Source organism: Nocardia sp. NBC_01009, assembly GCF_045208035.1.
Taxonomy (GTDB): domain Bacteria; phylum Actinomycetota; class Actinomycetes; order Mycobacteriales; family Mycobacteriaceae; genus Nocardia.
In genome coordinates this window covers 853,220-1,083,905 of the sequence record NZ_CP108695.1, presented here as the reverse complement: position 1 = coordinate 1,083,905, position 230,686 = coordinate 853,220, and the positions used below count along the sequence as shown (strand labels likewise).

Below are 230,686 nucleotides of genomic sequence, written 5' to 3'. Positions count from 1 at the left end.
GCGCGAGGCCGAGGCCGCCGAGACCGTCGATTTCGAGCACGGCGGGGTCGTCTACACCGCGCCCGCGAACCTCGACCGCACCAAGGGCGTGGCCCGGCTACTCGACGAACGTCGCGGCACCCTGGCACTCGAAAAGCTGCTCGGCCCCGAGGAGTTCAAGAAGTTCCTCGACACCGACCCGTTCGACTCCGAATACGGCTCGATGCTCGACGCTTGGGCGGAGGCCGCCGGATTCGAGGAGCAGGGAAACTCCTGACCCTGCTGCGGCTGCTGCGCGAAGTACCGGACAAGGTGGAGCGGGATCTATCCCGCTTCCACCACATCCGCTACAGCGACCGGTGGCGGGTCGACGCCGCCGGGGTGCCGCTGCTCACGCTGCGTGAGATCTGGGTGCGCATCGTTGATCTGCCCGGTGATTCGGCGATCGCGGCGCACTACAACGACGGCATGCCGCGGTGGGGCGTACTGGAATATCTGCTCGCCGACGTCTATCAGGCGCTGACCGGCCAACCGCACGCCGGACGCCCGAAATCCGCTGCCCAACGCGCCATTACGGCCGCGCGCCGTCGCGCGACGCGCAAGGTCCAGGACCGGTTCGTGCGCCGCAACCGCGCAATGGGCGCCAAATCCACGGAGTGAGGGGGTGATCTCTTGTCGACCGCGTACGCAACTCTCGAGGTGATCCCCACCGTCCGGAGTATCCGCGCCAGGATCGAACGTCAGATCTCCACTGATCTGGCCGCCGTCGGGCGCAAGGCGGGCCGCGATACCGGTTCGGCGATCACCTCCGGTATCCAGGCCGCGAACTTCGAGACGACGGGCCGCGCGGCCGGCACTCGACTCGGGCTCGGACTCAAGGCCACCGGGGCGAAAGCCGGGCGCGATACCGGTTCGGCGATCACCTCGGGTATCCGCAGCGCGAACTTCGAGGCCGCGGGCCGTGACGCCGCAGGCCGGTTCCGGGCCGGGTTCGTCGCGGGCGGACAGAAGGCAGGGCGCGATGCTGGCAAAGCAATCTCCGATGGCGTCCGCAGCGAGGACTACGAGTCGAGCGGCAGGTCCGCCGCCGAACGTATCCGGAACGGATTCACCAGCGGGATAGGCGGGATCGGCGTCGGTCTGACCGTCGCCACGCAGGGCGCGCGGCTGTTCGTTATCAACGCCAGCACGATCGCCACGACGATGAGCCTGGCGGCCCGGGTCGTCCGCAGTTTCAGCGCGGCCACGTTCATCGCCGCGGTCGGGTTGCGGCAGGTCGCCTCGACCGGTCTCGTGCGTCTGGCAGGCATGCTGCGCATCATCGCGGCCATCGCCAGCCGTGTGGCCGGAGAGATCGGCCAGATCACTGCGGCGTTTCTGCTGCTGCAAGCCGTGGTGCGGGTCGCGAGCATGATGACCAACTTCGCTCGGAAGCTGGCCATCGCCACCGTCGGCGCGGCTACCGCCATCGGCGTGATCTCTGGACTGGGCACCATGATCGGCGGCGCGCTCGTCTCAGTGCTGACTGCGGGCGCGCTCGCGCTCGGTGCGTTCGCGGGCGCGGCGGCCGGTCTCGGTGGCCCGGCGATCTTCGCGCTGAAGATCGGTTTCAAGGGGCTCACCGACGCGGCCGGCACTTTCACCGCACAGTTCAAGGACGCCGACGACGCGTTCAACACGATGGTCGGCAAGCGCATGGGGCCGATGCTCAAGGCATTCCGCACCATGCGCATGGAAATGGTCGACCGGTTCTCGAAAGAGCTTGAGCCCGCATTCCAGCGCGTAGGCGTCGGAATCGATATGGTGCGCGGCAAATTCGGGTGGATGTCTGTCTACCTGGGGCAGATCGGCCAAGGCATCGGGGACTCGCTCACCAGCCCGGCCACCATCGGCGCGATCCAGCGCATCGGCGACGCCTCGGGTGTTTTCTTCCAGCATCTCAACAAAGACGTTGTCGGGATCGGCGAATTGGGCAGCGGCCTGCTGCAATTCGCGGCGACGGCGGCCACCGCATTCCAGGACTCCAGCACGTCCGCGAACGACTTTTTCATCAACCTCGGCCACAAATTGGCGGGCATCACCCCCGAGCAGATCCGCGGGGCGCTGGGTCAATTCCGGCAGGTGTTCGAGAACGTCGGAAACGTAGCGATGCCGCTCATCTCGCTGTTCCGGCAGATGGGCCAGATCTCGGCCGCGTCGCTCGCGCCGGGATTCGCCGCCATCGGCCAAGGCGTCCGGGACGCAACACCCGGCCTGGTCAACATGGCCCAGATCATCATGCCCGCCCTCGGCGAGGTGATGCGGCGGCTCGCCCCGCTGATTCCGGCGCTGGTGCAGGCGTTCACTCCGTGGGCGAGCATTCTTGCGACGATCGCGCCGCCGCTGGCGACGGTGGTCTCGCACATGGCTCCGCTGGCCCCGTATCTGCTGATGGCCTCCACCGCGTTCCGGGTGATCGGTGCAGCGATGCTGGTGTGGAACGCGATCACCTTCGCCAGCTCGGTCGCGCAGGGCGTGTTCGCAGCCGCCATGGGTCGTAGCGCGCTCACACTGACCGGCAACACGATCGCGCTCGCCGCGCACCGCGTCGCGCTGATCGCGGGTGCCGTGGCGGCCCGCGCGTTCGGCGCGGCAATGACTTTCGCGACCGGGCCGATCGGCATCATCATCCTCGCCGTCACCGCCATCGGTGTCGCGCTGTGGGCGTTCTTCACCAAGACCGAGGTCGGCAAGAAATGGTGGACGGCGATCTGGGGCGGGATAAAGACCGCCGTCTCGGCAACCTGGGAATTCCTGAAAGTCGCCTGGCAATGGATTCTCACCGGTCTCCAGTGGATCGGCGACAAGGCGAACTGGCTGTGGACCAACGTGTTCCAGCCGGTATTCGGTTTCATCGGCTCGCTGATCTCAGCGTGGTGGACCAACATCGTGCAGCCCGCGTTCAACGGGGTGAAAACGGCGTTCGAGATCGTCGGCAATGTCATCTCGTGGTGGTGGAATTCGATTGTCACCCCGGCGTTTACAGCGGTCAGTGCCGTGATCTCGTATTTCTGGGACAACGTCGGGGCGCCGATCTTCCACAATTTCCAGACCGCGATCGGCATGATCGGTGACGCGATCTCGGCGTGGTGGACCGGGATCATGCAGCCCGCGTTCGACGCCGTCGGCTCGATCATTTCTGGCTGGTGGAACAACATCGTCACCCCGGCGTTCGAGGGCGTCAAAATCGGCGTCGGACTGCTCGGTGACGCGTTCACGTTCCTGAAAGACAACGTCGTATCACCGGTTTTCGACGGCATCGGATCGGCGATCTCATCGGTCTGGGGCAACGTCGTGTCACCGGTTTTCGACAAGGCCAAGACCGGGATCGGGATCGTCGGCGAGGCGTTCGGCAAGGCCGGTGACGTGGTCAAGGGCGCTTGGTCAGGCATCGCCGACGCCCTGCGCCCGGCCATCCACGCCCTCGGCGGCATCCTCGCCAAGGTCCCCAGCAAGATCGGGCCCTGGGAGATCCCCGGCGCGGGGATCGCTCAAGACCTCGGCAACGCGATGTTGAAGTTCCGCGACGGCGGTTTGGTGTCCGGCGCGGGCACCGGCACATCGGACTCGATTTTCGCGATGCTGTCCAACCGCGAATTCGTGGTGAACGCGCTCGCGACCGGCAAGAACCTGCCGTTCCTGGAGGCGATCAACGCCGGATGGACGCCGCCGGACTGGCTGCTCGACCTCATGGTCAACGGGCTGCCCGGATTCGCGGGCGGCGGCCTGGTCGACGTACAGAACTTCTTGCGCGGCGAGGCGGGCAAGAAATATCAGTACGGCGGCACCGGTAACCCGTCGTGGGACTGCTCGGGTATCGCGGGCGGCGCGTGGGCGGCGGCCACCGGAAAGCCCACGAACAAGCGATATTTCACGACCGACAGCGATTTCGCGGCCCTGGGCTGGCAGCCCGGCCCGGGTGGGCCGAACGACATCACCATCGGCACGGACGGCGGCAGCGGCACGAACGGGCACATGTCCGGGCGCACCGGTGATCTCAAGTTCGAATCGTCCGGCGCTGATGGCGTCGAGGTCGGTGCGGGCGCGCAGGATCCGTCCAACTTCCCGAAGCAGTGGCATTGGCCGCTCGGCGGCAATCCTCTCGGCGGCGGCCTCGACACCGGCGGCGCGAGCACCGGCGGATCCGGTGGTCTCGGGTCCGGCGGGGGTAGCAGAACCGGCGGACCCGGCACCAGCGGCGGCACGAGCTCGTCGGGTGCGGCCACCTCGCGGCCGTCCGGCACCGCGATCCCGGTGTGGGTCGACAACATGCCGTCGTCGTTGACGAGCAGCTCGTCGGCGAGCACCGCGGCGTCGGACACGACCAGCGTCAACGGCACCGCCGACATCACCGACGGCTCGTTCGACCGGGCCGCCGCCGTCAACACCGCGCTCGACAAGGCGCGCGGCGGATTTGCGAAGGCCGGCGAGACGGCGCTGCGCGGACAGCTGGGCGCGACTCCGTTCGGTGGCATGGCCGAGGGGCTGGAGAAGACCGTCAACAACCTGAACGTCGTGGTCGCCGACGTGTACGAGGCAATCAACGTATGGCGGCGCGAGCAGGCCCGCACGGCCATGGCCGCAGGATCGAGGTTCTGACCGTTGAGCGTCTATGCCACCGTCGAGCTGTATGGCTGCGATGGATCGTATTTCTGCCTCGCCGGCGAGAACGCCGGTGACCAGAACGTGGTGCTCGGCACGAAACCGCAGGGACTGTTCGACGCACCGGTGAAGGTGGGCATGAAGCGCGGCGCCTTCCAGGTCGGCGCTACCTCCGGCAGGCCTTCCCGTCCCCACCGTGAGCTACAGCTCGGCCTCGGCGCGTTCAGCGACGATCCGGAGGAATGGGCAGAGATCGACTCCAAGCTCCGGATGGCGTTCGACTATGAGGTCGACCCCTGGGATCCGGCGGCGGGCCCGTCGCGTCTGGTCGTCACGACGCCGCGCAGTGGTCGGCGCTGGCTCGATGTCCTGCTGCTCGAAAGCCCGATCATGGACATGGACACCGATCCGTGGGACTACGGGCATTCGCTGTTGCCGGTGACCCTGGTCGCTGGTCAGCCGATGTGGCGTGAAGACGACTGGCTCGGCGACGACGAGCACCCGGCGGGGTGGGAGATCGACGAGGGCGAGGAGTCCGGCGAGGGCACGATCTGGGTCTGCAACCCGTGCGATCGGCCCATGAAGCACGAGGTGCTCGTCACCGGTGACGGTATCGCCGGGATACCCGACGTGTCCTGGACCGGACCGAAGGGCGCCCGAGTGCCCGGTGTCGACTTCCGCACCAAGCGGGACGATTCCGAGCGCATGCTGTGGACGCCGTCGATCGGTCCGGAGAACGGTAGTCGCGCGCGGCTGAATGTCGACCGGCTGAAGCTGCCGATTGTCGACGCGCATGACACCAACCTCACCGCGTTGATGGATGGCAACCGCCTGCTGTACGTCATCCCGCCGTACACGCCGTGGACCGAGCTGCCCGTTGCCGCGTCCGAGGTCACCTCCGCCACGTTCGGCATCCTGTTCCGTCAGCCGCGCTACTGGTCGCGCCCGTGGGGCCTCGAGAGATTCTGACATGGCGGTGATGTCGGCCGATCTGCTGGCCGAGTGCGAGGCGATTTGGGAACTGACCGAGGAGCGTGATCGCCAGCTCGCCGCTGCCCGCCTCGACGAGCCCGAGGTGCGTCTGTGGGACGGCGACTGGAACATGCAGGGCTGGCTCGCGGGCGAGTACCTGGGTGATTTCGAGTGGGTCGACAACGACACCGGTGCCGGAGTTACCGAGATCCCGTGGGATTCCTGGGCGGCGCAATGGATTTGGGATGAATGGGGACGTCTCGATCGAGGCGAGAAACTCAACGTCCACATCTCCGTCGACATGCATTGGAACGGTGCACGTTGGACCGGGCGCGTCGACGAGGTCAGTCCGGAGAAGCGCGAGGACGGCACAGAGGTCCTGGTCGTCACATGGCTCAGCGACTACGAGACGGTCAAGTGGTACACCGTCTGGAGCAACAGTTATTTGCCTGCGGCCCTGCAATTTCCGCGCGTATTCATGCTCGCCGGGGGTGCGCGGTGGGTGCTGCTCACGGCCCTGTTCCTCCAGATTATCCGCGAGCAGCAGCATTGGTGGGCGCTCCCTGACGATCCGCTCTCTCCGGCGAGCTGGACCAGTGGCCTGGACATGTCGAACTGGTCGGTGGTCGTCAAACCGCACTCGTTCATGGATGACCTCGAGGACGGCATCCTCTGGTCGATCCTGATCTCGCGGTTCAAGAACTGGCACGACCTGGCGAAGCCGATCCTCGAGGACGCCGAGCTCTCGGTCGTGTGGCGCCGGTTCCTGCCCGGCGACGCGGCCCCGATCGCCGGTCAGACACTGCGCCCCGGCGCACTGGTGATCGACATCGAGAACCGCTCGGGCCTGTACCTGGGAACCGCAAACGGCGGAACACTCTGGGACGGACTGCTCTACACCGTCGCCGAGTTCGTCAGCGACTTCATCGATCCTGTCGATAACCCCGACGACGAGATCGACGTACCCGGCTACCGCATCCCCGGCCTGAAGTTCACCCACCCGCGCAGGCCGTATGTGATCTGGCTCGAAGGCGACGAGACCGGGATCCAGAGATCGAAGATCACGCGCAAGCAGGCGACCGCCGTACAGGTGGTTGTCGGTGGTCACAGCATGGCCGGAGTCAACGAGGCCATGAGCGTGATCGTGAACATGGCAGGCGACTTGATCGCCGCCATGATCGGCGTTCCGCCCATCGGCGGGGCTTTGGACTCGATCTTGGCGCCGATCTACAGCGACACGCTGCTCGCCTGGATGGCCGTCAAATCCGTTGCACGAGCGAGTAATTCGGGCTGGTCGAGATTCTTCGAATACTTCCAGGATGGCGCGGATCGCGCGTACACGCTGCAATCGCTACTCGTGTTGCGCGCCGGTTTCTACGCGACGAAACGAAAGTTCTCCGCAAGCGTGGATGTCCGCGACGGTTCGCCGTGGATCCTCGGCGAGCAGGGCAAGGGGCATTGCTGGACCGGCGACCGCGTCGGGTTCGGCCTGCTCGGCGACCGCACCGGCCGCATCCACGTGGACCGTATCAAGCGAATTCGTATGCGCTACAGCGATTCCGAAGAGCTGTCGTTCGTGCCGACGATCGGCGACGACAGCGCCTCGAAGGACCCGGCGCAGCGCTCGATGGAGAAGCTCGAGGGTGTCCTCGCGGGCATGCACGACCTCGGCGTCTACGCCTGACTTGTCAACCACGCCAATGAGATTGGAGGCTCCTATGTCGTCCACGCAGCTTGTCTACTGGCAGGCCCCATGCCCGCCGAAGCTCTGCCGCCGGTTCCCCGATATCCGGTCGGCCGTCATGCCGAAGCAACGCGCCGCAGCGCTCTACATGGTCGGCAGCCTCGCGCAGTTCGACGAGGTCGAGGACGACGAGATCGACGAGCTCGAACAGGTGCCGGTGCGGTACCGCGGTCGCGTGATGGCGGCGCCGATCGGCGCGCTGCGGCCGGTGCTGTGATGGTCGACCGACGCACCACCGAGAAGCGCAAGCGCCGCCGCAAATGCTCATGCGGAGCGGTCGGGTGCCCGTGCGAGTGGTGCCATTTCGAGTGCGGTCTCGACCATGCGCCGAAGCTGCCAGCTGGGCATTTCCCGACTGCATCACTGTGCAACCCGCACTGCCCTCAAGAGGCATGGCTGCCCGTGCTCGTCGGCTTGCCGGGCATGAAGGGCGCATCGATGCTGATGCCGATCGCCTACCTCAAACAATGGTCGGAACGGATGTATCTGTGGGGCGGCCAGCCGAACCCGGACGTGCGCCGCATCCACTACCACCCGCCACGTGCGGGCGAGCTGAACCCGGCCGGTGCGGCAGGCGATTGGAAGCCCGAGCCACCCGATCCTGTCCAGGATCACGGCCTCGACATCTCGAAACTCTCGCTCGCGATGCAAGCCGAGCTCGCCCGCCAGGTCGACGAGAAGCGCACCGCCGAGGACGCCGAGCGGCCCGAGCCGCCGCGCAAACCGCGGGCCCGCGTCGGAACTATGACGCGGTTCAACCCGAACCATCACACCGTCACCAAGGTTCTCGACCACCTACGCAACGCGAGTCCGGCTGAGGTCGATCGCGTTCTACGGCTCGAAGAGAACGGCAGCAAACGGGCCGGAATCCTCAAGCGCCGCAACCAATTCGGAAATTGATCGGAGAACGATATGACATGGAGCGGTGACCCGGTCTGGCTCGCCGATGTCCTGCGCGAGGAGGGAGTGCCCGTTGTCGAATTCCCCGACTGGCGCGACCGCGGACACGGCAATTTCGGGAACGTGTGGGGCGTGATCTGCCACCACACCGGCGGATCGAACACGCCACCATCCGAGATCGCCCACGGCCTGCCAACTCTCGAGGGTCCGCTGTCGCAAATCCATCTCGCCAAGGACGGCACGGCAACCGTCGTCGCGGTCGGCGTTGCCTGGCACGCCGGGCGCGGTTCATGGCCCGGCCTGCCCGAGGACAACGCGAACTATCACACGATCGGGATCGAGGCCGCCAACAACGGCACCGAGGGATGGTCGCCCGCGCAGTACGACGCCTACGTGCGTTGCTGCGCCGCGATTGTGCGGCGCCTCGGCTACGACGCCGATCGCGTGATCGGGCACAAGGAGTGGGCCGGACCTAAGCAAGGCAAGTGGGATCCCGGCGCCCTCGATATGAACCGATTCCGCGCAGACATCGCGGACCGTTTGAAAGGTACTGAACCCGTGGCACTTTCGGATATGGAACAGCGCGAGCTACTCGACAAGCTTCGCCGCGTGCACTTCGAGCTCACGTACGGATTTCAGTCGCGCGTCGCCGACTCGGAATACCGCGACACCCTCGCGGGCTACGTGCTCAATTCCGACGCCGCCGACTTCCGCACCGAGCAGCGGATGAGGGCCCTCGAGGTGAAGCTCGACCAGGTGCTCGACGCACTCGCACCGGCCGAGAAGAAGGCGGGGCAGTGATGCACGCACTCGTCGACGGCCTCGCGAAGGCGTGGCGCGAGGAGCCGATCCTCATGCGCGCGACCCCGGTCCTTACCGCGATCGCTGCCTACCTCATCAGGAAGTACGTTGCCGACGCGGAACTCTCGGATCTGCTGCTCGGCCTGGTGCTCATCGTGGGCGGGGGCGGCGGTGCACTGTGGGCGCGTTCGGTGGTGACGCCGCTCGCGAAGCTACCGCCGGCCCCGCCTCGGGGGCTGCCGTGATCGGCGCTCTCCGCGCGACGTTGCTACCGATCGAGATCGACCGCCTCGCAGCGACGATTCTCCAAGTCGGCGCACTGTTCGCGGCACTCGGATGCGGCGTCGACTACCTCGCGATGCCCGACGACGTGGAGGTGCGCAGCCTCGGTTTCGTCGAGGCCGCGCTCCCGTTCGCAGCGTGGGGCGCGGCATTCTTCGCCGCGTCCGTGGTCGGTCTGGCTGGTCTGGCGATGCGCCGGTTCCCGGTCGCCGCAGTCGCACACGGCACTCTGATGGGTCTATATCTGGCGTTCGGCATCGGGCAACTGCTCTACCTCATGTCGATCGGCGATACCTACGGGTGGCGTACCGGTGTCGGGTGGATCCTCGGCGGCGCGCTGATTCACGCAGTGCTGGCCGAGGCGGCGCTCGACGCGTCGAGGAGGTCGCGTGGGTGAGGTGACTGCGGTGGCGCAGGCGCTACCACCGTGGGTGCTGGTCGTGATCGCTGCGGCCGTTGGGGTGAAGTACCTGGGGCAGGCCCTCGCCGAGGGTAGTGAGCAGTGGGCGAGGATCCTCGGGCCGTTGGGGCGCCGCTGGCGCAGTCGCGCCGAGCGTCGTACCGAGAAAGAAGCGGCGGATCTGGTTGCGCTGCAACGCCAGGTCGAGAACCTCTCGGTGGAGGTGGAGCGGCTCACCGCGCGCGACAAGAAGCGCGGCGAGTTCGAGGAGAAGCTACGCGAGTACCTGGTCTATGACGCGAACTGGCATTTTCGCGCGCAGCTCGCGGCCGCCGGTGCGGGCACGACATTGCCCGACCATATGTCGTTCGCGCAGTGGGAGGCGTCGAGGCCGTGAGCTCACCCGATGGCGAGATCCCCGCAGGGACTATCCGGCCCACGGATGGCGACTTCGCGCAGTGGCAGAGCTGGACCGAAGCGACCGCCATCGGATCGATGTCGGGCGGATTCGCCGATCACTGGGAAGACGCCGAGGACGAATTCGACTATCGAGTGATCGAGCCGATCGACCACAGCCTCACTCTGGCCATCGCCGCGCAGGGTGCCGCTGACGAGGCAGTCAGCGCGGCCGAGGCCGCCGCGAACGAGGCCGCGAACGCCGCTGAAAAGGCCGACATAGCCTATGCGGCGTCGGTGGAATGGTCGCTGGAATTCGTGGTCGCCTCGGCTGAGGTGCTGCTCGGCGTGAACGAGCTGCTGCTCGGCCCGGTACTCAATGTCCGCGACGGTCGTACCGCCATTCTCACCGATATTCATATTGCGCTGGTTGAGCAGCTCGACGGCGTCACGATCGAGACGCGTATCTGGGATGTCACGAACACGACGTACAGGACTGCTCACACAGGGACTCTCGACCCGGTCGTGAACCGGAGAAGTTATTCCGCGCTGACCGTCGATGTCGACGACAAAGAACGGTTTTGGGTTTACGTCACCGACATCGATGGGGACACCCCACCGACCGTTCTTCAAGTCTGCGTGGCTGGTGTTTACCTGGATGAACCGTAGGAGGGGTGCCGTGAAATTCGAGCACATCGACAAAACTGGCGGATTCATGACCGATTTCGAAATCGGTCCGTCACGCGTGGCACTGTGGACGGCCGCATTCGCGGTCGAATCACTGGCTGAATTGCACTGGGACATGACGCCTGTGTCGCAAGCGATTCCGTTGATCGACGCGGCGATCGCGCGATTCAACGAAACCCCGGATGCTTTCCGTGCACTGGTCAGCGTCGATGATCCCGTCGGGCTGCGCGGTAATCGTGGTGCGTTGCTCCATATCCGCAAGTGGATCACCAAAAACGAGGGCACGATCTCCTTCGTCGAGGACGCTTGAGCTTCCTGCTGCGGCGCAACCTGCCGTGGGCGTGGGCGGGATGGCGCGACCTCGATGCTGCGCACGCCCGTCCGGACGAGCCGGCGATCCTGCCACCGTGGCGGCGCACGAACTCCAACCGCACGGTGTGGCTCGAGAACAACATTCTCAAGATCGCCGACTATTCGGAGACTTTGTTCCAGGTGGGTGGCGTGTCCTACGAGCAGATGCCGTTCACCTCGTCCTGGGGTTCGGAATTCGATCTGAATATCGACGGCAATGTCATTCAGGTTCAGTACTGGGCGGCAGCGATTTCGCCGTCGTGGGCGAGAGTCGGTTTCGCTGACCTGATCGGCATGCCGCTGATTGCCATCTACCGCGACGCGGTGTCGTTGGATTGCTCCATTCGGATCATGGTTTACCGAAACCTGTCGGAGATCGAGACGATCGTCAGTACCGGCACCATGTCCGGATTGATGAACCGCTCCTGGTACACACTGAAAATCCTGGTAGACCGTGATCGGCTGGTCCGCGTCTACATCAACGATGTATTGCGGCTACAGCATTGGCTACCAGCAGATCTCGCCGCCGCACCCGGTCGTCGCGGGTTGAACTTCCTCAACCAGACGAGCGCCTGGAGTGAGCAGAAGAAGTACCGACTGTTCGATCAGCCACCTGATTTTCAGATCGACATCGGCTGGCTCGTGCAGGTCGTCGCCGATGACTTCGGGCGACCGAATGGACCGCCCGGCAACGGGTGGACGCAGCTCGGCGCGGACGCCGCGATCGTGTCCGGATCGTGGGCGACCACCGGCGGTACCGATGGCAGTCGCGGACTGATCCGAAACACCGGAGTCACTCACGGCGCACAACGCGTCGAGGCCGTGATCGGCGGCAGTATCGCGCCGAACGGGTCCGCGCCCGCGAGCCTGGTGCTGCGCACCAACTCGACCGGCACATCGGGCCTGATAGCGAACTTCCTCTCGGGCAGCGTCTCTATCTCCCGATTCACCGGTGGCCTCACAGCACCGACGTTGTTCACCTACACCAGCACGCCCGTCACCGTGAGCAACGGCGCCGCTGTCGCGTTCTCCGTCAACGGCGAAGGCGCCTGGATCGAGATCAACGAACAGGTCGTCTTGCTGGCAGACCTGAACGGGTTGGTGCCCGGCACCAATTCCTATGCGGGACTGCGAGTCTCGCGGACGCCGTTCAACAACTCCGCGTCATGGAATGCCGTGCGCATCCTGACGCCGTTCTGAAGGAGGGCGCCATGTCGATTGGCTGGAAACCGATCATCGAGAACCTCAACCTCAACCGCGGTGATTTCTTCTACTCCCGCACATCACCCACGCCACTGCCGGCGGGCACGACCGCCGAGATCGTGTGGGCCAACGCCATCACCTGGCCCGCCACCGTCGACGGCAACACCGTGTCCTGGGGCGTCGAGTCCGAGCTCTGCGGCGCCGACATCATCCCGCACACCACCCGCTTCGACATGTTCATCCACTACCCGCTCGACGGTGGCGCGGCCACCGCCGACTTCCACTGGAAAACCGGGCACGCCATGCGTTCCCCGATCTCACCCTAGGAGCCCATGATGTCCCTCCGTGTTCTCGCCACCGCGAACTCTGCCGCCGACCACTGGGCTTCGCTGGGTGCCACCTACTCCCTGCACACCGGCAACCCCGGCTCGGCAGGCACCGCGAACGAAGCCACAGGCGGCGGATATTCGCGCCAAACCACGACCTGGGGCGCGGCGTCCGGCGGCGTCGTGACCGGCTCGCAGCTCACTTTCACGGTTGTTGCGGGCAGCTACACCCACATGTGCCGGTGGTCGGGCTCCACGCTGCGCGACATCATCGACACTGCCGATGCCACGGTCAGCCCAGCGGGCGAGGTCAAGGTGACACCGTCCTCCGACGCCGGTTACGTCGCCTGGACCTAACGGTGGACTTCCCCCGTCCGGACGCGCGAGTCGAGCCGTTCCCGGTCCCCGACCTCGCTTCGGCATGGATGCCCGGTCCCGACACCAGGATCGAGCCCTTCCCGCCGGCGCCGCGGTTCACCCCGGTCGTGGCCGCGGTTGTTTTCATCGATGTCATTCCGGCGGCGAGCTGGCAAGTGGTGCCGTGGCCTGTCGCGCATGTCGCCATCGAACTGGCTGCCGTGGCAGCGGTCGAAGTATCGACCGCCGTCCTCGCCGAGGTGGCCATCGAGGTGGCGCCAGCGGTAACCCCGGTCCTCGACGAAGTGCTCGCGGCCACGGCTATCGACATGTCGATAGCCGCCACGATCACACCGGTCGCAGTGATCGCCGCAGTGACAAGCATCGACGTAACCGCCGGTGTAAGCGGCCATCCGACGGCAGTACTAGCAGCCACCGTGTCCGCAACGGTCGAGCCGTCGACACTGGTGGCGGCGGCCACGGCAATCGCGGCACCGGTGGCCGTATCGGTTGTCCCCGCCGCGGGCCCAGTCCCGGTGGCCATAACCACGGCCAGCGTCGATATCGCCGTGACCCCGGCCGCAGCCGTCACCGTGGTGACGTTCGCCCCCAGCGGTATGACGAAGTCCGGCACCCAGTCGTGGGCGACGTCGTCGACATGGGTGGACATCACCTCATGGACCGCGAACACTGGCACCTACTCGGGGAGCTCGGTCGCCAGCGATCGCCTCGTCGTGCAGGGCAGCAAGACCAATGCCAGCGCTGCGGCATCGGTGCCGTACACAGGAAATTTCAGTGCTCGGCAGCACACGATCCGGTTGGTCGATCAGTCCGGCAACGTGATCGGGTCACCCGGTTCGACACTCACGAGCGCCTCTGGAACATGCACGGTCACCGCGACTGGCGTCAACCTCACCGGCATCACCAGCATTGGCGTGCAGATGAATTCGAATGGTTCCGGGGCGGGCACGATCACCGCCGGCGCGACAACCAACCTGACCATCACCTGAACATCAAGCAGATAGCCGGCAGTCACACCAACCGTCTCAGGGTCAACGGTGGCGCGGGCACATTCGCCCGCATCACCTGACCGGCACCGACCCGCACAGCGGGTCGGCCGCTTTGTCCTGCACGTTCAGGAAGGGCATGACCCGGCTGCTGCGTCGCGGACCCCCGCAATGGTCGCTGCGCGGTCAGCCTCACTGAGACCGGCCCATTCTGGTCTGGTGGGGAACCAGTCGATCGTTTGCTGAGCCATTCGCGCGGCGGCGGCGGGGTCGGTGGCTCGCATCTCGTCGAGCATCGGCAGGATATCCTGGCACGACTGCGCTCTCAGGTCCGACGCCGCGGCTGCTGTGGTGGTGGGTGGCGGGTCGGCCGGTCCGGTCCGGTCCGGCATTGCGGGCTGCACGGTGTAGGTGGTGGAGCTCGGTGTGGCGGAATCACCTGCGTCGCTGGCGCATCCCCCAGCGGCTATGGACATCACGGCGATCGCCAGCACGATGGTGGTTCTCATGGATTCCCCTCCTGTTGATGTTGCCAGTTCCATACGAACGCACCCCGACCCTGTTACGGGTCGGGGTGCGTTCGGCGTTTTGGCTGCCGCGGTTATTCGGCGCGCGTATCTTCGGTGAATACTCGCCCGTCCAGCCGCCTCGCTCGGTACGACGGATTGCTGTAGCTGGGCGTGGCGATCAGTGCCTCGAGCGCAGTGGTGAGCTCGGACGGATCCCACCCCAACCTCGCCATGGCCTGCGTGGGTACCGCGTCGGCGTCGGCGAGGATCGCCAGCTGCATATGGTCAACTCCGACCACCTCTTTGCCGAGTTCGCCGGCGATGTCTTCGGCGGCGGCCAACAGGCGTGCCAACCTCGGCGTTAGAGGAAGCTCGGTCATCGATCCAGCCCCTTACTCGTAGACAACCTCGGTCCACTCCCAGTATGGGCTATCGAACACCGGCGACACGTGCTGACAGATCCATCTAGCCAACGTCCCGTCCTTGTCGACGGTGGAGACGTGTTCCCCGTCGTGATACTCGTTGCATTTCATCAGCGGGTTGCCGTGCGGGTCCGCAGGCACGCGCGGCCAGGTGGCGGAGTCGCTACCTCGGCATGCGGAGTTGTCATTGCTGGGGTCGACATGGCCAAATGGGCACCACCCGACCGGGCTGATCGGTTGTGCCACAGCCGGGGCCGCACCGATTAGCGCCGCACCGATAGCGCAAGCGGCAAGGGCGGCTCTGATAGTGAACTTCATGTGTGCCTCCATCAGGGGGTTGAAACGGCCCAACCCCGGGTTGGTCCGCATTTCACGTCAGGGGTGATTGCCCGGGCCGGTACACGGACCGGCCCGGGCACCCCTACCCGCGCTCCACTGGCTGTTTGACGCGGGGAGATTTCGGGGTGAGGCGGATTGCTTCGCGGAGCAGTCGAGCGAGTTTGGTGTCATCCGGGCTGGGCGAATCCATCGGGAAGAAGCTTGCGGTGTACTCCGCGTCGAAGGTTTCGCGCGCTCGCCTCTGCGGCCAGCACTCATCAGGACACGAGTGATGCATGGCCATGACATGGACGGCGTCGTCATGGCTGAGCGGTCCGGGGTCGGTGAGGCATTCGCCCATTCCGCTGAGGTGGTCGTGGGTCATTTTGTGCTCCATGCGGATCGGCGCTCCTGGTCACGAATGCGTTCGTAGGCCCAACGGATTTCGTCCCACAGCCTGCGGGGCATGTTGTCGAAGCACGCGCCGAGTTCGGCTCCGCGCAATTCGCAGGGGTCGCCGTCGTCGTCGATGGATACCCAGTAGTCGACGCGGATGACGCCGTCTTCATCGGGGACCCATACGGCTTCGTCGCCGTTGTAGGAGGTGTGGTAGCGGCCGTGGCCGTCAAAGTGTGTGTGCGGGATGACGATCCCTGCGGCTGCGGCTGCGGCTGCGGTTTGCGTCATGCGCTCGCCTGCCTTTTGACGTCGTCGATGTAGGCGAGCGCCGCTTTCAATCGCGTGCACTCGAAGTCGGGATGCATTTTGCGATGGAGGGTCTCGATGCCATGCGCTCGTTCGACATTCGCGATCCATGATGGTTCGGTGGGCGACAACCGCCACGTCGGCGCGAAGCCGCAGGTGATGTCCTTCATGGCAGCACCCGCGAGACGTGGCGCAAGGCGGCATCGAACTGCGTGCAGCCGTGGCCGGAGTGAGCGGTCAGCGCGAAGCGGGCATGCTCGATGTTCTCGACGTGTGTGTCGTCGCAGGGTTGCTGCCGCCAGCGGTCGAGGACGTCGGGCGCGGCTACGGCGATCATCGGGCCGTCCGCTCGGGGTCCGCCTCGGCTGTTGCTCTGGGTGCTGGTTTCGCGGGGCGTCCGATAGCCCACACGACCCACCTCACGTAGAGCAGAGCGATGATGGCGACGGCGATGTTGACTGGTGCGGGCATGGTGGTACCCCTCGGCGCGGTATGTGTTCTGTTCGTTGTGGAGGCACTCGGCGCCGGGGATGATCAGCCCACCGGGATTCGCGTTGTGGGACACGAACTTAGGTGGGTGCCTTGTCGGGGGAGATCAAAGCGTTTCCCATCGACCCGGCGCCGGGTGCAGTCCCACCTTCGCGCGGAGCAGGGGTTCACAACGTGGCCCAATTCGGCCCACTTTGGCCCACATTTGGCCCATTTCGATTCGGGCCCTCCCGCCACGCGGTGCAATGGGCATACCGTTGGCGATGGGTGGAGGTGGCATGGACAGACCGCGTACCCGCTTGGAACAGCTCGCACTGAAACAAGGGCTCGGCACGGCTGACTTCCAACGGGAGTTCAGCAACAAGGCCAAGGCTCTCGGATTAGGCGTCGCAGTCTCACGAAGCGCGGCGAAGAGATGGTTCGAGGGCAACACCGGCCATCCACGAGAGGCTGCGACACAGGTTCTCGAGACCTGGTTCGGCGAGCCGATCGCCGTGCTGACCGGGCCACCCCTGCACCAGTCTCGAAACGTCACTGAACAGGAGCTCGCTGTGAACGCAGCGCATGAATCGGTGAGCCACGCCATCGAAGCGGCCTCAGCCTTGGACCCCTCCGCCCTGGAACATCTGCACGCAGCAGCAGGTAACGCCGCGCGGGCCTACTACATCACGCCGCCGCTGGAAATGCTGACCGACTTGGTCGCGCTGCGGGACACCATCTATGTCCAGCTCGACCGAACTCATAAACCGTTGCAACAAGCCGAGTTATACCTGCTCGCAGGCCAGGTCTGTGGGCTCCTGTCATCGGTCTCGTGGGACCTGGGACTGGTCGGCGCAGCCGAGGAACAGGCGCGAGCCGCCTACACCTACGGCAACGTGATTGACCATCCGTCGCTGCAAGCGTGGGCACGGGCGCTTCAGGTCACCGCCGCGTTCTGGTCCGGGTACCCGCGGCGAGCGACGAAGATTGCCGCGGCGGCGCTCGAAAGCGCGCCTGCCGGGACAGCGAGGGTGCGCCTGCACAGCGTGAACGCGCGGGCTCTCGCGCTGATCGGCGCTCGCGGCGAAGTCCGCGACGAACTGGAATCTGCCACAACTGAACTCGACCGAGCAGGCGGCGACCCGTTCCTCGACGAAATCGCGGGCGAGCTGGCGTTCGACCGTGCGCGGCGAGGTCTTTGCGCTGGTGCTGCCTACGTCGCACTGGGTGACGGTGATCAAGCAGAACGGGAGGCCGAAGCGGCGATCGAACAATTCGCGCTCATCCCGGAAAAGCAACGGTGGGGGGCTGGTGCTATCAGTGCGCAAGTCGACCTCGGTGCTGCGCGAACGCTTCTCGGCGATCTGGCAGGCGCGCAGGATGCGCTGGGGCCGGTATTCATGCTGCCTCCAACGCGCCGGACAGAAGCCATTGCGCAACGGCTGCACTCACTCGCGCGAGTACTCGGGACCACCAGATATCGGGGTGCCGTCGAGGCAATCCAACTCGGCAGCGCGATAGAGGATTTCACCGCTGTTTCGTTGGCTCGAACCTCGGCGATGCGAGCACTTCCCCCGCCGTCGTAGTCCGCTTATTCGGCTCCGCAGTGGTCGAGTTGCGCAGCATCCCAAAGTCCGAGGATCGCGTGCTCATGCTCGGGTGTGATCCCCAGCTCGGTGGCGCGTTCGTGTTCGATGGCTGCGCCTCCGCTGTTGAGCCACGCCCAGGTGTCCGAAACGGTTTCGCGTATCGGACGGCTGGAGAATCCGGCGGCCCGCGCACGATGGGAATCGACTGCCCATGCGCCTTTGTAGGTGCGCCACAGCGGTAGTTCGGTCCACTGCCGAATGCCTTGCTCGGCAAGCCATTGCTCGTCGGTGACCCACTCGAGGACCGCGGTACTGCCAGTCGCGGCACGGCAGGCTTTCAGTAGATCGCCCATCGTTTCTCGCCCGGGGGCAGTGACGTTCATGATTCCGGTCAGATCCGGTTCGAGCGCAAACTTGGCGACATCGCGCACGTCCACAGGCTGGATCGGACGTTCGGGGCGGCCAGGAGCGAGTACGCGCCCGCCCTGCTGCAAACGGCGCAGCCACCATTCGAGGCGTCCAACGTATTCCATCGGACCGAGGATGACACCGGGCCGGAGGACCGCGGTGCGGTCGGCGCCGAAGGTTTCGATGACCGCTCGCTCGCAGCCTGCCTTACCGAATCCGTACTGGCTCGGGCCAGGGTTGCCGTCGTATCCATAGTCGGGGCCTGCATCCGACGGGCATTCCAGCACGGCGGAGGTTTCGGCCAATGGCTCGACCGGCCAGCCTTCGTACACCGAGACCGTCGATATCAGCAGGTAGCGATCTGTGACTGGTTCCAGGGTGTGCGCCAGTGTCAGTGTCTCGCGCGGCACGAAACTGGACGTGTCGATGACCAGGTCCCAGCGGCCGGCCTCGGTCAGTTGGGCCACGTCATCTGGGTTGGTGCGGTCCCCGCGAATGGTAGTCACGCCTTCGACGTCGGTGCCGGTGTGGCCCCGCCGGAATGTGGTCACCTCGAAACCGTGTTCTACCGCCTGTTCGGCGATGGTGCGACCAAGGAACCAGGACCCGCCCAAGATGAGAACTCGCGTCACCCTGCCATTGTTACCACCGATCACGCGGCGCGCGGGCGTTCCCCCAAGCGGGCGAGCAACACGGCAAGCAACGCCGCCTGTGCGGGCATTGCATTCACATCGACATGTTCGTTGCGTGCGTGTGGATGGCCACCGACCGCGCCGAGCCCGTCCAGAGTGGGGACTCCGGCCGCCGCGGTGAGGTTGCCGTCCGATCCGCCGCCAGACCGCACCGCGAGGAGGGGCGGCAACCCGAGCTCGCGTGCTGCTGCTGCGGCTTCGGCGAACAACGATTCGGCTATCGCCTCCTCAAACGGCGGCCGGTCGATACCCCCGGTCACTGTCACGACAGCACCGGGCAGATGCGGAGCGAGCACCCGCATCGCACGGTCAACTTCCGCCAGTGCCGCGGTGGTCCACGATCGTGCGTCTACGTCGCACCGCGCGTATTCGGGAACCGTGTTCACCGTGGTCCCCGCCGCCAAAAGCGTTGGCGTCACGGATGTATCGGTACTGGACAGACCGGCGATCGAGAGGATCTGGTGCGCGAGCTCGATCCCGGCGTTGACGCCGAGCTCAGGTTCGAGCCCGGCATGTGCAGCCTTGCCGGTGACTTCGACGCGATAGTTCGCGATCCCTTTCCTGCCGGTCTTCACGGCACCGCCATCGGCGCTCGGCTCGCAGACGAGGACAGCACCAGCCTTACGCGCCTGGTCCTCGATGAGGTCCCGCGAGGTCGCCGAGCCGACCTCCTCGTCGCTGGTTAGCAGCACGCTCACATGCGACGCGTCGGGCAGCAGCTCGATCGCAGTGATCGCTTGGACAATCCCCGCCTTCATATCGAATGTGCCGGGTCCGCTCGCTATCCCATCGCTGACGGAGAACGGCCAATCGGCCGTGGTTCCGACTGGCCATACCGTGTCGAAATGGCCCAGCAGCAGCACTTTCGGATCCTCGGCCTCTGACAGCAGGTGCACATTGTTGCCCACTCGTACCTGCCGGACCGGGCGGCCAAGGGCGGTCGATAGCCGTGGCCGGAGCAGCGCAGCACAGGCTTCAAGATGGGGAGGCGAATCGGACGGCGACTCGCAGTCCACCAGCTCTCGAAGCCTGTCCAGCATCAGCGGAAGTTGGCTTAGGGCTTGCGTGAGCACGCTGTGATTACCGGACACGGTTCGGATCCTGCCACGCTGATGGTGGTTCGCCGACGGCGATCAGTATCGGTCGTCGATCTCAGGCGGCGGTGGGTCGGCGGCCCGCGCCGGGTCTGCCAGGTATTCCAGGTCGCGCAATCGACGGACCACGATCCAGCCGACCTCGCCTGGCATATATCGCAGCCCCGGCATCTGGAGGAGGTCGAGCACCTGCTCGACCTCCTCGAGTGTTGGTGGTGAGATGATCTCGGCGCAGACGGCATGGTGGACGTCTGCCGCGATGACATCACTGTCGGGCTCGATCGCGTCGACGACCACGGTGATCATCCGCTCGTATTGGGCGTCCATGATGGTCCTCCTGTCCCGCACACGCAGGCAGCATCCAGAGGCGGGGTGTAAACCACATTCCCGCATCGGCATTGGTGTGTGCGATGCCCGCTCCGGCCGGGGCCCACGCACGGGATCCACCCAACTAGAGCTCGGCGGGGCCCAAGCATGTGGCCGGTCGGGCATCGCACGGGAGCAGGCTCGACCCATCCAGCCGCGGTGCGCACCGGACAATCAGGCGGTACGACTTTGCCGGCGACCGTGTAGAGCGGGCGAGCGGTCATCCATCAAGCATACCGCTCGGTTCGAACTTGTGTTCGAGCTACTCTAGTCTGCGGCAGGCTGAGCAGGAGGCCCGTCATCCGCGAAGTGTCGCCGTTGCACCCACGCGCGCCACCGCGCGAATTCCTCGGCGAGGCTTGTGGTGGTATGCGGACCGGCATTCAGCGGGAACTCGATTTGTTCGGTCATACGTGATTGGACGCGCCTCGGGCCGCGCCGGTTCCAAGCCGCGGAGTGGATTTCCGATGTGTCACCGACCGCGCCGCAACCGGCCTCGGCACCACCCGAAGGGGTGTGGACGCGGTCCACAGATCCGGGTTACCCTTCAAGTCCCGAGAGGCGCTGAGAAGCCCCCAGAGGACTGGAATTGTAGGAAAGACCTGGTCACGGCATCGGCTGAACTGTTGAGCAGAGCCTTTCCGAGGTAGGCACAGGGGTTCGATTCCCCTAGGCTCCACATGCGTGCACCAGAGTTGCTCTGGGCACTCGAACTACCGCACTTCTGACACACTTGCCACGGTGCGTCATCGTTTGGCTACCTGGAGGGCGGATCCGCTTGTCGGCCACGCGTATCCGCAACGTTTGGCGAGGAGTGCATATCCGACATCGTCCGCCGTGCCGGTTCCGGTAGTAGACAGATAGGGCACTTGCGGCTCTGGTGAACCGGTCTCGAGCAACAAGCGCTCGGGTAACATCACATACAGGTTGATCGACAATGTCACTCGGCATCGCCTCGAGCGACGCGACTACTCCGCTGTTGCGACAGCGGAGTAGTCGGGTACGTGCGCTCATGGCGAGTGCGTAGAGCACGCGAGATCATTGGAAACTGGCTGACAGATCGGTGTCAGGGTGAATCCTGAATCCCGGTAGCACTGAGTCGGAGCCTCCGATTCGCTGGAGCCTGATCCCCCCGTTACCTTGTTCGTGGGCCCGATACCGGGCCCACGGTCGCCAGGCCCGGTATGACTTTCCCCTGTCGCACTCATGATCCGGGGGGTGGTGTCGCCGGGTTCCTGGTGGCGTCGATGGACCGCTGATGGGGACAGGGCCGGTATTCAGGTCTCTTCGTAACGTGGGTGCCGGACGTTGACGCCAGATCGGCGACCGGACGGCAGCGTTTCGAACTCGATGAGGAAACCTGAAGTGGCACAGGCATATGCCGTGTTCTGCGGCATCGATGTAGGCAAAGGCGAACACCATGCCGTCGGGCTCGACCCGACCGGCAACCGACTCTTCGACAAGGCACTACCCAACGACGAATCCCGCCTGCGGGCAGTATTCGACCAGCTCGCGACCCGCGGCCCGGTTGATCGTGGTCGACCAACCCAACACCATCGGCGCCCTACCGGTCACCATCGCCCGCGCCTGCGGCCACGCCTACCTGCCAGGCCTGTCGATGCGCCGCATCGCCGACCTCTACCCAGGTCAAGCCAAGACCGACGCCCGCGCTCACATCATCGCCGACGCCGCCCGCACCATGCCCCACACCCTGCGCCGCGTCGACACCGGCGACGAAACCCTCACTGAGCTCGGTGTCTTGGTCGGCTTCGACGACGACCTCGCCGGAGAAGCGACCCGCACCAGCAACCGCATCCGCGGCCTGCTCACCAGCATCCACCCGGCCCTCGAACGAGTCCCTGGCCCTCGCGTCGCGCACCCGGCAGTGCTGGAAATCCTGTCCCGCTGCGGCGGACCCGAAGGCATCCGCGGCGCTGGCCGACGCAAACTCACCACGATCGCGACCAAACACGCACCCCGCATGGGCGCCCGTCTGGTCGAGGAAATCCTGGCTGCGCTGCCCGCCCAAACCGTTGTCGTCCCCGGCACCCACGCCGCCGAATCAGTCCTGCCGAAACTCGCTGATTCTCTGAAAACTGTTCTGCTGCAACGACAACAAGTCGCAGCCGATATCGAGGAGATGCTCGCCGATCACCCTCTTGCCCAGGTCCTGACCTCGATGCCCGGCGTCGGAGTCAGGACCGGAGCTCGCATCCTGCTCGAAGTCGGTGACGGCTCGGCGTTCGCCTCGGCCGGCCACCTCGCCTCCTACGCCGGCATCGCCCCGATCGCCCACCGATCCGGCTCCTCGATTCGCGGTGAACACCCCGCCAGATCCGGCAACCACAAGCTCAAACGAGCGTTGTTCTTGTCCGCGTTCGCCGCGCTACACGACCCGGCCTCACGCACCTACTACGACCGCAAACGCACCGAGGGCAAGAAACACAACGCCGCCCTCATCTGCCTGGCCCGACGCCGCTGCGACGTCCTCTACGCCATGCTCAAAACCAAACAGCCCTACCGGACACCGACGCCCGTCGCAGCTTGACGAAAACCATAGGGACACCCCCGATGAATCAGTTTGCAAGGCACCGGTGATCCGTTCCGACAGATCAGACTTCCTTCGGTGGTGTAATGGGCGGCGGACCAGAGGGGAGGGTCTGGCTCATTGTTGGCGGGGGTATAGCCCCGGATCCCGGGCCGGCTGCGGCTGCGGCATCCAAACCGGTTGGATGGAAGTACTGCGTAAAACCGCCGTATTTTTCAGTCAATGGCGGGTGGTTCGGATCGAACGGAATGAGTTGACCGCCGTCGAGGATGAACTTACCGTTCGGATTCTCAACGATCATCCCATAATGTTTCGCACCCTGATTGTCCCATTCTATTATGTCGCCTGACTTCAATCGCGAGATATCGTCGACCGTTTCCCACGGATGGTTCGTTGTCGACTCACCCGCCGTTCCTGCATATGCCGCTTTCGCATCGAGGGAGGGGTCCCGCGCCTGATTCTGCAAAGCCTCCGCGACTGTCGGCGATACTTGCACGGTCGACTTGTCCGGCAATGGGTAATCAACCATTGCGCCCGGCGTCGACACCGGCGGCGGACTACCCGCATCGGCTGGTGCTGTTACACCGGAAGGAGCCGTCTGAGCGGCGGTTGCGGGCGCGGTGGCTCGCTCAGCGCCGCGCTGCTCGCTCCCTTCGCGCCTTCTTTCGTCTCGATAATCAGCTTGCTGGACATGGTTCTGACCCTGGCCTTGGTTAGCCATTTGCGACAACGCCATCATTGCCATCGGATCGATGCCAGGGGTTTGTGGGGAGTTGACAGGCTGCTGGGCACTGACAGGCTGCTGGGCACTGCCAGGTTGTGTCGTGCCATTCTGCGCCAACGTCTGCGCGATGGCATTCCAATCTGGTTTCGATGACGTATCACCGCCGGTACCGATGTCGGCGGCGGAAATGGGCGTGCCATCGATTCCAGTTCCTTCCGGATCCATGGACAAATCGTCGGCTGTTACACCCAAATCTGCATTCGCGGTGTTGACTGGTTGCGTCTGCGGCTGGTTTTGAGCGGTTATCTGATATGGAGGAGTATTGTTGGTAGTGGTAGTGGTAGCCGGGGGGCCTTTTGTTTCCGTTGTTTTGGCCGGGCCTTTCTCATCTTTCTTTTCCGGCTCCTTAGGCGGCTCTTTCTTTTCCGGCTCCTTAGGCGGCTCTTTCTTTTCCGGCTCCTTAGGCGGCTCTTTCTTCTGTGATAGATCAGGAATTATTACATCTTTCGCGAGATCCCCTAGCATCTTCGCATAGCCGCTGACCGCCTTTTGGCAGCCGACTATTGCATTCGAGACAATCTCGTAGACGTGACGCTCTTCGACGACATTCTGAATGCCGAATTCCTTCGTACTCTCCTTGATCTTGTCCGGATCTATGATATTGTTGTCCTTGTCCCTGAATACCTCCCCCGGTGGCGTATCAGGCCTCGTACCTTCCTTGAGTTTATTCCAGAGATCAGTGCGAGCTTCCTGAACTATGTGGTACATACTTTTATACGTACTCAAGTTGATATCGGTAACTTTTGCATTCGAAATATCGAACTTGTGATCTGCATCTTTCCAGACAGTCGCTACAGCGCCGAGTTTAGCAGTGGCTGCGTTGTACTTATCTGTTGTAGCTCCGAGGCCATTATACGAAGAAAGGTCGCTGACGAAACCTCCCTCAAGATAATCATCCGCTGTGTTTTCGTCCTTCTTGTTACCATCCGGCGAAGTCAAGAATTTCAGATCAATAGCCTTCTCCGTTGGCTTACCCATCTGGTCGACTAAATAAAGCAGCGTAGCATTCGAGCTCTCGATGAACTGCTTACAATATGGAGACACAGTACCCGGAGGGACCTGGAATTCCAGCGGATGGTTCTTTACTTCATCGCCAACTACCGCTTCATAGGGATTCCCCATGAATTTCTGTTTGGCAATTCGCTCTTTGGCCTTTACCGGGTCTTCCAGCGTCCAAAGAACGTTGGCATTATTAGCGGGGTCGGGTAAATTTCCATCGAATTTTTTTTCTTTTGTATTTACTTTGTCTTTAACGGCGACAAGCTGACCGTCGTTGGTCAGTAGATATTGCTGAGGACCTTCATCATCATCATCTCGGTCGTCCCATTCTTTGGTGAATCCCCTGCCGTGGAAGCCATTGCTCGATGACGAGGCTGCTGTGATCTCGTCATCATCGTTATTGTGGAGCTCAAGTCTGGTTTGTTTGCCGTCGTCTTCCTCATCCTCGAATCTAATCACGGTGGCTTTGCCATCGTCATTACCGGCAGTCTGGATTGTCGTTTGACTGGGCTCGTGTATGATGACCATCTGGCCATTTTTCATACCGAGCTTATATTCTTTATTCTCCGACCACAGCCATTCCCCCTCTTTGATCGTCTGTTCTCGATCGAGAACGCCGCCATACTTATCGCCCCGAGTGTCAGGTTGATGTTCAGACATCACTCCCCCCCTGGCGCCGTGTGCGATCAATTATTGGCAAGTCGGGAACAATCATATCGAGCCTTCTATCCAGCTACCAAAAGTCTACTTCGGCCGCATCAGGCCTCTGGCATTGTTCGTTTCACTGACGCGCCGTACGCCGCATCTTCATCCTCGAATGCGTTCTTCGCGGTATGCAGGTGAGTGCTCGATGCCACATGACCGTCGCCCAAATTGGTGTAGGCGCTTCCGCTTTGACTTAAGTACTCGCTGCCACGAAGCCGGTACGCGTTGGCTGCCTTGCCGTACCTTCTCTCAAACTCCTGGTCGAAATCCGAACCGCCCTTAGCCCGTTCGTAGTGAGGAGCACTGGCAGCTTGGTTTCCGCCGCTCAGTTTCACCAGTTCTTCTGAATCTTGACGTGTTTTGTCGGCCACAGTGATGCCCTCCATTTCAAGCAGATACCACGATTCTCATACATCCCCAACCATGGGGATGCGGAGTGATGGCTCGAACGCGGGCGGACACTAACGGTCAACACCCAGCACGGCGCAAATCCCGTCTCCGCTCGATGGAATCAGAGATCTCGAGCGAACTCGGTCTTCCACTGGAAGTTGTACTCTGCCTCGGTGATCATACCCATCGAGTCGGCGGATCGCGGCGAACCACCGTTGTACAGCAGCTCAGCACGACGGCCGACCCGCGACCTCAGATAGGCAAGGCGGGCGACACGGACAATCTCTGTGGCGAGCCAGCTATCGGAGTTCTCCCACACTTCGTCACCGAGATGCACTCCGACGATCACGCCGCTGCGGTTGCACGCGACGCCGACCGAGTAGCTCGGATTGAACACCTCGTAAGTCAGATTTTGCCAATCGGGCGGCGCTTGAGCCTCCGCGGCTTCCGACGTATCGAGATCAGTCAACGCGTCACTCCTGCATGTCGTTGCCTGCACCAATGAATTACGGCCACGGCACGTTCGGCAATGTCATCTCCTCGACAGCAATGACATGTTGCCGCAAGGCATCGGTGGTGCTCTCCTGAATCGCCGCCATGATGTCAGCCACCAACTCCCGGCCGCTGGCGAAGCTCTCGATGGTTCCGGGGGCGATGTACAGGTCTGTGAGTCTGCCCATGCCGTCCACTTCCGGAATCACCCGAGTGGTAGGCGAGGGACGCCGGGCACGAATCCGGTCGACCCGTTCCAGCATGTCAGCGACGGCATGCACCATTGCTTCTCCCGTTTCCAACGCGGAAATCGTATCGGGATGCATGTCGCTGGGCCATTTATCCGCCACAGTCACCACTTCCCGGCCAACTGGCGAACCATCAGCTGGGCAACGGAGCACAGACCTGGCACTGTGGGAACAGGGATGCCGAGGCTCGAGGACATCCGATGTACGTTCGGGTTGGCACCCAGCTCTTTTCGCATGCCACCTCCTCGCTTTGGATGGTACGTTTCCATCCTCCAAACTTCGCCCAGGGTTCCCCACTGTGGGAAGGCTGGAGGTCTGGCCATCTGATGGCCTTCCACAGCGACACCCACCATCTCCAAACTCGTATCGCGCAGCTTGAAGCCGCTATGCATGCACAAGATGCGCACCTGAAGGTGAGGGGCGCAGAGCCCGGGGGACGTGCCGGGCTGCACGATGCCTCAGCCGGCTTCTGATACGCACTGATGGACGACGTTCTTCAATGCGATCTCGTCAGACAAGATCCGCACGAAGGCGATCTTGTGGGCAGCAGCGAACCCGAAGATTGTGTGATGACAGGGAATGAAACCAGCTGAACTGGACTCTGTGATATGTGTTGTAGGTGGGCCTAGGAGGACTTGAACCTCCGACCTCTTCGTTATCAGCGAAGCGCTCTAACCGCCTGAGCTATAGGCCCTCAATCTTGTCCGGTTTCCCCGCCGAAGCTGTTAACCGAACCGAGGCACGAGATTACCCTACCGGCCTGCTGAAGACCAAAACGGCCGGTAGCGGCCCTGTATAGGGTCGCTACCGGCCGGCTGGAAATCGTCCTTAGTCGGGGTCGGCCAGGGTGATCTGGATGCCGCCGACGAGGTCGCAGCACTGGTTGTAGATGAAGGTGCCGACGGTTGCGAGCGCGGTGAAAAGCACCACGTTGATCAGGCCGATGACACCGGCGTAGCCGAAGACCGTGCCCGCGTCGATCATCCCCACCGAACCGCTGTCCTGCGACACCATGTCGGTGAAGGTGTTGTTGAGCCGCTCCCACACACCCATGCCCTCGAGCACGATGTAGAGCAGACCGACGGCGAGCATCCACACGAAGAACATCGCCACGCTGATCACCAGCGAGATCTTCAAGGTGGACCATGGATCGATCCTGCGGATCTGCACAGTGGCGCGCAGCGGCTCACCAGAGGCGACAGCCGCGGCCACCGCGACAGGCACTGCAGGCGAGATGGGCGGCTGCGGACCCGTCGACTCCATCATCGGTGGCAGCGGATGCCGGATCTCGGAGAGGTCCGGCATGTCCTTGATCAGCTCCGGCCGCGCGATGCTGCGCGTCGGTCCGTCGATGCCGACCGACTTCACCATCGCCGCTTCCTTGCGGGCCGCCTTGGCCGCAAGGTCGGCGGTGGTGCGTGCGTTGCTCGTGCTGCCACCGAGTCCGCCGCCGCCGAGACCACCCGACCCGGTGCCCGGGCGACCGGTCACCGGAGCCTGACCGGGGCGGTACAGGTTGGACTGCGGCTCCCGCTGCGGCAACTGCGCCCAGCCGTCCTGCTGGTAGGGCGACGGGCCCCCACCGTTGCCGGGTGCTTTATCGCTGCCGCTGGACGGCTTGGACTCTGGGGAGTTGTTCATCCGCGCCGTCTGCTGGTCGAACGATTCGGGCCGCTCGGCGCCGGAGTTCTGTTCCGGCGCCGACTGCTGCGGCGAACCCTGCTGCGTGGCCGCTTGTGGCGGACCACCCTGCTGGGAGGCGAAATCGCCCTGCTGGTTGGACATTTCATGCGGCTGGGCACCACCCTGCGGGCCACCCTGCTGCCCGTTCTCGGCCGAAGCGACCGGCCGAGGGATCGGCCGAGGCGGAATCGGTGACGGTGCGATCCGTTCGGTCACGCCGTTCGTCTGGTGCCGCTCGTCATTCGGCTGATTCGGAGTGGTCAATGGGAATCCTTAGATCCGTTCGTTGCCGCCGCTGGGGGTTACTGCTGGGGAGAACCGGTGGTGTCGTCGTCGCCGTCGACCAATTCGGGCTCGTCGGCATTGCGCGCGATAGCAAGCAACGTATCGCCATCGGCGAGGTTCATCAATCGCACGCCCTTGGTCTGCCGTCCAGCCTTACGAACCTGCTTCGCCGCCGTCCGGATAACTCCTCCTCCGGACGTGATCGCATACAACTCATCCTCGTCGTCGACGATGAGTGCACCGACCAGGGTGCCACGCTTGATGTCGTACTGGATAGTCAATACGCCTTTACCACCGCGGCCCTGGGCCGTGTACTCCTCGATGGCGGTGCGCTTGGCGTAGCCACCCGAGGTGGCGACCAGCAGATAGGTTCCCTCGCGAACCACGTTGAGCGACAACAACTCATCGTCGGCATTGAACCGCATGCCCTGCACACCCGAGGTGGCGCGGCCCATCGGACGCAGCGCCTCGTCGGTGGCGGAGAACCGGATCGACTGGCCCTGCGCCGAAACCAACAGCAGGTCGTCCTCGGCCGAACACAGCACGGCGCCGACCAGTTCGTCCTCGTCGCGCAGGTTCACCGCAACGATGCCGCCGCTGCGGTTGGAGTCGAAGTCCGAAAGCTTGGACTTCTTCACCAGGCCGTTCCTGGTGGCCAGCACCAGGTAGGGGGCGTCCTCATAGCCCTTGATCTGGATGATCTGGGCGATCTTCTCGTCCGGCTGGAACGCCAGCAGGTTGGCGACATGCTGACCGCGCGCGGTCCGGCTCGCCTCGGGCAGCTCGTAGGCCTTGGCACGGTAGACCCGGCCCTTGTTCGTGAAGAACAGCAGCCAATCGTGCGTCGAGCTGATGAAGAAGTGCTTGACGATGTCGTCCTGCTTGAGACCCGCGCCCTGCACGCCCTTGCCGCCGCGCTTCTGGCTGCGGTACAGGTCGGTCTTGGTGCGCTTGGCGTAGCCGGTCTCGGTGACGGTGACGACCACGTCCTCGCGAGCGATCAGGTCTTCGTCGGCCATGTCGCCGTCGTTGGCCACGATCTTGGTGCGCCGCTCGTCGCCGTACTTCTCGACGATCTCGACCAGCTCGTCGCGCACGATCGCACGCTGACGCTCCGGCTTTTCGAGAATGTCCTTGAGGTCGGCGATTTCGGCCTCGATCTTGGCCAACTCGTCGACGATCTTCTGCCGCTCCAGGGCAGACAGCCTGCGCAGCTGCATGTCGAGGATGGCGGTGGCCTGGATCTCGTCGATATCGAGCAACTGCATCAGGCCGGTGCGCGCGGTGTCGGTGTTGGCCGAGCGGCGGATCAGCGCGATGACCTCGTCGAGCGCGTCGAGCGCCTTGACCAGGCCGCGCAGGATGTGGGCCCGTTCCTCGGCCTTGCGCAGCAGGTAGCGGGTGCGCCGGACGATGACTTCCAACTGGTGTTCGACGTAGTATCGGATCATCTGATCCAGACGCAACGTGCGCGGCACGCCGTCGACGATCGAGAGCATGTTGGCGCCGAAGCTGGTCTGCAGCTGGGTGTGCTTGTAGAGGTTGTTCAGCACCACCTTGGCCACGGCATCGCGCTTGATGGTGACCACGATCCGCATACCGGCACGGTCGGAGGACTCGTCGTGGATATCGGAGATGCCGGCGATCTTGCCGTCCTTCACCTGCTCCGCGATGGAGTTGATGAAGTTGTCGGTGTTGACCTGGTACGGCAGCTCGGTGATGACAATCGTGGTGCGCCCGCGGTTGTCCTCTTCGATCTCGACGACACCACGCATCCGGATCGAACCGCGACCGGTGGTGTAGGCATCGTGAATACCCTGACCACCGACGATGAGGCCGTAGGTCGGGAAGTCCGGGCCCTTGACCCGCTCCATGCAAGCCGCGAGGGTCGACTCCTCGTCGGCCTCGTAGTTCTCCAACGCCCAGTAGATCGCCTCGGCCAACTCGTTGAGGTTGTGCGGCGGGATATTGGTCGCCATACCGACCGCGATGCCGTTGCTGCCGTTCATGAGCAAGGCGGGCACCCGGGCGGGCAGCACGGTCGGCTCCTGCGAGCGACCGTCGTAGTTCGGGACGAAATCGACCGTCTCGTGGTCGATTTCCCGCAGCATCTCCATTGCGAGCGGGGTCAGCCGGCATTCGGTGTACCGCATGGCGGCCGCGCCGTCGTTGCCTCGGGAACCGAAGTTGCCCTGGCCGTCGACCATCGGGTAGCGCAGCGACCACGGCTGGGCCATCCGGACCAGGGTGTCGTAGATCGAGGCGTCGCCGTGCGGGTGGTAGTTACCCATGGTCTCGGCGACCGGGCGGGCGGACTTCACATATCCGCGGTCGGGCCGATAGCCGTTGTCGTACATCGCATACAGCACCCGCCGGTGCACCGGCTTCAGGCCGTCACGCACGTCGGGCAGCGCGCGGCCGACGATCACGCTCATCGCGTAATCGATGTAGCTGTTCTGCATTTCGTTCTGGATATCGACCGGCTCGATCCGGTCGCCCGCTCCGCCGTTCGGTGGCAGCGTGATTTCAGTCATCTGTAGGTCTCCTTAGGAACCGGACGTGGAATTCGCGTTGACGCAGCGCAATTCACGTCGGCTACACGTCGAGGAAGCGAACATCCTTGGCATTGCGGGTAATGAAGCTGCGACGCGCCTCGACATCCTCACCCATCAGGATGGAGAACAGCTCATCAGCCGCGGCAGCATCATCCAGAGTGACCTGACGCAGCACCCGCACCGCAGGATCCATCGTGGTCTCCCACAACTCCTTGGCATTCATCTCGCCGAGACCCTTGTAGCGCTGCACACCATCGTCTTTGTTGATCTTCTTGCCCGCGGCGAGACCCGCCTCGAGCAACCCGTCGCGCTCCCGGTCGGAGTAAGCGAACTCCGGATCCGACCGCTGCCACTTCAACTTGTACAGCGGCGGCTGCGCCAGATACACGTGACCGTGCTCGACCAAAGGACGCATGAACCGGAACAGCAACGTCAGCAACAACGTCGAGATGTGCTGACCGTCGACATCAGCGTCGGCCATCAACACGATCTTGTGATAACGCAGCTTGCCGATATCGAACTCGTCGTGAATACCGGTACCGAACGCGGTGATGATCGACTGGACCTCGTTGTTCTTGAGCACCCGGTCGATACGCGCCTTCTCGACGTTGATGATCTTTCCGCGCAACGGCAGGATCGCCTGATACATCGAATCACGCCCGGACTTGGCCGACCCACCCGCGGAGTCACCCTCCACGATGTAGATCTCGGACTTGCTCGGATCCTTGGACCGGCAGTCGGCCAACTTGCCGGGCAGTCCACCCAGGTCGGTGGCGCTCTTACGACGCACCAACTCGCGCGCCTTACGCGCGGCGACGCGTGCCTGTGCCGAGGAGACCGCCTTGTTCACGATGGTCTTCGCGTCGGCCGGGTTGGCCTCGAACCAGTGCGCGAGGTGCTCGTTGCAGGTGCGCTGCACGAACGACTTGACCTCGGTGTTGCCGAGCTTGGTCTTGGTCTGGCCCTCGAACTGCGGCTCGCTGACCTTCACGCTGACGATCGCGGCGAGACCCTCACGGATGTCGTCACCGGTGAGGCTGCCGTCCTTCTCCTTGATCAGCTTCTTGTCTTTGGCGTACTTGTTGACCACCGTGGTGAGCGCCGCGCGGAAGCCCTCTTCGTGGGTACCGCCCTCGTGGGTGTTGATGGTGTTGGCGAAGGTGTGCACCGACTCCGAGTAACCGGAGTTCCACTGCATGGCCACCTCGAGCTCGTGCCCGGTGCCCTTACCGGTGAACCCGACGACAGAGTTGTGGATCGCCTGCTTGGTCCTGTTGATGTGCCGGACGAAGTCCTCGAGACCACCCGGATAGTGGTAGGTCCGCGTCTTCACCTTGTGCTCGACCGGCGCGGCAGGCGCGTTCGGGTCGGCGTGCTTGGGCGCCTCGGCGGTCTCGCTCACCACGTCATCGATGACGTCGGCGTCGGTGACGCGCTCATCGGTGAGGATGATGGTGAGGCCCTTGTTCAGGAACGCCATCTCCTGCAGGCGGCGCGCGACCGTCTCGAAGTTGTAGGTGGTGGTCTCGAAGATCTCGGAATCGGCCCAGAAGCGGATCGTGGTTCCGGTCTTCTTGGAAGGTTCGCCCTGGACCAGCTTGCCCGGCTCGGAGGCCTTGTAGCTCTGGGTCCAGTGGTAGCCGTCGCGGTCGATCTCGGCTTCCAACCGGGACGACAGCGCGTTCACCACGGAGATACCGACACCGTGCAGACCGCCGGACACCGCGTAGGAATCGGAGTCGAACTTGCCGCCGGCGTGCAGCTGGGTCATGACGACCTCGATGGTCGGCACACCTTGTGCGTGCATGGCCACCGGAATACCGCGGCCGTCGTCGACGACCTCGACGCCGCCGTCGGCGAGCAGCGTGACCTGGACCTTGCTCGCGTATCCGGCCATCGCCTCATCGACGGAGTTGTCGACGACTTCCCAGATCAGGTGGTGCAGGCCGCGCTCGCCGGTGGAGCCGATGTACATGCCCGGCCGTTTGCGGACCGCCTCGAGTCCCTCGAGGACCGTAATGGAGGAGGCACCGTAATCCTGCTTGCCCGATGTCGCGTTGGTCGAGCCCGATTCATTGGAGTCGTTGGCAGCCACTGGTCGGTAGCTCTCCTTACTTGCTGATCCTCGGCACAGCGGTCGGATAGCACACGTGGGGCCTGGATCTTTTCTGCTCGAGATTCAGGGGTCCACGCGCGGGCTGTGCCGAACGCGCCGAAGGTATCGCCGCTAGTTACGTCACCATCCTACTGGTAGACCCAAGCCACAATGCACCTACGACACCCCTGACGGCTCCGTGGATGCGAGAAATCGAGCGACGACGGGTCCGTTCCGCCTTCCGAGGGTTTCGATCCATCTCGGCTGCCCTGAGAGTTGTCGCCCGCGCCTCGGCTTCGCCGTCGTTTGCCAGGCTTCGTTCGGGACGAGACTTCGGTTGCCGCGCGGGGGCAGGGAGCGAGACCGTCGGGGCAGGTGACGAGCCCTCGGAGTCATGGTATGCCCATTGCCGAGTCGGGGCGTCGGGCATCGCCGAGGTTGGGAACCGGTGGTCGGGCGCATCACCCGACTACCCGTGCCGTCGCGTCACGGCCGAGTCCGTCGCGCTGCCCGGAGCATGAAATCGGTTGCCGCGTCGATAATCCCGATGAACGGTTTCACGTGGAACGCCCGCGGACCGGTGACTATCCGTATGTATCCCGGGGTCCGCGCCCCTTGATATGCCGTTCGCCTTTGCGCCAGCTCGGCGCCGCCGGGCCGGAGATGCGCAATGAGGTGACCACGCCCTGACCGACCGCGGCATTGATCTTCGCCAAGATCTGTCCCTGCAGCATGCGCAGTTGCGTGGCCCATGCGGTGGATTCGGCGGCGATGCTGAGGACACCGTCCTTCAGTGTCACCGGCGTGGCGTGGGAGGCGATGTCGTCACCGACCACGCCGGACCAACGGCCGAGAACCATGCCCTCCGCGACCTTCGTCGACCAGCCACGGTTCTTCGCGATCGACCCGGTCAGCCTGCCTAACAGCTGTGGATCACGCTCGTCCGGCCGCGCGCCCGACCATCCGGTTCGCCGCCTGGCGCCGGTCCGCAGATTCCGGCGCGGTGACGCACGTCCCTGCCCTACCGACTTGCCGCTGGCTTTGGCGGCCGCACGGGCTTCCTCGAGGGCCCGCCGTGCCAGATCTATCCCACGTAGCTCCGGCTCCGCACCGGGCTGCGGTGCGGAGGCGCCCTGTTCAGGCTGATCGCTCATCGACCTGCTCCGTTCGCACGCACTTGATTTGTCCCCAGCTTTGTTCACTTTGTCCCCAGCCCCCGGCTTGCCGGTGCACGGCGAGGAATTCCGCGACCGAACGGCCAGCCAAGGGTGTCGGCCATCACATTCCACGCCCATTTCGGCGTTTTCTTGTTGCCGGGTATCGGTCGATGCCACACCGAGTCGGGATCCACCGGTCCGGGAAGCGGCTGACCGGGCCGAATTTATCCACAAGTGTTGGTAGTTCGGCCGACGTGTCCGCGCCGGTGGCAGCACCGCCGACGCATCGGTCACTGTACGGGAGCACACCGACAGGGTGCGCGAGTCCGTCAGTTGGTCGCGGACGCGCTATCCGGGCTGTTCTCGATGTCGTCGCCGACGCCTGCGCCCTCGGCCGCAGGCGAGCCGAGCGCCTCGACTGCCGGCTCCACGATCTGGGAGATCCGGCCGTCCGACCCACCACTCGTTTCCACGCGCAGCGGAACCGCCGCCAGTTCCGCAGGCACGTCTTCGGGGACGGCGGCGGTGATCAATACCTGCTCCGCGCCCGCGGCCACCGCTGCAAGTGCGGTGCGCCTGCGGCGGTCGAGTTCGGCGAAAACATCGTCCAGCAGCAGCACCGGCTCCGCCGCAGTGGCACGCAGCAGTTCGAACGCGCCGAGGCGAAGGGCGAGGGCGAAGGACCATGATTCGCCGTGACTGGCGAACCCCTTGGCCGGTGCGGTGCCGAGCATGAGGTCGAGGTCGTCGCGGTGCGGGCCGACCAGGCAGACGCCGCGCTCCAACTCCTTCGGTCGCGCCGCCGCCAACTCCTGCAGCATGATCGCCTCCAATGCCTCGATGTCCCCAGGCAGCGGTGCCCGGGCGGGATCCAGGAATTCCGGAGGCAGCGTGGCACTGCGGTAACCGATTGCGGCGGGCCGCGATTCGGGCGCGATCGACGCATAGGACTGTGCGAGATAGGGGTACAGGTCGTGCACAAGCCGCAAGCGTTCGGCGAGCAGCACCGAGGCATGCGACGCAAGGTGTCCGTCCCAAACGTCGAGGGTGGTCAGTTCGGCGGCGCCGGCTCCCCTCGATCGCCCTTGTCGCCCTGCGGTTTTCAGCAATGCCGAACGCTGCCGCAGCACGCGGTCGTAGTCGGCGCGGTCCGCGGCGAGCCGAGGCAATCTGGCTGTGCACAACTCGTCCATGAACCGTCTGCGCTCGCCGGGATCACCGCGCACCAGCGCAAGATCCTCGGGCGCGAAGAGCACCGTCTGGAGAATGCCGAGAATCTCGCGCGGCCGGCGGACCGGAGAGCGGTTGATCTGGGCGCGATTGGCGGCGCCCTGATTCAGTTCCAGATCGATACGGAGCTCCCGGCCCGCGTTCACGACGGTGGCGCCGATTCTGGCGCGTTCGGTCCCGAGCCGGATCAGCGGCGCGTCCGCGGCGACCCGGTGTGAGCCGAGTGTGGCCAGATAGCCGATCGCCTCGAGCAGGTTGGTCTTGCCGTTGCCGTTGGATCCGAGGAAAACCGTTCGGCCTGGGGATAATTCGAGTTCCGCGTGCTCCCAGGACCGAAAATCACGCAGCGACAGCGCCCTGACGAACATCCGCCTACCTCGACCCGATTGTCATCGCCGCTGGTAGAGGCCACGAAACCACATGTGGTCGTGCGAACGCCGAAGGAATTGCGGCCCGATCACCTGCTGTGGAAGAACTGTGGATGGATCGCGTCCATGTGGATGGTGTGGACAACGAATACCGCTGCGTCCCTAAGAGGTTCGAACCGCCGTGCGGCGCTGTTGCTTGCGCCGGAGCGCGCAGCACCCGATCATGCACAGACGCTCAGCCCGGCAGCCGAACCGGCATCAGCAGGTAGATGTACACACTCTCCAGCGCGGCGAACGCGCCGGATTCGAGCACCTTCGGCTCCTCGTCGCTGGCGGGCAACAGCACCGCGGGGCGGCTCGGAGTGGTGAATCCGAAGGTGACCCGGTCGGCATGCAGCGCGGACAGTCCGTCGATGAGGTAGCCGGGGTTGAAGGCGATGGTAAGTGATTCGCCACGGAAATCGGCCTCGAGCCACTCCTCCGCGCGCCCGGCGTCGTCGCCGCCCGCGGACAGCAGCAGGCCCTCGCTGGAGAACTCCAGACGCACCTGAGCACCACGCTCGGCGACAAGGGCGACGCGCTTGATGGCATCGGTCAGCGTGGCCACCTGGAGGGTGGCAATCGAGGTGTGTTCCTTCGGCAGCAGCTGACGGAACTTGGGGAACTCGGCATCGAGCAGCCGAGTTGTGGTCCTGCGGCCCGCGTTCACGATGCCGAGCAGACCGTCCGAGCCCGATCCGGAACCCGTGCCGAGCGACAGCTGAACCGGGGCATCCGAGGGGCCGAGTGTCTTCGCGGCTTCCGAGAGCGTCCGTGCCGGGATGAGCACCGAGGTCTCGATATCGGCACGGGCGGGCTGCCATTCGATGTGCCGGACCGCAAGCCGGAACCGGTCGGTGGCCGCGAGCACGACCTTGGGTCCCTCGATCTCCACCCGGATGCCGGTGAGCATCGGCAGGGTGTCGTCGCGGCCTGCGGCGACAGCGACCTGGCCGACCGCCTCGGCGAAGACCTCGACACTCAGTTCGCCGGTCTGCTGGGGCACCTCGGGCAGCTGGGGGTAATCCTCGACCGGCATGGTCGGCAGCGAGAACTTCGCGCTGCCGCACGCAATGAGCACGCGAGTGCCCTCGAGCGAGACGTCGACCGGCTTGTTGGACAGGGCCTTGGTGATGTCCGCGAGCAACCGGCCGGAGACGAGCACCTGGCCGGGACCCGCGACCTCGGCCGCGACCCGCATCTGCGCGGAGACCTCGTAGTCGAAGCCGGAGACGGTGAGCCCGCCTTCGTCGGCGACCAGCAGCACACCGCCGAGCACCGGGACAGGAGGCCGGGACGGGAGGCTACGAGCAACCCACGCAACGGATTCGGCGAAGTCTTCTCGTGCGACCCGAAACTTCATGCCTGCAAGCTCCATCGCCCGATCTGTCCTCTCCCGGTTCCGTGATCTATCTCGGCTCGTCAGTTCTTGAACGGGTGCTGAATCGGCCGCCTTGAAAAGTGTGGCACAGGCGACCGACACCAAACCGTACTCGCGTGCGGCACCTGAACCTAGTCCGACCCTCCGAGCCGATCAACCGAGTGCTCGGCTTTCTCGACGCGCGACTGCGCGGAACTCATCGGTTGTCCGATGCCGGTCGGTCCTGTCTGTCGATAGGTCTCCGTTTCGTCCTTGCCCGCTTTTCGGCGAGTGACACGGAGGCGACACTCACCAACGGACTTTCCACACACCCTGTTTTGAAGAGAGTTCTCTAAGAAGAAGAACTGAAGTAGTAGTAGGCACTGTGGAATCTGTGGACTGGGGCGGTCTTCGCAGGTCCGGGGGTGTGGTGCCGTGGGGATGGCCATCGGGTGACTCGAGGATGAACGGGCGGGGTCTGTGGAGGCTCCGAAGTTGTTCAGCATCCATCCTCGAGTGCTCCTCGAGTTGTTCCACCAGATTCACCCTGTTGTTCACACGTGTGCACCGATTCGTGGACAACTCGAGGAATCCTCGAGGACTCCACAAGGACTCCTCGAGGATTCCACAGGGCGTTGACCGAGTGGTGCGCTGGTCAGGATGCCTGGGGAGCAACCGCTGTGGAGACTGTTGAATCCACCCCTGTTAATCCCTGCGCCGGACCCGCTCCCCCGGCCTGTGCACGAACCGGTGCACAACTGGGAGATTCCTCGAGGACTCCACAGGGATTCCTCGAGGAATCCACAAGCCAAAAAAATGCACCGCCCCAGTTCAGGGACGGTGCAGTGGGTGTTAGCGGCGATCAGCGCGAACGCTGTTTAATCCGGGCTGTTAGTTCTTGCACCTGGTCATAGACCCGGCGGCGCTCGGTCATCTCCTTGCGCACTTTTTTGTCGGCGTACATGACCGTGGTGTGGTCGCGCCCGAAGGCCTGACCGATCTTCGGCAGCGAAAGATCGGTGAGCTCACGGCACAGATACATTGCGATCTGCCTGGCCTGTGCCAGCGGCCGCGCCTTGCCCGGCCCGGTCAGCTCCTCGAGCGTGGTGTTGAAGTACTCGGCGGTGACGGCCATGATCGTCGCGGCATTGATCTCCAAGGCGGCCGTATCGGGCATCAGATCACGCAGCACCACCTCGGCCAGCGGAAGATTCAGCGGCTGACCGTTCAGCGAGGCGAAGGCGGTCACCCGAATCAGCGCGCCTTCCAGCTCACGGATATTGCGCTCGACGCGGCCGGCGATGAGTTCCAGCACATCGTGCGGCACGTCCAGCCGGTCCATCCGTGCCTTCTTGCGCAGGATCGCAATGCGCGTCTCCAGCTCCGGCGGCTGCACGTCGGTGATGAGGCCCCACTCGAACCGCGTCCGCAGCCGCTCCTCCAGGGTGGCCAGCTGCTTGGGCGGTCGGTCCGAGGAGACGACGATCTGCTTGTTGGCGTTGTGCAGGGTGTTGAAGGTATGGAAGAACTCCTCCTGGATACCTTCTTTACCCTCGATGAACTGGATGTCGTCGACAAGCAGGATGTCGGTCTCGCGGTAGCGGCGTTTGAAGGCAACCTTGCGATCGTCACGCAGGCTGTTGATGAAGTCGTTGGTGAACTCTTCGGTCGAGACGTACTTCACCCGCATCCCAGGAAACAGCCGCTGGGCGTAGTGGCCGGCCGCGTGCAGCAGATGCGTCTTGCCCAAACCTGAAGCGCCCCATACGAACAGTGGGTTGTAAGCCCTGGCAGGGGCCTCGGCGATAGCCACGGCGGCGGCGTGCGCGAAACGGTTGGATGCGCCGATCACGAACGTCTCGAAGGTGTACTTCGCATTGAGACTGGCCGAGGAGTTCGACTGCGCCGGGGTTTCTTGGGTCTTGGTGAAGTAGGTGGGCCAAGAGTTGCGCACGTTGACGACGGGCTCGTCGTCGTGGTCGCGCGGATTCTCGGACATCTGTTCTCGGGACATCGGCTCACGGACCGATTCGTGTGCTGCCGCGATCGCGGGATCCTCGCTCGGGCGGCCGTCCTCACGCATCGGCGCCCTGGCCGGACCGCGCATCGGCGGCGGCTCCGGGGTGAACAGTGACTCCTGTCCCGGCGGAATGGAGTCGCGGCGCGGTGGCATCCCGGAGTCGCGGCGCGGCGCGGGCATTACCTCTGGCGTCGGTCCGCCGGGGCTTTCCCTGCGAGTGCCCTGGCTCGGGTAATCGCCGCGGGTCGGGTACTCGTCGATGTGATAGTCGCCGTTGGGTGTGTACTCCGTGGCAGGCACGTACTCCTGGGACGGCACGTACTCCGGTTCATAGCCGGCACCCGGATAGTCCGATGTCGGCGCGTAGTCGTTCGACTGCGGTGCGTAGTCATTGGACGCGGCCGGGAAGTCGCTCTGGGCGGCGTAGCGCGGTGCTTGATAGTCACTGCGGCCGGGATAGTCGGCCGACGGATACCCGGCGGGCCCGCGACCGGTGTCCCGGCTCCGCTCCGGCCTGCTTGTCATCCTGGCGTGGCGCGCCGAATTGCCCGGCCGCTCCGAAGGCTGGTTGGTCGGTGCCGCGATCCGTACGCCGAGTCCTTCCACCTGGGGGCCGAGGCGCCGGGCCAGCGAGCGCAGGATGGGTTCGCGCAGATCGCGTTCGATGGCTTCCTGGGCCAGCGACGAGGGCACCGAGAGCAAGGCGAAACCCTGGGCCACCGTCAGCGGCTTGACCAGTTTCAACCAGGCTTGCTGCGCCCTGGTCACCGGTGGGATGGCACCATCGGGTGAGCCGGTGGTGAGCTCGGCAACCACCTCTGGCCACACTGTGGCCAACACGTTCTGCTCGTCGTCCATGCAGGTGTTCCTCCCCGGAAGTAGGCGATAGGAGCAGACGGCCGGGGTACGCGGGCAGCTACCGGGCAAGGTAGATTTTGATGATCCTGCGTACGTCCGTTAGGTTCGGACGCTGCCCGGATTCCCCCATCCCGGGCGGCGACGTGGCACCGTCGGCCCTACGAATATGCCACTCCAGGGGTCTTTCCACACAATTATCCACAGATGTGGAGAACTCTGGGGAGATGTGAAACGTGCTCACATTCGTCCGTGACAACGCCCGGACCTGCGATTCTTCAGCAATCCTTTGGCTACACACACTGCTCGCGGCAGTAGCCGAAGGCTAGGGGTGTGGACGAACTCACGCCAGACCGCACGAATGCGTAACTTCAGCAGCGGTGGGCCGAGTTTGACCCGCTCCTGGCCGATCAGTACCCTCGTACAGTCACCCCTTGGTGCGGTGGCGGTCCTGTGCTGACCGCGGTTGGTCAAACCAGACCTGTGCGCCAGGACCGACGCGCGCCGATGATGACCAGACTGCGATTCATCGCGAAATACGTAATACCCATACTTCGGGTGCCGACTGGCGCCCACCTACTCGAGGAGTGTTGACCGTGGCCAAGGGCAAGCGGACGTTCCAGCCGAACAACCGTCGTCGGGCGCGTGTTCACGGCTTCCGTCTCCGGATGCGGACCCGTGCGGGTCGCGCCATCGTTTCCGCGCGTCGCGGCAAGGGCCGCAAAACCCTCACTGCCTGATCTTCGCTTTCGGACGCTCGGGTGCTGCCTGAGCCGTATCGGTTGCATCATCGTGCCGACTTCTCCCGGACGGTGCGCCGCGGCCAGCGAATCGGGAGGCGAGATCTGGTCGTACACGCGCTTGTGCACGGGTATGACGGAGTTGTGGGCGCGAATGGACGACAGGACGATCCGGCAACAGCCGGATCGTTGGTTCGCATTGGCGGGCCACGGTTCGGATTGATTGTCAGCAAGGCGGTGGGCTCCGCGGTGGTTCGACACCGGGTGGCCCGCCGCCTGCGTCATATGTGCGCCAAGGTGACCGCCGATCTGCCCGCCGAGACCGACATCGTGATCCGCGCGCTACCCGGCGCGGCGGCGGCCGACTCGGACGAACTGCTTCGCCAGTTACGCGGCGCACTACGCAAGCTGGGCATCACAATAGAGCCACATGGCGCGGCCGCCGGTGATCGGTCGTGAAGACGACCCTTGTTCGACTGCCTGCCAAGGCCCTGATCTTTGTGATCGAGCTGTACCGCACCTACGTCTCCCCCACTCGCATGCCGGTGTGCCGTTTCACCCCGACCTGTAGCGAGTACGCCGTCACCGCACTTCGCACGCGCGGACTGTTCGTCGGCCTCGTATTGACGGTCGTGCGATTGGCCAAATGTGCGCCCTGGCACCCTGGTGGGTGGGACCCCGTTCCGGAGCGCAGGAAACGCGCAGGGAACGAGTCGGACGCCGACCCTGCGACGCCGGCGCCAGATGCTTGTAAAGGATCACCGCGCGCGGTGATCGGCGACACGAACGACGGGAGTGCATAGAGCCGTGCTCGACTTCATTTATTACCCGGTGTCCTGGATCCTCTGGTTCTGGCATCGGGTCTTCGGGTTCGCGTTCGGCGCGGACAACGGACTCACCTGGGCCCTTGCCGTGGTGTTCCTGGTGTTCACGCTGCGAGTGCTGCTCTATAAGCCATTCGTCAAGCAGGTCCGCACGACCAAGCAGATGCAGGAGCTGCAGCCGCAGATCAAGGAGCTGCAGAAGAAGTACAAAAACGACCGCCAGAAGATGGCGGTGGAGATGCAGAAGCTCCAGAAGGATCACGGCTTCAACCCGGTGATGGGCTGCCTGCCGATCCTGGCGCAGGTGCCGGTGTTCCTCGGCCTGTTCCATGTGCTGCGCTCCTTCAACCGCACCGGTACCGGCATCGGACAGCTCGGTATGTCGACCTACGACAACGCGCATACGCCGAACTATGTCTTCAGCGCCACCGACGTCCAGTCGTTCCTGGCGGCGCGTATCTTCGGTGCCCCCATCTCGGCCTACATCACCAGCCCGATGAGTCAGCTCGAGGCATTCGCCGACTACGGCGGCGTGCCATCGAAGCTGAGCATCGCGCTCGTCTCGATTCCGTTGATGGTCATCGCCGGTCTGGCAACCCACTTCAACGCGCGGGCTTCGGTACAGCGCCAGACTCCCGAGGCGGCCGCCAACCCGCAGGCCGCGATGATGAACAAGCTTGCGCTGTGGGTGTTCCCGCTCGGTGTGCTCGTCGGTGGTCCGTTCCTGCCGATCGCCATCCTGCTCTACTGGGTGTCCAACAACATCTGGACCTACGGGCAGCAGCACCTCGTCTTCGGTCGGATGGCCAAGGAAGAAGAAGAGAAGAAGCAGGCGAAGCTGGAGCTGCGTGCGCAGAACGCGCCGAAGCCGGGTGCCAAGCCGGTCAGTACCAAGAAGAAGCAGACCGCGGTCGACGCCGCAGAATCGACTGACAACGAGTCGGCCGACGCTCCCCCGTCGACGAACGGCACCGCGAAGCCTGCGACAGGCAAGGCATCCGGACAACGCCGGCCCGGTGGCCAGCGGCGGCCCGGAACCCGAGGCCGTGCGAACCAGAAGCGCCGGCGCTGAACGCATTGAGCAACCCCTGATCGCGTTTCCGGCCGGCGCCCGGCGCCGGGTCCGCGCGATAAGCAGATGAAGGAAATCAAATGACTGTTGAGACCGACGGAGGGGACGCCACTGTGGCGACGACGACGATGGTGGACACCACGACGGGTCGTGAATCAGAGACCGGGTCGGAGCCCGGTGATGTCGCGAGCGACGCCGAGGAAGCTCTGATCGAAGAGGGCGAGATCGCCGGCGACTACCTCGAGCAGTTGCTCGACGTGCTCGACTTCGATGGTGATATCGACCTCGACGTCGAGGGCGACCGCGCGATTGTCAGCATCGATGGTGGCCGCGATCTGTCGAAGCTTGTCGGCCGCAATGGCGAGGTGCTCGACGCGCTTCAGGAGCTGACTCGGCTGGCCGTGCAGCAGACGACCGGTGTGCGCAGCAGGCTGATGCTCGATGTAGCCGGCTGGCGGGCCAAGCGTCGCGCCGAGTTGAGCGCGCTGGGGACCGCTGCCGCGCAACGGGTGCTCGAGTCGGGTGAGCCGGAGCCATTGGCCCCGATGACCCCGTTCGAGCGGAAGATCGTGCACGACGCGGTGGCTGCGGTCGATGGCGTCAGCAGCGAGAGCGAAGGCGTCGAGCCGAATCGGCACGTGGTCGTCGTACCTTCCTGAACCACCTTCCTGGACGCCATTTTTGGCGGCCGGATGAGCAATGGTTGGATAGGGCCTCTGGTCTTCGGACCAGGGGCCCTTAATCATGTGTTCATCTCACATGTCATGTCTGTCGCCTGATTCAACGCCGGCGACCGATTGTGCGAGCGGTCGACTGATCACCCGCCTGCTGCCTGATCGACTCGAGCTCGGAAGGATGTTTCACGTGGAACGAGATCTCGGTGGAGCCACCGCACTGCCGGCTGAGCTGGAAGCGCCCGCGATCGCCGCGACGGTGTTCGGTGATCGTCTCGATCTCGCGCGTCGCTACTGTGCGGCGCTGGCCACCGCCGGAGTGGAACGTGGGTTGATCGGTCCCCGAGAGGTGCCGCGGCTCTGGGATCGGCACATCCTGAACTGTGCGGTGCTCGGCGAGTTGATCGCCGAGGGCGCGACGGTGGTCGACATCGGTAGCGGTGCGGGCCTGCCGGGAATCCCGTTGGCCATTGCGCGACCGGACCTCCGGATCACCTTGGTGGAGCCGCTGCTGCGCCGGACCATCTTCCTCAGTGAGTTCATCGAGGCGGCCGGACTCGACATCACGGTCGTGCGTGGCCGGGCCGAACAATCGGGCGTGATGAAGGAAGCGGGCGGCGCGGATGTGGTCACCTCCCGTGCAGTGGCACCCCTGGCGAAGCTGGCGCAGTGGTCGCTCCCCCTGCTCCGCGATCACGGACGGATGCTGGCGCTCAAGGGAGTCAGCGCCGCCGAGGAACTCGAGCGAGACGGAGCGGCATTGGCAAGCGCAGGCGCAGGCAACGCGACTGTCCTCGAATGCGGAGCAGGAATCGTTTCGACGCCCACCTTGGTGATCAGCGCCGAGCGTCTCCCTCGGGCCGAGCGATCGCCGCGCCGCGCCGCCCGGCAGGCTCGGAAGGCTCGGAAGGCGACTTAGCCAGAACGGTCCCGGTCGGTGTTTCATGTGAAACCGGGCCCGGTCGCTCACGTCTCCGCGTCGAGCGATCGCTGCGGCGCGCCGCCCGGGAGCCACGAAAGACGTCAGTGCCGGAATGGGTCTCAGGTCGACCTTCTCTGTAAACCTTGGCCAATTGCAGCCCAGGAAAATCATGCACCCGGACCGACATCTACAGGCGACATGACTTAGCAGCGACCCGGCCCGGGGTCGGATGATCTTCTTGGCACCGCAGATGGCGCAGATTCTCCACGTGACAGTTTGGGCGGCGGGCTAGGGAGACAGGTGAACTGAGCCCCGCGGACCCAACGTGAGACAGTGCGCCTGCGCCCGCGATAGCGGTGCGGCCCGGCGGTGCGACTCGGCGGTGCGGCCCGGCGGTGCGGCCCGGCGGTGCGGCCCGGCGGTGCGGCCCGGCGGTGCGACTCGGCGGTGCGACTCGGCGGTGCGACTCGGCGGTGCGACTCGGCGGTGCGACTCGGCGGTGCGACTCGGCGGTGCGACTCGGCGGTGCGACTCGGCGATGCGACTCGGCGATGCGACTCGGCGATGCGACTCGGCGATGCGACTCGGCGATGCGACTCGGCGATGCGACTCGGCGATGCGACCCAACGATGCGAAGTCGCTTTGCGCGACTCGAGGCCCCCTTTAGAGTGACGCGATGCTGCGATGTGGTGACGACATGGCTCGACCGGCGCCGCCCGTAAAGGCCGGCGTGGCTCGACGATGCGGTCCAACAGCGTGACCCAACGAGGTGGTCGAGCGTGATCTGCCCAGTGGTGGGCGGAAGGTCAGCCGACAGTTGAATGGCCAACGGCTGGTCCCAACGTCGTTTCCCTAGAGCCTGGCCGGGGACTGTGATCCAGGTTGGTGCGGTTCGACGGCACTACTCGACGGCACGACAATGCGGTCCAGGGCATGACACAACGAACCAACAGGGTGATGCGCGATCCAGTGCGGCCCAACGGCCAGACAGAAGGTGCGAACGACTCATCCCTACGATGTGCGCCAACAGCGGTACCCGGTGTGGTCCAGTCGGCTCGACTCAGCGATAGCCGGTGATGTGTCCACGTGGTGTGACTCAACGGCACAATGCGAGGGGGTGCAACGAGATCTGCGTCCAGCCGAGCGGCGTGACGGATCGCACGGCTGTCGTAGTGGCGGGCGGAGATGGGCGCCGCCAACGGTGTCAGCAGGATTCAGGCCCATCCGAACCGGCTGACGGCGCGTTGGTGCGTCCGATCGACTGGCGCGGAAGTTCGGATTCGGCATCACGTTTCATGTGAAACATCGGCTCGGGTGGTCGAAATCTCGACCGCGCCAGGGAGAATCGCCGCAGATTTGCGTGTCCTTTGTGCGTTGCCGCGATTCAGCTTTCTAATCACGCTCGGTGCTGGCAAGCTAGTCACCGTCGGGCGTGAGCGTTGGTGCCACGGAGGGTGTCACAGCGGCGAGAGCTCCGCTCGGTCGATCGGGCGCCGCGGTTCCGATTGAGCATCATGTTCGATCCGACACAGCTATTGATGACACGGCGCCGACGTTCGTCGGGGGTCGTCATCTGAGGTTCTCGCGTTAGGAGCTTTCTATGTCGAGCGGTGGTCCGGCGAATGTTTCACGGGAAACTACGTCGCGCGTGCCGGGATTGCTGGACTCCAGCAATCTCGATGCGGAGGCCTTCGGAAGCACACCGTTCGGGCACATCTCCGCCAGTGAGACCCCGATCGCGGCCGAAGCGCAACGCGCCAGTCAGATATTGCATCCAGGAAAGGTGACAGTGCCGAAACCGCACGAGCAGCGCATCATCACCATTGCCAATCAGAAGGGTGGCGTCGGTAAGACGACGACAGCGGTCAACCTCGCGGCCGCCCTTGCGCACCAAGGGATGACAGTTCTCGTGATCGACCTCGATCCGCAGGGCAACGCAAGCACCGCCCTCGGCGTCGAGCATCACTCGGGTGTCCCCTCGAGTTATGAACTGCTGATCGGTGAGATCTCGGTCAAGGACGCGATTCAGCAAAGCCCGCACAGTCCGCGCCTGCTCTGCATCCCGGCCACGATCGATCTTGCCGGTGCGGAGATCGAGCTGGTGTCGATGGTGGCTCGGGAGGGTCGACTCAAAGCCGCGATCCAGGAAGCCAATATCGCGGGGTACGACATCGACTACGTGATGATCGACTGCCCGCCGTCCCTCGGTCTGCTCACCGTCAATGCGATGGTCGCGGCCAAAGAGGTGCTGATCCCGATCCAGTGCGAGTACTACGCGCTGGAAGGTGTCGGTCAGCTGCTCCGCAATATCGGCTTGGTGCAGGCGCATCTCAATCCCGAATTGCACGTCTCCACCGTGGTTCTCACGATGTACGACGGCCGCACCAAGCTGGCCGACCAGGTCGCGGAGGAGGTGCGTGGACACTTCGGCGACGTGGTGCTGCGGTCGGTGATCCCGCGCAGTGTGAAGGTCTCCGAAGCACCGGGCTACGGAATGACGGTGCTCGATTATGATCCAGGCTCCCGGGGTGCGATGAGCTATCTCGATGCTGGTCGTGAGATGGCGGCGCGTGCGGTGCCCCGACGTGGGGCAGCAGGCGCGCAATGACCCGTAGCGGTCGGTTGGACTGGCGTGGTGGCGAACAGAGAAGGGATCGGTAGACCGATGACTCAGGCGAAGAAGGGTGGGCTAGGACGCGGTCTTGCCGCGTTGATCCCGACGGGGCCGGCGGCCACACCGGGTCTCGGCAGTGCCGCGGCGAATGTGGTCATCGGTCTCGATCCGATCGGCCCGCAACCGGCTTCCGCATTCCTCCATCGGGTCCCCGATCCGACCGAGGAGGAGCTCTCCTCCTCCGGCGGTGCGATCTATCGCGAGATCAGCCCTGAGCAGATCGAGCCGAATCCCAAGCAGCCGCGGCATGTCTTCGAAGAAGAGGCACTCGCCGAGCTGGTGCACTCCATTCGCGAGTTCGGTCTTATGCAACCGATCGTGGTGCGTCGGGTCGAGCCCGCGGTGGACCGGTACCAGATCGTCATGGGCGAGCGGCGCTGGCGGGCCTGCCAACAGGCCGGCTTGACGACGATTCCGGCGATCGTCCGCGAGACCGCCGACGAATCCATGCTGCGCGACGCACTGTTGGAGAACATCCATCGGGTGCAGCTCAACCCGCTCGAAGAGGCGGCGGCCTATCAGCAGTTGCTCGAAGAGTTCGATGTCACCCACGAGGAATTGGCATCGCGAATCGGCCGGTCCCGACCGGTCGTGACGAACATGATCCGTCTGCTGAAGCTGCCGATCCCTGTGCAGCGGCGGGTAGCGGCCGGCGTGTTGTCGGCGGGACATGCTCGTGCCCTGCTCGGTCTCGAGGCCGGAGCGGACGCCCAAGAGGTTCTTGCCGCGCGCATCGTCGCCGAGGGGTTGTCGGTCCGTGCCACCGAAGAAGCTGTCACACTCGCGAATCGCGATCCGGACGCCGCGGCCCCGACCGCTCCCCGACGCAAGCCGATCCACATGCCGGGTCTGCAGGACGTTGCCGAGCGGTTGTCGGAATCGTTCGATACTCGGGTCACGGTGAGTCTCGGCAAGCGCAAGGGCAAGATTGTTGTCGAGTTCGGTTCGGTCGAAGACCTCGAGCGGATTGTCGGCATGATGGAGCAACAGCAGCTCGGCGCGTGACGAAAGTGGCGAAATGGCCCCGTGTTTCCGATAAGTACGGGTCTGGCGCCGAAACGTCACAGTGACGGCGCGGAAAATAGAGGGATGCGGCGTCGGCGTGACCCTCGGTGGGACCGGCGCACTGCTCCTGACCAATAGCACAGTGACGTGGAATGAGGCGGGATCTCGTTGATCGCTTATTCTTGCTGGCGAGCAAGTACTGATGCGGCGTGAGCGTGGATGAATCGGACGGCTGGAGGCTGAGTAGAGCGGTGTCGACCAGCGTCACAGCACTTACCCTCGGCGGACTGGACAAGCTCCCCACACATGCACGGCGCTGTGTGTTCTGGGAGATCGATCCCGCTGTCGCGGAGAACTCTCGGGAGTTCAGCGATCCGGTCTTCGAGAAGGAGGCCTGGCTCTCGACGGTGATGCTGGAATGGGGTTCGTGCGGCCAGGTGGCCAACGTGAATGGCAACGTGGCGGGTTGCGCGTTGTATTCGCCACCCAGCGCTGTGCCGCGTGCCGCTCTCTTCCCCACGTCACCGGTAAGCCCGGACGCGGTCCTGCTGACCACGCTGAGCGCCGAATTCCCTTATTCGGATGCCGACATAGCCCACCGGCTCATCTCGGCCGTGGTGGCGGATCTGGTGCGCCGCGGTGTTCGAGCGCTGGAGGCCTTCGGTATTCGCACCGATCCCCCGACCAAGGCGATGTCGGATCGATCGCTCGGTTCGATGACCTTGATGGAGCGGATCGGCTCACCGGTCCGTGATTCGGGCTCGGCGACCGCGGCCACCATATGCTCGCCGGAAACGTGCATGATCGACGCGGACTTCCTCGAGGAGGTCGGCTTCGAGGTGATCGCCCCGCATCACCGGTTCCCGCGACTGCGTCTCGAGCTCGACTCCGATCACGGCTGGAAAGAAGATGTGGAGCGGGCCCTCGATCAACTGCTCGCGGCGGCGGCGCTGACGGTCCCCTTCCGGATCGGTGCGCCCTAGCCTGCCGACGGCACAGAAGACTACGCCCCCGCTGACCGAAGTCGGCGGGGGCGTAGGTGTTTTCGGAGTTCGAGTCGCACTACATGCGGTCGGCCGCAGCCAACTCCTCGGCCAGCAGTTCGGCGAAAGTGTATGTGCCCGTTGGCTGATCGTCTTGACCGAGCAGATACAGCCGTTTCACCGAAATCAGGATGGCTTCGGCGATCACGTCACGCATCCGCGGGTTGGTGAGCACCGTCGCGTCGTATTCGTTGGTGAGATAGCCGATATCGACCTGCACGGTCGGCATCTTGGTCAGCCGCAACAGATCCCATGTTCGGGCGTGAAGTCGACAGTCCTGCAACGACGTTCGTGCGACGACCTCGCGCTGAATGAAGCCGGCCAGCACCTGACCGATCATCGACACGGAGCCGTGCGAGTTACCGAAATGGAAGCTCGCCACCCCGTTCGCCGAGGGACTCGGGTTGATCGCACAGCGCAGCGAGATCATCAGATCGGCGTCGAAAGCGTTGGAGGTCTCGGCCCGTTCGGCATCGGAAGGGTTGGCGCCCCACGGCCGGGACAAGAACGTCTCCATACCGGTGGCGGCCATGCGACCCTCCAGCCGACTGGCCAGATCCCACAGGATCTCCGACTCGTAGACGTCGCCGTACTCTGTGGGGACCGCGTGGCCCTTGTCCTGACCTCCGAGACCGGGATCGATGACGATGCGCTTGCCGGTGAGCTGTGGCCCGGCCCGGTGCACCACTTCTTCCTCGGCGATGCGATGTGGATTGCCGCCGGTGACGCGCGCACCGAGCAGTTCCAGTGACCGCAGCGTGTCCGGCCCACAGATGCCATCGGCGGACAGCCCGATCTCCCGCTGGAACGCGGTCAGGCCTTCGTGGGTATGCGGGCCGAAGTAGCCGTCGACCCGATGCACGTAGAAACCGAGGTCCTGCAGCCTGCGCTGCAGGGTTGCCACATCGTCACCGTAGAGCGGTGCGGACAGTTGATAGATCAGGGTGCGGGCACCGAGGCGGTAGGACGCCTCTTTGAGGGCTCGATAGGTGGCCGGCCCGACGATGCCGTCGACCAACAGTCCGCGGTGCTGCTGAAAGGCGCGAACCGCGGAATCCAGCTGACGGTCGAAGGAGGCGTCGGTGTCCTTCCAATACTCGCGCGCATCGGCGTGATCGGTGCCGACGGCGTGAGCGTGCAGAAACCCGAGACTTGCCAGGGTGCTCCGAACCTCGGCGACGGCTGGACCGGTATCGCCGTGACGAAGTCGGTGCATGCGTGAGAGCCCTTTCCTTCCGTCAACCCGGGTACCCACTCATGCGACGGCATACACCCTCGCACGACCGGAGGTCGGTCGATTGTCTCAGACCCGGACGGGAATTCGACAATTCCCGGGTTCCAGGCATCCTAACGGCGCGCCGTTGGATAACGGCGGCCTTTGGGGACTCGATTTCGCGTCAGATGACGCCGTCGAGTTCGCGCAACAGGGCGGCTTTGCCCTTGGCTCCCACGATTTGCTTGACCGGCTTACCGCCGGAAAACAGCATCATAGTTGGGAGCGAAAGGATCTGATAATCGCGGGCGGTGCCCGGGTTGGCGTCCACATCCAACTTGGCGATGGTCAGCTTGTCCGCGTGCGCGCCCGCGATCTCCTCCAGCACTGGGGCAACCATCTTGCACGGACCGCACCAGTCGGCCCAGAAGTCCACGAGCACCGGCTTCTCGCTGAGCAGCACGTCATCGGCGAATGACGCGTCGGTGACAGTGACCGTATTGGCACTCTTGGACATGGGTTATCTCCTTGCGGTGGAAAAAGTGATGAGATCAGTTGGCGGAGACGACAACCGGGCTGCCGGCATGGTCCAGCGTGTTGGACGTGATGTCGCCCTGGTCGGCGAGCCAGCGCTCGGCGTCGATCGCCGCACGGCAGCCGGTGCCCGCGGCGGTGATCGCCTGCCGGTAGGTGTGGTCGACCAGGTCGCCCGCGGCGAAAACGCCGGGCACCTTGGTTGCCGTCGACGGGTGCAGCACCTGGACGTAGCCCTCGCCGTCGAGTTCGACCTGGCCCTTGACCAGTTCGCTGCGCGGGTCGTGGCCGATCGCCACGAACAGACCGGTAGCGGCGAGCTCCGAGGTCTCACCGGTGCGGGTGTCGCGCAGCGTCAGGCTCGTCACACTGGTGTCGCCGTTGACGGCGGCCACCTCGGCGTTGAGCACGAACTTGATCTTCTCGTTGGCCTTGGCACGCTCGAGCATGATGCGTGAGGCACGGAACTCTTCGCGGCGGTGCACGATGGTCACGCTCGCGGCGAACTTGGTCAGGAAGGTGGCCTCCTCCATCGCGGAGTCGCCACCGCCGGCCACGACGATGTCCTGGCCCTTGAAGAAGAAGCCGTCACAGGTGGCGCAGGCGCTCACACCGCGGCCGAGCAGCTTCTGCTCACCGGGCACGTTGAGGTAGCGCGCAGCCGAACCCATGGCGAGGATCACGGCGTAGGCCTGGTGCGTCTCGTCGCCGACGGTCACGGTCTTGACCGGTCCGCTCAGGTCGATCGCGTCCACGTCCTCGGTGCGGATGTCGGCGCCGAACCGCTTGGCCTGCTCGCGCATCTCTTCCATGAGGTCCGGGCCCATGATGCCGTCACGGAAGCCGGGGAAGTTCTCGACCTCGGTGGTCGTCATCAGTGCGCCGCCGAACTGGGTGCCCTCGAACAGCAGCGGCTGGAGCTCGGCGCGGGCGGCGTAGACGGCGGCCGTGTAGCCGGCGGGTCCGGAGCCGACGATGATCAAGTCGCGAACTGGCGTGCTCATGTGACCCTTCCGAGGGAGAAATCTTGGGACGTGTCGGTCAACAACAGCCTAAACGTTGTTGTTCCCGGGCCAGGGTGTGGTGGACGCCTCGACCGCGTCACCCGATGTCGGTGCGGGCGAGTTGTTGTGGATCGTCGGTGGTGCAACCGATCCCGACGACCAGTGCGGTGATCTTGTGCGGGCGGGGGCCGGTGAGCAGGATCAGCACCGAGGCCTGGCCATGGAACGTGGTGTTGGTCGAGCCGAGGATGGTGCGGTCGAGGCCGTTGGCGTGCACGCAGCGGTTCAGGGCGGCCTGGCTGCCCAGTGCGCCGGTGACGTCGTGGCGGCCGAGCGCGGCGAGCGCCGCGGTGGCATTCAGATCGTCACCGAGTTCGACATTGCCGGTGGTCGGCTGGGCGGTCGGGGCGACCTCACGGCCGCCGAACGTCGACACCGCCACGGCGGCGCAGGCCACGACCGCGGCGGCGGCCGCCGCCGCGGCGAGCCAGCGGAGTCTGCGACCGCGCCGTTCGTCCAGGGAGATCGGTGCGGCGACGCTGGGTGGTTGCGCATCCAGATCGGAAACCGCTGGGGCGTCCACGGATTCGGGAGCGGCCGCGGACGGCAGCTGGTGGATGGTCGCCACCTGCTCGGTGGGCTCCTCGTCGAAGACGAGTCCATCGACGAACTGTTCCAGCCGAGCGGCGATATCGGCAGGCATGGCATGGATGACGTGGTCGTCCTGGCCGAGGGTGCGCAGCTGCGCGCTCACCTCGTCGAGCGAGTGCAGATACCGCAGCGCGTCGGGGTCGCGTCGGACCTCGGGCCACAATTGCTCCCCCAGCTCCGGCGCGACGTTCTCGGCATGGAGATCGGCGAGGAGTTCGGTCGAGAACGGAGGCTGCGGTACGGAACGGGTCGCCATGGCACCTCCGGTTCTCTCATCTGACGTGGGATCCCACCGCCCACGCGGGGGACTGCAAGTACATCGTCTAGCGGTTCGTCACTGTTAATGACGCATCTCGGCTACTTCCGGTTCCCCGGATCCCGGAGAAATTCCAAGCGTTCTTGTAGTCGCTGCCGGGCGCGGGCACACCGGCTCTTGATCGTGCCCTCCGGAACCCCGAGCATCGCGGACGCTTCCGCCACGCTATACCCCTCCAGGTCGATCGCGACGAGCGCCGTGCGCTGGTCAGGCGGGAGCGAGAACAGCGCACGGTCGATGACGAGCGACATCTCCAGTTCGGCCATATTGTCGCGCTCATCACGCGGTTCCGGCATGTTCTCCGGCGACAGCGAGATCGCGCGCCGGGTCTTGTTGCGCCGGATCCGGTCCAGGCAGGCGTTGACCACGATCGCATGCAACCAGCTGCGCACCTCTGCCTCTGCACGGAACGACGCAGCGGTGCGGTGGGCCGAGAGCAATGCGTCCTGGAGGCAGTCGGCCGCGTCTTCACGCGTGTAGGACGTGCGCAACGCGGTCTGCCAGAGGTGGTCGTTGTGCCTGCACAGCAGTTCGGCGAAGGCATGCCGCTGGCCACGGGCATGGGCATGAAGCAGTTCGATGTCGGTCAGCTCACCGGGTATGAACGAGCGTTCGCGATACGCCACCGGTTGCGATCTCCCCCCACGGGACTCGTCGTTCAGTTCGGACAAAAAGCCAACCCCTCGGACAGCGCTCACGGTGGCAAACGGACACGGGCGACCGTTAACCGAAGATTTCGCAGCATCCAGGATCGAAACACCAGAACCCGGGAAGCTCCCCTGCTGAGAGCGCGGAATGAATCATATCGTCAGTCATGATTCGGCAGCAACCAGACTGATCGGGACGCAGAGGGCGGCAAGAAAGCCTGCGGCGCAAGGCCGGAACACCACTCAGCGGCGGCACGGTGCGGACACGTGCGGCGAGCGGCGAAGGGTAGCTAGGGCGCGGCGTCGAAACGAATCTCGGCGATCGAGGTCTGGAACTGGGCACCGGAGTTGCCGAGTCCGGTGATCCAGACGAGCACATAGCGAGCGGATTGGTCGGTGCGCACCGGAATCTCGGTGTCGCCGTCGGACAATCGCGCGGAGCCGATCAGCTGGGTCTGGTCGAGCGTCGGCGACGCGGTCGGCGACGTGCGGATTTCGACCGCGGTGCCCGGGCTCGGCGAAGTGATCGACACATTCGTCAGCTTCGCCGGGCTCGGTAGCGTGGCCATCAGCCCGATCCCCTTCTTGAGGGCCGGGAACTGCTGGAAGTACTGATCGGTCCGCCAGAGGGTGGCGGGATCGTGATCGAGCACCGCCGCCGCACTGCTGACGCCGTCGGGCGTGCCTTCCGGAGAGAAGACCGACACCCGGGTGACCGCAAGGGGAACGCCGCCTGCCGGGGTCGGATTCGACCCCGGCGTGGGTGCGGGCGCGGGTGAACTGTTCGTGGTCAGACCGATATTGCGTTGCTCGTTGAGCGGCGCTTCGGACGCGCCCGGCGCGAAGACGCTGACCATCCACCAGATCACGATGCCGACGACGAGCGCGGCCAGGATGCCGAGCCCGACCATGATCCACATCATCCGCTGCGAACGCTCCCGTTCCGCGGCGAGCAGCTCGGGATCGGCCAGCGATTCCTCGACACCGCTCGGCGGGCGCTGACCGAGCCGGAGCACCGGGATGAAGTCGGTCTTCTGATCGACCACCGACGCCTGTTCGAGCACGTGCTGCACGGTCGCGGCAGTGCGGACACCCTTGTTCGATTCCAGCGAGCGCACCGCGACCGCCGAGATCTCGAACGGCACCTCGGGCCGGATCTGCCTCGGCTCGATCGGAGTGCCGTCGGGGCCGAAATCGGCCAACCGTAGACCACCGATCGTCGCGGCGGCGCCGGTGACACCGCCGGAACGGATCGGCCAGCGTGCCGTGATCAGCGCATAGAGCATGGCGCCGAGACCGCGCACGTCCGATTGCGCGTCGGAATCGCCCAGGGTGCCCGGGAATGCGAGCACCGCGTCGCCGGATGCGCTGATCCGAATCCGATCCGGATGATCGATCGATAGCGAGCCGCCGCCCCGATGGGCGAGTTCGGCGGCCGAGGCCAGAGCACGGACCGCTCGGGCCGCGCCGATCGGCGACGGTACGGTCTCGGCCATCTCACGCAGTGAGCGGCCCGGTGTCCACTCGGCCACCACGATGCCGCCGGAGCTGCCGCGCACCACGTCGAGGACCCGCGCTAGACCGGGTGAGTTGATCCGGCCGAGCCGCAGCGTGCGCGACAGAATCGCCTGCGGGCCGTCATGACCGGAATTCTCGCTCGCCTTCTGATCGGCGTCGACGAACGTCAGCGCAACCTCTCGGTCGAGCTTGATGTCGAGGGCCTGCCAGAACTTGAGCCCGCGGGAACCGCCGTGGCCGGCCAGCAACCGGTAGCGTCCGCCGGCGACCGAGGCGCCGGGAATCAGCTTGGGTCCGCGCGGCGTTCGACGACCGCTCGGATCACCGCCCATGGGCGGCAATTGGGGCGGGATCGGAATCATGCCGGTGTCGTACATCGGATCACGTTCTGGTGCGTGGAACTTGCCTTCGCCCGGTGCCGGTCCCGAATCGCGATCAGGAGGACCGGTGTCGGCCTCCTGGTTCGCGTATGCAGGATCCGACGCATCCCCGGCGTTCGGCGGGACGTCTGTGGAGAGCCCGCCTGCCGTGGCCGCAGAAGAATCGGCGGCCGGGACGCCGCCGCCCACTGCCGCGTCGTCGCTCACCCTCGGTCCTCCTTCGCCCTGATATGTCGAGGTTCCGGCGAATTCGCCACTTGTGCTTCTCTGCCGAACAGGGTACGGGAACTCACCCTTGCTGGTGAGGTCAACAGCATCGCCTCTGATCACGGGTAGCACCATGGTCTGGGCATCCATGTACGGGTCGAATTGTGGGTAGGCATACGGATCAGGCCTGCGGAACACCTGCGTGGCGTAGATGTCCTCGACCGGGCTGTCCAGATCGAGGTCGGGGGCAGGCGGCGTGAGGCCGAGCCGCCGCGAGATCGCCACGGTGATTCCGACGATTTCCGGAATTCCGGCCAGGCGCATCAACCCGAACGCCACCGCGAACATCACGATCGCCGACACCGCGACGCGGATGAGCGAGCCGATACCGCCCGACAACCGATCCAGGCCGAGCACCTTGTCCACGATCAGCATGACCGCGCCGCCCGCGACCGAAGCCAGCACCACGCGGGTCACCGTCCGGCTGACATTGGCCATGCGCAGATCGCCGAGGCTGCGGTGCAGCAGATAGCCGCCGATCACCGCGCCCGCGGTGAAACCGAGGCCGGTGGCGACACCGAGCACGATGACGACCTCGTCGCTACTGCTCGCTACCACCGGCGCCAGCGCCGAGAACAGGATCTTTACGCCGGTGATGCCGAGGATGATCCAGGTCGGCGTCCAGGCCTGCTCCCTGGCATAGAACACGCGCAGGTGAATCAACACCAGCGAATACGGAATCAGTGCGAAGGCCGACCAACTCACCGCGTGGCCGAGGCGGGAGGCATCCTCGGCGAAGCGCGCGTAGCCGAAAAGCCCCTCGCCCACCTGTGGGCCGGCCAGCGTGAGAAAGGTGACCACCGGGATCAGGGCGATCATCGTCAGCCTGGTGGCGACCGAGAGGTCGTCCACAACAGCCGGTGTGTCGTTCGCGGCGGCGTTGCGGCTCAAGCGCGGCATGATCGCGGTGAGCAGCGTGACGCCGAGAATGCCGTAGGGCAGCTGCAGCAGCAGCCAGGCCTGCGAGTAGATCGCCGGACCCGCCTCATCGGCGTGCGAGGAGATGTTGTTGGCGAAAATCAGGCCGACCTGGCTGATCAGGACGTACAGGATGATCGCGCCGCCCATGGTGCCGAACTGCTTGAGCCTGGCGTCGACGCCCCACAGTGGCCGCAGGTCGATGCCTTCTCTGCGGATCGCGGGCAACAGACTCACGGCCTGGGTGATCACGCCGAGCGTGACGCCGCACCCGAGCACGAGCAGTTTCGGATCGCTCATCCGCACCGGGTTCAGGGTGATTTCCCCCGGCGTCAGCGCATACAGACCTAGGGCAACGAGGACTACGAGGTTGTTCAGCACCGGCGCCCACGCACCGGGTTTGAATACCTGGCGGGTGTTCAGAATCGCGGTGAAAAGCGCCGACATGCCGTAGAACAGGATCGCGGGCAGCAGCAGGAAGGTCAGCGCCGTCGTCAGCGCGGTGTTGACCTTGCCGTCGGAGGACACGAAGACATGGGTCGCCAGGATCGGTGCGGCCGCGGTAGCGAGCAGCGCGGCCGCGGCGAGCACCGTGAACGCGGCGGTCACCAGTCGCCGGACGAAGGCGGTGCCGCCGTCGGCGTCCTCCTGTTCGGCACGGACCAGCGTCGGCACCACCATGGCCGTGAGCACTGCGCCGAGCACCAGCTCGGTGATCATGTTCGGGATCAGGCTCGCGGAGGTGAACGAGCTGGCGATGGCCGGGCCGAGCACGGTGAGCAGCAGCAACTGCTTGCCGAACCCGGTGATGCGACTGACCAGCGTGGCGAACGCGATCGAACCGGAATCGCGCAGCAGGCGTGAGTTCGCGCTCTGCTTCGGTTCCTGGGCATCCGTCGCGTGGTTGCTCTGGGCCGCCATCTCGCGAGTGGTCGGGCGGTTGTCCGCCGTGATGCGCTGGGGCGGCGCAGGCGGTTGTTGCCGCTGTTGCGGTGGGTACGGCTGCGGCCGCGCCGGTGGCGGTGCGAAACGTTCCGGTGGCACCCGGTTGGGCTGGGCCGGTCCGGGACGTCCCTGGTTCGGCGGCACCGGGCGGGCCTGACTCGGCCCCGCGGGTGGCACCGCGTTACCCGGCGGCACCGGGTACTGGCGCTGACCCGGATGCGGGCGTGGCACAGGGCGCTGCGGCGGGCCCGGCTGTCGCGGTATCGGGCCGGAGGGCGGTGGCGGGCCGGGCAGTCGCGGAATTGGGGCGGAAGGCGGTGATGGAGGTGGCACCATCCGCTGGCCCGGCGGCGTGCCAGCGGGATGGCTGACCCGAGGCATCGGCCTGCCCGGGTCACCGTAAGGATCGCCGGAACTCATCTCCGGATCCTCATGGGATTGCTGCAATCGCCGTTCCCACGGCGCTGCGGGAGCGCGGCGGGCCGGTGGCCCGTCGTACCTATCGCCAGGTCGAGACCGTTGAGCGGATAAGTCATCGTCGCTCATCATGCCTCCTGTACCCGCCGGAACAGCTGCATCTCGGCGGTTCGGTGAGCAGCATTTCGACTGTTCCGCTCACCATGACTCCCCAGTTCTACCGACCGCCCGCGGCCGATCGGCCGCGCCGAAGGCGCAACGTGATTGTCCACCACTGTGCCATCGTGCACTGCGGGACAGCCAATCGATGCAGGTGAGGGCCCTTCATTCGGGTCCCTCACGGTGCCTCCTGTTGCTCCTGTTGCCGTAGTACTCGTTGCCGCGCACGCCGATACCTGTTTACCCGGCGCCGGGTTGGCGGATCGAAACCCTCGTCCGCCGGATCCGGCTGCCCGCGGAACCGACGCCACAACCGACGCCCGGCCAACAGAAACAGCAGTATTCCGGCACACGCCGTAATTATTGCCAACGCCTGACCGTAGGCGTTCGAGCGCACCGAAACCGAGGTGGGATTGCCGAGCGGGATTCCGTCAGGCGTGGTAAGGAAGATCGGAATCACCAGGTTGCGGCTGTCACTGACCTCGGTCGGGATCTGGAACGAACGAGTCCCGGTCGGCGGCAACACCTGTTCACCGATATCGGTGATTTTCGTCTCCGCGGGCGCCTCGATCCGGAACTTGATGCGGATGGCGACCGGCAGTTCGTTACGGGCAACCAGCAACAATGGGCTCTGCTCGGAGGCGAGGGTGTAGACGCCGCCCGGTGGCAGCACGGTGACCGACCGGTATAGGTTGTCCAGCGCCCGCGTGGTCTGATCGAGCCGTCGGTGCGCGAAGGTGTCCGGCTGCGTGGCATCGCCGGTGCGTCGATCGGACAGGGTCAGCACCCGCAGCAGGTCGTCACGCAGCGGGGTCAGGAATTGGCGCGGGGTCGGCTCGGCCTCCGGCAACTCGACCAGCGAGCGCATCAGCTCACTGATCCGCTGCCCTTGGTCGCGGGTGGGCAGCACGAAGCGGTCGGGTACTGCGTCATGCGCGGCTTGGGGCAGGTAGTCCAGCTCATAGGGCTGACCGTCGGGCGGTTCGGCGAGCAGCTCGTGGAACGCGCGCGGTGTGGCGAGGTTATTGCGCATCAACAGTTCCACTTGGCGTAGCAGCGCGGTGGCCTCGTCGCGGCTGGCGCCCCACTGCTGCGGCGGGACCAGCAGCAATGAACGCGGCCGATTCGGCTGCGAGTTCAGCGCGGTCCAGGAGACGGCGCCGAGCGCGTCCTGCAGCCGAGCCATCCGCGAGTCGTTGGTGACGTCGTAGCGCACCTTCGCGGGCGTGAACGACGGTGTCGGCGGATTGGAGCCGACCGCGGCGAGCGCCGTCGCGGACCAGATATCGAACGTCGCGGCGTGCAGCACCGGATCCGACGCCGGGCCTGCCGGCAGGGCCGGGTTGTTCGGGTTCGCGCCGTTGGCGGGTGGCGCGGCAGCGGTCGGCGCGGGCTCCGGCACGGTGACCTCGGTGCTGTTCGCGCCGGGCAATGCGGCAGTGACCTCGGGCACGCGGACGATGTCCGGCGCCGCGGAATCCGGAATCGTCTGGCTTGCCGAGCTCAGCGTCGAAGTCGGCTGATCGCTGGTGCTGCGCCCCGCGTCACTGGTCGTGGGCGAGGAATCATTCGAACCTGCGGAACCGACCGTGACAGCGGCGGTATCCGCCAGCACCGCGGTTGCGAAACCGTGGCTGCGCAACAACATCCCGGCGCTCGTGTCGATACTGCCGGAATCGGGCAGGCTCACGCCGCGCACCGATCGGGTGGCCAGGATCGAGTCGACGATGTCGGCAGGTGCGTCCAGCGCGCGAGCCGATAGATCAGGATCGTTCACCGCCGCCAGCGCCGTGACATCGACCTGGGCGAAGGGCAAAGCCACCGTGCACACCGACGCGGCAAGCGCACGCAACCGGTCCAGCCAGGTCTGGGCCTGCTCCGCGCCGGTGCCCGGCCTGGTCGCGCCGTCCGGATCGGATGGACTCGCCAGCACGCGATAACCATGGGTCATCGCCTGCACGGTGACGAGCAGATCCGGATCGACCGCGACACACACCGCGCTCGCCAGGGACCGATCACGGCCGATATTCGTGCCGACAGCCGACTCCAGTGCACCGAGCAACTGATCGAGGCGACCGCCCTTACCGAGCGAGGCGGCCAACTCGTCATCGGTCAGCTCCGCCTTCCCGTTGACCGAACCAGGGACCCCCGCGACCAGCCGGGGGCGGTCGGCCAGTGGCCACAGCAGCGTCGTCGCCACCGGCGCATCCGTCGCGGCAGCCACCGCCTGTGCCCCAGCGCTGCCCGATTCGGCATCTGTCGTCGGCGGAACACCGAGCACCGGCAGCAAGAAACGGGCGTCGTCGAGCCGGGCCTGACTGCCGTAGGCCGGTTCACCGTTCACATTCAGCAACAACGGATACACACCGGGCGCGGTGATATCCAGCGATGATGTCGAATCACGCCCGCCGGGTCGCAGCGCGATACTCAACGTGAATTGCTTGCGCTGCCCCGGGCTCAACCGCTCGGCCACATCCTCGAACGGGCCGGTTACGTCGTAATTGACCTGATCGAGGCGCAGCGTGGAGCGCAACACGCTCGGCGATGTCACCGCGGCGGCGCGCTGAATGCGGACGATGACATTGTCGACAACCCGGTCACCGATATTGGTGATGGTGCCCGACACCGTCAGCAGTGGATCGCTGACCGTAGTCACCGCGGTCGGAGTCACCGAATCCAGTGACAGCTTCAAGAATTTCGGTGCCGACGAACCGCTCGACCCGGTCGGTTGTGCCGCCGCATGCTGTGCGAGCAACATCGGCATCACCGTCGCCGAACTGAGAATGGTCAGGACCGCCACGATGATCCGGAACAGTCCACGCGTCATCGCTTGCCGGTCTCCATCCGGTCGATCATCCGATTCGCCACCTCGGCAAGACGCCGTTCGTCGGCGTACGCCAATCGAGAATCCAACTCGCTCAACGGAACCCACGCCACCTGGGTGACCTCCACATCGGCGTCGGAAAGTTCGCCACCGACCGAACGCAGCAGATAATGATGCACGGTCTTGTGTACCCGCCGACCCTCCGTGACGAACCAATAATCGATGCTGCCCAGTTCGGCGACCACTATTCCGTTGATTCCGGTCTCCTCGGCCACCTCACGGATCGCCGTCTGCTCAGAGGTCTCGCCCTCTTCGATATGTCCCTTGGGCAGCGACCACAGCAGCCTGCCGCGGCGATCGGTGCGCCCGATCAGTGCCGCGCTCCGTTTTTCCCGCGGACCATCCAACCCATCGACGACCAGCCCGCCCGCCGAGGTTTCCCGGACCGTACGCATGCGAGGTTTCGCCGCGTTGGCGGCCGAACCGCGGCGCCGAGGCTGGCGGCGTCGACTGTTCGCACGATCGGCCGGAGACACCCAGCAATCCTACTGTGTTGTCTTTGCAGCGCCTGCGGCGCTGCGTATTCGCGACCCCCTTAGGCTCGCGTCCGAGCGGCCGAGACTCGCGCCTGCGGCGCATGCGCTTCGGCCGCTCGGACGCGAGCCGGGCCGCGAACTCTAGTGCTCGATCTCGCTGCGCTCGAAAGGCGTCATAGTGCCGAGTGGCGGCGTTGGTAGCTGAGCTTGCGACTGTGGTGGCTGCGTTACGGCTGTTGCGGAGGTGGGACCGGCCGCGAACTCTACTGCTCGGTCTCGCTGTGCTCGGAAGGTGTCATCGTGCCGAGTGGGTGCGTCGGTAGGGATGGTCGCGACCTTGTTGGATACACGTCGGCTTGTGTGCAGTGGCCTTGAGTCTTCTTCGCTGGAGGACTCGCTGCCGGGTGGGTGAACGGTGGTGCTGCTCGTGATCTGCTGAAAGCGGTGACGTCTCCGTCGGGGTTGCCGTGCAAGTCGGCGGGAGATGGCGGTGGACTCGCCGGAAGGCGCTCTTCGCGGTGGGGGGCAGACGTTCGACCTGAACTGGCGGCGTGGGCGGGATCCGGGGTCGGCTATGCGGGAGGCCTTATATATCTGGGGGTGCTGCGTGGGTTGCGCTGGAATATCGGTTGGTGGGGCTCGGTAAGCTGCTGATTCGTGGTTTCGCCCCAGTCTGAGGATGTAGCAGCGCAGGATCGACGTACCCGATTGCTGGCTGCGGCCGCGGTCACGCTCGGCAGGTTGTCCGATGTGCTGACGCCACTCGGTGAATTGTTCGCGGCGCGCGGATTCGAGCTGTACCTGGTCGGGGGCAGTGTGCGGGATGCGGTGCTCGGACGATTGGGGACGGATCTGGATTTCACCACCGATGCGCGGCCGGAGCAGGTGCAGGAGATGCTGCGTGGCTGGGCCGATAATCTGTGGGACACCGGGGGGCTTGCGTTCGGGACGGTGAGCGCGTCCAAGGCCGATCAGCAGCTGGAGATCACTACTTTCCGCAGCGACTCCTACGATCGGGTCTCCCGCAATCCCGAGGTGACCTTCGGTGACTCGCTCGCGGGCGACCTGGTGCGCCGGGACTTCACGGTCAACGCGATGGCGGTGCGGATCGGTGCGGACGGTGCGATGGAGTTCGTCGATCCACTCGGTGGGATGGACGCGCTGCTCGAAGGAATGCTGGATACCCCTGCGGCACCGGAGGATTCGTTCCACGACGACCCGCTGCGCATGCTGCGCGCGGCCCGTTTCGTCGCGCAGCTCGGCTTCGAGCTGCATCCGAGGGTCCGGACCGCGATCACCGCGATGGTCGCCGAGATCGATCGGATCACCGCGGAGCGGGTGCGTACCGAGCTCGACAAACTGATCGGCGCGGCGCACCCGATCGATGGCATCAACATCATGTGCGAGACCGGGTTGGCCCAGCGGGTGCTGCCGGAGGTGCCGGAGATGAAACTCGAGATCGACGAGCATCACCAGCACAAGGACGTGTACTGGCATTCGCTCACCGTGCTGGAACAGGCCATCGATCAGGAAGCGGGCGATCCCGATCTGGTGCTGCGCTGGGCCGCGCTGCTGCACGACATCGGTAAGCCGGACACCAAGCGCAACGAGCCGGGTGGTGGCGTCAGCTTCCACCACCACGAGGTGGTCGGCGCGAAGATGGTGCGCAAGCGGATGCGAGCGCTGAAGTACCCCAAGCAGTTCACCGAGGACGTGGCCCGGCTGGTGTTCCTGCACTTGCGTTTCCATGGTTACGGCAAGGGGCAGTGGACCGATTCGGCGGTGCGCCGGTATGTCACCGACGCGGGCGATCTGCTGCCGCGGCTGCACAAATTGGTCCGAGCCGACTGCACCACCCGCAACAAGCGCAGGGCCGCGGCATTGCGCGCCACCTACGACGAGCTGGAAGCGCGGATCGCCAAGCTGCAGGAGCAGGAGGATCTGGATCGGGTCCGGCCCGATCTGGATGGCAACGCCATCATGGAACTGCTCGGCCTGTCCGCGGGTCCGGAGGTCGGAAAGGCCTGGCGTTTCTTGAAAGAGCTGCGGCTGGATCGTGGACCGCTCACTCGCGACGAGGCCGAGGCCGCGCTGCTGGAATGGTGGCAGACGCAGGGCTGACTCGGCTGGTCAGAAGACGATCAGCGTGGTTCCGGTGACGATGGCCGAGCGAATCTGTGCCAGATCGAACGACCCGGTTATCTGCGGTAGCTCGATCCGGAACCGGACCAGGTCGCCCTCGCGGCTCGCGTGCACGATGCGCGCATCGTTCGGCAGGCCTGCGAGTCGTAACTCGGGTGCGGTCAGCATCTTGCGCGGCACCCGAATGCCGAGCCAGTTCGCCCGGCGGATCTCGACCGTCAACAGGTTGTCGCGCACCTCGGCGTCCACCACCGCGGTGATCAGCCTGCGTCGATGTACGGCCTTGATCAGCCCGCTCGCATCGACCTGCAACTCCCAGTCGAGCGGCAGCGTGTTGAGCCACCCGACCAGTGCTTCGGTGGTGACGGTGCCGTCGAGGTCGAGCTGCTGGGTTCGCACCCTGGTCGGCACGCCGGGAATCAGGCGGACGCCGTGCGCGATCACGGTCACCGACTCGATCGGGTGATCGTCCCAGCGCATCTGTGACAACACGGTCTTGGTCTGGAAGTGTGCACCGCGGCGCCGGACCTTGAGCACCTGCAGGGTGGCGTTCAGGTCGTGTCCGAGCAATGTCGCGGTGACCCCTTGGCCACCGAACCTGCTGAGAATGCCCTCGCTGAGCACGGTCATCAACACATCCGGCATCAGCGCCGTGACCGCGCCCGCGCTCAAGTCGGCCACCGGGTCCACCCATGCGGTGGTGAAGGAGACCCACTGCTCGAGCAGGGACTGGTCGAACAGGCGCTTGCCGAGATCGACGGCCCGCATCGGTGACCATGACGTCGGATCGAAGTACATGGCCATGATTGCTCCGAGCGTACTTGTCATCGGGGGAACACGCCTATCGCCACGTGTCCCACGCCACGTTCCGTTCGCGGCGGGCGGTAGCGCGTTCAGCCCCCGTATCCACCACCGCCGGGTGTCTCCACGACCAGGACATCGCCGGGTTCCAGTTGTGCCGAGTCGGCGCCGCGCAGCTGTATCACCGAACCATCCGCGCGTTCGACCCGATTGACACCCAACGCCCCTGGCGCGCCGCCTGCCATGCCGTACGGCGGGATCCGTCGGTGACTCGACAAGGTGGAGACGGTTACCGGTTCGGTGAACCGCAGGCGGCGCACGGCGCCGTCACCGCCGTGCCAACGGCCCGATCCCCCGCTGCCCGCGCGCACCGAAAACTCCTCCAGCAGCACCGGGAGTCGCGATTCCAGAACCTCGGGATCGGTGAGTCGAGAGTTGGTCATGTGAGTCTGGACCACGCTCGCGCCGTCGAAGCCGTTGCCCGCACCGGAACCGGAACCGATGGTCTCGTAGTACTGGGAGCGGTCGTTGCCGAAGGTGACGTTGTTCATCGTGCCCGACCCTTCGGCCTGCACGCGGAGCGCCGCATACAGTGCGCCGGTAATCGCCTGTGAGGTCTCGACATTGCCCGCGACGACCGCGGCGGGCGGTTCGGGAGCGAGCATGGATCCGGGCGGCACGATGATCCGCAGCGGCCGCAGGCAGCCGTCGTTGAGCGGAATATCGTCGTCGACCAGCGTGCGGAAGACGTACAGGACCACCGCATTGGCCACCGCGTACGGTGCGTTGAAGTTCCCGGGCAGCTGAGCCGAAGTACCGGTGAAATCGACAGTGGCGCTGCGGCTTTCCTGATCTACCGTGACCCGCACGTGAATGGTGGCACCCAGGTCGGTCTCATAGACATACTCGCCGTTGTCGAGCGCGTCGATCACCCGGCGCACCGATTCCTCGGCGTTGTCCTGGACGTGGCGCATATAGGCCTCCACGACGTCGAGCCCGAAATGCTCGATCATCTTCCCGACTTCCTCGACGCCCTTTGCATTCGCCGCGATCTGCGCGCGCAGGTCGGCGAGGTTGGTGGCCGGGTTTCGGGACGGGTACGGTGACTCGGTCAGCAGCCGGTGGGTCTGCTCCTCACGGAACCGTCCGTTCTCGACGAGCAGCCAATTGTCGAAGACGATGCCCTCTTCCTCGATGCGGCGGCTGTTCGCAGGCATGGAGCCGGGGGCGATGCCACCGATCTCCGCGTGATGACCGCGGGAGGCGACGTAGAAGAGGATCTGCCCACCCGCCTCATCGAAGACGGGGGTGATCACCGTGATGTCGGGCAGGTGGGTGCCACCGTGGTAAGGATCGTTGACCGCGTAGGTGTCCCCGGGACGCATGCTCTCGCGGTCCTGATCTCCGTCTCGCTTCGCTCCGGCCCGCCTGCGCCGAATAACCTCCTTGACGCTCGTTCCCATCGAGCCGAGATGGACCGGAATGTGCGGAGCGTTGGCGACCAGATTGCCATCGGGGTCGAACAGCGCGCACGAGAAGTCCAGGCGTTCTTTGATATTCACCGATTGGGAGGTCGACTCCAGCCGCGCGCCCATCTGTTCGGCGATGGACATGAACAGGTTGTTGAAGACCTCCAGCAGCACCGGATCCGCCTCGGTGCCCGCCAGCGGCTCCGCAACTACGGCCACGCGCTCCATGATCAGGTGTCCGATGTCGTTCACGGTGGCCTGCCAACCGTCGTCGACCACGGTGGTGGAGTTGGCCTCGGTGATCACGGCGGGCCCGATCACGTTCTCTCCGGGCGCCAATTCCGCACGCCGATAGAGGAATACGTCCCGCCAGGCGCCTCCTGTGTGCAGGCTGACGCGCTCCGGTCCGGTCGCACTTGTCGGGGGCTGCGCCAGATCTGACAGCTCGGGTGGCTCGGTGAGCCCGATCGCTTCGACGGAGAGGGCTTCGACAATGATCGGGCGTTCGAGCGTAAATGAGTACGTGGCACGGTGACGCGCCTCGAAATCCGCTGCCATCGTTGCCGGTTCGGTGAGCGTCACGGTCAGCGCGGTATCGGTGCCGTCGTAGCGCAGCTGGGCGCGGCGGATCCCACGGACTCGCTGCTCGGGCACGTCCTCGGCCAGCAGTTCGGCGCGGGCGGCGGTCTCGAGCGCGTCGGCGATATCGGTGACGCGCGACATCGACTCGGGCCGCAACGGTAGCTCCACGGACTGCTCGCGCATGGAGGTCGTGTCGGCGAGTCCGATGCCGAGGGCCGAGAGCACACCGGCCATCGGCGGAACGAGAACGGTGCGGATACCGAGGGAATCGGCTACTGCACAGGCGAGTTGGCCACCCGCACCGCCGAACGTGGTCAGCGCATAGCGGGTGATATCGTGGCCCTTCTGCACCGAGATCCGCTTCACAGCGGCCGTAATATTGGCGACGGCGATTTGCAGATAGCCCTCGGCGACCTGCTCCGGAGTGCGGTCGTCACCAGTGCTCTTGCCGATCTCGGCGGCCAGCTCCGCGAACCGAGTGCGCACCAGCTCGTCGTCCAGCAGCTCGTCGCCGTCCGGGCCGAAAACCGGTGGGAAGTGAGCGGATTGGATACGCCCGAGCATCACGTTGGCGTCGGTGACGGTTAGCGGTCCGCCACCGCGGTAGCAGGCAGGTCCTGGCACGGCGCCCGCGGAGTCGGGGCCGACGCGATAGCGGCTGCCGTCGAAATGCAGGATCGAGCCGCCGCCCGCCGCGACGGTGTGGATGTCCAGCATCGGGGCGCGCAACCGCACCCCGGCGATCTGCGTCGTGAACACCCGTTCGTACTCGCCGGCGAAATGCGAGACGTCGGTGGAGGTTCCGCCCATGTCGAAGCCGATGACCCGGTCGAATCCCGCGAGCTGAGACATTCGCACCATCCCGACGATGCCGCCGGCTGGCCCGGACAGGATGGCGTCCTTGCCGCGGAACCGACCTGCTTCGGTGAGTCCTCCGTTGGACTGCATGAACATCAGCCGCACGCCCGTGAGCTGGTCGGCGACCTGCTGGACGTAGCGGCGCAGCACCGGCGAAAGGTATGCGTCCACCACGGCGGTGTCCCCGCGCGGAACCAGCTTCATCAGCGGGCTCACCTCGCTGGACAAGGAGATCTGCGTGAATCCGATCTCGCTCGCGACCCGGCCGATCGCCTGTTCGTGCGCGGGATACAGGTGACTGTGCATGCATGCAACGGCAACGGCCGGAATGCCGTCGTCGTAGGCCTGCTTCAGTTCGACGGCGAGCGCGGCGGTGTTCGGCGGCGTCAGCACCGTGCCGTCGGCGGCGATCCGTTCGTCCACCTCGATTACCCGCTCGTACAGCAGCTCGGGCAGCACGATCTCGCGGGCGAAGATCTGCGGGCGGTTCTGATAGGCGATGCGCAGGGCGTCACGGAAGCCTCGGGTGATCACCAGGACTGTTCGTTCACCTTTGCGCTCCAGCAGGGCATTGGTGGCGACCGTGGTACCCATTCGAACGGCCTCGATCCGAGCCGCCGCGGGTTCGGCGCCCGCATCGGTCGCGAGAATTTCACGGATGCCCGCCACCGCGGAGTCGGTGTAGCGCGCTGGGTTCTCCGATAAGAGCTTGCGCGTGATGAGCCGGCCGTCGGGCCGCCGCGCCACCACATCGGTGAAGGTGCCGCCCCGGTCGATCCAGAACTGCCAGCCCAGCTCCGCTGGGCCGGAGGTCGGGGCGGCGTCCGTCACCGGGATCTCCCGTTCTGAGTACCGATCACCTCGCGCACGATACCGAACGGGTCCCGGTACATCATCGATCGCGGCGTTGCGTCAGCCCGGCGGATTCAGTCGGGCATGCATGAGATACACGTTGTAGCTGTCCCACGCCGAAATCGTGAAGTAGAGATCCTTGTCCGTCGACCACGGATGGATGAAGCCGCCATAGGACTTCGGATAGTCGGAGGTCGAGACGAGCGGCACCGCATCGGTCCAGGCGCCCTGGGCTGCGGCGGCCGTACGCATCACGATGGCGCCACGCGCCGAATCCAGATACACCATCTGCCACTGCTGCGATGCCTGATCGAAGCGCGCTGACAACTCGCTGGCCATGCCGAGAAACAATGGGGTGGCCTGGTTTTCGGCGGCAGGCGCCCACGTTCCGCCGACCCAGTATTGGTAGGCTGACTTGTTCAACACCTCGGCCTTGCGCACCCTGGCCAACCCGATCATGCCGATGCGACCGTTGGGGGTGCCGAACATGTAGACGTAATCACCCTGCACAGCCATTGCCGCCACCTGGAAGCGGCCGATGCCGAAGAGGTTGTCCCACTTGGCATGCTGATCCTTGGTCCAGGTGCGCCCGTTGTCATCGGAGTAGGCGAGGCCGCCGTAGTTGGTCCACCACAGTCCGGGGATCCGGCTCCACCGGTTCACCGACATGTAGCTCAGGTACTGGCGATCACCAATCGCAAACCCGGAGGTCGGGATGGTTGTCGTCTCCCAGTTCTTGATCTTGCGGCTGCCCAGCAATTCGACGGCGTGGCAGCGGCTGTCCTGGACCATCGTGTCGATGGTCAGGCCATCGGACAGATCGCGATCGGTGCTGTAGCCGAGCACGTTGCTACGCCAATCCTGGTCTTCACCACCCATGCCACCACCGCCCCAGCCGGTGCCGAAGGTGTCGCCGAACACCACGGCGACCTCCCCCGGCTTCGTCTCCCACATCAGACCGAGATCGGTGCCGTCGACCTGCCAGCGCATGTCGGTCCGGTTCTCCGAACCGTGTCCGGTCAGCTGCCCGACCAGCCGCACCGAGTCCACTCGAGGCGCGGCGACCGCTGGGGCGAGCGCGCCGCGTTCGGCCGGATGCATCACCGGCGGTGGCGCGGGTTGCGCAGGCGCGCCCTCGGGTCCGGGTACGGCGATCGGAATGGGCTCGATCTCGGGCTTGATCTCGATGCGCGGCAATGTGATCGGCCCGCCCGACCCGGAGCCACTACCTGAGCCCGAGGCGGAACTCGAGCCGCTCTGCGGAACAGCGCTGGGGACTGGGTCCGGGTCGGTGCTGCTCTCCTGCGGTCTGGGCGAGTCGCGAATGTCCGGGCACGGATTGCCGCACGGGTCCGCCGGCAGCGGCTCGGGATCGATGCGGGTATTGTCCTGCGGCGGATCGGGCACCGGGACCGGCGTGAACTGCGGAATCGGAATCGGGATATCGATCTGCGGCGGCAAGGGCGGCGGCGGTGGTGCGTTCGGGTCCGGCTCTCGGGCGAGTGGGTCGAAGCCGGTCTCGCCACAGCTGTTCACCGGCGCCGGCGCCCATGGGTGCGGCGCTGCCTGCGCGGGTGCGGGCACCGCGACCAGTCCCGCGAGGAGCACGCCGAACAGTGCGGGGGCACCGGAAGAAGTGACGCCGATTCGGGATGTCACGTCGGGTCGTATTTCTGTCGTCACTTCGCGGCGACGGGTAGGAACGCTCGCGACCTGTTCGGCAGAAATCCCATGTGTTCTTGCCTCCCTGTCGAATCGGGTTGCCGAAAGATCAACTTACCGGACCTCGGTGTTCGAATGCGGGACGGCGAGCGAATTGAATCGATCCGGCTCAGCAGGGAACCGAAAGCGGGCCCCTTGCGTCCAAAAAGACATGAGCGAGATCGAGTACGTGTTCGGGACGGGTGACGGCACGGTTCATGGCTGGTCCAGCCAGACGGATTTGGAGCTGTCGGGCCCCGGCGTCGCCGATGCACTGCAACTGGATTTCGACGGTGACGGCCTTGCCGATGACGCACTATGGGATTCCCACGGCGCCGGCATCGCCGATGTGGCGGCGCTGGATCTGGACGATGATGGCGTCCTGGATCATTTCTATACCGACCCCTCCGGCCTCGGCACGTGGAATCACCTGGTCACCGGCTCCGCGTCCGATGCGGGCAGCGAGCAGCTCGATTGGATCGCGCGCACCGGCCCGGCGCCGGACCATGATGTCGGCGCGGGAATCGGCACAGCACCAGCGGAATCCGATGCGCCGCTCGGCTATCCGTCGACGTTCGCCGACCGGTTGGTGCCGCTGGATCAGATCGGCGCATTACCCAACCAACGCGCCGCAACGGGCGACCATCCAGCCGAACAGCTCAATGTCGAAGGGGGAGTCGGCGAGTCGTCAGATGGTCGTGCGTCTGCGCCGTGAATTGAGCGCGATGGCCGCTATTCCGGCGCAATATATTCCGGCACCCGCAATCACGACGGCAAGCGAGCGTCCGTCGGCCGGGATCACCAGCGCCGTGATCGCGATCGCCAGGACGAAGGCAATGTTGAAGACCGTGTCCTGCAACGCGAATACCTGGCCGCGCCGCGTGTCATCAATATCGATCTGCATCGTCGCGTCACCGGTCAATTTGATCGTCTGCCCTGCCAATCCGAACAGAAAAGCACCGACGAGCAGCAATTGATGCGCCCGGTGCGCGCCGGGACCGGCCTCGGCGACCGCAGTGGGAGTAACAAACACCAATTGGACCAGCGTCGCTGTCAGCAGCCCGGCGATCACTGTTCGTGGCCGGCCGAGCCGAGGTATCAGCCATGGCGCCACGATCGCGGCGACCAGCATGCCCGCCGCGGCCGCACCGATGGCAAGCCCGAACCGCGTCAGCCCATTGTTCATGGTGCTGCCGTCGGCCGGGGCCTGACGCAGCACCAGCACCATGATCAGCGTGTTGGTGCCGAACACGATCCGGTGCGCGCCGATACCGAGCATCGCGGTGGTGACATGCACCGATCCCCAAACTGCTGCGGCACCGTGGCGCAGGCCGGTGGCGATCGCCCGCACCGCGCTCTCCTCGGCCGTGCTCTTCCGCTCCGGGCCGAGCACCCTGGCGGCGAACCTGGCCGCGAGGACCGCACCCACGATCGACCAGACGCCGCTGATCGCCACCGCGAGCGCTGAAGCAGCATCGCCCGCACCGATCAGTCCGATGATCGACACCGATGCCGCGGCGCCGACGCCCGCGCACGCCGAAGCGACCGTCGCGAGCACCGAATTTGCGGCAACCAGCCAGTGCTGGTCCAGCACCCGAGGCAGCGCCGCCGACACACCGGACAGCACGAATCTGCTGATCCCGACCACCGCAAGCGCAAGCAGCAGTAGCGGTTTCGCACCCGCACCCGCCAACAGCCCGATGCTCACCGCGCCGATCAGGACCGCTCGCAGCACATTGGCCACCAGCAATACCGCGCGTCGATCCCACCGATCGAGCAGCGCCCCGGCATACGGGCCGATCAGGGAGTACGGCAGCAGCAACACCGCGAAGGCGGCCGCGATCGCAAGCGGATCGGTTTCCCGCTCGGGATTGAACAGAATCGCCCCCGACAGCGCCGCCTGAAACATGCCGTCACCGAACTGCCCGGTGAAACGCACCATCGCCAGCCGCAGCACACCGGGGCTTTCACGCAGCGCGCTCCGCAGCGAAACGTGCCGCTCATCCGCAGGTATGGAGCTCTCGGAGCGACCAATAGACACGCCGCGAGGCTACTGTGTTTGATTTGTGGCGCCTTCGGCGCCGCGTGTTCGCTGTGTTTTTTGGCAGCGCCTGCGGCGCTGCGTGTTCGCTGTGTTTTTTGGCCGCGGCTGCGCCGCGAACTCTAGTGCTCGGTCTCGCTTCGCTCGGAAGGCATCTTCGTGCCGAGTGGGTGTGTTGGTAGCTGAGCTTGCGACTTTGGTTTGGGCGCTTCGGCGGCTGTGGAGGTGGGATGCGCCGTGAACTCTGGTGCTCGGTGTCGCTTTGCTCGGAAGGCATCTTCGTGCTGAGCGGGTGTGTTGGTAACTGAGCTTGCGACTTCGACGGATGGTCTTGGGCTGCTGTGCGGGTCGGACGCCGCTGCGAACCCTGGTGCCAGGTCCTTGTTGCGCTCGGAAGGTGCCATCACGCCGAGAAGGTGCGTCGGTGCGGATAGTTGCGCCTTCGGCGCATGCGCTTCGACGACTCGGAAGCGAGACAGGCCGCCAAACCTAGTGCTCGATCTCGCAGCGCTCGAAAGACCTCATCGTGCCGAGCGGGTGCGTCGGTAACCGAGTTTGCGACTTCGGTGAACAGTCTTGGGCTGTTGTGCGGGATGGGACGGCCGAGAACGCTGGTGCTGGGTCTCGCTTTGCTCGGAAGGTGTCATTGTGCCGAGTGGGTGTGCTGGTAGCTGAGCTTGCGACTTTGGTGGCGTGCCGCAGCTGTCGTGGGTGGGACCGGTTGCGAAAGTCTGGGGCTCGCTGCGCGGAAGGTGTGATCGTGCGGAGGGGCGTGTCGGTGGCGAGCTTGCGGCTGTTTCGGTTGTGCTGCGGCTGGCTCGGTCGGGGATCTTGCTGCGCTCGCGAGGGGTGTCGTCGGGAGGGTTGTGGGTGGTGCTCTCGGGGTGACGTTGGAGGCACTTGTCGTGTGAGTTGGTTGTGAACGGACGCGGGTAAGAGTCGTCAGTTGGGTGCGGTCAGGAGATGTCGACGAGCATGCTGACTGTTTTTCGCATGTCGGGCGCCATCGGGAGGGTGGGGAGGGCGGTGGCGTCGATCCAGGCGAAGGCGTCGTGTTCGCCGGGGGCAAGGGCCACCTCGCCGGGTTCTACCTCCGCCACGAAGCTGTATTTGCGGACCCTGGCCTTGGTTCGGGTGGCGTAGTCGAACCCGCCGAGGAAATCGGTGATGCTGCGTACGCGCAGGCCGGTCTCCTCGAACAGCTCCCGCGCCACGCATTCGGCGAAGGTTTCCCCGGATTCGACTCCGCCGCCGGGCAGTTCGTACATGCCGCCGCGGTAGTCGTCCGGGACCCGGCGCACCAGCAGGAGTTTGTGGTCGCGGAACACGGCGACGCCGACGACGAAATCGGAGATGTCGTCGCGGCGCGCCTCGTCGCGCAGCTGCCGCTCGATGTCGGCGAGCGCTTCGGGTCGCATCTGGTTCTCACCTCCGGTTCCGTTGCGGCACATCATGTTATGAAGGCGACCTCCGGCGGTGGGATGCGCTGCTCCGGTGTCGAGCCGGTCGGCCCAACGAGGCGACCTACCGATCGGTTCTGCTCGCCTGCCGTTCACCCGCTGGTCGCTCGCGTAAAATGCCGAGTGCAGGACAATTTACTAGGAATTCGGAGTACCGCGACTGAAGTGCTCCTACCCTGAAAGGTGATCGGTGCACGGTCCCGAGAGGAGGACCATGATGTCCACACTCACGACACCACACATCGATGTCCATCGTGGCGGCGACCGCATGAAAACGCGCGTGTCCTGGCTCGATTCGAAGCACTCGTTCTCCTTCGGTGAGCACTACGACCCCGACAACACCCATCACGGCCTGCTACTCGTCAATAACGAGGACATTGTTTCCCCCGGTCAGGGGTTCGATACCCATCCGCATCGGGACATGGAAATCGTCACCTGGGTGCTCGACGGCAGCCTGGTGCACCAGGATTCGCTCGGCCACAGCGGCATCATCTACCCCGGTCTCGCGCAGCGGATGAGTGCGGGCACCGGCATTCTGCACTCGGAGAAGAACGACTCCTGGCGGCTGGACGGCAACAGCGCCGAACACGACGAGCCTGTGCATTTCGTGCAGATGTGGGTGGTTCCGGACGAGCCGGGGCTGACGCCGGGCTACCAGCAACTCGAGATCGACGACGAACTGGCCGCCGGCCGTCTGGTGACGGTGGCCTCCGGGCTGGCGCGCTACCGCGACAAGACCGCCATTGCGATCGCGAGCAGTCATTCCGCGCTGCATGTGGCCAGAATGGCGGGATCGGAGCCGGACGACACCGAGCAAACGATCGACCTACCCGACGCGCCCTACCTGCATGTGTTCATCGCGCGCGGCGAGGTCGAAATGGAAGGCGTCGGGACACTTTATGAGGGCGACGCCGTGCGCCTGACCAGGTCCGGTGGCCAGCGGGTCATCGCGCGCAGGCCCTCGGAAGTGCTGGTCTGGGAGATGCATGCGCGCCTCGGCGCGCAGTAAGCGGTGGCCTCGCCTTCGCTCGGGCCAAGCGCGGTTGAGGACCGACTTCGTCGGGCGGTGTTCCGGTGAGGCGGTGGCCTCGCCTTCGCTCGGGCCAAGCGCGGTTGAGGACCGACTTCGTCGGGCGGTGTTCCGGTGAGGCGGTGGCCTCGCCTTCGCTCGGGCCAAGCGCGGTTCAGGACCGACTTCGTCGGGCGGTGTTCCGGTGAGGCGGTGGCCTCGCCTTCGCTCGGGCCAAGCGCGGTTCAGGACCGACTTCGTCGGGCGGTGTTCCAGTGAGGCGGCGGCCTCGCCGGTGTTCAACGTCCGAACGGCGTTCGCGGCATTAACATCCCTCAGTAGGGAGCGCGATCAGTAGGGGACTGCCGTGTGCACGCCCCGCGGGACTGAGAGGAAGTCCATGTCGCAACATCCACCGCCTGGTCAGTATCCACCGCCCGGCGAATATCCGCCGCCTGGTCAATATCCGCCACCCGGTCAGTACCCGCCGCCGGGTCCGTACCAGCAGGGGCAGCCGAACTACTGGCAAGAGTCGCCCAAGGGCAAGGGTCTGGCGATTACCGCGCTTGTGCTCGGCATCATCGCCTTCCTGACCTGTTGGACTCTTGTCGGCGGCTACGTCTTCGGCGCCTTCGCGATCATCTTCGGCCTGATCGCGTTCGCGAAGACGCGTTCGGGCACAGCGGGTGGCACCGGCATGGCCGTCACCGGTCTGATCCTCGGTGTGCTGTCGCTGGCCGCCGCGATCCTGTTGTCGATTGTCGGCTGGAGCTTCTTCGTCGACTCCGGCGGCAAGGACTTCCTCGACTGCGTGAACAAGGCGGGCAATGATCAAGCCAAGATCGACCAGTGCACGCGGGACTGGAACCGAACACTGGAGACCAAGTACAGCGTGACCATTACGCCTGCGCCGGTCCCGACCTACTGACGCCGCAGCGCCGTGCAAGCCCGGGTCGCGGCGACGACCTCGGCTAGTTCGGGGCGGAAGTCGCGCTCGGGCGCTGCGATCCAGGTTCGGTAACCGCTGTGTTCGTCCGCGGGTGAGGGCAGCACGATATTGCTGCCCGGCAGCGCGACCGAGGCGCAGACCCGGAACAGGTCGGAGAACAGGGCCATGTCCAGGTACGAATTGTCGGTGGGTCCGGTCAGGAAGGTCCAGCGGCCCGAGCGCGGGTGCGCGATGATCGGGCCGTTGCGCGCGCCGAGGTGGTCGCGCACGTGTTCGCCGAGCACCGCGGGCATGACCACCGCCCCGACCGCCCCGATTTCCAGCATGATGCGCCCGAGCCCGGGATCCACGACACCATAGAGCCCGTGGTCCTTGCGGTAGCTGCGGCAGCGCGTGATGGCTTCTTGGACGGTCGCGAAATCCTGTCCGGGCGACATCGGATGCACACGGGTCTGTCCGATCACTTCGTGGCTATCTGTTGTGCTCATGACGAACCCCGCCTCGATGCTCAGTTGATCGAAATGAAGTGGATCGAAATGATTCGTGGAACGGCCGCTGAAATCGACCCTAGACCTGCACAACATGCTTGACAATAGTCACACGCCGGTAAGTCGACCGGCGTAGCATCGCCTGTCATGGCACCCGTCTCGCCTACCGTTGCCCGCTGGGAACTGGTGCTTCGCCTGCGCGAATTGCGCGAACAACGGGGCTTCGATTCGGCCACCTTCGCCAAACGTGTCGGCTTCACCCCGGCCAATTGGTCGCATGTCGAGAAGGGCAGACGGGTGTTGACCACCAACACCATCGGCCCGGTGCTGGAGCTGCTCGAGGTCGACGCCGAGGAGCGCGAGGAATTGCTCGCCCTGCTCGAGGCCAGCAAGCAGCGCGGTTGGTGGGCGAAGTCTTCCGCGCTGATCGGCCCGGAGTTGCAACGGCTCTATGGCATGGAGTCCGGCGCGCAGAGCATCCGAAGCTATGACAGCCTCGTCGTACCGGGGCTCTTGCAAACCGAGGACTACGCCCGGGCCCTGATCAGCGCCGATGTGATGATCAGGCCGGTGCAGGTCGAGCAGTTGGTCGCCATCAGGATGCGCCGCCAGGAGCGGTTGCGCGGCAAAAACCGCATCGAGTTGACCGCCGTGATCGGCGAGGGCACCCTCCTACAGCAGACCGGCGGACCGAAGGTGCTCTACGGACAGCTGGAGCACTTGGCCGCGCTGATCGAGGAGCTCGACAGCATCGAGGTGCGCGTCATCCCGTTCTCCGCCACCGCGGGCGCGGTGCTCGGCGGCTCGAGTTTCCATCTGATCGACTTCGCGGGCGAGCAACTGCCCACCTTCGGCTGGGCGGAGAGCGCGGTGTTCGGCGGCGCCGTCGACGACCCCGAACAGGTGCGCGATCTGAGCTTCGCGTACGTGCGCGCACTGGAGCAATCGTTGAACCGTGACGAGTCATTGGCCCTGATCAGCCGGTATGCCGGAGTGTAAAATTCTGCCCATGGCCACCACCGCTACCGCCCGGTCGGTTTCTACCGGCTGGTTCACATCGACTCGATCGAACAACGGCAACCAATGCGTCGAGGTCCGGTTCGATGGTGATGCGGTCCTCATCCGAGACAGCAAATACCGCCGCAACCCGGCCAACCGCCCCGCTGAAGAGCCCATCATCACCGTTACTGCCGACGAGTGGACCTCGTTCCTAGACACCATTGTCCGCGGGCGCACACACAGCGATCTAACCGCGAGCACCTCCGCCGACGGGCACACCATGCTCCGCCGCGGCGAAACCACCCTCACTTACACCCCCGAAGAGTGGGACGCCTTCCTCGCCGGCGTTCACGACGGCGAATTCAACCGCATCATTCTGCCCGCATGATCACTCCCCCGGCCGCACCGCGGCCGGGGCAACCCTCCGGCACCCGGTCGCTGCGATCGGCATACTGGAGATCGTGACTTCCGAGCTGACCAGCCCTTCCGGTATCGACCTGTCCTACCTCGACGCGGCCGTGCGGGTGCAAGACGACCTGTTCGCGCACGTCAATGGCGCCTGGCTCGACACACACGAGATACCGGCGGATCGTGCGGTCGACGGCGCCTTCCGAACGTTGTACGACCAGGCCGAACTCGACGTGCAGACGATCATCCAGAACGCGGCGGCATCCGAATCCGAGCCGGGCAGCGATGCCCGCAAGATCGGCGACCTGTACTCGAGCTTCATGGACACCGAGGCTGTGACGGCCGTCGGGCTCGCGCCGATCGTCATCGAGCTCGCGGCGATCAAGGAGGTCGCCGACCGGAGCGCCTTCGCCGCGCTGCTCGGCCGACTGCAGCGCACCGGTGTCGGTGGCGCGCTCGGCTTCTACGTCGACACCGACGACAAGGACTCCAACCGGTATCTGGTGCATGCCTCCCAGTCCGGGATCGGCCTGCCCGACGAGTCCTACTACCGGCAGGACGAATTCGCCGAGATCCGCACCAAGTACATCGCGCATATCGGCCGCATGTTCGCGCTGGCCGCCGCCGATCCACAGCTCGCGGGCCTATTGCCGGACGATCTGGACACCGTCGGGCAGCAGGTGTTCGAGCTGGAGCGCAAGCTCGCGGCCGGGCACTGGGACGTGGTGCGTCGCCGCGACGCCGAACTCGGCTACAACCTGACCACCTTCGACGAGCTGACCACCCAGAATCCTGAATTCGATTGGACCGCATGGACTTCGGCCCTGGCCGAAGACGTCACGGCAACCGGCCCCGAGCTTTTCGCGGAAGTGATTGTGCGGCAGCCGGATTATGTGCGGACCTTCGCGCAGACCTGGGCCGCGGAGTCGACGGCCGACTGGCAGGCCTGGGCCGCATGGCGGGTGATCCGCTCGCGCGCAGCGTATCTCACCGACGCGGTGGTCGAGGAGAGCTTCGACTTTTTCGGGCGTACTCTGACCGGCGCGCAGGAGAACCGGGAACGCTGGAAGCGCGGCGTCTCGCTGGTGCAGGATCTGCTCGGCGAGGCGGTCGGCAAACTGTATGTGGCCGAGCATTTTCCGCCCGAGGCCAAGGCGCGGATGGTGGAGTTGGTTGCCAACCTGCAGGAGGCCTACCGGCGCAATATCGCCGAACTGGATTGGATGGGCCCCGACACCAGGGCGGCCGCGCTGGCCAAGCTGGAGAAGTTCACTCCGAAGATCGGCTACCCGAACAAGTGGCGCGACTACTCCGGCATCGTCATCGATCCCGCCGATCTGGTCGGCAACTACCGGCGCGGCTACGCCGCCGAGCACGACCGCGACCTGAACAAGCTCGGCGGCCCCGTCGACCGCGATGAGTGGTTCATGACCCCACAGATGGTGAACGCCTACTACAACCCCGGCATGAACGAGATCGTCTTCCCCGCAGCCATTCTGCAGCCGCCGTTCTTCGACATGCATGCCGACGACGCCGCCAACTACGGCGGTATCGGCGCGGTGATCGGTCACGAGATCGGGCATGGATTCGACGACCAGGGCGCCAAGTACGACGGCGACGGCAACATGATCGACTGGTGGACCGACGACGACCGCACCGAATTCGGCAAGCGCACCAAGGCATTGATCGATCAGTACAGCGTGCTCTCGCCGAAGGACCTGCCCGACGAGCACACCGTGAACGGCGAGTTCACCATCGGCGAGAACATCGGCGATCTCGGTGGTCTGTCGATCGCACTCGCGGCCTACAAGATTTCGCTGGCGGGTGCCGAGGCCCCGCAGCTCGATGGTCTCACCGGCCTGCAGCGTGTCTTCTTCGGCTGGGCCCAGGTGTGGCGCACCAAGGCCCGCACCGAGGAAGCGATCCGCCGTCTCGCCGTCGACCCGCACTCCCCGCCCGAATTCCGCTGCAACGCCGTGGTTCGCAATATCGACAGCTTCCACGACGCGTTCGATGTCAAGCCGGGTGACAGCCTGTATCTGGACCCGGCCGAGCGCGTCCGGATCTGGTAACTGCTCGACCGAGCCCCTGCATCCCGGGTCAGGCCGGGATGCAGGGGTGCTCCCGATGGTCCGATGTCAGCGCAGGCGCAGCTCGGTGGCGCCGTCGAAGAAGAAGATCTCGTCGAGTTTGGGCCGTAGTCGCAGCTGATCGCCGAGGGCGACCTGGAAGCGCCGGTCCACGCGGGCAACCACCTTGCCGGAGTGGCTGTTCCACTCCTCGGTGATGCCGTGGCTGTAGATGAAGGACTCGGCGCCGAGTTCCTCGAGGAGTTCGGCGGCGACGGCGAGGCTGTCGGGTTCGGTGGTGACTTCCCAGGATTCCGGGCGTACGCCGACGACAACGCGATCGGTCTGCACACTGTGCGGCAAGGGAATTCGCAGGTCGCCGAGCACCGCGGCGTTCTCGCGCACCGGTGCGTCGAGCAAATTCATGCCCGGCGAGCCGATGAAACCGGCGACGAAGGTGTTCACCGGATTGTCGTAGAGTTCGCGCGGCGCAGCGATTTGCTGCAGCTTGCCGTCGCGCAGCACCGCGACCCGGTCACCCATGGTCATCGCCTCGACCTGATCGTGGGTGACGTACACCGTGGTGGTGCCGAGCCGCTTCTGCAGGGCGGCGATCTGAGATCGGGTGCTGACCCGTAGCTTCGCGTCCAGATTGGACAGCGGCTCGTCCATGCAGAACACCTGTGGACGCCGAACGATGGCGCGGCCCATGGCGACTCGCTGGCGCTGGCCGCCGGAGAGTTTCGCGGGCTTGCGGTCGAGCAGCGCTTCCAGCTCCAGCATCTTGGCTGCTTCCTGCACGCGAATCATGGTGTCGGCCCTGCTCATTCCCGCATTGCGCAGGGCGAAGCCCATGTTCTGCGCGACGGTCATATTCGGGTAGAGCGCATAGCTCTGGAACACCATCGCCACATCCCGCGCCCGCGGCGGCAGTCCGGTGACGTCCTTGCCGCCTATCAGGATTCGGCCCGCCTCGACCGACTCCAGTCCGGCGAGCATGCGCAGGCTGGTCGACTTGCCGCAGCCCGACGGGCCGACGAGGACGATGAATTCCCCGTCGGCGATATCGATGTCGAGGCTATCGACAGCAGGCGTCGGCGCACCGGGATACAGATGCGTCACCCCGTCGAAGTGCACTGTTGCCATGCTGTCGATCTCCTTGTGAGATGGCCTGCGCGGTCACGCAGGTTGTTGCCCGGCCGGATGCTCGCGCGTTGTCCGATGGGTGGTTGGCGAAATTACTTGGGCAGCTTCGGTGTGATCTGGCGGTCGATGATCGTCTGCAGCTGGCTGGATACATTGGCGAAAGCCGTTGCCGGGTCCGCGTTCTGCAGACCGATCTGCTCGAGCCCGGTGCCGATGATCTGGTCGCCGCCCGGCACGAACACGCGCGCGTAGTCCTGCGACTTGGTCAGCGGCAGCTGCTCGATGGCGACCTTCGCATTCGGGTTCTTCGCCAGGAAATCCACCTCGCTCGGATCGGCGACGGCCGACTTGCGCACCGGCATGTATCCGGTGCCCTGCGAGAAGTACGCTGTGTTCGCGGCATTGGTGATGAACTCGATGAATTTGAGCGCGTTCACCTTCCGCTGATCGGGAATGCGCGCCGGAATGGCAAGACCCGCACCACCGGTGGTGACGCCGGGGCCGTTCGGGTGCGGCAGGAACGCGGTGCCGAATTCGAGCTTGCCCTCGGCATTCTTCTTGATCCCCTTCAGGTCGCCGGTGGAGGCGATGGTGGAGGCGATCACGCCGGTGCCGAAGTCGACCGCGATCTGCGGCTTGATGCCCGCGTACTTCTTGGTGTGGATCATGTCGCGCAGGAACTGGCCCGCCGCAATGGTTTTGGGGTCGGTGAACTTCAGCGTCCACTGATCGGAATAGGCGCCGCCGAAGGTCCAGTTCGGGCCCTGGAAGGTCCAGGCCAGGTAGTTCTTCGCGTCGCCCCAGCCGTGCGCGAGCTTGCCTTCGCCGACGACCTGCTGCAGCTTGGGGCCCCACTCGTCGAATTCTTGCCAGCTCTGCGGTCCCCGGTCCGGGAGGCCGGCCTTCGACCACACGTCCTTGTTGTAATAGAACAGCGGTGTCGAGCGGGCGTAGGGCAGCGCGTAGTGCTTGCCATTGAACACGTAGTCGGCGACCAGCGAGTCGACGTAGTCGTCCAGCTTGACACCTGCGTCGCCGAAGTGCGCGTCCAGCGGTTCGATGGTGCCGTTGAGGGCGTAGTTGAACCACCAGACATCCGACAGCACAACGACATCCGGCAGGGCGCCGCCGGAGAGCGCCGCATTGAACTTCTGCGACACCTCCTCGTAGTTCTTGCCTGCATCGACCAGGTTGACCTTCAGGTCCGGGTGTTGGGCCTGGAATCGGTTGATCAGCTCGGTCTCGAGTTCCTTCGAGCTGCCAGGGTGGTTCGACCAGAAGGTAATAGTCTTGTCATCGCCGGACTGCTTGCCGCCACCGCCGCTGCCCGCACAGGCGGTGAGCGCCGCGCCCGCGGCGACCGCGCCGGCCAGACCGATGAATCCGCGCCGCGACAGTGCGGGGAATTGTGAAGTGGACACGTGGTTTCTCCTGTATCGGTTAACCCTTGACCGCACCCGAGGTGAGGCCCTTGATCATGTGGCGCTGTAGCAGCAGGAACACCAGCAGAATCGGCAGCATGGTGAGCAGCGTGCCCGCCATCACCGGTCCCCAGTTGGTGACGCTCGGATTCTCGGTGTTCTGCAGCAGGGTGAGGCCGACAGGCAGGGTGGCGACGGTGGTGTCGTCGGCCATCAAGAACGGCCAAAGGTATTCGTTCCACTCGTTGACCAGCGTGACAACGGCGAAGGCAACCATGGTCGGCCCGGACATCGGCAGCACCACCCTGGTGAGTAGTCGCCACCAATTGGCGCCGTCCATCCTGGCCGCCTCGATCACCTCCACGGGCAGCGAGAGGAAGTGGTTGCGCATCAGGAACGTCCCGAAGGCGACGCCGCAGAGCGGAACGATGATGCCCTGGAAGGTGTTTCGCCAGCCCAGCTGGGCGATCAATGCGTAGTTGGAGATCACGGTGATCTGGTTGGGCACCATCAGCGCGGCGATGATGACGAGGAACACCACGTTTTTGCCGGGGAAGCGCAGGAACACCAGCCCATAGGCGCTGAGGATGCCGAGCACGAATTTGACCGCGGCGATCACGCCGGTGACGATCAGCGAGTTGCGCAGGAACGTCCAGAACGGCAGCGCGGTGGTGGCTTCCTCGTAGTTCTCCGGATGCCAGCTGTGCGGCCAGTACACGGCGGGTTGGGTGTAGATGTCCGGGCGCGCCTTGAACGAGGTGATGATGATCCAGAACAGCGGCACGCCGACGATGATCAGCACGCACAGCATGGCGGCGTAGCCGAGCAGCCGTACCAGCCGTTGCCGCGCCTGGTACGAAGACGTGGTCGGTCCGACGTGTTTCACTGCTCGCCTCGATCCATGATCCGCACCTGGATCAGCGTGATGGTCAGCAACACCAGGAACATGATGGTGGCTACGGTCGCGCCGTATCCGGCGCGGAAGTTCCGGAAGGACTCCTCGTAGACCTGGTAGACCATCGTCGTGGTTCCGGTGCCGAGCGGTCCGCCCCGTGTCATCACGTTGATGATGTCGAAGACCTGCAGCGAGTTCAGCAGCACCGTGATGGACAGGAAGAACGTGGTCGGCCGCAGCTGCGGCAGCAGCACCTTGGTGAAGGTGGTCCACCGGCGCGCGCCGTCCATCTCGGCCGCCTCCATCAGATCGGCCCGAGTGCCCTGTAGTGCGGCCAGATAGATGACGAAGGTGTAGCCGAGGTTCTTCCAGATATAGGTCACCGTCACCATGAACATCGCCCAGTGCGGGTCCTGGTAGAAATCCGGCACCTTGTCCACGCCTATGCGGTGCAGCACATCCTGGACCAGGCCGAAGCTGGGATCGAAGATGAACTGGAACGCCACGCCGATGGCGGCGCCGGAGATGACGAACGGCGCGAAGATGGCCGAGCGGACCACGTTGCGGCCGAAGAGTTTACGGTCGAGTAGCAGCGCCAGCGCCAGGCCGATAACCATGCTTCCGACAACGGCGGCCAGGGTGAAAACCACTGTGTTGGTGACGATCTGCCAGGAATCCGACCGGCCCCACCACTCGCGGTAGTTGTCCAACCCGATGTAGGTCACGAAGGGGTCGGAGATGTTCCAGTCGGTAAACGACAGCCGGATGTTGTCCAGCAGTGGTCGATAGACGAACAGCGACAGCAACGCGAGATTCGGTACCAGCAACACGAAGAACAGCGCGTAGTCCTGCCACGGCCGCCCCCGTCCTCCGCGACCTCGGAGTTGCGGGAGCACACGCTCGGGGCTGGTTCGCACAGCGCGCACTCTACGGAAGATAGCAAACGACCGGTTAACATCACCTGTCAACCCGCTGAACTTTCCAACCACCGACCAAGTGAAACAAAAGCCGAACACTACGATCGGACTTTGCCCGAATTGATCGTAGTGTTCGGCTCTCGGTCACCCAGTTGCTGGGCCCATGCCGTGTCGCTAGCTCTACACGTTCCAGTCGCCGAAGCCGTCACTTGCGCTCAGGGTGCCGCCGTTGGTGTTCTGCACGATGACCGGGTCGCCCTTCTTGGTGTTCTCCAGGAACCACTTGGCGTTCTCGGTGCTCACGTTCAGGCAGCCGTGGCTGGCGTTCGAAACACCCTGCTGCGAAACCGACCACGGTGCGGCGTGCACGAAGATGCCGCTGTTGGAGATCCGCGTGGCGTACTCGACCTCGAGCTTGTAGCCCTCGGGATCGGTGATCGGGACGCCGTAGGTGGACGAATCCATCGTCATCTTGCGCAGCTGCTCGCCGACGTAGTACGTGCCGTTCGGGGTCTCGTGCTTGGTCTTGCCCATCGAGGTCGGCATTTCCTGCACGACCTCACCGTTGAGGGTGATCGTGATGGTGTGCGTGGTGTCGTCGGCGGTGCTGACCAACGCGTCGCCGATGCGGAAGGCGCTGCGGGTGTCGCCCGCCTGCACGGTCACGTCGGTGTTGGCCGGCCAGAAGTCGTTCGGCCGCCAGCGCACCTGCTTGTCGTTGACCCAGCGGAAGTGGCCGGGCGCCGGAGTCGACGAGGTGACCTTGATGGCCTTCTCGGCGGTGGCGTGATCGGTGACCGGGTCGGTGAAGTTGATGATGATCGGCTGCGCGACGCCGACGGTCTCGCCGTCGGCGATGTTGATCGACGGCGGTGCGAAGTTCGCCTTCGGCGTCTGATCGGTGGCTGCGGGGGAGGAGGAGCCGGAGCCTCCGGGCAGCGGCGCGGCCTGGGCGGGCGCGACCAGCGCGGCGCCGACCGTCGCGATCGCCGCGGACAACAGGACGCCCTGCCGGATCCGGCGGGCTAGCTGCGCTCCCCGGTGTGCAGATGGCAACGACCTGGTGTGCAAAGCGACATGCATAGGTTTCTCGTCCATTCCATTTCTCATCCGCCGGTAGCGAGCGAGATCTTTCATAGGCGCGGAGCCTCTGGAGGCACCCCACGAATGTGTTGCGGAACCAGTGACATGGCCCCGCGGATGAAGCGCGGAGCCCATGACGCGGCCCCGCGGGCATTTGACGCACCCGCCCCTGACGTCCATTCCTACCGTCGGGCGCGGCTCGGGGCCACCCGCTTTTCACTTTGATTCGGTCAAAGTGTTCAATGTGGCGTGCGACACAGATGTTGTTGGCGATCACCAACTTTCGCGAAAGTCGCCGGTCACAGCGGCGAGTCTCGATGCGGATGTGGAGCCGACCGTGTGGACGGTTGTAGCTGACACCAAACGGGTTCGTGATGTAAATCACGCCACAACCTCGAAGGGGATCGACCGCCGAGGACCGGTCGCGATGTTGTGTGGCACCGACAGCGGCGCCCGTCCACGCGCATAGCGCGGCGCCAGTCGCAGCCGAACCCGGCCGAGGATTGTCGCCAGCACGATCCGAAGTTCGTAGTCGGCCAACGATGCGCCGATGCAGCGCCGGTGGCCGCCGCCGAACGGTGCGAACTCGAACGGCCCGTACCGGCGCTCGAGGAATCGCTCGGGCCGGAACTGCTCGGGCTCCGCCCACACCCGGGGCTCGGAATGCAGCAGCGGCACCGCGATGCCCATGGTGTCGCCGGCCGCCAGTGGGACTCCGAGCAGCGAGAACGGCGCAGTGACCCGGCGCAGCACGATCGGCACCGTGGGATGCAGACGCAGCGTTTCCTGGCACACGGCGTCGAGATAGGGCAGACCCGCCAGCTCCAGTGGTGTTGCCTCGGGGCCTGCGGCCTGTATTTCCGCGCGCAGCCGTCCCAAGGCCGCTGGTTGCCGATGCAGATGGAACAGTGCCCACACCAGCGTGGTCGCGGTGGTCTCGTGCCCCGCGACCAGCAGGGTGCGCAGCTGGTCACATAGATCGGCGTCGGAGATCGCGGTGCCGTCGTCATAGCACGTTGTCAGCAGCATTCCGAGGATGTCGGCCGATCGGCTCGCCTCGTTCTTGCGCCTGGCGATATCGGCCAGGATCAGTGCGTCGAGCCGGTCGCGCGCCGCGACGAACCGATCCCACGGCGCCTGTCCGAACAGTCCGTGGCGCAGCACCGGCAGCAGCATCAGCGGCCCGGAAAACGCGGCGAGGAATTCGGCGACCGCGCTGGTGTACGCGGCCCGCTGCTCGTGGCTGTCCACTCCGAAGACGGCCTCCAGGATGACCCGCAGCGTGATGGCCCGCGCGGCCGCCCGTGAGTCGATGCGCGTGCCCGGCCGCCAGGCCGGGCCGGATCCTGCTGTGTCACCGGATATTTCGGCCAGCGCCGAATCGCGGATGAGCTCACTGTAGGCACGGATGCGGGCGCTGTGGAAGGCGGGCGCGAGCAAGGTCCGGTCCTGCCGGTGCCGCTCGCCCGCGACGAGGATGAGCGACGCGCTGCCGACCAGCGGTTCGATCGGATTGGGCCGCGGCGGTTCGAGCAGGTCGGGCGGTGCGCGAAACATCTCGCGGGCGCCCTCGGGCGTTCCGGTGAACAGGACCGAACCGAGGCCGGGAAAGCGCACGAAGAACGGATCTCCCTCGTGCGCGCGGCGCCAGCGGAAGTACCGCTCGAAATCGATGCCCGCCGCAAGTGCGTGTGCGACCACCAGCCTCGGTGCCCGTGGGACATCCGGTGCTGGTTCGTCCTCACCATGCGACGGACCGACGTTCATACCTATAGGTACGAACTCATCGGCTTCGCGGTTCGACGCCGCGGCATCAGTCCGGCGGCTCGATCGGATCGACGGCGACCTGCGTGGCCTGTCGATATTTGCGCACGATGTTGCTTGCGATGGCCGCGACCTTCGCGAGCCGGGCGTCACCGAGCGCGGTGACGGCATTGCCGAGCCGGTTGGTGACGAAGGCGATCGACATGCCGAGCAAGGGATCGGCGTAAGCGCCGGAGCCACCGATGCCATAGTGCCCGAAGGCGTTTCGCGGCTGCTGTTTGGACATCAGCACCGGACGGTGATAGCCGAGGGTGAAGCGCAGCGGGAATCCGAGCACGTAGTCGCGGTTTTCGGACGGCTGCACCTGATTGATGGTTTCGATCGTCTCCGGCTTCAGGAGCTGCACGGTTTCGATCCCCTGCGTGCCGTGATCCACCTCGACCCGCCCGCCATTGGCGAGCGCACCGTACATCTCGGCCAGTGCGCGTGCCGAGAACACGCCGTTCCATCCCGGCATCACCGCATCGTGCACCCGAGGATCGCGGACCAGCTCATCGAAGCTCTCGGGCATGCCCGCCTCGGCGAGTCCGCGGATCGGCCGCACCCACGACAGCACCGAAGATGCGGTGTTCCAGCGGATTCCGGGCGGACTCAGGTGCGGAAAGATCTTCGCGATCCGGTAGCGTTCGGATTCCGGTACTCGGAACCAGAATTCATCTCTGCCGAGCGGTACGGCGATCTCCCTGCGCAGCACGTCGGTGAACGGATCACCGGTCACCCGCTGCACGATCTCGGCAACCAGCCACCCGAAGGTGATCGCGTGATAGCCGGAGGAGCGGATGCGGCGCGGGTCGGCCGGACTTTCGGCGAGGGCCCGCACCACCGCGTCGTAGTCGAGGATGCCTTCGCGGCCGGGCACCAGCCCCCGCACCCGGTGCAGCCCGGCCCGGTGCGACAGCACATCGCGCACCGTGATGTCGGCTTTACCGTGTGCGGCGAACTCCGGCCAGTAATCGGCCACCGGTGCGTCGTAGTCGATGAGGCCGCGTTCGGCCAGCCGGTGCACCACAGTGGAGGCGACACCCTTGCCGGTGGAGAAGGTGAGTGCCACGTTGCCGCCGTTCCAGCGGCGATCCTTGGCCGCCCACCCGGCCCAGATATCGACGACGGGCCGGCCGTCGAGATAGATCGCGAGGGCGCCGCCGCCGCGGTTGGGTTGGGTGAACATGCCGAAGAAGTGGTCGGCCAACCGGACGAACCTCGGGTCGACGAGCATTTCCCGGGGCGCTGCCAGTCGCCTGCCGGATGGTTGGAAGGCAGAAACCATGCCTCGCACCTCCTGACCTGGGGACGGCCGAAGCGGGCACGAACTCAGCGGCCGGACGTTCAGCCTATCGCGGCTGGTGCGGTTTGCCAGCGACCGAACGGAGTTGCCAGGCAGGTGGCGCCGGTCGCCGAACTCCAGGCGAGTGCCGCCGATCCGAGGCAGACCACGGCGTTGTCCGTGGATTCGACACCGGCGCGCGATCCGTCCAAGGCGATCGACACCGCGAGGATCGGCGCGCCCGCGCCGCGCCCGCCAGGATCGGAAATCGAGGTCAGGGCCAGCGCATCCCTGCCGATTCCGATCGCGATCGGAATCCCGCCTGCCCCTTCGCTCGCGCCGACGCCACCGGCGGCGCCGATCCCGAACGCGATTGCGCCGAAGGTCGCCTTCGCGTAGCCGACGCCGTCGTACCCCGCGGCGCGGGCTCGGCCGGAGGTGTCGCTCGCGGCCCGGCATGCGGCGCGTCCATCGATGACGGTGATGTCGATTCCCTGGTCCGATGAGCAGTACACATCGGTTGCTGAGGCCACTGCCGGCAGCAGTAAGGAGGTGCCCATCGTGGCGGTCGTGCAGACGATTGTGCTGATCAGCTTCACGGACAACTCCTTTCACATGGGAATTCCCACCATACTCAGATCGGTTGCTGGGAATGCGATTCCGCTGGTGGGTCGCGGCGTCATACCGCGGGTACCGACCAGGCGCCGTGTCGTCTTCGACTCGACGTGCGCGCCGCGCATGGTGTATGCATGGCGTGGTATTTCAAGCTCTGCATTATCAACTTCGGATTCTGACGGGGGTGTGAGTTCGGAGCGTTACAGCTCGGGAGGACTGTTACGTGTCTGGTCGACTTCACTCGGGGCGGCTGGCGGTTGCCGCCGTCGCGGCGGTTGCCGCTGTTGCCGCGATCTTTGTGGCGGGATGTGGCTCCACTATCAGTGGCTCCGCACAGCCTGCGATGAACAATGGAACGGTCGATGCGCTATCGACAACAAGCACTCCGAAGACCTCGTTGGGCAGGCCCACCTCGGGCAAGCCGACGCCGACTTCGGCGGACCGCGGCGGCAGCACCGACTTCGAGGCCAACGTCGGTGACTGCGTGACCCTGGGCGGCACGGTGGCCGACGCCACCATCGCCAAGGCGTCCTGCGGCAGCCGGGCATCGAACTACAAGGTCGTCGGCAAGGCTCCGAACAACAGCCAGTGCATCAGCGACCGCGACAACTACTATGCGGAAACTCTGAACGGCATCGAGCGGGGCGCGCTCTGTCTCGATATCGACTGGGTCGTCGGCGGTTGTATGGATGTCGGCGGCGAGGATCCCAAGCGCATCGACTGCACCGAGCGCGGCACCCAACGCGTGAAGGTGACCAACATCCAGCAGAACGCCGACGATGCGGGCGCCTGCAGCAGCGGCACCGGATTCACCTACCCGGTCAGGCATTTCGTGGTCTGCGTTCAGGAGCTCTGAACCAGCAGGTATCCCCAGCAGCGGTCACCGGCGGATTCCTGGCCCTGCGGCTAGGTTGGGTGGGTGAGCACCCTGGAACTTCCCCGCTTACATTCGGCCAAGGGCCGCTGGATCCTGCTGGCCACTATCCTCGGGTCGTCGGTGGCCTCGCTCGATGCCACCGTCGTCAACATCGCGTTGCCGCGCATCGGTGAGTCGTTGAACACCGATGTCGCCGGCCTGCAGTGGACGCTCAACGGCTACACGCTCACGCTCGCGTCGTTCATCCTGCTCGGCGGATCGCTCGGTGATCGCCTCGGCCGCCGCAAGGTCTTCGTCTGGGGCACCATCGGTTTCGCCATCGCCTCGGTGCTGTGCGGTGCCGCGGTGAACATCGAGATGCTGGTCTTCGCCCGCATCCTGCAGGGTGTGGCGGGCGCCATGCTGACGCCGGGCAGCCTGGCGCTGATCTCCTCGTCCATCGATCAGCGCGACCAGGGTGCGGCGATCGGGCTGTGGTCGGGGTTCGGCGGCGTCGCCGGTGCGCTCGGCCCGTTCCTCGGTGGCTGGCTGATCGACGTGGCGGGCTGGCAGTCCATCTTCTTCATCAATGTGCCGCTCGCACTGGTCGTCGTGCTGGTCGCGCTGCGGCATGTGCCGGAAAGTCACGATCCGAATGCCGCCGCGCGCCTGGATATACCGGGAGCGGTGGTGGTCGCGCTGGCGCTGGGCGCGCTGACCTTCGGTTTGATCGACGAGATGCCGCTGCTCGTTGTCGCGGGCCTGCTGCTGCTTGCGCTGTTCGTGGTCATCGAAGTGCGTAGTGATCATCCGTTGGTGCCGCCGTCGCTGTTCACCGGGTCGATGACGCGGGAAGCGAGTGCTGCGCAAGCTGTCGCGTCCGGGCCGTTCCCTTCCGGCGGGCGGGTGTTCACCGCGGCGAATCTGGTCACGCTCGCGGTCTACGCCGCCCTCGGCGGCGTCTTCTTCCTCCTGGTCATGCAGTTGCAGCTGGTGGCCGGATACTCGCCATTGATGTCGGGCGTCGCCACCGTCCCCGTCACGCTGATCATGCTGGTGCTCTCGGCGCCCGCGGGCCGATGGGCCCAGGTACACGGTCCGCGCATCCCGATGACGGCCGGACCGCTGCTCGCGGGCGGTGGGCTGGTGCTGTTGCTGCGCATCGGGCCGGACACCACGTATGTGACCGACGTGCTGCCCGGCGTGCTGTTGTTCGGCCTCGGCCTGTCGGTGCTCGTCGCCCCGCTCACCGGTGCGGTGCTCGGTGCGGTGCCCGCCAGTGAGGCCGGTATCGCCTCCGGTGTGAACAATGCCGTCGCCCGCACCGCTCAGCTGCTCGCCGTCGCCGCGCTGCCCGGGCTGGCCGGGATCTCCGGATCGCTCAGCGACCCGGTCGAATTCGATCGCGGGTTCGGTGTCGCCATGTGGATCTGTGTCGGCCTGCTGGTGGTGGGCGCGCTGCTGGCCGCGTTGCTGTTGCGGCAGCCGCGCCATACACCGTTGCTGGACAACGTCGACTGCATGCCGCAGTGCGGAATGTCGGGTCCCGCGGTGGCGCCCGCCGTGCACGAAGCGGCCGTCAACGAAAAATGAGCGGGCCGCACGGCCCGCTCATTTTTTCCGACAGCGTTGGATCAGATCGGGTTGAAGCCCGCGCCGATGTCGCCACGTGCGTTGATGTCACCCATGATCGAGCTCATGTTGGTGCCGACCTCGGGTCCGAAGCAGGCGATGGCGAGGTAGGCGTTCACCATGCCGACCAGCGTGGTGCCGACGACGACCGGCGCGCCGGAATCGCCTTCCACCACACACATTTGCGACCAGGTCTCCATATTCGACCCGAAGACATCGCCCCAGGAGATCCCGCAGGTGTTGCCGGTGGTCCGGCCTTCCTTGCAGACGATCATCGGGAACCGGGCCGGGCCGCCGATCCCGGTGATGGTCACGTTGCCGATGCGGTTCACCGGGGTGATCTTGCCCGGCTGGAACTCGATGATGGCGTAGTCGAGATCGTGGTTGGAGTAGACGAACCGGCCGATCTGGCCTGCGCCGCGGTCTGCCTCGGCGTACACCTGAGCGCCCGGGTCGCCGCAGTGCCCGGCGGTGAGGCCGACAAGTCGACCGGCGCCGTCGTAACCCACTGTGGTGACTGTGCATTCGAACTGATTGTCGATGATGATCCCCGAACCACCGCCCACGACCGGCGGGGCGGGTGCCGCGTCCGCTGCCCCTGCGCCCGTCCCGAGCAGCGCCGCACCAAGAGCTACGGCGAAGGCGGCGTTGGCCACCTTGGCGAGTTTGCTGAACATGTCCCTCCAGAGGTCGGAAATCCGCACGATATCAATCTGTCGCACCCATCGTGTCAGTATTCGGCCCCGGGCGCGTCATGTACCGGCCATGGCCGGGGGTGGTGCAGTGGCCACCTCATTTTTCGACATTTCGGGTCTAGCGTCTCTTACTACCGTAATAGCAGTCTTCTATAAGTAACACTGTTTGCGCATCGAGTTTGTGTTTCGGTGACAAGTTCGTTGTGTCATGTCCGGTGCTCCGAAACAAATGCGATTTTCGATGAATATATTCCTCGTAATTGCGTCGAGATACTGAACATGACGCTGATCTGCGCAGGTGAACTGTAACTTGTTCTAGAAGATGGACGGTTAACTTTGGGCCCCGCACCAACGTCCGTGCCGCGTCTCATAGCTTTTCGCGAACAGTGACACGCGCCTATGACTGCAATCACATGACGATGGTGTGTTCTGCACTACTCCGTAGTAAGGTGCGTCAAGCAAAGCAAGTCGTCGGGGTTTGGTTTCCGGCGTCGAGAGGGGTTAGCCAGTGCAGTCGACCGAGAGTCCACCGTCGGAGTCACGGATGAGTGATGCGGTTGATTGGGTAAAAGGCTACTGGCAAGACCATCCGAAGCGGTCACTCGAGACCTTCGGCAGGCAGATCACCATGGGATTCGCCGCCGTTGCCGAGCTGTTCATCGCGATATTCCGACGCCGCTTTCCCTACAAAGAGTTCATCAAGCAGTGTGCTTTCATGTCGAGCGTCGCTGCGGCGCCGACGCTGTTGGTCGCCATCCCGATCGGTGTCATCGTTTCCATTCAGGTCGGCGCGGTCGCCGGCCAGGTCGGCGCGACCTCCTTCATCGGCGCGGCCAATGGTCTCGGCATCATCCAGCAAGGCGCACCGCTGGTCACCTCGCTGATGATCGCGGGCGCTGTCGGTTCGGCGATCTGCGCGGATCTCGGCTCGCGCACCATCCGCGAGGAGATCGACGCGATGCGGGTGATGGGCGTCGATCCGCTGCGCCGCCTGGTCGCCCCTCGGCTCGGTGCTGCCATGTTGGTCAGTGTGCTGCTCTGCGGTTTCGTTGTTTTCGTCGGATTCTTGACCGGCTACATTTTCAATATTTTCGCACAGAACGGTACGCCCGGTTCTTACGTCGGCACCTTCTCCTCGTTCGCGGTGACCATCGATCTCCTTGTGGCACTGGTGAAATCGCTGATCTTCGGGTTGCTCGCGGCCATCATCGCCTGCGATACCGGGCTCAATACCCGTGGCGGCCCGGGCGGAGTGGCGAACTCGGTGAACTCCGCGGTGGTCAGCTCCGCGATCATGTTGTTCGGAGTGAACCTCATCATCACCCAGATCTACAACGTACTTCTCCCCCCACAGGTGGTCTGAGCCGGTGTCATCAACTTATGTGCCGCCGCTGCTGCGGCCACTTCAGCAATTGAAGAAGTCCGCGCAGGCGCCGGTAAATATGGTCGCGCGCCTGGGGCATCAGGTGTTCTTTTTCCTACGGTCGATCGCGTCGATCCCGACGGCGCTCAAGCAGTATCCGAAGGAAGTGTGGCGGCTGCTCTCGGATGTCACCTGGGGCAACGGCAGCCTGGTCGTCGGCGGCGGCACCATCGGCGTCGTGCTGATCCTCAGCGCGTTCGGCGGCATGACGGTCGGCATCCAGGGCTACACCTCGCTGAATCTGCTCGGCCTCAGCCCGATCACCGGCGCCATCTCGGCCTTCGCCACCACCCGAGAACTGGGACCGCTGTTGGCGGCCTTGGCATTTGCCGCACAGGCAGGCTGTCGATTCACCGCGCAGCTGGGTGCGATGCGCATCTCCGAGGAGATCGATGCGCTCGACTCCATCGCCATCAAGCCGCTGCCCTACCTGGTGAGCACTCGGATGTTCGCGGCGATGGTCGCCATCGTCCCGCTGTACTGCCTCGGCCTTTCCATGGCCTACATCTCGTGTTCGCTGACCGTGCAGCTGATCGGTGGCACATCGAGCGGCACCTACGCGCACTACTTCTATCAGTTCCTCATACCGACGGACGTGCTCTACTCATTGGCCAAGGCCATGCTGTTCGTCGCGATCACCACGTTCATCCAGTGCTACTACGGCTTCTTCGCCTCCGGCGGACCGGAAGGTGTGGGTGTCGCGGCAGGCCGGGCGATCAAGATGTGCATCATCGTGGTGGTGTTCGCGGACCTGTTCATGACGTTGGCGATCTGGGGCGTCAACCCCGGCATCCGGATTTCTGGGTAGGGCGAGATGATCATCGATCCGAGTGGGCGCGGACCCACCATGCGGCAGTTGCTCATCGCGGGCGTCTGCGGTCTGGTCGTCTTCGCGCTGATCCTGGGCTTCCTGATGGCCCGCTACAGCGGCTATTTCGTGCCGAAGGTGAATGTGGTCGCCAATCTGAAGACCACCGGCGACGGACTGCCGAGCCAGGCCGACGTGAAGTTCCGCGGCGTGCTCGTCGGGGCCGTCAAGAACGTCGACGTGGCCGCCAAGGGCGAAGAGCAGAAGGTGCAGATCGAGCTGAAGCCGGAGTTCGCCGGCGACATCCCGTCGAATGTGACCGCCCGCGTTGTGCCGAGCAACCTGTTCGCCGTCACCTCCGTCGAGCTCGTCTTCAACGGACCCGCCGACCAGTACCTGCACGATGGCTCGCAGATCGGAGAGGACCGCAGCCAGGGCACCATCGCGCTGCAGGACACGCTGACCACGGTCCGCACCATCCTCGACAAGATCGACCCGGTGCAGTTCGGCCGCGTGCTCGGCACGCTGTCGCAGGCGCTCGACGGCAGCGGCCGGATGCCCGGCTCCACCGTCGAACGGCTGGATCGCTGGCTCACCGCGGTCGACGAGTCGATCCCGAATCTCGGTGTGCTGCTGGACGATTTCTCCCACTCGTTCCAGGCGCTCAACCAGTCCGCGCCGGAGCTGCTCGACGTGCTCGGCAGCTCGGTGAAGACCGCACAGACGATCGCCGACCGGCGCACCGCGCTGATCGCGCTGATCTCCAACGGCGCGGGCACGGTGGACACCGTGAACGCACTCTTCGCGCGCAATGGTGACGTGGGCAAGCAGGTGACCGCGGGCACCAGCGACATGTTCGGTGCGCTCGCGGGCGATGCGAACTCGATCCCGGAGGCGATCGAGAGCCTCAACACCTCGCTGCGCAAACTGAGCCAGACCTTCCATTGGGGCCCGCAGCGGCAGATGGTGTGGAACGCAGGCGTCACGCTCACCCCGTACAAGCCGTACACCGTGGACGACTGCCCTCGCTACGGCAGTCTGCCCGGTCCGAGCTGCGTCACCGCACCGGCGATCGCCGACCCCGGCTACCTGCCGGAGTCGATGCGGCCGCGGGCGCTGGATTCGGCGGCCGGCCTGCCGAGGCTGCCGCTGCCCGCGGGTCTGCCGGACATCCCGGGTGTGACCACTCCGGGTGGCACCGCGGACACCGCCGGTGTTCCCGGCTCGAACGTGCCGAGGTCCTCGAGTCCGTTCGCGGGCACACCGCTGGAAGGGCTTTTCCCCCAGCTGTTCCCGCCCGCACCCGGCGGCTCCCCCACTCCCGCGCCGGCAGCCGAGCCGGCGCCGGAGCCGGGGCTACCCGCGCGGCCGTCCCGTACCCCGTCGGCCGGTCCCATTGCGTACGAAGGAGATGCCGCGATCACCGCGCTGCTCGGGCGGCGTCCGACGACCGCCGAATATCTGTTGCTGAGTTCGGCGCTGCGTGGGGGAACCCTGCAACTCACCGAGAGCGGTGAGGGCAAGTGAGCGTTCGCAAACCCCTGATCGGATTCAGTCTGTTCGCGTTGGTGTCGATCCTGGTGACCGTGGTCATCTGGAACACCCTCGCGCGCGTCGTCGACGGTGACACCAACAGCTACACAGCCACGTTCACCGACGTGCTCGGACTGCGTGAGGGCGACGACGTTCGCATGGCAGGCGTGCGGGTCGGCAAGGTCGAGAAGATCGAACTCGACAGCAAGAACGACGCCAAGGTGACGTTCATCGTGCAGCGTAACCAGACGGTCTACGACGACACCAAAGCGCTTGTCCGCTACCAGAACCTGATCGGCCAGCGGTATATCGCGCTGGCGCCGGGCAAATCGGCGAGCCCGGCCGCACTGAAGAACAAGGCGAGCATTCCACTGGAACGCACCGAGCCGTCTTTCGACGTTTCGGCGCTGCTCAACGGATTCCAGCCGCTGTTCCAGGTATTGCAGCCCGAGCAGGTGAACAGGCTGTCGGAGACCTTCATCCAGGCATTGCAGGGTGATGGTGTTTCGTTGAGCGCGTTCATCACTCAAGCCGCGACCCTGGCCACGGACTTCCAGCGCCGGGACGCAATTCTCAGCGATGTGATCACCAACCTCAGCGGCGTGATGCAGGGGTTGGCCAAGCGAGGTGATGAATTGGAGACCTTGGTAACCCAGACCCGGTCACTGATCGGCGGTCTGTACGACCAGGGACAGTCCCTACAGCAATCCACCGAGCAGATCGCGGATGCGACCAGCTCCCTGGTCGACATGATCGGACTGGTGCAGCCGAAGATGAAGACGGCGCAGGACTCGACCAGCGCCGCGCTGACGCTGCTGATCGCCAACGGCGCCAGGCTCGACCAGGCGGCCATCGACCTGCCGGGGATGCTCTCGAACCTCGGCAAGGCCACCCAGGACGGCGCCTACGCGAACGCCTACATGTGCAAACTGGATGTCTCGCTGTACGGCATCCTGCTCCCGCGCGGTCTGCTCACCCAGATCGGCGGCAACGGACAGTCGGCGGTGTGCCGCCCATGATGACGAAGATCAGATCCAGGTTCGACAACAACCGGAACTTCTGGCTCGGCGTCGTCGGCGCGGTGCTCGTTCTGGGGCTGCTGATCGGCTCGAGCGCCTACAAGCTGATTCGCGTCGGCGAGCAGACGGTGAAGGCCGAATTCGCCCAGACCGCAGGGGTCAAGGTCGGCGACAAGGTCAACGTGGCCGGCGTCCCGAGTGGCCGGGTTGCGGATGCGAAGCTCGAGGGCGGGCACATTCTGCTCTCCCTGAGCGTCAATGACGACATCGAGCTCGGACCGGACGCCAAGGCCTCCATCAAGATGGCCACGCTGCTGGGCGCCAGGTACGTGGATCTGGAGCCGGGTGACGGTGCGGGTCTGAAGGGCAATCGGATTCCCTTGTCCAACACCGCGGTTCCCTACAACCTCGCCGATGTGGTCGAGATCGGCACCCCGAAGTTCGAGGCGCTCGACACCAAGAAGCTGGCCACCTCGCTGGACGTGATCAACAAGCAGATGGGCGATTCACCGCAGCTCACGGCGCAGGCGCTGGACAGCATCGGCGTGCTGGCCAAGGTGATGGACGCGCGCAAGGGCGAGGTCGACGGTCTGCTCAAGGATCTCAATCGGGTCACCCAGATTCTCGGCGACAACCGCAACAGCGTGCTGTTGGTGATCACCCAGGGCGAGGCCATCGCGAACCGGGTGATGGAGCGCCAGGGCCTGCTGCGCCAGCTGCTGGACAATGTGTCGACGCTCAGTAGGCAGTTGCAGGAGATCGGCGCCGCGAACAACAACCAGCTCGGCCCGACCATCACGCAGCTGAACACCATGGCAGAGGGTCTGCAGAAGAACAAGGACAATCTCGACCGGCTGCTGCAGATCATGCCGGTGTCGGTGCGCCAGTTCAACAATGCGTTCGGTAACGGTCCCTACGGTGAGGTCGGCCTGCCGTGGGTGTTCCCCGATAACTGGTTGTGCTTCGCCCACATGATCGAGGGATGCCAGGGATGAACCTCAGGACCATCGCCAAGACCGTCGCGATCAGCGCCGCGGCGCTCGCGGTCGGCAGCTGCTCGATTCTGCCGAGCTCGGTGAACAACGCCTTCGGCAACCAAATGCACATCACCGCGGACTTCGAGAACATCGCGGGTATGTACGAGGGCAATCCGGTGACGGTGCTCGGGCTGGAAGTCGGCAAGGTAGACAAGATCATTCCGAAGGGCACTCTGGTCGAGGTTCATCTGTCGATCGACTCCGGGGTGAAGATCCCGAAAGATGCGATGGCCGCGATTGTTTCGCCGTCCATCGTGACCGATCGACACATCGAGCTGACCCCGGTCTACACCCAGGGCGCCACCATGTCCGACGGCGCCCACCTGCTGAAGGCGCGCACCAGGACGCCGGTCGAGCTGGATACGATGATCAAGACCATCGATCAGTTCGCGGCCGCACTGAAGCCCGAACCCGGTTCCGAAGGCCTCGGCCCGCTCTCGGGCCGGGTGCTCTACCCGATGGTGAACGGCCAGGGCGAAAAGATGCGCGACACACTCAATGCGCTCTCCGGCGCACTGAAGGTCGGTGTCGACAACAAGGATGCGGTCTCCAACATCATCGTCAAGCTGAACGAGCTGACCACGATGCTGGCCGAAAACGACCAGTCCGTCCGTGATTTCAGCAATCGGATGACGCAGATGACGGGACTGCTGGCCGATCAGGCGCCCGGCCTCGAGGCGACGCTGCAACAGCTCAACGACTTCCTGAACAACACCAGTTCGGTGTTCGTGCAGTACCAGGATCAGTTGTCGAGCTCGCTCGTCGGGCTGACCAAGGTGACCGACCAACTGCGCGCCAATGCGCGTGGCGTCACCGAGGTCGTCGATCTCGCGCCGCTGCTCATGTACAACCTCGATCGGTCGGTGAACAGGGAGATGGGTTTCATCCGACTGCACGGAAATATCCAGACCTTCCTCAACGGCGAGCTGTTGAGCGTGTTCTGTGAACGGATCCAGATGAAGCCGGACGGATGCCGGACCGGGAGGCTCGAGGACCTGGGACCCGACCTGGGAATTACGGCGGCACTGCTGGGGATGACCAAATGACCAACCGGCTGATGAAGAACGCAAGCCGCACGCTGATCGCGCTGGCGGTGGCGACCGGTGTCGCGGTGACCTCCGGTTGCGGATTCACCGTGGAGAAACTGCCGCTGCCCAAGCCGGGCGCGAGCGGCGAAACCTACACCGTGCACGCGGTTTTCGAGAACGCGCTGAACCTGCCGGATCAGGCCAAGGTGAAGATCGGCGGTTCGGATGTCGGGGTGGTCTCCAACATCAGGACGAAGAACTTCCAGGCCATCGTCGATCTGACCATTCGCAAGGACATCGAGTTGCCCCTCGGCAGCACCGCCGAGCTGCGTCAGGCCACGCCGCTCGGTGATGTTTTCATCTCGGTGTCCAAGCCGAAGTCGGAGCCGGGCACGCAGATCCTGCACGAAGGTGACACGCTCGGGCTCGACAAGACCTCGGCGGGCGCCACGGTCGAGGAGCTGCTCATCTCGGTCTCCATGCTGTTCAACGGCGGCGGTGTCGCCGCGCTGAGCAAGCTGACCTCGGAGCTGGATTCGATCGTCGGTGGTCGCGGTGTACGGATGGCACATCTGATCACCGAGATGACGGGTGTCGTCACAAGTTTGAACGACAACACCACCCGCGTCGACAACGTGCTCAACCAGTTCAGCGCGCTGGCGACGACCATCGAGACCAGGCGCTCGGAACTCGGTCAGGTCGCCGACACGCTGCCGCAGATGATCGGCGCCGTCGCGGAGAACAACCGGGCCATCGGCGATTTGCTGACCAAGATTTCGACGACCAGCGCGGCGCTCGGCGACTACGCCAGCAGCTCGGGCGGTCAACTGGCCAGCCTGCTCGACAATGTCCATCAGCTGATGGACGCACTGGCCAGGACCGAACAGAATTTCGGACCGGCGCTGGATGCGCTGCGTGAGATGAAACCCGGTGTCGACGCGTCGTTCCGCGGCAACAGCCTCGCCGTCTACGCGACCGCGACGAACCTCGACCTCAGCGTGCTGAGCGACCCGGCGCACGGCAAGATCCAGGATCTTCGTGACGTGGGCGATTTCGCGGGCAGCCTGATCACCGTCCTGCAGTTGATCCAAGCCCGAGTGACGGGGGCCTATAAGTGACCTGGCTGAAGAACCTGTTCGGGCGCAAGCTCCTGTTGTCGAGCATCGGTCTGGTGCTGGTGTTCCTCGTCGGCGCCAGCTATCTGCTGGTGAGCGTCATGCGGGTGAACCCGCTGAAGTCCAACTACACCGTCACGGTGAATCTGGACCGCTCGGGCGGTCTGCAGCCCGGCAACGATGTGACGCTGCGCGGATACCGGATCGGCAAGGTGACCTCGATCGAGCTGACCGACCGCGGCCAGTCCATCGCCGCCAGGGCCCAGATCGACTCGAAGTACAAGATTCCGGTCGATACCGCGATCGCGGTGCAGGCGCTGTCCGGCGCGGGCGAGCAATACGTCGATTTCCGGCCGGGCACCGAGCAGGGGCCCTATCTTCGTGACGGTTCGATCATCAAGTTCGATCCGGAGAAGATCAAGACCCCGACCCCAGTGTGGTCGGTGCTGGACAACTCCAGCGCGCTGATCGCGCAGATCGACCCGGACAAGTTCGGTGCCATCCTCTCCGAGCTCGACATCGCGCTCAGCGGCGGCCCTGATCAGTTGCGCGGCATGGTGAACGGCATCAGCCTGGCCATGGCCGGCTTCGATTCGCTGCTGCCGCAGACCCAGAACCTGATCACCAATCTGCGCACCATCGCGGACACCACCTCGCATGCCCAGCCCGATCTGGCCACGCTGACCCGCAATTCGGGTGCGCTGTTCAATCAGTTCAACAATGCCAACGCCGAATTGCAGACGATTCTCGAGCAGGCGCCCGGCCAGCTGACCAGTCTCGGCGCGGTGCTGGACAAGACCTCGGACCCGATCACCAGTCTGGCTGCCAATTTCTCGGCGATGACCAAGGCCGCGCAGTTGCGCATCCCGGCGCTGCAGGCCCTGTTCCCCTCGTTGAAGGTCGGTCTGTCGGCGGCGGGTGTGCCCGCGCACGACGGCGAATTCTTCACCATCGCCGACATCTGGGTTCGGCCGATCTGCCAGTACAAGCACGTGCCGCTGCGCAATGAGGTCATCCAGGACGGCTCGCTGCCCAAGTGGAACTACTGCGAGAGCCCGCCGCCCGGACTGCAGATTCGTGGTTCCGCGAACGCACCGCGACCGAACGTTCCCGACAATGGCGCCCAGATACCGCCCAACGTGGATCCGAATGAAATGACCCTCCCGCCGGTGCGGTGAGTCGACCACCGCTGGCGACTGTGTACAGGTCGCTCGAAACAACCCGCCTCGGCGGCGCTGCCGCCGGGCGGGGATACTCGCCCGCAGAGTTCGAACGGTTCGCCGCATGCGAGCTGACAAGGCTGAATCGGCGTGCCAGAGCGCGCCGGGAAAGTGCAGGATTGTATCGATGTCCAACGATGATGCTGGAACCGACAACCCCGAATCGAAGCGGGACCCGGGGGCCGAGGACACCACTGCCGCCGACTCCACGGCACCGGACAGTCCGGTAGCCGACGACAAGACAGTCGAGCTCGGAAAGTCGGATGCCGCGGCGAGTGCCGCCGCGGACAAAGATGCTGCCGCCGAGACCAAGTCGGCCGAGATGAAGACGGCGAACGCCAAGCCTGCCGCCGACGCCGCCAAGGGTGGCTTCGGGGCTGTTCCGGTGGTTGCTGCCTTCGTGGCGGGCATTCTGCTGGTGGCCGCGGTGACCGCGGTCGCCGTGTTCTATCTGCAGGCCACCGACCGCGGCGACAAGCTGGACGCGCAAGCCGACGCGACCAAAGCCGCCTGCGAATACGGCCGTCTCATCTCCACTTACGACCCGGACACCATCGACGACTATCTGAAGAAGGTGGACGCCGCCTCGACCGGCGAGTGGAAGGAAACCTTCGGCAAGCTCGGCCAGGACCTCAAGGGTGTGGTCGTCGATGCCAAGGCCAAGTCGTCGACATACGACATGCAGTGCGGCTTCCAGTCCGGTGACAAGGACAAGGCCACCGTGCTCGTGGTGATCGGCCAGACCACCACCAATGTCAACATCGCCGCGGCGGGCAAGCCGCCGAGCCGAGTCGAACTCGTCGTGGTCGCCGGCCTGGAAAAGGACGGCGACAAGTGGCTGGTCAACAAGTTCGACCTGCCGATCCTCAAGCAGCTCGGCAATAACTGACCCGACCGAAGCGCCTCCGGCGGTGGGTTGAGACACCACCGCCGGAGGTCTTTCGGGCGGTCCTGCGCTCCGTTCGCGCCGGCGGACTCAGAACAGTGTCAATGTCTGAGGCGCCGCCGGTGCGACCGGCTTCCCCGCGGACCGCGGCCCGGGAGTCTTTTCTTTGTCGGGCTCGGCGACCTCGACCGGCGTCGACAGTTCGACCACCGTCGGCAGCTCGGGCACCGTCGGCAGCTCCGCCGCCGCCACTTCGCTGCCCGCGGCTGTCACCGCGGCCTGCCTGGCCGCCTCGCCCGCCAACTTGTCGGCCTGCTCGTTGAAGTAATTGCCGACATGGCCACGGACCCAGCGGAACCGGACCGGCCCGGGCCGGGTGGCGATGGCTCTATCGATCTGCTTGATGAGCTCGACATTCTTCACCGCGCCTCCGGTGGAGGTGCGCCAGCCGTTGACCCGCCAGCCCGAGATCCACTCCGACGCGCATTTGATGGCGTAGAGCGAATCGCTCTCGATGAACAGGGGTTCTTCCCCGGGATGCGCGAGGATCGCCTCCAGCACCGCGCGTAGCTCCGCGACCTGATTGGTCCCGGACGCGGCTCCTCCACTGCGGGAAGAGCCCTGATGATTGACCCACGCCCAGCCGATGGCGCCACCGGGGTTGCGGAGGCAGGATCCGTCGGTGCTCACGATGATCATGGCTGGCACCCTACGCAATCCGACCGACAAGATCGGTACCGTGGAATTCCTCTATCTCCCTTCGCAACTGAGACTCGGTGCGGCGCAGCGCCGATTTCACGGCGGAGTCGACCAAACCGAGGCACAGGCGGCCGAGTAGACCGCTTGGTGGAGCGTACTCCGCCTCGGACGTCAGCACTGACCGTCCGTAGCCGAGTGGATCGAATCTGAGTGTCAGTGTTCCTGTTAACCGTCCGCGCAGCGTGTAGCCGATTACCACATTGCGCCGGTACTCGGTGATCTCGCAGAGCATCGTCGGCCGCCACCAGGCCAGGCGCGCTGTGGTCGTGTAGCTCGCCCCGAGGCCGTGATCGATCTCCCCGGTCGGCTCGAAGCCGGCGACAGCGAACATCCAGTCCGGCACGAACAGATGGTTGTCCGTGTAGGTGAAGGCAACCTCGACAGGCGCTCCGACGTCACTCGCGTACTTGATGTGGCCCATAGGCCCTCCCTGTTCCACGGCTGCCGATAAAAGTACTACAGTTCTCCTCTTTATTGGAGAGGTTGCCGAGGATTCGGTTGGACGGCTTTCCGCATTGCGACCGGGCGGTTGCTTGGTTGCCGGATGGTGGCGGATCAGAGTTGATCGACCAAATGCTCGGCGATCGGCATAGCGGAGGTCGCCGCCGGTGACGGCGCATTGAGCACATGGATCGACCGCGGCGTGCGCTCGATCATGAAGTCGTGCACCAGAGTGCCGTCGCGCAGCACCGCCTGCGCCCGGATCCCCGCCTCGCGTGGCCGCAGGTCCGCGACCGTCAGCTCGGGACAGTACCGCCGACATTCGGCCAGGTAGCCGCGTTTGAACAGCGAGTTGCACAACTCCCGCACCCCGGTGCGCAGATGGGTGCGGGCTACCCGATGGACGCCGGGGAACCCGAGCACCTCGCGGGCGTCGCGGGCATTGACGCTGCCCTTGCGGTAGCCCTCCCTGGCCAGCCCGAGCACTGCGTTCGGGCCGACGGTCAGCTCGCCATCGATGGTCGGGCTCAGATGTACACCGAGAAACGGCAGGTTCGGATCGGGGATCGGATAGATCAATGTCCGCACCAGCCCGGCGCGTTCGGCAGGCAGCTGGTAGTACTCGCCGCGGAACGGCACGATACGGAAATCGGTGCGCAGGCCCGCGAGCGCGGCCATTCGATCGGCCTGCAGACCGGCACATACCACCAGGGTGCGTGCGGTCCAGGAACCTGAAGGGCCTGCGATCGTCACCGCGTCATCGGTCTCGGTGATCGCATCGATCTCGGCACCGAGCACAATCTGCCCGCTCGCCCGCCGGATCTCCTCCGCCAGCGCCGTGGTGATGCGGGTGTAGTCGACGATGCCGGTACTCGGCACGAACAGCGCCCCGACCCCTCTCACATGTGGTTCGCGGCGAATGAGCTCAGCGGCGTCGATCAATTCGACATCCACCCCATTGGTCACCGACCGCTCATGCAGCGCGAGCATTCGCTCGTATTCGGCGGCGTCGGTGGCCACCAGCAGCTTTCCGCACACCTCGAACGGAATCCCGTGCGCCGCGGCGAAATCCTTCGTCCACTGCGCACCCTGCCTGCACAGTTTCGCCTTCAAACTGTCGGGCGGATAGTAGATGCCGGAATGGATGACGCCGCTGTTGTGCCCGGTCTGATGGGTGGCCAACGCCGCGGCCTTGTCGACGAGCACCAGGCTGGCCCCGGGATGGCGCTGGAGAATCCGATGTGCCGTCGCCACACCGACGATCCCCCCACCGATCACGCAGAAGTCTGTTCCGCCCGGTGAGTCTCCCCCGCCGCTCCGCGATTCTTGCCGGTCGTCGGTGCCGCGACTGTTTCGTCGCGGGCCGAGGGTAGTGGTGTTGGGTCGGGTTCTGGGCGTGCCCGGTGAGTTACCAGTGTGCTCTCTAAACGTATAGCCGCTGGTCATGGCGCCGACAGTACCGTGTGTTCTGTGACCAATTGCTATGCAGTCGTCAAGAATTCGGCTGACGTGTGCGTAGGGCGATGCCGAATGACGCGGTGCGTTGGTCTGGCGCGTGTGGACGAGTTGCTGGATTCGCTCGCAGGGTAACGGGGTGATCTGCGTGAAGGCGCTGCCCATGCCCGCGCCATCAGCTGCTACATCGCATCCGGCGTCGTATCACAGGTCTCTTCCGGCAACGTCCAGCAGTTCTTGTCCGGCGGCTCCGGCGCCAGTCGCCGCCTGCTCCCAGGGGAGATGCATTTTTTAGTATGATTTTCCGGTTTTTTCTGTACATCGGTCGGCGCAGTATGTAGCGTCTGGTTTGCTGAAATTTTCATACGACAGGCAGGCTAGAGCACGGTGACCGGTATCGACGGCTGTCTGCAACGTGTCATGGACATTCCCGGTGCGCGCAGCGTGACGTTGGTGGACGGAGCGAGTGGTCTGGCGATCGCCGCGGCAGGTCGGCACGATCTGGTGGATGAGCATGAGGCCGCCGCCGCCACCACCGACGTGGTCCGCGCGGTGCTCGGCTGCACAGCGTTGGCGACCGACCGCGACGGTGACGACGTCACCGAGATCATCGTCTGCGGAACCCGCGCGTATCACCTGTTGAATCTGGTGAACGGCGACTTCGACGGCCGGCTTTTCATGCACGTCGTGCTCGACGACGACACCGGAAATCTTGCGATGGCGCGGTTCCAGCTCCGGGGAATTCTGCGCGAATTGACCGAGGACGGTCATGAGCGTTGAGCTCGCGGTCGAACTGCAACGGCTCGAAAAGGAAAGGCGTACCGGCATGTTGCGCGCGGGCGACGGCGCGTTTCATCTGGCCGAGGGCGCGATCGCATCCGTCGACTGCCGCCGTACGACTGGGCTGGACCGGCTTGTCGTGGAGGCGGGTGTGGCAACCACGGAGGACTGGCGGCGGGCCGCTGACGGGGATCCCGGCCATGTGCTGGGACGGCCACGGCTGGAAACTCTGGTGTTGCTGTCGGTGTTCGATGCCGCCTACTTTCTGCTGGCCTCGCCCGCCGTCCCTGAATTCCAGCCCGCGCCGCCCCACTGGCTCGCCCCGGTCTGCCAGATCACGCCACGCGCGCTCGTTCACGAGTGCGCGCGGCGTGGCGATCCGGAGTCTGGGCCGTGGCCTGCGACGTTGGTCGACCGCGCCCTCGTCGTGCCTGTCCGCCGCGTGCGGCGACAGCGCGTGGTGCTCACCGGCGGCCAGGCTGAGGTGCTGGCCGCCGCTGACACCCGGCGCAGTGTCACCGGGATCGCACGCGACCTCGGCCGCACCACTTATGGCTGCCTGAAAGCGGTGCGGGACCTGACCGTGGCGGGGCTGATCGAGCCGGCCGTCGCGGCACCCGCTCCGGTCGAGACAGCCGAGCCGGTGGCGGCCGCTCGCAAAGTCGCCCAGTCCGAGCCGCTACCTCGACGCCGGACGCGGCGGGCTGAGCCGGCCGCCGAACCGGCATGGGAGCCAGTTGACAAGGCCCTGCTCTTCCGTCTGCGGGCAGCTTTGGAGGAGCTCACGTGACTGCGCGGAGGAAACTGCTCGGTCACGCACTGATGGGAAGGTTGACCAAGGTGGCGATGTCCGGACCCGAACCGAACGCGGTGGTGCTGGCGGAGCTGAAGGCACTGCACGATCGCATCCCGCAGCTGACCGGCACGCTGGTGGCGTCCAGTGACGGGCTGCTCATCGCCCACGATTTGCCCTCGCACATCGAGCCCTCCGGGATGGCCGCGCTGGCCGCTTCGCAGCTGGCGCTGTCGCACCGGCTGGCCGCCACCGCGCACGATGGCGGGTTCTATGACGTCGTGGTGCACGGCACCGGCGGGTACGTGGTGGTCTACGCGGCGAGCTGGGCCTCGCTGACCGTGCTGGCGGGCCCTGAGGTGAACGTCGGCCGGCTCCATCTGGAGTCGCGCCCGGTGGCGCGCAGGATCGCCGACCACCTGACGGCCCCTGGAAAAGACTAGGCAACGAACACCGATCGAAAGGTACAGATATGTCCAATATGGATCTGGCGCTGAAAGAGATGATGGTGATCGACGGCGCGATCGGAGCCGCCGTCGTCGACTACGACAGCGGCATGGCGCTCGGGATGCTCGGCAGCTCGAAGGACCTGGACCTTCAGGTCGCCGCCGCGGGCAACACCGAGGTGGTGCGCGCCAAGCTGCGCACCATGGAGCAGCTGGGGCTCAACGAGGCCATCGAGGACATCCTCATCACGTTGTCGGGCCAATACCACATCATCCGACCGATGACCGGCCGTAAGTCCCAAGGCCTGTTCCTCTACCTCGCCCTGGACCGGGGCCGGGCGAACCTCGCGCTAGCCCGGCACCGCCTCAGGGGCATCGAGGGGGACCTGGAGGTGTGATCCACTCGCTGGCGGAGCGCTGACCGTCGGGCGACTCGCCGCCCGGCGCGTCCCGACGGTCAGCAGCCTCGCCACGGATTCCGCGCTCACGGTAGTAGCGCCGCCCACCCGGTGGAACGGCCACCATGGCTCTTGTCTTGCCCGTTGAACGCCTCCTCGAGTTGGCCGATCTCGGTGCGCATCCGCGACCGCGCCATCTGCGCCAGTACTTTCGGATTCCGTTCACCGGCGATCAGCGCACCCATCATCTCCCCGAGGCTGGGCCCGCGGAAAGGGCCAAGGCCACCGACCGCGTCCAGGAACCGGGCCCCGTTGCGAGCACGGTCCGATGGCCGAAGCGGTCACCCGATGCGCCTGCAGTGAACATGACCACGACGCCGACACAGCAACGGTGCCGGAGCATCTACGCCCCGGCACCGCAGATGGCTGTCAGTCCTGCTCGGCTGCCCGGTATCGGCGCGGAGCATCGCAGGTCTGCACCGCCACCCCCCGCTCGGTCAACCGCACCAACGCATTCGCCACAGCACCGCTGGAACGGTTCAAACCTTTCCCAATTGCGCTGGGGCCGAACGATTCTCCGGGATGCTGGGCCAGGAAGTCCTCCACCAGTCCATGTAGTGCACCCTGCGGCAACCGGGCCGGACGAGCCTCCACCACGCACCAGAGATCAGACGATCGACGCAGTCTCGGCCGAAGGCAAGCCGCCAATAACAACTGGGAACCGCCATCCATGGCTGGCGGTCGCATGTGTCCGATCGCTCGTGCCCGGTACGGTTGATGGCCGGCCGTCGAGGTTTGTCATCAAACCCGCCATTTAATGGCCGACGTCAACCAACGACACCCGCGCACGCCAACGCCAGTAATCGCTATCACAGCCAGAACTGGGCAGAATTTCAAATGTATCCGCAGCTCAGAGGCTCTCTGAACCCAGCAACACCCAACGCTGCCAACTCTTGACAACGACACCCATCGCACCCTGATTCGATGTGAGTACATGGAGCTACCCATGTGCATACGAAATCAGTTGTTGCCGTATGTCGGCAACTGGATGTGGTCGTGCGTAGGTCAGACGTCGATGGTGCTCGGCGGGGTCTTCAGTTGCGGGTGCGGTGTCGAGTCCACAGGTGCGATCGGAGTTTCGGGTGCCGCCGTGTCGGCCGTCGTCGCACTGGTGACCGTGGATTCCTGCGGCGTCGCGTTCGGCGCGTCCTTTGGAGTCGGTGCGGTGTACCGGTTCAGGCGCAGTGCGTGCTCACCCAGGGTCGGGTCGGAAAACGTCACTGTGACCTGACCGTGGGTGTCGAGTTCGGTGCGCACCTGCGTGGTCGCGGCCGGGTCGTTGCCGACGCCGAGCCGGTCCCGGATCGGTGCGGACAGCAGGAAGTCCGACAGCACGGTCAGTGCGTTGGTGTCGACGGTGAAGGCGACGGTGTCGGCGCGGATCGGGGTCAATTGCGCACCGACATAGGTGGTACCGAGCCGGAGCTTTCCGGCCAGGCCTGCCGGAGTGCCGACGGCCGGATCGATATGTGGTGCAGCGATATTCGGGGATGCGACGGTCGTATCGACGGGCAGGCGCACGAATAGCGCAGGGAGATCGCGACTTCCGCCGGTCAGCAGGGCCTCGGAGATGGTGGGGCCGGCGTCGGCGGCGATGTCCTCGGCGGTCGCGGTGGGCGGTGCTGAGAGTTCGCTGCCTGCTCTATGAGTATCGGCCATTTGGTTCACGATGTAGGCCCCGGAGACAACGGTGAGGCTGAGACTGGCTGCGCCTGCGAGCACGATCGCGGCATGCCGAACGACCTGAGCAGGCTTGTGTGCAGTCACGATGCTTTTTCCTTCCCTCCGCCCCTGCTCCCCTTGCAGCGCGGCCCGCATCGTTGAAAGCCGTACACTTGTCCAGGTTACGGTGTTGCCTGTGGGGCTGCCGCATCGGTGAGAGCAGCATCACAAAGCCGGGCGAAGGGCGTCATCAGCGCCGCGATCGCTCATATTTTCGGTTGTTCGATGTTTCCGGCAGCTGACGGGCGGGTAAACCCAGATAGCTGGCGAGCGTCATTCTCGACTGCCACATCGAGACACCCCGGCCAACGGCGTCCGGCCGTCGACACGTACGGCGCACCCAAGTGTGGCGCTCGCCCGCTCCCGAAGCTTGTGGACGGGTGGTCGGGAAGTACAGCGGGTCAGGCGAACTGACCCGCTGTTCGGCCCTCTCCGGTACTTCCAGCGAACGCCTGCGCGATCGCCAGCCAGTCCGCGGCGTCCGCGCCGATTGTCTCCAGCGCCAGGTCGTCACGATGACGGCGCTGTGTCGCCAGCAGGCAGAAGTCGAGGGCGGGTCCGCTGACCCGCTGTGCGGCATCGTCGGGGCCCCACGTCCACAGAGCGCCGTCCGGCGCGGTGAGCTCTACTCGAAATTCCTCGGCAGGCGCGGTCTTGCCGTGTACGGAGTAGGCGAAATTTCTGGTGCGCACGCCGAGGTGGGCCACCGTGCGCAGCCTGGCGGTCGGTGTCCTGGTGACGCCGAGGGCGTCCGCCACGTCTTGGCCGTGCGCCCAGGTCTCCATGATCCTGGCGCTGATCATCGACGCCGCGCTCATCGGTGGGCCGAACCAGGGCAGCTTGGTGCCCGTGGGCACCGCACGCAGGGCGGCGGCGAGGGCGGTCCGGCCCCGGCGCCAGCGCTCGAGTAATTCCGGCGGGGGCGTGGCGGCGGCGGCTTCGGCGGCCTCGTCCACAAAGGTCAGCGCCTTCGGTGCGGCTTCGGCAAGCATGTGTGCGAAGCCGGATCCGTCGGTGGCGGCGAGGATGGCCACCTCGTCGGTCCAGGCCAGATGGCCGATCTGATGTGAAATGTCCCAGCCTGCGGCGGGCGTGGGAGTGGACCAGTCTGCCGGCGCCAGCGGCGCGACCAGGAGTTCGAGATCCGCGCATTCCGCGGCGAAGTCGCCGAGTAGCGCGTCGAGGTCAACCATCTGTTTCCTTGCCGGTCGCGGGCACACTGCTCGGTGCGCCGTCGCGCTTCAGCATCGCAGCGGGCCCAGAAAAATGCAAGCATGCGTGCTTGTATTTGGGCGAGGTGGTTACCAACCGAAAACGAGCAGGTGGGTCGCTCCCACGACCAGGCCCAGCACCGCGCCGTGCAGATAGAGCAGCCAGGCGTCTTGCTCGACCGAGGCGTAGAACATCTCCATGAACTCCCCCGGTGTCAGGGTCTGAAGCTTGCGGGCGGCGAATTCGTCGATCTTCTTCGCTTGCTCGAGGGTGAACGCCTCGTCCTCGACCAGACTCGGCGCCAAGCCGACCGCCGCGCCTGCCGCGCCGATCTTGAGATTGTCGAACTGGCGGCGTCCGAAGGCCGCGCGCACCAACGAGGTGGTCGGGCCGAGCTGGCGATGGATCTCGTCGGCGATCAATCGCTCCAGCAGCCGGCGGGTCTTGTCGCCGTTGGGGCCCTCGAGCAGTTCCTTCGACAGATTCGGCAGGGTCAGCACTTGATAGGCCAGGATGTGCGCGAGGTCGGTCGCGGCTTGTGGCTGCCGCTTGGCCAGCAGCGCCTGCCGCCACAAGTACTTGTAGCGCGGCTGCGGATCACCCGGCTCGAACACCATCTTGACCGCGATCACATTCACGATGACGCCGATCGCCGCGCCCGCAAGCAGCACGATCACCCAGCCCGGCACCCAGCCGAGCACCGGAATATGGCTGTGCGCATGCAGATACAGAGCGAGCAGCAGGCCGAACGGTGCGCCGAGCAAGCCGACTCGCACCATGAACTTCAGTTCGGGCGCCGCGATGGTGGTGGTCAGGTCCTTCAGGATGTATGGATTCTCCTGCAGGTACCGGATGACGAAACTCTTGATATCGATGAGCTGATCGACATTGTCGCCGAGTGATTCGAAGGCGCGCCTGCACAGTGCGGGTAGTTCGCGATCCACTCTTTGATAGACAAGCTGCTTCATCGCACGCGGCATGGTGCGCCACAGATCCGGGTTCTCCCGGTACATCAGCCCGTCGACCAGCGGCTGCACCTGTTTGCTCGCGAGTATCGCTATGTAGTCGGCGATTCCGTCCAAATCCAGTTCGTGGATGAAATCCTTCGGGCTGCCGATCCGCATCAGTGCCTTATCGACACAGATGCTTGCCATCTTTTCCGCGCGCGCCGGAATGAATCCTTGGAATCCGAGCCTGCGCCCGTCTCCCGAAAATGTCGGCAGCACCTGGACCCGGCGCGGGAAATAGGGGTATAACACGTGCAGACCCGGGATCCGGACACCGCGGAATGCGACCGGCCAGAACAACATCAGCACGCCGGTCCAGTTGGTGAGCCAGCCCGCCAATGCGCTGAATATAGGGAAAGTAATCAGATCGACGGTGAACTTGGACTGCCCGGTCAGATTTTCCCAGTCGATGAATACACCGGAGGCGATCACTGACATCGCGGGGTCTCCCTAGTGCTGACCGGGTAGTGACATATCGAGGCCCCAACATTCTCATTGGCTCCGGTGGGGTGTCAACGCGGCCGGTGCGGTCGTGACGGCTCACGACGCGACCCCGAACTCGGTCGGAGTCCGGGGTCGCGTCGATGCGAGCGCCTGCTCAGTGCGGCTCGTTGGCCTGCTTCGGCAGACCGAAGTCGCGGCACTGGACTCGGAGACCGACCCGATGGCGGCACTGCTCGCGATGCTCGATGCCCACCTGGACTGGGTGCAGCAGCACCGCGAGCTGGCCCGCTTCCTCTTCGCCACCCTCCCCGAGGAAGTGGCGCGCGAGGCAAGGCCCGCACTGGCCGACCCGAATCGAGAATTCTTCGCGGCGCTCGGCCGCCGCTACGAGCAGCTCGGCCTGACCCCTTCGACCGGCTACCCCTCGCGCACGCGATCTGGATCGGTCCCGCACAGGAGTACTGCAGGCAATGGGTGCGCGGCACGGTCGAAACGCCGCCCTCGGCACTGGCCTCGATGCTGCGTCAGGCGGCCGTCGCGGCACTACAAGCGATTGCTTCGGCACCTCATGGCTGAGCCAACCTGCCTTTCGGCTGACACGACCCGTGCCCCGTGCCTGAGCAGTCTGCCCGGTGCTGGGCTGGCTGTACTGACCGGAGAGGTTAGGAACGCGGCTGGCTGGCGGTCATCCGCCGAGTGCGGTGTGGCCGCGGTGGTAATCGGTAGGCGTGCAGCCAGGTGGTGAAGGCCGCGCATCGTTGTTCGTCGCTGCGGTAGAGCTCGACGTAGGCCCATTCGTCGGCCAGGGTGCGGTGGAAGTGTTCCACTTTCCCATTCGTCTGGGGTTGGCAGGGGCGGGTGCGTATGTGGGTGACCGGTCCCGGTCCGGCGGCGAAGGTGCGCGACCGATAGCAGGATCCGTTGTCGGTCGATACTTTTCGGATCTCGATGCCGTGACCGGCGAACCAGGCCGAAGGCGTTGGATTCGCACCCGAGCAGGCGTCCGAATGGGAATCCGGAACGGTAGTCGTACTAGTCGTATGGGTCTGTGCGCCAGCTGTCCCAGAGGAGATCGCCTGCGAAGGCGAGATCGTCGTAGTTGACGTTTCCCTCGGGGAACATCGGCTCCAGATACTCTGCGGGGTCGGGCCAGGCGGGGCGGATCGGCTCAGGTGGTGCGGGTTTCGGTGCAGCGTCCGGCCGCTGGTGGGCGCGCTGAGTAACCGGCCGGGGCCTGATCCAGCTGTGATCTGCCGGTGGGTACACGTCCATCGTGTCGGGCATCGCATTCGGGTGAGGTTCGATCACCCCGTGGTCGTGCACATCCTGAACCCCAGCGTGGCCCAATGAAAAGTATCGGTGCGCAATGGTGGGCTCCGAGACATCGGGGCAGTGATCGGACCCCGACTCCGACGGACATTCGGAATCAGCGTGACTACCAGCGCTCTGCGAATCAGGGGTGGATGTCGGCTTCTCGGGTGTCGCCGGACCTTCGAGCGCATCCGCGACCCGCTCTTGCTGCTCTTGTATCCGCGGATCGCCATCCAGCTGTGCGACGGGAACTCTCATCGCGCTGTCCGCCTCGCTCAACGCAATCGCATGCAACTCGACGATCCGCAGGATCAGGCCACGGGAAGGCAGTCGCTCACCGTTTTCGTCGAGTCGAATCGAATGCAGCGCACCGTTCGATCCGACCTCGACAGTGACCGACTGGTACGTCGACGACCCAATATCCCTGGTGCGGATCGGCGCCTCCTGCGGCCGTTCGATCCGCCCCGCCACCGGGTCGACATCCCCCATAGTCCGCCCCATCTTCATCGATTTCGTGCGATCGCTCTCGTTCAGCGATCGACGTCTCGCGTCTTACAACGTGGTTGGACGCGGCGAGTGGGCGATTGGTTCCATCGACTTGTCTCTCGAGACATCGATACCGGTCGCGTCGGCTGGATGGCGCTGGGAGAGATGTAAGGGGCTGGACCGATACTCCCACCGATGTCGAATGAGAATCCGCCCTGAGCGAACGTGGTGAGCAGGCCGGAACAAACGTGGAACCGCCGGGGTTGACTGGGCATCGCTCAACTTTTGGAAGGGTCGAACACGTGACTACACCACAGAACCTGCCGGTGCTGTTCCTGACCGATCCGATCGTGCTGCCGGGCATGGTCGTGCCCATCGAACTGGACGAATCGGCGCAGGCCGCCATCGACGCCGCGCGGGCGGCGAAGACCGAAGCGGTGCTGCTCGCGCCGCGACTGACCGAGGGCTACGCCTCCTACGGCGTCGTCGCCACCATCGAACAGGTCGGACGGATGCGCGGCGGCGCACCGGCCGCGGTGCTGAAGGCCGAACGGCGCGCGAAGATCGGCCACGGGGTGACCGGGCCAGGCGCTGCGCTGTGGGTCGAGGCCGAAGCGGTCGAATCGCCCGCGGCCGATGGGCGCACCAAAGAACTTGCGGCCGAATACAAGAAGCTGGTCGTCTCGGTGCTGCAACGCCGTGAGGCCTGGCAGATCATCGACGCGGTCAATCAGCTGACCGACCCGTCGGCGATCGCCGACACTGCGGGCTACGCACCGTACCTGAGCAACGACCAGAAGCGGGAACTGCTCGAAACCCCCGAGGCCGGCAAGCGTTTGACCACGCTGATCGAATGGACCAAGGCGCATATCGCCGAGGCCGAGGTCACCGAGAAGATCAGCGACGACGTGCGCGAGGGCTTGGAGAAGAGCCAACGCGAATTCCTGCTGCGTCAGCAGCTCAACGCCATTCGCAAGGAACTCGGCGAAGACGAGCCCGATGGCGCCGACGACTACCGGACCAGGGTCGAGCAGGCGGATCTGCCCGACGACGTCCGCGCGGAGGCCTTGCGCGAGGTCGGCAGGCTGGAGCGGGCCAGTGATCAGAGCCCGGAATCCGGCTGGATCCGAACCTGGCTCGACACCGTGCTCGAGCTGCCGTGGACAGTGAAAACTACTGACAGCACCGATGTCTCGGCCGCCCGTGCGGTACTGGACGCCGATCACCACGGACTCGACGAGGTGAAGGACCGCATGGTCGAGTACCTGGCGGTGCGTTCCCGGCGGGCCTCTCGTGGTCTGGAGGTTGTCGGCGGGCGCGGCTCGGGCGCGGTGCTCGCGCTGGTCGGTCCGCCCGGTGTCGGCAAGACCTCGCTGGGTGAGTCCGTGGCACGCGCCATGGGCCGCAAGTTCGTTCGCGTCGCCCTCGGCGGCGTGCGCGACGAGGCGGAGATCCGTGGCCACCGCCGCACCTACGTCGGCGCGCTGCCTGGTCGGATCGTGCGTGCGATGAAGGAGGCGGGTTCGATGAATCCCGTTGTCCTGCTGGATGAGATCGACAAGGTCGGCTCCGACTTCCGTGGCGATCCGGCGGCCGCATTGCTCGAGGTGCTCGATCCGGCGCAGAACCACACCTTCCGCGACCACTACCTGGATCTGGATCTGGACCTGTCGGACGTGCTTTTCATCGCGACGGCCAATGTCATGGACACCATCCCCGGCCCGCTGCTGGACCGGATGGAACTGATCACCGTCGACGGCTACACCGAGGACGACAAGGTCGACATCGCCCGCGACTTCCTGGTGCCGAGGCAGCTGGAACGCAACGCACTGACCACCGACGAGGTGACCATCACCGACGCGGCACTGCGTGAGATCGCCGCGAACTACACCAGGGAAGCCGGTGTGCGGCAGCTGGAACGGCTGATCGCGAAGGCGTTGCGTAAGGCGGCGACTCGGCTGTCGGAGGTCGGAACCGACTCGGCCGCAGCCGAATCGGTGGTGACCGATCTGGGCTATGGCGCAGAACTGGGCTATGACGCAGCGGTGAAATCCGCGCCGGATGACGCGCTGACGATCGACCTGGGCGATCTGAAGGAATACCTGGGCCGTCCGCGATTCACCCCTGACTCGGTGGAACGTACCGCGGTGCCGGGTGTGGCAACCGGACTGGCGGTGACCGGTCTCGGCGGCGACGTTCTCTACATCGAGGCCAATGCCGCTGAGGGTGAGCGGTCGCTCACCCTGACCGGTCAACTCGGCGATGTCATGAAGGAGTCGGCGCAGATCGCCCTCACCTATGTGCGCTCGCACCTGGAAGAGATCGGCATCGAACCGTCGGTGCTCGATCGCAATATCCACGTGCACTTCCCGGCGGGCGCGGTGCCGAAGGACGGTCCTTCGGCGGGCGTCACCATGGTCACCGCGCTGGTGTCGCTCGCATTGGGCAGGCAGGTCCGTGCCGATGTCGGCATGACCGGTGAGGTCACGCTGAACGGCAGGGTGCTGCCGATCGGCGGCGTGAAGCAGAAGTTGCTCGCCGCTCAGCGCGCCGGTCTGAAGACGGTGTTCATCCCGGCCCGCAACGAGCCGGACCTGGACGACGTCCCCGCAGATGTGCTGGCCGCCTTGGATGTTCGCCCCGTCGCCGACGTTGCCGACATCCTGGCCTACGCCATCGAACCGGTCGTCGAGCCGGCGCTGGACGGCCGCACCCTGGCGGCCACCGCCTGATCCGGCCGAAACGGGCCGTGCACGAGAATTCCGTGCACGGCCTGTTTTTCGTCTCGCGAACCGATCAGTTGCCGTTGTTCGGCAGGTCCCGTTCCACGGTGCGGGTGGTGCCCTGGGCGAGGGCGCACAGTACCGGCTCGGAATCGTCGCTCTCGGCGAAGATTTCGCAGTTGACGACGGCTTGGCGGCGGGTCGACCCGCTGACGACCGCCTCGGCGCGCAGCCGGACGCCCGCGGCCGGACGCAGGTAGGTGATGGTGAAGCCGCCGGTCAGCACGTTTGCCCCGAGGACCGTTCCGGCCGCGAAGGTCAGCGCATTGTCGGCAAGATAGGCCAGCACGCCGCCGTGCACGAAACCGAATTGCTGGCCGAGTTCCTTGCGGATCGGCACGACCAGCGTGGCGGCGCCGTCGCCGAACGCGGTGAGCTCGGTGCCGACCAGTTGGGCGAAGGGCTGGCCGGCCAGCACCTGCTCGGCGAGTTCGATGTCGAGGGTGAACGTATCGGCGGTCATCGGTGCTCCGTTCATGCGGATTTCGGGTTCGTGCGGATTTCGGTTCCGGTTGCTCAGTGATTCGAGACGCCGAGCGACTGCCAGGCCGCCTCGGCCAGTTCGTCGGCGACATCCCGTGGTGCGATGCGCATGTCACCGCCGAGCCACTGCCGCGTGTACTCCTGGGCGGGGCCCAGCCACAGGGCATAGACGAGATCGAGGCTCAGATCGCGCACCGCGCCGTACCCGGCATGGGTCCGCCACCAGCGCGTCACATTCGTCATGAATTCGCGGTTGCTCTCGCTCTCGCGTACCCCCGGCGGCCGTGCTGCGGTGAGAACCTTTGCCCGGTATTGGTTTTCGGCAACCCAGCGCAGATGCTCGCGCACGCCCGCTGTGATGCCCTCCCGCGCGTCGGTGCTGTCGCCGACCGCGCGCCAGAAGTGCCGCTGATAGTCGGTGAGTGCGTGCGCCCACACCTCGCGGTACAGATCGGCCTTGTCCGGGAAGTGGTGATAGAGCGCGCCGACGCTCGCACCCGCCGCGTCGCGGATTTGGGTCAGTGTCGTCTCGAGCGCCCCCCGTTCCGCGAACTGCCGCTCGGCTGCCAGCAGCAACCGATCTCGAATCTTCATGTCCAGAATTTAGTTCTGTTTTTCGGGTGACGCAATGGGTCTGGGCGGAATATCTGCTGCTTGTCGGTGTCGTGCGGTATGACGGACAGGTGGCCAGATGGCTGTTGCACGTCGATCTCGATCAGTTTCAGGCGGCGGTGGAGTTCCGCCGTCATCCGGAGCTGCGCGGGCTGCCGGTCATCGTCGGCGGCAACGGTGACCCGACCGAACCACGCAAGGTGGTGACCTGTGCGTCCTACCCCGCCCGCGCGTTCGGCGTCCGTGCCGGGATGGCCCTGCGCAGTGCGCAGCGCAAATGCCCCGACGGTGTGTTCCTGCCCTTGGACATGGCCACTTATGAGGAGGCGTCCGACGAGGTGATGTCGCTGCTGCGGACCTTTCCGGGGCGCGTCGAAGTGTGGGGCTGGGACGAGGCATTTCTCGCCGCCGACACCGACGACCCGGAGGCATTGGCTCACGAGATCCGCAGTGCCATAGCGAAATTGGATCTCACCTGTTCCATCGGTATCGGCGACAACAAGCTGACCGCCAAACTCGCCACCGGTTTCGCCAAGTCCGCAGGCAAGTCCTCGGCGGAACCGGACGACGGCGCGGGTGCGGCCGAGGGCGTCTTCCGGCTCACTGCCGCGAACTGGACCGAGGTGATGGCGCACCGGCCGACGCATGCCCTGTGGGGCATCGGAAATCGGATCGCGGCCCGCATGGCCGAACTCGGCATCGAGACGGTCGCCGATCTGATGGCGGCAGACCGGCATCGCCTCGCCGCCGAGTTCGGCCCCAACACCGGCCCGTACCTCTGGGTGCTCGGGCACGGCAAGGGCGACACCGATGTGACGACCGAGCCGCGAGTTCCGGTGGGCCGCAGCAAGTCCGAGACCTTCCCACACGACCTCACCGATCCCGGCGACATCCGCGCCCAGGTCGCGCGGTTGGCCACCGAGGTCGCCGAGGAGATGGCCGAGGTCGGTCGCATCAGCATCCGGGTCTCGGTCACCGTCCGCACCAACACCTTCTACACCCGCAGCAAACAGGCGAAGCTTCCGGAGCCGACCGCCGATATCGCCAGGATCGTGGAAACCGCGCTCCGCATCATCGACCGCTTCGACCTGGACCGCCCCATTCGGCTGCTCGGCGTCCGTCTCGAACTCGTGCCGGAATGATCGACGTGCCGCCGACCCCGTTCGACGGCAAGTTCTGCCCCAGCGCATGCCGACGCTCGTATGCTCGTCGACATGGAGTTCTGGGCGATGGTGGCACACGAATCGGACAGCGGGATCGTGCTCACGCGGCAACAGGTCGACGAGGACTTCCTCGGGCCCGGCGATGTGACGATCAAAGTGCATTACTCGAGTGCAAACTTCAAGGACGGCCTGGCGATCACCCCCGGCGGTGGTGTGGTCCGGAAATACCCGATCATCCCCGGCATCGATATCACCGGTGAGGTCGTCTCTTCCGAGGACGACGACTTCGCCCCCGGTGATCTGGTGGTGGCGCACGGCTACGACATCGGCGTCTCGCACAACGGTGGCTTCGCCGAGTACGCCAGGGTGCCCGCCGATTGGGTCGTGAAGCTCGACGGCCTGAGCACCCGCGACGCCGCCGCGCTCGGCACCGCCGGTTTCACCGCCGCATTGAGCGTGCAAGGGCTACTCGATCGCGAGCTCACTCCGGAAACCGGCCCGGTGCTGGTCACCGGCGCGACCGGCGGCGTCGGCAGCGTCGCCATCGACATCCTGTCCGGTCTCGGTTTCGAGGTGATCGCCTCCACCGGCAAAACCGACGCGGCCGACCTGCTCGCCGAACTGGGCGCCAACGAAGTGATCGGCAGGCTGCCGGCGGACCCGGACGCCACCCTGCGCCCCCTGACAAAGGCCGCGTGGGCCGGTGCCGTGGACAGCGTCGGCGGCAAATCCCTCGCCTACATTCTCAGCGCAATCGGCTACGGCGGCGCAGTGGCGGTCAGCGGCCTCACCGGCGGCTCGGATCTGCCGACCACCGTCATGCCCTTCATCCTGCGCGGCGTCGCCCTCCTCGGCATCGACTCCGCCTATGTCCCCAGCGACAAGCGCCGCGCTCTGTGGGCTCGCCTCGGCAACGACATGCGGCCCCAACATCTTTCGACGATCGAGCACTTGTCCCCCATCACCGACGCCGAACAAGTACTGCGCTCCATCCAGAGCGGCACCCACTCCGGCCGCACAGTCTTCGGCGTCGCGGGCGAATTCTGATCAAGTCGGACCGTCCGACAACGGAACCACAGCTATTTCGCCCGCTGGAAGCCACGTGTCCGCCTGATCAGGCTCCGGGCGTCTGTGCAGAGTATGCGGAGCTGCGACTATGACGGTCCGTCGCTAGTGGAAGGTCCGACAACGTAATCACAGCTCGACTACCCTCGATCACCGAAGCCCGGGACGGGCTTCAGTGCATTCGATTGGGCTACTTGGTGATTGCCGGATCGGTCCTGGGTTCTTCGGTAGCCGGGTCTGCTTCCTGGGGCTCTGGTTCCTGGGCGGTTTTGGTGTTGCGCATGACGAACAGCGCCACGACGGCGGCGGCGAGGACACCGGCGGCGCCTGCGATGAAGCTGGCCGACATGGCGGTAGCGAAAGCTTCGCGAGCTGTGGTGACCAGTGCGTTGTCTCCGGTGCTGGTGGCCACCGCGAGGGCGTCGCCGATGGAGCGGCGCGCCGCTTCCGGAGCCGAGTCCGGCATGGCTTCGGTGAAGGTGCTGGACAGGATGCTGCCGAGGACGGCGATGCCGAGAGCGGCGCCCGCCTGCTGAATGGTGTCGTTCAGCGCGGAGCCGACGCCTGCTTGTGCTGCGGGTACGGCGCCCATCAGCGCGGCGATTGCGGCAGGCTGCGCGAGACCGACACCCGCGCCGAGCACCACCAGTGCGATGGCCACCATGGTGAAGCCGCTATCGGCCGAAAGGTTGGCCAGCAGGACGAGACCGGCGGCGGTGGTGAGCATGCCGGTGACCGCGAGGGTGCGGTTGCCGACCTTGGTGCCCAGGCCCGCGCCGAGGCCGTTGAACATGATGGAGGCGAACATCATCGGGATGAAGGCAAGTCCGGCCTCGGTCGGCGAGTAGTCGAGGACGAACTGCAGGTACTGGGTCAGCACCAGCAGCAGACCGCCATTGGCGACCTGGACCAGAGTCAGCGACAGGCTGCCGCCCGCGAAGTTCCGGTTGCCGAACAACTGCAGTGGCACCATCGGGTGCTCGACGCGCTTTTCCCAGACGATGAACGCGACCAGGCTGACAACGGCAATGGTGAGCGTGGTCAGGGTACCGACGTGATCGAAACCGCCCTTGGGGAATTCGATGATGGTCCAGACCAGCGAGGTCATGCCGATTGCGGAGAGCAGTGCGCCGGGGACGTCCGACTTGGTCCACGGTCCCTTGGATTCCGGCATCAGCACCAGCGCCGCGACGATCGCAATGGCCGCAACCGGGATGTTGATCAAAAAGGCTGCGCCCCACCAGAAATGCGCGATGAGCACGCCGCCGCGGACGGGGCCGCCGACCAGGTCGAGCACCGAAGCGGCACTCCAGGTGCCCATGGCCTTGCGCCGTTCCGCGTCGTCGAACACGGTGATCAGGATCGACAGCGTGCTCGGCAGCACCAACGCGCCGCCGATGCCCATCACGGCCCGCGCGGCGATCAGCTCGGCGGGGTTGGCGGCCAGGGTCGCGACCAGTGAGGCCAGTCCGAAGAGGCCAAGGCCGATGATCATCACCCGGCGCCTGCCGAACCGGTCGGCGAGGCTGCCCGCCGTGAGCAGCATGCCCGCGAAGACGAGGATGTAGGAGTCCAGGATCCACTGGATGTCCTGGGCGCTCGCGTCCAGATCCTCGGCCAGCGGCGGCACCGCGACCGCCAGCACGAAATTGTCGATGACCAGGACCAACGTGCTGAGGCACAGCACGATCAGGATCCACCAGCGCCGCGGGTTACGGGCCTCGATCGCGTCCATCGGAAGCTCTCTCTCAACGGTGCCGCGTACGATGTTCTCGCTTTGCGAACACTGTACGCAGAGATGTCGAGCGTTCGCAACAGGGAACGTCGTGCGCTATGCTGACGACATCGAAAGGAGTCGGCATGCCCGTCGAGAAGCAGCAGGTCGGATCGGTCTGGACGCGCCCGCGGCGCGGCAGGGAACAGCCTGCGCTGACCAGAGAACAGATCGTGGCGGAGGCCGTCGCGCTATTGGACGCCGAAGGCATGGAAGCGCTGAGCATGCGTCAGCTCGGCGCCCGCCTCAATGCGGGCGCCACCTCGCTGTACCGGCATGTGGCCAACCGCGACGAGCTCATCGAATTGGTCGTCGACGAGGTGTACGGCGAGATCCGGGTCCCCGAGATCGAGGTGCGGGCGCAGTGGCGCGCAGCCACCGAGCAGTGCGCGGCGAGTCTGCGGGCGATGATCCTGCATCACCCATGGATGGCCTCGACGCTCGGTCAGGTCGGACTCTCGTACCTGGGCCCGAATGTCATGCGGCTCAACGACCGCATGCTCGCGCTGTTCGAAGTGGGCGGATTTGCGGCGGATGAACGCAGCGACGCGATCGGTGCCGTCATCAGCTACGTCATCGGCATCGGTATCAGCGAGGCCGCGTGGCTGACCTTGCTGACCCGCAGCGGTCAGACCGAGGCCGAACTGGTCGCCAGCCTGCGGCCCGCCGCCGAGCAGGCCGCCACCGACTACTCGAGATTGCAGCAGACGGACGCGACCGGCACGTGGAACCAGGATCCGGCGGCCGCGCGCGACCGCCAGTTCACCTACGGGCTCGATCGAATCCTGGACGGGCTGGAATCCCGGCGCAACCGCTGACCTCAGGCGGCGACGGTGACGGGGTCCTGTGCGAACTGGGTGCGGTACAGCTCGGCGTAGCGCCCATCGGCGGCCAGCAACTGAGTATGCGTGCCGCGCTCCACGATTCGGCCGTCCTCCAGCACCAGGATCTGGTCGGCGGCGCGAATCGTGGACAGCCGGTGCGCGATGACCAGCGCGGTCCGCCCGGCCAGCGCTTCGGAAAGTGCTTCCTGGACAGCGGCTTCGGAGGTCGAATCCAGCGAGGCGGTCGCCTCGTCGAGGATTACCACCCGCGGCTGCTTGAGCAGCAGTCGTGCGATGGTCAGACGCTGACGTTCGCCACCGGAGAGCCGGTAGCCGCGCTCACCGACGACGGTGTCCAGTCCGTCCTGCAGTGAGTCCACCAGTGTGCGTAACCTGGCCCGCTCCAAGGCGTCCCACAGCTCGGCTTCGGTCGCCTCCGGCCGCGCGAGCAGCAGGTTGGCGCGGACAGTGTCGTGGAACAGATGTCCATCCTGGGTGACGAGCCCGACGGTCTCGCGGATCGAGGTCGTAGTCAGGTCGCGTACGTCGGTGCCGTTCAATCGCACCGCGCCGCCGTCCACGTCGTAGAGCCGGGAAACGAGTTGGGCCACAGTGGACTTCCCCGCACCCGAGGACCCGACCAATGCGACCAGCTGACCGGGCTCGGCCCGCAGTGACACCTGGTGCAGCACTTCCACCCCGCCGCGACTGTCCAGCGTCGCAACATCTTCCAGCGAGGCCAGCGACACCTTGTCGGCGGAGGGGTAGCCGAAGGTGACATTGTCCAACTCCACCGCGACCGGTCCTTCGGGCACCGCGACCGCCCCCGGCGCGTCCTCGATCAGCGGCTTCAGGTCGAGCACCTCGAACACCCGCTCGAAACTCACCAGCGCGGCCATGACCTCCATTCGGGCGCTCGCCAGCGCCGTCAGCGGTGTGTAGAGCCTGGTCAACAGCAGCGACAGCGACACAACCGCGCCCGCGTCGAGCTGGCCGCGCAGTGCGTACCAGCCGCCGAGTCCGTAGACCAGCGCGAGCGCGAGCGCGGAAACCAGCGTTAGCGAGGTGACGAACACGGTCTGCAGCATTGCGGTGCGCACACCGATATCGCGCACCCGGCGGGCCCGCAGCGCGAACTCGTCGGACTCCTGCTGCGGTCGGCCGAACAGCTTCACCAGGGTCGCGCCCGGCGCGGAGAACCGCTCGGTCATCTGCGTGCTCATGGCGGCATTGAGACCGGCCGCTTCGCGCTGCAGACCGGCGAGCCGGTTGCCCATGCGGCGGGCGGGAATCACGAAGACCGGGAGCAGCACCAGCGCGAGCAACGTGATCTGCCAGGAGATCCGCACCATCACCGCGAGCGTGAGCGCCAGCGTCACCAGATTGGTCACCACCCCGGAGAGGGTGTCGCTGAATGCGCGCTGTGCACCGATCACATCGCTGTTGAGCCGGCTGACCAGCGCACCGGTCCGCGTCCGTGTGAAGAACGCCACCGGCATTTTCTGCACGTGATCGAACACCGCCGTGCGCAGATCCAGGATCAGCCCCTCACCGATCCGCGAGGACAGCCACCGCACGATCACGCCGAGCGCGGCGTCGATCACCGCGAGCCCGCCGATCACGAGCGCGAGAGTGACCACCACCCGCGGCGCGGCGCCGCCGACGATGTCGTTGACCACCCGCCCCGCCAGCACCGGCGTGGCCACTGCCAACAGTGCGGAAACCACACTGAACAGCAGGAACGCGCTGATCCGGCGCCGGTGCGGCCCGGCGAATCGCAGGATCCGCTTGGCGGTGGCCAGCCGGAACGGCCGCTGTTCGTCGGGCGCGTTCATCCGCCGATACATCTGGCTATAAGCCACCGACTCGATAGTCACGTCGTAACTCCCTCTCGCTCCCCACCATCAAACCTCTGGCCACCGACACTAAGACCTGAACAAAGGTTTAGGGCAAGCCCATTCCCCACCCCTGCACCGGCGCATCGCTCGCTCCCGATGCCTCCGTGCCAACTACACCTCCCGGTGCCGACTGCACACCCCCGCGCCAACCACACCCCGTACAAGCAGGTGCGCACGTGCAACAACAGCTGGAAGGCGCCATTGCCTCCCGAACTGCGGGAGGTAGTCGGGTACGGCACTCGACGCACCCGCGCTGCTCGGTGAACCCCCAGCGAGCGAGCTTGTTCGGCCCGTCTTCGTCAGGTACACCCGTTCGCCGCGTCCCGCGCCCGAGCGGTGCCGCGCAGGACCGCGACACCGATCTCACGACCGCGGCGGTCGTAGCCGTTGGTGGCCATTTCGATGTCGTCGTTCAGCGCTTCGAGTGCGTCGCTTGCTCGAGCGTGGATAAGGCGGATCACCCGCCGCCGCACTTAGGCTGGCGAGGTGACCGAGGACCGAATCGCACAGGCGCTGCGAGGCAAACTCCGCGGCGAGGTCGACGGCTCCGCGCGCCGGTGTGCGGAGTACTCCTCCGATGCCTCGAACTACCGTGTCCTCCCCGCTGCGGTGGTATTTCCGCAGGTCGAGGCCGACGTCGCAGCTACCATCGAATTCGCGCGCGACAACGGATTGCCGGTGACCGCGCGCGGCGGTGGAACCTCGGTGGCAGGCAATGCGATCGGACCCGGGATCGTGGTCGACTTCAGCAGGCACATGAACTCGGTCCTGGAACTGGACCTGCAGCGACGAGTAGCGCGAGTTCAGCCAGGAGTGGTGCTCTCGGAGCTGCAGCGCCGAGCTCGTCCGCACGGCCTGCGGTTCGGACCCGATCCGTCGACCGAGAATCGATGCACCCTCGGCGGCATGATCGGCAACAACGCCTGCGGACCCCATGCCCTTGCCTGGGGTCGTACCTCGGACAACGTGCGCGAACTGCGCATCCTCGACGGGACAGGTACGCAGCGAACCCTCGCGGCCGATCCATCCGTAGTTCCCGGACTTTCCGAATTCACCAGGGCGAGCCTGGCTGTGATCCGCACCGAGCTCGGCAGGTTCGGTCGGCAGGCATCCGGCTACGGCCTCGAACACCTGCTGCCGGAACAGGGTTCAGCGGTAGCGAAATCGTTCGCAGGCACCGAGGGCACCTGCGGACTGCTGCTCGATGCCACCGTCGATCTGGTCGCACTGCCACCGGCCACGGTGCTCACGGTGCTCGGCTATCCCGACATGGCATGCGCGGCAGACGATGTGGCCGCAGTGCTGGCGTGCGCCCCCATTGCGGTCGAAGGTATCGACGCCCGCCTCGTGGACATCGTGCGGGTGCATCGCGGCGCAGGCTCCGGCGCGGTGCCCGATCTGCCGCGCGGCAGCGGTTGGCTGTTCGTGGAAACAGCGGGCGAAAGTCCGGCCGAGGCGCTGGCCGCCGCCGAGATACTGTGCCGATCGGTCGGCGCACTGGAATCACGAATCGTCACCGATCCCGGGGTGGCCAAGGCACTCTGGAATATTCGGGCCGAAGGCGCCGGGCTGGCAGGCCGTACCCCGGACGGGCAGCCTGCCTGGCCCGGCTGGGAGGATGCCGCGGTGCCGCCCGAACGTCTCGGCGCCTACCTGCGTGATTTCGGCGCGCTGACCCGACAGCACGGTGTGGACGGACTGCTCTACGGCCACCTCGGCGATGGCTGCATCCACGTCCGCTTGGATCTGCCGATCGCGGACGCCCCGCAACGTTTTCGCGCCTTCCTGTTCGATGCCGCAGAACTGGTGGTCGGCTACGGCGGCTCACTGTCGGGTGAACACGGCGACGGCCGAGCCCGCTCGGAACTGCTCTCGGTCATGTACTCCCCTGCTGTGCTCGACGTATTCGCCGGGTACAAGGCACTATTCGACCCGGACAATGTGCTGAACCCCGGCGTCCTGGTGGCGCCACAGCCGGTCGACAGTGATCTGCGCCTGGTCGGATTACCCGGCACTCCACGGGTCGGCGGTTTCGCCTTTCCGCACGACGGCGATGACCTCGGGTCCGCGGTCCATCGGTGCGTCGGAGTCGGCAAGTGCCGCGCGGATACTCGCGCGAGCGGCGGTTTCATGTGCCCGTCGTACCTGGCCACCGCGGACGAAAAGGACAGCACCCGGGGCCGGGCCCGGGTATTGCAGGAGGTAGTGCGTGGTGCGCTGCCGTGGTCGTCGGAGGCCCTCGCGCAGTCGCTCGATCTGTGCCTGTCCTGCAAAGCATGTCGTTCCGATTGTCCTGCCGGCGTCGACGTCGCCACCTACAAATCGGAGGCGCTCTACCGCCGCTATCATCGGCGCCCGCGGCCGATCGATCACTATGCGCTCGGGTGGCTGCCGCGGTGGTCGGCTGTGGCGAACCGGATGCCACGCGTCGCGAATCGGCTGGTCGATGTCCGATGGCTGCGTCGAATAGGGCTGCGCGCCGCTGGAATTGATTCGCGCCGCGAGCTGCCGCGGTTCGCGGACCGCAGCTTTCGCCGGATCTGGCGCGACCTGAACGCGCAGGTCGAGCCCGCCCGGTCCGATGCCGATCCGATGGCGGCCGAGCGCGAGGTGATGCTGTGGATCGATACCTTCACCGACGCCTTTGCGCCCGAGATCGCCCTCGCTGCAGCACAATTGGTGACATCGCTGGGCTATCGAGTCCGGATACCCGAGCGCAATGTGTGCTGCGGCCTCACCTGGATCAGCACCGGGCAGTTGGACGGCGCGCGCGCCCGATTGCGGGCGAGCTTGACCGCGCTCGACGAACATGTGCGCAAGGGCGGGATCGTCGTCGGCCTCGAGCCGTCGTGTACCGCGGTGTTGCGCTCCGACTTGCTGGAGCTACTGCCGGAGGATCCGAGGTCGGCGGCCACCGCCGCGGCGGTGCGTACGGTGGCGGAGTTCTTGGCCGAGCAGCCGCAGTGGCGTCCGCCGCAGCGGCACGGTCGGTCGGTGGTGGTGCAACCGCATTGTCATCACCATGCGATTCTCGGATTCGATGCGGATCGCCGACTATTTGCCGCAATGGGGGTTGAACTGACCGAGATCGCCGGGTGTTGCGGACTTGCGGGAAATTTCGGAATGCAATCCGGCCATTACGACATATCGGTCGCGGTCGCCGAGAATGGACTCCTACCCGCATTGCGCGGCGCACAAGACGACTCGATCTTGATCGCCGACGGCTTCTCGTGCCGCACCCAAGCCGCGCACCTCGCGCACCGACAGAGCCGACACCTAGTGCAATTCCTGCTGGACGAGTGAGGCTTTCGCGCACCCGCCGCGCCTGTCGCGGCGAGCGCGCACAGCCGTCAGCTGCCGAAGGGCAGCGTGCCGGATGGAATCTGGTAACCCGAGCTACCTGCGGAGACGCCACCCCAGGCATTGAGCAACGAGTTGAGCACGTTGGTGATCATTCGACATCCTCCATCGCAGGCGACTGCCGATCATTTGCCAATCGGCACCAGTATCGCGACACTTTATCGGTCGCGTGACAAATAACTGGGAGCAGAGATGACGCAGAGTCGGTAGCGCGCATTTCCGGCGAATACCGGGTGTGACTCCGGCAACTCTCGCCCGGCGCTATGCGTCCGAGTGGACAGCGGTCCCCTCCCGGGATGCACTCCGGCGAACCACCGCCCGACCCCGCCGCGCACAATGAACCCGTGCGCAAACAGATGGTCGAGCCTGGAGTGAGCCCAGACGGGCTGACCCGCACGGTGACGGCCGCGCGGCCCATCGATCTCGCGCCGACCCTCGCACCGCTCTCGCGTGGTCGAGGCGACCCGTGTCATCACGTGACGCCGGACGGCGCGCACTGGCACGCATCGCGAATGCCGACCGGTTCGGTCACCTACCGACTCGTCCAGTCGGGCCTTTGTTCGGTACGAGCTCACGCTTGGGGTGAGGGCGCGTCCGAGTTCCTCGATCGCCTCGACCACATGCTGTGTCTCGACGAGGACCTCTCCGAGTTCGCCCCCGAACATCCGAAGCTCATCGACGCGCACCGCCGATTTCCCGGTCTGCGGATGCTGCGCACCGGTCTGGTCTTCGAGGCGCTGGTTCCCGCGGTCCTGGAACAAAAGGTGCATACCGTTTCCGCCCGCGCGTCGTGGCGGCAGCTGGTGCGGCAGTTCGGTTCGCCGGCGCCGGGCCCCGCGCCCGCGGGCCTGCTGCTCCCTCCGGACGCTGATACCTGGCGGCGCATTCCGTCCTGGACCTTCCATCGCGCGAATGTCGGTCCGCAACGTGCGCAGACGATCGTCCGCGCGGCCCGGCTCGCGGATGCGCTGGAGCAGTCGGCCGCCCACGATCCGGTCGAGGCCGCCCGCCGCCTGCAGACGGTGCCCGGCATCGGTGTGTGGACCGCGGCCGAGATCGGCCAACGCGCCTTCGGCGACGCCGACGCGTTGTCGGTCGGCGATTACCACCTGGCCGCAGTTGTCGGCTGGACGCTGCTCGGGCACCCCATCGATGACGACGCCATGGTCGAATACCTGGAACCGCTGCGCCCGCACCGCTATCGGGCGGTTCGCTTGCTGGAGATCAGCGGCCACGCCCACAAACCCAAGTTCGGCCCGCGCACTCCGCTCACCGATCACACCTGGCACTGACACCGGCCGCGCGGGATCGCATCGGCGGACGCGACCCCGCGCGTGCCCCGCGATCGCTGCCGGGTGGCGATCGAGGTGCAGGGGTGATGGCACTGCATCGGCGGATCGGCCGATCAGTGCGGGAGACGGAGGAAGCCGGCGCGAGGAATGTCGGCGAGGCGCGCTCGAGGGCCGGTCAGCACGGCAGCGCGCGCTCGTCGAGCACGCATTTGCCCGCTTCGACCAGAGTGGTGCGGGCCCTGCGGCGGACGCGGCAGCGGTCGACGGTGCAGTCGATATGCAATTGCATTGCGGCGTGGGCTTGTTCGTTCGTCATGATGCCGGGCTCGCGTCCGCAGATCAGTAGTCCGGCTACGTGCATGTTCAGGTTGGTCAGCTGCATCAGGCGACCTCTGCCCGGCGCCCGTCGGCCCCGAGTCGGCACGGATGCCACGTGGTCGGCTCGTCCCACGGTGATTGCCGGACGGCCATCCCGACGGCCTCCAGTGCAGTGAGGCCGACCTCGTCGGCGAGCTCGCCGACCGTATCCAACAGGGCTGGCACAACTTCAGCAACCCGCAGTGCGGCCACGGCCTGCGCGCAGGTCAGTGTGCGTCCTGGCAGATAGGACACCACCCAGTTCTCCTGGCCGACGCTGCGGGCCCTGTGCGAGGTCAAATCGCTGGTCATCAAGGAAGACGCTATGACATGTACGGCCATGACTCCTCGTTCCTGTGTGCGATTCAGTTGGTGTGCCAGGAGGTGTCGCAGCGGGAGGGGACAGGACTTGCTCGGCTCCGGGCACACTTCCAGCACACCATTCGGCTGCGACTCAGGCGGTGTCCTTGGTGGATATCCAAAGATTTGAGGCGAATTCCCAGCATGAAATCCAGCCGGGAGGGGAGGATTCTCCATAGTGGACGAAAGAGCCCTCTGCCCAAGCGAAGTGACGGGGAACCGAACTTGTGGGTCGCCCGGGCTGCCCTTTGGGTGAGGATCCGAGCGCAGAACGGAGCGTGCTGTGTCAGCGAGTTCAGCAGGAGCGTCAGCGAGTTCGGCCAGTTCATCGGCAAGTTCGGAAGCATCATTGGACGGATCCACGAGTTCCGCAAGAGCGTCAGGGGGTTCGGATCGTCTGTCCACCGACAACGCATCGTCCACGCTACCCAGGCGCCAGCTGGGCAGATATCTGCGTGACTGGCGCACCCAGGCGGGCCTGACCATCGCCGAGGCATCCAAGCTCATGGAATGGGGTGCAAGTACCCTGCAGCGCTTGGAAAAAGGCCAGGCCGACCGCATCCGCACCATCGACATCCAAGAGCTCTGCCGCATCTACGGCATCCCCGACGAACTCGCCGACGGGCTCAAGGGCCTCGCTCAGCAGGCGGCCGTCAAAAGCTGGTGGCACGCCTACGGCGATCTGATCCCCGAAAACTTCGACGTCTATGTCGGTTTGGAGGCCTCCGCCCAGCAATTGACCTCCTACCAATCCGAACTGGTTCTCGGCCTGCTGCAGACCGCCGACTACGCTTGGGCGCTCAATCGACTCGGCTACCCGAACGATTCCGATGCGGAGCTGGATCGGCGTGTGCAGTTACGGTTGCAACGCCAGGCATTGATCACCAGGAAGGCCTCACCTGCCATCGTTGATGTGGTGCTACACGAGTCGGTGTTGCACCGCGTGGTCGGTGGCGCGAAAGTGATGGCGGCGCAGCTACGTCATCTTGCCGATTTCAGTACCCGTGAAAACGTTTCACTGCGTATCCTGCCGTTCGCGGCCGGTGTACCGCTCGGAGTTTCCACCGGCCCGTTCACGGTTCTGGAGTTCGGAACCGATAGTAAGGGCCAGCCGATCGAACCGCCGGTGGTTTACGCAGAGGGTTTCACCGGGGATCTCTACCTCGAAAGATGTGCTGACGTACGGCGGTACGATCGGGCTCACGAGTGCCTCCAGCGCTGCGCGCTGGATATTCAACCCAGTAGACACCTGTTGCGACAGGTAGCGAAGGAGTATGTGGCATGAGTACGGATCTGGTTGGTGCGCAGTGGTTCAAGAGCACGCGCAGCGGCGCGGGCAAGGACTGCGTGGAAGTGGCATTCCTCGACAGCGGCCGGATCGGGGTCCGCGACAGCAAGAATCCCGGTGGACCCGCGCTGTTGTTCACCCAGGGCGAGTGGGACAGTTTTACCGCACGCGTGGTGAGTGGCGAATTCTGAAGGAGGCCGAATCGTGAGTATCGATCGTGGTTCGAAGGTTGATCTGACCGGCGCGGTCTGGCGCAAGGCAGGCAGTGGCGCAGGCAAGGACAGTGTGGAAGTCGCCCTGCTCGAGGACGGCCATGTCGGCCTACGTGACGGCAAGAATCCCGACGGCGACGTACTGATCTTCACCCCGGGCGAATGGGCCGCATTCACCGCGGGTGTGCACGACGGCGAGTTCGACCGGCCGTAATCTTTGGCAGCGCCTGTGGCGCTGCGTGTTCGCGGCCCCTTGGTCTCGCTTCCGAGCCGTCGAGACTCGCGCCTTCGGCGCATGCGCTTCGACGGCTCGGAAGCGAGACGGGCCGCGAACTCTAGTGCTCGGTCTCGCTGCGCTCGGAAATCATCATCGCGCCGAGTGGGCGCGTGGGTGGAGATCTTGCGGCTTTGGTGGGTGCGCCTTTGATCGTTCGGAAGATGGGGCGCGAACTCTGATGCTGGGTCTGGCTGCGTTCGGAGGCTGTCATCGTGCCGAGGGGGTGGCCGCTTATTGCCTGACGCAGGATGTGTGACCTGAGGGGCGCACAGTGTTGATCACGAAACGGCGGAGGTTCGGCAACAAATTTGTGTTTGCCCGGGCTAAATACCGGGTAGACAAGAATTTGTGGACCGTGGGCTCAAGAATTCCCACCCCCGGTACAAGAAATTGCGGCCGGGCGATTGGGTGGAATGGCTGATCGTTGCGCTGCTTTTCGCGGTGTCAGCGGTAGGGGTGTTCGTCCTCACCAGTTCGTTCTTGTCGGCGCTGTTCGTCGGCGTGCTGGTGTGGGTCGTCGCTGTCGGAGTAGTGGCAATGTTGTAGTGGGTGCGCCGACCGGCCGGGTGTCGACCCGGCCGGTGGTCACCTCGCTTTCAGCGTCGGAAGAGCTTGTTACCCAACCAGACCAGTGGGTCGTACTTCTGGTCTGCCACGCGCTCCTTCATGGGGATCAGCGCATTGTCGGTGATCTTGATGTGTTCCGGGCAGACTTCGGTGCAGCACTTGGTGATATTGCAGAGGCCGAGGCCCTGTTCGTCCTGCGCGAGGTCACGGCGATCGGCGACGTCGAGCGGATGCATCTCGAGTTCGGCGATCCGCATCAGGAAGCGCGGCCCCGCGAAGGCGGTCTTGTTCTCCTCGTGATCGCGCACCACGTGACAGGTGTCCTGACACAGGAAGCATTCGATGCACTTGCGGAACTCCTGCGAGCGCTCGACATCGACCTGCTTCATCCGGTAGTCACCGGGCTTCAGATCGTCGGGCGGTGTGAACGACGGTATCTCCCTGGCCTTCTGGTAGTTGAAGGACACATCGGTCACCAGGTCCCTGACCACCGGGAAGGTGCGCATCGGGGTGACGGTGATGAGTTCCTCCGGCTGGAACGTCGACATCCGCGTCATGCACAGCAGCCGCGGTCGCCCGTTGACCTCGGCCGAGCACGAACCGCACTTGCCCGCCTTGCAGTTCCAGCGCACCGCGAGATCGGGTGCCTGGGTGGCCTGCAGCCGGTGGATGATGTCGAGCACCACCTCGCCCTCGTTCACCTGCACGGTGAAATCCTGCAGCTCACCGCCATCGTTGTCGCCGCGCCATACGCGGAAATTGGCGTCGTAACCCATTGCTACGCCTCCCTTTTCGCAGCAGTGGTCGAACCGGCCGGATGAGCGGCGAGATCGTCCGAGTTGTAATACTTTTCGAGCTCGGCCAGGTCGAAGAGCGCGAGCAGTTCCGTGCGCATCGGCACCTGCTCCTCCGGCGTGACGCGCACCGGCGGGACGGCCTCGCCCGCTTCGGCGAGGTCGATCGAACAGACCAGCAGTTTGTTGCGCCAGTCGGCGTCCATCGCCGGGTGATCGTCGCGTGTGTGCCCACCGCGACTTTCGGTGCGCAGCAACGCCGCCTGCGCGACGCATTCGCTGACCAGCAGCATGTTGCGCAGGTCGAGCGCGAGATGCCAGCCGGGATTGAACTGCCGGTGCCCTTCCACCACCACGCCCGCGAAGCGCTTGCGCAGCTCGGCGAGCCGCTCGATGGCCTGCTCCAGCTCGTGTTCCTTGCGGATGATGCCGACCAGGTCGTTCATCGCCTGCTGCAGATCGGTGTGCAGTGTGTAGGGGTTCTCTCCGGTGCCCGACGGCGGCGGATCGAACGGGGCCACGGCCGCTCTCGCCGCCGATGCCAGGTCGGTGTCCGCGACGACCGGCCGTTCGGTCAGTTGCTCGACGTAGGTCGATGCCCCCATGCCCGCGCGCCTGCCGAAGACGAGCAGATCCGACAGGGAGTTGCCACCGAGCCGGTTCGAGCCGTGCATGCCGCCCGAACACTCGCCCGCCGCGAACAGCCCGGGCACGGTCGCCGCGCCGGTGTCCGGGTCGACCTCGATGCCGCCCATGACGTAGTGACAGGTCGGGCCGACTTCCATCGGCTCCTTCGTAATATCCACGTCGGCAAGTTCTTTGAACTGGTGATGCATAGAGGGCAGCCGTCGCCGGATCTCGTCGGCGGGCAGCCGGGAGGCGATATCCAGGTACACGCCACCGTGTTCGGTGCCGCGCCCCGCCTTCACCTCCGAGTTGATGGCGCGGGCCACTTCGTCACGGGGCAGCAGATCCGGTGTGCGGCGCGCGGAATCGTTGTCGCGCAGCCACTGATCGGCCTCTTCCTCGGTTTCGGCGTACTGCCCTTTGAAGACCGGCGGGATGTAGTCGAACATGAACCGCTCGCCCTCGGAGTTCTTCAGCACTCCACCGTCGCCGCGCACACCCTCGGTGACCAGGATGCCCTTCACGCTCGGCGGCCAGACCATGCCGGTCGGGTGGAACTGCAGGAATTCCATATTGATCAGCGTCGCGCCTGCTCGGAGCGCGAGCGCATGCCCGTCCCCGGTGTACTCCCAGGAATTGGAGGTCACCTTGTAGGACTTGCCGATACCGCCGGTGGCGAGCACCACGGCGGGCGCTTCGAACAGCACGAACCGACCCGATTCGCGCCAGTAGCCGAACGCGCCCGCGATCCGATCGCCGTCCTTGAGCAACTCGGTGATGGTGCATTCGTGAAAGACCTTGATGCGCGACTCGTAGTCGCCGCTTTCCGCGAAATCTTCCTGCTGCAGCGAGACGATCTTCTGCTGCATGGTGCGGATGATCTCGAGCCCAGTGCGGTCACCGACGTGCGCGAGCCTCGGGTAGGTGTGTCCGCCGAAGTTGCGCTGGCTGATTCGGCCGTCGGCGGTGCGGTCGAACAGTGCCCCGTAGCTTTCCAGCTCCCACACCCGGTCGGGTGCTTCCTGGGCGTGCAGTTCGGCCATGCGCCAGTTGTTGAGGAATTTGCCACCGCGCATGGTGTCCTTGAAATGGGTTTGCCAGTTGTCCTTTTCGTTGGCATTGCCCATCGAGGCGGCGCAGCCGCCCTCGGCCATCACGGTGTGTGCCTTGCCGAACAACGACTTGCACACCACCGCAACGGAAAGGCCGTGTTCCCTTGCTTCGATTACCGCGCGCAGTCCGGCGCCACCGGCACCGATAACGACGACGTCGTACTTGTGCCGTTCCACTTCTGGCATGGCCGCGAATACTCCTTCAGTTGATGAACCGCAGGTCCGAAATCGTCTCGCTGGCAACCAACATCACGTAGAAGTCGGTCAGCACCAGGGTGCCGAGAGTTGTCCAGGCCAGCGCCATATGGCGGGTGTTCAGCTTGGAGACCTGGGTCCAGAACCAGTACCGCACCGGATGCGCGGAAAAGTGCTTGAGTCGGCCGCCGGCAATGTGCCTGCACGAGTGGCACGAGAGCGTGTACGCCCACAGCAGGATCACGTTGACCAGCAGCACGATATTGCCGAGACCGAATCCGAAACCGCCGGTCTTGCCGTGGAATGCGGTGATCGCGTCGTAGGTGTTGATCAGCGAAACCACAATGGCCACATAGAAGAAGTAGCGGTGCGCATTCTGGATGATCAGCGGCAGCCTGGTCTCGCCGGTGTACTTGGCGTGCGGCTCGGCGACGGCGCAGGCCGGCGGGGAGAACCACACCGCGCGGTAGTAGGCCTTGCGGTAGTAGTAGCAGGTGAGCCGGAAGCCGAGCAGGAACGGCAGCACCACGAAGCCGAGCGGCAGGATCACGGGCAACTCGCCGAACGGCGTCCCGAAATGGCTCGAACCCGCCGCGCACGAGGTGCTCAGGCACGGTGAATAGAACGGCGTCAGATAGTGGTAGTCCGGAACCCAATATGCTGTTCGCACATACGATCTGATCGTCGCGTAGAGGACGAAGGCGCCCAGGCCGAGCACGGTGACGAGCGGCGGCACCCACCATTGATCGGTGCGTAGCGTGCGCTCCGAGATTCGAGCCCGGGACTTACTGAAGACGCCTGTGCCCGTTTCCGGGCCGGCGGTCGGTGCGGCACTCACAGGTGGATGCCTCGCTGATCTGCTGTGCGGGTGGTCATCGTTACCTCCGCAATCGAATGTGATGCTGAGCACCATACGACACCTCCGCTATTGCTCGAGCGTGGTCCCGGCAAGACAGACCCGCTGCAACGCCCGTGATTTGCGCCACACCGACGGCCGCCGGGTAGCCGGTGCGCGGCAGTGAACGGACCGCAAACGCATCGAACTCGGCTTAAACAGAACGTGATTCGAGTGGGTGTGGAACAAAGAAGACTCGAGGTCGAATAATCGGCGGTTCGATCGTCACACGGCGGCAATAAAACTGTGGTGACCTTTTCTCTCGAGAATTACCCGCTGACGTGGGCTGATGCGTGTGTCGCACCGGACGGGCAGGCCGGGGGAAGGAGTCATCAGCATGAGAAGAGCTGCGATCGTGGCGCCGGTCCGAACTCCGAGTGGAGTCGAGGGGGGAGCGCTATCGGGAATGCCGCCGGAATGGCTTGCCTCGACCGTTCTCTCGGCTGTCATCGATCGATCGGGTATCGACCCGATGCGCATCGAGGATGTCGCGATGGCCCGCGTCGATGGTGGTGCAATCAGCGCACCGGAGCTGAGCAGGCTCGCGGCCCGCGGCGCCGGGCTGCCCTTCGCCGTGCCGGGGTTTCTCACCGATCGCCGCTGTGGCAGCGGCCTGCAGGCGGTGATCACCGCGGCGATGATGGTGCAAACCGGTGCCGCCGACGTGGTGGTCGCGGGTGGTGTGGAGTGTGCCGCGGACGCGGTGACCGGCTACGGCGACCCGGTTCGAACCGGCGATCTCGCGAATGCCGAAGACCTGGCCCGCCATTACGGAATCAGCAGGGCCGATGCCGACGAGTTCGCCGCGGCGAGCCATCGCAAGGCCGCTCGCGCCTGGCGGCAGGGTCACTTCGCCGCCGAGGTGATCCCGGTCGGCGTGGTGCCGGAGGGGCACGACTGGTCCGATTCCCACACCGACACCGCATCGCGGCATCAGATACTGCGGGACGAGGGTGTGCGTGAGGATGTCTCGGCGCGCACCCTCGCCGCGCTGTACCCGTTGATCTCCGACGGCGTCGTGACCACCGGAAATATGAGCGCGCATCGACACGGCGCCGCCGCCTGCCTGGTGGTCGCCGAGGATCGGCTCGACGAACTCGGGCTGTCCCCCATGGCCTATCTCGTGGGTTGGGCCGCGGCCGGATGTGATTCCGACACAGCGACTCTCGGTGCTGGGCCTGCTGTCGCCAAGGTGCTCGGCCGCACCGGCTTCACCCTCGACGATGTCGACCTGGTGGAGGTCAACGAGGGCTTTGCCGTGGAAGTGCTCGCGCTGGCCAAGGAGTGGGATTTCGACACCCGCGACCGCCTCAACGTCAATGGCTCGGCGATTGCTCTCGGCCACCCGGTCGGCGCCACCGGCCTGCGCATCATGACCACGATGCTGCACGAATTGGCTCGCACCGAGGGGCGCTACGGGCTCGAAGCGATCGCACTCGGTCACGACCACGGCATCGCGGCCCTGTTCGAATCAGCGGCGACGATCCCGGTCGCGACGGCACCACTCGGGGCCCGCTTTCACGGTTCTCGACCCCGTCGATTCGGCAGACATCGGGCCTGAGGCGCGCGAGAACACCGCCCGGTGCAGGCGTTCCAGGCGGTGACCGGCAGGTGCTACTTCGTGCGCGGGCGGGAGTGGAAGCCCAGGCCTTCGTCCTGCGCGCCCATCCAGGCTGCCTCGTCCGACTTGCTGTCCGGGACGTAGATGGTGTCCTGGGGTCGGCGGGTGACCTCCGGCGGCGGCGATTGCTCGAGCTCATCGGCGTCGATGACGAGCCGCTCGAGGTCGTTCTCCAGTCGTCGCACGGTGTTTGCGTCGCCGTAGTGCGAGCGCAGTGCGCCGATAGATTGCCGGAGCTGGCCGACCGCGTAGCGGAGTTCCGCGATATCGCTGCGTGCCATCGTTACCTCCTGTGTTCCTTGGCGGACATACGAACTCGGTGCACAGCGGTGTTTCCATCTGCCGTGGAACGTGCTGCACCAAGTTGTGTGACTCACCACACAACGTGATCTCCAACACAGTACGTGAGGAATCGAGTTTTGGCTCGTCGATATGTGAAGCCGGCGGTTCGCTCAAATGTTGCCAGAGTCGATGGATGGCCCTCGCTCAGCTGACGGCCGCGTACTCCGGTCCCTGTCCGCGCAGGTCGGCGAAGACCCGGTCGACCAGCCCTGCAATGGACAGCGCCACTTCCTCCGCGCGCTCCAGGATCACGCTGTGGCCCGCGCCCTCCAGTCGGACCAGCTCGGATCCGGCCAGTTGTGATGCGAGCACCACCGAATGCGCGAACGGCACCACGATGTCCGCGGAACCGGCGAGCACGAGGGCCGGGATGGTGCCGAGCCGGTGCAGCGTCGCGGTCTCGTCGAACGTGATCAGCGAGGCGAGGAAGCTCGACATCGTCAGCAGCGGGGTCTCGTTCAGCATCGCCGTCGCGACCGCGACCATCCTGGGATTCACCTTTCTGGTGCCGAAGGTCGCCTCGCGCAGGATCGGCTCGAAGATCAGCCGGGTCAGCCGCTTGGATGCCTGCATGGCCCGAGGTGCGCGCAGCACCGCCACCTGCAGCGAACTCACCGCGCGCCGATGCAGGAAGCGGCCGAGGCCCACCTCGGTGAGGCCGTTGGCGGCGCCCGCGATCAGGCCGACGCCGAGGACGCGGGTGCCGATCGCGGCGGGGAACAGACGGGAGTAGGCGAGGGTGACCATGGCGCCCATGGAATGGCCGACCAGGATGACCGGGCCCGTTGGCACCACCGCCCGCAGCACGGCGTCGAGGTCGTGCGCGAGCTGGTCGATGGTGTAGCTCGACGGATCGGCCACGCCCGATTCGCCGTGGCCGCGATGGTCGTAGAAGACCATCCGGGTGCCTGGTCCCCACTGGCGCGAGAGCTGATCGCGCAGGAACGACCAGGATTCGGTGCGCAGGCAATGGCCGTGCACGAAAACCACGGACAGCGGAGCGTCGTCGGCGCCGAAGGTGCGAACCGCGATCGGGACGCCGTCGTCGGCCGACACCGTAATCCGGTGGCCGTCATGGTCGGCGGCGAAGCGGGCGATGATCGTGGACATGAGGTTTCTCCTGTGACTGTCGAGTCACCTCGAGCGGAGCGTCTTGCCTGGTTGTCGGTAGTCATTTCCTTGGTGTTAGCCGGCCATACCCACCGTTATGCACACGATGCCGAACCGACGCAGGTGATCAACATCGTCACAGTCCCGGTCGGCTTCGATCGGAGAATCTACGAAAGAGTAGGTCAAACGCTAGATTTTGGTAGATACCTATGATCAACCACTTGGCCGCCGACTATCGGCGGATCAACCAGATTTCCTAGAGTCCACTAGATTTTGCTATCCACGATCACCCCACCGCCCGTCTTCGGCGCCTGCGTGTATCCAGCGGCTTTCCTACATCTCGGCAGACAGGCCGATCGGCCGCACCGAGCGTGGCGTCGGTGGCCAGGGCCACCGACGCGCCGCCGCGAGCTGCGGCCGATCGGCGTCGACGACTACAGGCGGGTCCTGGTGGAGGGCAGGAACGGGCGCAGCAGGTTCGCCTCGGTCGACGGACCGACCTGCCATTCGGCGATCCACGGTCCGGTGCCCTCGCTCGGATCCAGCACGCCCTCCTCCAGCCAGCGGTAGCGACCGTCGAGGACGCCCCTGGTGAGGGTCCGGTCTTCGTCGTCGGTGTTGTCCCACAGCGCGTCGAAGAGCGCGCGCACCCGCACCCGCGACTGCCAGCAGAACGTATCGGCGAGCTCCTCGGCGGCGGCTGCCTCCTCGGCGCCCGCGGCCCGCTGTGCCTGAGCCCGCACACAGACCGCCGACATCGCGAACAGCTCGGCGCCGATGTCGACGATCCGGCCGAGGAAGTTCTGCCGGTACTCCAGGCCTGCCTGCCAGCGGCCCATCGCATACATCAACGATCTGGCCTGCTTGCGCGCATTACGCTCGACGAACCGCAGGTGCCTGGCCAGCACACCGAACTCACCATAGGTCGCGGGCACGGTGCCTGCGCCGACCGCGAGCTGCGGGAACCACTTGGCGTAGAAGCCGGTCGCGCCGACAGCGGCCTTGGCCTTGGCCTTGAACTCGGCGTTGCGATCGACGAGCGCGCCTGCGGCGGACATGTGTGCGTCGGCCATCTCCCTGGCGATCAGCAGCCGCATAATTTCGCTGGAGCCTTCGAAGATACGGTTGATCCGCAGGTCGCGGACCAATTGCTCGGCGCTCACCGCACGTTCGCCACGCGCCTGCAGCGAAGCCGCCGTCTCATAACCGCGGCCGCCGCGGATCTGCACGAGTTCGTCGGCGATCCGGCAGCTCATTTCACTGGCCCAGAGTTTGGCGAGCGCGGCCTCGATCCGAATGTCGTTGCGGCCCTCGTCGCACATCGTCGCGGAGAGGTCGAGTGCCGCTTCGAGCGCGTAGGTGGTGGCCGCGATGAAGGAGATCTTCTCGCCGACGGCTGCGTGTTCGCCGACCGGCCTGCCCCACTGGACCCGCTGCGTGCTCCACTCCCGCGCGATCTTCAGCGACCACTTCGATGCCGCGGTGCACAGCGCCGGAATGGCGAGGCGACCGGCATTGAGCGTGGTGAGCGCGATCTTCAAGCCGTCGCCCTCGCGGCCGACGAGGTTGCGCTTGGGGACGCGGACGTTGTGCATCCTGGTGACGCCGTTCTCGATGCCGTGCAGGCCCATGAAGGAATTGCGCCGCTCCACCGTGATTCCCGGCGAATCGGCCTCGACAATGAACGCCGAGATGCCACCTCGGTGCCCCTCGCTCTTGGGCACCCGCGCCATCACCACCAGCAGTTCGGCGACGACGCCATTGGTCGTCCACAGCTTGACGCCGTTGAGCTCGTAGGCCTCGCCGTCCTCGGTCGGTGTCGCGCTGCTCGCCATCCGAGCGGGGTCGGAGCCGACGTCGGGTTCGGTGAGCAGGAAGGCGCTGACCGCGCCCGCGGCGCAGCGGGGCAGGAACTCGGCCTTCTGTTCGGCGGTGCCCGCCAGCTTCAGCGGCTCGGGGACGCCGATGGACTGATGCGCCGACAACAGCACCCCGAGCGCGGGGTGCGCAGAGCCGACCAGCATCAGCGCCCGGTTGTAGCCGACCTGGGAAAGACCTTGGCCGCCGTACTCTTCCGAGATCTTCAGGCCGAAGCAGCCGAGCTCGGCAAGCCCTTTCACGTACTCGTCCGGGATCCGGGACTCCGCTTCGATCACGGCGCCGTCGATCGTTTCGCAGAACGGCCGCAGCCGGGCCAGGTAGGCCTCGGTGCGCGCGGTGTCTTCGGCGCTGGGTTGCGGGTAGGGGTGGATCAGATCGAGCCGGAACCGTCCGAGAAACATCTCCTTTGCGAACGACGGTTTGACCCAGCTGGTTTCGCGAGATTCCTCGACAAGTGCCCGGGACTGTTCTTCGGTCGCGTCGACTTTCGCGGTGGTCGCCATGATGTCCTCCTCGGACGTGATCAGGATCACATTCGAGTGTAGAACTTTAGTTACTCGCCGGTAGGTCTGTCGGGAAAGAGATTTTTACAGATCTCTGATGATCTTGTTGGAGAGGCAAATGGGTAGCAATCAGACGCTGCGTAGATAGCGGCCGAAATGCGGCACCGTAAACCCGATGGTGCCGCGCTCGGCCGAATAGATCAGCCCTTTCTTGATCAGCCCATCGCGGGCCGGGGACAGCGAGGCAGGTTTGCGGCCGAGTTCGGTGGCGACAGCTGCGGTCGCCACCGGGCCGTCGTCCCCGGCCAGGTCTGCCATGGCGCGCATGTACTCGCGCTCGGCCGGTGTTGCGCGTTCATAGCGTGATCCGAAGAAGCCGACGGCCAATTCCTCCTCGGCGGTCGGTGCGGCCACTTCGACATCCTCGATGCCGATCGGACTCTCCGGAGCTTGATCCCATGCGGCCTTGCCGTACGCCTGCACGAAATATGGATAACCGTCTGCCTTTTGGTACAGGGCGTCCAGCGCTTCGTCGGTGAACTTCACCGCCTCACGTTCGGCCGGTGCCATGAGCGCCTGGTCGGCCGATTCGCGATCGAGCCGGTCGATGCGGTGATAGCTGAACAGTCGCTCCGAGTAGCTTTTCGATGCGGACAGCACGGCGGGTAGATGGGGGAGGCCGGCGCCGACGACGATGAGCGGCGCTGCGTCCTGGCTCAATTCGTGGCACGCGCCGCAGATGGCGGAGATGTCCGCGGCGCCGAGGTCCTGCATCTCATCGATGAAGATCGCAATGCCGACGCCGATATCGCTGGCCAGCGCCGCCGCCTCTTTGAGCAGTTCGATGAGGTCGATTTCGATGTCGCCGGAGTCGGCGCGACCGGTCACCGCGGGCACGTCGATGCCCGGCTGCCAGCGCTCCCGCATGCCCTTGTCCGCGGTGGAGCGGAGTGCGAAAGCCTTGAGGATGCCGAGGAAGTCGTCGACCCGCTCCGGATTCCGGTGTGCCATAGCGACCGCACGGACCGCCATGTGCAGTGCCGAGGACAGCGGGCGGCGCAGTTCCTGATCCGGACGCGCCTCGATCTTGCCGGTGCCCCACCCGCGCGAGACGGCGGCGGAGCGAAGCTGATTGAGCAGTACCGTTTTTCCGACGCCGCGCAGTCCGGTGAGCATCACGCTGCGCTCCGGCCTCCCGCGTGCGATGCGTTCCAGCACGATGTCGAAGGCGGTGAGTTGCTTATCGCGTCCGGCCAGTTCGGGTGGGCGCTGTCCGGCTCCTGGGGCATACGGATTCCGCACGGGGTCCATGCCCACACACCGTAGCGCGTCATCTCCGATAAATCTGCGGATGTCTACGGCGCGTCCTAGATATTGCTAGCGGCGCGAATTGCCTTGTTGTCATTGCACTATTGCTATCGCCACGGAAATCTCTACGCTGGTGGCCGTTCGCTGAACGGTCCAGCGCAGGAACGGAGGGGCATGTCCGAGGAATCCACTCCCACCACCACCGCCGAGGTGGTCGAGTCCTGGAACGTGCCCGCCGGAGCGACGGTGGCCGGACGCATCCGTTCCAACATCCTGGTCGCGATCGCGCGCGGTTACGACGATCCGCAGCTCGTCGCCGATCTTGCGGTCGGACCGCTGGTCATGGCGCTCGGTCAGCTCGAGGTCGAGCTCGCCGAGGCGCGGCGTCGCATCGATCGGCTCGAGCGAGCGCTGGCCGAACGTTCCGGCGACGATCCTGGGCAGTCGTCCGAATTTTGATCGCGCACTACCGGATCCGGGTGTGACTGTCGATTGGATAACGGGACCGATTCCGCCGATATCGTGTCGTGATCATCCGGGCGTGTTGCTCTTCCGGCCGTTCGTGCAGGCAATTTGCCGAGACCGCAGAACCTGTTTTGCTGTGCGCTGGACAACACCGCGCCCGCATCGTAATCTCTTCGTGACTTCATGGAGTCTGTCGCTTCGTAAGAGAAACGGCGCCAGGGAGTCACCGCCTAATCGGCTGTCGAGGCCACCAGCTCTCGGCTGTCGTGCCGGGGACCCACAGGTTTCGTCTGGGGTGAATCCTCACAAGCCATTGCGGTTGGTGAGGTAGGACCGATCTCCCGGTCCGAGCCCGTCAGCTAACCCGGTCGGCGGGAGAGCAGCAAGATCGGAGACTCAGCTCGGTGGGTAAACACAGTTTGCAGCGGGATTCGCGGCTACCGAATTCCGTCAAGGGTGCCCTCGTCATGGGCGCGGTGGCCGCATCGACAGGTGCGATGCCTGCGATCCCCGCGATGGCCGCCACCATCAATATTCCCGGCATCGGCGACTTCGACGTCCCGCCGGAATTCGAGCAGCCGGTTCAGCAGCTCAATCAGCAGATCCAGCAGGCCCTGACCGCGATGCCGGTGGCACCGCAGGCCCCGATGGCCGCCCCGCAGCTGCAGCTGCCCAGCTTCGGTGCGCCCAACCTGCAGGGGATGTTCCAATCCACCCCTGCGAACATCGCACTCGACGCGGCCAAGACCAAGGTCGGCGCCCAGTACTCCTGGGGTGCCGCTGGTCCCTACAGCTTCGACTGCTCAGGTCTGGTCCAGTGGGCCTACCGGCAGGCCGGAGTCGAGTTGCCCCGCACCAGCTTCGAGCAGTCGCACGTCGGCGCGCCGGTGGCGTTCCACGAACTGCAGCCCGGTGACATCGTCGTGACCAACGGCGGCGGCCACGTCGGTATGTACGCAGGCGACGGCAAGCTGCTGAATGCGGTCCAGTCGGGCGACCCGGTCTCCTACACCCCGCTGCGCCCCGACATGGTTGTGACGGCGCGCCGTATCGTCTAACGGGTGGCACCAGCCGTACCCGGCAATCAGAACACCGCGACACAGGCACGAGTCGACTCGTGGACGTGGGCGGTGCGTCTGTTCAAAACAAGGTCCGCGGCGGCTGAGGCTTGCCGCGGAGGGCACGTCCGCGTCAATGGCGTCGCGGCCAAACCTGCCCAACCGGTACGCCCCGGCGACGAGGTGCGAATCCGCGCCGGTGGCATCGAGCGCATCGTGATCGTGGAGCGAATCGTCACCAAACGTGTCGGACCTCCGATTGCCGCACAATGCCTGATCGACTACAGCCCGCCGCCGCCGTCGCGCGAGATTCTCGCGACGATGCCGCGCCGCGACCGGGGCTCGGGTCGGCCGACCAAACGTGAACGCCGGGAGACCGATCGGCTGCTCGGCCGCGAAGACACCTGACGCCGCTGCGCTAGCCGCCGGCTCTGGTGGCGCCTGCTGTTCGGCTTGCCGCTAATGCGGCCCCGGCGATCGTGCACAGTGTCCCGAGCATCACGGCCGAAGATTCTCCCGGCACCAGAACATGTAGTTGGGTGCCCACGGTTACCGCGGCGACCGGCACGCCGATCTGTGCGGCGGCAAGCGCGCCGAAGGCGAACGGCTGTCCGACGGCTCGGGTCGCCACATGCACAAGGATCGCACCGACGCCGAGGAACAGGCCGAGCCCGATGAGGTTCGGATGCTCGCCGAATTCGCGCAGATTGAGCCGGGCGCCGAGCCAGACGAAGAACAGCGGACCGAGAAAGCCGTCATTGATGGCGAAGAGCTGGCGGGCGACCCGGCGTGGCTCCCCGATCCCGGCGACCGCAAGCCCGGCGGCGAAGCCCGCCAACATGATCGATACGTGCGTCTGGGTCGCCAGCGCGCACAGTGCGAACAACACGGCGAGGCTCACCCGTAGCTCTAGGGCGAAGGCGCGGTCCTCGGACAGGCGGTGCGCGCGGCGGCGCGCACCGGAGAGCTCGAGCTGCCGCAAAACCAGGAACAAGATGGCGGCGGCCACGGCCACCGCGATGGCGCCGAGTGCTGCGCGCCCGGCCTCAGCCGGGTCGATGACAAGCGGCAACGCAATCACGCACGCGGTATCGGCAATGGCGACCTGGGCTGTCAATGCCAGTACCGGCTTTCCCCGTATGCCGAGCGAGTCGATGATCGGCAGCACCAGCGCCGCCGACGAAGACGCCATGAGTACCGCATAGATCGCGCCGTGCCCGGTGTCGAACCATTGGGCCACACCGAAACCCGCTGCGGTGGCGAGTAATCCGACTGTGCCGGCACGAATTGCGCCCACCCCGAGCGCCGATCGGACGGCCGGATCCCGCACCGGGACATGGGTTCCCGCGACGAACATCACCACCGCGAATCCCATGTCCGCCAGGAAGGTGAAAATCGGATCTGAAGTGTGCAGGACCCCGAAACCTGTGCTGCCGAACAGGATTCCGGCGATCAACTCGCCCAGGATCACCGGAATGCGCCACGAGCGACGCACGGCGAGGATCGGTCCGCACAGGCCGAGCGCGACGACAAGGGCCAGGGTGGAGAACGTCACGGCAGGGCGGCGATTTTCGCGGGTATCGCGATGTTTTCGTCGGCCCAGTGGACAGCGCACACTCGGTGATAGCCGTCCGCAATCACCATCGGCACACCGGCTCGGAAGTCGCCGCGCACCAGCAGGATCGGCGAGAGCGCCTTGCCATTGTTGATCTTGATGAGATCTCGTCGGACATACGGATTCTCGGCACCGACCAGTTCCAGCCGGGCGGCCCGCAGGATGTCCTTGGCCTTCTTGTGCACGATCGGGGCGTCCCGCAGGCCCGCGATGACGGCGTCGACGATCCCTGGTTCGGCCAGTAACTCCAGGTAGTCCGCAGCGGCGGGATAGTCGTGTTCGTCGGGGTGGTCTTTCCAGGTCACGGAGATGATTTCGGTCGCCATGGGCTCATCATCGCGGTCGCGGCTCCCGATAGCGGGGAAGCGTGCGCCTTTCCGTGTCGCTGCGCGCCGCTGTACCTACCGCCGTGGCAGCTCGGCACCGACAGCGGCCAGCTGCGGCAGCCTGCCCGACCCGTACAGTGCCCGGCATTCGCCGCGGCGCAGCTTGCCGCTGGAGGTCTTCGGAATGCGGCCGGGCTCGACCAGTACGACCGCGCCGGGCGGCACCTCGTGCACAGTGGCGATGGCAATCCGGATCCGGTGGGCGAGCGCGACCAGTTCGTCGGCCGCGGTGGTCTCCACTGTCACCAGCTCGGCGACCACCACCACTTCTTCGCGGCGGCCGTTGTCGTGGCCGAACGCGGTCACATGACCGGGGCGCACCTCGGGCGCGCACGCCGCCACCGTTGTTTCGATATCGGCCGGGAAGTGATTGCGGCCATCGATGACGATGAGGTCCGCGAGCCTGCCGGCGATGTAGAGCTGTCCCTCATGCCAGAAGCCGAGATCGCCGGTCCGCAACCAGGCTTCGGCACTGCCCGGCACGGCGGCGCCGAAACGCTTCGCAGTGGCGTCGGCGTTGCCGTAGTAGCCCGCGCAGACATTCGGCCCCGCGACCCAGATTTCACCGACGGTGCCATCCGCGACCGCGATCGGCTCGACCGCATGCACCACCGCGACCTGTTGGCCCGCCGCGCTTCCGCAGCCGACGAGGGGCACGCCATCGGCGGTGACGACCGCCAGTCCCTGTGCCAAGGCCGTGCGATCGAATCGGAGCGCGACGGGGTCGTCTTCGGACCGGCAGATTGTTACCGGAAGCGTCGCCTCGGCCAAGCCGTACCCGGGGGTGTGCGCGTGGTTGCGGAAGCCGTGTGCGGCATAGGTCTCGGTGAAGTCCGCGAGTGCATCGGCGCGGATCGGTTCGGCGCCGTTGAGCAGTGCGTCCAGCCGGGATAGGTCGAGTCCGGCCCGCTCTTGCGGTGTGGTCGACGAGACGGCAAGGGCGAGGCCGAAATTGGGGCCGCCGGTGGTTCCCGCTCCGTAGTCGCTGCAGGCGCGCAACCATCGAATGGGTCGCTTCACGAATTCCGCAGGTGCCATGGTCACCCCGTGCACCCCCGAGTACAGCGGCAGCGAGAGAGCCAGGACCAGGCCCATATCGTGGAAGAACGGCAGCCAGGTCACGATGGGTTTGTGCCGCACCGCAGGCACGGCGGACCACATCTGATCCAGTGCCGCCGCGAAATTGGCGTGCGTGACCTCCACCCCGGCCGGGGTTCGGGTGGAGCCGGATGTGTATTGCAGGTAGGCGAGGTCGGCCCGAAGCGTGTCGATCGTTGGATCTGTCACGGCCGCGGCGGCGACATCCGCCGGGAGCGTGAGCACGTTGCCCAGGGCGGGGCCGAAGAGCGCGGCGGTCGTCCGGTCCGTCGCCGAGACCAGGCTCAGTGCCGGTCGGGCATCCGCCAGCACGCCCTCGATTCGAGCGTGATTGCGGGTGTCGGTGGCCGGAAAGAGTGGGACGGCAACACGATTGCTGTAGAGGCAGGCCAGGAACGCGACGACATAGTCGATGCCGTGGGCGCACAGGATTGCAACTCGGTCGCCGACATCGGTCGAAGCCCTGAGCTGTTGAGCGAGCATCCCGGCCGCGCTGTGCAATTGGAAGTAACTCATGGTGACGGGTAGGCATTCCATACCGCGGTAACGCAATTCGGTATAGGCGTCGGCATCAGGCTTGGTAGCCGCCCATTCGGCGATCCGAGCTGCCAGGACGTTGTGCGGGGGAGCAGTTTTCGACGGCATCACTGGGCCTTGCGGGGATTCGCCGCGGCGACCCGCTCGGCAAGGGCCGCGGCGAGCGCGGTGATGGTCGGGTGCTCGAAGAGTTCGGCGGTCGAGATTCGGACATCGAGCCGGGCTTCGAGTCGGCGTCGCATCTCGATGCCGAGCAAGGAGCTGAGGCCGAGTTCATTGAAGTCGGTGGTGGGATCGAGGTGTTCGGCAGGCAGGTCGAGGGTGGCGCTCAGCACGGCGCGGATGGTTGCGGTCAGTGGTTCGGAAGGGTCCTGCGGCGGGGTCGGGCTGGTGGCAGCATCGATATTCGATCGGTCGGGGAGTGCCGGCGTTGTTGCGGAGTCGTCGGCTGCGGTGAGTAAATCCCTGAGGCGAAGGGCGACCGGCGAGGTGTCGGACGTCGGTGCGTAGTCCAGTGCGAGGAGGTAGGCGTCGTCGTAGTACAACGCCTGTGCCAGCAGCTCCGTACCTCGCGCCGCGGTGAATGCGGAGATACCCGCGCGCCCCATATGCGCCGCCCCGCCGGCGACTTCGGCAAGCCCCGATGACCAGACGCCCCAGCCGACGCTCACTATTCGACGATCCGGATAGGCGAGAGCGAGTGCGTCCATGGCGGCGTTGGCAGCGGCATAGGCGGCCTGGCCGGGTGCACCGAGTGCGCCGGTGGCAGAAGAGCACAGCAGGACGAAATCGGTGGCGTCGGCGGCAGTGAGTTCGATCAGATTGCTTGCGGCACGGTGCTTCGGCGCGAACATGCGTGCGAGCTGCCGACCGCTGACAGCCTCGAATACCGCGTCCTCCAGGGTGCCCGCCGCGTGCACGATGCCGCGGATGGTGGAACCGCATTCACGAATATCGTTGAGCGCGTTGCGCAGATCGTTTCGATCGGCGGCGTCGCACCGAACGACGACGATTCGGTCCTCGAGACCCTCCAGCAGCGCGGGCACCGGCCGGGGTGCACGGGTCAGCACCACCACATCGTGTGCCCCCGCATCGAGCAGCCAGCGCACCGCGACAGCGCCGAGCGCACCCAGCCCGCCGGTGACCACGTAAGTCCCGTTGGTGTCGATGGGCGCGGGCGATGCGGATCGGCGGCGCGCGGCGATGAACCGGCGGATGGCCGTGACGCCGTGCGTGATTCGCAGCTCCTCAGGTATCCGACCGGTCCGCGCGGTGGATGTCTCGACAATGATGCTGCGCAGCAGTGCGGTGCTTTCCGCGGCCGAATCACTCCACACCAGTCGGACATCGTGACCCGACTCGAGCTGCAGGGAGCGCACCAAACCGGCGATCGCCATCGGTACCGAGCTGTCGGTGCCGCGGCCCGGCTCGGGTGGTGCTGTCGTCTCGGCGGGCAGGCCGTGGTCGGGGAGCACGATCGTCAATGAGGCGGTGGCGTCGTCGGACTGGATGCGTTGGATCACATCGAGAATCCGACCCACCGCGGGGACCGCGCTGGTGAATTCGCGCTGTCGCGTTGCATCGAGTCCGGACGGCCACACCAGCACGACTGCGGTACGCGAGGGTGTGGTCCGGCTTGCGAGCACTGCGGAAACGATCGGGCCGGCGGCGTCGGGCTCGCGGGCGACCCTTTCAGTGGGCAGCGTCCGGTCGAGTTCCCTGGTCAGCCGCATGGCCAACTCCGATTCGCCGATCACGAGAGCTCGTTGCGCGTGCCCGGATCCACGAGCGGTACTGCTCCTCGACATGTCGTCCGGCAACTCGAGCTGTATCGGCCGCCATATCTGGCGGCGGAAAGGTCCGGTGGCCGAACCGGACTGGATCGGTGGCGGATACGCGCCGAGCGCCGCGAACCGGACCATGACACCGGACATGGCCAGCACCGGGACGCCGTGCTGGTCGGTGCCGACGATGTCGCCGGTCAGGCCCGTGTCCGTGCGTTCACGGACGAAGGCATGCGCCTCGAGCACGACGCGGTCCGATTCTGTGGACAGCCACGCCGATTCGATGCCGACCGGCAGTGGGACCGCATCGGCGGGCAGGGCGTCGGAGCTTGCCGCGGCGAGCAGCTGCAGGCAGCCATCGAGTGTCGCGGCGCGTTGCAGCGGTGCGGCATCGAAAGCGCCCAACGCGCAATCGTGGCCTGCCTCGATACCGCGCAGCGGGCGGAAACCGGGTCCGTATGTCAGCTGCCGGCCGTGCAGAGCCTCGTAGAAACCATCGGGGTCAATCCTGCGCATGCGACGGCGGGCCGCTCGATTTGCATCGACCACCCGCATCCACGCGACGATATCGGCGGGTGTGGGGTCACCGGCGAGCCGAGCCGATGCCAGCGTCCCGGCACCCGTGACCTCCGCCTGCACGCTGGCGTCCTCGGCGTTGCGCCGATAAGAAACCGCAGGCAGCGCGTTCAGATCGGTTCGCTCGTGCACCACGAAGTCGGCAACCGCCGTGGCTGCCGCTCCGCGCGCCAGGTGCAGCAATCGGCGCAGCCAGAACACGGCAGGCACGGTGGGCACGCCTTGCACCACGTGGTCGGCGAGATCGTCTGCTGGAAAGGCCGATTCGGCGATGGTTGCCTCGGCCGATCCGCCGTCGCGACTCGTGCGGATAGTCGGCTCGAAGGGTGGATTGTCGCCACCCTCGCCGAGCAGAGGGCTCGGCGCAACGGAGGCAGCATCGAGCACGCCGATCAATGGAAATCGGTGTCTAATCCAATGCCGGGGTGGCGGCGCAGCGGTGAACGGCCCATGCGCGGACCAGTCGACGGATCGCCCCTCGGTGTAGAGCCGCCCGAGGCAGGCGAGAAAGGCCGCGGCCTCGTCGTCGCGGCTTGCTACGGGGTGGGTCGAATCCTGGAAGTCGGCATGCTCGCGCACGGCCGGCGTCAGCACCGGATGGGGTGCGATCTCCAGCACGGTGGTGAGTCCGTCGCCAGCGGCCCGTTCGATGGCCGCGGTGAGTTCGACAGTGCCCGAAGCATTGTCGGCCCAGTAGTTGGCGTCCATCTCGGCCGTGCTGATGGTTTTGCCCGGGTGCGCCGTGGAATAGACCAGTGTGTGGGGTACCAGTGGGTCGAGATCGTCGAGTGCGTCGACGAATTCGGGCAGCACCGCCGCGACCTGCGGGCTGTGCGCGGCGAAGTCCACGGCGATCCGCTGCGCGAACAGCTTGCGCCGCTTGGCCCGGCGCACCACCGTATCCACATATCGGGGTGCGCCGGAGACGACAACCGAACGCGGTCCGTTGATCGCCGCGATTCCCACCATCGCACGCAGCGGTTCCACCAGGTTCGCCACCTCGTCCGGCGCTGCCTCCACCACGGCCATCGCACCGTGACCATCCAGCCGCGCCAGAATGCTGCTGCGCTGCACGATGACGCGGGCGGCGTCCGGCAGCGACAGTGCTCCACTCACGGCCGCTCCCGCTACCTCACCAAGGCTGTGGCCGGCGACCGCATGGGGCGTGACACCCCACGATGCCAACAATTTCGCCATCCCCAGCTGGAAGGCGAACATCGCAGGCTGTACGAGTTCAGTGGCCGCACTGCTGTTGTTCGCAGCCGAGGATGCGAGGGCAAACCCTTTGCGCGGAGTCCAGATTCGCGGACCACCCGCCTCGGTGATCGCGTCGGCAGCCTCGGTAACGGCTGCGGCGAACACCGGATAGCGGGCCGCGAGCGCCCGCCCCATCCTGGAGTGCTGGCTCCCCTGGCCGGAGAACAGGAACAGGACTCCGCCGCGTTGTCGCACCGAACTCGGGCCGAGCACGCCGACGCCCGCGTCTGCGGCGGCCAGGGTCCGCAACCGTCCGACAGCCTCGCCGGTATCCCGGGCGACGACAGCGGCCCGAGTGCCTTCCGGAATCAATCGCACTGTGGCTGAACCGAATTGCCGCAATGTACTGGCGTCGGCCCCAGGCCCGTCAGCCCGCTCGAGCAGGTCGGCCCAACCGGTTGCCCGTGCCCGCAGGTCGGTGACATCGCGCCCGCCGACCGCGATCAGGACAGGTGGCTCGCCGCCGCGGTGCGGGCGTTCGGTGGCGATGCCGCGCAAGACCACATGGGCATTGGTGCCGCCGAATCCGAACGAGCTCACCCCGGCTCGGCGTTCGGTCACCTCGGTGTCGCTCCAGTCGATCGGTTCCGTCGGGACGCGCAGTCCGTGCTCGGCGAGTTTCAGCAGCGGGTTCTCGGTGTGGAAGTGGATGGTCGGTGCGATCACGCCGTGCCGAATGGACAGCGCCGTTTTGATCAGGCCGGTGACGCCTGCCGCGGCCTCGAGGTGACCGATGTTGGATTTGATCGAGCCGATCCAGGTCGTGCTGGAATGGTCGCCGCGCAGCACCGCTGCGATGGCGCCGACCTCGACCGCGTCACCCAATGGCGTACCGGTGCCGTGACATTCGAGATAGCCTGCGGTGCCCGGGTCGAGCCCGGCCTGCGCCCATGCAGTGCGCAGGGTTTCCTGCTGGGCGCGGCCGCTCGGCGCATACAGGCCATTGGAGCGGCCGTCCGAGCCGACCGCCGAGCCGACGATCTCCGCGTACACCCGGTTACCGTCGCGCAGCGCGTCGGCGGTGCGCTGCAGGACGACCACGCCGCAGCCGTCGCCACGGGTGTAGCCGTCCGCTGCGGCGTCGAACGGTTTGCAGCGGCCGTCGGGTGCCAGGAATCCGCCCTCGGCCAGGTAGTCGGAGGTATGCGGCAGCAGCGTGAGATTGACACCGCCCACGATGGCGAACGGCACCGCGTCGTCGGCGAGCATGCGCAACGCGAGGTCCACCGCGGCCAGCGAGGACGAGCAGGCGCTGTCCACCACCAGGCTCGGTCCGTGCAGGTCGAGCACGTAGGACAGCCGGTTGGCGATGATGCTGAGCGCGGCGCCGGTCACCGCATAGGGCGCATCGTATCCGCCGTGACCGAGCACAGCGATGCCGTGGTCGTAGGAGCAGGCGCCGAAGACGACGGCCGCACCGGAACCTCGGGTGCGGTAGCCGATTCCGGCATCGTCGATGGCCTCCACCGCGACCTCCAGCGCCAGCCGCTGCTGCGGATCCATCAGCGCGGACTCCCGGCCGGAGATGGTGAACCAGTCGTTGTCGAAGGATTCGACATCGTCGAGATACCCGCCGCGGCGCGCACCGAGCCGTCCGGCCGGTGGTTCGCCGGTGGCGTCCCTGCCCTCCAGCAGCAGCTGCCAGAGGTCGGCAACGCCCGCGGCACCGGGGACCCGGCAGCCGATACCGACGATTGATACCGGCGGATACGGCCGGTCGGGTGTGGTGGTGGTTGTCATCGCATCGCGAGATACTCGACAAGCTGCTCGATATCCGGGTTGTCGTAGAGCGCGGTGAGTGAAACCTCGACACCCATGGCATCTTCCAGGCGCGCCGTGAGCCGGGCGAGCTGGAGCGAGCCGAGCCCGAGTTCGCTGAACGGGGCGTTGGTGGACACCGCGGCGGCCTCGACACCGAGCAGATCCGCGATCGCGGCGACGGCCGCGGTGGTGAGTGCGGTTCGCCGACTGTGCGGGTTCGGAAGACTGGACGCCATCGATCTCCCTCCCCTTCGACCGAAAGTTGCCGCACGGAAGTCGCCGCCCGCGGGCTGCTGACGGTGGCGGCCGGTACCCCAGAAATTATGCCGCAGAAATCGTCGTGGGCAAGGCCGGAAATTGCCTGGCCCCCCGCCGCTTTCACCGACTGCCTCGATCGCCTACGGTGGCACGATGGCCGACAGCAGCGAGCGGACGCCCACCCTTCCCACTGTCTTGCGCTGTTGCGCCGCGGTAGCTGCGACGCCGGGGCGGTTGCTGCGCCCGCGGCGCCCCGATGCCGCGTTGCTTGCGAGCCTGAGCCCGCAACCGCTGCCGCCCGCGCAGGTCACCGTCGGACTCACGGTGCTGATGCAGGGCAGGATGTCGGCGCCGACGACCATCGTCGCCGAGGGCGTGCGGAGCATCGGTCAGCTGCCGATGACGATGTCGACCTACCTCATCGAGCACCCGAGCGCGCGCTTCCTGGTGGATCCGGCGCTGTGTTCCGGCGTGCACGATCGGGTGCTGCCCGAACTCCCGTTCCCGATCCCGCTGCTGGTTGCCCCGCACAAGCCCGTGCTCGGGCTCGCCGATGCCCTTGCCGCCCGCGATATCGCCGTCACCACGATCGACTTCGTGATCCCGACCCACCTGCACTGGGACCATGTGTCAGGTCTGCTCGAGCTGCCCGATTCCGTGGCGATCCGCCTGCCCGCCGCCGAGCACGCCTGGGCGCTCGGTGGTGAGCACGCCCCGACCGGTGTTGCCCGCGGTCCGCTGCGCGCCCGCACCTTCGACACCTTCGAGCTCGACGGGCCACCGGTCGCGACCTTCCCGCGCAGCAAAGACCTGTTCGGCGACGGCTCGGTGCTGCTCGTCGATCTGGCCGGGCACACGCCGGGCAGCATCGGCGTACTGCTCGCGGTCGACGACGGCAGCCGAGTGCTGCTGGCCGGTGACGCGGTGTGGAACAAGCTGCAGGTAGAGCTGATTCGGGAGAAGGCGCCGATGCCCGGCCAACTGTTCGACGCCGACCGCGATGCCGCGTTCGCCACCATCCATCGGTTGCACGCGTTGCCCGACGGCATCGATATCGTCGCGGCCCACGACTACACCGCCGTCGCCGCGCTGGCCGCAAGATAGGTTGTGCACCACTTCCGCGACCGAATCGTTTGCTGATTTTCCGCGGGCCCCTTAGGTTGGCGTACATGCTTTACGGTCGCGCTGGAGATATACAGCAGATCGGAAGATTGCTGGACGGGGCGCGCCACTCCCGTAGCGGCGCGCTGGCGATCATCGCGGAGGCGGGCGAGGGCAAGTCCGCGTTGCTGCACCATGCCGAGGAACTGTCCGGGGCTGGTTGGCGGGTGCTGCGCTGCACCGGCATCGAGAGCGAATCCGAACTGCCCTTCGCCGGCCTGCACCTCTTGCTCAACCCGACGCTGGATCGGATCGATGCGGTGCCGGGTCCGCAGCGGGACGCTCTGCGCGGCGCGCTCGGTTTGTGTCCGGCCGAGCAGGCCGACCGGTTCCTTGTCGGAGTTGCCACCTTGTCGCTGCTGGCCGAGTTGTCCGCCGTTGGGCCGGTGCTGTGTTTGATCGACGATGCGCAATGGCTGGATCGACCCTCCGCCGACGCACTGCTGTTCGCGGCTCGACGGCTCGGTGCCGAAGGCATTGTGATGCTGTTCGCGGGCCGCACCGAATTCACCGCGCCCGGTTTGCCGGAATTGCGGCCTGCGCCGCTGGATGGCGAAGCCGCTGCCGCCCTGCTCGCGGACTTCTGGCCGGACCTGGAGCCTGCGGTGCGTCGGCGGGTGCTCGCCGAGGCATCGGGCAATCCCTTGGCGCTGCTCGAACTGCCGCGGATGGATCTCGATTCGCCGCAGCTGGGACCTTTGCCGCTGCCATCGCGTCTGCAGAGCGGTTATGCGCAGTTCATCGCCGACCAGTCCGAGTCCGCCCGCATGGCCATGCTGGTGGTCGCCGCCGAGGAGACCGGTGACCTCGGTCTGGTGTTGCGGGTACTCACCGAAATGGGGCTCACCGCAGACGCGCTCGCGGAGGCCGAACGTTCCGGCATGGTGTGCATCACCGGACCGTCCGTGTCGTTTCGGCACCCGCTCAAGCGCGCGGCCGCCTACCACAGCGCGTCTTTCACCCAGCGTCTCGCGGTGCATGCGGCCATTGCCGCAGCGCTGGCCGACGATCCCGACCGCAGTGCTTGGCACCGTGCCGCGGCCGCGACGGGCCCGGACGAGACCGTCGCCGCGGCGTTGGAAGTCGCCGCCGATCGGGCCCGCGACCGAACCGGTCACGCCTCGGCCGCCGCGGCACTCGAGCGCGCCGCATCGCTCACGCCGGACCCGGCCGTGCGGGCGCGGCGGCTGATGTCCGCGGTCGAAATCGCCGCAGAGGCCGGCCGGACCGACCGTGCTCTTCGTCTTGCCGAGCAGGCCGAGCGATTGGACCTCGACCCGAGCCAACGCGGCCGGATCGGCGGGGTGCGCGGGTTGATCGAGTTCGAGCACGGCTCACTGCGCAAGGCGCACAACCTGTTCATGGAGGCTGCCGAGCACCTCGCCGAGGTCGATCCCGAGCGTGCCGCGTGGACCTTGATCGAAGCGGGGCGCGCGTCGTGGACCGCCGGTGACCTCACCGGGGTCATCCGGGCGCGTGACCGGATGGCGGCGTTGCCACTCGGTGAGCAAGGAGCGCTGCTGGTTTCGTCGGTGAACGGGCCACTCATGCTGCATTCCGGTGAGCGCGCGGCCGGGGTCGCGCAGATCCGCGCCAGTGTGGCCTTCAGCCGCGCCATTCCACTCGACATGATCTCCATTCGGCTCGCCTATGCGCTGCAGGCAGCGCTGATCGGCGATATGCCCGACGCGCGGGACATGTTGGCGGAGTTGGCCGAGTTGCTGCGGGATCGCGGCATGATCGGCTGGTTGCCCGCCGTCGGCTGCACGCTGGCGACGACGGAGATGATCCTCGGTCGCTTCCGCGAAGCCGAGCTCACCTCGACGCAGTACGGGCGGATCGCCGCCGATATCGGCCAGCCCAACCGGGTCTCCCATGCCGAGGGAAATCTGGCGATCATCGCGGCTGTCCGCGGTGACGAGCAGCGCTGCCGCGAACTCGCCGAACGCAATTTGCGCGAGGCGCCCGGCGACTACAACGCCATTGATGTCGCGCACTTCCAATGGGCGCTCGCATTGCTCGACCTCGGTCTCGGGCGCAACGAGCTCGCGCTCGATCGGCTGGAGGCGCAGTACCATTCGCCGAATCGGGCGCGGGGCCAGTGGATCGATCTGCTATCGGACCTAGTGGAAGCCGCCGCCCGGCTGCGGAGTCCGCAGCGGGCCCTCGAGGCCTTGACCGATATCGAAGAGTGGTCCAGCGCTATCGAATCGCCGTGGGCCGAGGCGTTGACGTTGCGCTGCCAGGCGCAACTCAACGGCGATGGCGAGCTGTTCGCGCAGGCATTGAAACTGCATGCCGCGGTGGAGCGTTGGTATGACTACGCGCGCACCGGCCTGCTCTACGGCGAATGGCTGCGCCGTGAACGGCGCGCGGGCGAGGCCCGTACCCACCTGCGCAAGGCGTTGGAGATCTTCGACCGTCTCGGCGCGGCGCCGTGGGCCGAACGTGCCCGCACCGAACTGCGTGCGGCGGGCGAGGGCGTGGTGCCGGAGCCGGAAACCGATCTGGCCGCGGTCCTCACCCCGCAGGAATTCCAGGTGGTCCGGCTGGCGGCCGCCGGTTCGACGAACAAAGAGATCGCCGCCCAACTGTTTCTGAGTCCGAAAACCGTTGGGCACCACCTGTATCGCGCTTTCCCCAAGCTCGGCGTGGCCAGCCGCGTCGAGCTCGTCCGCCTCAACCTCGACTGACCCGGACCACGTCGACCTGTCGAGCCCCGAGCGAAGGCGAGGCCGCTGCTGGTGCGCTTGGCCCGAGCGAAGGCGAGGCCGCCGCTTACTGGACGACCAGCCGCTCCGCGGTGACCTGCAACGTCGACATAGGAACCCCCCCTTCTTCGTCCGCCGAGCCTACGTTCCGGAAAGCCGGGCGGTCGAAGGGTTTTTCGCGTCGGGTCAGCCGACGACGACGGTTTCCGCCAGCCGAGCGGTGATGAGATGTTCGGCTTCGGTGACCATGCGTGAGATGAGTTCCGCGCAGGTCGGGATGTCGTGGATCAGGCCCTGGCATAGGCCCGCCGACCAGATGCCGGCGTCGAGGTCGCCCTCTTCGAAGACGCGGCGGCCGCGCGCGCCGGAGACCAGGTCGCGGACATCGTCGAAAGTGCCACCGGCCTTTTCGATTTCGACGACCTTGCGGCTGATCTCGTTGTCGGCGACCCTGGCGGTGTTGTGCATGGTGCGGAAGATGAGCTGGGTGTCGCGCTCGGAGTTGGCGACGATCTGCTCCTTCACCTTCTGTGCGATAGAGGATTCCTGGGTGCACAGGAATCGGGTGCCCATGTTCACGCCGTCTGCGCCGAGTGCCAGTGCCGCGACCAGGCCGCGGGCGTCGGCGATGCCGCCGGAGGCGATCATCGGAATGCGCAGTTCGCGGGCCGCGGCGGGGATCAGGACCAGGCCGGGGATGTCGTCTTCGCCGGGGTGGCCTGCGCACTCGAAGCCGTCGATGCTGACGCCGTCGACGCCGATACGTTCGGCCTTGAGTGCGTGCCGCACGCTGGTGCACTTGTGCAGCACCTTGATGCCCGCGTCCTTGTAGTACGGCAGGAACGGCTCGGGGTTGCTGCCCGCGGTTTCGACGATCTTGATGCCGCTGTCGATGATGGCCTGCACGTATTCCGCATAGGGCGGTGGGTTGATCGACGGCAGGATCGTGACGTTCACACCGAACGGCTTATCGGTGAGCTCCCTGGTGCGCGCGATCTCGCGGCGTAGGTCCTCCGGAGTCGGCTGAGTGAGCGCGGTGATGAAGCCGAGTCCGCCCGCGTTGGCGACGGCCGCGACGAGTTCGGCCCTGCCGACCCACATCATGCCGCCTTGCACGATCGGGTGCTCGACGCCGAAGGTCTCGGTGAACCTGGTACGCAGCATTGCGTTTCTCCTATGCCTTGCGCGGGCCCGGTGCTCGCCCGGAACGGGTGGACGCCGTCGTCCGGGGTGGACAGCTGCATACCATCCGCCTCGGCACTGATGGTGACACGAGAATCGCCTCGTGTTCAACTCCTAAGTGAGCCGACATTCGCATACTCGCCTCCGGTTCGTGCGACCGGCGTCCTAGCTGTCGCGCCGGTGTTCTCGATATATGTGCAGCTAAGAGATATTTATGTGCACCGAGGCCCGCGCTGAGGCGATTAACGATGATTCATATCTTGGTCTCTTGTTAGACCGGTAAGTTAGTTGATATTCTGATCTCAGTTCAGCCCGTCAGCGCTACCGGACTCCCCGGCGGACACGCGACGGTCCGAGAGGAGTTCGTGGCATGACCACTGGTGTGAAGCCGCTCGACGAGCCGATCAGGTCGCGGCGCAACCACTGGAACAACCAGATCGCGGCACACGCGCAGATGCGCCCGGACGCGGTCGCGATTCGGTTCCGTGGGGTGGACACCACGTGGCAGCAGCTCAACGAGCGTTCGCTGAAATTCGCCGACGCCCTCGCCCGGCGTGGCGTCGGGTTCGGCGATCGGGTGCTCATCCTCGCGCTGAATTACCCCGAGTACGTCGAAGCGGTCTTCGGTATCACCGCCATCGGCGCCATCGCGGTGCCGGTGAACTTCCGCCTCACCCCGCCCGAGGTCGCCTACATCGTCGGCGACAGCGGCGCCAAGGTGATCGTCACCGACACCATGCTGCAGCCGCTGGCCGCCGCCGTGCAGGGGCAAGCGCCCGCGCTGGAGAGCTGCATCGTGATCGGCGGCAAGACCGCCGACGGCGTATTCGGCTACGACGACGTGCTCGTCGAGGGCGGTGCGCCGCACACTCCGCTCGATATCCCGGAGGACACTCCGGCGCTGATCATGTACACCTCGGGCACCACGGGCAGCCCCAAGGGCGCGGTGCTCTCGCACGCGAATATGAATGCCCAGTCGCTGACCTGTATTCGAGCCATGGACCTCGATCCCGATTCCGTCAGCTTCTGTACTTCGCCGCTGTTCCACATCGCCGGAATCGGTAGTCTCGCACCGTATTTCCTGCTCGGCGGCAAGACGGTCCTGCACCCGCTCGGCGCCTTCGACGCGACCGACTTCCTCGACGCGGTCGAGCGCGAGCAGGCCACCACCGCGTTCTGCGTGCCCGCGCAGTGGCAGATGATCTGTGCGGAGCCGACGGTCAAAGACCGCAAACTCGCGCTGACGATGCTCAGCTGGGGCGCGGCCCCCGCCTCCGACACGGTGTTGCGGGCGATGGCCGACTGCTTCCCGAACGCCGGCAATGTCGCGGTGTTCGGCCAGACCGAGATGTCGCCCATTACCTGTGTGCTCGAGGGCAAAGACGCGATTCGCAAGCTCGGCTCGGTCGGCAAGCCCATCCCTACCATCCAGGCTCGCATCGTCGATGACGAGATGAACGATGTCGCCCCCGGTGAGGTCGGTGAAATCGTTTACCGCGGACCGACTCTCATGTCCGGCTACTGGAACAAGCCGGAGGCGACGGCGGATGCCTTCGCGGGCGGCTGGTTCCACTCCGGTGACCTCGTTCGCGCCGACGAGGAGGGTTTCCTCTACGTCGTGGACCGCAAGAAGGACATGATCATCTCCGGCGGTGAGAACATCTACTGCGCGGAGGTGGAGAACGTGCTGTTCGCGCACCCCAAGATCCGCGAGGCGGCGGTGGTCGGGCGGGCACACGAGAAGTGGGGCGAGGTCCCGGTCGCCATCGTCGCCCTTGTCGATGCCGGTACCGAGCTCACGCTGGCGGAGTTGGCGCCCTTCCTCAACGAGAATCTGGCGCGCTACAAGCATCCGAAGGATCTGGTCGTCGTGGCCGAGCTGCCCCGCAATGCCAGCGGCAAGGTGGTGAAAGTTCAACTGCGCAAGGACTATTCGTCCTGAGACCCGACTGAATTGGGGCCTCTACGCGGTGGACATCGGCGGCGCGGATGCGTAAGGATCGGCTATGGCTATCCCACGGATCCGCGCGGCCGTTCTCGCGCTGCACTGGCAAGTCAATGTGATTCGGCCCGAGGGGTTTTTCGGACCGATGCTGTCGGGTCCGGTCGCTGCCAGTGGCGTCGTGCCGCGTGCGCGGAGCTTCCATGAGGCGGCCGCCGAGCGCGGCCTGCCGGTGATCTTCACCCGGTTCACCATTCCGATCGGGGAGGGCGAGCTGGTGCGCAATACCGGGTTCATGCGCTCGGTCAGCGCGGCGCAGACCGACTTTCGCCCGGATTCGCCTGGTACCCAGCTCATTCCGGAGATGATCGAACAGCCGACCATCGTCTTCGACAACCAGAAGCTCTCCGGCCTCGCGGGCAACAAGCTGGCCGACTGGCTCGCCGATCAAGGGATCGACACCCTGTTCATCACCGGCGTCGCCACCAACCTCACGGTCGAGCAAACCGCCCGCCACGGCACCGATCTGGGCTTCACCGTCCATCCGATCGCGGACTGTGTCGCCGCGCCGACCGCCGAAGCAGACGCGGCCTCGCTGGCGAATCTCGAACTGACCACGGCAGGGTGCCGCACCGCGGACCAGGCACTGGCACTGATAGATCCGCGCTGATTCGTTCCAGGTCCCCTCCGCGACGACGCCCTCGATCTGTTCGAAGGACGGCTTGGTCATCGGGCTGTGCGCGAACCGACGCGGATCGGGCCTGCCGCTGCCGTCGCTACATGGCGAGTGCGGGTGGCGCGGTGGCGGGCCGGGACGGTGGCCGGTAGGTGCGCCAGGCCTCGGCCAGGCGATCGACGGCAGCGCTGAGGCTTTCCGGTGGGTGCAGGAAGTGGATTCGCACCGAGCTCTCGGAGCCGCCGGACACGTCGAGTCCGCTGCCGGCCAGGATCGAAACACGGTGGCGCAGTGCGGCTTGCGCGAAAGAGGCGCCGTCGCCGTAGGGCAGGCGGATCCAGAGGGTCTGGCCGCCCTCGACCGGAGGCACTGCCCAGTCCGGGAGGCGGCGGGCCAGCTCGGCGCGTAGATGGTCGTGGCGCATCTTGCGCTCGGGCGCCTGCCTGCGCAGCAGGTCATCGAGGCGCGGCAGCAGCTCGGCGGCGGCGAGCTGGGCGGGCAGATTGCCGCCGAGGTCGTGCACCGCACGGATCCTGGCCAGTTTGGAGACGACGGGTGCGGCCGCGCGTATCCATCCGACACGCAGTCCGCCCCACACGCTTTTGCTCAACGAGCCGATCGTGATCACGGTGTCCGCGAAGGCGGCGAGCGGTGGGGGTGTCTGGTGACCGGGGAAGCCGAGTTCGGCGAGGACTTCGTCATCGATCAGCGGAATACCTTCGGCGGCAGCGGTTTCTGCGAGTCGTCGACGCGCGAGCGCGGACAGCACCGAGCCGGTCGGGTTCTGAAAAGTGGGGATCACGTAGGCGATTGCCGGACGGTGCTCGCGCACTGCCGCCGCGAAACCGTCCAGCCCGGGCGGCAACCCGGACAGGACTGCCGCCTGCTCTCGGAAGGCCTCCAATGCGCCGGGATAGGTGGGCGCTTCCACGAGCGCTCGATCGCCCGGCCGGAGATATGCCCGCGCGAGCAGCGACAGCGCTTGTTGGCCACCGGTGGTGACGAGGATGTGTGCCGGCTCGGTCGGCACGCCGCGTCCGCGGTAGTACTCGGCGACTGCGCGGCGCAGCACGGGATGACCGGCGGGGTAGTAGCCGATGTCTTCGGTAGTTGCGGCCAGTGCGGGCAGTATTGCCGCGTAGGACTCGGTCAGTTCGGCGGGGGGCCGGTCGGGTGCCGCGCAGGCAAGCGAGATGACATCCGATCGCGGTTCGAGCAAGTCGAGGAACATCGGCTCGCTCGTGGTTCCCGGCGGGTCTACCTGTGGTGTTCCGGCTACCCGGGTGCCGCTGCCCTGCCGTCGCACGATCCGCCCTTCGTCGTGCAACAAGTCGTAAGCCGCGACCACGGTGCTACGCCCGACCGCCAGTGCGGCGGCGAGGGCCCGGTCCGGCGGCAGTGGCGCGCCAGGGGACAGCTCGCCGTCATCGATCAGCCGGCGCAGTCCCGCGGCGAGCAGCGTGTACAACGGGCCGCGGCCCGCCGACCAGCGGCCGAGCCGTTCCGTCACATTGATTGGATCCATAGGCAAACCAATTATGCCGGATTGGCGCTGGATCGGGTGGCCCGACGGCTCGACGATGGTTCCCATGACAGCAGCAAGCACCACCGGACCCGTTTCGATCACCGCGGCCATCGCGGGCCTGCCCGGGCCGTTCCAACAGCGGGAGTTGGCCATCGTCAACGACACCGTGGTCCGGGTCGCTCAGTTGGCGGGCGAGTTCCCGTGGCACCACCACGACGAGGACGAACTCTTCCTGTGCTGGGACGGGTCTTTCCGCATCGAATTGGCGGGACGGGAGCCCGTCACGCTGCACGCCGGTGAAATGTTCGTCGTGCCCAAGGGCATCAGCCACCGCCCGGTGGCCGATGGGATCGCGCACACGCTATTGATCGAGCGCCCCGAGACTGCGCAGTACGGCAACTGACTCCACATCGGTGACCTTCGAGTCGTCGGCCGGCGGCACCACCCGCACTCGGCCGACGAGGCCGGGGCCGATCAGTTGCTCGAAGCGCTGATAGGCCTCGGTCGCCGAAAGTGGTGATTCGGTATCGGCAATCGCGCCGAGCAGGCCGACCACGCCCCAGGACATGAATGTCACGGTGGTGGTGAGCTCTCTGTCGTCCATATCCAGCCGTTTGGACAGCTGCTCGGTGAGAATGGCCGCGACCATGCGCCGGGTCGTATGCAGCAGCACCGCGCTGCTTTTACGCCCGAGCATCGCTTCGTACACCTCGGGATTCTCGGCAGCAAGACGGAAAAGCGTGAAGACCGGCGCCAGCGGCGCGGTGTCGCGTCCGGTGCGACAGGCCGCCACCGCCGCACGCAGGTATTCGGTGCTGCTCACCAGCAGCAGATCGTCCTTGTCGCGGAAGTGGGCATAGAACGTGGACCGCCCGACGTCGGCGCGCTGCAAGATGTCCCGCACGGAGATCCGGTCGTAGCCTTGTTCCAGCATCAGCTCGATCAGGGCGCGATGTAGCTGGCTCTTGGTGCGCTTGACCCGGCGATCCTTGCTGTCGCTCATAGCTTCGTTCCGTGCATGGGGCCTCCCGATGGCGTGGCCTTCCGAACAGAAGGCAGGAATCCGTCCCGAACGGAACCGATTCCGCCGATTTGCTTCTGGTCGATCTGGCAGTTCCTTCAGATCATGAACACATGACCCGAAACGAACAACAGTTTGCCATTACCCATTCCCACGATGACAACGAAGTCGGCGTCCTGCTCACCAAGCCGCGTAGCTATCGTGCCTTCAAGACCGCATTCATGCTCGGCAGGAGCAGGGCGCTCAATGCCCGCCTTGTCGCGCTGACCGGTGCTGTTCCCGGTGAGCATGCACTCGATATCGGTAGCGGGCCAGGCGATCTCGCTCGCGCCCTTGCGGCTCGGGTCGGCAACAGTGGCCGAGTGATCGGTGTCGACCCGTCGCCGCAGATGATCGCTTACGCGATCGGACGCAACCGCGGAGATTCGAACTGTCGATTCGAACTCGGCCCCGCTCAGTCGCTAGGGCTGGCCGACGCTTCGGTCGACGTGGTGACCTGCACTTTCGTGATGCACCACATCCCGGAGGCGCAACGCGACGCCGCGATCGCGCACATGTTCCGCGTCCTGCGGCCCGGCGGCCGACTGCTGCTTGCCGATACGGACACCAACGGCCGCATGTTGCGCGCGGTAGTCAAGGGCATGTCCCGGTATGCCGGGCACCGCACCCACGACGACGCCGCGGTGGGGCACCAGGCAGATCCATTGGCGGCCATTGATATTCGGCGCTACCGGGATACTCTGCTGGCGGCCGGATTCCGGACCGTGGATTTCGCCGAGGTCAAACCGGCGACCGGAGCGCTGCTCGCCGTCAAAGACGTGTGAGTCGTCGCTGGAAACTATTTCCAGCACACACAGGAGGCTATTCGAGATCACGCGGGGCTGGGGTGCCGACACCCAATTCCGCGTCGATCTCGGTATCGAGATCGGCTTGTTCATGAAGCGTGCGGAACGATACGAGGAAGATGATCCAGCCGAGAACCGCCGCCAGAATCAAGCTGATCATCCGGTAGATAATTGCTGCGGGTACCGCTTGGGACAGTGGCATACCTGCGGCTGTCAGGGCCCAAATCAAGGTTGCCTCAACGTATCCGATGCCTGCCGGTATGAACGGCACGGTGCCGACGGCTTTGCCCGCCGCAAAAGCGACCATCAGTCCGGCCCAGTTCGGATTTGCGCCGACGGCATAACAGCAGAAGGCCAGACAAACGACATCACCGGTGCGATGGAGTATGGCCCAGACCAGCGTCAGCAGCCCGTCTCGTCGATTCAGGTCTACCGATTCCAGCTGGCCGAGAATCTCACGGACTCTCGCCATACTCCTGTCCTCGGGTTTTTTGCGTATTCTGTTGATTTTCCCAACAATTCGCCTGAGCGTGTTTTCGAGTGCATCAGTATGGGTGGCGGCATAATGCCCGGCCCAGATCAGAGCGACCACACTCGCAAGCGAAAATGTCAAAGTGACGAGACTGATGGAACCGAAACCCAGTAGGGCGCCGCCGAGCCCGAGTAGGCCCAAGCCTGCCGCAGCGACTACGCCCGAAATTGCCAGCTGCCACGACGCTACCAATGGACTTGCGCCCCAGCGTCGAGTGTTCCGGTAGATGAAAGCCATCGAGAAGATCGGACCGGCGGGAAGTGTTGCCGATATAGAATTCGCCGTGTAGGTGACGGCCAAAGATTTGCGCTGGCTGACCTCGACTCCGGCAGAGTGGAGTAGTTGCTTCTGGACCCGGGCGAATCCGCTGAAAGACACCGCTTCTGCCCAGATCGCGGACGCTACCCAATACCATTTCACGCCGATGAGCTGCTGCCACGAGTCGTGCAGGCTGGGCCAAAGAATGACGCCCTCGGCGACCAAGATCGCTACAAGCGCGGTGCCGAGCAGCCACTTTATCCATCTCGAGTACCCCCGTCGCCGCGGGGACTCCGGTCTAGCGTCGGGTTCTGCGTCCACCACGGGCTCAGCCTAACCCGGATCCGCGGTACGTGGCCAAGAGGTGGCAGCGGGTCCGATTCTACTTCCGGTCGGCGCTGTGGAAAGCCGTCATCAGCGACCATTGGTCATCGGCCGCTGGTGACGACGCTGACTGCGCAGCACCTGCTCATACCCTTAGGTGTCCTGGATATAGAGACCGGTCTGCTGCCGGGCGAAATGCCGGCTCAGCAGCCTCCGATTATTTCGACACCCGAAATAGTGCCCGCCCCTTCTACTGCTCCGCCGACGTGTTCGGCGATACCCGCGGGGATCCGCCGTTCGATATCCGGGAACTGCCGGACGTGTACCAGCAATTTTTGGCCGCCACCGGCGCAGTTGTTCCACTTGGTGAAGTCATATCCACTAGTTGTCCTCGGATTGTCCGCACGGGAGGTCGACCGCTTGGAATCCGGAATTAATTGAAGGTTGTAATTTCCGATCGGCGAAGCGTTCGCGCCGGGTGCGAGTCCGATCATCGGACCTGCGGCAGCGGAGCGCCGGTCACGAGATTACGTAGCATTCTTATTCCCCCTCTTTGAGGTGAGATGTGAGACATGCTGTCGTGCAGTGCAATACGCTGATCGGGCTGGGCTAGCTTCGCCGGAAGCTGTCCACCGACTGCCATCTTTTGGCAGTGCAGGTCCATGCTTCAGATCATGTCTTTCGCGGCCAGCCAGCGCATGGTAGGCCAGCCGCAGAACACCGGAAGCCAGCAGGTCAGGACGCGGTAGAGCAGCACGGAGGGAACCGCGATGCTCGCGGGCAGGCCGAATGCCTGGAGGCCGACGATCAGCGCCGCCTCCACCGCGCCGACGCCACCGGGGGTCGGCGCGGCCGAGGCGAGCGTGCCGCCGATCATCGTCACGATGGTGACGGCCACGAAGCTGGCGCCGCCGCCGAAGGCCTCGACGCTGGCCCACAGCGCTCCCGCTTGACCGAGCGTGATCGCGGCGGAGCCGAGAATGATCACCGAGAACCGCTTCGGGTCGCGAGCCAGGGCAGCGAGTTCGTCGAGCACCTCGATTACTTGCGGGCGCGCCGAAGTATTGAGCCAGTGACGCAGTTTCGGCACGAACGCGAAGGTGCCCGCGATGCCGATAGCGACGCCGGCGATCAGATACAGCACCGTGGCACTCGGCACGAAATGGGAGAGGTTCGCCGAGGTTCCTGCCGCGATACTGAAGACGGTCAGCAGGCTGATGTGGGTGATCACCTGCACCGCCTGCTGCAACGCGACCGCGGCGGTGGCACGTACCGCGCCGAGTCCGCCCTTCTGCAGGAACCGCACGCTCAGCGCGAGGCCACCCACCCTGGCGGGCGTTGTCGTCGCGGCAAAGGTGTTGGCAATCTGCATGATCACCAGGTTGCGGAAGCTGACCAGCCGGGAGGCACACGCCCACAGGGCCCCCGCAGCGCCGAGGTAGGTCAGGGTCGAGGTGGCCAACCCGAGCAGTGCCCACCACCAATTGGCCGTAGTCAGCTGCGTGAAGAACGTGGGTACCGCACTGATGAACGGGTAGGCGACGTACACCAGCGCGATCAGCAGCGCGAGCTGGATGATCTGGTTGCGGCTGAACCGGGTGATCTGCTCGGCCTCGATCTTGTCGTGCCCGGTCTGCTTGCGCACCTCATCGCGCGCCGAGGACATGGCCTCCTTCCAGTCCGGTACCGACTTCTTGATCCCGGATGGCATGGCGGACTTGGTCAGTCGGCTGGCCGCGGTCACAACCTCGTGTTCGCCGAGGGTATCGATGGCGGCCCGCACCGCGGGTTCCCTGCCGAAGATCGCGGTCGTCGATACCAGCAGTTGCGCGACATCGGACTGCCGCTGTTTCTCCGAGGCGCCGAACTCGGCGTTGGCGAATCCACTGAACAGCGCGCTGTCGTTGTCGATGCGGATCTCGGCGGGCTGTAGGCTGCCGTGCGAGATCTGGCCGCGATGCAGCGCGAGGAGCGAATTCCACACCGACGCGAGGACATCGCCGGAGAGTTCGGCAATCGGGGTGCCGCGAGGAACGGTGTGCGAGTACAGCATCCAGCCGCGGTCGAGTGCGGTCACAGCCACCGGTGTGACGGAGGACAAATCGAGGTCCCCCGCCGCGATCGACATCAGTGCGCGATGCTCGACAGCCCGGTGCATGGATCCGTGTAATGCCGCGGATTCGCTGGTGCGGAAGGTGAGCCAGCGCCACAGCTGGCGCAACGCCCCGAAGCTGCGCTGGTTTTTGCCATACATCTCGACGATCAGTTCGCGCTCTGGGCCCTCGACTGCGGCGGCGAGCACCAGCGGACCCTGCCCGGCCGGGTGCACCACGGTGAATGCGGTGACCGTGTGCCCACGCTTGGCCAGCACCCGTGCCGCGGCCTCGAGCGGAACTTCCAACGCGGGGGTACCGACGACAAGCACGATCACCGCGCCGACCAGCCAGCCGACCGCAAGCCCGAACATCGCCCGTGCGGGCACGACGGTGCTGACCACAAGATGGATCGGCGCGAAGGCCAACAGCAGGAACCACAACCAGCGCCGCGGCCGGGTCGGCAGCCAGGGACTGGATACGGTGAGTACCGCTGCCAGCATGGCGATCCAGCGCGGGTCGTCCAGGAACTGGGAGAGGAAGGTATCGAGCCGGTCGGACACCTGTAGGTGCCATCTCGGCGCCGAAAGGCCCGTGCCGGTGATCGATAGCAGCAGTCCGGCGACGAGACCCGCTGCGGCATAGCCGGCCAACAGCTTCCACTGCCTGCCGATGATCAACTCGATGAGGATCGCGAATGGTAGTGCCAGGATGGCCATGCCATAGACCAGGTACACCAGATTCGACAGGTCGGGGTTGAGGAACCCGACGATGTTCGACGACACCCAACGTTCCAGGGCGAGCCATTCCGGTCGGGTGATCACCGAGGCGGCCACGACGACACCGACCCACAGTGTCGCGAGTACGACACGGACGATGTCACTGGTTCGCCGGATCAGCGGTTGCAGCAAGCTGCCCGTGACCGGGATATCCCGCCCGTCGACTCGCATGCTCCGCTCGTCCGCCTCTCCGCGTCTTTTGCCGGTCGTGGGGTGCGCTTAACCTACCGTTGCGGGCCGGCGGTTAACGACAGGCTGAGTTCTGGGCGTACCCGGTAAGTTACCCATGTACTTACGAGATCGGCTGGTGCGCTCGCCGCACGATACACACCCGTCCATTGCGGTTTTCGCGCTTGTCCGGGGCTGTCACCGCATCGTGTGGGCCAGCTCACTGGATTTCGGGTTGAATCTCACATTGGTGTGAAGATCGAGCATGAATGCATGGACAACGAACTCTTCGACTACAGCCCGATCGTCGACCGCGCGCCGATCCACTGGCCGGGCGATGCGCGCGTCGCTTTCTATGTCGGCCTGAATGTCGAGCACTACCAAGTCGATCGGCCTTCGACCAGTATCTTCGCCGGGACGGCCGGGCTGGCACCCGATCCGCTGAACTACGGATGGCGCGACTATGGGCCGCGTGTCGGGTTCTGGCGGGTGCTCGAGACCCTCGATCGCCACGGAATCCGCGCCAGTGCTCTACTCAATTCTGATGTCGCCGAACATAATCCGCAGATCATCGCGGCGGGGCTGGCCAGGGATTGGGCATGGCTCGCACACGGCAGGAATAATTCGATCTTCCAGGCCGACATGTCGGTCGACGAGGAGCGTGCATACCTGACCGAGGTTGTACAGACCATCGAAAAGGCAACGGGCCGTAGGCCACACGGCTGGATGGGGCCCGCGCTGACCCAAACCTTCCGCACTCCGGAGCTGCTCACCGAACTCGGGCTGAGCTACGCGCTGGACTGGACCAATGACGATCAGCCGTATCAGACCAAGGTGCCGGGCTTGGTGAACGTGCCGTATTCGGTAGAACTCAATGACATCAATCTGTTCGTCAGCAAGAGCACGACGGGGCCCGATTTCGTGCAAATCGTCACCGATCAGCTCGACCAGCTCTACGCCGACTCGGCAACCAGCGGTCGGGTGATGGCGTTGGCGTTGCATCCGTTCGTCATCGGCCAGGCGTTCCGCAGCAAGTACTTGGACCAGGCGCTCGACTACGTGGTGAACCATCCCGGGGTGTGGCTGACCACCAGCGATGAGATCGCCGCGCACTACTCGGGCGCGTCGGGTCTTGCCGAATCCGCCAGATCCGAAGACGATCAGGTCGGCTAGACGGCAGCCGGACGCTCGTCCGGGCGCCGCACCCGACGCTCGGAGGGCAGCGATGGCAGGGCAGGAACAGGATCTAGCAGGTAAGACCGTGGTGGTGACGGGCGCGAGCTCCGGCATCGGCGCCGAGGCGGCCGCGAAGCTGGTGGCGCGCGGCGCCACCGTCGCGGTCGTCGGTCGCTCACCCGAGCGAACCGCCGAAGTGGCGCAGCGGGTCGGCGCGGAAGCGTTCCTTGCCGACTTCGCCAGGTTCGACGAGGTGCGCAAGCTTGCCGAGCAACTGCTCGACCGCTACGAACGCATCGATGTACTCGCCAACAATGCCGGCGGTGCCTGGGCGAAGCGGACCGTCACCGACGACGGCAACGAGCTGACCTTCCAGGTCAACCATCTGTCACCGTTCCTGCTGACCGCTCTGCTGCGTGAGCGCCTCGGGCAATCACAGGCCCGAGTGATCAACACCTCGAGCATGACCTACCGGATGGCGAAGCTGAACCTCGACACCGTCAACGCGGCGACCGGCTCGTTCAATCAGATGAGCGCCTACGCCGCGTCGAAGCTCGCGAACATCCTTTTCACCAGGGAACTCGCTCGCCGCACCGCGGGCACCGGCCTGGTCACCGCGGCTTTCCATCCCGGTGCCGTGGCGACCCACGTGTACGACAACGCGCCGCTCGGCCTCGGCGCGCTGATCCGTTCTCCGCTGTCGCGGCCCTTCTTCATCCGGCCGGACAAGGGCGCGGATCCCCTGGTGCACTTGGCGACGGTCGCGGACGCCGAGTCGATCAACGGCAAGTACTTCCATCGCTTCAAAGAAGAAGCGCCGAGCAACAAGCAGGCGGTGGACCAGGACTTCGCACAGCGGCTGTGGACGATGTCGGAGCAGATCACCGGCCTGGCGTCGAATTCGACCGAGTAGCAGTCGAATCGGGCCTCAGCTCGGCCGGTCGCCGGCACGCGAGTGCCTGCCGCCGGTCGAGCTCTCGGGCGCGCCGCCGACCCCGAACACGCCGCCGGTCATGGTGCCCCTGTCGAGCTCGACGATCGATTGCACGACCTGCTCGGTCGGCAGGATCGAGGGAAAAGCATTGGGCGCGATCGCATTCGCGCGGACACCGAACTCGTCGAACTCTGCGGCGAGGTGACGGGTCAGCTGATTGAGAGCGGCTTTGGAGGACGCGTAGAGCGCCTGCCCACCCGGGAATACCTCGGATCCCGAGATGCTGGAGACATTGACGATATTGCGGTTGCGCCTGCGGTTCTCGTCCCCGTCGTGCACCCAGGACCGCTGCGCCAGTCGTGCCGACAATCGCAACGGTACCCCGACATTGACCGCGAAATGTGGCTCGAATTCATCCAGTGTGGCATCGCCATCGACGATGCCGTGGGACTGCAATCCGATGTGGGCCGCATTGTTGACAAGCAGGTCGACGCGCCCGAACCGGGCAAGCGCGAGGTCGACGACCCGCTCGACCTCACCCTTTTCGGCCAGATCGGCCCGGATCATGAAGATCCGCGAATCATTCTCCGGCACCGGTATTTCCGGTGCGAACGGGTCGACGAACCATTCGTGCTGCGAGGGCGCGGCCGGGATCCGGTTGCGGCACACCGCGACGATGTCGTACTCGGTGTAGGCCGCCCGGCAGAAGGCGTCACCGAGCCTGCCGCCGGCGCCGGTCAGCAGGCAGACCCTGCGTTCCTCGCGTGCGAAATCACCACTGCGCAATGCGGTCTCCTCCCCACCGTTGCACGGCATCACTTTTCGGCCGATGCAGCCACATCACCACGCTGTTGCGGGCGGCGGCATTGTTGCCGACGAAGGTATGCCACGACCGCGGCGTGCATTCGAAAAGCACCATGGAATTGTCCAGCGGCGGAACGGTCAGCGCAGGCACCGGGCTGCTGCCCGCGATGTGCTCGTACAACGCCGTCTCCCCGCCGTCGCCCACGGTCCACCCCGGGTTGCCGAGGTAGAACAGCACCGCCACCGCGCGCACGGTTTCCCGGGCGGTGATTGCCGAATCCCGGGCGCCGGTCTTCAGGTCGACCGTGCCCTCGGGCGTCCGTATTTCGCCGGGGCCCGGCGCCGGGCCCGGGAACCAGGCCGGATTCAGGTCGTTGTGCGGCCACCCCGAGGGACTGCCTACCGGGTGATGGTGCAGCGACCCCTCCACGTCTCCGGTCGTTGCGACGCCGGCGACCCCGGCGATCAGGTCGTGCCACTCCCGCGAAAGGAATAGCGCGAGCGGTCCATCGCGCAGTGTTGTCAGCGGCACCCCGCTCGCGCTGTATCCGTCGGTGACCTGTGTGAACGCCTCCGATTGCTGCCGAAGCACCCGTTGGAATTCCTCGGTCAGCCGCTGGAAGAACTCGGGGACGAACACATCCCGCGCATACACATGCGGAAACGGTCCGGCGCGGCGAATCCAGCGCCGGTGGGCGAACAGCTCCACGAACCATGGCGGCGCCGTCGGCGCAGCGCGCAGTGCTTCCCCTGTCGACATCAATCCCTCCCTGATGAACCACCCGCGATCTTATTGCCTACCTGTGCCCCGATGCTCGCTGGTCGGTCGGGCGTTGCGAGGATCGCACCGTGAGTCGTGATCTTCGTGTGTGTTTCGTCGGTGATTCGCTTGTCGCCGGGGTCGGTGACCCGCGGTGCCTGGGGTGGGTGGGCCGTCTCGCCGCGCAGGCCTACACCGACGGGATCCCGATCGTCGGCTACAACCTGGGCGTCCGCCGGCAGACATCCACGGATGTCCGTGCACGCTTCCTGGCCGAGTGCGTCCAGCGACTGCCGGCGGGCACCGACGCCAGGATCGTGCTGTCTTTCGGCGTCAACGACACCATGCAGCTGGACGGGCAGTGCAGAGTGACGTCGGACCAGTCTGTCGCCAACCTCGGTGCGCTCGTGCGGCTGGCCGCGGAGCACGGCTGGCCGGTGCTGATGGTCGCGCCGCCGCCGATCGACGACGTCGAACACAATGCCCGTACCGCCGCACTCGACGAGCGATTCGCGGAAATCTGTGCGGCCGAGGGGATCCCGTACGTCCGGATCCATCACCAGCTGCGCGAGAACCCGGTGTGGATGCGTGAAGTCCGGGAGGGCGACGGCGCGCACCCCGGGGCGGCAGGCTACGACGAGCTGGCCGCGGCGGTTGCTCCGCAATGGCGGGAGTGGTTGTCCCGCTGAGTGATCCGCCGGTCGTTCTCGATACGAGTCGGCCGGTTGGCCATAGGGCGGGTGTGCGGGTATCGCGAATCGACCCACATCGCGGTACGACGACGATAACTCTGCTGTCTGAGACGTTGTGAGCGGTGGCTGATCGGGTCTTCGGTCGAGCCGGGGAGGTCCCGAGTCAGCCGACGGACCGACGCGGAACAGACGTGTCGGCCCGCTGTCTGCGCACCGCGGCCAGGTCCACCGGCAGCCCGTCGTCGGCCGCGGGCGGGACGAATGCCGCCAGCAACCCCGGCATCCAGCGTCCGACCTCGTCGCGGAAGGGTCCCTCGGTGCCGAGCTGGCACAGCACGCCGATCAACGTGAGCGCCGAACGCGCGAACGGCGTGAAATACGGCGGCATGGTGGTCTGCCGAACACTGTTGGACAGACGGGGATTCGTCACCCGCAGCACCTGCTTGCGCAGCCACGGTGTGGTCATTCGATAGGTCGAGTGTTTGAACGGTTCGGTGCACGGCACGACAAGGGCATAGAGGGCCTCGACGTCGAATTCGCGGCCGGCCTGGACGAATCCGTGGCGTCGGGCCGCCGCCTCCAACTCCGGCGGGCCGCCGTTGAACAGGGCGTGGCAATAGTCCGACGCCAGCTCCTCGAAGCCGTCGGGCGGCCACGTCGAGCAGGCTCCGAAATCGACGACCCCGAGCCGGCCGTCGGGCAGGACGCGGAAATTTCCCGGATGGGGATCGCCATAGAGCAGGCCGGTGCGCAGCGCCCCGGAAGCCACGAATCGCACCATCAGCATGCCGATTCGGTCGCGCTCGGCCTGCGCGCCGGAGGCGATGACGCGCGGAACCGGAGTGCCGTCGAGCCATTCGGTGATGAGCACATCGCCGCACTGCTCGATCACCTGCGGAATGTAGATGTCCGGATCGTCGGCGTACGCCGCGGCGAACACCCGCTGATTCTCGGCCTCCGCCGCATAGTCGAGTTCCGCACGGACGCAGGCGCAGATCGCCTCGGTAACCGCCTTGACATCGGCGCCGGGCAGGAAAACGCCTGCCAGAGTGGAGATTCGGCGCAACTGCTCCAGATCGTTCTCGATCGCCTGCCGGCCGCCGGGATACATCACCTTGACCGCAACCGGCCTGCCGTCGCGCCACACTGCGTGATGAACCTGACCGAGCGATGCGGCAGCCGCACGCCGGTCGTCGAATTCCCGGAAATACCACCGCCAGTTCTCGCCCATGCTCGCCGCCATCGCCGTGTGCACGCTCGACGGCAGCATCGCGGGCGCGGAATCCTGCAACCTGCTCAATGCGATGCGGTACGGCTCGGCGATCTCCGGCGGCAGGGCCAGCTCGTAGATCGCCAGCAGCTGGCCGAGTTTGGCGGCGCAGCCTTTCAGCTCGCCCAGCACCTCGAAAATGTGCTGGGCCGTGCGCAACTGGATGTCACGGTTCACGTCACTCGCCGACCTGCCGAGTGCGCGCTTGCCGACGCCCGCCGCCTGCCTGCCGGCGAAGGCCACCGGCAGCGTCGCGAGTTTCGCGCTACGAACCGCTTTGTGAACTGGGGGTTTGCCATTCGACCCTGCCGCGAAAAGGCGTGTGCGCCTACCGGCGGATTCGCCGTCCTGCGGACCGTTGTCTTGTCGAATGGTCATGACTCACCTCACACTGTGCGCAGATCAGTCTTACACACGATGCAGTCAGGCAGCGGAGGGCTTAGACTGTCTGGGACGTATTGGAACCGAGTCGAAAGGTGGCATCCGATGGGATCCCAGACGGTAGTCGCCGACGTTGCCGATGAGCTGGCACGCCGGGTTGCCGCGGGGGAATATCAGCCAGGGGATTTGATGCCTTCGGTCCGTCAGGTCGCGGAGGAATTCGACATGAATCGCGCGACCGCGCAGCTGACGCTGGGTCGGTTGGAGTCGTACGGATTCGTCGAAGCACGGCGGGGTAAGGGGTTCACCATCCGTGACGTCCGGGAGGCGGGCGGCATAGATGTGTACCGGCACTTGTTCCGCTTCTCCGTCCCGATGCCCGATACCGCGATCGAAATGTTCCGCGACATCGTCGAGGTGGAGCGCGGGATCGTGATGGAGGCGCTGCTCGCCTACACCGGCAGCGAACAGCAGATCGATCCGGCCGAATTGAAGGCCGATATCGATCGGCTGGAAGCGCTTGCCCGGCTGGAGGTTCCGGATTTCCGCCAGATTCTTGCGATCGAGGTCGCACTGGTGCGCAAGTTGCTGACGGCGCTCGGGCTGAGCATGCAGCGGGCCATTCTGAACTCCATCGGCGAGATGGTGCTCGAGGTGCCCGAGGCGATCGCGGCCTACTTCGCGGGGGCCGCGGACCTGCACGTACTGGTCTGGCGGGCGCTGGTCGCGGTGTGGGACTCCGGTTCCGGGCCGTCGGAAGCGCAGCTTGCGCTGTTCGAGGATCTGTTCGGGATGTACCACGAGAAGGTGACCGCCAAGTTCGAGGAACTGCTCGACGGCGCGGAGGCGGACGCCGGTCATGTGGACGACGCGCACGCGGCGACGGCTTGACGCCCCTGCTCGGCGATGCCGTCCGGTCAACTGTCTGAGCCGGAATTGATCATCTGATATGTCGGTGTACAACACCATTCTCCCGCGCCGCTGGACCGTCGCCGATATCCCCGACCAGTCGGGAAAGACCGTCGTGATCACCGGCGCCAACAGCGGTCTCGGCCTGCGCACCGCGGAAGCATTGGCGAGCAAGGGCGCCCGAGTCCTGCTGGCCTGTCGCAACCAGCAGAAGGCCGCCGTGGCGTTGGACGAAGTGACCGCGGTGGCCACCGGGCCGAAACCCGAAGTGCTGCCGCTGGATCTGGCCGATCTCGCCTCGGTGCGGCGGGCGGGCCGACAGCTCGACGATACGGTCGAGCGGCTGGATCTGCTGGTGAACAACGCGGGGGTGATGGCGACACCACGCGGGCAGACGGCCGACGGCTTCGATGCCCAGTTCGGCACCAATCATCTCGGCCACTTCGCGTTCACCGGCGCCGTACTGCCCGCGCTACTGCGGGCGGAGCGGCCGCGGGTGGTGACCGTATCGTCGGTGGCCGCCTGGGGCGGTCTGATCAACTGGCTGGACCCGAACTGGCGGTGGTTCTACCTGCGCTGGCCCGCCTATAGCCAGTCGAAACTGGCCAACCTGCTGTTCACCGCCGAACTCGATCGCCGGGCCCGCGCCGCGGGCACCGGGTTGCGCGCGGTGGCCGCGCACCCGGGCCTGTCGGCAACCCATCTCTACGACCTGAACGGCGAAAAGGGCGCTGCGGGCATGTTTGCTGCCATCCCCCAGGCCGTTCTGTTCGCACTCGCCCAGTCCGACCGGATGGGTGCGCTGCCGCAGCTGTACGCGGCCACTGTCCCGGATCTGCCCGGAAACGCCTATCTGGGACCGGGGTTCGAATTCGCGGGGTATCCGCGGCGCGCGTTGCGACACCCGATGGCGTACAGCCGCTCGGCGGCCAGGAGGATGTGGCGACTGAGTGAAAAGCTGACCGGCGTGCACTACGACTGGGATTCGGCCGCGCAGGGGACGGTCGAATAACACTGCACTAGTGCACGATCGCAGCGCCGTTGGCGTTTACCGTTCTGCCACCGCGCCTGCGGCCAGCACGAGCGCGGTGATGATCATCAGGGCGAGAACGCCGAGTATCGCCAGATTCCTGCCGCGCGGCGCATCTGTGCTGTCCCGATGTGGGCAGACGTGCGAATCATGGCTTACGCCTGCGCAATCGGGATTGGTGCACAAAGACATATCGACCTCTCAACGATCTTCACAATCGAGCACTCGCCACCCCGGCATGCAGGAGAGCGGCTTCCAGTATGGGGATCGGTGCAGCAGGCGCAGCAGTCAGGCCGTTGCACCACGGACCCGGCCTGGTGTCGGTGGCGGACCGGCGGCACCATCCGGGTCGGTCCGGCGTGTGGCAGCCGACTGCGCGGTAGCTGACCGGGGCCCGCGCCGACGGGGTGAGCTCACTGACGCGATTGTTGGCAGCCAGCAGGGTGCGTAACCAGGTCGCTCCGTACGGTCTCGCACCGCGAAACAAGCCGCAGCGATTGCATGGCAACGCTTTGTACGCCGCATTTGGGCAGATCAGTGGCGATCATCTGAGACAGGCGAGAGAAATGGCAATCTTCTGGCGTAGTCACTCGATCGGTCGTACCGTTTCGATATGGACGCTGTCGAGCCGCTACCCGCCCTACCGTTGGAATCCTGGCGCCCCACCAAGGAGACACTGCACCGGTTCGCCCAGATCGTCGGCAAGGTTGCACTTGCCAAGGGCATCCGGCGCAACCACTGGTGGCACATGACCTATCGGCTCACTGCCCGCGGCTGGACCACCGTCCCGCTCGGTTCTGCCCGCAACGGACCGGTATTCGCCTGCACCTTCGACTTTTTCGATCATGTCCTGCGGATAGCGACCGATCGTGGCATCGAGGTCGAGATCGATCTGCCGATGCAGTCTGTCGCCACCTTTTACGGCGACGTCATGACTGGTCTGCGTGATCTCGGTATCGATGTCGTACTGCCGCACCCACATCCCTTCGATCTGCCCGACGCGGCGCGCCCGTTCGAGGACGATACCGACCACGCCGCTTACGACCCGGAGTTGGCGCAGCGGGCATTTCGGGTGCACAGCCAGGTCGGGCGGGTACTCGAGGAGTTCAGCGCCACCTATTCCGGCAAGATCAGCCCGGTGCAATTGTTCTGGCACACGTTCGATCTCGCGGTGCAGCGATTCTCCGAGCGGCAGATCGATATGCCTGCGACGGTCGACTCGGTGACGCGCGAGGCGTACTCGCGCGAGGTCATCAGCGCTGGATTCTGGTTCGGCGACGCCAAGGTGCCCGAGCCGACGTTCTATTCCTACATCGCACCCGAGCCCGCCGGGCTCACCGATCGCCGGCTGCCCGCGGGCGCGCTGTGGGTGCCGTCCGGTTCGGGGCACGCCGCGTACTACCCCTACGACAAGGCCCGTCTGTCCCCGGATCCGGTCGGCGCCGCGCTCGAGTTCTTCCAGTCCGTCTACGCGGCCGGATCCGAGCTTGCCGGATGGGATGCCGCCCAGCTGGTCTGCTGGGGCGGCATCACCGACCCGGTGCTCGAGGCGAAGCACTCATGGCCGGAATGGCCGGAGTGATGGCCCTGCGGTGAATGTCAGAGCGCGTCGTTGAGTTTGTTGAGGCGGTCGCACGCCTCCACGTACTCCTGGATCAGGCGGCCGACCACGTCCGCGGAGCGCTCCACCTTGTTCAGCTGGCCGACCACCTGGCCGACCGGGTTGAAGTTCACGTCCTTGGCGGCCTCGGGGTAGCGGTGCCCGCGCTTGACGCCGTCCAGCGCCACCATCATCTGCAGCGGCATGGGCAGCGGGTCGGGATTGTCGGCCTGCTCCCATGCTTCGGTCCAGTCGTTCTTCAGCATGCGGCAGGGCTTACCGGTCCACGACCGCGAGCGCACGGTGTCATGGCTGGTGGCGTCGATGTAGGTCTGCATCTGCGCGGGCGGCACATTGGCCTCCTCGACGGTCAGCCACAGCGAGCCGGTCCACGCGCCCGCTGCGCCCATCGCCATGGCCGCGGCGACCTGACGGCCGTTGCCGATGCCACCGGCGGCCAGCATCGGCATATCGCCGATGGCGTCCACGACCTGCGGCCACAGCACCATCGACGCGATCTCGCCGCAGTGTCCGCCGCCCTCGGTGCCCTGGCAGACCACGAAATCCAGACCGGCCTTCTTGTGGTTGAGCGCGTGCTTCACCGAGCCGCACAGCGCGCCGATCAGGCGGCCCGAGTCCTGGATCTGCTGCACGACGTCCGGCGGCGGCGTGCCGAGCGCGTTGGCGACCAGCTTGGCCTTGGGGTGGCGCAGGATCACTTCGATCTGCGGCGCCACCGTGGTCGCAGTCCAGCCGAGCAGCTGATTGTGGTGCTCGCTGTCGGGCAGGTGCGGAACATTGTGGTCGGTAAGGATCTTCTCGGCGAAATCGCGGTGTCCCTGCGGAACCAGTTCCGCCAGTTTGGCTTCCAGCTCCTCGGGGCTCAGCCCGTCGATGTCCTTGCCCTCGTACTTGGAGGGGATGACCAGGTCGACGCCGTAGACGCCGTTCACGTGCTCATCGAGCCACGCTAGTTCTACTTCCAGCTCCTCGGCGGTGAAGCCCACCGCGCCGAGCACGCCGAGCCCGCCGGCATTGCTGACCGCGGCCGCCACGTCGCGGCAATGGGTGAAGGCGAAGATGGGGAACTCGATCCCCAGCCGATCGCAGATTTCGGTACGCATGGCGTGCTGGTCTCCCTAGTGGCTCTAGAACGGGTTACATAGTTGCTCTGCCGTGTTCCAGTTCGGCAGGGCGGGTGATTCCCTGAACCGGCCGAATGGGCCGCATACCGCGAGTATCGCCATGGCGCGGCAGCGGCCCCGTCGACTGGCGAGTGCACCATAATTCGACAGTAACACGTTCTAGTTTTGCTGGGATAGACCTGTTATCGAGCGGCTTGCTCGAGGCCGGTCAGCGCGTCCTCCAGGTGGTCGAGCAGGCGGTCCAACTGCGGCACACTGCGGCGGCAGCCGACCAGGCCGAAGTCGAGATTGTCGGCATTGGTGGTGAGGGTGATGTTCACCGCCTGGCCGTCCATCGGAATCGACATCGGATAGGTGGCATCGAGGCGGGCGCCGTTCCAGTACTGCGGTTCGCGCGCGCCGGGGACATTGGAGATGACGATATTGAACGGGGGATTGGTCCAGGAGACGACGCCGGGCAGCAGGGTGAGCGCGAGCGGACTGAGCAGCACCGCGGACAGCGCCATGGCCTGGACGCTCGACAGCGAGTTGTAGACCTCTTTGCTGCGGCGCATCGACTCGCTCACCACCCGGAGTCGTTCGATCGGGTCCTCGACATCGGTGGCCAGGTTGCACAGGATCGCGCCGATCTTGTTGCCGTTGGTGTCCTCGTCCTCGTCGGAGGCCCGCAGCGACATCGGGACCATCGCGATCAACGGCTTGTCCGGCAAGGCATTTCGCTCGATCAGGTAGGAGCGAAGAGCGCCGGCGGACATGGTGAGCACGACGTCGTTGATGGTCGAGCCGGTCGCCTTCTTGACCTGCTTGACCCGCTCCAGCGGCCACGATCGGACCGCACACCGGCGGGCGCCACCGATGGGCACATTGAACATCGAGCGCGGCGCATCGAACGGCAGCGTCAACTGCTGCTCGACAAGTGCGGCACGGGCAACCCGCACTGCGGCGGGCGCAGAACCGGCCGCCGACAACAGATTTCGTGCCGCATTGCCCAGCCCGGACCCGGCAGCGGCGGCCTTGGGTGGGCGCGTCGAGCGCGGCAGGTGCCACGGCACCCGGGTCTCGGCGGAGTTCGGGTCGTTGGTCAGCGTCCGCGCCAGCACGCGCTGTGCCGCGACGCCGTCGATCAGCGCGTGGTGCATCTTGGAATAGATCGCGAAGCGGCCGTCGCCGAGGCCCTCCACGAGATGGATCTCCCACAGCGGACGATGGCGGTCGAGCAGGGTGCTGTGCAGGCGGGAAGCCAGGTCGAGCAGCTGGTCGAATCGCCCCGGGGCCGGTAAGGCGGCTCGTCGGAGGTGGTATTCGAGCTCGACGTCGCCTTCCTGGGTCCAGCCCACTTGTGGCGCGCCGAGCCACGTCGCGGGGCGCTTACGGAAGGTCGGGTGGAATTCCCGGTCCGCCGAAAGCTTCTCGTAGGTCAGCTGCGCGAAATCCGGCCCGGCGTCCTCGGGCGCCTCGAACAATTGCAAGGAGCCGACATGCATCGGGTGCTCACGCGATTCGGCGAGCAGGAAGACGGCATCGATCGGTGAAATGAGTTCCATGGTGGGTCGCCCCCTGACGACAGCAGTGCGGTGTGTTCGGTGCATCGACCACGTTGTCGTACGGGTCCGCGCGGCCATGAATCCCCTGCGCGACGCCTCGAACTTACCCGTCCCGAGTGGTGTGCGTTCGCCGAATCATCGATCCTTGACTACGAGCAGATAAGCCTGCTGGAAACGCTCACCGGGCTCCGGTTCCCGAACCAGCTGCGCGACAGTCACGAACCCGGCCGCCTGCAGTAGTCCGGCAAGTCGTCGCGGTGACCAGCGGTAGGCGCGAATCACCTTGTGGTCGAACGGTTCCACCACATCGGCCGCGTCCGACGCCTGAAATGCCAGCAGCGCGTGCCCTTCTACCGCGAGTACCCGATGAAACTCGGTCAACACCTCGGGGACCCGCTCCGGCGGCAGATGGATGATCGAATACCAGGCCACGATGCCCGCGAGGGTGCCCGCGCCCAGCGCGAGCTGCTCCATTGATCCCTCGTCGAACTGCAACTGCGGATAATTCTGCCGCGCCAGCCGGATCATCTCCGGCGACAGATCGATCCCGAAGACATCCAACCCGAGATCGGTCAGATGCGCTGTCACCCGGCCGGGTCCGCATCCGATATCGGCAACCACGCCGGAACCCGTGGCCTGCACCCGTTCCGCGAACGCCGCGAGCATGGCGCGATCGAACGTACTCGCTGCGAGTTGATCCTTGACGAAGTCCGCGTAGAGCTCCGCGATGTCGTCGTAGGCGGTCCGGGTGGCGGCCGTATCGGCTGTCGATTCCAACACCCTGTGCACAGTACCTAGGGCGAGTCGAAAGCCCTTGCAACCGCGAGACTGTCTTCGTAAACATGATGGCGGGTGATGAGGCCGTGCTCGACGGTGAGATGCAGCGCGAACCGCGAGCGGTATGCACGCCCGGTCGCTTTGGCGGTTTGCCGGATCTCGCCCAGTACCACCGCGTGTGAATCGTCGATCAGGATCTGTTCGATCCGGGTGTCCGCCTGCTCCGGCACGTGATGTTCGGCGATCGCGCGGAAATGCGCGGCGGCCTCGGTGCGAGTCGATTTGTGCCGAATCCAGGGGGTCGCGCTGCGCCCGTGCTCGTCCTGCGGCCAATCCAGCTTCCAGTCCGCACCGTCGGCATACAGCTCGGCAATTCGTTCGGGATCGCCGGACCCGATGCGTCCCAGCAAATCCTCTACTACGGCGCGAGTGGTCATGACAGGTGTCCTCCGATCCGCACCACGTCCGGCGACGGGTGCCGACCGCCATCCTTGTCGGGGCCTGCGGCCTTGGCGATTACTTCTCAGGTAAAGGCGCGGCCGGAGCCGCGTGCACCAGATCCTGGTCCGGTGTGGTGCGCGTGCGTGCGGTGCCGAGCACGGATCCGAGAATGACGAGGGGGAAGCCGATTGCCATTCCGATGGTCAGTGGTTCGTCGAGCAGGGTCACGCCGAGCAGGATGGCCACCGCGGGGTTGATGTAGGTGATCACGGTCGCTCGGGCCGGGCCGACCTCGCTGATCAGCGCGAAGAACACCAGGAACGCTGCGGCCGTGCAGATCACGGCAAGCCCGAGTACCGACCATGCGGCGTCGGCGGTGATGCGGGCGGGCCAGCGCAGGCCGGCGAACGGCGCGTAGATCACCGCGGCCAGGATCAGTGATGCGGTGACCACGCCGAGCGGCGGCAGATCCGCGAGCGCACGGTTGATGATGATCGGACCGATCGCATAGCCGAGCGTGGTCAGCGCGATCGCGCCGATGGCGGCTGGCTGTGAGAGGTCGACGTCCAGACCGACAAGGGCGGCGACGCCCGCGAAACCGATGACGAGTCCGATGGTGCGCCGGGCGTCGAAGCGATCGTGGCCCAGCTTCGTCACGATCACCACCGCGATCAGCGGCACGGCGGCGATCAGCAGACCGACGGTGGAGCTGTTCAACGTGGTCTCCGCGTATCCGATCAAGAACCACGGCCCGGTGATCTCGACGAGCGTGTACAACAGCAGCGGTCGCCATCGCCGGAACACCGGTGCAAGAGTCTTGCTGTACAACGCGATCGGCAACAGAATCGTCGCCCCGATCAGCGTCCGTCCGAAGGCGACCACGGTCGGATCGAGGTCCTGCACCGCGACGCGGATCATTGCGTAGGGCACGCCCCAGATGACGCCCATGGCCAGGAAAAGCACCCACCCACGCCTGGTCATCGTGCGACCGCTTCTTGCTCGGACATCTCCCGCTCACTTTCGTTCCAGCGGGGAGCCTATCCGGAAGATCCCATCATCCGACACCCCGTTCAGCGTGGGTTTTCCGCGACCGACCCCACGGCATCGGGGGTCGCCGATCGCTGGAACAGTCGATCGAGGTGCACCGCCGTGTCGCAGGTCCCGAGGACGGCGGTGCCGCCGGCGACGACAAGGACGCCGTAGGAAGACATTTCGCCGAACCCGACAGATGTCCACATCGCTGTGGCGAACGCGATCAGGAGGGCGGCCGCTGCCCGTGCGGTGCTGCTCGTCGCGATGCCGAGCAGCAGTCCGAGTGCGATGGCTGCCTCGAGGACGGTCGCGATGGTCCCCACCGTCGGCGCGGCCCAGTCCAATGTCGAGGGCATCAGCGTGCGGGTGTAGTCGATGAATCGCGAGTAGCTGCCCCAGGAGACTCCCGGCGCGTCCGGTGTGCCGAACAATCCGAACCGGTCGGCGACCGAGCCGGCGAACAAGGCGCCCACCAGGATTCGCGTCACGGTATTGATGGCGACGATGCGTGCGGCGGTGATCGTCAACACCGCGATGCTCGCCAGGATCGCCGCGGTGATCGGTCCGACCGTTCCGTCGGTGCAGGCCAGCCACCCGAGTTCGGTCAGCAGGGCGATTGCCGCAAGTCCTAGCGCAACGTGCCTGGTCATATCCGCCTCATTCAAAGTAGTAAGGTTCCTGACTAAAGATACGAAGGAGGCGGGAAATGGTCAAGGACCTTACTAATCCGCTGGCCGCCCGGCCGGTGCCGCTCGGGAACCTGCTGAGCGCGGCGGCGCGGACGCTCGCCGCGGAGCTGGATGCCGGTCTGGCGGCAGCCGGATTCACCGACCTGCGCGCCGCACACGCGCCGGTCTTCCAGGCGATCGATCCCGAAGGCACGCGGCTGATCGACCTCGCCGCCAGGGCGGGAATGACGAAGCAGGCAATGGGAGAACTCGTCCGGCACCTGGAAACTCGCGGCTATGTCGAGGTGCTGCCCGATCCGACCGACGGGCGGGCGCGCCTGGTGCGCCTCACCGCGCTCGGGTGGTCGGTGCTCGAGGCGGGTCTCGATGTGGTTGCCCGGTTCGATGCCCATCTCGACGCGATAGTCGGTGCGGCCGAGGTTGTTCGGTTGCGTGAGGTGCTTGTGAAGATCATCGGCGGGGCGGGCTCGACCTATGTTCGAGGTGGCGGCGAGACCGTCGGCGTGCTGCGTGTCGACTGATATGCCTGCTGGACAACCGGATTCGACTGGGTAGCAATTCGGGCCGGTGCAGTCACGAGGTCGGGCCGGATCCGACAGCGGCACCCACTTCTGGGGCTACTGGCAGGTCGACCTGAAGGCGTCGTGGCCGGTGCCCGATAAGGGGTTGCTCTCTGCTCCGTCGCGGGGACGAAATCCGAAGCCGAAACGGGCGTCGCTCCGAGCTGTTCGCACAGCTCGTCGCGGCGCCCGTTTGCGTCTGACGGCGTGTTTCGGTCCAGGTCGCTACCTCGACGGGCATTCCCGGGACGGGTCTAATGGAACTGGGGTTTCGTTAATGACCTGAGTCGTGCTACGGTCTGTTCTGTCTTAACGGAACGGCATTCCCGATAGTGGGGTACGACATGACGATCACAAGCGCTGTAGTGCGTAACTGGAAGAAACTGCTGGCGGCCACGGCCGTGGGAATCGCCGTTGCGGGCGCCGTCGGAATCGCGCACTCGGACGGCCCTGCCGAAACATCTGACTGGCGCGCCGCGTGGGCCGTGCCGATGCAGTTGCCCAGCGAAGGTTTCGAACCGAACTGGTCCACCGGCGGTTTCGCCGACCAGACAGTGCGGCAGGTGGTCAGAGTGACCGGCGGCGGCACCGAGGCACGGATCACGCTGTCCAATCGCTACGGCGCGGACAAATTACAGATCAACGCCGCCACCATCGCCCGGACGAGCCAGGCCGCCGCGGTGGCGCCGGAGACGATTCGGCCGCTGCGGTTCGGCGGCGCGGAATCGGTGACGATCGCGCCCGGCGACGCGGTCACCAGCGACGCAGCCGAACTGGCCCTGGCACCCTTCGAGTCGGCGACGGTGACGCTGTACCTCCCGGCACGCACGGGACCTGCGACCTTCCATGCCCAGGGCTACGCAACCAGCTACCGCGCGGGCGGCGACCACGCCGGTGACACCGGCGGCGCGGCTTTCACCGAGACCACTCACTCCTGGTACTACCTGTCCGACCTCCAGGTCACCGGCGGTAGGAAACCGGTCGGCACGGTTGTCGCTTTCGGTGACTCCATTACCGACGGTTACGGTGCGGGCAACGACACCAACCACCGCTACCCGGACCTACTCGCCGACCGCCTGGCCGAGGCCGGTGCACCCCGCGTTGTCCTCAACTCCGGCATCGGCGGCAACCTGGTCCGCAACGACTCACCCTGGTTCGGCGACAGCGCGCTGAAGCGGTTCGAGCGTGACGTGATCGCCAAGCCCGGCGTGTCCTCGGTGGTCATACTGGCCGGCCTCAACGACGTCGGCTTCTCCGAGATCGACTCGCCGACCTACAAGCCCAATCCGGTGGTGTCCGTCGACGAACTGATCAAGGGCTACCGCGAGCTGATCGCGAAGGCACACCAGGCCGGGATCTCGGCGATCGGCGCGACCCTGCTGCCGATGCAGGGTGCCGAGTACTACACCGACACATCCGCCGCGAAGATCCGCCTGCTCAATGAGTGGATCCGCACCAGCGGCGAGTACGACGCCGTCGTCGACTTCAACGCCGCACTGGCAGACCCGGCCGACCCCGAACGTCTGGCCCCCGCCTTCGACTCGGGCGACCACAAGCACCCCAATGCCGCAGGCTATGTGGCAATGGCCGCCGCGATCGACCTGAAAACCCTGTAGCGCGAGACGATTACAGTGCGCGGACCGAGCAAACCAGCTCGGCCCGCGCACGTCGTTGCGGAGCAACCGGCTACGCCGCCGGAGTGCCCGGACTACCGTGGGTGTCGGTTTGTGCACCGGTTCACCTCTGGAGGCGTCTTGCGCACCATCACCCGCCTACTGTTCGTCATCGTGGCCATGGTCTGCGGCGTCGCGCCGATGCTGCCCACCGCGCTCGGCGCACCGAGCGCTGCTGGGATCGATGACGCTACGGCCGGGAAGATCGACGAATTGCTGGCGTTGGGCACCGGCGGGCACAGCAAGGGCGAGCAGATCGAGGTGCTGTCTCGCCAATTCCTCGGCACGCCGTACGGCGCGGATATGCTCGTCGGCTCGGCGAGCAAGCCAGAACAGCTCGTCATCGACTTCCGGCGCGTGGATTGCTTCACCTATCTCGACTATGTCGAAGCGCTGAGCAGGTCAACGGACCGGAGCCAGTTCGTGACGAAGCTGATCGAGACGCGCTATACCGACGGCAGAGTCGACTATCTACAGCGCAAACACTTCTTCAGCGATTGGGCGCACACGCCGAGAACCGCCGCTACCGACGTCACCGCAACCCTGAGCGGTGCCGCACTGACCGTCACCAAACACCTCAACGCGAAAGCCGACGGGGCAACCTATCTCCCCGGACTGCCGGTGGTCGATCGCGCGATCACCTACATTCCCAGTGCGGCCGTAGACGAGAATGTCGTCGGCCGACTCCGCACCGGCGACTATATCGGCGCCTACGCCGACCTGCCCGGCCTGGACGTCACCCATGTCGGCATCTTCGTCATGACGCCCAACGGCCCGATTTTCCGCAACGCGTCCTCCCTCGCCGCCGACAATAAAGTCGTCGACTCCTCCTTCGCCGACTATGTGCGGTCGACCCCGGGCATCGTCGTACTTCGTCCGCAGTAGCCGACAGCAGCAGTATTCTGCACCATCCAGGTGCTATCCCCGTTTCGAGAGACGAGGTGACCGCAATGCCTGCAAAGTTCGAGCTGTACAAGGACAAAGCCGCGAAGTTCCGCTGGCGACTCAACGGCGCGGACGGCGAAACCATCGCCGCCGGCGAAGCCTACGAAAGCAAAGCCGCCGCCTTGAACGCCATCGAATTGGTCCAGAAGAACGCACCGGTCGCGCAATTCGACGACCAGACCTGATCCGGATTTCGCGGCGCATTCACTTCGAGCCACGGTGCTGTTGGTGCCTGATCAAAAAAGACCCTGCCCGACGCGTAGTGAGTCGGGCAGGGTCCAGAATTCGGCTAGCCGCCGGTGGCTGCCGTCGGGGGCACACTGGTGGTAGTGGTCGCCGCCGCGGATTCCGTTGTTGTGGTCGGCTTGGTGGTCTCGGTGGGTGTTGTGGTCGGCTTCGTGGTCTCGACGGGCGCCGCGACCGAAGTCGGAGCCGGTGGGGTTGTCGTGCTCGTGGTCTCGGACGGCGGCGCGGAAGTCGTCGGCGCTGGGGTCGGCGTGGTGCTGCTGACATCGGTCTTCGCGGGCGCAGCAGGCGTGGTCGTCGCTGATGCGGACGGTGACATGGATGTCGATGTAGACGTAGACGGGGTCTTGGTCGGTTCGGTCGTCGGCGCCGCCGAGGTGACCGCCACCGCCTTGTACACCGCGTCGAGGTCCGCCGCTTGCGGCTTGGCGGTCGTGTCGACCGGCTGACCCGCCTGTGCCTGCTTTGCCAGGTGCGTGAGCCAGGCAGCCGCATACTCGGCAGATGTCAGCGGCTTGCCGTCGGCAGCGTTGGCGTCACGCCAGTAGTCGAAGTGGTGACCGGTGTGGTTCGGCCCCAGCGTGAGCTGGTACGGGTCGCTCATGACCACAGGGATCGTGTTCTGGTTCGTCACGATGAGACCGATGATCTCGTTCAGCACCTTCTGCGGCAGGTAGGCCAGCGGCGACATCTGGTTGGTCGAGATCGAGTCCGCCTTCGCCGGCGTCTTCGGCGCACCCGGCTTGTACGCCGGATCCGACACCTTCAGCAGTACCTGGAGAAAAGTCTCGTCGCTCTGCATCCAGTTCGGCTGCGACTGAATGTCGGCGAACGCCGCAAGCGCGATCTGGCCGAGGACGACAGCGACGTCCTGCCCTGTCGCGGGCGTCAGCCCTTCTCGTTCGAGTGCGTCGACGTTCAACTGCCTGCCCACATTGGCCACCAGCTGCAGCAGGGAAATGTTCTCGGGCGCCGCACAGGTGAGATCGCCTTCGGAGCAGAACGAGGCGATTTTGCCGTTCAGCGCACCGAAGTCACCGCTGGTGCCTGGCAGCGCACCGCTGCCCGGTGCCGGTTTCGTGCCGTTCTGATATTGCTGGTCGAAGCCGTCGGGATTGCCGAACGGGTCCTTCGCGCCGGGGAACGGCCCGTCGCCCGCCGAGCGACCCGCGTCGGCGAGGATGACGACACCGACGACGTCGCCCGGATCGACGATCCCGTAGCCACCGTCCTTGTCGGTCTCCTGGTGTCCGATCTGCATCGCGACGCGACGGACGACGTCGGCGCCCTCGCTGTATCCGACGATCGAGAACTTGGTGTCGGGGCAGGCCCTCGTGATCTCCTGCATCACCTGTTCGGTATTCGCAACACCGGTGTTGACGGCATCTTCATAGCTGGCCATATTCGCGGGATACGCGATGTAGACGGCGGCATACGAGCCCGGGTCGACCGCGCCGGCCGGTGCGTTGACGACCGGATCGACCCACTCGCTGGAATGGTCACCGGACAGCGCGGCGGGCAATTCCTCACCGTTGGCCCCGACGAGCAGCTTCGTGGTCCCCGCGACCGGAGTGTCGCCGCGGCCTGCCACCGAGATGGTCACCATGTCGTGGCATTCGGTCACCGAGGTGGTGAGCTGCGTATCCCTGGTTTGTGGCGTCGATGTCAGTGCCCAGGAGGCGGCGACGACCGCTGCCACCCCCAATACCGCCGGTCCGGCAGCGGCCGAAGCGATGCGATGTCGCGCGATGAACTCGCGAAAAGCCATGTCCTGATCCCCATTCAATTACCAACAAGTGGACGGACAAGCCCCCCGACGGGCCATGCGTCACCAGGAACGTCGTGGTCGGGGCGTCGAGCGTTACTCGGGCAATCGGTTGTCGATCTTGTTTCGGCGTCACGGAGGTCTCAGCGTGGTGGCCGTGACGCCGGAAGCAGCACACCTCCTTTCCCTGGTCGAGGAGTCTCGAAGTTGGTGTCCTTCCCTACGTTCGGCGACGGGATTCCGGAGCCTCGCGGTGTGGCGGGTTGTCGATCTCGTCATCGACTAACTGACCTCGAGGCGGATCGCTGCTCCCATTTCGTGGAGACCGCCTGCTGGGTGATCGACAGCGCGGCGGCAGCTTTCTGGAACTGGCCGGCGTCCGCAACGGCGACGGAGGTGCGCACGGCGTTGAGATACACGCAGCAATCCCTACTCGCACAACATGCGGTTGTGGCTCGCCGTCAGCTCAGTTGTTTGATTCCGCTCCTTCGGCCTTGCTTTGATCACAGCGATCAACAGCGGGTTGTTCGAAGCGGGAGGTGCGGAGCTTGGTGGCCAGAGGATCTTTGGGTCGGCAGTTCGGATGGCTGTGGACGGCATACGCAGTCAGCGCCTATGGCTCGGGGGTGGGGTTCGGTGCGTTCTCGCTGATCGCCGTGTTGGTGTTGCACGCCAGCCCCGCGCAGGTGTCCACGTTGTCAGCGGTTGGGCCGGCGGTGGGTGCGCTGATCGCGTTGCCGCTCGGGCCGTGGGTGGAGTTTCGCCGCAAGCGGCCGGTGATGATTGCGATGGACCTGGCGCGGTTCGCGGTGATGATGACGATCCCGGTCGCCTACGCCTTCGGTCGGCTCAGCTTCGTCCAGTTGCTGGTCGTCTCGGCCGTGGTCGCCGGGGCCAAGATCGCCTTCGGCGCGGCGAGCGGCGCCTACCTGAAGGCCCTCGTCCGGCCCGAGGACCTGCTCGCGGCCAACGCGCGGTTCGAGTCGACGATGTGGAGTTCCATCGCCGTCGGGCCGCCGCTGGGCGGGGCGGCGATCGGCCTGTTCGGGCCGGTCACCACCGTGGTGGCCGACGCGCTGAGCTACCTGCTCTCCGCGCTGGGGGTCACGGCGATTCGCGGCCGAGAAGAACACCCGCAGCGAACCGACAAGCGCCGGATCCGGGCCGGCGAGTTGCTCGACGGCTGGCGGCACCTGCTGGCCCATCCCGGCCTACGGGCGCTCTACCTCAACCACCTGCTCGTCAGCGGACTGATCATGGCCACCGAGCCGCTGTTGGCCGTGCTGCTGCTCCGCCAGCTCGGGTTCTCGCCCTGGCAGTACGGCCTCGCCTTCGCCGCCCCCTGCGTCGGCGGACTCATCGGCTCACGCCTTGCCGGCCGTGTCGTGGCGCGGTATGGCCAACACCGGATCCTCCGTGCAGTCGGCACGCTGCGCGCGGTCTGGCTGATCGGCCTGGCCTTCGTCCAGCCCGGTGTCGCCGGCCTCGCGACGGTGATCGCTGTCGAGCTCGCGATCATCATCAGCATGAGCCTGTACAACCCGGTACTGGCCACCTATCGACTCGAGCACACACCCAAAGACCGCATCGCTCGCACCCTGTCGGCCTGGTCGATCAGCAGCAGCGCCGCCATCGCCATCCTCAGCGCGCTCGGCGGACTGCTCGCCGCCGCCACCAGCCCGCGCACGGCTATCACGGTTGCAGGACTGCTGATCCTCGCCAGCCCGCTGCTGCTACCCCGCCGCCGGGATCCTGCACGTGGACCCGAGCTCGAGCTGGCAACAGCCCGTGCTCACCCACAGGCAGCAGTTTCGCAGGACGCCGAGTAGTGAGGCACCAACAGCTCGATGGTGGTCGCAGCTCAGTCGGGCACGACCTTCGTGGGATCCGGCATTGCCGATGAGATTCCGCCACGAAATTCGGAATCTACTTGTTGGGCTCGACGCCCGGTGTCATCTGGGAGCTCGAGCAGGACGATCGCCGAATTCGGCAAGTTGTCTGGACGCGCGATCAGCGGCATGTCAGTGCAACCGAGGTCAGGGGCGGGTTCGGATCAAAGCATCCTCGGCGCTGTGTCAGACCGACGTCACGTGGAAGACCCGCCACGCTGCCGGGCCACGGGGTCCGGAAAGGGGACCCCGTGACCCGCTGTAGCTGGGTGGGTCGAGATCGCATCAGGCTGCGTCGAGGGCTGTGGTGATCTTGCGGACCATTTCGGTCATGGTGGGGTTGGGCTGGGGCTGGTGGATTTGGGTGGCTTCGAGGGCGATGGTGATGGTGTTGCGGAAGTTGTCTGCCTCTGCGGGTGCTTGCTGCTCGAGCAGGTTCACTGCTGCGGTGAGGGCGGGCAGGACGTGGTCGGCGAGTTCGGCTACGGACTTGCCGTTGAGGTTCACGGCCTTCGACTTTTCGGTGAGTACGTGCCCGACCAGGCCGGTTGCTGAGGTCAGGGCGATGGTGCCGTCGGTGGCGGCTTTGTGGGGCGAGCCGCCAGCGGCGGCCATCAGTGACACGGCGCCGTAGGCGGCGGTCCGCAGGGTGAGCTTGTCCTGGTCGGTGAGGGTGATGGGCATGGTTGTGTGCTCCTTCGAATCTGTTGTGGTGAAGTTCGATTGAACGGTTGGGTGGTGGAATGTGGTGAGCGCGTTGGTTATCGGTTCGGCGAACCCTGCTGGTCCTGGGCTGTGGCGGTCTGGCGGACGGCGTCGGCGACGGCTCGGAAGTCTTTGCGCAGGATGTGGGAGTGGTTGCTCGGGACCTGTGCGCTGACCTGGATGTTCGGGTTGGAGGCGAGGACCGGATCGAGTGAGGCGCGCACGGCTTCCATTTCTTCTTGGCTGCCGCCGAGGTTGCCGCCGGTGGCCAGGACGTAGCGCATCGGGCAGCTCACGCGGTCGAGGACCGGTGCGAGGGCGGCGTGGAGTTCGTTGGCTTCGATGTTGATTTCGGCGTGTTGGTCGGCGGTCATTCGTGCGGCCAGGCCTAGCGGGCGTGCTACCGGCATCAGCCATCGCATTTTGTGGAACAGGTTCCGGATTCGTTCGCGGGCCTGTTCGCCGGTGATGCCGTAGGGCATGGCGCCGTCCACGGATACCACCGCGGCGATGCGGTCGGGGTTGCGGTCGGCCCAGTGTGCTGCGAGCAGCGCGCCGTAGGACCAGCCCACGAGGATCGGTTGTTGTGCTCCGGTTGCTGCGAGGACGGCATCGATATCTCGCAGGCACGCTTCGAAGGAGTAGTCGGTCGATTTCTTCGATTTGCCGCGGGCTCGCTCGTCGTAGGTGATGTGCCGGTATTCGGTGCCGAGTTCGGTGATTACGTGTCGCCAGTGCTTCTGGTCGGCGTAGGAGCCGTTGAGGTAGACGATCGGACGGCCGGGGCCGCGGGTGTCGGTGACGGCGAGCGCGGTGTCTTCGACCGGCACCATGCCCGACCAGGTCGAGTTGGAAGTAGTCGGGTTTCCCATTGTCGATCTCCTTGTGTGTGGTGTTCGATCTGCGAGACCCGGCATTGTTTGAGGATCTCTGAACGACTGCAAAGTTACATTGCGTTCAGAGTTTAGTCAACAGATGGATTGGGATGTTCCCCCAGCTCGATGCGGCACTTCGGCTGCCTTTGCAATGATTGTGGTGGTGAATGCAATGGCTGGTTTGTTTCTTTCTTTGCAATGGGGTTGGTGTGAATGCATACTGGCTGGGGTGTGCGGTCGCCGCGCGTGTCGATGGATGGGAGATCGGTACCGATGCCTGGAGGCAGACTCACCGATGGGGATCGTCGGTTTATTGCTGCGGGGTTGGCGGAGGGGCTTGGGTATGCGGAAATCGGTCGGCGTTTGGAGCGGCCTGCGTCGACGATCATGCGGGAGGTCACCCGCAACGGCGGACCCGACGATTACCGGGCGGACCAGGCGCACAAGGCCACACGTCAGCGTGCGCGCCGACACAAGCAGACTCAGCCCCCGCCGCCGATCCCCGACAGCGGCCATGGGCGCGACCCCCGAGCGGTCCAGGACTTCACGGAATCCTTCACCGCTCTCCTCGTGCAGCAGGGACTGCCCCGGATGGAGGCCAGGGTGCTGACCTGCCTGTACATCACCGACTCCGGCGCTCTCACCGCCGCTGAGCTGGTCGCACGGCTTCGCGTCAGCCCTGCGTCTGTCTCGCACGCCGTCGCCTTCCTCGAACAGCAGGGAATGCTCAGGCGGGAACGAGTCCCCGGCGGGCGCCGCGAACGCTATGTCATCGACGATGAGATCTGGCTCCGGAGCCTCCTCGCAGCTCTGCAGATGAACAGCGCCCTGGCGGCTGCATCGCAGCGCGCAGCCGAGATTCTCGGGCCCACAACCCCGGCGGGCGCCCGCTTCGAATCCTCCGCCGAACTCCTGCTCCTCGTGAGCGAGGCCTACCGACAAGCCATGGAGCAGTGGCGGCAGAGCGTGGCCGCCCGCAGCGCCGGGCGACAGTAACGCCAAAGAAGATGCAGTACCCGAGTGGCAATCGGGTGGCCAACCTTTTGAGATTCGGACACGATTTCTTTTCAGGGTTTGAAAGTGTCTCGCCAGAGCCTGGAAAAGGAGTTGACCGGCCTCGTACTGTCGATGCAGTGGCAGGCATCGGCGGCTTGCTCGCGGCCTACGACGAGCAGATGCGGGGAGTGCCGCCCAACCTCCCACTCGGGGTCAGCTGTGAGCAAGACGGTCCACTGCTGCGGATCGTCGGTCAGTTCCGTGGTTTCATCAGCGCTCCGTCGGACGTTGGAGTGCGTGGTGCCGAGTTGGATTGGTTGATCGCCAGGCAGCGCGACTACTTCGGCGCGCGCGGCGAAGCGGTGGAGTGGAAGACACGTGGACACGACAAGCCGGACGATCTGACCGATCGCTTACACGCGGCCGGCTTCGTTCCTGAGGAACAAGAGACGGTTCTGATCGGTATGGCTGGGGAAATGGCCGCAGGCCAGGCGTTGCCGGATGGGGTTGTTGTTCGTCGGGTCACCGCGGACGCCGACATGCGTCGGATCGCCGTTATGGAATCGGCTGTCTGGCAGCAGGATTGGACTTGGTTGGCCGACGATCTGATCGTGCGCATCTCGACCGCTCCTGATGAGATCGCGGTGCTCGTCGCCGAGGCCGGGGGCGAGGTTGTGTCGGCAGCGTGGCTGGTGTTCTGTGCGGGCACCGAGTTCGCAGGTCTGTGGGGCGGATCGACGTTGCCGGAGTGGCGGGGCCGGGGGATCTATCGTGCATTGGTCGCCGCTCGTGCCGCACTTGCTGTCGCCCGTGGCGTGAGGTTTCTGCAGGTGGATGCCTCCGATGACAGTGCCCCAATTCTGCGTCGCTTGGGGTTCCACGCCGTGACCACCACCACGCCCTACGTGTGGTCGCCCCGTCAGACCGGACGAAAACCGCAGTAGCGGTCGTTTGGGTCGATCCCCGCGCGCACTTCCCCTTCGGCTCCGGCCGCGTCGTTTGCCGGATGTCACGGCCCCCTATGTATTGGTGCTGCGAGGAGTTCGACCCAAGATCGCCTTCAGGTCGGCGGTCTCAGCGGTCACTATCGCGTAGATTCCGGTGTTCGACTCGGGATGTGCTTTCGGGGCCGATCATCGACTTCAGCGCTGAGTAGAAATGGTTGCGTCACAATGTGATCAACATTCGAATTGAAGTCCGCGAAGAGCAGCCGAGTTAGTTCCAAGCAGGACTCGTAAACGATATGCGTGCAGCGTCGAGGACAGCTTGGCCGAGTGGCGTGAGGGTCATTGGCCGTGATGGGCGAGCGCCGGGAGTGGACCAGTGACGGTCTGTGGCACCCGTGGTTGGTGGCTTACTGCCGATTCAGGCTGCCCAGGTCGAACGATAGTCGCTTGGTGAGGTCTGGAGGTGTTTCGCGAATGCCGCACGGAGCCCGGCCGCGGTGCTGAATCCGCTCTCACTCGCGATGGCGGCGATCGTGAGGTCGGTGGTCTCGAGGAGCGTCTGCGCGTGTCGTAGGCGTTCACGAGCGAGCCAGCTGCCTGGAGTTCGGCCGAACGCTTTGAGGAATTGGCGCGTGAGCTGCCGCTCGCTGAGGTGTATGCGTGCCGCGAGGTCACGAAGCCGGATCGGTTCGGCAAGATTCTGCATGGCCCATTCGGTGAGTTCGCTCAGGGGTGGGGCACTGGGCGGCTGGACCGGGGCGAGCATGTACTGAGCTTGGTCGGCGGGTCGGTGTGGCGGGGTCACCATGCGGCGTGCGAGGGCGTTGGCGACCGCGGTGCCGTGGTCCTGGCGGACCAGCTCGAGACAGAGATCGATACCCGCGGCAGTTCCCGCTGAGGTGTGGACGCGGTCGTCCTGGGCGTAGATCACGTTCGCGTCGAGGTCGACGCGCGGGTAGCGGCGGTGCAGGTCGTCGGCGTGCATCCAATGGGTCGTGGCGCGACGGCCGTCGAGAAGTCCGGCTTGGGCTAGCACGAACGCGCCGGTACAGATCGCCGCGACCCGTGCACCGCGCCGATGGGCGTCGCGGACCGCATCGACCAGTTCGGTGGGGTGTTGAACATGAATGTTCGTGCAGGCGGGCACGATCACCGTGTCCGAGGTGACGAGATCGTCGAGCCCGTGCGGTGTGGTCGCGGCGAATCCGGCGGCGACCACCACTCCGGGTTCGGTAGCGCAGACCCGGAACTCGTACCAGGGGTCGACGATTTCCGGGCGAGAGATCCCGAACACCTCGCAGGGAACCGCGAGTTCGAAGATCGGAGCACCCGGCATCACCGCGAGCGCCACCCGATGTGTGTCTGTTCTCTTGCGCATGTTGTCAACTATGACACTCACCGTGCGCGGGGTGAATCGACTGGGATAGGAGAGTGACGAGCGAAAAGACGACAGTGACCGGCCCTGCGACCACGATCGGGGTGGCGCAGGGGGTCGCCCTCTATGTGTGCGCGATCCTCGGTGCCGGAGTTCTGGTGTTCCCCGGTCAGGCGGCGTCGCTGGCCGGGCCCGCGTCGTTGATCGCTTGGACATTCAGCGCGGCGATGGGCATCCCGCTCGCGTTCACCTTCGCAGCGCTGGCGTCACGATTCCCGGACGCGGGTGGTGTCGCGACGTTCGCTTCCCGGGCGTTCGGAGCCTCCGCCGGTGGGGTGGCCGGCTGGTGGTACTTCATTGCGGGCTCCGTGGGGCAGACCATCGTGCCGCTGACCGCCGGCTACTACGTCGCGGACGCGCTCGGCCTGTCCCAGCACTGGGAGCCGCCTATCGCCGCGGGCGTGCTCGCGGTCGCGGTCATCGCCAATCTTGTCGGTCTCGAGCTTGGTGCCCGTGTTCAGATCGTCCTCGCGATCGGCGTCGCGATAATCCTCATCACGGTGATCCTGGTTGCGCTCCCACGCATCCAGTTCGGGAGTTTGACGCCGTTCGCTCCACACGGTGTCAACGGGGTCGGCCAAGCCGTGGTCGTGCTCTTCTTCGCCTTCGCCGGATGGGAGGCGATCGCACATCTCTCAGCCGAGTTCCGCGACGTCAAGCACACCCTCCCGCTCGCGACGCTGCTGACGATCCTGATTGTCACCGTGCTCTACATCGGTGTGGCCTTCGCAGTCGTCGGCACCGAGTCCTACGGCAGTCGCGTGCTCGATCGCACCTCGCTCGGCGTCATCATCGAGCAGGGGCTCGGCTTGTCCGCGGTCGGCGTCGTCGCTGGGGCCGCCGTCGTCATCTGCCTCGGCACGAGCAACGCCTTCGTCGCCTCGGTCTCCCGGCTCGGCTTCGCTCTCGGACGCGATGGCTGGGCACCCCGGATCCTGACCCGCCGCAACCGGCACGACGCTCCGGTCATCGCGATACTGGCTGTCGCGGCAATCGGCGGTGCGGGGTTGGTCGGTGCTGCCGTCTTCGGCTGGGGCACCGACGACATCGTCTTCATCCCCGCTGTCCTCGTGCTCGCGACCTACCTGCTGGGCACGGCTGCCGCAGCACGTCTGTTCACGGGAGGGCAACGCGTGGTCGCCGTCGTCGCTGTCGCGCTTCTGGTCGTGACCGTGCCGTTCGCGGGCCGGCACCTGCTGATCCCACTCGTCGTCGCGATCGCAGTACTACTCATCCCTCGGCAGCACATGCGAGCCCGTGCCTGAGACGATTCCGGATCTCGCTCGGTTCGCCCAGGAAGACAGGTTCTCTTCGGCGGATCATGAGCCGGGAGCCAGATCGGGACGGCTTGCACGCATCAGCAAGGGCCGTCGGTGAAGACCTCGATGTCCGCGGCACCGTAGCGGTCACCGATCGAATCCCCCTGCACTGGAACGCAACTGGCGAAGATCACCCGCCAACCGGCCAGCGAAGGAAGCGGAATCTCAAATCATGGCCAACTGGCCAAGTCGTGGCCAATCATTCTGCCGCGGTCGGGGACGACGATGCCAGTTGCGCGCGCCCATGCCCGTACTTCGGCGGTGGGCGGCGATCCGGTGGCGGGTGCGGCCGGAGTCTCGGGGGGCGGGTACGCCGAGGCGTTGCCTCCGACGGCGCTGCCGCCGGCCACATCTGGGCGGTCCATGAGCTACAGGATCCGCGTTCAAGGGGCCTTCCTCGGGTCGAAGTTGGACCAGCGTTCGCGCACGGCTGCCACGACCTTGGCGACCTGGGCGTCGAAAGCGTCGAGCTGCTCAGCTTCGGCAGTGCTCGCGACGAAGGCGCGTCGATCGCAGGCTGCGCCCGCGCGCCATATCCGCTCGATCGCCCGTGTTGCGGTGATGTCCGTCAACGGGTTACCGGACACGAGGACCAGGTCCGCGCGCTGCCCGGGCGCGACACGTCCTCGGTCGGCGAGGCCGAACACTCGTGCCGGTTCGGATGTGGCAGCGGCCAGGGCTTGCGCCGGGCTGATGCCGCACCGGACAAGGAGTTCCAGCTCCCGGTGCAGGCTTGCTCCGAACACGGTCCCTGGGTTCGGGGCGTCGGTGCCCGCCAGCAGAGTGACCCCCGCATCGGCCAGTCGCCGCACGTTGTCCTCGGCCCGCGAGTAGGGCGGCATTTCCCGGCCACGCCATCCCGAGGCACCCGAGGTCAACCGGCGTGCCCAGGCGTCCCCGAGCGCCGCAGCGAGCCGCGGGTCCCCTACCACTGCTGCACCACCCGGTTCACCGAGGGTGTTCTCGATGGTGGCCAGCGTCGGACCGACCACGATTCCGGCCTCGGCCATGCGTTCGACCAGGTCCTTGTCCAGCTCGGCGTCCGCAGGGACGTGGGCCACCACGTCGACACCGGCAGACACGACCTCCTCGAGACCGGCCGTCGAGCTCACGTGAGCGACGACGACCAATCCGCGGGCGTGCGCGGCACTGACCAGTGCCTTGATGGTTTCGGAGTCCAGCGACGGCCATAGACCCCCGGTGCCGGAGATGATCTTCAGATAGTCCGAGCCCTCCGCGATTCGTTCCGCGACGAACTGCTCGGCCTGGTCAGCGGCGGTCAACGTCGGGAACGGGGCGTACATCATCGACGGGTGCCCGCCGGGCGCGGTGGCACCGACACCCGAGGAACGTACATCGGCCACGTCCGGACGGGAGCCGGCCTGCTCCTTGGCCCTGGCCACCAGGTCGAGTTTGCTGAACATGTCGAGAACGGTGGTAACGCCGAAGGTCAACGATTGCGCGAGGGCGCCGGGAACGAGGTGCACGTGCGCGTCGATCAGACCGGGAAGCACAGTCCCGCCACCCGCGTCGATCACTTCGTCGCCTTCTTGGGCGGCCGAGGCGGCCGAGCACTCGGTTATCAGGCCGTCAGCGAACCGGACTGAAGTCCAATTCTGCGACTTTGTCCCGTCGAATACCTTCGCGTTCACAATCGTTGTTGCCGCGGCCCGCCAGCGCCCCTCTGACACATGCACCAGTTCCACCATGCTGACTCCTTCCACGCTGGTTGATGACGTCTACTTGCGCGCTCTATTCCAGCCGGTCTCACCAGGGCCGATCAACGACCAACCCAGCCATGAAACAATCACCAAGAGGAATTGATCGAGGCGAGGAGGGCAGTGGCGATGGAGGTCCGGCAGCTGCGCTATTTCGTCACCGTCGCCGAATGTGAACACTTCGGCCGGGCCGCGGAGGCCCTGCACATCGTTCAATCCGCGGTAAGCAAGCAGGTCGCGCGGCTGGAACGCGAACTCGGACTGACCTTGTTCGACCGGTCCCACCGTCGGGCCCGGCTCACGCCGGACGGCCAGGCATTCCTTGTCCACGCGCGCCGCGCGCTACGCGGCATCGACGGTGCCGCTGCCGCGGCCGTCGACATCGCCGCCGGTAACACCGGTTTACTGCGGATCGGCAGCAGCGTCGCATTCAGCCCTCGTATCGAAGCTGCTCTTGCCGCTGTCCGTGTCACCCACCCCGGCATCACGCTCCAGGTGACAAGTTCCGCCTCAACGACCGGTCAGCTCGCCGCCCTCGCTGCTAACGACCTCGATGCCGCATTCGTGGCAGCGCCACCGGACACCCCGGGTGTGCGGGTTCATCACCTCTGGGACGAGCCGCTACTCCTGGCCGTCCCCGCCGCATACGCCCGCACCGCCGGCAACCTCGCCACGCTCGCTGAGCTCCCCCTGGCCCGATCCGCCCGCGCCGATAACCCCGGCATCTACGACCTGTTTACGGCCGCCTGCCAAGCGGCCGGGTTCACCCCCCGCGTGGGGCCGACTCTGACCCGAGTCCAAGACCTCCTTGCCGGACCCGTTGCCTCCGGAGGGTGCTGGACCCTGCTCCCCGCCGGCGTCGTCTCGCAAGACTTCACCGCCGTCGCCCTCATCCAGCCCGACCCACCGATCCGCGTTCCCGCCGCACTCGCACTACCCGACCCCACGCCTCGCGCCTCCGCGCTGAGCCTGCTCGCCGCTGCACAGACCAGAACCGCAAGCAAGCAGGCGCCGTCGAACGGTAGTTGACTCTGCAACTACCGGTCGACTCGCACCCAGTGGAACTGATCGACAGCTTCTTGCTCGCGGCTCGCCGGCCGGAACTCGATCTCGGCACGGGCGGCGACATCGGAATCCATTGCCGCGCAGTCGAACCCCTTCTTGCCTGCCAAACACTCGCCTCCTCGCCCTTGGCAGGGGCCTGCGCCAGAGGCCGCTGTGGCGAGCCAGAGTAGCCGCGTCATACAGAGATAGCCAATAGGCTATTGACTGGCCATATTCATTGAGATTTGGCCATTTTCATTGAGACCCTACAAAATGCGCCTATCCGCGGGCCATATCCACAAACCGGCTCAGGTGCAGTTGGTGCGCGACAGTGATGGTTGCGGTGGGGCCGTTACGGTGCTTACCGAGAATCAGATCGGCCTCGCCGCCGCGTGGGTCGTCCCGTTCGATTGCGTCGGGGCGATGTAGCAGGATGACCATATCGGCATCCTGTTCCAAAGAATTGTGGACTGAAATGCCTTGGGCCACAAAGTTATTAGTTCCCGGTACGGTTCCGTCGTAGACGTCTTGTTCGCTGAGGCTGGTGATTTCGACAATTCGGTCCCAGAAGACGTCGTTGGTGGCGAACATGTCGATTTCGGCGTCGTCCAGGACAGCGGCTACTCGGGCAAGACGGGAGCGGCTCGGAGAGTGCTTCCACATGGCTGATCCGCAGAAGCGGGAGCCCATTGCTGCGGAGAATTCCCGGTGGGTCATGTGTTTGGTGGACAGCAGACCGCGGACCTTGGTCCAGACTTCCTTGGGGACCGTGTCGACATTTGTGTTGCGGGCCATCGGTTCCAGTTCGGTCAGCGCAGATCGTGCTGCATGACCGCGCGCGCCGTGGACGCCGATATCGCGCAGGAAGATGGTTTGATTGTCGGCTCCGTCGATGGTCAGGTGCCAACAGTCGCGGTACCCAGTCTTGGCGGTCTTCTTGATCCGGCCGTGAACCCCCAACCGGAGCAGCAGCTGCGCAACGTCATCGATGAGGCGGCGGCTGGTCGACGCGTAGTAAACACGAGCCTGACGTGCTTTGACATCCCAGCGAACGGAGCCGTCGGTAGCCCAGAGGTGTCGGAGGAACAGCGCGATCTGGTCGTTGGGCAAGGCGAAAATCGGCTGAGGCACGAACTTTTCGTAGCTGCGCAAGCCGAAAAGGCCGAGCTCATCGAGCCACGCCGCAATGGGGTTGCGCTTTCCGTGGGTGAGGCGCTCGGGGGCCCGCAATCGTAGCGTCGTCACTCGGGCAGCTGCATAGTCGTCGCGCACGGCCGTGACTCCGAAGTGGGTCGCCGCTTCGGTGACCGCGGTGAGGTTCTCCTCATCGATGCTGGCGTATCGGATCGGTTGGCGCTTGACGCAGGAACCGTCGCCGATCATGTGGGCCAGCAGAATGACCTCGGCATCCGGGATCCGGGTGGTGTGGACAGGTTCCGGCACAAGCCGCGGGGTTGCCAGCCGGTCATCAACGGACAACTTTTCGAGCGGAAGCCAGCCGTCGACGGTCAGGAACGGGTGATTGCCGGTTGCCTCGACCTCACGACCGGAAGCCAGACGAAGTCGGAACACCTCTTTGCGACCGCTCGGGAAGACTTTCACCATCGGTCGCGCCACCATGCGCATCCGCTCGTCCAGCGACCACACCAGCGGCTGTTCGCCGCTGGCAAGCAGTTCACCGAGGGTGGTTTCGCCGCCGGTGTCGGCACGCAGAATACGAGTCGAGGCAGGTAGGCAACCCGATTCACGGAGGTCGGAGACCATCGGGCGCTTGTCGGTCCGTTGTTCGGGACCACGGTTCAGCTGACTGATCGCGACTACCGGAACTTCGAGCTCCTTGGCGAGCAGCTTCAGATTTCGCGAGAAATCCGAGACTTCCTGCTGGCGGGATTCGACTTTCTTGCCGGAGGTCATCAGCTGGAGGTAGTCGACAACGACGAGTTTCAGGTCATGACGTTGCTTGAGCCGCCGCGCCTTGGCACGAATCTCCATCATGGTCAGGTTCGGCGAGTCGTCGACGAACAATGGCGCTTCGCTGATCTCACTCATCCGCCGTGCGAGCTTCGTCCAGTCGTCGTCACTCATTCGTCCGGAGCGCATATCACCGAGCTTGATTTTCGCCTCTGCCGAGAGCAGACGCATCACAATCTCGGTGCGGCTCATCTCGAGAGAGAAGATGACACTCGGGAGCCCATGCTTGATCGAGCAACTGCGCATGAAATCCATGCCCAGTGTCGAATTGTGTGTGGGCACCATCGATTGCCCGGCGAGGTACAGATGTTCGGCGTTGTCCACTTCGACGCACCGCACCGGCACCGAGTCGATCTTGCGCACATCAACGATATGGCGGGGGCCGGAGCGATCGGTACCAGGTACGACATAGTTCAGGTCGCCGTCGATGCCGCGGAGGGTGTGAACGATCTCTCCCGTCGTGCGAACCGCGACCTGGTCGACACCATGGAGCCGCGACTCGGTGAGCCACTGGTGATCTTCGTCGGCGACAAGCACACTGCCGTCCGAGAACTCCACCTCGTAGCAGGGGCGGTCGGTGAGGACGTCGGTGGTCGCGACGATGCGGGTGGGGCGGCCCTTGGCGTCCAGGAGCTCGTCACCGACACGGACGTCACCCATCGTCGTCCAACCAGTGGGCGTCGGCAGCGGAGTGTCCAGCGCCAGCGCCTTACCGACGCCGGGTCGAGCCGCGACGATGATCATCTGGCCGGGGTGCAGGCCGTTGGTGACCTCGTCGAGTTCGGTGAAGCCGGTGGGGACGCCGAGGGAGATGCCGCCGCGGCTGGCGATGGAGTCGATTTCGTCCATCGTCGGCTGGAGGAGTTCTTCGAGGGGGAGGAAGTCTTCGGTGGTGCGGCGTTCGGTGACCTCGTAGACCTCGGCCTGGGCGCGGTCGACCACCTCGGCGATGTCCTGGCCGTCGGCGCCCGCGTAGCCGTATTGGACGATGCGGGTGCCTGCCTCGACGAGGCGGCGCAGGATGGCCTTCTCGGCGACGATCTCGGCGTAGTAGCCGGCGTTGGCGGCGGTCGGGACGGTTTGGGTGAGGGTGACGATGTAGGGGGCGCCGCCGATGCGCTTGAGTTCGCCGCGGCGGTCGAGGCCCGCGGCGACGGTCACCGGGTCGGCGGGTTCGCCGCGGCCGTACAGATCGAGGATCGTGTCGAAGATGGCCTGGTGGGCGGGACGGTAGAAGTCTCCTGGCCGCAGCGCCTCGATCACGTCGGCGATGGCGTCCTTGCTGAGCAGCATGCCGCCGAGCACCGACTGCTCGGCCGCGAGGTCGTGCGGAGGCTGCCTGCCGAAGTCTTCGCCGGGCGGCTCGGAGTATTCCGCGTGTCCGCGGTCGTCGACGACTGCCACCAGACTCGACCGTCCTTTCCCCACCGGGATTCACACTATCGATGACTCGTTGTACTCCCGGGTACCGACACGTTGGGCGTGCAGCAGCGGGTGCAGCTGCCACCGTTCGCGGGCGCCGTCAGCGGGTTCCAGCAACCGTTGCGGCAAGGTACCGAATCATGACGTTCCTGCTGGTTCGTTCATGACATTGCGACGAACCTAGGCGACCGGACGCGCGGTCACCAAACCGGACTGTGCACACACCTGTGGATAAGTTGGGGACTGTTTACCCAACGGTGTGCACCCCCTGTGTACTACTTGGGGAAAACCCAGGTCACCGCATTCAAACGCGCTGATAGATATTGATTTCCGAATCTATCCACGTGTGGATGAATCTGGGGTCGGCGTGTCGGTTCAGTTGAACAGCCGGGCGTGTTGAGTAAAACAGTGTGGATTACTGGTATGGCCTGCGTCACATTGCGGACGGTTGTTTTTCTCGACGATCAGCAAGTGGGATAACCGAAGGTAGAACCGTTGCGGCGATTTGCCGAGAATGACCCAGATCACCTTTTTGTCGAATGGCAAATATTTAGCTATTACAGTCGAAAGCCACTCTCGTGCCGAACACGAGAGTGGCCTTCGGAGCGAACTCAGTTCGCAGCGACCTGAAGGTCGAACTTGGCGATCACGTCGGGGTGCAGGTGCACCACAACGCCGTGCTTGCCGGTCGACTTGATGTGCGACTTCGGCAGCTCGATGCTGCGCTTGTCGACAACAGGGCCGCCCGCCGACTTGATGGCCGCGGCGACATCCGCCTGGGTCACCGAGCCGAACAGCTTGCCGGTGCCCGCGGTCTTCACCGACAGCGACACGGCCTCGAGGCCTTCGATGGCCTGCTTCAGCTCGTTGGCGTGATCGAGGTTGCGCACCTTGCGGGCGTCCTGCGCCCGGCGGATGCCCTCGACCTGCTTCTGAGCGCCTCGGCTGGCAGCGATCGCCAGGCCGCGGGGCAGCAGGTAGTTGCGGCCGTAGCCGTCCTTGACTTCCACGGTGTCGCCGGGAGCACCGAGGTTGTCCACATCAGCAGTCAGAATCAACTTCATTGCGATGCCTCCCTGTCTCAGCGAGCCGTCGACACGTAAGGCAGCAGTGCAACCTCACGCGAGTTCTTCACGGCAACGGCGACGTCGCGCTGGTGCTGCACGCAGTTGCCGGTCACCCGGCGAGCGCGGATCTTGCCGCGATCACTGACGTACTTACGCAGCAGCTGCGTGTCCTTGTAATCGATATTGACGGTGCCGGTCTTGGCTTCCTTGCAGAAGGTGCAAGCCTTCTTCTTCAGCACCTTCTCGCGCGCTGGCGCTTTAGGCATGTCTTACTCCGTAATCATTGATGGCCCAAGTGGATCCGGGCCGATGAATGCCGTTCTCAGAACGGCGGTTCGTCGTCTACGCGGCTGTTGCCCCCGAAGGAACCTGCCGCAGGTGCGCTGCCCCAAGGGTCGTCCTCGGCGCCGCCGGAACGTCCTCCGCCACCACTGCCACCGGCAGGGGCGAAGTTGCCACCGCCGCCACCGCTGCCGCCGGAACCGAATCCGCCGCCACCGCCGCCGCCGCGATTGGCCTTGGCGACCTTCGCGGTGGCGTAACGCAGCGAGGGACCGACCTCGTCGACCTCGAGCTCGACGACCGTGCGCTTCTCACCCTCGCGGGTTTCATAGGAGCGCTGCTTGAGTCGTCCGCTCACGATGACGCGGGAACCACGTGTCAGGCTTTCAGCGACATTTTCCGCAGCTTCACGCCAGATGTTGCAGCGCAGGAAGAGCGCTTCGCCGTCTTTCCATTCGTTCGAATTACGGTCGAACACGCGGGGAGTCGAAGCGACGGTGAAATTCGCCACCGCTGCGCCCGCGGGCGTGAATCGAAGCTCGGGGTCGGCCGTCAAGTTTCCGATGACGGTGATGACCGTGTCGCCTGCCATGTGGTTCCTCCTGCTCGGTTGCAGTCCGCAATGCACTCGCTGTTGCGCTAGAGCCTAGAGACAGGCTCCGACGCAATCGAGAGTCACTTGCCGTGGCGCAGAACCTTGGTGCGCAGCACCGACTCGTTGAGGCCCAGCTGGCGGTCGAGTTCCTTGACCGTGGCGGGCTCAGCGGTCAGATCGACCACCGCGTAGATGCCTTCGGCCTGCTTGGCGATCTCGTAGGCGAGACGGCGGCGGCCCCAGATGTCGACCTTGTCGACCTTGCCGCCTTCGGTACGAACCACGCCGAGCATGGTCTCCAGGGACGGGGCTACGGTGCGCTCGTCCAGGCTCGGATCGAGGATAACCATCACTTCGTAATGACGCACGGACCAATCACCTCCTGTGGACTAGGAAACGGCCACGGACTTTCCGTGGCAGGAGGGTCGTTGCGTCAGCAACCCGACAAGGCTACATGAGCAGCTGCTGAGCGCCGAAACGCCCCCACAGCTGCCTGGCTCCCGCGGATTTTGCCCTGGTGTGGGTGGTGCGCGGGCGATCGCATCCGCGGGGGACGCAAACGTGGCCCGGCCCGGCCACTTAGGGTGGTCGTCATGCCGACCGGACTGGCCGCCAGCGACAGGATCGCAGGCCGTGTGACGCGCACTGCGGCGCTTTCCGCGGTGGTGGTGTTGCTGTGCGGGCTCACGCTGGCGCTCGCCTACCTGAACAAGGCGCGCTGTGCGGGTGCGCCGTTTGCCGAGGACGGTCGCAGCTCGGTGTTCGACGTGCTCAAGGATTCGGATGTCTGTTATTCCGATATCCAGTTCCTGTGGCTCGGGCGCGACATCGACAACCATGTTTTTCCGTATATCGACGGCGGCATCACCGAGGACGGCATGCTGACCGGGGGTGCGGTCGAATATCCGGTGCTCAGCGGTGTGCTGATGTGGCTCGGTGCGGTCGGAGCGCACAATGACGCCGAATTTCTGCTGCACTCCGCGCTGCTGCTGGCGCCGTTCGCGCTGCTGACCGCATGGTTGCTCGTTCGACTGTCCGGACGTGCGGCGCTGCTGTGGGCGGCAGGGCCGCCGTTGGTGCTGTACGCATTCCACAACTGGGAGCTCCCGGTGGTGTGCACGGCGGTGGCCGCCGTGTACGTGGTCACCGCGATGCCCCGATATTCATTGCGCACCAGGGGAATACTGGCTGCGGTACTGCTCGGCCTCGGCTTCTGTTTCAAGCTGTACCCGGGCATCTTCGTGCTGCCGTTGCTGGCCTATGTGCTCACCGGTGGCCGGCGCGAGGTGGAAGATCTCGAGCCGGCGCGGCTCGATGTGCGCGGTGCATTGATGGCGGCTGCCGCTGCCGTCGGCACGGTGGTGGCGGTGAATCTGCCTTTCGCGCTTGCCGGTTACGAGGGCTGGCGGGCGTCGATCACCTTCCAGCAGTTGCGTCAGGCCGATATCACCACGAATTCCATTTGGTACTGGGGACTTCGGCAGCTGTTCGGGCAGGACGCCGACAGCGAGACGGCGTTTCAGCATGCGGTGTCGATCGCCTCGCCCACCCTGGTGCTCGCGTCCTTCGCGCTTGCGATGTGGTTGGGTTGGAAGCGATTCACCAGGACCGGCACCTTCCCGTGGATCGGGGTCAGCGGCGCGATGCTGTGTGGATTCCTGTTGTTCCACAAGGTGCATTCGCCGCAGTACACGTTGTGGCTTGTTCCGTTCCTGGTGTTGCTCGAAGTGCCGTGGTCGGCGATCGGCGCGTACCTGGTGGCCGACGCGGCTATCGGCATCGGGGTGTTCCGATACTTCTATTCGATCGGTTCCGGCACCTCGGTGGATCTGATGGAGAACGTGGTCCAGTTCGGCGTCTGGGGTCGCGCCGTTCTGCTCGTAGTGTTCTTCTTCCTGTTCGCGCGGGCGCTGCCGCGCGGGTTCCGACCTGCGCCGCCGCCGATCTCGCGTTTGGACCGCGGTGACTTGGTGCCGGTGGCCTAGCCGGTAGCTGGGCGGTCGGGTGGGTGTGCTCAGTCCGCGGCGTGTCTGGCGCGGAATGCGGCGCTCTTGGCGCGATTGCCGCACTGGGTCATATCGCACCAGCGGCGCGACTTGCCGCGTGAGGTATCCACGTAGAGACGGGTGCACACGGGGCGGCCGCATGCCTTGATCAGCTGCCGCTCGGGTCCACCGAGCATTTCGACGGCGGCGCGGGCGATGGCCGTGATGGCGGCCTCGGGAGTTCCGGTGCGGATCAGCGTGGCATCGGATTGCAGTGTCAGACGGGGCAGTTCGCCGACTGCCAGCTCGTTGACGATGCCGCGGTCGGTCTCGACGAACGGTTCGTCGTCGGCGGCGGCAAGGGCCAGTCGGTAGGCGGCTTCGCGCAGGCGCACGGCACGGTCGAATATCGCTGTGTCGCAGTGTGGTTCGCCGTCGAGCAGATCGGCGGCGACGAGCCATTCGTCGAGGTCGGCCGGTGTGCGGAGGTAGTCGTCGAACGTCGTGGCTCGGGCTTTTACCGTGCCTGCGAAGTCCAGGGCGAGGTTACCGCTTACGAAGGCGAACACCCTCTCATGGTAACCGTCTTGACAGGTTAGTAAAGCAGGTGCGACGGTAGTAACCGCTTTAGCCGGTTGCATCGGGAGGACTCGTGAAAGATCGCATCGCGACGGTGGCCATGCAGCCGCTCTTTGTTGTGCTGTGGAGCAGTGCGTTCATCGCGGGGATCATCGGAGTCGGTGCCGCACCGCCGCTGATGGTGTTGTTCGTGCGGTTCACCATCGCGGGCCTGTTGCTCGCGCTGTACGCGCGAGCGGTGGGGGCGCGATGGCCACAGGGTGCCGAGCTCCGGCATGTGGTCGTTGCGGGTCTGCTGATGCAGATCGTGCAGTTCGGTGCGTTCTATACCGCGATGAGCCACCATGTTTCGGGCGCTGTCATCGCGCTGGTGCAGGGGCTGAATCCGGTGGTCATCGCGTTGTTCGCCGGGTTCATCGGCGAAACCGTCACGGTGCGGCAGTGGTTCGGCTTCGGGATCGGCGGCGTCGGTGTGGGGTTGGCCGTGCTGGACCAGTCGGCCATGTCGATGGTCGGGCTGCTGCTGTGCGTGATCGGATTGCTCGGCCTGAGCATCGGGACGGTGTATCAGAAACGGTTCGTCCCACAGGTCGATCCACGCGCCGCGACCGCGGTGCACGTGGTGGCGAGCGCGCCGATCGCGGGTGTATCGGCCTGGGCCAGTGGGCAACTGCATGTCTGGGATATGGGCCGCTTCGCGCAATCACTGGCCTGGATGGTGTTCATGAACTCGATGGTCGCGTTCCTGCTGCTGAACCACATGCTGCGGCGCTGGGATGCGACCCGGGTCGGCCGACTGTTCTTCGCGACGCCGGTGGTGACCGCGACCCTCGCGTGGCTGCTGGTCGATCAACCGTTGCGGCCCTTGACCGTTGCCGGACTCGCGGTCGGCGTAATCGGCATGGTGCTCGCGTCGCGGCGACCCGTTGCCGCGGTCGTGCAGCCGCACGCGGTGGCGGTGGAGGTGCGCTGAGCTACGTGCTCGCGCCGTGCCAGTCCATGCCCCACCGGTAGGCCTCGTCGATGGCACGCTGGGCGCCCTCGACATAGTGGACCTCCCGGTGCACAGTGATGCCGGTGCCCTGATGCTGTAGCAGCGCAACGGCACACGAGTCGGCGCCGTGCACCGGGGCGTCGAGGCGAACCTCGATCTGCGGGCCGGACGTGGGGAACAGGGTGAGGACGCCATTGGCGGCGGCCCAGTTCGGCGCGCCGTCGGAGCCGGCGGCGAAGATCAGGATGCGCCGAAACAATTCTGGCCTCGCGAGATCGATGTGCAGGTTCGCGCCAGCGTTCGCCGCATCGCTGCGATCGTCTCCGTCGAGGACGATATGCGGCTCGGAATCCAGTGCGCCGAAATTGTTTCCGATCGCCGCAATCACGCCTTTGGCCCCGTTGGACAGCTCATAGAGGCAACCGAGCTCCAGCTCGACGGGCTTGGACTTGCGGAAAAAACCCTTCGAACCGGTGGTCCAATGCAGGTTCACCCGCATGACTCCGGGCTGGTCACCGGGTTTGACGAGGGTGGTGCTCGGCGTAGCTTTCGACAGCGTCAACTTCGACTGGTTGACGCCGCCGGGAGTGTTGTCCTTCGCCATCGAAGCGATTCCCCCTCGTACACAAAGAAAGCGGCAATGGCTGAAATACAGCCATTGCCGCTCGAAGTTCGTCGACTGTCTGCCGAATGTCAGCCTACCGGCGTCGGTTCCCGTTCGCTCTTCACTTCTTCGGCGTCATCCTCGCGACGGTTGCGAACGATGCTGGTGATGAAGGCCGCACCGATGAAGGCGACACCGACAACGCCGGTGATGAGATCGTTGATGTGCACGCCGATCGAGACCATCAGGATGACGGCCAGCGCACCGATCGCCCAATGTGCGCCGTGCTCCAGATACACGTACTCCGAGAGCGTGCCCTTGCGCACCAGGTAGACGGTGATGGAGCGGACGAACATGGCGCCGATCAGGCCGAGGCCGAGCGCGATGATGATCGGGTCGGAGGTGATGGCGAAGGCGCCGATCACGCCGTCGAAGGAGAACGATGCGTCGAGCACTTCCAGATACAGGAACAGGAAGAACCCGGCCTTGCCCGCGGCCTTGGCGAGTTCCGAAGGACCCTCGGTGTGCTCCTCCGCGGTGTGGAACATCGATCCGAGTCCGTCCACCACGATGTAGGTGAGCATGCCGAGCAGGCCGGCGAGCAGGACGGTGGCGCGCTCTTCTTCGGTTGCGATGAACTCCGCGGTCAGGATCAGTGCGGCACCGGAGACGACCACCGAGAGCATGTCGAGCTTGCCGAGCCGGGCCAGCGGCCGCTCCAGCCAGGACAGCCAGGTGATGTCGCGTTCCTCGAAGATGAAGTTCAGGAACAGCAGCAGCAGGAACATGCCGCCGAACGCGGCGATCTGCGGGTGTGCGTCGGTGAGCAACGTCTCATAGCTCTTGCTGCCGTCCGGGAAGGTCGCGGCGCCGTCGGCGGGCGGGTTGAGCGCCAGATCGAAAGCCTTCACCGGGTCGAGGCCCGCGGTGATCCACACGATCGCCAGCGGGAAGACCAGGCGCATGCCGAACACCGCGATCACCACACCGATGGTGAGGAAGATCTTTTGCCAGAACTCGCTCATTCGTTCCAGCACAGTCGCATTGATGACCGCGTTGTCGAACGACAGTGAGACCTCGAGGATGCCGAGGATCGCGGCGAGCGCGAACGCGGTCGGTCCGCCGTACAGGAACGCCACGATAAGCGAGACCACCGTGACGATGAAGGACATGCCGAAAATGCGCAGGACCACGCGGGGACCTTTCCTATGCGGCGACTCGGACGTTCGTCCGAGCCCGGGTGAATGAAGAGACCGGGTTGGTGACGGCTAATTCCAGCGTGGCTGCTGAATCGGCGGTTGTCCAACGGTGTTGCGTGCGTCTCGGCGCGTTGTCGCACGAACAGGGGGCCCGTCGCCGAGCCCCCTGACAGGCAAGGTCGTGCTTAGACGTTCACGCCGTAATCGCGGGCGATGCCGGCCAGACCCGAAGCGTAGCCCTGACCGATGGCGCGGAACTTCCACTCGGCCCCGTTGCGGTACAGCTCACCGAAGACCATGGCGGTCTCGGTGGAGGCGTCCTCGGTGAGGTCGTAGCGGGCCAGTTCGGAGCCATTGCTGCGGTCGACGACGCGAATGTAGGCGTTGCGCACCTGACCGAAGGACTGCTGACGGCCGTCCGCGTCGTAGATCGAGACCGGGAAGAAGATGCTCTCGATCGTCGGCGGGGTGGCCGCCAAGTCGACGTTGATCACCTCGTCGTCGCCCTCGCCCTCACCGGTCTTGTTGTCACCGGTGTGCTCGATGGCGCCTTCGGGGGACTTGAGGTTGTTGAAGAACACGAAGTGCTGATCCGACAGCACCTTCTTGTCCGCACCGGTCGCGATGGCGCTGGCATCGAGGTCGAAGTCGGTGCCGGTGGTGGACCGCAGGTCCCACCCGAGACCGACCGCAACGGCGGTAAGGTTCGGCGCCGCCTTGGTCAGCGAGACGTTGCCGCCCTTGGACAAACTGACACCCATGCGGAAATCCCTTTCAATAGACGTTTGAGGTTCCCAGCATGTCCGAATCGCCGGGTACGCCATACGACAGTAGTAGGTTTCGGCGAACTTGCGTAGGAACCCGTGGAACCCCCGGCGAACTGGAACATCGCCGGGAGCGGCGCGGTCGCAGGGCAGTCTCGCTGTCGGGCAGGCGCAGGCGAGTCCACCGCCTACCATCGGGGCGTGGCAGGCCGCAGGCGTGGATGGTTCCGGTCATCGGGGCACAATGAATGGATTCAGCAGGCCCGACCGGCGCTGACTGCTGGCTTCCTCGATATGGATCGGCGCCAGAGCGCGGCCGAGGCGGCCGTGCACGCCGCCGAGCAAGTGTTCCCGGATCGACGGATGAGCGCGCACTGGGAAACGGTGCGCAGCCGGTGCTATGACGCGGCGGGTGCGTACCTGGCGTTCAACGACGAGTTGGATACAGCCGAGCGCGACGGCACTCCCGTCCCACAGGGGCAGGCCCGCGCCGATGGGCTGGTCCGGCAGCTGAATGCGGCGGCAGTGGCGGTGGACGAGTTCTATGGCGGCAATCAGACACAGCTCGAGCGCGCCCTGGCCGTGTATCGGACGGTGCCGCAGCTGGCCGAGCAGGTGAAGATCACCGCGGCGGGGGTTCGCCGGCAGGCGGCCGAGTCCGAATACGTCGGCTACCCGTCGGTGCGACAGACCGCCGCCGCCGTCGATGAGGCCATGATCACACTGGAAGCCGCAGGTCCAGAGGCTGCCGCGACCGTCCGAGCCGCTGCCAATCGCCTCGAAGCGGCAACCAAGGAATTGACAGAAGCATTGGCGCAGGCCCCATCTCGCGAAGGGGCCGCGACCACCGCGATCAGCTCGGCGAGCACCAGGTTGGCGGCCGTGCGCACGAGAGCCGAACGGCTGGCGCCGGCCTTCTCTACGCTGCTGCGTGAGTTCAATGCTGCAAGTTCCGCGGATCTGGCTAACAATGGGCGGGAAAGTCAACGGGCCATCGATGCCGCGGACGCGGCCCTGGTACAGGCGCGCGTGGCATTGGCCCAGAACAACCCGGAGTCTGCACTTGATCTGACCACATCCGCGCGCGGGTCTCTGACCGAGGCCGAGCAGCAGGTCGACGCCGTGACCAAACGGCTCACCATGCTGCGCGAAGTTCGGGACAATCCGCAAGAGAAGGCCAAGGCCGTACGATTTCGGCTGCGGGACGCACAAATGCTCGCGGTGGGCCGGGGGCTCACCGCCGAATGGGGATCTGTGCTCGATGCACAGATGGACCGAATCGACCGAATCGCCGAAACACTGTCGGGGCGACACCCCGACTACTGGGCCTATGTGACGGAACTGGATTCCATCACCGAATTCATAGCCGGGGTAGTGGATCGAATGAGAAAACAAGCAGGACCACGACGAGAATGAGGATGGGGCAACGATGACCGCAGGCATCGCCGTCCCGCAGGCGGTTTCGCTGCGGAAACGACTGCCGCTGCGCCATTTTCGGCAGCTGCACGGCCCGGAGGCACGGCATCTTTTCCATCGGCAGCCCGAACCTTTCGGCGACCACGCCGATCGGGAGCTACTGGCGATCGCACTCGGCGCCACGTTGTACGCACCCGCGACCCGGCCGGATCTCGCCGTGACGATCGCCAAACGCGCCGAGCGCGGCGTGTGCTCGATGGTGATCGATCTCGAGGACGCGGTCGCCGACCACGAGGTGGAATTCGCCAAGCGGCAGACGGTGGCGACGCTGGATCTGCTGGCAGGCAGCGAGGATCCGAATCCGCTGCTGTTCGTCCGGGTTCGCGACGCGGACGCGATCACCGAGATCGTCGAGCAGCTCGGGGCGGGTGCGGCGGTGCTCACCGGATTCGTCTTCCCCAAATTCGACAGCACCACGGGAACCAAATATCTCGACGCGCTCGAGACCGCCGCGGAGCTGCTCGACCGGCCGATATACGGGATGCCGGTGCTCGAATCGGCAGGACTGGTGCACCGGCAGACCCGCGACGACGAGCTGACCCAGATCGCGACGTTGCTCGCCGAGCATCGGGAGCGGGTGCTCGCGGTGCGGGTCGGCGCGACGGATATGTGCTCGACCTTCGGCATCCGGCGCGACCGGGATCTGACCATCTACGACGTGCGGGTGGTCGCGGATGTCATCGCCGACATCGTGAATTACCTTGGGCGAGCGGATGGTACGGGTTTCGTCATTACCGGCCCGGTCTGGGAGTACTTCGCCGATCACGAGCGGATGTTCCGGCCGCTGCTGCGCACCGCGCCCTTCGCGGAGTCCGACGCGGTGCCGTTCCGGCAGTACCTGGTCAGCCGGGATCTGGACGGGTTGCTGCGTGAGATCACGCTGGACCGGGCCAACGGCATCCAAGGCAAGACGGTGATCCACCCCTCGCACGTGGCCGCCGTGCACGCGCTGTCGGTGGTGACGCACGAGGAGTACTCCGACGCACTCGACATCCTGCAGGTCGACGTGGGTGGTGTTGCGGCATCCGGCTACCGCAACAAGATGAACGAGATGCGGCCGCACCGCAGTTGGGCGCGGCAGACGCTGCTGCGGGCGCGGGTGTTCGGTGTGGCGAATAAGGGAGTTTCGTTCGTGGATCTGCTGTCGGCGATGGTGAAGGTATGAGTGGCGCGTCTGCTGACCTGATCGGGACTGCCATCCCCTGGGCGACGAGGACGCTCGGGATGGCGCTGTTCCACGACGATTCGTACGGACCGGTCGATCCCGACGTGGCGACCAGTGCGTTACCGGTAGAACTGTCGATCGAGTCGCTGATCCAGCCGGGTCTGCGCCGCAACCCGCGACGCGCGCATCTGCTGGTGTCGACCGTGCTCGGCAAGCATCTGCCGACGGACCCACGGGTGGTGCTCGATGCGGGCAACCGGCTCGGCGACCTGGTGCGCGGAGTACTCGGTGACCGGGAAGCAGTCGTACTCGGGTTCGCCGAAACCGCAACGGGTCTCGGTCATTGTGTGGCGGCGCGGATCGGTGCGGGCTGCTACCTGCATTCGACCCGGCGAGACGTCGCCGAAGCGGAGACACTCACCGGGTTCGAGGAGGGGCATTCGCATGCCACCTCGCACCAGCTGCAACCTGCACCGGCCGATATTTTCGCCAACGACCTCCCGCTCGTGTTGGTAGACGACGAGATATCCACCGGCGCTACGGCTCTCGATGCAATCCATGCGCTGCACGCGTTCTCCCCGAGGTCGCACTACCTGCTTGCTTCACTGGTGGATATGCGCACCGAGAACGATCGCGCCGCTTTCGAAGCGGCGGCGCAGCGAATCGGCGCGCGGATCGACACGGTGTGCCTCGCGTCCGGCCGCACCGCATTGCCGGACGGATTGGTGGACGCGGTCGCCGCGCTACCCGAACCCGAGCTGAATCCCATTGCTGAGCAGCGAGGTTCGTTCACGCGAATGGAACTACCGTGGCCCGCGGCGGTGCCGGAGGGCGGCAGGCATGGGATTCTGCGTTCGGACATGACCGCGTTCGATTCCGCTGTCACCGCTGCGACCGAGGTGATGCGGACGAAGCTCGATGCGGAATTCCCCGGCCGGCCGGTCATCGTGCTCGCGCACGAAGAGCTGATGTACATGCCGCTTCGGATGGCGGCGCAACTCGCCGAATCCGGCATGCCGACCCGGTATCAGACCACTACGCGGTCACCGGCTTACGTGCTGGACGAACCCGGTTATCCACTGCGTCGTGGATTCCGTTTCCTGGCACCGGAGGTCGGTCAGGAGCAGCCTCGCTACCTTTACAACGCGCATTGGGCCGAGGAGTTTTCCGGTGCGCGCGATCCGGAGTCGATGCAGCGGTCGAGCCGACTCGTCGGCACCGAGGAAAGCCTCGGCAGCCAGTCGGCGAATTCCACAGCGAGCGGCGCAGCGGACGGCGATCCGGTCCTGGTTGTCGTCATCGATTCCCCTGCCGACACCGCCGAACTCGTTGCCGACGGTGGGTTGATCGATGTGCTCACCGCCTCCGGCGCCGATGCCGTCGTCGCGGTGCTGCCCGGTGCTGATCCGCGCATGCTGCACGCAGGGCGGGTCGATCAATTGCCGTCGGGTACGGCAGTGCCCGACACGGACGCCATGATGAGGTCAGCTGCTGTGAATACCGTCCCCGCAGTAGAACTTCCCGCTCCGCTGCACGGTCCGGACTTCGGATCGTATGCGCCCGAAGAGGTTTCCTGGCTGCTGAAGGATCTGTCCGACGTCGACCTCGAGGCGGACGTCGCTGAGCGGGAGCGTCGGATCCAGGCGGGAGTCGCGCATTACGCCGAATCGCTGCCGATCGAATATCAGCCGGATGCGGCCTATCGGTCGTTGTTCGACGAGGTGCTCGAGGCCAGTGCCGAGCGGCTCGCGCTTGCCGTCGCGATGGTGGCGGAGCTGGTTGTCGCCGAGCGCGGCAACGACATCGTGCTGGTGTCGTTGGCTCGTGCCGGCACTCCAGTGGGTATCCTCATGCGCCGCTGGCTGGCCGCCGGCCGTTGCGGCAAACTGCCGAGTCTCGAGGTGCCGCATTATGCGGTGTCGATCGTGCGTGATCGCGGCATCGATGCCGTCGCATTGGACTACCTTGCCAGGCATCATGATCCGGCGTCGGTGGTGTTCGTCGACGGTTGGACCGGCAAGGGCGCCATCACCAGGGAACTCACCGAAGCACTCGACGCGTACCACGCCGCGGGTGGCGCTCGGTTCAACGACGAACTGGCCGTACTCGCCGATCCGGGGCATTGCGTGCGTACCTACGGCACCCGCGATGACTTCCTCATTGCGTCGGCCTGCCTGAATTCGACCGTCTCCGGCCTGATTTCACGCACGGTATTGAACGACACCCTGATCGGACCCGGCGATTTCCACGGCGCGAAGTTCTATCGCGAGCTGAACGGTGACGATGTCTCCGTGCGTCTGCTCGACGCGGTGAGCGGCGCTTTCGACGCGGTCCGAGACCGGGTGCCCGCCGAGGTCGCTGCCATCCGCGACAGCAACCGGACACCGACCTGGTCGGGCTGGGCGTCGGTGGAGAAGGTGCGTGAGCAGTACGGCATCGGTAGCGTGAATTTCGTGAAACCCGGTGTCGGCGAGACCACCAGGGTGCTGTTGCGTCGGGTGCCGTGGCGGGTGCTCGTCCGTGAGGCCGATGCGCCCGAGCACGCTCACCTGCGCATGCTTGCCGCGGCCCGCGGTGTCCCGGTAGAGGTCGTGGGAGACCTCGCCTATTCGTGCATGGGATTGATCAAGGACGTACAGCAGTGATGCACCTACGAAGCCTACGAAGACAGACGCTGGTAGCCACCGACCTGGACCGGACGATGATCTACTCGCGCAACGCTTTCAGCGCGGCCACCGCGGTGCCGACGGTGTGTGTGGAGCATCTGGAAGGTGAGCCACTGTCGTTCATGACGACCACCGCGGCCCTGCGGATGCAAACCCTGACCGAACCCGCCGCCGTCATTCCGACGACCACCCGCACCATCAAGCAGTTCGAACGCATCCAATTGCCAGGCGCCCCATGGCGATACGCGATCACCAGCAACGGCGGCAATATCCTTGTCGACGGTGTTCCCGATATGCGCTGGCGCATCGATATCGACGACCAGGTTCGCGCGGGCGGTGCGACGCTGTCGGAGATCAATGCCGAGCTCCGTGCGCGCATCGATGACAGCTGGGTCACCAAGTTCCGTGTCGCCGACCATCTGTTCAACTATCTGGTGGTCAAGCCGAAAGAGGTGCCCGAGGGTTTCCTCGCCGAATGGGACGGCTGGTGCCGCACTCGCGGGTGGTCGGCCTCCCAGCAGGGCCGCAAGATCTACACCATGCCGACGGCTGTCTGCAAGAGCCGCGCCGTCCAGGAAGTTCGCCGCCGACTGGTCGAGAACGGCGAGCTATCCCATGCCGCAATGACTCTCGCCGCCGGCGACGGCGCACTGGATGCCGAAATGCTCCGCACCGCCGACTCGGCCATCCGGCCCCGCCACGGGGAACTCGAGCAACTGAACTTCACTCATCCCAATCTCACCATCACCCGGGCCTCGGGCATCCTCGCCGGCGAGGAGATCATCAACTGGTTCATCAAAGCCGCGCCGCTGTCCGAATAAGGGGTGCCCTAGCTGTAGGAGGGCTGGACGTTGGTGACGGCAAGGGTGAGCCGTGAAGCGGGCGGTTGGCCGTCTGTCGCGCTGTGTGGCCGGTGGTAGACGCCGATTGTCGCCATTCTGGGCACCGGGAAATCACCCACCTTCCTGCTACTCGCCGCCTCCGGCAGCCCTGCCGGAGGCGGCGAGGTGGCATCACTCGACGGCGGTTCCCTCGAGCTCGACCATCTGGCCGGGGATCGCCAGCCGTGTGACCCCGAGCATCGTGGTAGTCGGTGTCACCCCGGCAGCGCCCAACCGAGACGCCAGCACGCCGTAGTGCTGGAAAAGCAGATCGACGTCGGTGGTGTAGACGTTGAGCCGGACGAGGTTCGCGAGGGACATGCCGGCCGCTCCGAGCACGGCCTCCACGTTGTCGAGGCTCAGCGCCAACTGGGCAGCCATGTCACCGGCATGCTGGGGCTTGCCGTCGCCGCTCATCGCGGTCTGCCCGGAGCAGTACAGCGTCCGGGTGTGCCCGGAGACGAGCTCACCCTGGTTGAATCCCATCTCCACCGACCACGTCACCGGGTTGACTGCCGTTCGTTCCGCTACCACATCAGCTCCATTCGATTCGTTGACGTACGTACGTCCAGCGGCCCGGCAGCCGCTGTCTGTGCCGCCGTGGTGGTAAGCCTCCCAACGAATCACGACATCCTGTGTCGTGTATTCGGTAAAGTTTTCGTATGCGCGCCGACCGGTTGGTCTCGCTGGTGCTGCTGCTGCGCCAGCGCGGTCGGCTGACTGCGGCCGAGCTGGCCGACGAGCTAGAGGTGTCCACCCGCACCGTGTTGCGCGACATCGAGGCGCTGTCCGCGGCCGGTGTCCCGGTCTTCGCCGAACGCGGCCGGCACGGCGGATTCGCGTTGTTACCTGGGTTTCGGACCGAGCTCACCGGGCTGAACCACGACGAGGCGCTTGCGTTGCTGGTCGCCGGATCGCGGCGCGGCGCGCAGGCATTCGGCCTCGGCTCGGCGCTTGCTTCGGCGATGCTCAAGGTGGTTGACGCGCTACCCGAAAGCTATCGGGACACCGCAGCTGACGTGGCCGAGCGATTGCTCATCGACCCGGAGACCGATCTGCTGTCGCGTCGGCTGACCGCTGAGGAGGCGCCCAGCACCATATTGGCCGAGGTTCGGCGCGCGGTGTTCGCCGGAAACAAGCTGCGCATCCACTACGCGGCGCTCGACCAGACCTCGAAGTGGCGCACGGTGGACCCGATCGGCCTGGTCATCGTTCGCGACCGGGGCTACCTGCTGGCCACGAGATCTGGCGTGGACCGCACCTACCGGCTGTCGCGGGTGTTGGCTGCAGAGGAACTCCCCGAACGGGCACAGCGACCAGACCGGGTCGATCTGGACCGGGCCTGGCAGCAACGCAGCACACAGTTTCGGACCAGCGGCGACCAAATCGCCGTGCTGGTACGGGTGAACCCGGCGCGGCGGGAGGACCTGGTGAGCACCGCACTGGCCGTCCGCACCGAGGAACCCGACGCAAACGGCTGGCTACGGCTGGAGGTGACCTTCCAAGATTCACGACACGCCGAATGGGCGCTGTGGCAGCTCACCACGGACGCGGAAGCCCTGGCCCCGCAGTCGTTGCGCACATCCCTGCGCAACCGCGCCGCCGCGATTGCCACCCGCTACGGAGAGTCATCCTGAGAGTTGTCGCCGTGTGCCAGGCCGCCGCCGACGCGATTCGGACCGCTCCACACTGGCAGGTGCAAGCCCACCGAACAACGCGTGCGCAACGCGCAGCGCTGCCTGGTGTTGCGGACTGTCACCAACGTCCCGCCCCGCAACACCTAGCCGTCGGGGCTCCGGTAGGTTTGTCCACTTCGGTGGTGTGAGCTTCCGGAGTCCTGAAGGTGATTGTCTTTGAACAACTTTCACGTTCCAGATAGTTCCGAAACCGAGATCCGCACGGTGTGGCGGCCGTCGGCCGCCGACGCTTCGCGCGGACTCAGGCTCTCTGGTGGAGTGTCGGTCCGGACGGGGACCTGGCAATCCTGCTGGTCGACCGACGACATCTGAAGCGCATCGAATACATCATGCGCTGGAAGCATGCCCCCGAAGGCTGACTGGCGGATGGCTGTTCTGTTATCCGGTGCGTACTTCTGTGGCCGATGTGCAGTGCAGGGCCCGGGCTGCTGCTTGTCGGCACTCGGTCAGGTCCAGGTCGCGGACTGCGGCCTTGACCAGTGGGATCGCGGGTGGGGCGACGCTGAGTTCGTGGACGCCGAGGCCGAGTAGCAGTGGGGCTGCTACCGGGTCGGCGGCGGCTTCGCCGCAGACCGCTACTCGTGCGGATCCGGCCGACTCGCAGACCATGGCGATCAGCCGGAGTACGCCGGGGTCGAGGGGGTCGGCGAGGGTGCTGAGGGCTTCGTTGCCGCGTTCGGCTGCCAGCGCGTACTGGGTGAGGTCGTTGGTGCCGATGCTGAAGAAGTCGACGTGATCGGCGAAAATTGCCGTTTTCGCTGCTGCCGCAGGCACTTCCACCATGATGCCGACCTCCGGTGTGACACCGGGCGGGGCGACTTCGTCGAGGATGCGGCGGGCGGCAAGCAGCTCCTCCAATTGCGTGACCATCGGGAACATCACGCTCACTTGATGGTCGGCGGCGACTCGGCAGATAGCGGTGAGCTGGTCGCGCAGCAATGCGGGGCGGGCAAGGGCGAGGCGGATGCCTCGGACGCCGAGGAAGGGGTTGGCTTCGGTCGGTTGATCGATGTAGGAGAGCGGTTTGTCTCCACCGACGTCGAGGGTGCGCAGTACGATGCGCCGACCACCGAATGCCTCGGCCACCGCGCGGTATGCCTGCTCCTGCTCATCGATGGAGGGCGCGTCGTCCCGGCCCAGGAACAAGAACTCGGTGCGCACCAATCCGGCCAGGTCCGCGCCGTTGCGTACGGCTTCGGTCGCGTCGAGGTCGCTGCCCACATTCGCCGCGATGTGAATGGTTACCCCGTCACGGGTGATCGCGGGTTTGTCGGCCGCCGCCTCGGCGGCTCGACGTTGTTCGCGTTGCCAGATCGCGAGCCCGGTGAAGGCGGCGAGGGTTGCCGCATCGGGCTCGATCACGAGTCTGCCGGTGCCGCCGTCCACTGCAATAACAGTCCCGTCCCGGACCGCCAGCACATGGGCACCCGCACCCACCACGGCGGGGATGCCGCGCGCGCGAACGATGATGGCGCTGTGCGAGGTCGGGCTGCCCTGGGCGAGCACGATTCCCGTGACGACGTCGCGGTCGAGTCCGGCCGCCTGGGCAGGCGTCAGGTCGGGCGCGACGAGAATGCCTGCGCGACTGATCATCTCGGTGGAGTGGCCCAGCATCGCCGCGAGCACCTGGTCGCGTATTGCTCGCAGGTCGGCGGCGCGGGCCCGCTGGTAGTCGTCGGTGAGCCGATCCAGTTCGGCGGCAGCCGATTCCAGCACCTCGGCCCACACGCCGGCAGCAGAGCCCGCGGCATCGATGCCCTGATAGACCGCGCCGATCAGCTCGTCGTCATCGAGTAGCAGCAGGTGCGCCTCGAAGATTTCGGCCTCCGCACCTGCCTGCGCGTGAGTTCGCTCGATGTCGGCACGCACGGCCGCGATTGCCGCATCGAACAGTTCTCGCTCCACTTGTGGTGGGCCGGAGGGAGTTTCGGGCACATCGAATTCGGTCTGCCCGATCCGCCAAGCACGCCCGATACCAATGCCCGCAGACGCGGGAATTGGGCCTGTGCTCTGTCCGGTGGGTGTGGGGGTCGGACCTGGGCCTTGACCGGTGGGCGAGGACACTGAGCCCGCGCGATGACCGGGCGAGGGGTTTAGGCCTGTGCCCTGTCCGGTGGGCGAGGGGATTGGGCCTGTGCCCTGTCCGGTGGGTGAAGGGATTGGGCCTGTGCCCTGTCCGGTGGGTGAAGGGATTGGGCCTGCGCTCTGACCGGTGGGCGAGAGGATTGGACCTGCGGCCTGACCGGTGAGTGTGGGAAAAGGACCTTCGTCATGACCAGTGGGCGTGGAAAATTGGTCTGTGCCGTGATCCGTCGGCGCGGGAATTGGGTGATCGGCAGGCGCCGGATACGGGCCGGCTCCCTTGCGGGTGCGAATGGAAGACCCGGCAGCGTCAGGTTCAGCGATGGCCCGACCGGCCGTCTCGTCGAATCGACGCGCGGCGAGGGTGAGTACACGGTCCACCGCCTCCTTCGCGCCCGGACCTGTTGCCACGACCTCGATTTCATGGCCGGAGAGCGCACCAAGGGCGGCGACCCGGCTCAAGCTTGTTCCCGAAGCGGGCCCGGCGCCGGTCGACAGATTGCGCAGTCGGACGGTCGCCGCGAGGCGGCGTATCTCGGCGACGAGGCGTGCCGCCGGACGGGCATGCAGCCCATGGTCGTTCGTGACGACAAGTGTGCCGGTAGCGGTCGGCTCCGCGCTGCTGGTGCCCGGTTCCATGGCCGCCGACGCTGTCGGGTCGCTGCCGGGCAGTGTTTGCGTCGCACCGCGCACACCTTCGACCGCAGCCGACATCAGCTCAGGCGCACTGTCCGCGGTGGCTTGCGGTTCCTGGAGGTGAGTTTGCTTGCCCGCCAATGCGTTCTCGGCCTCGTCCGCGGCTTCCGCGAGCCCCGCGCCACCGGCCGCCGCGACCGCGGCCGCGATCAGGCCCTCCACGAATGGCGCCGAACACAAGCGCACCTGATGCGGCGAAGTGAGCAGATCCACCGCGAGCTCGGCGGAGAGCACAGCGCTGCCGAGATCCATCAATACCAGTGCGCCGTCGCCGGAGTCGGCGACGGCGATCGCATCGGCGACGGCGATCGCGTCGGTGCCGAAGGTGTGCTCGTCGAGCCCGGCCGCCACCTCGATGCGGATCGGCTGGTCGTGCAGCATCTCGGTGGCCAGCGCGACAGCGGCGGTAGCGAGGGCACGGCTGTGTGAGACGGCGACGATGCCGATCATCGAATTGCCTGTCTCGCGGCGAGCACCAGCAGTGCCGCACTGGTCGCGCCCGGATCCTGATGCCCGACACTGCGTTCGCCGAGGTAGGAGGCGCGGCCCTTGCGTGCGAGCATGGGAATGGTCGCGTCGCGTCCGGCCTCGGCCGCGGTTACCGCGGCTTCGAGCGCCGCGGCGAGATCAGCCCCGGCAGCGAGGCGCTCGTCGAGCGCGTCGGCCGCGGGCGCAAGCGCGTCGAACATCGTCTTGTCCCCGGATTCCGCCTTGCCGCGTGCCACGATCCCGTCGAGTCCGGCCCGGAACGCCTTCGCGAAACCCGCTGCGTCGAAATCGGTTTCGCCCGCGGCGGCCGCGCAGCGCAGGAAGAACGTGCCGTAGAGCGGCCCGCTCGCACCGCCGATCGTTCGAATCAGCGTCATGCCGACCTGTTTCAGCTGTTCGGTCGGCGTTGTCGGCGCGGACTCGGCCAGCGCCGCGACGACCGCTGCCGTCCCGCGCTGCATATTGCTGCCATGATCGGCATCGCCGATGGCCGCGTCGAGCTCGGTGAGTTCGTCGGTGTGCTCGTCGATCAGCTCGGCGAAGCGGCGTACCCAGTGGATCGGATCGATCATCGTCACACTCCCCAGCGCAGGGCGGGCGTGCGCACCGGCGCATCCCACAGAGTCAGTAGGTCGTCGTCGACCTTGGTCAATGTCACCGAACATCCCGCCATCTCCAGCGAGGTGATGTACGGGCCGACCAAGGAGCGGGCGATCCCGATCCCGTGGCCGCCGAGGATGCGGGCCACCTCGTCGTACATCACGTACAGCTCCAGCAGCGGCGTGCCACCCATCCCGTTCACGAAGCAGATCACGGTGTCGCCCTTGGTGAACGGCAGATCGGTGAGGATGGGCTCCACCAGCATTGCGGCGATCTCCCGCGCGGGCGCGAGCGGCGCGCGGTGGCGGCCGGGTTCCCCGTGGATGCCGACGCCGATCTCCATCTCGGTCTCGCCGAGCTCGAAGGTCGGCTTACCGGCGGCCGGGACGGTGCAGGAGGTCAGCGCCATGCCCATACTGCGTGAGTTGGCGTTCACGGTGCGGGCGACCTCGGCGACCTCGGCGAGCGACCTGCCCTGTTCCGCGGCGGCGCCCGCGATCTTCTCCAGCACAACGGTGGCGCCGACGCCTCGGCGGCCTGCCGTGAAGAGGCTGTCCTGCACGGCCACATCGTCGTTCACCACAACCGCGGTGACCTCGACCCCCGTTTCCGCGGCAGCGAGCTCGGCAGCCATCTCGAAGTTCATGATGTCGCCGGTGTAGTTCTTGACGATGTGCAGGACGCCGGCACCGGTGTCGATGGCCGTGGTGGCACCGAGGATCTGGTCCGGGACAGGGGAGGTGAAGACTTCCCCGGCACACGCGGCGTCGAGCATGCCCGCGCCGACGAAACCGCCGTGCATCGGTTCGTGCCCGGAGCCACCGCCCGACAGCAGCGCGACTTTGCCCGGTCTCGGTGCGTCGGCGCGAAACACGACCTTGTTCTCGATGTCGACCCGCAGTTCGGGGTGGGCCGCGGCCATGCCTGACAGCGCTTCTCGGACGACATCGGCCGGATCGTTGATCAGTTTCTTCATCGGGTTCTCCTGTTATGCGGCGGTTTCGAGCGCGTCGTGATTCGCGCCTGCCAGGGTCTTGATGTGGGTCAGGGCGCGGGCGGCAAAGGCGGCGGCGACACCGGCGAGGAATTCGGCGGCGAGATACACCGGCGCTTGGCTCCAGGCCACCTCCGCGCCCCACACCTGCTGTACGAGCATCGGCCCGAGCGTCCGCGCCGGGTTGATGGACGCGCCGGTGGCGGGTGCGACGGGGATGATGGCCGCGAACACCACGAGTCCGATGGCGACGCCTGCGAAGCCGGGCGCCGCGGCACGGTGCACGACGAGCAGCACGGTCAGCACGAGAATGAAGGTGCCGACGAACTCGGCGATGAACGCCTGCCCTGCGCCGACGCCTTGGCCGTAGGCGGCGACACCGAGGCCGACCGCGCTGGCACGGTCGCCGAGCACACCGATGATGGCGAACGCGCCGAGCACCGCACCCGCGACCTGGGCGGCGAGGTAAGCCGGAACCTGCCGCCAGGGGAACTGCCCGTTCAACGCGAGCGCGAGGGTCACCGCAGGATTGATGTGGTTTCCTGAGACGTGCCCGAAGGCATACACGGTGGCCAGGACCACGGTGCCGAAGGCAAGCGAGATCATGCCGAGGTCGGCCATGGTGAACGGTGCGTCGCCGTTCACCATGAGCGTGGCAGGTACCGATCCGACGCCGATGAAGACGAGGAACGCCGTGCCGAGCACTTCCGCCGCAAGTTTTTGCGGCGTCCGCAGTCCATCCATGGGAGACTCCCGAAATTGTTTCGAACGAGATTCGACAATGTCGAATGTGATTCGTAGAGTACGTGGATGTAGCGCAGGTCACAAGAGTCGGTGGGATTCGGCCGCCTGCGACTGCTTGCAGGTCGCTCGAAAGCACAGGGAGGAAGCCGCGTGATCCAGTCGGTCGACCGGGCCGTTCGCATACTGTTCGCACTGCAGGGCGCGCGGCGGATGACCCTGTCCGAGCTCGCGGCGGAGCTCGGACTCGCGGCGACAACGGTGCACGGCATCGTCCGGACGCTCGCCGCCCACGGAGTCGTCGTGCAGGAACACGGCGGCGGCCGCTATCAGCTCGGACCTGCCGTGCTGCGGCTCGGCAACGTCTACCTCGACACGCTCGACCTGCGGGCCAGGGCCCTTACCTGGTCACACGAACTGGCGCGGACCACCGGACTCGCCGTCCGGGTCGGCGTGCTCTTCGGCGACGATGTGGTCATCATCCATCACGAACCCCGACCGGACGGTAGTAGGCAAATGCCCGAGGTCGGCATCGAAATACCGTCCCACGCAAGCGCTCTCGGCAAGGCCATGCTCGCGTTCCTGACGCCGCTCGACGCGACGACGCTGCGCAGCATGACCGGCGAAACAATCACCGATCCCGCGGCCTTCCTCGAACACCTGCGACCGGTCGCATCGTCGGGTCTCGCCTACGAATGTGACGAGGCCGTGCTCGGCGAATCCTGTGTGGCCGGAGCCATTTTCGATCGCACCGGCAGCGTCGTCGGCGCGGTCGGCGCAGTCATTCCGACGCCGGATTGGCCCGCCTCCGACGCCACCGTCGACGCAGTCCGCACCACCGCGCGCACCATCTCCCGCGAACTCGGTTCCACCCGTTGGCCTGCCACCCCGGATCGGTGATCCGGCGCTGCGATCGCGTCCCGGCGCTGCTTGCTCGTCTGTTACCGCAGTCCAGTTCTCGCGGTCGCCGGCGTCCGAATGGCTTGGGCTTCAGGGGTTTCGAAGGTGCTCTTGAAATCGGGGCATTCGACCAGGGGCTCGTGGGTGCAGGTCGATGCGTGGCGGAGGCTGTCGCGCATTCGGATGAGCCGGGCGATGTCGTCGTCGAGGTCACGGGCCTTGTCGGCCATCCGGGCGCGCAGTTCGGTGTCGCTGGGTGTGGCTCGGATGAAGCGGGCGATTTCGGCGATGGTGAAGCCCGCGCCGCGGGCGCAAGCGACCAGGGCGAGGCGGCCGAGGATGTCGGGACGGTAGGTGCGCCGCAATCCGTTGCGGCCGTCGGCGGCGATGAGACCACGTTTCTCATAAAAGCGCAGTGCCGATGGGGCGAGCCCCGCGCGTTCGGCCACCTCGGCGATATCCAGCAGGGCGTCGGCCATTGTGTCTCCTTGACTTGAATCGCGCTTCAAGTCGGAGGTTAGTCGAGATGACCGACAAAGTCGTGGTATGCCGCTTACCTGCGATCGCGGGCCTGGTTCAGCCAGTCGAGTCCGTCGCGCAGGGTTGGTGAATGATGCAGCCTGCGCTCCTGTTCACCTGGGCGCGGCCGATCGGGAGCGGGCTGGGACGGCTTGCCGAGGTAGCGGTCCAGCGGTGATTGCGAACGGTCGGATGCGCGCGAACTGTCTTTGTCGGGCGCGAACGGCACACCGGTGGACAGCGCGCGAACCCCCAGGGTCAGCATCTCGCCGACCATGCCGATGCCGATCGACAGCGTGGCAGGCCGGGCATCGTGGTGCATACCCATGGCCGTGCCGAGCGTCCCGACCCCGAAGCCGACGACCATCGAAATAGCCCACACCGCAACGGTTTGCACCGTGTACCGCTGCCAGAGATGCCCGTCGCGGTCGAAGATCCCGATGGTGGTGCCGCGGATCGCGCCGAAGGTGACGCCGACTATGCCGCCGATGATCAGCCAGGTGATGTCGGTGCCATCGAGGTCCTCGACCTTGGTGACGCTGTAGATCCCGATCGCCACCAGAATCAGCGGCGTACCGAACGTATCCCGCGCATTCATCGGCTCGCCCCGAAACCGTTTCACGATCAACGCGACGGCCGCGACGACGATGACGATCAGCAGTCCGATACTCATGTTGCCTCCCAACGAGAACGACCCATCTGCGGAAACTAGCGACGCAGCGGGATAGTCCGAGTCGGCCGAACGGAGGAGGCCGAGGAGGATCCCGGAGTCCTCCTGCGCTTCCGTTGCGACTGCGACAATGGATCGTGTGCCGATCTTTTGCGTCGAAGCCGTCCTGTTCGATGTGGATGGAACGCTCCTCGACCACGACGCTGCCGCGGAGGCGGCGGTCCGTGCCGGGTTCCCCTTCGTCCCCGATCGGGATGGTCTCGCGCGCCGGTGGCGGGAGCTGGAAGCATGGGCGATGGATCGCTACCTCGCGGGTGAGCTGACCTTCACCGAGCAACGACGCCTGCGGATCACTCATCTCGCCGACGAGTTCGGTCAGGGGGTCTGGTCGGATGACCGGGCGGACGCGTGGTTCGCGGAATATCTGGCGCAGTACGAGGCGGCGTGGCGGACCTATCCCGATGTGGCACCCGCTGTGGCGGCGCTCGCTGCCGAGCACCCGAAGATGCGGCTCGGTGTGATCACCAACGGCGATTCGCAACAGCAGCGCCGCAAGCTGGCGAAGATCGGTCTCCTAGGCCTTTCGGACCACGCAACCATCTCCAGCGAAGTAGGCGTCGCCAAGCCGCACCCGGCAATCTTCCTGGCCGCATGCGATGCACTGCGGTTGCCGTCTTCGCAGGTCGTTTACATCGGCGATCGCCTGCGGACGGATGCCGAGGCAGCGATCGCCGCTGGGCTGCAGGGGATTTGGCTGGATCGCGGCGATACCGGCGTCGCCACCGCGGCCGAGCGCATCAAGAGCCTGACCGAGTTGCCGCCGCTGATCCGCGGTTAGTCGCACGAGATCGGTGGTGAATCAGCCTGCGTCGCGCATCGAGACCGGGCCGCGTCCCTTCGCCCTCGTGATCGGCCCTCAGTCGTAGTGCTGACCACCCAGTTGCTGGGCGATGACGCCCTGCAATCGTTGCAGGCCACCGACGGTCATGCCGCTCTGCAGCTGACCCTCGATGGTGCGCACCAGCATGGAGTCGCTGAGCACCTTTTCGCTGGATTGGATCAATACCGTTCCGCTGCCGGTGAAGTCGAACTGTCGTTCCTCGCCGGAGTTGACGCCGAACCCGGCCGCGCCCGCCGCGAGGAAATTCGTCACCCACCGCTGGTCGTAGTGATGGCTGGGCGAAGGGCAATCCGCCCAGCCGACAAGGGATTCCGGGTCGACCCGCAGCGGCGGCTCCGCGAACATGACGGGACCATTGGACGAGGCGAGGAACTTACCCGTGCCGATCAGCGTGAGGAAGCCGGGGACGATGGACTGGTTGAGCGACAGACCTGGTTCGAAGGCGAGCAGGTTCGCCGCACGGATGGTGAGGTTGCCGTTGTCCTCGAGGTCATAGGAATTGATGTCGTAGCCGCGGTCGCCGATGATGAGCTTGCCGTGGCCTTCTGCGACCACATAATCACCGGTGAACAACGGCGCGGAGAACTGCTGGGACACCATGTGCAGCAGTCCACCCTGCAGGCCGTGGGTGAGCATCTGGAAACGCATATCGCCGTAGTAGGCGATCATCGCGCCCTTGCGCATGAACCACGGCTTGTTCAGGTCGATGCAGTAGGCGTAGCTGTTTCCCGGAATGTTGTCGCTCTCACCGAGATTCAGCGGATTCAAAATCTGGGACATGGCTCACAACTTCTCTTCTGAGGCCTGCACGTACACGACACCCTGTCCGACGCAATGCAATTGCATCGCCTCGCCGGCTCCACGTCCTACCGCGTCGCGCCAGCTCATCGCCGTCTTCAGCTCGGTCTGCACATTGCCGTAGGTGGCGACAAAGGCCTGCGGATCGACCACGATCGGATTCGGCCCGCCCACTTGCAGTTCCAGGAATCCGCCGTGCGCGAGCAGCACCGCCGAACCATGACCCGCGAGCTGGGTGGTGAACATGCCCTGCCCGGTCAGCGCGCCGCCCGCGGCGCCGCGCAGCGCACCCATCAGGCCGCCGCCACCGCCGCCACCCGAACTCATCACCGACACAACCGAACTCTGCAGTCCTGCGGTGTTGGCAAGCAGACGCGAGGCCTCGACGCGCAGCGTCGCCCCCTGCTGCATGTGGACCACGTGCACCTCGAGCCCGGCGAATCCGTAGTGCACCGCACCGGAGCCCTGGGCCAACATGGTGCGCTCGTGCTCACCGGCCATCATGCGGCCGGCCATCCGCATCAGCCCGCCGCCACCGCCCATGCCCTGGCCGCCCGGAATCTGGTGCGGCGCAAAGGAGACATCGCCGGTGTAGAACAGCATCGCGCCGTTGCGGGCGACGACGCCGCCTGCCATGCCGACATCGACCTTGACGACTTTGCCGTTGACCTTCTCGAACATCGCCCGTACCTACCGTTCCGCCGGCTGGATCAACACGACGCCCTGACCATCCCAGCGCAGCGAAAACGCCTCGCCCGCGTCCTGGCCGACGAGGCTGCGCCACGACACGTCGGTGACGAACGAGTGGTTGAGATTGCCGCGCGCCGCGACGAAGGCGTCGGGGTCGACGACCAGCGGGTACTGCGGCGACACCTCGAGATGGATCAGCGGCCCGCCCGCCGAAAGCAGCGCGACCTGACCCTGTCCCGACACCGTGGTGGTGAACAGCCCCGCTCCGGTGGAGGCGCCGCGCACCCCGGCGAAACGTACATCGGTGCGCAGATTGCCCGCGAAGGCGAGCAGCTGCTGCGATTCGACCTGCAGCGTCTCGTTGTTGAGGTTCACCACGGTGACGTGCTGGCCGTTTACCGCGAAGAAGACCCTGCCGTGCCCGTTGCACTCCATCAGCGACAGCTTCTCGCCGGTGGCACGCCGCTTGAGCCCGGCAATCACACCGTCACCGCCGCCGAAACCGGCAGACTTGAACTGCACATTTCCTTCGTAGGCAATCATCGAGCCGGAGATCGCACGGATACTTGTTCCGGCGAGGTGGGCCTCGATCACCTTTTTCGACTGCTCGAAAAGTTGCGCCATAGGGGAGTTTGCCTGCTGTCTCGATCGGGAACATGGGAGTATTCGCCACATTCCAACTGCCTGCGGTCACCTTAACGGACACAGCCGGACGCAGTCCGTTATCGACTCGTGCAGCCTCAGCTTTCGCGGAGCCGGTGTCATGGCGGCATCCATTCGGTTCGTTTCTCGTAGAGTGGCAACGTACGCACCGACAAGCGAAGGGTCGACCTTGTCCGCAACACTCGCCAAGGGCCAGAACGGTCCACTGGCCACCAACGACGTGGTGATCTCCATCCAGCTCACGGCACCAGCGGATCTGTCCGCGCTGCTGGTTACCGAGCGGGGCAAGGTCCGTTCCGACGCGGACTTCGTCTTCTTCAACCAGCCGAACGGGCCTGGCGTGAACCTGCAACCCGCGCCGCAGGGGCAGCCCATGTCGCTGGCGGTGTCGCTGAGCGCGGTGCCCGCCGATATCGATCAGATTCGCGCGGTGATCACCCTCGACGACGCGTCGAGTAGCTTCGGCCGCTTTCCCGCGCCGACCGCGATCGTCTCGGATTCGTCCGGTAATCGGTTGTACGAGTACCAGGTCGACGGTTTGCAGAGCGAGTCGATCGTGATCGCGCTCGAACTGTATCGGCGGCAGGGTGCCTGGAAGGTGCGCGCTGTCGGACAGGGGTACGCGGGTGGGTTCGCGGCACTGGTCACCGACCACGGCGTGACGGTCGACGACGCCCCTGCCGCGACGCCGCAGGCTGCGCCTGCGCCGCCCCCGGCCCAGCCCGCGCCGAATTACCCGCCGCCGACCACCCCCGCCTACCCGGCCCAGCCCGCGCCGCAATACGCGCCGACCCAGGCGGCCCCGCCCGGACCCGGCTACCCGCCGCCGCCCGCCGCGGGCTACCCGCCGCCGGGGCCCGGTTACCCGCCGCCGCCCGCACCGGGGCCGGGTTACCCGCCGCCCCCGCAGCAGGCTGCGCCGCAGCAGGCGCCCGCCGAGGTGAGCCTGAGCAAGGATCGTCCGGTCAGCCTGCAGAAGGGGCAGCGGGTCACGCTCCGCAAGGAAGGCGGCGCGGCGCTGACTTTCGTCAAGATGGGTCTCGGCTGGGATCCGGTGCAGACGCGAGGCATGTTCGGCAACCGGACCGTCGATGTAGACCTCGACGCCTCGGTCGCGATGTTCGCCGACGCGAACCTCGTCGACGTCGCCTACTACGGTCAGCTGACCTCCAAGGATGGCTCGGTCCGGCATCAGGGCGACAATCTCACCGGTGAGGGCGAGGGTGACGACGAGGTGATCCTGGTCGACCTGACCCGTATCCCGGCGCACGTCAGCACGCTGCTGTTCATGGTGACCTCCTACAAGGG

The 230,686-nt window shown here is 65.6% G+C and carries 206 protein-coding genes, 1 tRNA gene, 2 pseudogenes and 1 riboswitch (2 of these 210 cut by a window edge); of the genes and pseudogenes, 95 read left to right on the top strand and 114 right to left on the bottom strand.

Annotated elements, in window-relative coordinates; translation table 11 throughout:
* From OHA42_RS04935 to OHA42_RS04855, 17 genes are all read left to right on the top strand, one after another.
* Positions 1 to 256 carry the 3' portion of a hypothetical protein gene (locus tag OHA42_RS04935; RefSeq protein ID WP_406234926.1) on the top strand. The gene continues 104 nt to the left of window position 1, outside the view, so only the last 256 of its 360 coding nucleotides appear in the window; its start codon lies beyond the left edge, outside the window; its stop codon occupies positions 254 to 256.
* Positions 214 to 639, top strand: a complete 426-nt coding sequence (locus OHA42_RS04930) for a hypothetical protein (RefSeq protein ID WP_406234924.1) — start codon at positions 214 to 216, stop codon at positions 637 to 639. Before OHA42_RS04935 ends, OHA42_RS04930 begins: the two co-directional genes overlap by 43 nt.
* A 12-nt stretch (positions 640 to 651) precedes the next feature.
* Entirely contained in the window at positions 652 to 4,617 is a 3,966-nt protein-coding gene (locus OHA42_RS04925) for a hypothetical protein (protein ID WP_406234922.1), read from the top strand.
* Positions 4,618 to 4,620: 3 nt separating this feature from the next.
* Positions 4,621 to 5,589 (top strand): hypothetical protein, encoded by a 969-nt coding sequence (locus OHA42_RS04920; protein WP_406234920.1) that lies wholly within the window; start codon positions 4,621 to 4,623, stop codon positions 5,587 to 5,589.
* Position 5,590: 1 nt separating this feature from the next.
* Entirely contained in the window at positions 5,591 to 7,276 is a 1,686-nt protein-coding gene (locus OHA42_RS04915; RefSeq protein WP_406234918.1) for a phage tail protein, read from the top strand.
* A gap of 34 nt (positions 7,277 to 7,310) precedes the next feature.
* Complete coding sequence (locus OHA42_RS04910) at positions 7,311 to 7,553, top strand: hypothetical protein (RefSeq protein ID WP_406234916.1); 243 nt, start codon at positions 7,311 to 7,313, stop codon at positions 7,551 to 7,553.
* Positions 7,553 to 8,236: a DUF2744 domain-containing protein gene (locus OHA42_RS04905; protein ID WP_406234914.1), complete on the top strand. Its 684-nt coding sequence runs from the start codon at positions 7,553 to 7,555 to the stop codon at positions 8,234 to 8,236. Before OHA42_RS04910 ends, OHA42_RS04905 begins: the two co-directional genes overlap by 1 nt.
* A 12-nt stretch (positions 8,237 to 8,248) precedes the next feature.
* Positions 8,249 to 9,037: an N-acetylmuramoyl-L-alanine amidase gene (locus tag OHA42_RS04900; RefSeq protein WP_406234913.1), complete on the top strand. Its 789-nt coding sequence runs from the start codon at positions 8,249 to 8,251 to the stop codon at positions 9,035 to 9,037.
* Positions 9,034 to 9,282, top strand: coding sequence for a hypothetical protein (locus OHA42_RS04895; protein ID WP_406234911.1), 249 nt, complete (start codon positions 9,034 to 9,036; stop codon positions 9,280 to 9,282). The genes OHA42_RS04900 and OHA42_RS04895 overlap by 4 nt, the downstream gene beginning before the upstream one ends.
* Positions 9,279 to 9,716, top strand: a complete 438-nt coding sequence (locus OHA42_RS04890; RefSeq protein WP_406234909.1) for a hypothetical protein — start codon at positions 9,279 to 9,281, stop codon at positions 9,714 to 9,716. The genes OHA42_RS04895 and OHA42_RS04890 overlap by 4 nt, the downstream gene beginning before the upstream one ends.
* On the top strand, positions 9,709 to 10,116 hold the full coding sequence (locus OHA42_RS04885; RefSeq protein ID WP_406234907.1) for a hypothetical protein: 408 nt from the start codon (positions 9,709 to 9,711) through the stop codon (positions 10,114 to 10,116). Before OHA42_RS04890 ends, OHA42_RS04885 begins: the two co-directional genes overlap by 8 nt.
* Positions 10,117 to 10,214: 98 nt before the next feature.
* Positions 10,215 to 10,784 carry a hypothetical protein gene (locus tag OHA42_RS04880; protein ID WP_406234905.1) on the top strand — a complete coding sequence of 190 codons (570 nt, stop codon included), beginning with the start codon at positions 10,215 to 10,217 and terminating at the stop codon, positions 10,782 to 10,784.
* A gap of 10 nt (positions 10,785 to 10,794) precedes the next feature.
* A complete protein-coding gene (locus OHA42_RS04875; RefSeq protein ID WP_406234903.1) occupies positions 10,795 to 11,112 on the top strand; it encodes a hypothetical protein in 318 nt (105 codons plus the stop codon).
* Positions 11,109 to 12,353 (top strand): hypothetical protein, encoded by a 1,245-nt coding sequence (locus OHA42_RS04870; protein WP_406234901.1) that lies wholly within the window; start codon positions 11,109 to 11,111, stop codon positions 12,351 to 12,353. Before OHA42_RS04875 ends, OHA42_RS04870 begins: the two co-directional genes overlap by 4 nt.
* A gap of 11 nt (positions 12,354 to 12,364) precedes the next feature.
* Complete coding sequence (locus tag OHA42_RS04865) at positions 12,365 to 12,682, top strand: hypothetical protein (protein WP_406234900.1); 318 nt, start codon at positions 12,365 to 12,367, stop codon at positions 12,680 to 12,682.
* Between the two features lie 6 nt (positions 12,683 to 12,688).
* On the top strand, positions 12,689 to 13,039 hold the full coding sequence (locus tag OHA42_RS04860; protein WP_406234898.1) for a hypothetical protein: 351 nt from the start codon (positions 12,689 to 12,691) through the stop codon (positions 13,037 to 13,039).
* Positions 13,040 to 13,041: 2 nt separating this feature from the next.
* Positions 13,042 to 14,049 carry a hypothetical protein gene (locus OHA42_RS04855; RefSeq protein WP_406234896.1) on the top strand — a complete coding sequence of 336 codons (1,008 nt, stop codon included), beginning with the start codon at positions 13,042 to 13,044 and terminating at the stop codon, positions 14,047 to 14,049.
* A gap of 125 nt (positions 14,050 to 14,174) precedes the next feature.
* Here the strand turns inward: OHA42_RS04855 and OHA42_RS04850 are convergent, their stop codons facing one another.
* The 6 genes from OHA42_RS04850 to OHA42_RS04825 form a co-directional block, all read right to left on the bottom strand.
* Positions 14,175 to 14,555: a hypothetical protein gene (locus OHA42_RS04850; protein WP_406234894.1), complete on the bottom strand. Its 381-nt coding sequence runs from the start codon at positions 14,553 to 14,555 to the stop codon at positions 14,175 to 14,177.
* A gap of 92 nt (positions 14,556 to 14,647) precedes the next feature.
* Positions 14,648 to 14,935 (bottom strand): Clp protease N-terminal domain-containing protein, encoded by a 288-nt coding sequence (locus tag OHA42_RS04845; RefSeq protein ID WP_406234892.1) that lies wholly within the window; start codon positions 14,933 to 14,935, stop codon positions 14,648 to 14,650.
* A 463-nt stretch (positions 14,936 to 15,398) separates the two neighbouring features.
* Complete coding sequence (locus tag OHA42_RS04840; RefSeq protein ID WP_406234890.1) at positions 15,399 to 15,680, bottom strand: hypothetical protein; 282 nt, start codon at positions 15,678 to 15,680, stop codon at positions 15,399 to 15,401.
* Positions 15,677 to 15,982, bottom strand: a complete 306-nt coding sequence (locus tag OHA42_RS04835) for a hypothetical protein (RefSeq protein ID WP_406234888.1) — start codon at positions 15,980 to 15,982, stop codon at positions 15,677 to 15,679. Before OHA42_RS04835 ends, OHA42_RS04840 begins: the two co-directional genes overlap by 4 nt.
* On the bottom strand, positions 15,979 to 16,170 hold the full coding sequence (locus tag OHA42_RS04830) for a hypothetical protein (RefSeq protein ID WP_406234886.1): 192 nt from the start codon (positions 16,168 to 16,170) through the stop codon (positions 15,979 to 15,981). The genes OHA42_RS04835 and OHA42_RS04830 overlap by 4 nt, the downstream gene beginning before the upstream one ends.
* Entirely contained in the window at positions 16,167 to 16,409 is a 243-nt protein-coding gene (locus tag OHA42_RS04825; protein ID WP_406234884.1) for a hypothetical protein, read from the bottom strand. The genes OHA42_RS04830 and OHA42_RS04825 overlap by 4 nt, the downstream gene beginning before the upstream one ends.
* Before the next feature lie 358 nt (positions 16,410 to 16,767).
* Between OHA42_RS04825 and OHA42_RS04820 the strand changes: the two genes are divergently transcribed.
* On the top strand, positions 16,768 to 18,054 hold the full coding sequence (locus OHA42_RS04820; RefSeq protein ID WP_406234882.1) for a hypothetical protein: 1,287 nt from the start codon (positions 16,768 to 16,770) through the stop codon (positions 18,052 to 18,054).
* Positions 18,055 to 18,059: 5 nt separating this feature from the next.
* On the opposite strand, the gene OHA42_RS04815 is transcribed toward OHA42_RS04820, so the two are convergent.
* From OHA42_RS04815 to OHA42_RS04805, 3 genes are all read right to left on the bottom strand, one after another.
* Positions 18,060 to 19,097: an NAD-dependent epimerase/dehydratase family protein gene (locus OHA42_RS04815; protein ID WP_406234880.1), complete on the bottom strand. Its 1,038-nt coding sequence runs from the start codon at positions 19,095 to 19,097 to the stop codon at positions 18,060 to 18,062.
* A gap of 20 nt (positions 19,098 to 19,117) precedes the next feature.
* A complete protein-coding gene (locus OHA42_RS04810) occupies positions 19,118 to 20,065 on the bottom strand; it encodes a M20/M25/M40 family metallo-hydrolase (RefSeq protein ID WP_406234878.1) in 948 nt (315 codons plus the stop codon).
* Between the two features lie 225 nt (positions 20,066 to 20,290).
* Complete coding sequence (locus tag OHA42_RS04805) at positions 20,291 to 20,578, bottom strand: hypothetical protein (RefSeq protein ID WP_406234876.1); 288 nt, start codon at positions 20,576 to 20,578, stop codon at positions 20,291 to 20,293.
* 1,389 nt (positions 20,579 to 21,967) lie between these two features.
* Here OHA42_RS04805 and OHA42_RS04800 point away from each other — a divergent pair.
* A pseudogene (locus tag OHA42_RS04800) lies at positions 21,968 to 23,165 on the top strand (IS110 family transposase).
* A gap of 64 nt (positions 23,166 to 23,229) precedes the next feature.
* Here OHA42_RS04800 and OHA42_RS04795 read toward each other — a convergent pair.
* From OHA42_RS04795 to dnaA, 12 genes are all read right to left on the bottom strand, one after another.
* Positions 23,230 to 25,608 carry a hypothetical protein gene (locus tag OHA42_RS04795; protein WP_406234874.1) on the bottom strand — a complete coding sequence of 793 codons (2,379 nt, stop codon included), beginning with the start codon at positions 25,606 to 25,608 and terminating at the stop codon, positions 23,230 to 23,232.
* A 98-nt stretch (positions 25,609 to 25,706) separates the two neighbouring features.
* On the bottom strand, positions 25,707 to 26,024 hold the full coding sequence (locus tag OHA42_RS04790; RefSeq protein WP_406234872.1) for a hypothetical protein: 318 nt from the start codon (positions 26,022 to 26,024) through the stop codon (positions 25,707 to 25,709).
* A gap of 140 nt (positions 26,025 to 26,164) precedes the next feature.
* Positions 26,165 to 26,512, bottom strand: a complete 348-nt coding sequence (locus tag OHA42_RS04785; RefSeq protein WP_406234870.1) for a hypothetical protein — start codon at positions 26,510 to 26,512, stop codon at positions 26,165 to 26,167.
* Between the two features lie 37 nt (positions 26,513 to 26,549).
* On the bottom strand, positions 26,550 to 26,894 hold the full coding sequence (locus OHA42_RS04780) for a hypothetical protein (RefSeq protein WP_406234868.1): 345 nt from the start codon (positions 26,892 to 26,894) through the stop codon (positions 26,550 to 26,552).
* 509 nt (positions 26,895 to 27,403) lie between these two features.
* Positions 27,404 to 27,477 (bottom strand) — tRNA-Ile (locus OHA42_RS04775).
* A 134-nt stretch (positions 27,478 to 27,611) separates the two neighbouring features.
* On the bottom strand, positions 27,612 to 28,730 hold the full coding sequence (locus tag OHA42_RS04770; protein ID WP_406234866.1) for a DUF3566 domain-containing protein: 1,119 nt from the start codon (positions 28,728 to 28,730) through the stop codon (positions 27,612 to 27,614).
* 38 nt (positions 28,731 to 28,768) lie between these two features.
* Positions 28,769 to 31,285 carry a DNA gyrase subunit A gene (gyrA, locus tag OHA42_RS04765; protein ID WP_406234864.1) on the bottom strand — a complete coding sequence of 839 codons (2,517 nt, stop codon included), beginning with the start codon at positions 31,283 to 31,285 and terminating at the stop codon, positions 28,769 to 28,771.
* Between the two features lie 61 nt (positions 31,286 to 31,346).
* On the bottom strand, positions 31,347 to 33,401 hold the full coding sequence (gyrB, locus tag OHA42_RS04760; protein WP_406234862.1) for a DNA topoisomerase (ATP-hydrolyzing) subunit B: 2,055 nt from the start codon (positions 33,399 to 33,401) through the stop codon (positions 31,347 to 31,349).
* Between the two features lie 584 nt (positions 33,402 to 33,985).
* Positions 33,986 to 34,555: a DUF721 family protein gene (locus OHA42_RS04755; protein ID WP_406234860.1), complete on the bottom strand. Its 570-nt coding sequence runs from the start codon at positions 34,553 to 34,555 to the stop codon at positions 33,986 to 33,988.
* Between the two features lie 332 nt (positions 34,556 to 34,887).
* Positions 34,888 to 36,156: a DNA replication/repair protein RecF gene (recF, locus tag OHA42_RS04750; protein ID WP_406234858.1), complete on the bottom strand. Its 1,269-nt coding sequence runs from the start codon at positions 36,154 to 36,156 to the stop codon at positions 34,888 to 34,890.
* A 235-nt stretch (positions 36,157 to 36,391) separates the two neighbouring features.
* Positions 36,392 to 37,573 carry a DNA polymerase III subunit beta gene (gene dnaN, locus OHA42_RS04745; RefSeq protein WP_406234857.1) on the bottom strand — a complete coding sequence of 394 codons (1,182 nt, stop codon included), beginning with the start codon at positions 37,571 to 37,573 and terminating at the stop codon, positions 36,392 to 36,394.
* 844 nt (positions 37,574 to 38,417) lie between these two features.
* Positions 38,418 to 40,433 carry a chromosomal replication initiator protein DnaA gene (gene dnaA, locus OHA42_RS04740; protein ID WP_406234855.1) on the bottom strand — a complete coding sequence of 672 codons (2,016 nt, stop codon included), beginning with the start codon at positions 40,431 to 40,433 and terminating at the stop codon, positions 38,418 to 38,420.
* Positions 40,434 to 41,026: 593 nt separating this feature from the next.
* On the opposite strand from dnaA, the gene rpmH reads away from it, so the two are divergent.
* The 9 genes from rpmH (at position 41,027) to OHA42_RS04695 (ending at position 49,324) form a co-directional block, all read left to right on the top strand.
* Positions 41,027 to 41,170, top strand: a complete 144-nt coding sequence (rpmH, locus tag OHA42_RS04735; protein WP_209885332.1) for a 50S ribosomal protein L34 — start codon at positions 41,027 to 41,029, stop codon at positions 41,168 to 41,170.
* Between the two features lie 21 nt (positions 41,171 to 41,191).
* The gene (rnpA, locus tag OHA42_RS04730) at positions 41,192 to 41,629 is read left to right on the top strand and encodes a ribonuclease P protein component (RefSeq protein ID WP_328407735.1); all 438 of its coding nucleotides are present in this window, start codon (positions 41,192 to 41,194) and stop codon (positions 41,627 to 41,629) included.
* 80 nt (positions 41,630 to 41,709) lie between these two features.
* Positions 41,710 to 41,973 (top strand): membrane protein insertion efficiency factor YidD, encoded by a 264-nt coding sequence (gene yidD, locus OHA42_RS04725; RefSeq protein ID WP_406239097.1) that lies wholly within the window; start codon positions 41,710 to 41,712, stop codon positions 41,971 to 41,973.
* 4 nt (positions 41,974 to 41,977) lie between these two features.
* Positions 41,978 to 43,066: a membrane protein insertase YidC gene (gene yidC / locus OHA42_RS04720; RefSeq protein ID WP_406234852.1), complete on the top strand. Its 1,089-nt coding sequence runs from the start codon at positions 41,978 to 41,980 to the stop codon at positions 43,064 to 43,066.
* A gap of 128 nt (positions 43,067 to 43,194) precedes the next feature.
* Positions 43,195 to 43,725, top strand: a complete 531-nt coding sequence (locus tag OHA42_RS04715) for a protein jag (protein WP_364905335.1) — start codon at positions 43,195 to 43,197, stop codon at positions 43,723 to 43,725.
* Positions 43,726 to 43,921: 196 nt separating this feature from the next.
* Positions 43,922 to 44,659, top strand: coding sequence for a 16S rRNA (guanine(527)-N(7))-methyltransferase RsmG (gene rsmG / locus OHA42_RS04710; protein ID WP_406234851.1), 738 nt, complete (start codon positions 43,922 to 43,924; stop codon positions 44,657 to 44,659).
* A gap of 1,603 nt (positions 44,660 to 46,262) precedes the next feature.
* Positions 46,263 to 47,270: a ParA family protein gene (locus tag OHA42_RS04705; protein ID WP_406234849.1), complete on the top strand. Its 1,008-nt coding sequence runs from the start codon at positions 46,263 to 46,265 to the stop codon at positions 47,268 to 47,270.
* Positions 47,271 to 47,327: 57 nt separating this feature from the next.
* Positions 47,328 to 48,341, top strand: a complete 1,014-nt coding sequence (locus OHA42_RS04700) for a ParB/RepB/Spo0J family partition protein (protein WP_406234847.1) — start codon at positions 47,328 to 47,330, stop codon at positions 48,339 to 48,341.
* 251 nt (positions 48,342 to 48,592) lie between these two features.
* On the top strand, positions 48,593 to 49,324 hold the full coding sequence (locus tag OHA42_RS04695) for a GNAT family N-acetyltransferase (protein ID WP_406239095.1): 732 nt from the start codon (positions 48,593 to 48,595) through the stop codon (positions 49,322 to 49,324).
* 79 nt (positions 49,325 to 49,403) lie between these two features.
* Here the strand turns inward: OHA42_RS04695 and OHA42_RS04690 are convergent, their stop codons facing one another.
* From OHA42_RS04690 to OHA42_RS04655, 8 genes are all read right to left on the bottom strand, one after another.
* Positions 49,404 to 50,600 carry an N-acetylmuramoyl-L-alanine amidase gene (locus tag OHA42_RS04690; RefSeq protein WP_406234845.1) on the bottom strand — a complete coding sequence of 399 codons (1,197 nt, stop codon included), beginning with the start codon at positions 50,598 to 50,600 and terminating at the stop codon, positions 49,404 to 49,406.
* A gap of 181 nt (positions 50,601 to 50,781) precedes the next feature.
* The gene (gene trxA, locus OHA42_RS04685; protein WP_328407721.1) at positions 50,782 to 51,114 is read right to left on the bottom strand and encodes a thioredoxin; all 333 of its coding nucleotides are present in this window, start codon (positions 51,112 to 51,114) and stop codon (positions 50,782 to 50,784) included.
* A 34-nt stretch (positions 51,115 to 51,148) separates the two neighbouring features.
* Positions 51,149 to 52,135 (bottom strand): thioredoxin-disulfide reductase, encoded by a 987-nt coding sequence (gene trxB / locus OHA42_RS04680; protein WP_406234844.1) that lies wholly within the window; start codon positions 52,133 to 52,135, stop codon positions 51,149 to 51,151.
* 97 nt (positions 52,136 to 52,232) lie between these two features.
* The gene (locus OHA42_RS04675; protein WP_406234842.1) at positions 52,233 to 53,042 is read right to left on the bottom strand and encodes a hypothetical protein; all 810 of its coding nucleotides are present in this window, start codon (positions 53,040 to 53,042) and stop codon (positions 52,233 to 52,235) included.
* 101 nt (positions 53,043 to 53,143) lie between these two features.
* Positions 53,144 to 53,728, bottom strand: coding sequence for an RNA polymerase sigma factor SigM (gene sigM / locus OHA42_RS04670; protein WP_406234840.1), 585 nt, complete (start codon positions 53,726 to 53,728; stop codon positions 53,144 to 53,146).
* A 311-nt stretch (positions 53,729 to 54,039) separates the two neighbouring features.
* Positions 54,040 to 57,753 carry a murein biosynthesis integral membrane protein MurJ gene (locus OHA42_RS04665; protein WP_406239094.1) on the bottom strand — a complete coding sequence of 1,238 codons (3,714 nt, stop codon included), beginning with the start codon at positions 57,751 to 57,753 and terminating at the stop codon, positions 54,040 to 54,042.
* Between the two features lie 778 nt (positions 57,754 to 58,531).
* On the bottom strand, positions 58,532 to 61,180 hold the full coding sequence (locus OHA42_RS04660; RefSeq protein ID WP_406234839.1) for a hypothetical protein: 2,649 nt from the start codon (positions 61,178 to 61,180) through the stop codon (positions 58,532 to 58,534).
* A complete protein-coding gene (locus tag OHA42_RS04655; protein ID WP_328407709.1) occupies positions 61,177 to 61,713 on the bottom strand; it encodes an NUDIX hydrolase in 537 nt (178 codons plus the stop codon). The genes OHA42_RS04660 and OHA42_RS04655 overlap by 4 nt, the downstream gene beginning before the upstream one ends.
* Before the next feature lie 657 nt (positions 61,714 to 62,370).
* Here OHA42_RS04655 and OHA42_RS04650 point away from each other — a divergent pair.
* Entirely contained in the window at positions 62,371 to 63,834 is a 1,464-nt protein-coding gene (locus OHA42_RS04650) for a CCA tRNA nucleotidyltransferase (RefSeq protein WP_406234836.1), read from the top strand.
* 9 nt (positions 63,835 to 63,843) lie between these two features.
* On the opposite strand, the gene OHA42_RS04645 is transcribed toward OHA42_RS04650, so the two are convergent.
* From OHA42_RS04645 to OHA42_RS04635, 3 genes are all read right to left on the bottom strand, one after another.
* Positions 63,844 to 64,683 (bottom strand): hypothetical protein, encoded by an 840-nt coding sequence (locus tag OHA42_RS04645; RefSeq protein ID WP_406234835.1) that lies wholly within the window; start codon positions 64,681 to 64,683, stop codon positions 63,844 to 63,846.
* A 65-nt stretch (positions 64,684 to 64,748) separates the two neighbouring features.
* The gene (locus OHA42_RS04640) at positions 64,749 to 68,360 is read right to left on the bottom strand and encodes a hydantoinase B/oxoprolinase family protein (protein WP_406239092.1); all 3,612 of its coding nucleotides are present in this window, start codon (positions 68,358 to 68,360) and stop codon (positions 64,749 to 64,751) included.
* Between the two features lie 117 nt (positions 68,361 to 68,477).
* Complete coding sequence (locus OHA42_RS04635) at positions 68,478 to 70,076, bottom strand: DUF4185 domain-containing protein (RefSeq protein WP_406234834.1); 1,599 nt, start codon at positions 70,074 to 70,076, stop codon at positions 68,478 to 68,480.
* A 214-nt stretch (positions 70,077 to 70,290) separates the two neighbouring features.
* Here OHA42_RS04635 and OHA42_RS04630 point away from each other — a divergent pair, with 214 nt between their 5' ends.
* Complete coding sequence (locus OHA42_RS04630; RefSeq protein ID WP_406234833.1) at positions 70,291 to 70,833, top strand: hypothetical protein; 543 nt, start codon at positions 70,291 to 70,293, stop codon at positions 70,831 to 70,833.
* On the opposite strand, the gene OHA42_RS04625 is transcribed toward OHA42_RS04630, so the two are convergent.
* Complete coding sequence (locus tag OHA42_RS04625) at positions 70,807 to 72,153, bottom strand: MFS transporter (RefSeq protein ID WP_406239090.1); 1,347 nt, start codon at positions 72,151 to 72,153, stop codon at positions 70,807 to 70,809. The genes OHA42_RS04630 and OHA42_RS04625 overlap by 27 nt on opposite strands.
* A 962-nt stretch (positions 72,154 to 73,115) precedes the next feature.
* Complete coding sequence (locus tag OHA42_RS04620) at positions 73,116 to 73,577, bottom strand: NUDIX hydrolase (RefSeq protein WP_406234832.1); 462 nt, start codon at positions 73,575 to 73,577, stop codon at positions 73,116 to 73,118.
* A 259-nt stretch (positions 73,578 to 73,836) separates the two neighbouring features.
* Between OHA42_RS04620 and OHA42_RS04615 the strand changes: the two genes are divergently transcribed.
* Together OHA42_RS04615 and OHA42_RS04610 are read left to right on the top strand one after the other, a co-directional pair.
* A complete protein-coding gene (locus OHA42_RS04615) occupies positions 73,837 to 74,628 on the top strand; it encodes a pirin family protein (protein WP_406239088.1) in 792 nt (263 codons plus the stop codon).
* 400 nt (positions 74,629 to 75,028) lie between these two features.
* A complete protein-coding gene (locus tag OHA42_RS04610) occupies positions 75,029 to 75,556 on the top strand; it encodes a DUF4190 domain-containing protein (RefSeq protein WP_406234830.1) in 528 nt (175 codons plus the stop codon).
* On the opposite strand, the gene OHA42_RS04605 is transcribed toward OHA42_RS04610, so the two are convergent.
* Positions 75,550 to 76,065 (bottom strand): hypothetical protein, encoded by a 516-nt coding sequence (locus OHA42_RS04605; protein WP_406234829.1) that lies wholly within the window; start codon positions 76,063 to 76,065, stop codon positions 75,550 to 75,552. The genes OHA42_RS04610 and OHA42_RS04605 overlap by 7 nt on opposite strands.
* Positions 76,066 to 76,212: 147 nt before the next feature.
* Between OHA42_RS04605 and OHA42_RS04600 the strand changes: the two genes are divergently transcribed.
* The 3 genes from OHA42_RS04600 (at position 76,213) to OHA42_RS04590 (ending at position 79,544) form a co-directional block, all read left to right on the top strand.
* Positions 76,213 to 77,064, top strand: a complete 852-nt coding sequence (locus OHA42_RS04600; protein ID WP_406234827.1) for a Scr1 family TA system antitoxin-like transcriptional regulator — start codon at positions 76,213 to 76,215, stop codon at positions 77,062 to 77,064.
* Positions 77,065 to 77,074: 10 nt separating this feature from the next.
* Entirely contained in the window at positions 77,075 to 77,452 is a 378-nt protein-coding gene (locus tag OHA42_RS04595; protein ID WP_406234825.1) for a DUF397 domain-containing protein, read from the top strand.
* Between the two features lie 64 nt (positions 77,453 to 77,516).
* The gene (locus tag OHA42_RS04590) at positions 77,517 to 79,544 is read left to right on the top strand and encodes a M13 family metallopeptidase (protein WP_406239086.1); all 2,028 of its coding nucleotides are present in this window, start codon (positions 77,517 to 77,519) and stop codon (positions 79,542 to 79,544) included.
* Between the two features lie 66 nt (positions 79,545 to 79,610).
* Here the strand turns inward: OHA42_RS04590 and OHA42_RS04585 are convergent, their stop codons facing one another.
* The 9 genes from OHA42_RS04585 to OHA42_RS04545 all read right to left on the bottom strand — a co-directional run bounded on the left by OHA42_RS04585 (position 79,611) and on the right by OHA42_RS04545 (position 89,177).
* On the bottom strand, positions 79,611 to 80,687 hold the full coding sequence (locus OHA42_RS04585) for an ABC transporter ATP-binding protein (protein ID WP_406234823.1): 1,077 nt from the start codon (positions 80,685 to 80,687) through the stop codon (positions 79,611 to 79,613).
* Positions 80,688 to 80,779: 92 nt separating this feature from the next.
* Positions 80,780 to 82,108: an ABC transporter substrate-binding protein gene (locus OHA42_RS04580; protein WP_406234821.1), complete on the bottom strand. Its 1,329-nt coding sequence runs from the start codon at positions 82,106 to 82,108 to the stop codon at positions 80,780 to 80,782.
* A 19-nt stretch (positions 82,109 to 82,127) separates the two neighbouring features.
* A complete protein-coding gene (locus OHA42_RS04575) occupies positions 82,128 to 82,919 on the bottom strand; it encodes a carbohydrate ABC transporter permease (protein ID WP_328412548.1) in 792 nt (263 codons plus the stop codon).
* Between the two features lie 71 nt (positions 82,920 to 82,990).
* Positions 82,991 to 83,920, bottom strand: coding sequence for a carbohydrate ABC transporter permease (locus OHA42_RS04570; RefSeq protein ID WP_406234819.1), 930 nt, complete (start codon positions 83,918 to 83,920; stop codon positions 82,991 to 82,993).
* Between the two features lie 180 nt (positions 83,921 to 84,100).
* Positions 84,101 to 85,018 carry an Ig-like domain-containing protein gene (locus OHA42_RS04565; protein ID WP_406234817.1) on the bottom strand — a complete coding sequence of 306 codons (918 nt, stop codon included), beginning with the start codon at positions 85,016 to 85,018 and terminating at the stop codon, positions 84,101 to 84,103.
* Positions 85,019 to 85,384: 366 nt separating this feature from the next.
* Positions 85,385 to 86,770 carry a cytochrome P450 gene (locus OHA42_RS04560; RefSeq protein ID WP_406234815.1) on the bottom strand — a complete coding sequence of 462 codons (1,386 nt, stop codon included), beginning with the start codon at positions 86,768 to 86,770 and terminating at the stop codon, positions 85,385 to 85,387.
* Positions 86,771 to 86,816: 46 nt separating this feature from the next.
* Positions 86,817 to 88,094 (bottom strand): serine hydrolase domain-containing protein, encoded by a 1,278-nt coding sequence (locus tag OHA42_RS04555; RefSeq protein WP_406234813.1) that lies wholly within the window; start codon positions 88,092 to 88,094, stop codon positions 86,817 to 86,819.
* Positions 88,095 to 88,153: 59 nt separating this feature from the next.
* The gene (locus OHA42_RS04550; RefSeq protein ID WP_406234811.1) at positions 88,154 to 88,690 is read right to left on the bottom strand and encodes a DUF6764 family protein; all 537 of its coding nucleotides are present in this window, start codon (positions 88,688 to 88,690) and stop codon (positions 88,154 to 88,156) included.
* Between the two features lie 253 nt (positions 88,691 to 88,943).
* On the bottom strand, positions 88,944 to 89,177 hold the full coding sequence (locus tag OHA42_RS04545; protein WP_406234809.1) for a hypothetical protein: 234 nt from the start codon (positions 89,175 to 89,177) through the stop codon (positions 88,944 to 88,946).
* 13 nt (positions 89,178 to 89,190) lie between these two features.
* On the opposite strand from OHA42_RS04545, the gene OHA42_RS04540 reads away from it, so the two are divergent.
* Positions 89,191 to 89,562, top strand: a complete 372-nt coding sequence (locus tag OHA42_RS04540; RefSeq protein ID WP_406234808.1) for a hypothetical protein — start codon at positions 89,191 to 89,193, stop codon at positions 89,560 to 89,562.
* Positions 89,563 to 89,625: 63 nt separating this feature from the next.
* The gene (locus OHA42_RS04535) at positions 89,626 to 91,155 is read left to right on the top strand and encodes an MFS transporter (RefSeq protein WP_406234806.1); all 1,530 of its coding nucleotides are present in this window, start codon (positions 89,626 to 89,628) and stop codon (positions 91,153 to 91,155) included.
* Between the two features lie 41 nt (positions 91,156 to 91,196).
* Here OHA42_RS04535 and OHA42_RS04530 read toward each other — a convergent pair whose 3' ends face one another.
* On the bottom strand, positions 91,197 to 91,871 hold the full coding sequence (locus OHA42_RS04530; RefSeq protein ID WP_406234805.1) for a S1 family peptidase: 675 nt from the start codon (positions 91,869 to 91,871) through the stop codon (positions 91,197 to 91,199).
* A gap of 562 nt (positions 91,872 to 92,433) precedes the next feature.
* Here OHA42_RS04530 and OHA42_RS04525 point away from each other — a divergent pair.
* From OHA42_RS04525 to OHA42_RS04485, 9 genes are all read left to right on the top strand, one after another.
* A complete protein-coding gene (locus tag OHA42_RS04525) occupies positions 92,434 to 93,252 on the top strand; it encodes an MlaE family ABC transporter permease (RefSeq protein WP_379072241.1) in 819 nt (272 codons plus the stop codon).
* Between the two features lie 4 nt (positions 93,253 to 93,256).
* Entirely contained in the window at positions 93,257 to 94,120 is an 864-nt protein-coding gene (locus OHA42_RS04520) for an MlaE family ABC transporter permease (RefSeq protein WP_406234803.1), read from the top strand.
* A gap of 6 nt (positions 94,121 to 94,126) precedes the next feature.
* Positions 94,127 to 95,647, top strand: a complete 1,521-nt coding sequence (locus tag OHA42_RS04515) for an MCE family protein (protein WP_406234801.1) — start codon at positions 94,127 to 94,129, stop codon at positions 95,645 to 95,647.
* Positions 95,644 to 96,672 (top strand): MCE family protein, encoded by a 1,029-nt coding sequence (locus OHA42_RS04510; RefSeq protein WP_406234799.1) that lies wholly within the window; start codon positions 95,644 to 95,646, stop codon positions 96,670 to 96,672. The genes OHA42_RS04515 and OHA42_RS04510 overlap by 4 nt, the downstream gene beginning before the upstream one ends.
* On the top strand, positions 96,669 to 97,667 hold the full coding sequence (locus OHA42_RS04505; RefSeq protein WP_406234797.1) for an MCE family protein: 999 nt from the start codon (positions 96,669 to 96,671) through the stop codon (positions 97,665 to 97,667). The genes OHA42_RS04510 and OHA42_RS04505 overlap by 4 nt, the downstream gene beginning before the upstream one ends.
* Positions 97,664 to 98,755, top strand: a complete 1,092-nt coding sequence (locus OHA42_RS04500) for an MlaD family protein (RefSeq protein ID WP_406234795.1) — start codon at positions 97,664 to 97,666, stop codon at positions 98,753 to 98,755. Before OHA42_RS04505 ends, OHA42_RS04500 begins: the two co-directional genes overlap by 4 nt.
* Positions 98,752 to 99,855, top strand: a complete 1,104-nt coding sequence (locus tag OHA42_RS04495) for an MlaD family protein (RefSeq protein ID WP_406234793.1) — start codon at positions 98,752 to 98,754, stop codon at positions 99,853 to 99,855. The genes OHA42_RS04500 and OHA42_RS04495 overlap by 4 nt, the downstream gene beginning before the upstream one ends.
* A gap of 5 nt (positions 99,856 to 99,860) precedes the next feature.
* Positions 99,861 to 101,030, top strand: a complete 1,170-nt coding sequence (locus OHA42_RS04490; RefSeq protein WP_406239084.1) for an MlaD family protein — start codon at positions 99,861 to 99,863, stop codon at positions 101,028 to 101,030.
* A gap of 169 nt (positions 101,031 to 101,199) precedes the next feature.
* Positions 101,200 to 101,961, top strand: coding sequence for a hypothetical protein (locus OHA42_RS04485; RefSeq protein ID WP_406234791.1), 762 nt, complete (start codon positions 101,200 to 101,202; stop codon positions 101,959 to 101,961).
* Positions 101,962 to 102,048: 87 nt separating this feature from the next.
* Here the strand turns inward: OHA42_RS04485 and OHA42_RS04480 are convergent, their stop codons facing one another.
* The 3 genes from OHA42_RS04480 to lhgO form a co-directional block, all read right to left on the bottom strand.
* The gene (locus OHA42_RS04480) at positions 102,049 to 102,657 is read right to left on the bottom strand and encodes a ribonuclease H (protein ID WP_328407660.1); all 609 of its coding nucleotides are present in this window, start codon (positions 102,655 to 102,657) and stop codon (positions 102,049 to 102,051) included.
* A 10-nt stretch (positions 102,658 to 102,667) separates the two neighbouring features.
* Positions 102,668 to 103,138 (bottom strand): SRPBCC family protein, encoded by a 471-nt coding sequence (locus OHA42_RS04475; protein ID WP_406234789.1) that lies wholly within the window; start codon positions 103,136 to 103,138, stop codon positions 102,668 to 102,670.
* A 134-nt stretch (positions 103,139 to 103,272) separates the two neighbouring features.
* Positions 103,273 to 104,604 (bottom strand): L-2-hydroxyglutarate oxidase, encoded by a 1,332-nt coding sequence (gene lhgO, locus OHA42_RS04470; RefSeq protein WP_406234787.1) that lies wholly within the window; start codon positions 104,602 to 104,604, stop codon positions 103,273 to 103,275.
* Between the two features lie 396 nt (positions 104,605 to 105,000).
* On the opposite strand from lhgO, the gene OHA42_RS04465 reads away from it, so the two are divergent.
* The 4 genes from OHA42_RS04465 to OHA42_RS04450 are packed head-to-tail and all read left to right on the top strand — an operon-like array spanning position 105,001 to position 107,030.
* On the top strand, positions 105,001 to 105,393 hold the full coding sequence (locus tag OHA42_RS04465; RefSeq protein WP_406234785.1) for a hypothetical protein: 393 nt from the start codon (positions 105,001 to 105,003) through the stop codon (positions 105,391 to 105,393).
* Positions 105,383 to 106,183 carry a hypothetical protein gene (locus tag OHA42_RS04460; RefSeq protein ID WP_406234784.1) on the top strand — a complete coding sequence of 267 codons (801 nt, stop codon included), beginning with the start codon at positions 105,383 to 105,385 and terminating at the stop codon, positions 106,181 to 106,183. The genes OHA42_RS04465 and OHA42_RS04460 overlap by 11 nt, the downstream gene beginning before the upstream one ends.
* Entirely contained in the window at positions 106,180 to 106,629 is a 450-nt protein-coding gene (locus tag OHA42_RS04455; RefSeq protein WP_406234783.1) for a roadblock/LC7 domain-containing protein, read from the top strand. Before OHA42_RS04460 ends, OHA42_RS04455 begins: the two co-directional genes overlap by 4 nt.
* A gap of 29 nt (positions 106,630 to 106,658) precedes the next feature.
* Positions 106,659 to 107,030 (top strand): hypothetical protein, encoded by a 372-nt coding sequence (locus OHA42_RS04450; protein WP_406234782.1) that lies wholly within the window; start codon positions 106,659 to 106,661, stop codon positions 107,028 to 107,030.
* Positions 107,031 to 107,116: 86 nt separating this feature from the next.
* Here OHA42_RS04450 and OHA42_RS04445 read toward each other — a convergent pair whose 3' ends face one another.
* The 6 genes and pseudogenes from OHA42_RS04445 to OHA42_RS04420 form a co-directional block, all read right to left on the bottom strand.
* The gene (locus OHA42_RS04445) at positions 107,117 to 107,278 is read right to left on the bottom strand and encodes a hypothetical protein (RefSeq protein ID WP_406234781.1); all 162 of its coding nucleotides are present in this window, start codon (positions 107,276 to 107,278) and stop codon (positions 107,117 to 107,119) included.
* Positions 107,279 to 108,095: 817 nt separating this feature from the next.
* Complete coding sequence (locus OHA42_RS04440) at positions 108,096 to 108,857, bottom strand: hypothetical protein (protein ID WP_406234779.1); 762 nt, start codon at positions 108,855 to 108,857, stop codon at positions 108,096 to 108,098.
* Between the two features lie 356 nt (positions 108,858 to 109,213).
* Positions 109,214 to 110,005: a TIGR03084 family metal-binding protein gene (locus OHA42_RS04435; protein WP_406234777.1), complete on the bottom strand. Its 792-nt coding sequence runs from the start codon at positions 110,003 to 110,005 to the stop codon at positions 109,214 to 109,216.
* 108 nt (positions 110,006 to 110,113) lie between these two features.
* A complete protein-coding gene (locus tag OHA42_RS04430; RefSeq protein WP_406234776.1) occupies positions 110,114 to 111,469 on the bottom strand; it encodes a hypothetical protein in 1,356 nt (451 codons plus the stop codon).
* 691 nt (positions 111,470 to 112,160) lie between these two features.
* Positions 112,161 to 112,449: pseudogene (locus OHA42_RS04425) on the bottom strand (integrase core domain-containing protein); the annotation flags it as partial.
* A gap of 58 nt (positions 112,450 to 112,507) precedes the next feature.
* Positions 112,508 to 113,275 (bottom strand): hypothetical protein, encoded by a 768-nt coding sequence (locus OHA42_RS04420; RefSeq protein ID WP_406239939.1) that lies wholly within the window; start codon positions 113,273 to 113,275, stop codon positions 112,508 to 112,510.
* 359 nt (positions 113,276 to 113,634) lie between these two features.
* On the opposite strand from OHA42_RS04420, the gene lon reads away from it, so the two are divergent.
* A complete protein-coding gene (gene lon, locus OHA42_RS04415) occupies positions 113,635 to 116,004 on the top strand; it encodes an endopeptidase La (protein WP_406239082.1) in 2,370 nt (789 codons plus the stop codon).
* Positions 116,005 to 116,068: 64 nt separating this feature from the next.
* On the opposite strand, the gene OHA42_RS04410 is transcribed toward lon, so the two are convergent.
* A complete protein-coding gene (locus OHA42_RS04410; RefSeq protein ID WP_406234774.1) occupies positions 116,069 to 116,518 on the bottom strand; it encodes a PaaI family thioesterase in 450 nt (149 codons plus the stop codon).
* 53 nt (positions 116,519 to 116,571) lie between these two features.
* A complete protein-coding gene (locus tag OHA42_RS04405; protein ID WP_328407644.1) occupies positions 116,572 to 117,132 on the bottom strand; it encodes a TetR family transcriptional regulator in 561 nt (186 codons plus the stop codon).
* 89 nt (positions 117,133 to 117,221) lie between these two features.
* Here OHA42_RS04405 and OHA42_RS04400 point away from each other — a divergent pair, with 89 nt between their 5' ends.
* Complete coding sequence (locus OHA42_RS04400; protein WP_406239081.1) at positions 117,222 to 118,292, top strand: DNA polymerase IV; 1,071 nt, start codon at positions 117,222 to 117,224, stop codon at positions 118,290 to 118,292.
* Positions 118,293 to 118,364: 72 nt separating this feature from the next.
* Positions 118,365 to 119,360, top strand: coding sequence for an oxidoreductase (locus OHA42_RS04395; protein ID WP_406234772.1), 996 nt, complete (start codon positions 118,365 to 118,367; stop codon positions 119,358 to 119,360).
* 208 nt (positions 119,361 to 119,568) lie between these two features.
* On the opposite strand, the gene OHA42_RS04390 is transcribed toward OHA42_RS04395, so the two are convergent.
* Positions 119,569 to 121,113, bottom strand: coding sequence for an MFS transporter (locus OHA42_RS04390; RefSeq protein ID WP_406234770.1), 1,545 nt, complete (start codon positions 121,111 to 121,113; stop codon positions 119,569 to 119,571).
* Between the two features lie 125 nt (positions 121,114 to 121,238).
* On the opposite strand from OHA42_RS04390, the gene OHA42_RS04385 reads away from it, so the two are divergent.
* Positions 121,239 to 121,970 (top strand): TetR/AcrR family transcriptional regulator, encoded by a 732-nt coding sequence (locus tag OHA42_RS04385; RefSeq protein WP_406234769.1) that lies wholly within the window; start codon positions 121,239 to 121,241, stop codon positions 121,968 to 121,970.
* A 2-nt stretch (positions 121,971 to 121,972) separates the two neighbouring features.
* On the opposite strand, the gene OHA42_RS04380 is transcribed toward OHA42_RS04385, so the two are convergent.
* Entirely contained in the window at positions 121,973 to 123,823 is a 1,851-nt protein-coding gene (locus OHA42_RS04380) for an ABC transporter ATP-binding protein (RefSeq protein WP_406239079.1), read from the bottom strand.
* Between the two features lie 350 nt (positions 123,824 to 124,173).
* Complete coding sequence (locus OHA42_RS04375; protein ID WP_406234767.1) at positions 124,174 to 124,335, bottom strand: hypothetical protein; 162 nt, start codon at positions 124,333 to 124,335, stop codon at positions 124,174 to 124,176.
* A gap of 25 nt (positions 124,336 to 124,360) precedes the next feature.
* On the opposite strand from OHA42_RS04375, the gene OHA42_RS04370 reads away from it, so the two are divergent.
* Together OHA42_RS04370 and OHA42_RS04365 are read left to right on the top strand one after the other, a co-directional pair.
* Positions 124,361 to 127,177 (top strand): FAD-binding and (Fe-S)-binding domain-containing protein, encoded by a 2,817-nt coding sequence (locus OHA42_RS04370; protein ID WP_406234765.1) that lies wholly within the window; start codon positions 124,361 to 124,363, stop codon positions 127,175 to 127,177.
* 413 nt (positions 127,178 to 127,590) lie between these two features.
* The gene (locus tag OHA42_RS04365; RefSeq protein ID WP_406239077.1) at positions 127,591 to 128,526 is read left to right on the top strand and encodes a DNA-3-methyladenine glycosylase family protein; all 936 of its coding nucleotides are present in this window, start codon (positions 127,591 to 127,593) and stop codon (positions 128,524 to 128,526) included.
* Between the two features lie 175 nt (positions 128,527 to 128,701).
* Here OHA42_RS04365 and OHA42_RS04360 read toward each other — a convergent pair whose 3' ends face one another.
* Both OHA42_RS04360 and OHA42_RS04355 read right to left on the bottom strand, forming a co-directional pair.
* Positions 128,702 to 128,908 (bottom strand): hypothetical protein, encoded by a 207-nt coding sequence (locus tag OHA42_RS04360; protein ID WP_406234764.1) that lies wholly within the window; start codon positions 128,906 to 128,908, stop codon positions 128,702 to 128,704.
* The gene (locus tag OHA42_RS04355; protein ID WP_406234762.1) at positions 128,908 to 129,195 is read right to left on the bottom strand and encodes a hypothetical protein; all 288 of its coding nucleotides are present in this window, start codon (positions 129,193 to 129,195) and stop codon (positions 128,908 to 128,910) included. Before OHA42_RS04355 ends, OHA42_RS04360 begins: the two co-directional genes overlap by 1 nt.
* 445 nt (positions 129,196 to 129,640) lie before the next feature.
* Between OHA42_RS04355 and OHA42_RS04350 the strand changes: the two genes are divergently transcribed.
* The 4 genes from OHA42_RS04350 to OHA42_RS04335 all read left to right on the top strand — a co-directional run bounded on the left by OHA42_RS04350 (position 129,641) and on the right by OHA42_RS04335 (position 131,566).
* A complete protein-coding gene (locus OHA42_RS04350) occupies positions 129,641 to 130,528 on the top strand; it encodes a helix-turn-helix domain-containing protein (RefSeq protein ID WP_406239075.1) in 888 nt (295 codons plus the stop codon).
* Positions 130,525 to 130,722 carry a DUF397 domain-containing protein gene (locus OHA42_RS04345; RefSeq protein ID WP_328407627.1) on the top strand — a complete coding sequence of 66 codons (198 nt, stop codon included), beginning with the start codon at positions 130,525 to 130,527 and terminating at the stop codon, positions 130,720 to 130,722. Before OHA42_RS04350 ends, OHA42_RS04345 begins: the two co-directional genes overlap by 4 nt.
* 13 nt (positions 130,723 to 130,735) lie before the next feature.
* A complete protein-coding gene (locus tag OHA42_RS04340) occupies positions 130,736 to 130,957 on the top strand; it encodes a DUF397 domain-containing protein (protein ID WP_406234760.1) in 222 nt (73 codons plus the stop codon).
* Positions 130,958 to 131,368: 411 nt separating this feature from the next.
* A complete protein-coding gene (locus tag OHA42_RS04335; protein ID WP_328407623.1) occupies positions 131,369 to 131,566 on the top strand; it encodes a hypothetical protein in 198 nt (65 codons plus the stop codon).
* Between the two features lie 50 nt (positions 131,567 to 131,616).
* On the opposite strand, the gene OHA42_RS04330 is transcribed toward OHA42_RS04335, so the two are convergent.
* Genes OHA42_RS04330 through OHA42_RS04320 form a run of 3 tightly spaced genes read right to left on the bottom strand, consistent with a single transcriptional unit; the run spans position 131,617 to position 135,153 of the window.
* Entirely contained in the window at positions 131,617 to 132,363 is a 747-nt protein-coding gene (locus tag OHA42_RS04330; RefSeq protein WP_406234759.1) for a succinate dehydrogenase/fumarate reductase iron-sulfur subunit, read from the bottom strand.
* A 2-nt stretch (positions 132,364 to 132,365) separates the two neighbouring features.
* Entirely contained in the window at positions 132,366 to 134,306 is a 1,941-nt protein-coding gene (locus OHA42_RS04325) for a fumarate reductase/succinate dehydrogenase flavoprotein subunit (RefSeq protein ID WP_406234757.1), read from the bottom strand.
* A 16-nt stretch (positions 134,307 to 134,322) separates the two neighbouring features.
* A complete protein-coding gene (locus OHA42_RS04320; RefSeq protein WP_406234755.1) occupies positions 134,323 to 135,153 on the bottom strand; it encodes a hypothetical protein in 831 nt (276 codons plus the stop codon).
* A gap of 394 nt (positions 135,154 to 135,547) precedes the next feature.
* Between OHA42_RS04320 and OHA42_RS04315 the strand changes: the two genes are divergently transcribed.
* Positions 135,548 to 136,771 (top strand): acetyl-CoA C-acyltransferase, encoded by a 1,224-nt coding sequence (locus tag OHA42_RS04315; RefSeq protein ID WP_406234754.1) that lies wholly within the window; start codon positions 135,548 to 135,550, stop codon positions 136,769 to 136,771.
* 53 nt (positions 136,772 to 136,824) lie between these two features.
* On the opposite strand, the gene OHA42_RS04310 is transcribed toward OHA42_RS04315, so the two are convergent.
* From OHA42_RS04310 to OHA42_RS04295, 4 genes are all read right to left on the bottom strand, one after another.
* On the bottom strand, positions 136,825 to 137,112 hold the full coding sequence (locus OHA42_RS04310; RefSeq protein ID WP_406234752.1) for a hypothetical protein: 288 nt from the start codon (positions 137,110 to 137,112) through the stop codon (positions 136,825 to 136,827).
* A 205-nt stretch (positions 137,113 to 137,317) separates the two neighbouring features.
* Positions 137,318 to 138,283, bottom strand: coding sequence for an alpha/beta fold hydrolase (locus OHA42_RS04305; protein WP_406234750.1), 966 nt, complete (start codon positions 138,281 to 138,283; stop codon positions 137,318 to 137,320).
* 434 nt (positions 138,284 to 138,717) lie between these two features.
* Positions 138,718 to 140,667, bottom strand: coding sequence for an acyl-CoA dehydrogenase family protein (locus OHA42_RS04300; protein WP_406234748.1), 1,950 nt, complete (start codon positions 140,665 to 140,667; stop codon positions 138,718 to 138,720).
* A gap of 129 nt (positions 140,668 to 140,796) precedes the next feature.
* A complete protein-coding gene (locus OHA42_RS04295) occupies positions 140,797 to 141,978 on the bottom strand; it encodes an AAA family ATPase (protein ID WP_406234747.1) in 1,182 nt (393 codons plus the stop codon).
* A 171-nt stretch (positions 141,979 to 142,149) separates the two neighbouring features.
* Here OHA42_RS04295 and OHA42_RS04290 point away from each other — a divergent pair, with 171 nt between their 5' ends.
* The 3 genes from OHA42_RS04290 (at position 142,150) to OHA42_RS04280 (ending at position 143,906) form a co-directional block, all read left to right on the top strand.
* The gene (locus OHA42_RS04290; protein ID WP_406234745.1) at positions 142,150 to 142,434 is read left to right on the top strand and encodes a hypothetical protein; all 285 of its coding nucleotides are present in this window, start codon (positions 142,150 to 142,152) and stop codon (positions 142,432 to 142,434) included.
* Positions 142,435 to 142,657: 223 nt separating this feature from the next.
* Positions 142,658 to 142,829, top strand: a riboswitch (cyclic di-AMP (ydaO/yuaA leader).
* A gap of 78 nt (positions 142,830 to 142,907) precedes the next feature.
* The gene (locus OHA42_RS04285) at positions 142,908 to 143,498 is read left to right on the top strand and encodes a C40 family peptidase (protein ID WP_406239073.1); all 591 of its coding nucleotides are present in this window, start codon (positions 142,908 to 142,910) and stop codon (positions 143,496 to 143,498) included.
* A 3-nt stretch (positions 143,499 to 143,501) separates the two neighbouring features.
* Positions 143,502 to 143,906 (top strand): RNA-binding S4 domain-containing protein, encoded by a 405-nt coding sequence (locus OHA42_RS04280; protein ID WP_406234743.1) that lies wholly within the window; start codon positions 143,502 to 143,504, stop codon positions 143,904 to 143,906.
* A gap of 10 nt (positions 143,907 to 143,916) precedes the next feature.
* On the opposite strand, the gene OHA42_RS04275 is transcribed toward OHA42_RS04280, so the two are convergent.
* The 5 genes from OHA42_RS04275 to OHA42_RS04255 form a co-directional block, all read right to left on the bottom strand.
* A complete protein-coding gene (locus tag OHA42_RS04275; RefSeq protein ID WP_406234741.1) occupies positions 143,917 to 145,053 on the bottom strand; it encodes a cation:proton antiporter in 1,137 nt (378 codons plus the stop codon).
* Positions 145,050 to 145,427, bottom strand: coding sequence for a hypothetical protein (locus OHA42_RS04270; RefSeq protein ID WP_406239071.1), 378 nt, complete (start codon positions 145,425 to 145,427; stop codon positions 145,050 to 145,052). Before OHA42_RS04270 ends, OHA42_RS04275 begins: the two co-directional genes overlap by 4 nt.
* A gap of 87 nt (positions 145,428 to 145,514) precedes the next feature.
* Entirely contained in the window at positions 145,515 to 147,242 is a 1,728-nt protein-coding gene (locus OHA42_RS04265) for a fatty acyl-AMP ligase (protein WP_406234739.1), read from the bottom strand.
* On the bottom strand, positions 147,242 to 152,491 hold the full coding sequence (locus OHA42_RS04260; RefSeq protein ID WP_406234737.1) for an SDR family NAD(P)-dependent oxidoreductase: 5,250 nt from the start codon (positions 152,489 to 152,491) through the stop codon (positions 147,242 to 147,244). Before OHA42_RS04260 ends, OHA42_RS04265 begins: the two co-directional genes overlap by 1 nt.
* On the bottom strand, positions 152,488 to 152,748 hold the full coding sequence (locus OHA42_RS04255) for an acyl carrier protein (protein ID WP_406234735.1): 261 nt from the start codon (positions 152,746 to 152,748) through the stop codon (positions 152,488 to 152,490). The genes OHA42_RS04260 and OHA42_RS04255 overlap by 4 nt, the downstream gene beginning before the upstream one ends.
* A 175-nt stretch (positions 152,749 to 152,923) precedes the next feature.
* Here OHA42_RS04255 and OHA42_RS04250 point away from each other — a divergent pair, with 175 nt between their 5' ends.
* The gene (locus OHA42_RS04250; RefSeq protein WP_406234733.1) at positions 152,924 to 153,874 is read left to right on the top strand and encodes an MBL fold metallo-hydrolase; all 951 of its coding nucleotides are present in this window, start codon (positions 152,924 to 152,926) and stop codon (positions 153,872 to 153,874) included.
* A gap of 29 nt (positions 153,875 to 153,903) precedes the next feature.
* The gene (locus OHA42_RS04245) at positions 153,904 to 156,624 is read left to right on the top strand and encodes a LuxR C-terminal-related transcriptional regulator (RefSeq protein ID WP_406234732.1); all 2,721 of its coding nucleotides are present in this window, start codon (positions 153,904 to 153,906) and stop codon (positions 156,622 to 156,624) included.
* 204 nt (positions 156,625 to 156,828) lie between these two features.
* On the opposite strand, the gene OHA42_RS04240 is transcribed toward OHA42_RS04245, so the two are convergent.
* Complete coding sequence (locus OHA42_RS04240) at positions 156,829 to 157,806, bottom strand: NAD(P)H-dependent flavin oxidoreductase (RefSeq protein WP_406234730.1); 978 nt, start codon at positions 157,804 to 157,806, stop codon at positions 156,829 to 156,831.
* A gap of 388 nt (positions 157,807 to 158,194) precedes the next feature.
* Between OHA42_RS04240 and fadD5 the strand changes: the two genes are divergently transcribed.
* A complete protein-coding gene (fadD5, locus tag OHA42_RS04235) occupies positions 158,195 to 159,766 on the top strand; it encodes a fatty-acid--CoA ligase FadD5 (RefSeq protein ID WP_406234728.1) in 1,572 nt (523 codons plus the stop codon).
* A gap of 64 nt (positions 159,767 to 159,830) precedes the next feature.
* Positions 159,831 to 160,436, top strand: coding sequence for a cysteine hydrolase (locus OHA42_RS04230; protein WP_406234727.1), 606 nt, complete (start codon positions 159,831 to 159,833; stop codon positions 160,434 to 160,436).
* Positions 160,437 to 160,542: 106 nt separating this feature from the next.
* Here OHA42_RS04230 and OHA42_RS04225 read toward each other — a convergent pair whose 3' ends face one another.
* Positions 160,543 to 161,967 carry a PLP-dependent aminotransferase family protein gene (locus tag OHA42_RS04225; protein ID WP_406234725.1) on the bottom strand — a complete coding sequence of 475 codons (1,425 nt, stop codon included), beginning with the start codon at positions 161,965 to 161,967 and terminating at the stop codon, positions 160,543 to 160,545.
* Positions 161,968 to 162,031: 64 nt separating this feature from the next.
* Between OHA42_RS04225 and OHA42_RS04220 the strand changes: the two genes are divergently transcribed.
* A complete protein-coding gene (locus OHA42_RS04220) occupies positions 162,032 to 162,370 on the top strand; it encodes a cupin domain-containing protein (RefSeq protein ID WP_406234724.1) in 339 nt (112 codons plus the stop codon).
* Here OHA42_RS04220 and OHA42_RS04215 read toward each other — a convergent pair.
* Positions 162,329 to 162,970, bottom strand: coding sequence for a TetR/AcrR family transcriptional regulator (locus OHA42_RS04215; protein WP_406234723.1), 642 nt, complete (start codon positions 162,968 to 162,970; stop codon positions 162,329 to 162,331). The two genes, OHA42_RS04220 and OHA42_RS04215, sit on opposite strands and share 42 nt — an antisense overlap.
* Positions 162,971 to 163,101: 131 nt before the next feature.
* Here OHA42_RS04215 and OHA42_RS04210 point away from each other — a divergent pair, with 131 nt between their 5' ends.
* Positions 163,102 to 163,812, top strand: a complete 711-nt coding sequence (locus tag OHA42_RS04210; RefSeq protein WP_406234721.1) for a methyltransferase domain-containing protein — start codon at positions 163,102 to 163,104, stop codon at positions 163,810 to 163,812.
* Between the two features lie 37 nt (positions 163,813 to 163,849).
* Here the strand turns inward: OHA42_RS04210 and OHA42_RS04205 are convergent, their stop codons facing one another.
* Positions 163,850 to 164,947, bottom strand: coding sequence for a YbhN family protein (locus tag OHA42_RS04205; RefSeq protein WP_406234719.1), 1,098 nt, complete (start codon positions 164,945 to 164,947; stop codon positions 163,850 to 163,852).
* 667 nt (positions 164,948 to 165,614) lie between these two features.
* Positions 165,615 to 167,990 carry a YbhN family protein gene (locus tag OHA42_RS04200; protein WP_406234717.1) on the bottom strand — a complete coding sequence of 792 codons (2,376 nt, stop codon included), beginning with the start codon at positions 167,988 to 167,990 and terminating at the stop codon, positions 165,615 to 165,617.
* Positions 167,991 to 168,260: 270 nt separating this feature from the next.
* Here OHA42_RS04200 and OHA42_RS04195 point away from each other — a divergent pair, with 270 nt between their 5' ends.
* Positions 168,261 to 169,160 carry a polysaccharide deacetylase family protein gene (locus OHA42_RS04195; RefSeq protein ID WP_406234715.1) on the top strand — a complete coding sequence of 300 codons (900 nt, stop codon included), beginning with the start codon at positions 168,261 to 168,263 and terminating at the stop codon, positions 169,158 to 169,160.
* Between the two features lie 52 nt (positions 169,161 to 169,212).
* A complete protein-coding gene (locus OHA42_RS04190) occupies positions 169,213 to 170,076 on the top strand; it encodes an SDR family oxidoreductase (RefSeq protein WP_406234713.1) in 864 nt (287 codons plus the stop codon).
* A 15-nt stretch (positions 170,077 to 170,091) separates the two neighbouring features.
* Here the strand turns inward: OHA42_RS04190 and OHA42_RS04185 are convergent, their stop codons facing one another.
* Positions 170,092 to 170,883 (bottom strand): SDR family NAD(P)-dependent oxidoreductase, encoded by a 792-nt coding sequence (locus OHA42_RS04185; protein ID WP_406234711.1) that lies wholly within the window; start codon positions 170,881 to 170,883, stop codon positions 170,092 to 170,094.
* Positions 170,870 to 171,661, bottom strand: a complete 792-nt coding sequence (locus OHA42_RS04180; RefSeq protein WP_406234710.1) for a 2OG-Fe(II) oxygenase — start codon at positions 171,659 to 171,661, stop codon at positions 170,870 to 170,872. Before OHA42_RS04180 ends, OHA42_RS04185 begins: the two co-directional genes overlap by 14 nt.
* Before the next feature lie 89 nt (positions 171,662 to 171,750).
* On the opposite strand from OHA42_RS04180, the gene OHA42_RS04175 reads away from it, so the two are divergent.
* The gene (locus OHA42_RS04175) at positions 171,751 to 172,350 is read left to right on the top strand and encodes a GDSL-type esterase/lipase family protein (protein WP_406234708.1); all 600 of its coding nucleotides are present in this window, start codon (positions 171,751 to 171,753) and stop codon (positions 172,348 to 172,350) included.
* Positions 172,351 to 172,516: 166 nt separating this feature from the next.
* On the opposite strand, the gene OHA42_RS04170 is transcribed toward OHA42_RS04175, so the two are convergent.
* Positions 172,517 to 174,001, bottom strand: coding sequence for an ABC1 kinase family protein (locus OHA42_RS04170; protein ID WP_406234706.1), 1,485 nt, complete (start codon positions 173,999 to 174,001; stop codon positions 172,517 to 172,519).
* Positions 174,002 to 174,109: 108 nt separating this feature from the next.
* On the opposite strand from OHA42_RS04170, the gene OHA42_RS04165 reads away from it, so the two are divergent.
* Both OHA42_RS04165 and OHA42_RS04160 read left to right on the top strand, forming a co-directional pair.
* Positions 174,110 to 174,895, top strand: a complete 786-nt coding sequence (locus tag OHA42_RS04165; protein ID WP_406234705.1) for a GntR family transcriptional regulator — start codon at positions 174,110 to 174,112, stop codon at positions 174,893 to 174,895.
* Between the two features lie 64 nt (positions 174,896 to 174,959).
* Positions 174,960 to 175,925, top strand: coding sequence for an oxidoreductase (locus tag OHA42_RS04160; protein WP_406234703.1), 966 nt, complete (start codon positions 174,960 to 174,962; stop codon positions 175,923 to 175,925).
* A 36-nt stretch (positions 175,926 to 175,961) separates the two neighbouring features.
* On the opposite strand, the gene OHA42_RS04155 is transcribed toward OHA42_RS04160, so the two are convergent.
* Positions 175,962 to 176,135, bottom strand: a complete 174-nt coding sequence (locus tag OHA42_RS04155; protein WP_406234701.1) for a hypothetical protein — start codon at positions 176,133 to 176,135, stop codon at positions 175,962 to 175,964.
* Between the two features lie 421 nt (positions 176,136 to 176,556).
* On the opposite strand from OHA42_RS04155, the gene OHA42_RS04150 reads away from it, so the two are divergent.
* The gene (locus tag OHA42_RS04150) at positions 176,557 to 177,525 is read left to right on the top strand and encodes a DUF5996 family protein (protein WP_406234699.1); all 969 of its coding nucleotides are present in this window, start codon (positions 176,557 to 176,559) and stop codon (positions 177,523 to 177,525) included.
* A 17-nt stretch (positions 177,526 to 177,542) separates the two neighbouring features.
* Here the strand turns inward: OHA42_RS04150 and OHA42_RS04145 are convergent, their stop codons facing one another.
* From OHA42_RS04145 to OHA42_RS04120, 6 genes are all read right to left on the bottom strand, one after another.
* Positions 177,543 to 178,667 (bottom strand): NAD(P)H-dependent flavin oxidoreductase, encoded by a 1,125-nt coding sequence (locus OHA42_RS04145; protein ID WP_406234698.1) that lies wholly within the window; start codon positions 178,665 to 178,667, stop codon positions 177,543 to 177,545.
* 203 nt (positions 178,668 to 178,870) lie between these two features.
* Positions 178,871 to 180,232 (bottom strand): WS/DGAT/MGAT family O-acyltransferase, encoded by a 1,362-nt coding sequence (locus tag OHA42_RS04140; protein WP_406234696.1) that lies wholly within the window; start codon positions 180,230 to 180,232, stop codon positions 178,871 to 178,873.
* A 135-nt stretch (positions 180,233 to 180,367) separates the two neighbouring features.
* Complete coding sequence (locus OHA42_RS04135) at positions 180,368 to 181,012, bottom strand: class I SAM-dependent methyltransferase (protein ID WP_406234694.1); 645 nt, start codon at positions 181,010 to 181,012, stop codon at positions 180,368 to 180,370.
* Between the two features lie 14 nt (positions 181,013 to 181,026).
* The gene (locus OHA42_RS04130) at positions 181,027 to 181,446 is read right to left on the bottom strand and encodes a nuclear transport factor 2 family protein (RefSeq protein ID WP_406234692.1); all 420 of its coding nucleotides are present in this window, start codon (positions 181,444 to 181,446) and stop codon (positions 181,027 to 181,029) included.
* A 79-nt stretch (positions 181,447 to 181,525) separates the two neighbouring features.
* Entirely contained in the window at positions 181,526 to 182,431 is a 906-nt protein-coding gene (locus tag OHA42_RS04125) for a DMT family transporter (RefSeq protein WP_406234690.1), read from the bottom strand.
* Positions 182,432 to 182,520: 89 nt separating this feature from the next.
* Positions 182,521 to 183,132 (bottom strand): hypothetical protein, encoded by a 612-nt coding sequence (locus OHA42_RS04120; RefSeq protein ID WP_406234688.1) that lies wholly within the window; start codon positions 183,130 to 183,132, stop codon positions 182,521 to 182,523.
* Between the two features lie 56 nt (positions 183,133 to 183,188).
* Here OHA42_RS04120 and OHA42_RS04115 point away from each other — a divergent pair, with 56 nt between their 5' ends.
* From OHA42_RS04115 to OHA42_RS04100, 4 genes are all read left to right on the top strand, one after another.
* Entirely contained in the window at positions 183,189 to 183,692 is a 504-nt protein-coding gene (locus OHA42_RS04115; protein WP_406234686.1) for a MarR family winged helix-turn-helix transcriptional regulator, read from the top strand.
* Between the two features lie 383 nt (positions 183,693 to 184,075).
* Entirely contained in the window at positions 184,076 to 185,347 is a 1,272-nt protein-coding gene (locus OHA42_RS04110; RefSeq protein WP_406234684.1) for an SGNH/GDSL hydrolase family protein, read from the top strand.
* 138 nt (positions 185,348 to 185,485) lie between these two features.
* Positions 185,486 to 186,289 carry a DUF1460 domain-containing protein gene (locus OHA42_RS04105; RefSeq protein WP_406234682.1) on the top strand — a complete coding sequence of 268 codons (804 nt, stop codon included), beginning with the start codon at positions 185,486 to 185,488 and terminating at the stop codon, positions 186,287 to 186,289.
* 65 nt (positions 186,290 to 186,354) lie between these two features.
* Positions 186,355 to 186,534: a YegP family protein gene (locus OHA42_RS04100; RefSeq protein WP_406234680.1), complete on the top strand. Its 180-nt coding sequence runs from the start codon at positions 186,355 to 186,357 to the stop codon at positions 186,532 to 186,534.
* A gap of 104 nt (positions 186,535 to 186,638) precedes the next feature.
* Here OHA42_RS04100 and OHA42_RS04095 read toward each other — a convergent pair whose 3' ends face one another.
* Positions 186,639 to 188,363: a cutinase family protein gene (locus OHA42_RS04095; protein ID WP_406234679.1), complete on the bottom strand. Its 1,725-nt coding sequence runs from the start codon at positions 188,361 to 188,363 to the stop codon at positions 186,639 to 186,641.
* 272 nt (positions 188,364 to 188,635) lie between these two features.
* Positions 188,636 to 188,779: a LysR family transcriptional regulator gene (locus OHA42_RS04090; protein ID WP_406234677.1), complete on the bottom strand. Its 144-nt coding sequence runs from the start codon at positions 188,777 to 188,779 to the stop codon at positions 188,636 to 188,638.
* A 132-nt stretch (positions 188,780 to 188,911) separates the two neighbouring features.
* On the opposite strand from OHA42_RS04090, the gene OHA42_RS04085 reads away from it, so the two are divergent.
* Positions 188,912 to 190,189 (top strand): MFS transporter, encoded by a 1,278-nt coding sequence (locus OHA42_RS04085; RefSeq protein ID WP_406234675.1) that lies wholly within the window; start codon positions 188,912 to 188,914, stop codon positions 190,187 to 190,189.
* A 345-nt stretch (positions 190,190 to 190,534) separates the two neighbouring features.
* Here OHA42_RS04085 and OHA42_RS04080 read toward each other — a convergent pair whose 3' ends face one another.
* Positions 190,535 to 190,933 (bottom strand): hypothetical protein, encoded by a 399-nt coding sequence (locus tag OHA42_RS04080; protein ID WP_406234673.1) that lies wholly within the window; start codon positions 190,931 to 190,933, stop codon positions 190,535 to 190,537.
* A 77-nt stretch (positions 190,934 to 191,010) separates the two neighbouring features.
* Positions 191,011 to 191,826 (bottom strand): alpha/beta fold hydrolase, encoded by an 816-nt coding sequence (locus tag OHA42_RS04075; protein ID WP_406234671.1) that lies wholly within the window; start codon positions 191,824 to 191,826, stop codon positions 191,011 to 191,013.
* 216 nt (positions 191,827 to 192,042) lie between these two features.
* On the opposite strand from OHA42_RS04075, the gene OHA42_RS04070 reads away from it, so the two are divergent.
* Together OHA42_RS04070 and OHA42_RS04065 are read left to right on the top strand one after the other, a co-directional pair.
* Positions 192,043 to 192,825: a MarR family transcriptional regulator gene (locus OHA42_RS04070; protein WP_406234669.1), complete on the top strand. Its 783-nt coding sequence runs from the start codon at positions 192,043 to 192,045 to the stop codon at positions 192,823 to 192,825.
* A gap of 137 nt (positions 192,826 to 192,962) precedes the next feature.
* The gene (locus tag OHA42_RS04065; RefSeq protein WP_406234667.1) at positions 192,963 to 193,769 is read left to right on the top strand and encodes a GNAT family N-acetyltransferase; all 807 of its coding nucleotides are present in this window, start codon (positions 192,963 to 192,965) and stop codon (positions 193,767 to 193,769) included.
* Positions 193,770 to 194,190: 421 nt separating this feature from the next.
* Here the strand turns inward: OHA42_RS04065 and OHA42_RS04060 are convergent, their stop codons facing one another.
* On the bottom strand, positions 194,191 to 195,150 hold the full coding sequence (locus OHA42_RS04060) for a GlxA family transcriptional regulator (RefSeq protein ID WP_406234665.1): 960 nt from the start codon (positions 195,148 to 195,150) through the stop codon (positions 194,191 to 194,193).
* 53 nt (positions 195,151 to 195,203) lie between these two features.
* On the opposite strand from OHA42_RS04060, the gene OHA42_RS04055 reads away from it, so the two are divergent.
* A complete protein-coding gene (locus tag OHA42_RS04055; RefSeq protein ID WP_406234663.1) occupies positions 195,204 to 196,472 on the top strand; it encodes an APC family permease in 1,269 nt (422 codons plus the stop codon).
* 437 nt (positions 196,473 to 196,909) lie between these two features.
* On the opposite strand, the gene OHA42_RS04050 is transcribed toward OHA42_RS04055, so the two are convergent.
* Entirely contained in the window at positions 196,910 to 198,235 is a 1,326-nt protein-coding gene (locus tag OHA42_RS04050; RefSeq protein WP_406234661.1) for an amidohydrolase family protein, read from the bottom strand.
* Between the two features lie 138 nt (positions 198,236 to 198,373).
* Here OHA42_RS04050 and OHA42_RS04045 point away from each other — a divergent pair, with 138 nt between their 5' ends.
* Positions 198,374 to 199,273 carry a LysR family transcriptional regulator gene (locus OHA42_RS04045; protein ID WP_406234659.1) on the top strand — a complete coding sequence of 300 codons (900 nt, stop codon included), beginning with the start codon at positions 198,374 to 198,376 and terminating at the stop codon, positions 199,271 to 199,273.
* A gap of 8 nt (positions 199,274 to 199,281) precedes the next feature.
* Here OHA42_RS04045 and OHA42_RS04040 read toward each other — a convergent pair whose 3' ends face one another.
* From OHA42_RS04040 to rpsF, 6 genes are all read right to left on the bottom strand, one after another.
* Positions 199,282 to 199,416, bottom strand: a complete 135-nt coding sequence (locus tag OHA42_RS04040; protein WP_406234657.1) for a hypothetical protein — start codon at positions 199,414 to 199,416, stop codon at positions 199,282 to 199,284.
* A gap of 151 nt (positions 199,417 to 199,567) precedes the next feature.
* Positions 199,568 to 202,663: a replicative DNA helicase gene (locus OHA42_RS04035; RefSeq protein ID WP_406234655.1), complete on the bottom strand. Its 3,096-nt coding sequence runs from the start codon at positions 202,661 to 202,663 to the stop codon at positions 199,568 to 199,570.
* Positions 202,664 to 203,292: 629 nt separating this feature from the next.
* The gene (rplI, locus tag OHA42_RS04030) at positions 203,293 to 203,745 is read right to left on the bottom strand and encodes a 50S ribosomal protein L9 (protein ID WP_406234653.1); all 453 of its coding nucleotides are present in this window, start codon (positions 203,743 to 203,745) and stop codon (positions 203,293 to 203,295) included.
* A gap of 17 nt (positions 203,746 to 203,762) precedes the next feature.
* Entirely contained in the window at positions 203,763 to 204,014 is a 252-nt protein-coding gene (rpsR, locus tag OHA42_RS04025) for a 30S ribosomal protein S18 (protein WP_328407495.1), read from the bottom strand.
* A 56-nt stretch (positions 204,015 to 204,070) separates the two neighbouring features.
* Positions 204,071 to 204,622 carry a single-stranded DNA-binding protein gene (locus tag OHA42_RS04020; protein WP_328407493.1) on the bottom strand — a complete coding sequence of 184 codons (552 nt, stop codon included), beginning with the start codon at positions 204,620 to 204,622 and terminating at the stop codon, positions 204,071 to 204,073.
* Between the two features lie 83 nt (positions 204,623 to 204,705).
* Positions 204,706 to 204,993, bottom strand: a complete 288-nt coding sequence (rpsF, locus tag OHA42_RS04015; protein WP_328407491.1) for a 30S ribosomal protein S6 — start codon at positions 204,991 to 204,993, stop codon at positions 204,706 to 204,708.
* 225 nt (positions 204,994 to 205,218) lie between these two features.
* Here rpsF and OHA42_RS04010 point away from each other — a divergent pair, with 225 nt between their 5' ends.
* Positions 205,219 to 206,610 carry a hypothetical protein gene (locus OHA42_RS04010; RefSeq protein WP_406234650.1) on the top strand — a complete coding sequence of 464 codons (1,392 nt, stop codon included), beginning with the start codon at positions 205,219 to 205,221 and terminating at the stop codon, positions 206,608 to 206,610.
* Positions 206,611 to 206,639: 29 nt separating this feature from the next.
* On the opposite strand, the gene OHA42_RS04005 is transcribed toward OHA42_RS04010, so the two are convergent.
* The gene (locus tag OHA42_RS04005) at positions 206,640 to 207,179 is read right to left on the bottom strand and encodes a CGNR zinc finger domain-containing protein (protein ID WP_406234649.1); all 540 of its coding nucleotides are present in this window, start codon (positions 207,177 to 207,179) and stop codon (positions 206,640 to 206,642) included.
* An 83-nt stretch (positions 207,180 to 207,262) separates the two neighbouring features.
* Here OHA42_RS04005 and OHA42_RS04000 point away from each other — a divergent pair, with 83 nt between their 5' ends.
* On the top strand, positions 207,263 to 208,162 hold the full coding sequence (locus OHA42_RS04000; RefSeq protein WP_406234647.1) for a DMT family transporter: 900 nt from the start codon (positions 207,263 to 207,265) through the stop codon (positions 208,160 to 208,162).
* 1 nt (position 208,163) lies between these two features.
* Here the strand turns inward: OHA42_RS04000 and OHA42_RS03995 are convergent, their stop codons facing one another.
* The 3 genes from OHA42_RS03995 to OHA42_RS03985 form a co-directional block, all read right to left on the bottom strand.
* On the bottom strand, positions 208,164 to 208,787 hold the full coding sequence (locus OHA42_RS03995; RefSeq protein ID WP_406234645.1) for a Tellurium resistance: 624 nt from the start codon (positions 208,785 to 208,787) through the stop codon (positions 208,164 to 208,166).
* 89 nt (positions 208,788 to 208,876) lie between these two features.
* Positions 208,877 to 209,980, bottom strand: coding sequence for a DUF475 domain-containing protein (locus OHA42_RS03990; RefSeq protein ID WP_406234644.1), 1,104 nt, complete (start codon positions 209,978 to 209,980; stop codon positions 208,877 to 208,879).
* Between the two features lie 191 nt (positions 209,981 to 210,171).
* Complete coding sequence (locus tag OHA42_RS03985; protein WP_328407479.1) at positions 210,172 to 210,747, bottom strand: TerD family protein; 576 nt, start codon at positions 210,745 to 210,747, stop codon at positions 210,172 to 210,174.
* 204 nt (positions 210,748 to 210,951) lie between these two features.
* On the opposite strand from OHA42_RS03985, the gene OHA42_RS03980 reads away from it, so the two are divergent.
* Genes OHA42_RS03980 through OHA42_RS03965 form a run of 4 tightly spaced genes read left to right on the top strand, consistent with a single transcriptional unit; the run spans position 210,952 to position 216,878 of the window.
* Positions 210,952 to 212,166, top strand: a complete 1,215-nt coding sequence (locus tag OHA42_RS03980; protein ID WP_406234643.1) for a hypothetical protein — start codon at positions 210,952 to 210,954, stop codon at positions 212,164 to 212,166.
* Between the two features lie 13 nt (positions 212,167 to 212,179).
* Positions 212,180 to 213,391, top strand: a complete 1,212-nt coding sequence (locus OHA42_RS03975; protein WP_406234641.1) for an HpcH/HpaI aldolase/citrate lyase family protein — start codon at positions 212,180 to 212,182, stop codon at positions 213,389 to 213,391.
* Complete coding sequence (locus OHA42_RS03970) at positions 213,388 to 216,036, top strand: phosphoribosyltransferase (protein ID WP_406234639.1); 2,649 nt, start codon at positions 213,388 to 213,390, stop codon at positions 216,034 to 216,036. The genes OHA42_RS03975 and OHA42_RS03970 overlap by 4 nt, the downstream gene beginning before the upstream one ends.
* Positions 216,036 to 216,878: an HAD family hydrolase gene (locus OHA42_RS03965; protein WP_406234637.1), complete on the top strand. Its 843-nt coding sequence runs from the start codon at positions 216,036 to 216,038 to the stop codon at positions 216,876 to 216,878. The genes OHA42_RS03970 and OHA42_RS03965 overlap by 1 nt, the downstream gene beginning before the upstream one ends.
* Positions 216,879 to 217,070: 192 nt before the next feature.
* On the opposite strand, the gene OHA42_RS03960 is transcribed toward OHA42_RS03965, so the two are convergent.
* On the bottom strand, positions 217,071 to 217,424 hold the full coding sequence (locus OHA42_RS03960) for a RidA family protein (RefSeq protein ID WP_406239069.1): 354 nt from the start codon (positions 217,422 to 217,424) through the stop codon (positions 217,071 to 217,073).
* 176 nt (positions 217,425 to 217,600) lie between these two features.
* On the opposite strand from OHA42_RS03960, the gene OHA42_RS03955 reads away from it, so the two are divergent.
* Positions 217,601 to 218,575: a helix-turn-helix transcriptional regulator gene (locus tag OHA42_RS03955; protein ID WP_406234636.1), complete on the top strand. Its 975-nt coding sequence runs from the start codon at positions 217,601 to 217,603 to the stop codon at positions 218,573 to 218,575.
* Between the two features lie 438 nt (positions 218,576 to 219,013).
* On the opposite strand, the gene ptsP is transcribed toward OHA42_RS03955, so the two are convergent.
* The 4 genes from ptsP to OHA42_RS03935 are packed head-to-tail and all read right to left on the bottom strand — an operon-like array spanning position 219,014 to position 224,240.
* On the bottom strand, positions 219,014 to 221,863 hold the full coding sequence (gene ptsP / locus OHA42_RS03950) for a phosphoenolpyruvate--protein phosphotransferase (protein WP_406234635.1): 2,850 nt from the start codon (positions 221,861 to 221,863) through the stop codon (positions 219,014 to 219,016).
* The gene (gene dhaL / locus OHA42_RS03945) at positions 221,860 to 222,474 is read right to left on the bottom strand and encodes a dihydroxyacetone kinase subunit DhaL (RefSeq protein ID WP_406234634.1); all 615 of its coding nucleotides are present in this window, start codon (positions 222,472 to 222,474) and stop codon (positions 221,860 to 221,862) included. Before dhaL ends, ptsP begins: the two co-directional genes overlap by 4 nt.
* Before the next feature lie 2 nt (positions 222,475 to 222,476).
* Positions 222,477 to 223,478 (bottom strand): dihydroxyacetone kinase subunit DhaK, encoded by a 1,002-nt coding sequence (dhaK, locus tag OHA42_RS03940; RefSeq protein WP_406234632.1) that lies wholly within the window; start codon positions 223,476 to 223,478, stop codon positions 222,477 to 222,479.
* Positions 223,479 to 223,490: 12 nt separating this feature from the next.
* On the bottom strand, positions 223,491 to 224,240 hold the full coding sequence (locus OHA42_RS03935) for an MIP/aquaporin family protein (RefSeq protein ID WP_406234630.1): 750 nt from the start codon (positions 224,238 to 224,240) through the stop codon (positions 223,491 to 223,493).
* 150 nt (positions 224,241 to 224,390) lie between these two features.
* On the opposite strand from OHA42_RS03935, the gene OHA42_RS03930 reads away from it, so the two are divergent.
* Positions 224,391 to 225,137: an IclR family transcriptional regulator gene (locus OHA42_RS03930; protein ID WP_406234628.1), complete on the top strand. Its 747-nt coding sequence runs from the start codon at positions 224,391 to 224,393 to the stop codon at positions 225,135 to 225,137.
* Between the two features lie 41 nt (positions 225,138 to 225,178).
* Here OHA42_RS03930 and OHA42_RS03925 read toward each other — a convergent pair whose 3' ends face one another.
* Positions 225,179 to 225,616: a MerR family transcriptional regulator gene (locus OHA42_RS03925; RefSeq protein WP_328407454.1), complete on the bottom strand. Its 438-nt coding sequence runs from the start codon at positions 225,614 to 225,616 to the stop codon at positions 225,179 to 225,181.
* A gap of 74 nt (positions 225,617 to 225,690) precedes the next feature.
* A complete protein-coding gene (locus OHA42_RS03920; RefSeq protein WP_406234627.1) occupies positions 225,691 to 226,329 on the bottom strand; it encodes a hypothetical protein in 639 nt (212 codons plus the stop codon).
* Between the two features lie 136 nt (positions 226,330 to 226,465).
* Between OHA42_RS03920 and OHA42_RS03915 the strand changes: the two genes are divergently transcribed.
* Positions 226,466 to 227,164, top strand: a complete 699-nt coding sequence (locus OHA42_RS03915; protein WP_406234625.1) for an HAD family hydrolase — start codon at positions 226,466 to 226,468, stop codon at positions 227,162 to 227,164.
* 78 nt (positions 227,165 to 227,242) lie between these two features.
* Here the strand turns inward: OHA42_RS03915 and OHA42_RS03910 are convergent, their stop codons facing one another.
* The 3 genes from OHA42_RS03910 to OHA42_RS03900 are packed head-to-tail and all read right to left on the bottom strand — an operon-like array spanning position 227,243 to position 229,339.
* Entirely contained in the window at positions 227,243 to 228,007 is a 765-nt protein-coding gene (locus OHA42_RS03910) for an AIM24 family protein (protein WP_328407449.1), read from the bottom strand.
* Between the two features lie 3 nt (positions 228,008 to 228,010).
* Complete coding sequence (locus tag OHA42_RS03905; protein ID WP_406234623.1) at positions 228,011 to 228,706, bottom strand: AIM24 family protein; 696 nt, start codon at positions 228,704 to 228,706, stop codon at positions 228,011 to 228,013.
* A gap of 9 nt (positions 228,707 to 228,715) precedes the next feature.
* Positions 228,716 to 229,339: an AIM24 family protein gene (locus OHA42_RS03900; RefSeq protein WP_328407445.1), complete on the bottom strand. Its 624-nt coding sequence runs from the start codon at positions 229,337 to 229,339 to the stop codon at positions 228,716 to 228,718.
* A gap of 208 nt (positions 229,340 to 229,547) precedes the next feature.
* Between OHA42_RS03900 and OHA42_RS03895 the strand changes: the two genes are divergently transcribed.
* A protein-coding gene (locus OHA42_RS03895) for a TerD family protein (RefSeq protein ID WP_406234620.1) crosses the window boundary here: on the top strand, positions 229,548 to 230,686 show its 5' portion. Its footprint extends 232 nt past the window's final position; only the first 1,139 of its 1,371 coding nucleotides appear in the window; its start codon is at positions 229,548 to 229,550; its stop codon lies off the right edge, out of view.

Excerpts from the sequence above, each read along its gene's own strand:
- OHA42_RS04195 (WP_406234715.1), top strand. The coding sequence starts at position 168,261 with ATGGACAACGAACTCTTCGACTACAGCCCGATCGTCGACCGCGCGCCG.
- OHA42_RS04265 (WP_406234739.1), bottom strand. The coding sequence starts at position 147,242 with ATGCCGTCGAAAACTGCTCCCCCGCACAACGTCCTGGCAGCTCGGATC.
- OHA42_RS04805 (WP_406234876.1), bottom strand. The coding sequence starts at position 20,578 with ATGGACGCCCAATACGAGCGGATGATCACCGTGGTCGTCGACGCGATC.
- OHA42_RS04840 (WP_406234890.1), bottom strand. The coding sequence starts at position 15,680 with ATGACCCACGACCACCTCAGCGGAATGGGCGAATGCCTCACCGACCCC.
- OHA42_RS04060 (WP_406234665.1), bottom strand. The coding sequence starts at position 195,150 with ATGCGCAAGAGAACAGACACACATCGGGTGGCGCTCGCGGTGATGCCG.
- OHA42_RS04835 (WP_406234888.1), bottom strand. The coding sequence starts at position 15,982 with ATGACGCAAACCGCAGCCGCAGCCGCAGCCGCAGGGATCGTCATCCCG.
- OHA42_RS04295 (WP_406234747.1), bottom strand. The coding sequence starts at position 141,978 with ATGGACCCCGTGCGGAATCCGTATGCCCCAGGAGCCGGACAGCGCCCA.
- OHA42_RS03995 (WP_406234645.1), bottom strand. The coding sequence starts at position 208,787 with ATGGCGAAGGACAACACTCCCGGCGGCGTCAACCAGTCGAAGTTGACG.
- rpsR (WP_328407495.1), bottom strand. The coding sequence starts at position 204,014 with ATGCCTAAAGCGCCAGCGCGCGAGAAGGTGCTGAAGAAGAAGGCTTGC.
- OHA42_RS04155 (WP_406234701.1), bottom strand. The coding sequence starts at position 176,135 with ATGTCTTTGTGCACCAATCCCGATTGCGCAGGCGTAAGCCATGATTCG.
- OHA42_RS03975 (WP_406234641.1), top strand. The coding sequence starts at position 212,180 with ATGACCGCAGGCATCGCCGTCCCGCAGGCGGTTTCGCTGCGGAAACGA.
- OHA42_RS04850 (WP_406234894.1), bottom strand. The coding sequence starts at position 14,555 with ATGAGAACCACCATCGTGCTGGCGATCGCCGTGATGTCCATAGCCGCT.
- OHA42_RS04145 (WP_406234698.1), bottom strand. The coding sequence starts at position 178,667 with ATGCGTACCGAAATCTGCGATCGGCTGGGGATCGAGTTCCCCATCTTC.
- OHA42_RS04515 (WP_406234801.1), top strand. The coding sequence starts at position 94,127 with ATGATCATCGATCCGAGTGGGCGCGGACCCACCATGCGGCAGTTGCTC.
- OHA42_RS04150 (WP_406234699.1), top strand. The coding sequence starts at position 176,557 with ATGGACGCTGTCGAGCCGCTACCCGCCCTACCGTTGGAATCCTGGCGC.
- OHA42_RS04715 (WP_364905335.1), top strand. The coding sequence starts at position 43,195 with ATGGTGGACACCACGACGGGTCGTGAATCAGAGACCGGGTCGGAGCCC.
- OHA42_RS04130 (WP_406234692.1), bottom strand. The coding sequence starts at position 181,446 with ATGACCACTCGCGCCGTAGTAGAGGATTTGCTGGGACGCATCGGGTCC.
- OHA42_RS04405 (WP_328407644.1), bottom strand. The coding sequence starts at position 117,132 with ATGAAGATTCGAGATCGGTTGCTGCTGGCAGCCGAGCGGCAGTTCGCG.
- OHA42_RS04120 (WP_406234688.1), bottom strand. The coding sequence starts at position 183,132 with ATGACCAGGCACGTTGCGCTAGGACTTGCGGCAATCGCCCTGCTGACC.
- OHA42_RS04615 (WP_406239088.1), top strand. The coding sequence starts at position 73,837 with ATGTCCACACTCACGACACCACACATCGATGTCCATCGTGGCGGCGAC.
- OHA42_RS04100 (WP_406234680.1), top strand. The coding sequence starts at position 186,355 with ATGCCTGCAAAGTTCGAGCTGTACAAGGACAAAGCCGCGAAGTTCCGC.
- OHA42_RS04390 (WP_406234770.1), bottom strand. The coding sequence starts at position 121,113 with ATGGACGCGATCGAGGCCCGTAACCCGCGGCGCTGGTGGATCCTGATC.
- OHA42_RS04095 (WP_406234679.1), bottom strand. The coding sequence starts at position 188,363 with ATGGCTTTTCGCGAGTTCATCGCGCGACATCGCATCGCTTCGGCCGCT.
- OHA42_RS04605 (WP_406234829.1), bottom strand. The coding sequence starts at position 76,065 with ATGAGCACAACAGATAGCCACGAAGTGATCGGACAGACCCGTGTGCAT.
- OHA42_RS04200 (WP_406234717.1), bottom strand. The coding sequence starts at position 167,990 with ATGCGAGTCGACGGGCGGGATATCCCGGTCACGGGCAGCTTGCTGCAA.
- OHA42_RS04310 (WP_406234752.1), bottom strand. The coding sequence starts at position 137,112 with ATGGCACGCAGCGATATCGCGGAACTCCGCTACGCGGTCGGCCAGCTC.
- OHA42_RS04365 (WP_406239077.1), top strand. The coding sequence starts at position 127,591 with ATGGTCGAGCCTGGAGTGAGCCCAGACGGGCTGACCCGCACGGTGACG.
- OHA42_RS03920 (WP_406234627.1), bottom strand. The coding sequence starts at position 226,329 with ATGAGTATCGGACTGCTGATCGTCATCGTCGTCGCGGCCGTCGCGTTG.
- OHA42_RS04180 (WP_406234710.1), bottom strand. The coding sequence starts at position 171,661 with ATGTCGACAGGGGAAGCACTGCGCGCTGCGCCGACGGCGCCGCCATGG.
- OHA42_RS04910 (WP_406234916.1), top strand. The coding sequence starts at position 7,311 with ATGTCGTCCACGCAGCTTGTCTACTGGCAGGCCCCATGCCCGCCGAAG.
- OHA42_RS04485 (WP_406234791.1), top strand. The coding sequence starts at position 101,200 with ATGTCCAACGATGATGCTGGAACCGACAACCCCGAATCGAAGCGGGAC.
- lhgO (WP_406234787.1), bottom strand. The coding sequence starts at position 104,604 with ATGACCAGCGGCTATACGTTTAGAGAGCACACTGGTAACTCACCGGGC.
- OHA42_RS04525 (WP_379072241.1), top strand. The coding sequence starts at position 92,434 with ATGAGTGATGCGGTTGATTGGGTAAAAGGCTACTGGCAAGACCATCCG.
- OHA42_RS04395 (WP_406234772.1), top strand. The coding sequence starts at position 118,365 with ATGGAGTTCTGGGCGATGGTGGCACACGAATCGGACAGCGGGATCGTG.
- OHA42_RS04240 (WP_406234730.1), bottom strand. The coding sequence starts at position 157,806 with ATGCTGCGTACCAGGTTCACCGAGACCTTCGGCGTCGAGCACCCGATC.
- OHA42_RS04880 (WP_406234905.1), top strand. The coding sequence starts at position 10,215 with ATGTCGGGCGGATTCGCCGATCACTGGGAAGACGCCGAGGACGAATTC.
- OHA42_RS03900 (WP_328407445.1), bottom strand. The coding sequence starts at position 229,339 with ATGGCGCAACTTTTCGAGCAGTCGAAAAAGGTGATCGAGGCCCACCTC.
- rplI (WP_406234653.1), bottom strand. The coding sequence starts at position 203,745 with ATGAAGTTGATTCTGACTGCTGATGTGGACAACCTCGGTGCTCCCGGC.
- OHA42_RS04420 (WP_406239939.1), bottom strand. The coding sequence starts at position 113,275 with ATGGGGGATGTCGACCCGGTGGCGGGGCGGATCGAACGGCCGCAGGAG.
- OHA42_RS04250 (WP_406234733.1), top strand. The coding sequence starts at position 152,924 with ATGGCCGACAGCAGCGAGCGGACGCCCACCCTTCCCACTGTCTTGCGC.
- OHA42_RS04360 (WP_406234764.1), bottom strand. The coding sequence starts at position 128,908 with ATGCAGCTGACCAACCTGAACATGCACGTAGCCGGACTACTGATCTGC.
- OHA42_RS04555 (WP_406234813.1), bottom strand. The coding sequence starts at position 88,094 with ATGGTTTCTGCCTTCCAACCATCCGGCAGGCGACTGGCAGCGCCCCGG.
- OHA42_RS04225 (WP_406234725.1), bottom strand. The coding sequence starts at position 161,967 with ATGGATCCAATCAATGTGACGGAACGGCTCGGCCGCTGGTCGGCGGGC.
- OHA42_RS04700 (WP_406234847.1), top strand. The coding sequence starts at position 47,328 with ATGACTCAGGCGAAGAAGGGTGGGCTAGGACGCGGTCTTGCCGCGTTG.
- OHA42_RS03970 (WP_406234639.1), top strand. The coding sequence starts at position 213,388 with ATGAGTGGCGCGTCTGCTGACCTGATCGGGACTGCCATCCCCTGGGCG.
- OHA42_RS04325 (WP_406234757.1), bottom strand. The coding sequence starts at position 134,306 with ATGCCAGAAGTGGAACGGCACAAGTACGACGTCGTCGTTATCGGTGCC.
- yidD (WP_406239097.1), top strand. The coding sequence starts at position 41,710 with ATGCCGGTGTGCCGTTTCACCCCGACCTGTAGCGAGTACGCCGTCACC.
- OHA42_RS04165 (WP_406234705.1), top strand. The coding sequence starts at position 174,110 with ATGGGATCCCAGACGGTAGTCGCCGACGTTGCCGATGAGCTGGCACGC.
- OHA42_RS04565 (WP_406234817.1), bottom strand. The coding sequence starts at position 85,018 with ATGGACGAGAAACCTATGCATGTCGCTTTGCACACCAGGTCGTTGCCA.
- OHA42_RS04010 (WP_406234650.1), top strand. The coding sequence starts at position 205,219 with ATGCCGACCGGACTGGCCGCCAGCGACAGGATCGCAGGCCGTGTGACG.
- OHA42_RS04435 (WP_406234777.1), bottom strand. The coding sequence starts at position 110,005 with ATGGTTGACCTCGACGCGCTACTCGGCGACTTCGCCGCGGAATGCGCG.
- gyrA (WP_406234864.1), bottom strand. The coding sequence starts at position 31,285 with ATGACTGAAATCACGCTGCCACCGAACGGCGGAGCGGGCGACCGGATC.
- OHA42_RS04690 (WP_406234845.1), bottom strand. The coding sequence starts at position 50,600 with ATGCACCGACTTCGTCACGGCGATACCGGTCCAGCCGTCGCCGAGGTT.
- OHA42_RS04110 (WP_406234684.1), top strand. The coding sequence starts at position 184,076 with ATGACGATCACAAGCGCTGTAGTGCGTAACTGGAAGAAACTGCTGGCG.
- OHA42_RS04630 (WP_406234833.1), top strand. The coding sequence starts at position 70,291 with ATGAGCGAGATCGAGTACGTGTTCGGGACGGGTGACGGCACGGTTCAT.
- OHA42_RS04500 (WP_406234795.1), top strand. The coding sequence starts at position 97,664 with ATGAACCTCAGGACCATCGCCAAGACCGTCGCGATCAGCGCCGCGGCG.
- OHA42_RS04530 (WP_406234805.1), bottom strand. The coding sequence starts at position 91,871 with ATGTTCAGCAAACTCGCCAAGGTGGCCAACGCCGCCTTCGCCGTAGCT.
- OHA42_RS04865 (WP_406234900.1), top strand. The coding sequence starts at position 12,365 with ATGTCGATTGGCTGGAAACCGATCATCGAGAACCTCAACCTCAACCGC.
- OHA42_RS04050 (WP_406234661.1), bottom strand. The coding sequence starts at position 198,235 with ATGGTGGAACTGGTGCATGTGTCAGAGGGGCGCTGGCGGGCCGCGGCA.
- OHA42_RS04795 (WP_406234874.1), bottom strand. The coding sequence starts at position 25,608 with ATGTCTGAACATCAACCTGACACTCGGGGCGATAAGTATGGCGGCGTT.
- OHA42_RS04080 (WP_406234673.1), bottom strand. The coding sequence starts at position 190,933 with ATGCCCATCACCCTCACCGACCAGGACAAGCTCACCCTGCGGACCGCC.
- OHA42_RS03955 (WP_406234636.1), top strand. The coding sequence starts at position 217,601 with ATGCGCGCCGACCGGTTGGTCTCGCTGGTGCTGCTGCTGCGCCAGCGC.
- OHA42_RS04620 (WP_406234832.1), bottom strand. The coding sequence starts at position 73,577 with ATGCGACCCGAAGCGCTCGCCGACATCGAGCGGCAGCTGCGCGACGAG.
- OHA42_RS04355 (WP_406234762.1), bottom strand. The coding sequence starts at position 129,195 with ATGACCAGCGATTTGACCTCGCACAGGGCCCGCAGCGTCGGCCAGGAG.
- OHA42_RS04115 (WP_406234686.1), top strand. The coding sequence starts at position 183,189 with ATGGTCAAGGACCTTACTAATCCGCTGGCCGCCCGGCCGGTGCCGCTC.
- OHA42_RS04385 (WP_406234769.1), top strand. The coding sequence starts at position 121,239 with ATGCCCGTCGAGAAGCAGCAGGTCGGATCGGTCTGGACGCGCCCGCGG.
- OHA42_RS04860 (WP_406234898.1), top strand. The coding sequence starts at position 12,689 with ATGATGTCCCTCCGTGTTCTCGCCACCGCGAACTCTGCCGCCGACCAC.
- OHA42_RS03960 (WP_406239069.1), bottom strand. The coding sequence starts at position 217,424 with ATGGGATTCAACCAGGGTGAGCTCGTCTCCGGGCACACCCGGACGCTG.
- OHA42_RS04330 (WP_406234759.1), bottom strand. The coding sequence starts at position 132,363 with ATGGGTTACGACGCCAATTTCCGCGTATGGCGCGGCGACAACGATGGC.
- OHA42_RS04675 (WP_406234842.1), bottom strand. The coding sequence starts at position 53,042 with ATGGCGACCCGTTCCGTACCGCAGCCTCCGTTCTCGACCGAACTCCTC.
- OHA42_RS04460 (WP_406234784.1), top strand. The coding sequence starts at position 105,383 with ATGAGCGTTGAGCTCGCGGTCGAACTGCAACGGCTCGAAAAGGAAAGG.
- OHA42_RS04475 (WP_406234789.1), bottom strand. The coding sequence starts at position 103,138 with ATGGGCCACATCAAGTACGCGAGTGACGTCGGAGCGCCTGTCGAGGTT.
- OHA42_RS04220 (WP_406234724.1), top strand. The coding sequence starts at position 162,032 with ATGACAGCAGCAAGCACCACCGGACCCGTTTCGATCACCGCGGCCATC.
- OHA42_RS04900 (WP_406234913.1), top strand. The coding sequence starts at position 8,249 with ATGACATGGAGCGGTGACCCGGTCTGGCTCGCCGATGTCCTGCGCGAG.
- OHA42_RS04820 (WP_406234882.1), top strand. The coding sequence starts at position 16,768 with ATGGACAGACCGCGTACCCGCTTGGAACAGCTCGCACTGAAACAAGGG.
- OHA42_RS04045 (WP_406234659.1), top strand. The coding sequence starts at position 198,374 with ATGGAGGTCCGGCAGCTGCGCTATTTCGTCACCGTCGCCGAATGTGAA.
- OHA42_RS03910 (WP_328407449.1), bottom strand. The coding sequence starts at position 228,007 with ATGTCCCAGATTTTGAATCCGCTGAATCTCGGTGAGAGCGACAACATT.
- OHA42_RS04260 (WP_406234737.1), bottom strand. The coding sequence starts at position 152,491 with ATGACAACCACCACCACACCCGACCGGCCGTATCCGCCGGTATCAATC.
- trxB (WP_406234844.1), bottom strand. The coding sequence starts at position 52,135 with ATGAGCACGCCAGTTCGCGACTTGATCATCGTCGGCTCCGGACCCGCC.
- ptsP (WP_406234635.1), bottom strand. The coding sequence starts at position 221,863 with ATGATCGGCATCGTCGCCGTCTCACACAGCCGTGCCCTCGCTACCGCC.
- OHA42_RS04125 (WP_406234690.1), bottom strand. The coding sequence starts at position 182,431 with ATGACCAGGCGTGGGTGGGTGCTTTTCCTGGCCATGGGCGTCATCTGG.
- OHA42_RS03985 (WP_328407479.1), bottom strand. The coding sequence starts at position 210,747 with ATGGGTGTCAGTTTGTCCAAGGGCGGCAACGTCTCGCTGACCAAGGCG.
- OHA42_RS04210 (WP_406234721.1), top strand. The coding sequence starts at position 163,102 with ATGACCCGAAACGAACAACAGTTTGCCATTACCCATTCCCACGATGAC.
- dnaA (WP_406234855.1), bottom strand. The coding sequence starts at position 40,433 with ATGGACGACGAGCAGAACGTGTTGGCCACAGTGTGGCCAGAGGTGGTT.
- OHA42_RS04430 (WP_406234776.1), bottom strand. The coding sequence starts at position 111,469 with ATGTCAGTGATCGCCTCCGGTGTATTCATCGACTGGGAAAATCTGACC.
- OHA42_RS04305 (WP_406234750.1), bottom strand. The coding sequence starts at position 138,283 with ATGTCCACGATCATCGCCCGCTTCGCCGCCGACCATGACGGCCACCGG.
- lon (WP_406239082.1), top strand. The coding sequence starts at position 113,635 with ATGGTCGTGCCCATCGAACTGGACGAATCGGCGCAGGCCGCCATCGAC.
- OHA42_RS04575 (WP_328412548.1), bottom strand. The coding sequence starts at position 82,919 with ATGCTGTGCGTGCTGATCATCGTCGGCGTGCCGCTGTTCTGGATCATC.
- dhaL (WP_406234634.1), bottom strand. The coding sequence starts at position 222,474 with ATGATCGATCCGATCCACTGGGTACGCCGCTTCGCCGAGCTGATCGAC.
- OHA42_RS04230 (WP_406234727.1), top strand. The coding sequence starts at position 159,831 with ATGGCTATCCCACGGATCCGCGCGGCCGTTCTCGCGCTGCACTGGCAA.
- OHA42_RS04445 (WP_406234781.1), bottom strand. The coding sequence starts at position 107,278 with ATGATGGGTGCGCTGATCGCCGGTGAACGGAATCCGAAAGTACTGGCG.
- OHA42_RS04255 (WP_406234735.1), bottom strand. The coding sequence starts at position 152,748 with ATGGCGTCCAGTCTTCCGAACCCGCACAGTCGGCGAACCGCACTCACC.
- dnaN (WP_406234857.1), bottom strand. The coding sequence starts at position 37,573 with ATGGAGCTTGCAGGCATGAAGTTTCGGGTCGCACGAGAAGACTTCGCC.
- OHA42_RS04645 (WP_406234835.1), bottom strand. The coding sequence starts at position 64,683 with ATGACAAGTACGCTCGGAGCAATCATGGCCATGTACTTCGATCCGACG.
- OHA42_RS04285 (WP_406239073.1), top strand. The coding sequence starts at position 142,908 with ATGGGCGCGGTGGCCGCATCGACAGGTGCGATGCCTGCGATCCCCGCG.
- OHA42_RS03935 (WP_406234630.1), bottom strand. The coding sequence starts at position 224,240 with ATGGATGGACTGCGGACGCCGCAAAAACTTGCGGCGGAAGTGCTCGGC.
- fadD5 (WP_406234728.1), top strand. The coding sequence starts at position 158,195 with ATGACCACTGGTGTGAAGCCGCTCGACGAGCCGATCAGGTCGCGGCGC.
- OHA42_RS04830 (WP_406234886.1), bottom strand. The coding sequence starts at position 16,170 with ATGAAGGACATCACCTGCGGCTTCGCGCCGACGTGGCGGTTGTCGCCC.
- OHA42_RS03965 (WP_406234637.1), top strand. The coding sequence starts at position 216,036 with ATGCACCTACGAAGCCTACGAAGACAGACGCTGGTAGCCACCGACCTG.
- OHA42_RS04755 (WP_406234860.1), bottom strand. The coding sequence starts at position 34,555 with ATGAGCGATCAGCCTGAACAGGGCGCCTCCGCACCGCAGCCCGGTGCG.
- trxA (WP_328407721.1), bottom strand. The coding sequence starts at position 51,114 with ATGTCCAAGAGTGCCAATACGGTCACTGTCACCGACGCGTCATTCGCC.
- recF (WP_406234858.1), bottom strand. The coding sequence starts at position 36,156 with ATGTTCGTCAGGGCGCTGTCGCTGCGTGATTTTCGGTCCTGGGAGCAC.
- OHA42_RS04345 (WP_328407627.1), top strand. The coding sequence starts at position 130,525 with ATGAGTACGGATCTGGTTGGTGCGCAGTGGTTCAAGAGCACGCGCAGC.
- OHA42_RS04560 (WP_406234815.1), bottom strand. The coding sequence starts at position 86,770 with ATGAACGTCGGTCCGTCGCATGGTGAGGACGAACCAGCACCGGATGTC.
- OHA42_RS04665 (WP_406239094.1), bottom strand. The coding sequence starts at position 57,753 with ATGGCGGCCCAGAGCAACCACGCGACGGATGCCCAGGAACCGAAGCAG.
- OHA42_RS04480 (WP_328407660.1), bottom strand. The coding sequence starts at position 102,657 with ATGATCATCGTGAGCACCGACGGATCCTGCCTCCGCAACCCCGGTGGC.
- OHA42_RS04190 (WP_406234713.1), top strand. The coding sequence starts at position 169,213 with ATGGCAGGGCAGGAACAGGATCTAGCAGGTAAGACCGTGGTGGTGACG.
- OHA42_RS03925 (WP_328407454.1), bottom strand. The coding sequence starts at position 225,616 with ATGGCCGACGCCCTGCTGGATATCGCCGAGGTGGCCGAACGCGCGGGG.
- OHA42_RS04705 (WP_406234849.1), top strand. The coding sequence starts at position 46,263 with ATGTCGAGCGGTGGTCCGGCGAATGTTTCACGGGAAACTACGTCGCGC.
- OHA42_RS04290 (WP_406234745.1), top strand. The coding sequence starts at position 142,150 with ATGTCCGAGGAATCCACTCCCACCACCACCGCCGAGGTGGTCGAGTCC.
- dhaK (WP_406234632.1), bottom strand. The coding sequence starts at position 223,478 with ATGAAGAAACTGATCAACGATCCGGCCGATGTCGTCCGAGAAGCGCTG.
- OHA42_RS04020 (WP_328407493.1), bottom strand. The coding sequence starts at position 204,622 with ATGGCAGGCGACACGGTCATCACCGTCATCGGAAACTTGACGGCCGAC.
- OHA42_RS04595 (WP_406234825.1), top strand. The coding sequence starts at position 77,075 with ATGGCCACCACCGCTACCGCCCGGTCGGTTTCTACCGGCTGGTTCACA.
- OHA42_RS04170 (WP_406234706.1), bottom strand. The coding sequence starts at position 174,001 with ATGACCATTCGACAAGACAACGGTCCGCAGGACGGCGAATCCGCCGGT.
- OHA42_RS04300 (WP_406234748.1), bottom strand. The coding sequence starts at position 140,667 with ATGGCGACCACCGCGAAAGTCGACGCGACCGAAGAACAGTCCCGGGCA.
- OHA42_RS04600 (WP_406234827.1), top strand. The coding sequence starts at position 76,213 with ATGGCACCCGTCTCGCCTACCGTTGCCCGCTGGGAACTGGTGCTTCGC.
- OHA42_RS04845 (WP_406234892.1), bottom strand. The coding sequence starts at position 14,935 with ATGACCGAGCTTCCTCTAACGCCGAGGTTGGCACGCCTGTTGGCCGCC.
- OHA42_RS04450 (WP_406234782.1), top strand. The coding sequence starts at position 106,659 with ATGTCCAATATGGATCTGGCGCTGAAAGAGATGATGGTGATCGACGGC.
- OHA42_RS04905 (WP_406234914.1), top strand. The coding sequence starts at position 7,553 with ATGGTCGACCGACGCACCACCGAGAAGCGCAAGCGCCGCCGCAAATGC.
- OHA42_RS04585 (WP_406234823.1), bottom strand. The coding sequence starts at position 80,687 with ATGGCAACAGTGCACTTCGACGGGGTGACGCATCTGTATCCCGGTGCG.
- OHA42_RS04660 (WP_406234839.1), bottom strand. The coding sequence starts at position 61,180 with ATGACGCGTGGACTGTTCCGGATCATCGTGGCGGTCCTGACCATTCTC.
- OHA42_RS04410 (WP_406234774.1), bottom strand. The coding sequence starts at position 116,518 with ATGACCGCCGATACGTTCACCCTCGACATCGAACTCGCCGAGCAGGTG.
- OHA42_RS04075 (WP_406234671.1), bottom strand. The coding sequence starts at position 191,826 with ATGGGAAACCCGACTACTTCCAACTCGACCTGGTCGGGCATGGTGCCG.
- OHA42_RS04315 (WP_406234754.1), top strand. The coding sequence starts at position 135,548 with ATGAGAAGAGCTGCGATCGTGGCGCCGGTCCGAACTCCGAGTGGAGTC.
- OHA42_RS04140 (WP_406234696.1), bottom strand. The coding sequence starts at position 180,232 with ATGGAACTCATTTCACCGATCGATGCCGTCTTCCTGCTCGCCGAATCG.
- OHA42_RS04495 (WP_406234793.1), top strand. The coding sequence starts at position 98,752 with ATGACCAACCGGCTGATGAAGAACGCAAGCCGCACGCTGATCGCGCTG.
- OHA42_RS04915 (WP_406234918.1), top strand. The coding sequence starts at position 5,591 with ATGGCGGTGATGTCGGCCGATCTGCTGGCCGAGTGCGAGGCGATTTGG.
- OHA42_RS04070 (WP_406234669.1), top strand. The coding sequence starts at position 192,043 with ATGCATACTGGCTGGGGTGTGCGGTCGCCGCGCGTGTCGATGGATGGG.
- OHA42_RS03905 (WP_406234623.1), bottom strand. The coding sequence starts at position 228,706 with ATGTTCGAGAAGGTCAACGGCAAAGTCGTCAAGGTCGATGTCGGCATG.
- rsmG (WP_406234851.1), top strand. The coding sequence starts at position 43,922 with ATGTTTCACGTGGAACGAGATCTCGGTGGAGCCACCGCACTGCCGGCT.
- OHA42_RS04610 (WP_406234830.1), top strand. The coding sequence starts at position 75,029 with ATGTCGCAACATCCACCGCCTGGTCAGTATCCACCGCCCGGCGAATAT.
- OHA42_RS04215 (WP_406234723.1), bottom strand. The coding sequence starts at position 162,970 with ATGAGCGACAGCAAGGATCGCCGGGTCAAGCGCACCAAGAGCCAGCTA.
- OHA42_RS04380 (WP_406239079.1), bottom strand. The coding sequence starts at position 123,823 with ATGTATCGGCGGATGAACGCGCCCGACGAACAGCGGCCGTTCCGGCTG.
- OHA42_RS04505 (WP_406234797.1), top strand. The coding sequence starts at position 96,669 with ATGATGACGAAGATCAGATCCAGGTTCGACAACAACCGGAACTTCTGG.